We start from the raw sequence: 230,686 nt of genomic DNA, 5'->3' as shown, positions 1-230,686 counted from the left end.
TCAACATAATATTACGATGTGTATTATATTTAGTTGATTGGTAATGCCATGTATGATTTGACATCGAAGTTTGCTTCGTATGTTCTTTCGTAACAGTTTTCGCTGAAGCATCTATTGCTCCGCTGTGCACTCCTGCTGTTAAAAGTAAGCTGAATGGGATTGCCCATTTTGTTAGTTTGTTCATCTTGCATTCCTCCTTGTCGTGTTCCAAGCTTAAACGAAGAATCAAGCAAAAAAATCGCCAAGGATTGCCACTTTCTCCAGCAAGGAGCTGAACCCTCAGTAATATAGGGTTTTATTTGGAAGATAGTTGAAGTCTATCACCTTATTGCTATTCTAAGAGGGTTGACATCTCAATATTTTAGGCTTTAGGCAGTTCTAATTCATTCACATTTTCTCCGATAATCACTAGATTTGGTTCCATTTTTACATACTCAGGAAGCCATTGTGTTAATCCATATGCATACTGAAACAGCATAGGATTTCTAATTCCTTCGATTGGTACAAAGCCCTTCATTCGATAAACAGAATTAGGAAGCGTTTTAATCCATTCTTCAAATTTTTCTTGTGTAAAACTTTCCCCAGACTTGAAAGTAACAAGACGAGAACCTAAATGCAGATGCTCCCCTATGTTTGCTTGTTGAATAGAAGTCGGCCTAGCTGTAGCTTGTAATCTTTGAAGATATTTAATCGGTAGAGAGGCATTCGTTGTTTGAATGATCAGTGCATGTGAATTAATGCTCTGCATCTCAAAAGTAACTTTCGCTCTTTCTGATTCTGTCAGTAAATCCATCTTATTTGCCAAAATCAAATGTGCATGGCGAATCTGTTCTAAAAATAAGGAACGTGTTTGAATTGACATACCTTCTCTTTCTAACCAACGTTTACTATCAGCGACAGTGACAATACCTTTAATGTTTAACTCATTTGCAAATAGCGGTGAATAGACTGCATCTAATGCTTCGACTGGATGAGCTGCTCCAGTGGTTTCTATAATAAGCACATCAAACTCAGAATCCGCTAACAGTGATTGAATTTGTGCCTCCGTTTTTTCGGCACCTGTACAACAAATGCATCCATTTAACATTTCTTTTAAAGGTATATTTTCCTCGATTGCTTGTGAATCAAAATTTAAAGCCCCTAGCTCATTCATGATAATAGCTGGTTTTAAATTCTGTTCTTTCAATTGGCGAATGGTATTCATTAATAAGGTTGTTTTGCCGCTTCCTAAGAAACCGCTGAATAAATATACATCTTTCATTTTAAATCTCCTTCTATTTAACTGCTCTTTCAGCAGAGATTGTATTTCCCTCCAAAAAGGGGCAAACAGTTCGTAAATGTATCTTTACTAAATATAGTGATAGAGTCTTTTCAAAAAAGAGCTGACAAATGAATGCCAGCTCCTTAACTAATCTATTTCATTTCAGCTTTTACAATGCTTGCTGCTTTTTTCAGCTGTGGATCTTCTTTTTTGATTTTCAAGCGAATTTTATTCATTAATGCGTACGTTGTATCGCCTTTCAGAATACCTGTTTCCTTCAACTTGTTGTCTTTCTGGAATTGTTCCACCGCTAACTTCGTTGAGGCATCGTATAAGCCATCAATTTTACCAGGGTTATAACCTGCAGCTTGAAGTAATTTTTCAGCAACTTTAACGCTATCAGATAATGCACCTTCCTTGAAGGTTTTATCAGGGTCCAAATAAGGAAGAGATGCATAGCTTGGATAGTTCACTTTTACATTAGGTTTTATGCCCTTTTCATGAATCCAGTTACCTTTTGGTGTTAACCATTTCGCCATTGTGAATTTAAGATTAGATCCGTCCGGTAGATTCTCAGCGGTTTGCATCGTCCCTTTACCAAATGAAGTTTCACCTACTAATTTGATATGGGAGGACTCATTTAATGCTCCTGCTAAGATTTCAGAAGCTGATGCACTTCCTCCATCGATAAGAACAGTTGTTGGCACTTTTACCTTACGGCCATCTTCTGCTTTATAGACTTGTTTATTGCCTGAACGGTCTTCGAATTGTACGATTGGTTGTCCTTTTGGAACAAATAGATTTGCAATATTCTCTACTGATTCAACCAAGCCACCTGGATTTTGACGAACATCCAGAACCAACCCTTTCATACCTTTTGCTTCCATATCATCTAATGCACTAAGCAACTCTTTATAAGTACCATCTGAGAAGCTTGTGATTTGAATATGAGCAATTTTATTTTTCATCATTTCGGCATATACAGTTTCCACAGGAATGTCTGCACGAGTGATTTTAAAAGTGGTTAGCTTACTAGAACTTCCACGCTGGATTTCAAGTGTAACCTCTGTCCCCTTCTTACCGCGAATTAATAATACGGCTTGTGATGCTGTCATTCCATCAATAGATTTGCCATCTACTTTTTTAATAATATCGTTCGTTTTGATGCCTGATTTCTCTGCAGGCGAGTTTTTAATCGGTGATACGACCACAATATGGCCATCCTTCTCTTGCACCTCAGCACCTATGCCTTGGAAACTAGAAGAAATGCTTTCATTAAACGCTGAAGCTTCCTTTTTATTCATATAGTCAGAATATGGATCTCCTAATGCGCTGATCATTCCGTCTACTGCACCGTTTACTAGCTTGTCTGTATCAATTTTCTTGTAATAACCTTTTGATAGCTCATCGTATGCATTAAACAACTTTTGGAATTCGCCATGTGCTGGTGTGCGAACTTCCACTACTTTATCTTCGCCAACTGTTAACGCAAAAATCGTTATACCTGATGTACCAAGAACCAAAACCATGATCATCATGATGAAAGCAAATGGCTTCATACGTATGTATTTTCCTGTGACTTTCCCATGATTAGCATCTTGTTCTGATTGTGGTTCATTTTGTTCTTGTTCTTGCTTCGTTTTATCATCCATATTCGTTCACCACTTTCAATCTAAGAGTGTATAAAACACACCTTCTATCATAATAGCAGGAATTAAAGCGAACGAAAAGAAAAAGACTGCCAAAAATTCCTTGGCAGTCTTTTCACATCACTTAATCAAAAGATACATTGCAACTCACTGGTTTTGGTTCAAGCACCTTTGTTTCCATATACTTGTGGAATAACCATTCTCCTACCCCAAGTACAATAGAGGATAACAATGATGCGGCAAGAATATCCACAGTCTCTACATATAAAGCTGAACCCATGAAATAAATAATGACGAATGCTAAAACAGCATCCGAAAAGGTGGCAATAGTATTGCCCATTACATAGGCATAGCGCTTACTAAAGACGGTGAAGATAAGAATGTCTCCCAAAACAAAAGCAAAAATGGCAAGGACAAGGCTAATCCAGAGAGTCGTTGAAACATCTCCTCCATAAATGCCTGTATTAATGATTAATAGTATTGCTGCAGTCATAATTAGCTTTAGTATGAATGCACTCACATATTTCATCATTCTATCCCCTTTCGCATGACACAACATATAAATGACTAAATGAGTTGATTGATCAGATCAATCATGGGTTAGTATGAATTTTTTGGGTAATGATATACGTATTAATCCATTTATCCATTTGATTTACTCGTATAGCCTAAAAAATTTCTATCCTCAAACTAAAACGTCACTTCTTATATCTTGATCCAATCTATAGGCACTAAAATGTACCATTGGAACTTGTAAGTATCTATAGCACTTATAAGTACGTACTTTTCTTTATGGTGAATATATTTCATAATAGCTTTTGTACAGCAAGCTTTAACCATTATCAATTCGTTATTGATTATTTTACGTTCAAATCATGTGGGACAATCGAACATTATGAGTAATGGTTAACTTTATTGTTGGTAATACTATTAGTTCGTACAGGTGCTATAAATGCTCCTTTGAAAACATATTTGAAACATGCAATATGTGGAACAATAAGGTGTTTTTTCTAATTTAAAGGGAAGAGATGTAATCCGCACGTTTCTCCTCTTTAACAGGATAAATAAACGTTATTTGACAAGACAGAGTTGGTTCCTGTATGACGAAATATAATTAAGTCCATTTCAGTTTATAACAATCAGGAGGTTTATTTATGGTAGCGAAAAACTTACAAGATACAACAACTTTGTATAACGGCGTAAAAATGCCATGGTTTGGTCTAGGCGTATTTAAAGTAGAGGAAGGCCCAGATTTGGTTAATGCTGTTAAAACAGCCATTAAACATGGTTACCGGAGCATTGATACTGCAGCTATTTATGGTAATGAAGAAGGAGTCGGCCAAGGAATCCGTGAAGGACTTAAAGAAGCCGGCATATCTAGAGATGAATTATTTGTAACATCGAAAGTTTGGAACGACGACTTAGGGTATGAATCTACTTTAGAAGCCTACGAAACAAGCCTTAAGAAACTCGGATTGGATTATCTAGATCTATATTTGATTCATTGGCCTGTAGAAGGTAAATATAAAGATGCATGGAGAGCTTTAGAAACTCTTTACAAAGATGGACGAGTTAAAGCAATTGGGATGAGTAATTTCCAAATTCATCACCTTGAAGATTTAATGAAGGATGCAGAGGTTAAACCGATGATCAACCAAGTGGAATGCCACCCACGATTGACTCAAAAAGATCTTAAGTCATTCTGTCAAGAACATGGTATTCAGTTGGAAGCCTGGTCTCCATTGATGCAAGGTCAATTATTGGATAACCCAGAGCTTAAGGAAATTGCCAATAAATATGATAAGTCTATTGCTCAAATTATCCTACGTTGGGACTTACAAAACGGTATTGTGACAATTCCAAAATCAACAAAAGAACACCGTATTGTAGAAAATGCATCAATATTTGATTTTGAGTTAACATCTGAAGATATGGAACAAATTGATAGCTTGAATCAAGATCATCGCGTTGGTCCAGATCCGGACAACTTTGACTTTTAATAAGAAATAAGGAGATATAGACGTTACTATTCGTCTATATCTTTTTTCTAAGGTATTTAAAGTATGTGGAGTGTTCCATACGAAGAAAAATTTAAACAAAATTTATTCTATAAAAAATAAGTTAATGTCTAAGAAAATAATCTAGGAGGGAACTACATGCAACTAAATTTAAAAGGAAAAACAGCGCTAGTTACTGGATCTACATCAGGCATTGGGAAAGCGATCGCTATGTCGCTAGTAGAAGAAGGTGCTACTGTACTGATTAATGGACGTCGGGAAGAAAAAGTGTATGAAACTATTGAAGAAATTAAATCAAAATATCCAAATGCAATTCTTCATTCAGCAGTAGCTGATCTAGGAACAGAACAAGGCTGCCAAAAAATTATCGAGAACTATGCTGGGATAGACATCCTTATTAATAACCTAGGAATTTTTAAACCTGCCGAATACTTTGATATCTCTGATGAAGAATGGTTTAAATTCTTCGAAACGAATATCATGAGTGGAGTTCGACTTACGCGCTGGTACTTAAATCAAATGATTCAGAAGAAAGAAGGAAGAGTCATCTTTATTGCCAGTGAAGCAGCGATCATGCCATCTCTTGAAATGGCTCATTATAGTGCAACGAAAACAATGCAGCTCTCACTCTCTCGTAGTTTAGCTGAGCTAACGAAAGGAACGAGCGTGACAGTTAATACGGTTATGCCGGGCTCCACTCTAACTGAAGGAGTAGAAACAATGTTAAACACGCTTTATCCTAACGAAAATTTGACAATGGAAGAAGCGGAAACTCGATTCATGAAAGAAAATCGTCCAACCTCTATCATTCAAAGATTAATCCGACCAGAAGAAATTGCCCATTTTGTTACTTTCTTAAGCAGTCCCCTTGCCTCGGCCATTAATGGCTCTGCCTTACGAATAGACGGTGGGTTAGTTCGTAGTGTATTTTAAAAATATGTATCAATAAACCGATTATAGTTTTAAAAAATATACCCTATAGGAGCAATCCTATGGGGTATATAAGTTTCTTGATTTTGTATTGAAAAATAATAATATTAGAGTTATACAAAATAAAATGTACATTAAGAAAATATATATGAAGATTAAGAATACTAGCAATTAGTTCATATTTGTTTGGAGAGGCTCTACACTATTGATAAGCAACTGAAAATAACCAATTTATGTTTTATTCTATTGGTTCATCTGATTTTTCTAATGGCTATATTTTTTTTCACCTTTTCCATCCTACTTTCAAGATATTCGATGAGATAAAGAAGAAATTTTTACTTTCCAATTGCCTTATTAACTGATTCAAAAGCATGAATTACTGTTGTATCAAATATTGGAACTTCGGAATCCTCTTCTTTTATTAATAATCCAATCTCTGTACATCCTAATATAATTCCTTCGGCTCCTCTATCAATTAAATTCTTGATGACTTTTTTAAAATATTCTTTTGACGCATGATTGATTTTCCCTAAACATAATTCTTCATAAATCACTTTATTTATAAGTTCTATATCCTCATGAACTGGAATTAATACCTTTATATCATTGTCTTCAATTCTTGATTTGTAAAAGTCTTGGATCATTGTATATTTGGTTCCAAGTAATCCTACTGAATTCAATTTAATTTTCTTTATTTCATTTGCTATTGCATATTCTTTAAATTCTATATTTTAAGAACCATTTCCTTCTTGTAGTAAAGCACTGTTAGAAATGTCTGTGATAATCTTACTCATAGATCCTTTTTTCATATACGATAGGCATTTAGAAATCATTAAAGTTTTCTTGTATTTCCCGGTCCTAGATCTCTTCCTTAAATTAGAAACTATTTTTATTATAGAAAAATAATTCTTATACATTGTATTGAAATATTTAACGGCAAGTTCATTCACAATAAAAAAAGGTAAGGGCATTAGCCCTCACCTTTTTTATTTCACTTCTTTTAAATAAGGTTTACTTGGAAGAGTGTCAAAATCATAACTTTCAACTTCATTCCAATCTTCAAAATAAGCATGTAAACTATCAGTAATCATCAAATTAATGATTTCTCCTTTTGGATTAAACAGTAAAACAGGTTTACCCATAGCATAAGCATAGCCTAATTCCCAGGCTGTACCGGTATCATCATAGTTTTCTCCAATAATCCCAAATATCATATCTGCCCATTTAATGTGTTCCATATCGTTTTTAAATACGAACGTTCTCCATTCAAAAGAACCAAATTCGAATTCAGGTAATTGACTTTCTCTTGGTGAGAAGACCGTGTGCCCTAATGCTCTTAATACCTGTTCTGCTTTTTCTACATGTACAATTTCCTCTCTACCATCTACATCAAAGAATGGACTTGCAAGATAAATTTTAGCCATTTTGTTCCTCCTATTTCAAACAACGATTAACTTTTTAATAAAGTTTATTCCTAAACATATTATCATTAAATATCAAATAAAATCATTAAATTAAGATTTGGGCCGTATTGAAAACACTCGCCCTTTGCCTTATCTGCATTAATTTATTATCTATATGTATAATATATAAAATCCTTACTCACCTAAGCGAGATTCCAATAATTTTCTCGTTTTTAAATCAAAAATTTTATATTTCATTCCCCACATGTGGTCTTTGGTCACTGTAACCTTACAATAACAAGGTATGGATGTACCATAAGCATCAAGATCAGGAATCCCTTGAAACTCAAATTGTTCATCTGTATCAAGCACATTGATGGTTGTATCATTAGTGTGTCTTCCAAATGTTGATGATGTGATTTCTACAGTACATTTTCCTTTAAGAACTTCAAAATCCCTCGTTAATACAGATTTTAAACTTGGAATAGTAATCCATAAGAGAAAAATACCAATTAGAAAGAGTCCAAAAAATTTTAAAATTGTCCATTCAAATTCTCTAAGGCTATACATAAGGACAAAATAATACAATGAAGCTATTACTAAAAATGCACCTAAACCACATAAAAAATAATAAGATAAAATAATAAGCGCTCCTATCAACAAATAATTACTATATCTACGTAATTTAGACACAATAGTTTCAGAAGTATGTAAAAATCCTTGCCAAAAATATTATCTTTATTCTAAAGCTGAAATTTATGGGGATTTTTTGCGTGATCCAAAAACAAAAACATAGGAAGATTGTAGACTCCTATGTTTTCATTCGCATTATTTTTCAGTTTGTTGTTGCTTCTTTTTCAAATACTCCGCACGTATTTTTTCAAGTTGCTGTTTTTTATCAAATTTGGCGGGCTTATTTTTTTCGTGATACTTTGTCACAGCTGCCTGACCTTTGGTATCCAATTGATATTTCCCCATTATATTCACCTACTTTTCATGTCATTATTGATAATCTATTCAACAAATATAATATGCCTTATTTTGCTGAAGTAAACCTTGATACTTTATTAGCAGTAAAAAAGCGACCAATGTTAACCACTTTTTTAAAATGGTCACTTTTGGTCACTTATTAAAAATGTATGGTTTATAAAACGGTTGCTACAACTAGTCTTGAATAGCTGCTTCAAGAGCAACTACCATCATGTCATTGAAAGTAGTTTGACGTTCCTCAGATGAAGTAGCTTCACCTGTTAGAAGGTGGTCAGATACTGTTAGAACAGATAATGCTTGACGGTTGAATTTAGCTGCTAGTGTGTAAAGTGCAGCTGTTTCCATTTCGACTGCCAATACGCCATAATCTGCTAATTTTTCGTTTTGATTGTCTTCTCCGTAGAAAAGGTCAGCAGTATAAACGTTACCGACACGCAAGTGTAAACCTGCTTCTTCTCCTGCTTTGTAAGCTTTTTTCAATAAATCGAAATCAGCTGTTGGCGCATAATCAATGCCTTTAAAGATAATTTCATTCATTTTAGAGTCTGTAGTAGCAGATTGAGCAAGAATCACATCACGAACCTTTACATCGCGTTTTAGAGCGCCGCAAGTACCAACACGGATCAGTTTTTGGCATCCGTACTCTTGCATTAACTCTGTTGTGTAAATTGCAATGGAAGGTACGCCCATGCCTGTACCTTGTACAGAAACACGTTTGCCTTTATATGTACCTGTATAGCCGAACATATTACGAACTTCGTTGTATTGAGTAACATCTTCTAAGAAAGTTTCTGCAATATATTTTGCACGAAGTGGATCTCCTGGAAGTAATACGATCTCTGCAATATCGCCTTGTTTGGCATTAATATGAATACTCATTTTGTATCCCCTTTTCTTTTGACTATAACACATTTATTATTATAATCAATATTTATAATACATACACCCTTATTGTAGCAAGAACGTCTGACATCTGACAAATATTATTCTGAAAATTTTTCTTCATATAATTGCCATAACTCATCAAAAACTGTGGCTTTTAATTGGTCATTATCGTTTTCCTCTATATATTTCGACAGAGCGGAGAAATCCTCCTCTGCTTTAGGAAAACTATGATCATCAAATGCTGCTTCCGCAAAGTCTGCCTTTGGATCATTTTTTCCGCCTCTAAATGTTAATACATATTGGTAAAATGAAGGTTTCACTTGATTCCCCTCCGTTTCAGTAAGAATATTTAACATAATTGTACCCGTTCGACTCTAATTTACACAGAAAGTTGAATTTTCAAGTGCAAAGTAATACACTTTGCGTTTCTAATTAAGGAAATAAGGGAATCTACTTTCACTAGTCTATCATATCATGCTAGCAATGCCATTTTTACTAATATAGCATGTAAAATATCTTTTTTAGCCTTTAAACCTATTCACTTTTTAGTTCTTTGCACTTATAATTCATAATTATCAACTATTTTATATATTTAATAAAAAATAGAAGGAAGTGATTGAATTGGCAGATAAAAATTTCGAAAATTTAATTCATTTTAATTCACCTTTAATACCTAATAGTAACCCTTTTTCTCAAGAAGAAAGTCCAATCACTTTTGCTCTATTAAATATGCTTTCATCACTAGCAGAAAACCATCCAGATACTTTTCTAATCCTTTCTTCCAGTGGGAAGGTAATTATACAGAATAAAGAAACTTTCCCTATCTTGGGTGAGGAAATAAATGAAATACAAGATTTTGAATCTATTGCAAAGAAATCATACAGAACTATACATACAGCATTTTTACATGCTGTCTCAGGCCATACCCAACGATATGAGATCGAAGTTACTAATGATAACTATGGTACGCTTCATGTCTTATTTACATTTATCCCATTAATTTACGAAGATAAGGTAGAGGCTGTCTATTTAGTGATGAGTGATATGACTGAACAAGTGAAATTAAAAGACACCTTACTTTCCAGCCAAAAGCATTTAAACAACGCTCAGCAAATAGCCGAAATTGGAAGTTTTGAATATTGGATAGCTGAAGACCGTCTTAAATGCTCAAAGCACTTTTTTAAACTCTTTGGATTGCCACAAACACCCAGCATGAAAATGGAAGAACCCTTTAAATTAGTTCATCCAGATGATTATAGATTAATTTATGATCAAGTGCAAAAGGCTATTAGAGGGAAAGATTACACAGCTGAATTTCGTATTTATCATGGCTTAACGGGCAATCTCCGCTACATAAAAGTGAAAGCAGTCGTCCTATGGAAGAATGGAAAGCCTTATAAACTAAATGGGGTCATTAAAGATGAGACAGCAGAGAAACTGCTAGAATCGGAACTGAAGGATACTATAGCACGTTATGCCTTTATTTTTGACAATCTAACAGCTGGCATTTGGATGAGGGATGCAGAAACGGGAATAATGATTTTTGCCTCCAAAGGAATGGAAGATATCCTAAAAATTCCATTAGAAACTTTATATACAGATAAAGATATCTGGAGAAATATGGTCCACCCTTGTCATCACCATGAAATCGGTCCTTACTTAGAGAAAAGCGCGAAAGGAGAAAGTGCAAAGTTTACCTATCGATTAATTGATGGTGCAGGTGATGTTAAATGGCTGTTCGAGCAAACAATCCCCACCACGAATGAAAAGGAAGATGCAACAATTCTTTTTGGATTTGTAACTGATATCACCCATGAAAAGTTTCTAGAAGAGAAAATCAACCATTTGGCACGTTATGATGCTCTTACAAATTTACCAAATCAGCACAGTATCTACGAAGTGATGGAAAGCTTATGTAACAGAAAACACCCATTTGCTTTGCTTTATTTGGATATTGACCGGTTAAATATAATAAATGATTCTTTAGGCTATCATATCGGTGATGAAGCGTTGAAAACTCTTGCAAATCGTTTTAGTAAACTAATGCCTCCAAACAGTTATTTCGGAAGGCTCAATAGCAATGATTTTATCGTATTACTTTGGAAAATCCAAGATAAGGAAGAGGTATACTCATTAGCTGAAATGCTTATTACTGTAAGTAGAAAACCATTAACCATACAGGAATTTGAAATGCATCTATCAACAAGTATTGGCATTAGCTTTTATGGTATAGATGGTACAGATAAGCAAACATTACTGGAAAATGCGCACTCAGCATTGTATCATGCAAAACGGCAAGGTAAAGCAAACTATCAAGTATATTCATATACAGACAGTATCCATTCTTATAAAAAATATAATTTAGATCAAGATATGCGGAAAGCGATTAACAATGAGGAATTTGAAATTTTTTATCAGCCTCAAGTTGAACCGATCAGTGGTGCTATATACGGAGCGGAGGCACTATTACGTTGGAATCATCCTGAATGGGGATATGTTTCGCCCGGTGAGTTTATACCTTTAGCGGAAGAAAACCACCTCATAAATGCTATTACAGATTGGGTGATTGAAAAAGTATGCGCCCAGCTTAAAAACTGGAAAGACGAGGGAATTGATTTAAAACCAATTGCTATTAATATCTCACCAACACGCTTTATGAAAAAAGGGTTAGCCGAATATGTAAAAACTCTACTTTCTCAATATGATATTTCAGCAACATTTATCGAATTAGAAATCACTGAAAGTACTCTTCTGCAGAATGAAAAAAATGTGTTGTCTTCACTTCAACAATTAAGAGATTTAGGGATTAAAATAGCAATAGATGACTTTGGGACAGGTTATTCTTCCCTTATGTCAATCCGGACTTTCAAACCAGATATTATCAAGATTGACCAAATTTTCACACGGCATATAACCAGTGAGGGTAGTGTGGATAAAGGCATCATACTTTCGATTATCCATTTAGCGAAAGAGCTGGGAATGACTGTTGTGGCTGAAGGTGTAGAAGAATATGAACAGTTACAATTCTTACTCCATAATGGCTGCCATTATATACAGGGTTATCTTTTTTCAAAGCCTCTACAAAAAAAAGATTTCTATCAAATTCTAAAAACTGGCTCTCTTTCTCCTAGTAGTGCCTGTAAACTCACTATAATTGACCAGGAACGGCGTGCATTTATACGTTTTCAATTACCTACTTACGTTCAAGCAGATATGACCTTAATAGAAATGCAAAACGAAAAAGTCGAAGTAGGTACAAACAAGATTCTCATCGAAAATATCAGCTTTGGCGGTATGAAAATTATCTCTTCGATGAATTTGGCCATACAACCCCAGATGAAATATCAATTTTGTTTTAGTCTTTTAAACAAAAAGTTCATTTTAAATGGAGTACTCAAATGGCAAAATGAAGTGAAGGGTTCTCTTTTTGCATACGGTGTTGCATTTCTACTAGAGGAAGAGGATGAAACATCTCTTGCTTCTACAATACATCTATTAAACAAATTAAATGAATCCAGTAAACAGATCCCAGACACAGACTTTATCTTCACAAGCCCGGAAGAATTCTTTTCTATTTATAAGTAACACCAAAAAGGCAACAACGCTGTATTGCGCTGTTGCCTTCTTATATCGTTTTTATAAATCAAACAGCTTTTCATATTCGCTATAGCCTTCAGAAGCTAAATCTTCTTTTGGGATGAAACGAAGAGCTGCTGAGTTAATGCAATAACGAAGTCCACCTGTTTCCTGCGGCCCATCTGGGAATACGTGACCAAGATGAGAATCCCCCTCTTTACTACGTACTTCTATACGTTGCATACCAAAGCTTGTATCTTTATGTTCGGAAACTTGTTCCTCTTTGATAGGTTTAGTAAATGCAGGCCAACCACAACCAGAGTTATACTTGTCTTTCGACGTAAAGAGCGGTTCTCCAGAAACAATGTCTACATAAATCCCTTCTTCAAAATGCTCATCATATTCATTTGTGAAAGGAGCTTCTGTCCCTTTTTCTTGAGTAACATGGTATTGCAGCGGTGTTAACTCTTTCAATTTGTCCTCTTTATTCATTATGAGCCCCCCAATTTTGCTGTTGAAATGCTGTTCTTCCTGACCCAATGGAATAAAGCTCGTAATGAGTCGGGTTTTTTTTATAATAATGTTGATGATAATCCTCGGCTGGATAGAACTTTTTAGCTTCTAATATTTTCGTCGCAATGGGTTTATTAAATTTCCCTGATTCCTCTAGTCTCTTTCTAGACTCTTCTGCAATTCTCTTTTGATCTTCATCATGATAAAATATCGCCGTCATATAGGATTTGCCTCGATCATGAAACTGGCCGCCTGCATCGGTTGGATCGATAAGCGTCCAGAATGTTTCAACTAACTTTTCATATGGATAAACTTCTGGATCAAATGTAATTTGTACTGCTTCATAGTGACCAGTTAAATCTGTGCATACCTGCTCATAGCTTGGGTTTTCAACATAACCTCCTGTATAGCCTGATATGACGGATTCAATACCTGACTGTTCATCAAATGGTTTTACCATACACCAAAAACAGCCTCCTGCAAATGTTGCAATAGATGTTGACATATATTACGCCCTCCCTATTTAGTAGGAATGATTACATCAAGTATAATGCGATTCTTATCTAAATTGAATTCTTTTGCTTGTACATGCCCTATTAAGTTTTCACCAAGAGGGATATCAATATCCGTAAGATTAAAATAAATTTGTTCTTCTTTCGGCTGAATCACCATCCAGCTAGGCAAATCAACGGAGTCCTTCAATAGTTTGAGAGCTGTATTTGGCGGTATATCAAGCATGCCGACTTCAACAGTTTTTTGTTTCAAGAGTAAATTACCCTCTTCTAATGAAGGTTCAAACGTCATGGTAATCGGCAATTCCATTTCAAATACGGTCAATGTACTGTTTAACGTGACGTCTTGATCAACTTCCATTGTGACTGGAATTTTAGACGTTTTCATCGAACTTTCAATCAATCGATTTGCCATATTTTCAAAATCTTTTTTGGTCGTTTGTACTTCTAAATGACTGCCATTGGGTAATTGCTTAACAGTTGGATTAGGCGTTGTATCAATCGGTCTTGTAATTAAATAGAAGAATGATACAATAGCTACAATCACAAGTGTAAAGAGCAATAGAAAGGCTATTTTCCATTTATTCATCTATACTATCCTCCTGAAAATCAAATTGTCCTTGTGATAGTTTTTTTAGATTTTCTTCTTCAAGTGTTTCAATAATGCGAGCAGTCATTTGATCATACCCTCTAGCATTGGGATGAAAGAAATCAGTATGATAAACCAAATTCGCGTTTGTATCAAATAAATCCTCTACATTTACAAAAACAGCATATGGATCATCATCCGCAAAGCCTCTAATATCAGAATTCCATTCATCCATGATCGTGTTCATTTCCGACTCTTCTTTGGTAAAGATCGTCAACGGATTATATACACCGATCAAGATGATAGGGGCTATTGGATTACGTTCCCTAATCATTTCCATTATGGTCTCATAACGCTGCTGAAATTTGGGTCTTCCTTTATCAAAGTCTTTCTTTTTTAATTCTGTGATATGTTCACGTACAATCTTCATTAAATCATTGCCGCCAATAGTCAACGTGATTATATTAGCCTTCCTCAGTGTATCGTCAAGCTTCCCAGATTGTAATTGGTCAATGAGTTGATCGCTTCTTCTACCTTTTTTAGCTTCATTATGGATTGTCACAGATCTTACGCCTTGCCATGTTTCCATATCGGTTTTTAAACGACCGACATATCCTTCATTTTCCGCTTCATCGCCTACTCCCTCGGTTAGCGAATCCCCGAGTGCTACGTACTGGACATCCTTGGGTTTAAACATTTGTGTCACCAATATTTTTTTGGTTTCTTCTTTTATATTATGCACGGCGTCCTGTGTTTCACAGCCAGCGAGCATTACAACAGACAGCAAATAAACTATCCACTTTTTCATTATTTTGCCCTCCTTTCACATCGGCTCTGTCGCTCAAAATGAAAGAAGGCAGGGAACTTCCCTGCCGCCTAAATTAATCAGTATAGTAAGAAAAGCCAATTGCACCTGGCCCTGTATGTGTACTAATAATTGGCGACGTATAGCCAAATTTTACATCATGATAGCCTGTCTCTTCAATCCTAGTTTTTAGAGGGTTTGCCATCTCTAAACCATTCGCATGTGCAATGCCAACACCTCGAACAACACGTCCCTCTGTGTCTTGGATGTATTGATTGGTTAGATATTTGACTACTTGTTTATGACTTCGCACTTTCGCAACAGGATTATAGTCGCCTGTCTCTAAGTTGGCAATCGGTTTAATGTTTAATAAAGAACCGATCATGCCCATCCCTTTTCCGATACGTCCGCCTTTAACCAGGTTTTCGAGTGTATCTACTACAACAAAAAGGTGGGTATGCTCTCGCACATAGTCGATTCTTTGTAGAATCTCATCCATGTTTTTGCCTTCTTTAGCCATCTGTGCTGCTTCTAACACCTGAAAGCCAAGCCCAAATGAAGTAAATCGAGAATCAATAACGACTACATTTGTATCAGTCATGGTAGCTGCAGCTTCCGCAGACTTCACGGTGCCGCTCATACTTCCTGTCATAGTAATAACTAATACTTCATCGCCATTCTTTCCAATCTCATCAAATAACTCTTTAAACACCCCTACTGCTGGCTGAGAGCTTTTAGGCAATTCAGTAGACTCTGCCATTTTCTCTAAAAATTCAATCGGATTTAAATTAACACCATCTATATATGTTTCATTATTTATTTGAATTGATAGCGGTACAACATGAATATTGTATAGTTCAATTTCACTTTTAGTTAATTCTCCAGTCGAATCTGTTACAATTTGAATTCGTCCCATAATGACACTTCCTTTTATTCCATCCACTGTTTTAAGTATTTATACTTTATTTTACCCGTCTACAGCTGTTCAAACATGTGACATTTGTCAATTGTTTGGGGGAGAATAAGAACTTTTTGTGAAGTATTTATCTATACAATATGCAGAGATACCTTGAAAGTTTAATAACACCATAATTAAATGATTACCCATATCCACTATAGATATTCTACGTTATTTTAAGTTATGATTTTTTATAGACAATATAAGAATATTTGATATGGTCTTCTGTTTCATTTATCTCTGACTCAGAAGCTTTCTTCCATTCATCACCATAGACCGGGAAGTATGTATCCCCTTTAAAGGCATGTTGTATTTTCGTTATATACAAGATATCTGCAACTGGAAGCGCCATTTTAAATAATTGCTCTCCACCGATTACCATAATTTCTTTGTTTTCTTTTTCTGCTTCTTTCAAAGCTTCTTCAAAAGAATGTACAACCGTTGCACCTTCTACTTGATATAATGGATCTCTTGTCACAACAATGCTTGTTCTTCCAGGCAATGGCTTGCCGATAGATTCGAATGTTTTACGCCCCATAATCATTGGTTTACCCATTGTTGTTTTTTTGAAAAATGCAAGATCCTCTGGTAAATACCAAGGAATTTTATTTTGATAACCAATCACTCGATTTTCATCATGCGCTACAATTAATGAAATCATAAACTCATCTCCTTAGACAGAAATAGGCGCTGCTATGCGCGGGTAAGGGTCATATCCTTCTATAGCCAAATCTTTGGTTTCATAATCAAAAATTGAATTCTTGTCCGTTTTAATAACAAGCTTTGGCAATGTCTTAGGCTTGCGTGAAAGTTGTTCCTTCACTTGATCCAAGTGGTTTTTATATAAATGAGCATCACCCAGCGTATGAACAAAATCCCCAGCTTCTAGACCACATTCTTTAGCGATTAAATGGGTAAGAAGTGCATACGAAGCAATGTTGAAAGGAACACCTAGAAAAACATCTGCACTTCGTTGATATAGCTGGCAAGAGAGTTTACCTTCCGCTACGTAAAATTGAAAGAATGAATGGCATGGAGGCAGCGCCATGTCCTCTACTTCTGCAGGATTCCAAGCTGTTACAATATGCCGTCTGGAATCAGGATTCTTCTTAATAGATTCAATAACATTTTGTATTTGGTCTATCGTACCACCCATACCGTCAGGCCACGAGCGCCACTGTTTGCCATAAACGGGACCAAGATCGCCGAATTCCTTTGCAAATGCTTCATCTTCTAATATTCTCTGTTGAAAAATGGCCATCTGTTCTTCATATTGTTTTTTAAACGTCTCATCTGTTAATACACGATGCCCAAAGTCTGTCATATCAGGCCCCTCATATGCATCACTTTTAATCCATTTTTCAAAAGCCCATTCATCCCAAATATGATTGTTTTCTTCGATTAGTGTACGTACATTCGTATCACCTTTTAAAAACCATAACAACTCGGTTGCAATTAATCGGAAAGAGGTTTTCTTAGTTGTCATTAAGGGGAAACCCTCTTGCAAATCGTATCTCATTTGATAGCCAAACACACTAATTGTGCCAGTCCCCGTACGGTCACCCTTTTCAATTCCATTTTCTAGAATATGGCGGCAAAGGTCTTGGTATTGTTTCATTAAGTATAGCCTCCAATTTATTTATCTATTTCATGATAACATTGACGAGAAATGACGTAAAATAAAACAAAAAGCCAGATGCATTTTTACTTTGCATCTGGCTTTTATTTAACAATTTAGCTTTTTGTTATTTCTATTGACGCCAAATCTTTATAAGCATATCTGTGTTAAAGTACTTGTTTCCTTTTAAAAAAGAAGCCATTCACGAACTTATCTTTACTGACAAACTGTTATTGCAAAAGATAAGATGTTTTAAAGTAATTGGGAGAAATATAGATAACTTATACTTCTATTGAGTACACAAAATATTTTCTTTAATATTCAGAATTTAGCTTAGCCATTTTGGTGGTGTGTCTTTAGACCAATAAATCTCACCTAGATTGTTATGAGAAGCAAATTTGTCTTTATAAGTGTGATAATGAAAATTATAGTAATAGCCATCTACTGGTCTGCGTTCCGTTCGTACATGGAAACGAATCATATCTTGTCCTGATGATGCTTGATAAATATGAAAAATCTTTTCAGAATAGTCACCACTTGGTTTTTCAGTCATCGCCAAGTCACGCATCTCGTTGACATTCAGATGATCCACTGTCATATGAATAGCTTCTTCAATCTTCGGAAATATAATATGATCAAATTCATTGCTTATCTTAGGACCAATACGATTCCCAAATTTTAAATAAGATTGTTCTTTTGCTTGATCTATTAGCTGACCAGACATTGTGAATTGGTCTACTTCTGGCTGAGCATGTTGTATGTATTCTTTTGAAACATCTTTTGTATAAGGCGTTTTATGACCTTCGCCGTGTTCTAATAAGTTTTCCCAAATGGAGTGATTAGATGTGATAACACCTAAAGTCAGAACGGCGACTGTTGATACAAGGAGTTTTTGAAGTTTATTTCTCATACTTTTCACCTGCCGTTGAACAAATATTGTCTTTTCACTTATTAGTATATACGAAAATCAGAAGTAAAGGTTTCATCTTTTTCTAAATCATTGTACAATATAGTAGAAATAAAGTGACACTGCAATCTGGGACAATCAGATTGGTAGTAGAACCATTCGGGCATTTACGGGCTTCATTTTTAATTATTCACTGCCCTTAATGCAAAATAAAGCGTTCGTTTTTGTACAAAAGGAGGGCAAATTTTATGTCAATCGCAATGGGTATCGGATTTTTATTGCTATTATTCTATTTAATGTCTCTTTGTATTACAGACTAATGCGATTATAAAACAAACGCACTCAGTAAGGGATGTAAACCCTTACTGAGTGCTTGTTTTGGTCATTAGTTTAGAGTACCCTAATTTTTAAAACAAACTACAAACCTGAAATTCAAGAGAAAACAGTGGATAGTATCCACTGTTTTTTTGTATAACAAAAGCCTGCGAATAATCGCAGGCCTATAGTTCAATCACACCATAATGAAATTTTGCATTATAGCGAATGTCTCGTTTGAAATGATATTGATCAAACAACGGAGAACGGAAATGAGCTTTTAACAAAACTCGCTTTTTTGCTACCCTTTTTGCCTCTTCCACCCATTCATCTGTTAATGAATTTTGCAGTCCTGCCACACGCAACGGTGAAAAGTTTTTTGACTCCTCTATTGTCTCTTCAAACATAGGGTCCATATAAACGACATCGAATGCATTATCCTGTTGCTGTTTAAGATAGTCAATCGCTAAACTACTAACAACTTGTATGTGATCCATACAAGAAAGTAGCGGCAATTGCGCTCTGTCATACGACCGCAGGCCTTCACGTACAATAAAAGCTACATTCGGGTTGCCTTCACAGCCAATGACTAATCCTATATCACCTACTGCATAAGCGGCCACAATACTATCCGAGCCAAGCCCTAACGTACAATCTAAAAAGGTATCTCCTTTTTGCAGTTTGGCTACATCCAAGAAAGGCTCATGCTCACCCCTCGCTATCCGTTTCAAGCGAAAGGCAGCTGAGCTAGGATGAAAGAAAAAAGGTTCCTCAGATTCAAATGGAAGGTACTCATAAGAGAGTTTACCCGCAACAATTAAATTTGCATGATGTTCTTCCGCTATTTTTTGAAGAGACTTCTTCTTTCTTTCTATGAATGGTAGGTCAAGTACTTTACAGGCTTTTTCCGCTAATTCAAATGAATGCTGGTTGGGCCTTCCCACTGTTGTTACTATAGTTTTTATTCCGCACATATTTGATCAAGCACGCCTACTAAATGATCGCGCACTTGTTCCATTGCATGATCTTCAATTTGTTCACGGGGAATAAAGTAAGCCAACTGTCCATCTTTCCAAATAGCAATAGAAGGAGAGCTTGGTGGCACTTCCTCAAAGAAGCCCCTCATTTGCATTGTCGCTTCAGCATCTTGACCAGCAAACACTGTCGTTAAGTGGTCCGGCTTATACTCAGCTTGCTGTATAGCTTCAATAACTGCTGGACGTGCAAGACCGGCCGCACAGCCGCATACAGAGTTAATAACAATCAATGAGGTACCTTTCGATTCTTGCATATGTTCAGCCACTTCATCCGGCGTTCTTAATTCCGTAAAACCGGCGTTCACTAATTCATCTCGCATTGGTTGTACAATGCCTTGCATATATTCTTCGTATGGGTTCATAATTTCGTCCCCTTTCATATTCCTTCATAATCCCTTGAATTATAAGGTTTGTGCTCTTCTATTTTATCTCGAATTTCATATTTTTTCACGGATTTTCATTTTTTACGTGACTTTTTGGTGATTTTCTCGTGACTTTTTGGTGATTTTCATTTTTGTATTTCTAATGGTATTCAATAATGCTTTTAAAACAAACTTTCTCTTATTATAAAACGCGGCTATTCACATGTTTTAGTTACATGGAAGGCCGCGTTGTTTTATATAGCTCATTAATTTCCTATTGTATAGGAAACATCGGTAATTCTTTTACTATGATTTTTTCGATTTGCTGCACAACAAGCATTAATTCTTCATCAATAATTAGCATTTCACTAAATGTATAAAATATCTTGATATGTAACAAGAGCAAAACCAGGTTTATTGCTTAAGATAGAAAGATTAATATTCTGGAAGGTTTACATCTTCCCAGAAGAATTCACCTGTTTTATCTATAATGTTTTCCACAAAAGATACAAATGACTCGTTTGTTTCTTCTGGCTATATATGATTCACATATATAGCACCCTTTGATGTTTCTTTTGTAGCCTTGTCATTATCAATCATAATATATCCGACATCTGGAAATTCACCTATTGGGTAATTTTTTGTTAGTTCAAGATCAAATTCTTTACAATCTTCTTGAACAGTCAAGAAATTTTCTCGGATTTCATTTAAGCTAAAGAATTTAAATTCAGCAAGATAGCTTTTAAAAAGTGTCATTCCATCATGATATAAAAGGAAATCTTTGTAATCCTGTGGAATAGTTATCCCCAACTCTTTTTCAAGTGAAGAAATTTCTTTTATATTTGAAGGTGGGTTAAAAATGCATTCTTCACGTATTATAGTACCATCACGTCCAACTAAACCTTCTGGGTCTAATCGAGTAAGATTTTCATCTAATTGATTTTTAAGATTCTCTAATACCTTTTTTACTTCTGACATATTTCCCTCCACAATTCGTTTTTAATAATCATTAAACCATGAGGTGATTTTTTTATGTTTTTCTCGAGGAACTGCCATATAATTTGCTAGTTTCGAGCTACCTCCATATGCTACAGGTTTTATTTGAGGTAAGTCAATTTTATCTTCTGACCAATCAGGACCTAATTTATACCTTTTATCTGATGTAACGCTGTGCGGTTCTTTTAGATTCTTGCAAGCAAGTTAACTGCCCATTCTTCCATTGCTAGTCCCCCCCTTATTAAAGCAATAAAAAAGGAACACCAAATAAACGCAGTAAGTGCGTAAATTCGATGCTCCGGGTTGTTCGATAAGCCATTTATTAAACTAAGTATATTTAGCATGTTTGTGTTTTTTTGTATATAACAACCCAATACTTTTTCTTTCTCATTTTTCATTTCTTATATATTTACAATAGCTTTATTTGTTTGAAACAGAATAAGTTATCACATAATGAAAAATAAAATGTGTAAGAGAAAGTAATGGTCTTTTTGTATTCAAAAGCAAAAGACTAAGAGGAGGAAGTTATGCTCCAACTAGAATCGATGATTGAAAAATTAAAAGCCACTTTTTATAATTCAGTTGATTTTGTAGCAAGAGAAATCTCGTTCCCAAAAGATCAATATGCCATTCTTTGCTACTATAGTTCAATGACCAATGTAAAAGATGTACAAGATATAGTGAATACGTTGAAAGTGCAAACAACATTTAATGAAAAAGACTGGGATGCGACAACCGCCACTCAAAAAGAAAGTTATAACCTCGAAAAGTTAGTAGAATATGTCTGTCAAGGATACGCGGTGCTACTTTTATTGAGATCTCAAGAAATGGTATGTTTCACAATGCCAAATTTACCTCATAGATCTCCAGATGAGCCGATAAACGAAGCTATCCTACGAGGTGCTCACGAAGGTTTTGTTGAAGATCAGGACACAAATTTAGCGCTAATTAGAAAAAGAATGCGTGTGCCTGATTTAATCGTAAAAAAAGTGACTGTTGGAATAGATAACAAAGCAGATATTTATTATATGTATTTAGCCCGTTTTGCTAACCAAGACAATCTCTCTGCTTTAGAACGAAAGTTAGAAGGAATAAAAGAACAAGCGGATGGTTTATATACATCTGGCCAGTTGAATGATTTCATTGAGGATTCTCCCTATTCACCTTTCCCTCAAATTATGAATACAGAAAGACCAGACCGAGTATTTGCTAATCTCTCTGAAGGAAAAATTGTTATAATGACCGATTATTCGCCTACTGCTTATATTGCACCTGTCACATTATTTTCATTTTACCAATCGCCTGATGATTTTAATAGCCGTGTTATTGTAGGGTCCTTTTATCGAATGGTTCGAATCGCTAGTTTCCTTACAGCTGTTTATCTACCTGCCTTGTATATTGCTATAGTCAGTTATCATTATGAAATTCTCCCTATCGAATTAAGCAAGAAACTCAAAATAAATATAAGTGAAATTCCTTTTAAGCCAATAGTTGAAGCATTAATTGTTGAAATGATCATTGAGTTAATTCGAGAGGCTAGTATACGGTTACCAAAATCTTTGGTTCAAACCATAGGTATTGTCGGTGGATTAGTGGTTGGAGATGTCATAATCAACGCTGGATTAGTTTCCAACATGGTAGTAATAGTTGTAGCATTGACTGCGATATCTAGCTATGTCGTACCATCGGTAGAGTTAAATACCTCTGTGCGAGTGTTGCGTTTCCCATTTATGTTCGCAGCTGCGCTCTTTGGTTTCTTCGGCATAATGGCTGGCTTCCTAATTCTTACGATACATTTATGTAATTTAAGCTCTTTAAAATCACCATATTTTTCGCCAATTGTGCCTTTTGAGCCTAAGAAAATTCCACAAATTATATACCGCAAAAAGCATTCAAGATCAACTTCACAACCAAGCAGTTTTGATCCGAAAGGAAAGAAAACATGAATTTTACCATTACAAAAGTTCAGCTGTTTCTCATGCTCTTTTTTAGAACAACAGGTATTATATTTATTGCATATCCAGAAATACTTATTAATGCTGGCGGTCGTGATAGTTGGATAATGTTCTTAATCACTGCAGTAATAATTTTTTTTCAGTTATGCCTATATGAAAAATTCTACAAATACTTTGAACCTGGGAAACTAACACGGTGGATTTTTATTTTATTTTGGATATTTTTACTGATCTTCTCTTTCATTTATATGCAATATACCTTGAATATATGGGTAGAACAGAAAACACCTAATTCGATTACATTAGTAATAATGTTGTTTATTTCTTATTACATCAGCGTCAGTAGACCCTCAACTGTTGTAAACATGCCCGTTTTTTTAATACCTTTTGTCTTTATATTTGTATTTTTTTTATCTTATACTTTACCACAATTATCTTTTTCTCAAATATTCCCTATTGGAACAAGTACTGGTCACCAATGGATAAAGGGGACCCTTTTTGGCTTATCTTCATTTACAGGTTTAGAGAGTTATTTAATATTACGAAAATTTGTATTGACCGAAGATAAGGTGCGTTTTAAAGATATCTTAATTTACCAACTTATTATTACACTATTTGTTGCTTTTATAATTCTTATTGTAGAAATGTACTTCGCCAAAGCATCCTTGCCATATATTACTGAGCCAGTATTATACATTTTAAAATCAACTGAAGTTACTTTTGTCAAAAGACTAGATGTTTTCTTTCTATATATGTGGCTCGCCTGGAGCATTATTTCATGCAGCCTAATTATTTTAAGTATTCGAATAACATATTTTCGAAAAGAGCGGAAGCACCCAAAATTGGCGATGGCTTTATTGCATATTATTCTTTTTTTCGGAAGCATAGGCTTTATAAATATCCGTGTTGTAGAATTTCTTAGAGATCATTTCCAGTATTTATATATTCCGGTCACTGTATTATTACCATTATTTATTATCTGGAACAATAAAAGAAGAGATAAATATGTAAAATAATTCTTTTTCCTTGTTAGTTTCTTATTGTTTAGCAGTTGTTGGCTACTTTAAATGTGATAATCGTACGTCGTATAAGTATTAAATAAATATAAAAAGGGAGTTACTGAATATCTGCACATACTTAATTTCCGAATGCCTCGGCTCACCATTATCCAAAACTAAATGCAGATAATCATTAATTTATTATTGAATACCACAGGCTATAATTGAGTAACGATCTTCGAATGTATAATACTTAACTATACAAAAACGCGCGATTCCAATGTCTTTGATATAGAGTAAGGCGTACTTTTATTCATGGTAAACCTTTTATTAACATTTGCTGTTGTCGTTTTATATTCCATATTTAGTAGGCGTTTTATAAGTGCGATATTAGAAATATGAAGAAGCTTCATTGCAGGAAAAAGTACAACTTGGATAACCTCGATCAAAGCTATGGAAAAATGGTATGGACCAGAACCAAAATAAAATAAAATAAAAAAAAGCGGCTATTCTCCTGTTTTTTAGTAACATGAGAGGCCGTCTATTTATTTATGATAATATCTTGATATTTATTTTATTTACTTAAATTAAGGAAAACCTGATGTTTTAAATACTTATACTGTTTTTCATTGGTATCATTATAGGCTTCTTCTCTATTTGAAGGAGTATCCATATACAGGATATCTTCTTTAAATTAAGTATCAGTAAAATCATATCGCTTTCTATTAATAATGTTATAAAAATGCCATCCACCAGGCAATTTAGTTTTATTTATTTCTCCGCCTAATATGTCATTTACTACTAATGCCGTTACGCCGCATTGTCCCATTGCGGCATTTTCTTTACTCCATTTTGAACTGGATTCTAAAGACCAGGATTTAAACAAAACCTCCAATATTTCTTTAGTATTATATGTTTTATTCTTCATATAGAATTCCCACCCTTTTATTCTTTTACTAATTATAATTGCTAGAACTCTAAATTTCTTGGTGATTTTATCAACATACTTGTGTCAATATATGTGAACTATTACAATATAATTGATATTACAAAGAAGGGACTGAACTATGCGCAGATATCAATATCTTTTCCCCATAATAAAATAAAATCGGAGGTAAAAATATTGATTAAAGAACTATACACAGAAAGATTATTTTTAAGGAAAATGACAACTTCAGATTCAGAAAGCTTATTTAAAATTTGGTCAGATCCAGAAGTGACGAAGTTTATGAATATCAATAGTTTCAATAATATAAGCCAAGCGAAAGAAATGATTAATTTACTTGATAAGCTATCTCAAGAAAAGAGAGCCATTCGTTATTCTATAATTGAATTGGAATCAAATCAAATTATCGGATCATGTGGTTATAATTCTATTGATTTTGAAAACGCAAAAGTAGAAATCGGTTATGATATTAGTAAAGTATATTGGGGTAAAGGGTACGCACCTGAAGCCATTTCTTCTTTAATAGAGTACGCATTTAATTCATTAAATATAAACAGGATAGAAGCAAAGGTAGAACCAGAAAATATTAACTCTATAAAAGTCTTACGAAAATTGAACTTTACATTTGAAGGAACAATGAGAAAGTGTGAAAAATCAAATGGGAAATTTATTGATTTAAGCCTATATTCAAAATTAGTTACAGATTAACTTTTCAAGCCTACATAGATTGAACTGTAGGCTTTTAACATGCACTCATAAGGCATTTCGGAATACAAAGAGCCAGGACCTTTGGAAGACGATGATGAATATGAGGATGACGATGAAGACTTCAACCGGGTGGGTTATCACCATCATAATTACGATAATCTAAAGCTACCCAAGAGTGACCATCACCGCCTAATAGAATTAGTCCTTTCGGTAGTTCCCATTCTTCAAGTAAATAATTATTTTCACCAATTCCATATCTATAGCAATTCCATTTAAAATCTGTATTAAAAGCTCTCCTTCAGGTACTTTTCTGGAATGAAGTTCATTAAAAGCTAAAGTTCCACTGTTTTTATTTCTTATTAATTCTACATATGTAGATGGCAGCTTTACACCTAATGTTGATCTATTTCCTTCAAAATAGCATCATTAAATGGTTCTAATTCTTCAATATCGAATGTTTTATACAACATCTATTCGTATTAACCTATACGCATGACTTTTCTTTAATCGAGTCAGCTCGCCCAAAAAACATCCGCTTGCTAAAGGTGAATCTTGCCATAAATGAACAGTAATAATGATGAGATACAAAACTAATACTACCTATAAAAAGGAGACTTAAAATGAATTTTGGGGATATTGGATTCATTTTAGCAATGGCGATGCTTGTTGGGCTTGCCTTGGCACTAATCGGTATAGTTGCTATTATTTATTGGTTATTTGCAAGGACTGAGAAGAAAAAAAAGCATAGTGAAACATCGAAATAATTTCAACCAAAAAGTCCAGCTAACATTTACTGTTCCTGGTCTTTTTCATCCATTTTGTTTACCTTTTACATTTAAAATCTTCCTACTAGTTTTTCATACTAAAATTACACCATTCTTAAAATAACATGTCATTAATCTTGTCTTATTTTTCCCTAGACAGGTTGAAATAAGAATATAAATACGTTAGTATAAACTATTACTTTTCAATGGGAGATCAAGTATGAACGACTTTCTCGGATATTTACTACTAACGATCTTTATTGTTATGTCTCCAGGTGTAGACTTTGCATTAATCACAAAAAGAACAATTAGTACCGGAAAGAATGATGGACTAAAGATGGCTCTTGGTTTAACGAGTGGTTCAATAATCCATACCTTGGCTGCCGCTTTTGGACTTTCTGTTATTTTAATGAAATCAGCAATTACATTCGAGATTATTAAATTTCTAGGGGCTTTTTATTTGATTTACCTAGGTGCTTCATCATTTATTAAAAAGAAAAAAGGAAAAGGTTCCGAAAGTATAACGAATGTGATTCCTCAAAAAAAATCTGCTTTTAAACAAGGTTTAATCTCTAATACATTAAACCCTAAGGTTGCTATTTTCTTTTTAACATTCTTACCTCAATTTGTAACACCAGGTCTCAATACAAGCCTCCAATTTATAATTATGGGCTGTGGTTATGCACTTTTATCAATCCTATGGTTTACTGCAATAGTTTTCTTATTAGGTTATATAAGGCAATGGCTCATGTCTACTAAAGTTCAAAGTACGATTGATAAAATAACAGGTATCGTTTTAATCGGATTCGGTGCAAAGTTGCTATTTTCTCGTCCAAATCATTAGAAGCACTTCAAGTTTTTAATAATTGTTGATTAAGGACAATGATATTTAACGGATGCTACTAAAAATAATAAGCGAAAGAAAAACTTCGCTCCTCCCCAAATATAGGAAGGAGCTTTAATTATGAAATAATACCTTTAAAGGTTATAAACCTATCCTGCTTTTCTTTCCTATCTCAGCTATTTGCTTCATATGATGTTGATCGTGCCAAATAAAATCTTTTAAGTAGTTTTCGATAACGAAATTATTTCCTTGAGCATCTTTATACTGCCTTGTAAACTTTTCTGCTGGTTGCTCCTGAATAGAGTTTATAATACATTTACGATATTCTTTTGCTAGCTTGGCCAACTCATGATTGGTTTTTGTTTTAGCAAACTCACGTGCCTCTTGATTAAAGAGATCGAAATCTAGGTGTTCAACCGTTACTGGCTTTTCTTCAGCAATTGGTTTAATAGCTTCTTCATAAAAGTATTTATCCCAAAGTAAGATATGGCTAACTACATCACAGACTGCCCATTTACCTTCACCCAGGGGTTTATCCCAGATAGATTCATCAATTTGTTCCACAAAATCAAGCCAGCTACCAAACTCTTTCAATAGTATTTCTATTTCACATTTGCTCATAATTTGCCCCTTTTAAAAGTATTTAAAAATCTTAACAATAATGCTTTTGTTTTTTATCCTTTCAAAAAGCAATAAAAAAGTATTATTCCGATATCGTTAATAAAATGGCTGTTGTATTCATTAGCCCATGAATTATCATTCCTGGAATGACAGAACCTGTTTTTTCATACACCCAAGCGAATACAATACCGTTGATAAAGTTGACAGGCATTGCATTTACAGTTGGAAAATGAGCTACTGTAAATATTAGCGAACTGATCAGGATACCCCAATTCATTCCTAGTCTTACTCTTAACCATCTGTAAATAAATCCTCGATAAAATATTTCCTCGTATATTGGAGATATCACGCCAGCAGAAATAATACCAATCAGAACAGTGAGCAAATTAATATTTTGCTGCAAGCTCTCTGTCTTACTATTTTCTACACTATTACCTAGAAAACTCGTCAATATCACTACGATTACGCTTGATACAATTGTAATCAGCAACCATATCAGTATCCTCCACCAATATTTGGCCGAGAATTTGCATATCCCTTCCTCTTTCCATGAAAGTCGTTGTGGGCGTAGAGCAATAACATATAATCCAGTTAAAAGTACAATGGCAATCGTCAAACCTGTCAATGTTCCTGAGTATAATGTATTGCTAAACCAAAATTGATAAAGTGATTGAATTCAATATTTAACAACTACTATTACAAATAAAAATTCGAGCAAAAGCAGTAATGTAAATTCCCTCCATGACCAAGTGTCATACTGTTTCCATGGTGAAAGTTTCAAAGTGTAAATTCTTCTCGATAATTATTTAGTCCATCTACTCTTCAGTTTCATTTATAAAGCTTTGTTATAGATTCGACAGAAAGAAATAATTACCTTTATCATTGTATTTATTTTTTTAAACAGAGAGCTTTTATATAGCAATGGGGTGAATCCTACACTATACATAAATACAAAAAATAAAGAAAAAAGCAAAAAGAAAAAGAGCTAAATAAGCTCCTTTAAAAGATAATATTTTCTACTGAATATACTAAGTATAAAAATAGGTAGAAAACATGGACTGTTATGTATTAAAACTTTCAAGTACCTCATAGATTTCTCGTTTTAAATTATTCAAATCTACACTTAGTGCCTGAAATTCCACTTTTAGTTGTTCAATATGATTTTCCATTCGCCCCTCCTGCATCTATAAAAATTATGATTTAAAAAGTACCTAATGGGTATTTACCCAATCAAACAAAAAATAAACGCCACAATCATCATTTTGGAGAATAATTTTTAATGACAATAGACTATTATTACAATGATATAATTAAACAAAACTAATTTATCTCAAGGAGACTTATAGTATTGGAAGGTAAATGTATTAAATTCTATAATTTCGGTAGTCCTAAAAATGTATTAAAAGTTGAATCTAAAAATATCGAACCACCAAAGGATCATGAAGTCCTTGTTCGAATGTTAGCCCGGCCTATCAATCCTTCTGACTTAATACCAATTAAAGGGTCATATTCTCACCGTATATCTTTACCTAATATTCCAGGGTATGAAGGAGTGGGCATTGTAGAAGAGGTAGGCTCTTTAGTTTCTACCAATCTTATTGGTAAACGTGTGCTACCTTTACGCGGCGAAGGTACATGGCAAGAGTTTGTAAAAACGTCATCGGAATTTGCCGTCCCTATACCTCATTTCATAGATGATTTTACTGCCTCACAAATGTACATTAATCCCATTACTGCATGGTTGGTTTGTACAGAGGCTTTAAAATTAAAACCACATGATGTTTTATTGGTTAATGCTTGTGGTTCAGCAATTGGTCATATTTTTGCTCAATTATCAAAGATTTTAGGTTTTCGGTTGATTGCAGTAACTCGAAACAACAAATATACAGATGAGTTACTTCGTCTCGGTGCCTCTTATGTAATAGATACTTCTAAGGTTCCCCTATATGGAACAGTTATGGAATTAACAAACGGACTGGGGGCTGATGCTGCTATTGATTCCATAGGAGGTTCATCGGGAAACGACCTAGCATTTAGTGTACGTCCTAATGGAGATTTCATTACCATTGGTCTTTTATCAGGTAAACAGGTAAACTGGGCAGATATTGTAAAAAAAGCAAAAGTTAATGCAAATTTATTTCATTTGAGAAATTGGAATAAAGATGTATCAGTAGATAAGTGGCAAGATACTTTTAAACTTTTAATATCATTAATAGCTGAAAATAAATTGTGTTTGATGGAGGTAGATTCTACATTTGACTTATTAGAGGTAAATAAGGCAATTGATATTGTTGAAACTTCTATATCTAGAGGAAAAGTATTCTTAACGAGCTAAGGATATAGTCCATGAAAAAAGGGGGGTTTTTAATGGGGATGGGAACTGGAGTAGCGGTGTTCAACTTATTTATTTTTATCCTACCAATCATTTTTTACTTAATTCCAGTTGCATTTATTATTTGGTTTTTAGTTAAATTACTTAAAGTTCAACAAGAAAAGAATGAATTATTGCGTGTTATTATTAACAAGATTGATAAGAAAAATGATTAGACAGGTAATCCTGTCTTTTTTATTTTGCTCTCAACTTTCTTCCCTGTAGTGACAACTCTCTCAATAACGTGACTAACTATAGTGAAGGTGGAAATATGTTGTCAACAAGGAACAAAGAGAGAGCTTTAGGCTACTCTCTTTTAATAATTCATTTTCTATGCTCTTCTGTTTTTAAAGGCTGATGTTTGATGTTTATTTAGCATCTGCTGAAGAAAATCTTCTGATTTACCTACCGGGATGCTTAGAGTTTTCCAATTTTCACTTTTTATTTGTTTACCACTGTCCCACATGATAAGAATAATGAGCCATTTGCCTCTCAATTGCTTCTAACACAGTGTGTTTTTCTCCGCGAATGGTTATATTTTTTAATAAATCTGGGCTCTCTAATTCTTTTAATGTATTTAGTAGGGTATCCCATCCTTTTTCCCAAATTAAGATAATTTCTTGTTTAGATGGCATATCTTCTTTGAATTCTTGATCGCGATTTCTATAAGATTTTTCTCCATCTGACGTTAAAAAATCGGACCATCTAGATATCATATTTCCACTCACATGTTTTACTATTGTGGCAATGGTATTGGAAGCTTCGTTTACTTTCCAGTGAAGGTCTTCTTCAGATAATTGACTTATCGTTTTATCTGCTAAATCTTTTACTCTTTTAAATCTCTCTTTTATAACTTTCAGATATTCATTTCCAATATCCATTCAATCCCTCCTAGCTTTGACCTCCAATTTGATAAATCGCTAAAAATGAGCCAATCTAAACTTTTCCTTTAAAAAATGAGAACTTAAACAGAAGTAGAGTGATTACCTATTTCCTCTTTTCTTTTAAAATCCTGGTTCAGCAATGAATACATATAAACATCATCGAATTTCCCGCAAGTAAACTCGTAGCCCCTCAGAAGTCCTTCTCTTAGAAACCCCTTTCTTTCCAATACTTTTTGAGAAGGTAAATTAAGTGGTTCAATTAATGCTTCTATTCTATGTAAATTTAACTCTTTAAATCCATAATTAATAACCGCTTCTATAGCCTCACTTGCTATTCCATTTCCCCAGTGTTCTTTACTTAATTCATATCCGATTTCAGCACGGTAATGCTGTGTAGCCCTATTTAGAAAACCGCAACTACCGATTATCTTATCCTGCCCTTTTAACGAAATTCCCCATCTCATTCCTGTTCCCTTTTCAAAAATTGACTTATACCACGCAATTTCATCTAATGCATCCTCAATAGAATTAAATGGCTCTAGCCCCATATACTTCATTACTTCCTTATCCATAAATATACTAGAAGATCATCCGCATCATCCTTGCTAAACTCTCTTAAGATCAATCTATCCGTTTCTATTAATGGAAAATTATTTGTTCTCATCAAATTTGGTCTCCTTTATTATTTTAGTTAAAGAGCCATGTGCAAAAACCATGGCTCTTTGATATTTAGTTATTACAAATCATTAATATATTGCCATCTAAATCGCTAAAGTTAAAATAAGCGAAATCACCAATACGCTCAATTTCTTTTGTAATGGTAATCTGTTTGCCCACAATAAAATCGTACGCTTCATTAATATCCTCTACGAAAAAATTAAATAATACATGATCTGAGGGATTTAATTTAAATCCAGGGTCAAAACTATGATCATCCAGTGTAAGTCCAGTCTCTGAAGGAAGAGGAATATTGAATACAGGTGATTCAATATGATCTTCATTAAATGGAATACCAAGTAAGTTACAGTACCATTCTGAAGATTTTTTCAGGTCACTAACATGAATGAAAACATTGTTTATCTTACAAGAAATTGGAGATGCATTTGTATTTATATTCATAACAAAGACCACCTTTTTTAAAATTACTAATAACTTCTATAGAAAACGTTTAAATTCCTTTTTATTTGGTGTTCCTTTAAATAGTGGAGATAATAAAGGCTTTTATACAAGTTAGCTGTATCAATCATATTATCTCTCTTCTAGTATAGGCTTTAACTTTGGACAAATATTTAATTCAAGTGTGTAAGTAGACTCCGAAAAGCTCCCTTTTAGCTCGCCTAAGTTCGAGGCAGATTAATTTCTCTAGTATAATCCCCTGCCTAGATGGAAATATTATAAACAGATATATTTATACAGTGAGGTGCACAATGGAACATTTTCCAACGATACATACAAACTTTTGGGATGCAGTGATTGCAGTCCCTGTTGTTATAATTATTACACAGATTTTAAAAAGATTTTTTCATATAAAGCCTTTCTGGGTTCCAACTGTTGCTCTCGTGCTAGGATTATTTATTTCAGTATTTATTAGTCATAGAGGCGATTTACTTGCTGGCCTATTTATGGGATGGTTTTATGGTTATTCTGCCATCGGAAGTTACGCATCATTAAGAACTTCTTATATAACTTACAAACAGAAAAAAGCAAAGAAAAAAAAGAAGACGTAAACTCGTCTCAAAAAGCTAACTATGCTTTCGCCTAATTAAGTTTCGTCTCATTACTTTAGAGAGATTTGGTTCTTAGAGTTTTATCCATCCTCTATTTTTATTGTATATAACCTATTATTAGATTATACTGAAATAACTAAATATTAGGAGGTCGACTGGATGCAAACAGAAACCTTAAAAAATTCAATTGAATTGGTTGAATACAAAAATACATATGAGAAGCAGTTATCAGCTTACCATTTATCAAGAGAACAATTGGAATTCACAAGTATGCCATTAGATAAGATTCAAAACCTCAGAGTTTCTAATAGCGTTAAACATATATTAATTATGGAAAACCATTTACCTGTAGGTTATTTTGCTTTAGAAGACGGAGAAAAGCTTTTGAAGTACAGCAACAATTCTAATGCCCGTTTACTCACTGCTTTTTCAATTGATTCGAGAAATCAAGGAAAGGGTTTAGCAAAAATGGGGCTCAAGCTATTGCCTAAATTTGTGAAAGAAAATTTACCAGAAATTAATGAAATAGTGCTTGGTGTTAATAAGAAAAACATTCCTGCTTACAACCTTTACTTGAAGACAGGGTTTGAAGATAAGAATGAATTTTATGAAGGCCCTAAAGGTCCGCAGCATATTTTACATTTAAAAGTTTAGTAGCATCTCTAAGAAAGCCCCTAAGAGATTTTAGATCTCAGTCATAGGGGCTAGTAATTATTTCTTTTTATTAAATTTCTTGAATAATACACTGGACAGCATTTCGCGTGTAACGAACTTTTTAGGGTTTTGCCCATCCATAATGCCTTCTTTTTTTGCCCAAGCCCAACCCTCTTTATGAACCTCGCTCACTTTACTATCTTTTTTGCCTAAAGCCTTTTCTAGTTCTTCAATTCTCTTTTTTAATTCCTCATACTGTGTGATAGTCAACTCTCCTTTCTTAATATTTTCTGTACCTTCTTCCTTAGGATCATCCCCTATATACCAAGCTAACGTTTTTTTGCCAGCTAGTCGATTTAAATCTACTTTTCCACTAATGCCTTCTACAGTACCAGTCTCTGTATATTGCCACATATCATATGGATGACTAGGGGGTGTCACTCCATATCTAGGTATCCAGACAAAATCAAATTTAGTCACATCTAAATGTAGATCGTCGTATAAATGATTTGCGATATATAAGCCAATCTTTTTCTTGGTCAGAGCACGTAATTGCGCAACGTATGCATTAATAACAGAACGCATACTCTCCCCGCTACCACCAATTGATTCTGAACTTGAAAATGTTTCAACATCTATTACATAAAACTTTGTATTTTTATTAGCACGTTGATAGAAATTCTTAGCTTCTATCCTAGCAGCAGCGGTAGATGAAGCACGATTAAATGCATAAACGCCAAATGGCACCTTATACTTTATAGCTTGTTGTTCATTATAAGTGTGCATTGTATCTTCAACGCTAGATCCATCCTGTGTTCGTATAATTACCATATCGACCGCTTTTGAAAATTTCGACCAATTTATAGTACCTTGATGATGAGAAATATCTACGATTGCACCTGCGATTATAACCACCTCCTCTCATTAAGCTTGTGCATGCAACCTCTTACTTTTATTAACAATATATGTTTTTACTTAAACACCATACAGGACAACTGCAATGAATCATGTATATACAATCATTATCTGCCTTGCTCAATTCAAAATAAAAAGGACTGCTCCATGCAATCCTTTGAAAATATTTTTACAATTTTACAGCTTTTAGAATAAGAAATCTGACTTAAAGGATAAGTTCAACAGTTCAATCTAAAGTTGTATGTCGCTTAACTCAAATTTTTTTATATTAAAAATATAATTATATAAATGAAGGCGGTGAAATCTAATGATTAAAGGACTTTATGAAGCACATTTACCAGTAAGTAATCTTAAAAGGTCAGTTGAATTCTATCTAAAATTGGATCTAGAGATTGCCTATCAATCAGAAAAAGTAGTGTTTTTTTGGATTGATAAAGGAAAAAGCTGGTTAGGTTTATGGGAAACAGAAAAAGTGAGAACTCCTTATCATCCATCGCTAAGACATGTTGCATTTCGAATTGACAGACCAAATATGAATGATATTAAAAATTGGTTAGAAGAAAGAGGCATAACTATAAAATCAGCTTTTGGGTTTTCTGATGAGGAGCAACCACTAGTGTTAAATAATAATCCACAAGCTCATGCAGCTATATATTTTGAAGACCCAGATGGAAATAGCCTGGAATGTATATCACCTCTTAGATTAAACTTCGAGGAGGCATTTGAACAAATGTCATTAAAAACGTGGGAACAAATTAAAGAAAAAGGTTTAAATTGATTTGTGAATAATTAAGTGAAAAACGGATTATAATTGAACTAGACGGTCTGCCAACTGCCTAATTACCTCCATTTACTTACACGTTTGAAAACCTTCAAGCGTGTTTTTTTCTTTTTATTTTTTCAACGAGATTTTATATAAATTAACAATTTTCCCATTTACCATTATCTCTTTTTCTTTTTTCATGCCATTTTTAAGGGCTACTTTCTCAGAAGCAGCATTCCCTTTCTGAATGAGAGCAATTAATTCGGGGAGTTTCAAGTTTTGTAAACCATAAGTTATCAAAGTTTGAGCAATTTCCGATGCATATCCCTTCCCCCAATAATTTTCTTCAATCCAATAACCCACCTCTACAAATTCCTTCCCTTCAACAATTTGTGGGACTAGTCCTGCGTGACCTATATTTTTATTAGAAGTTTTATCTTTTATGATTTTAAGGCCGTAATTCTCATTCTCCTTATACTGCTCAATAATCCAATTATAAAAATTTATTGTTTGTTCCCTACTACGTACTTTTCCATTTCCAATATATCTGACCATTTTGGGATTACTAAGTAATTTCTCTAAATATCCTATCTCATCTTCTGTATATTTAACTAGAATTGTCCTTTTGCTTTCTAACATGTAACTAATTCTCCTATCTGTTTATTAATAATTCTTAATAATAAAACTTACCTACCTGATATGTATTTTCTTGTTCTTGTAGAATTTGTACTTTTTCACCATTTTTTAAGCCAAAAGAAGTAATACTAATACAGTTTGACAGTGCATCAGGATCGCAATTTTTTCAAAGTTGTTACCGCTTTCATTAACTTCAAAAGAATTATCAATTTTACTTGTGTCCATAGTTATAATATAAATATTTTCTGCCATATCAACATCTAACTCATATTCAAATCCATTATAAACTCCATATAATCCAAATCATTTTAACCACTACTCACTTAATTATTAACTTAAACAAAATTAGATACTCATCACATTAAATCAATAGGATTAAACGGTTTCCTTTCTTCAATCAATGTTACATTACTTTTAGGAATCCATCCAAGCCATGTATCTCTATCTATTCTAGGCAAATTCAGCTTTATACCGATTAATAAATCACTAGTTTCAATTTGATATTGATATTCTCGTTCTTGGATCAGGTTTACTTTCACATCATCAATTAAGCAATAAGAGAATATAGATTCACATTCTGATAGTTCTTGTGGTTCAACAATTTTCTTAAAAATTCCTCCTCGGTTAGTTTCCTTAAATGTTTGGTCAATTTTAGCTTTATCTTCAGTCATTATTAGAATGTTGTCATTCATATCAGCTATTATTTTATATTCCTTATTATTGTATTTTCCATATATGCCTCTTTTCAATATTCCTTCCCCCAAATCAAATACTTTACTAAATGATACTTACTGCAAATGTTGGCAAATAGTTTATATTCTTTAACTAAGTTTTTGCAGTACCAACCAAACTTCAAATCTTTAATCATAAATCTATTTACCCCTTATATTTAAAGTTTCCCTAATATCCATTAACTTCTCCTTTATGGACTAAAGCTCAGATAATGCGAAAGATTAACTTTAATAACCTTTGAATAATTTTTTTTGGAGTAACCGGTTTAAAGATTCAAGTCTTGAAATAAAATTTTCAAGCGCCTCTTCTTCCAAATTAAAGGTTCTAATACCTGATATAGCACCTCTCTCAGAGGTAGCAAATACTTCATAGATATTATCTTTTTTTAATATTCCTACATGATTTGGTTCATAGTTAGGCTCTTCAAAAAATAAGTAATTTTTTAATTTTTGGTCTTTTATTATATGTGCTACTTCTTCATATATCAAAATAACTCTCCCTACATTTATTATTGGTTTAAATTTCACTCTTATAAACAGATCTCTTGAAAGTAAAAATATTGTGGATTACAAGTAAATTTAGTTATGAGTTTTTAAAACGATTTAATATAAATTCATAAAAATAATCAAATGCTTCATTTTCATCATTAAATTCCTTAATTATATAGTGACCTCCACGTTCAAAGTTTCGAAAATGTTCCATTTGCCATTATCATGTACACATCCTAACACTAAAGGCACATCCGTTATTTTAGTTAACATCATTAGATAATCCCCGGGTCTAATATTTTCCTTATGGATTCGCTCAATAAATTCTTCCTTAGTCAACTTATTCACCTCCCATTCCCTTATCGTCAATTCAATTAGAGGAGTTACAATATGGTCAATAGCATTCGTTTCACTATTACTATCATATTTAATTATTTCTTTTACCTTATGATTTACACACCTTAGGGGGTACTGCGGTATTGCTTTAACATTAATACTAGATTATAGATGAGATAATTACGCTAAATCAAAAGGATTAAACGGTCTCTTTTTTTCAACAAAGGTTACATCAAGCTTTGAAACCCAACCTTTCCATTCTTCTCTATCTACTCTGTAAATTCAATTGTGTACCAATTAGTAAATCGCTTGTCACGATTTGAAATTCATTTTCTCTCTCATTTGACTGTTATAAGTGTCTTTAAACGTACCATCTATTTTAGCTTTATTTTCGATATGATAATTATATCTTTTGTTACATGTCTTCAAAAATCATACTTAGAATATATTCTTCTATCAAAGTAACTTCACACTTTTTGATTACTAAGAAGCGCCAAAGAGCAATGAAGTGCTTTTGGCGCAAGATAGATTATTTACTATTCATTAATCAGTTTTAATTAGCAATGCTTTCAATTTCAAGTTTAAACCAGCGTTTTGTAGAATAAATAACTGTAATTACAATTCCAATCAATCCTATAAAACTTAAAGCAATTAAACTCGTAAAGCCACCTGCAAATACAATAATTAGTGAGATAACATATAGTAATAAAGCTGTATTATTTATTTTAATGTTTACTCTGCTGCCACTCTCTATTTGTTTTTCTTCACTCCCGAAAAACCATTGATTTGCTTTAACCTTTACTTTTCCTGCATCTGAAGATATTGAATACTCTTCATTGTTTTTTAACTTTTTAACCACTTGACTGTTTACTTTTAAAGATACAGGTGTTGCTCCACCCATAATGCCAGTGTTCCTTTTAACTTTAATATTCATTGTTCTCTCCCTCTACTTTACTTTGATTTATTTGTAAAAAATTATTATCTTCTTCGGATTTTTAATCATCTCAAAACGGAAGATGAAAAAAATATCTCTCTTAGCTATAGAATAAAATTGTCTCATAAAAAAAATCAAACGCATCATTTTCACTATTAAATTCTTCAATAATAAAATGCCCGGTACGTTCTTTCGTTTGATAAACTTTCCATTTATTATCCTCTAATACACACCCTAATACTAAAGGAGCGTCTGTTATTTTATCTAACACGATGAGGTATTCACCTGGTCTAATGTTTTCTTTTTTTATGCGTTCAATAAACTCGGCTTTTGTCACTTTTTCTCCTCCTAATATGCAGGTATGATTCCTATTTTCTCTAATATAGTGCCACTTAATGGTGTTACAATTTGGTCAGCACCTCCTTCCATTAATTTCTTACCAGTATTACTATTAATCCATGGTGCTGCGTTACCTTTTAATCCATATGTTACTTCTAAATCTCCGAAAGAGTTTTTTAAATTTTCTATAGAATCTTTATAATAACTACTAATTATTTTAAAATCGGTAATAGTAAGTGGTAGTTTATCATTCATTTTCAAAATTTGATTTAAATCTTCTAAATTCCCATCTTTAATTGCATCTATTGCCTTAAAATATAAATCATTTTTAAATTGTCCTGTATGTCGAGCAGTAGGGTTATCCAAATAAGGTATAGCACGCTGGTCGTATGAATAAGGCACTCCATTTTTTGGTACTATAGTGAAATTTTCACCCCCTTTTCCGCCAATCCTATCCCATTGCTCTGGAAGTGGGTTACTTCTATTTATAGGTTGTATTGAGTCTTCGATAAAGCCCATTTTAGACGGCCAATCAATAAGCATTCTACCTGTATCACTATCAAATGCTTCGTTCATTAAATATTTTGTGTTTGATACTACAGTAATATCACCTTTTGTATCTCCTAAAGCATCATAAGCCTTATGAATTCTCTGAAGCTTTTCCTCTTTAGTTAGATCATTTCTTTTTCCAATTTCATTTATATGATCAAAATATTCTCCAACATGTTCAAATTTAAGATTTTCATTTTTAACTGAGGTTATTTCTTTATCTGCTTTCATCCTAGCAACATAATCATCTGCCTTCTTCGAAACTTCACCTGTATTCTCACCCCGCTGAAGTCCTGCGACTACTTTCTCACCTGTTGTTGTCTGTACTGTCTTGATATGTACTGGCCGCAATGCTTCGTCGATGAATTTAGCTGATTTCTTGATGGTCGTTTCTCCTGCTTTGGATGTTACTGCTGCGTTCACTGGATGCTTCAGCATATATTTTAGCTGGTTGGCATGTTGTCTTCCCAGATGATTCGCATTTCGAATGGCGTTTGCTGCAGTTTGTTTTGTTTTCAATGCGAGATTATCTACAGAATTTTTGATAGGCTTGACAGCTTTATCCAAAGCTTTAGATGTTCTAACCACCACATTAGCAAGTGCGGGAACATTTTTGAGAGTCGTACGTATAGCCAGTCCGCCTGCTGCGGGAGCAATGGCAAAAACGCCTCGCATGATTCGTTCATCGTCCGAGAGCTTTCTTCCCGAAATCAAATCTTCCCCTTTTATGGCTCCTCCCATATCAACAGCAGTGTAAATACCACCGGCTACTAGTCCTGCTGGGGGACAGACAATCGTCAAACCTATAACAAGTCCCGCAGCAATAAGGTTAAACCAAAATTCCTTCTTCTCTTGGCCTGCTCGTAAGCCTTCGTATTCGAAGGCTCCTGTATTAAGCGCCGCAGTACGATAATCTTCTTCTGAAACATCTTCTTGATCTTTATTTTGCAGTTTCCATTGATTGTATTCTTCTTTAAGATTTTCTGAATAAGTGGTGTCTGCTTCATATAAATCATCTATTGTAATGCTTGTTTTATCGGTTTTGAACAACCAGCCTTCTTCAACATGTATGGTGTTGGTTGTATTATAAGAAGAAATATTTAGATCAGCCATTGATTGAATATACCTGTCTATCGATCTATAGAAGGGATCATCTACCTTTTCATCAATTACTTTGCCAATTCCCTTAGCATAATCATATAACTTTTTATAATCTTGGCGAATGGGTTTCGCCTCTGGTTCATAGGTTTTGGGTTTAAAAGATATGGCATGATCTATATCCTTTTCTGATATTTCAGCTTTGGAGTCTTTGAATAGATCATCTGACTTTTCATATTTATTATCGTATTTGTGGGCTTCATTAACCTTTTCTAAAGCACTAGCAACTTTTGACCACTTGTCCGCTTCGTATAATAGCTTCACTCTTCGATCAGCCCCAGTCCTTTCGCTATTTCTGTGGCAAGGGCTTCATCTTCTTCTATCATGCTATTCATAATGCCGTTGACTACAGAGAAAGCACGGCTGTATAAATTGTTTAACTCCAGCATCCGATTATTCGCATCCGTATAGGAACCCATATTCTTTTTTGCCTTGCCATCTAGGTAGAATTGAATATTGTTCAAATTTTCGATAGCAGGTTTCATGTTGACCTCTAATTCTGTAATAATTTTTTCAATATATTTCAGAAAAGACACCATTTCGTCTACACTCATCTTTATTTCTTGACTCATTGAATGTGGGCCTCCTTATAAGGAAAACGATAAAAATCGTAAATTTTCTTCACAAGAAAATATTGGCTCAGCTGATAGACTATATTATTTTCGATATCAATACCTTGCAGCTGCCCATTATTTTCAAAAAACATCCATTGCTCAGCAGTTGCGGATTGTTCTTCATAATTGATAGTAAAGCATTCCAATTGAACAGTCGGGTTCCCTGATTCAAAGTATTCTTCAGTCTCTTCCATTTGAATTTGCCTCTTTAAATAGCTCGTATCCTCCTGTAAGGGCTCGCGATTAAAGAGTGGGTAGCCTTCCATAACTCTCTTTAGAAAAGCAATATCCTGGTGAACAAACAACTGGAGTTTCCCCTCTTCGAGCCATTTGATAGTAATGAGGTGCTCATCCTTGCCAAAGCCTGTCATCAGGTTATCAAGCCTTATATAACGGTCACTTGAAGCATATTGCTCTAACACCTTTACAAGAGTGAAGCCATCCTTCGTTAACTTACCTTCAACATCCATAATATTTTTATCAACAAGGCCTTGTTTTGCCACCTCAAAGCCTTGTTGATTTTTCATTACTAGCAATTGCCTATCCGGCAAGCCAAAAAGCATGCGGCAATCAAATGCAGAGGCAAGGAGTAATAATTCCTCTGAAGTAAATTTTGCTGTCATCCAATCCCCTCCACTTCAACAACAATGTCTTCTTGCATCAACTCATCCATATGTTTTTTTAATTTCTCTAGGGATTCCAGATTTTTTTGAGCTGCTCCACAAATGTCATCGTGATATTGGATGATGATATCCAAAAAAGCTGTGAATTCATCTTTGGCACGACCCGACCATTCTGAACCGCTTAATGTACTGGAAAAACCTTCAGCGCTTGCTTTTGCATCATAAAGTGCTCTTTTGATTACTTTTGCTTGAGCAATAGCTTCGTTTAATTGGCTGCCATTAATTTCAACATCTTGAGACATATTGACCCTCCTATTACTTTTTTTGTTTTTCTAGTTCTCTTTCTTTTTCTCTTCTTTCTCGTTCTCTTTCTCTTTCTCTCTCTTCATCTCCCAGCCTTTGATAATGTCCAGCTCGTTCATTGGCAATATTAATCGCTGAGGTATAGGATTTTTTTTCACCTTTTAACTCTTCCATTAGCTTTAGCATCTTTTGGTCAACGAGTGATTGTTTTGTCTTATATAAATTTGCAGGAAATCCTTCGCTCTTTAAAGATGGATGTTCTTGCTGATAGGCATCTGTAGAACCCTCAATATCATCTATGCGGCTTTCCAACCTTTCCTTATCATTTGTTAGAGCCCGCGATAATTGACGATATTGTTTAGCTTTGATTTCATTTCCATTTAAGAACCAATTAAAGAAATTTAAATCTTCCCACGCCATATCTACACCCCTACTTTCATTGTGGATAATAGTTTCACTTTCTCAACATGATTACCTTTTATCATATAGCCTTCTGAAGCATTCAACTCTTTTTCACGATATGGTCTTTGTACTTCTAAAACGGATTGATCATTTAATCGGACCATTGATAATGCTGTACTTAATTTCTTTAAAGCCGTTGAGGCTTCATCATAGCTTCTTGTCATTTGGCTATTCATACCGAAAATTAGATGCAGGCCGTAAGTAGCCCCTTCTGAGATAACCTTCGCTAATTGAGACTGCGATGTGGATGACAGTTGATTAATAATTGCCTCCATATCGGTAAACAACACAACAATAGGGCTTAGTTGTTGTACAAACGCTCTTAAAGAAGTAATGCCATTTTCTCTTTGTTCGATATAAGATTGTTGTCTCGCCTGCTGTGCTTCAAGTAATTGTTCAATTAATGCAACTACATCATCATTGTTTTGGACATATTGCGATTGGCCACTATGCAAGGAACTATAAGCGGCTGTTACTTGGTCGACTATTAATAGCTGAGGAACAATATTCGATTGATCCATTGCATATAAAATGGTTTCAAATGCTTGCATAAATCTTCTTTCAGTATCGGCAATAACGAGTAAATGCTGATGTGAGTTAAAGTCAATTGACACCGCTTCTACCTTTTCCATATCCACAGCAATTGGCCATTTATTATTTGCTAAAGCATCCTTAACAGACGGCAATGCACAGAAGAAATCTTCTGTTACGATTTCTGGTACCATTGGAATTGGTGCAGGCTTTTTACCATGCCACTGATTTTGAATCTCATCAATTGCCTTACGAAGGTTTTCAGCAATTTGTACATCATCCAAACCTTCTGCAGGTAGTGCTACTTGCATGAGTGTGACCTCATCTAATTTAATCAACGCACGGCCTGGCATCTCTTCAATGGATACATCTGCTTTCCCCATAATTCCTCTGCTTTCAGACTGATCAATCATATACAGTACGATTTGAGTTTTGATATTAATCAAGATTGGTGTACGAATAGCCAGTTGTCTACTTGCAGTTAGAATAAGGAAGATGCCTAGGCCTGCCCCATCTCGTGCAATGATTGTCATCAAACTATCAAAATCATCTTTTAATGGTGATTCATTTGCAGCATCCATTACATCTACGAAAATCAGAATATCAGGTAATTCTTCATGCGTTAATTCCTTATACATCGCAGCGTTTGAGACACCGATTTGACTTAAAAGCTTTTTACGTGCCTTGATAAGCTCTGAGATGCGTTTCATCCATTTTTGCAGCTTTAATTCTTCATCTAAACGAATTATATCTGCTGTATGCGGTAGTTTACGAAGTGGCAGTAATCCATTTGTTCCAAAATCGAGTAAATAAAAATGGGCTTCTTCTGGTGTATAATTCTCCGCTATTTGCATGGCTATTGTTTGAAGCATAGTGCTCTTCCCATAGCCTGGGCTTGCAAAAATAGCGACATGACCATCTCGTGCAAAGTCCAGTGCAAATGGTATTTGCGATTGTTCATGAGGCAAGTCAATCATGCCAATTTTTGCTGTTAAACGTTGCTTTTCTTTCACTACATCGCCTAATTCATGTCGGCTAATTCTACCTTCTAGCGGTGGCAGCCAAGGTCTAGGCAGTGCTTGAATGCTCTGTACTATTGCAGCTTGATGAATTTCTTCAACTACTGCCTCTAATTCTGTGGATTGCCGTTTTGGTACGTCCTGTTGTGATAAGCCACTTAAATCCTCTGTTAACACCTCATACTGACCTAGCTCGTTAATTGTATAGATAGTAAAATCTTCTACATCCTCTGCTGTCTGGTTGCCTTTGTAGGTAGCTCCACTCCATGCACTTTGGAAAAGCTCGTAGATTTCATTGTTCCCTACCTGCAAGTAAGCTCGCCCTGGCTGTGTAATCTCAGCTGCATCTTTCGTTTTGAGGACTTCGTTTGAGTCGCTTTCATTTTGTACTTTAAGAGCGAGTTTAAATTTCGAGTTTGACCAAATTTGATCATCTACAACGCCGCTTGGCTTTTGAGTTGCTAAGATTAAATGAATACCAAGAGACCGTCCAATCCTCGCTGTTGATACTAGTTCTTTCATAAAATCAGGCTGTTCGGCTTTTAATTCTGCAAATTCGTCCGAAATAATGAAGAGTTCAGGCATTGGTTCCTGTACCTTATTTTCTTCATACAATTTTTGATACTGATGAATATGGTTAATCTCATGTTGACCAAAAATATGCTGGCGTTTTCGAAGCTCGGCTTTAATCGATGCTAACGCTCGCATAGATTGAGCACCATCTAGGTTAGTAATCACGCCAAGTAAATGCGGCAAATCTTTGAATAAATTTGCCATCCCCCCTCCTTTATAGTCGATTAATAAGAAACCGATATCATAAGGATGAAAGTTAGTTGCTAAAGATAAAATATATGACTGGATGATTTCCGATTTACCAGAACCTGTAGTACCTGCTACTAAACCATGCGGTCCATGTGCTTTTTCATGAAGGTTAAGATAAACCAAATCATCCTTTCCTCTAAGTCCAAGCGGTACAGCTAGACTTTTATACGGTTTATGTTTTTGCCAGCGTTCTAATACTTGCAAATCTTGAACTGTTTGCACACCGTACATTTCCATGTACGTTACACTCTCAGGAATACGATTTTCTAGACTTTGCAGATGTTCATAGCCTGCTAACCTTCTCGTCAACTCTTCAAGCAGACTATCTGAAACAACAGAATCCAATTCAAATGATTGCTTTTTCAATTCATTATTTTGAATAAATAATTCCCCTGTCGTTGAATCTTTAACTCGTACAATTGTTGATACATGCTCAGGTAGTGATTCTACAACATCTTGCACGTATACAACAGAAACACCCAGCTGACGGCAATCATCTTGAAGAATTTCCATTATGGTATGATCCATAATAATGGTTTCATCTGTAATCACTAAAACGATTTGTGGAATGAAAACTTTTGCTTCTCGGGTATTCTTCTTTTCCGTTTCCAATTTGCGTTCTTTTAACATTTGATAAAGTGAGTTCATTACTTGCTCTCTAGAACGTTCGTGATAAACAAATGTACGGACGTTTATATTTTGTAAGCTCGCATGTGGAAGCCAACGCATCCAATCCCATTCTTTCCTCTCTTGCTCTTTGAAGACCATTACAAACTGCAATTCATGATAGCTATGAAAGAATGCTAGTTGTGCGATCATTTGTTTCAGTTGCTGCAAGACAAGTGGACGTTTTCCGATATAACCTACTGCACCGCTTCTTAAATCAGCTATAACCGGTGCATCGTCAACATGATTATACTGACGTTCTAATTCAATGGCTTTTTCCATCAGCGGATCTTCTTCTAAAGTGAATTCTTCTACATTAATTTTGATGGGAAAGCTACCATCCACTGGTCCCTTACCTAAGCGATAGGATAAGAAATCATTATGAAATGGCGTTTTTTCATACATTCTTGCAGATTGCTCCTGCAACAGCTGTAATAGCTCAGGAATCTGTGGAAAATGATAGGTTAATGCATCCGCCTGCTCTTTTTGTGCAAGATATAATTCCTTCGATTTCTCTCGAAGATATGCATTGAATTTTTCATCTCGTTCTTTCATATCTTTTTTGTATTTTTTCACATTTCGTACATAAGAGGTAACCGAGAAAATGACAGTCACAATGGTCGCTGAAAGCATAACAACAATATAAATACCATAAGGCCTAAAGATGGATACCAAAATCATGGCAGCCAACATCACTAATGGCGGCACAATCAATCTTCCCAGCTGTTCGCTTGGTTTAGATGGCCTTGTTGGCGGATTGGCAATAATTTTTTCCTCATCAGGTTGGTGGTATCGGACACGCGGTGAACGATGATACGTATGTTTTACTACTGGATGTTTAATGGCCAGGCTTGGCAAATGAATCTTACAGCTGTTTTTCGGACTATACACGAATAACTGTGAATCCTGAATAGTGAATAAAATATCGGCAATTGCTAACAGATCACCATCAAAAAATTGTCCTTCTTCTTTAGCGTACATATTGACAATAAGCTTGCTATTAACAGCAAAGAAGGAATATTCCTGTTGCCCTGTTTTTTGGATAAATATTCTTCCTGGATTCTCCTTATGTAAATAAATTGAATCATCTTCCTCATTTCCGATTGTCCACTGTGTTATATCTAGTAAATCAAAACACATTTCTTCCATTTCATAGACAATAAGTGAGAGGGATCCAATCGTTTCGACTTGGTTAAAGTTTAGTAATCTATCATCTGCAGTTAACTCTCGGCCATCCCACTTGCAAATAATCTCGCTCTTTGCAGATGACATCGTAATAGTTGCTTTTGTAATTCCACCAATCGTGATTTCCTCTGGTTGAGATGCGAGGAATTCATATCGATGGAAGGAGTCTCCTTTAGATACCGTCAATATATATTTCATTTCCTTCACCTCCTATTCTTTGTCTGTTTTTTTATCTTGTTTTTCCTTGTTTTGCTTCTTTTGCTTTTCTACTTTCTGTTTTTCTTGTGCCTCTATTTGTTTTTGTTTTTGTTTTTCTTCAGCTGCTTTTTGCGTTTCAGATTCTTGAGCTTCTTGTGCAGCTGCTTCTTCTTCAGTTATTTCATTTAATTGAACTTCAAGATCTTTTAATTTATCCTCTTTTTCTTGTTGATTCATCTTTGTATTTTTTTTCAACTGATTTTCATACAAGATGATGCTGAACTTTTTCAAATCGTTTACATCTAGGCTTTTTGCAATCTTTAAGCTTCCATTAAAATCGTTTCTTGCTATATCAATCCAATAATTTAAAAGACGCTCATCTGAAATAGACGATATAGAATTTATTGCGTTTGTTTGTTTTTCTTTCTCTTGCAAACTAGTTTTAATACTAGAAATCGCATAAATCTTTTTTATACTTTTGGGAATATCCTCTATTTTTTGGTCTTTTAAAGATTCTTTTACATCTATATAATTTTCATTGATAAAGGATGCGTTTGCTTGGTTGTACAGCTCTTCTGTTGGGATTTTAGAGCTAAAAGCATATAAAACAAGAGAAATTAACACAATACTAACAACACCTAAAGCAATCGTTGCAATTTTAAAACCTTTAAATTGAGCTTTTGATATTTTTTCAAACTTTAGAGCTGCTTTCTTATGTTCTTCCTCATAATATTTTTTTAATAATGCTTGCAGCTCTTCTACGTTCTGTGACTGATGGACAGCTTTTTCGAAGGATGTCTGCTTTGCTCGTTCATAAGCACCGTTCATAAGATCATCAAATTTAAATTCCTTAGAAAACGTAGCAATCGCTAGACATTTATAAGCCTTTAAAAACACTCCTTCTTCATGCTGGAATGGCGGAAGAATATTTTTTATGCCACGATAAAGCATATAAGGCATTAAGTTGATATCAAAGACTAGATTATCCGGATGTAAAACGAGAGTTGTACGCCCGTTTAACATAGAGCTGAAACGCCCTATATTAAAGAGCATGCGTAATTTGTGCTCTCGGTCTAATTGTTTTATCTGTTCAAAAAAACGCATATCTGTTAATAAGTAATGAAACTCTAAGTTCTCGTCTTGCACCTGAGCATCAGCTTGTATAAAGTAATTTTTGTCTTGATTTAAAAGCTGTAATTCCTGTGTATTGCGAAGAGAGGTATCAGCTTGTGGCAAAGATAGAATTAGTCGGTCATCTTTCTTTTTTGCAGATAATTCGACCGCTCCTAATATTAATTTGTCTTCCATTATGACTCCCCTTTTTTGTCTTGTTCGCTGTAGACGACCAGTAGTTCTCCATTGGATATTGAATAATCCATGAATCTGTCTTCAGGCATCATTGTTTTTTGTTTTAAAGGTAATTTAATAACGCTATTCAAATCAATTGAAGTATGCAAACTTGCGGCAAGAGACTGCAATAATTGTTTGACAGTCATTTTTTGAGAAATGGCAATATCGTAGCTGCCGCCACCGCTCTGCATAAAGTCAATTGTGACGCGTTTATGATTCATCATGTGTTTCACCTACACTTAGCTTTTTAAGTAAAAGGAACAGTCCTGTACAAAAAAGACTGATAATCAGAGCAATAATAGTGACAAAGAGCCAGCTAATCGCTGGACTCTCTGCAGTTTCTTCTCGTTGTATATTACTCAGACTAATCGGCTGCTTGAATAATTGATCTGTTGAAGGTGTTTGTTGTTCCATAAAGTCATTTCGAAAAAGGGAATGTAACGTCTCTGATTTCTTATCTGTCTCTTTTTGTCTGATCTCTTTATCCAGTTGCAGACTTTCATCAGTAAATAAATCTTCCGTTCCTTCAACAGAATGATCGGTTGTGTCGACTTTTGTTTTGTTTTGATTGATGCGATGGATATCAATGTCTAACTGTCCATTCTTTTCATCAGCTTGGACAGATACTGCTTGCATGACCCAAGCGATCACAATTAACAGTAATATAATCCCCTTACGCTTCATACATCACTTCTTCTTTCGGAATTCTAAATTTAAAAACAAATAGATTTAATACAAAGAAGATCAAACCTAAAATAACGATTATAGAAATGGTTAAAAGACTGGCACTATTTGTATTTAAAATAGTTGAAATTGCTTTTTCTAAATAATGCAATGGTGATAGACGAGAAAATTGTTGAATAATATGGGATCTTTCAAAGTCAAAACCAAGAGCTTCAGTAAAGAATAGGTACATACTAATCACCAATAAGATAATAAACATACCAACCATTTTCCATTGGCGAAGTAAGTATGTTGCTGCAAGTACGAATAAAACCATACATAATGCTGTAAGCGTCATCCATATCGACGGTGAAACAATGGCTGACTTATTAATGCTTAGAGAAATCGCACCAACAATTAACCCTTCAATAGCAGCAATAACTGTTGTAAATAAGGTGATTGGCAAATTGGTTGCCATTATACTTTGATGTGCAGCGTCTTCAAAATCTGATTTCTTAAAGCTGAATCGTTTAAATCCAGCAATTACATATGCTGTAAACAAAGCTAAGAATGAAGAAATTATAAGTAAATAGAATGTAGAACGAGTATCTCGTGCATTTTTTATCGATGATTTTGACATATCAATAGGGCTTGATAAGAATGCATAGAGTGCTTCATTTGATTTATTACCAATTTTGCTATTCGCAAGGACATTGCTAAAGTTTGATGCATAATCATTATCATTTGATACCTTTTGAATAAGATTATCAGCTAACTGATCAGCTTTATGAGCAATGTTTGTTCCGCCTATTTTAATTTGCTCTGCTTTTTGATTTATGCCATCAAATGTATCATAAACAGTGCCAGCTTGAAGAGATGCTGCCTCTGCTCGACTAGCTACCGTGTCGCTTGCGGTTAATAAATCACTAAGACCATCCTCCAATTCTATGCTTATTTTTCCTCCTTTTTCATTTTGCTCAGTCAACTTCGAGCCAGTATCAGCTAGATGACCACTTGCTTCTTTCCATTCTGCAGCAGTTGGTATTAGTGCATCAATATCAGCTACTTGTTGTTCTGCGACTTCTTTCGAATCATTTAGTTGTTGCGATAGGTTAGGTATCTTCTCTGCAATACCATTCAGTGCATCATTATAAGAAATGACTTGTTCATTAAGAGATTCCATATCATTCGTTAGTTTTGCAGTAGTGCTGTCTATTAATGTTTGTTTAAGAGTAGAAATGATGAATTCCTTCATCCCTTTATTCGAAAGAGCATAATAAAGGGAATCAGCATTTGCACTACCAACTTGCTCAAATGAGGAATAGCTTAACTGTGCAAATTGCTCTGGATTCGTTACATCAATACTATAATAAAGGTTCAATAATGCTTGTAAGCGCTGGTAATTCCAAATCGACATGACTAGTTGAGTCGGAATATCCTCCTGCGCTGCAAGTATTGTTGTAACCTCATGGTGTATCGCATTATCGGTAATAGTTTTTGTTTCGGTACTCTTTGGTTTTTCAGGTGACTCTTTTTCGTCTGAATCACCTGCTTTTGTGGATTGTTTCTTCTTTATCGTTGTATTTTTCGAAGAGTTTGATTGTATATTTGGACTCTTTTCCTCTGATTCCTTTGGTACGTTCGTTGACTCTTCATTTTTATCAGTTGTTTGATTAGATTCATTTGTCTTGCCAGTATCTTTATTATCTTCTGGTTTTTCGATAGTTGTCTCTTGGGTATCCTCTTCAATAATTGGTGCATCTTGCGAGGGAACAGGTGCCTCGTTTGTATTTAGTGAATTAGCTGGTAGTGACACACGTGTCACCATATTCTTCATCAATGCTGTATTTGTCTCTTCGCTATGGCTATTAATTGACCAAGACCAATGAACTGGAGCCAGAATATCTGTAGCGTAATCAGCTAAGACAAACGTTGCATATACTTTCATTTTTCCTTGCGATACGGTGGGCAAATCAATTTTTCCTGGTTGAATATTATTTAAAACGACGCCATTTGGCAGCATTAATACAATATTCTTTGTCACAAATCCGTTTGGAGCACTAATAGCGAATGTTCGGCTGCCAGCTTCTTGAGCAGGAATTTTTACTTCGTCAGCGATTACTGCCCCTTCGGTCGCAAGCTTTTGTTTCATTTGTTGCATATAATCATTAATAGATAACTGGCCATTTGAAATAATTGGATGCTTGTTTTCAACAGCATATTGTTTAGCTGCAGCCATGATCTTACGTAATTGATCTTTCGTTGTATCTGATACATCTAAATCTTTTAATTGCTCTTCGTCTAGGGAAGGTAGTTGATCAATGCTGTTTAAAATATTTTTTTCAATCGTGCCCTTGGGAACAGAGAAAAGAGCATTCAATTTTGCTTCATTTTTTGGATCTGATAAAGAATCGTTTAATGATTCATTAATTAAATCTGAAGCTTCTTTCGATAAATCATTATAAATTCGTTCCTTTAAAGTTACAGTTGAGCGAGATATTTCATCTCTTGTAGAATTTAAAGATGTTTGAATCTCTGTTAGTAAACCTGTATCCGCTGCAAATGATTCGTTTAATTGTTTTTGTTGGTCTTTGATATATTCTAATGTTTCCTCAGTATTGCCGGCCATTAAAGAATCATTGTTTTCGGTAATTTTGCTTATAAGCGAATTAAGTCCATCATTTCCATCCGTTATATACTGTTGCATCGTTGTCATCGTATTCGTTAATCCTGAAGTACCATTGACACTTTTTTGAGCTTCTTGTGCAAAGTTGTTTAACCCTTTGTTCAGTTTTACAAATGAGTTTCTTGTTCCATTCGTGCTGTCTTCAATTTGCGTTAAGGTAGAAGAATATTCTCTTAATGGATCATGGATATCTGAGGTGTAAGTTGCTGCTAGTTGGTCTTGCTTTTTCACAATGCCTTTTACATTATTTTGAGCAGATTGCAGGTTCCCTATCACGCTTGCAAAAAAGACATCAATTACTTTTTGATTAAATGAGTTTAATAAGTCACCTGATATTTTTTGAGCCTGTGCTTTTGTAATTTCATTATCAGATTCGTTTAGTTTGTAGGAAAGCTCTATTGGCTCAGGGCTTACCTTGTCGATTGAAAGTGCTCTTTTTGTAAAATCATTTGGAATGGTAATTGCCATATTATAACGTTTATCTGCAATGCCATCCTCTGCTTCTGCTGTATCTACTAAATGGAAACGATGTGAATCGTCATTTTCCAAACTCTTTTTAAATTCTTCTCCAAAGTTATATTTCTTCCCATTATAGTCTACAGGTTCATCCAGATTAACAATTGCGACATCCATTTTAAAATCTGCTTTTTCTGTTCTTTCTTTTGTTGCCGATTGAAATGGTATGTATGCAATGATTGCCGCTAAAAGGAGAGCTAAAACAATAAAAAATGGCAACCGATATTTCTTCATTTCTACACCTCATTATTTTTCATCTAAAGAGCAATAGGACCGTCGAAAGTTTTCAACGGTCCTCAAGCTAGTAGGTTTACTACTAATTTATTTCGTTTACACCAGTGAACCATCGTTGAATAAAATGACACCTCACTCAGCAGTCGTTTCTACACAGCTGAGCATTATTCCGTTCGCAAACATTCCGATCTTGCTAAATATTTGTTCTCCGGGCAGTTAACCCTCACTTTTGTTGTTTCGATAGAGGTGAAAGGTAAGACTGCAAAATGCTGGATAACGAATTTTTATTGTAATCCGAAGTTTTTAGAAAGTTGTACATCATGTTGTTCTACAGCATCTGCTGTTTGGTCAAGTTGATCTTTAATTTGATTAAGTAGTTGTGCAAAGTTCTTAACCTTTGGTTTCAGTTGTTCGAATTGGTCGTCAAATCGTTCAAATGCTTTACCTTCCCATTCAGAACGTAATTGTTCTTGAAGGTTTGATAACTCATCTAATATTGTTCTAATTTGATCACTGCTTGACCCATATTTTGTAGCTTTACTTTTTAGTTCTTGGGGGGTCATACGAATTTGTCCTGACATTCTCAACAGCTCCTTATTTCTTAAAATTTCCTCCATACTTAGCAAATGGAAAATTGATTACTATAAAAATTTTATTTGACAAGGTCAATATGGTCAACATAAATTATATTAATATACTTATAATCTCGAATATGAGATAACATATTCCTTATGTATGAAACCAGCTATATCAAGAGCTTTTTTCCATAATGGTAAATGATACTCACTTTAATCCAAAAGTACCTTTTTTTCTCAACGCCCTCTTTAGAGGGCTAACTATCGGACAATTTTTTAAAATTAAATAGGCAAAAATACTTAAAACTATCTTAAATATTAGAAAATATCTTTTCAAGCTATATAATACTCCAAGTACATTTGCTCTATAAACTAACTGAGCTTCTCTTTCTTTTCTCTTATTTATCCAATTACATATAAATACAGCATAATAATGGATATAAAATTATATTAAAATAATTAAATAGGGTATATTATTTTACAAAAAAACCTCCAAGCAAGTATACTGACGTTTTTGCTTTGAAGGTTATAATCTATATTAAAAATCCTTGAGGAGTTTTCTTTTTTTATATCACTTTTTTCTCTTGACGGACTACTGGAAACATAGCGAGAACATTCTCAATGATAAACGTGCGTATACTACCCTTACTGAAACAATACGCTTGAAACTTGTTGCCTACAATCTTAATTACTCGAACTCGCCTCTTAGTCATTTTACCACCCTTAGCCATATATACCACCTCGATCAATTGGTTATACTGCATGGCTTTTATCAGCTGCTCTTTCATTTCACGCCTCCAAAATAAGAATATATGTTCTTATTAATTATACCGAACAAACGTACTCACTTCAATTAGTAATGTTTGGTATGGCTTTATAATAGTCGTTCTCTTTACTCACCTTTTAATCCGCTCAAAAATCGCGTTAGCGCTTCCTCGTTGTTGTTCACATTCTTCCGAAAATGACGGAATAGATCTCCCTTAGCGCGTACCCTTTCGATCATGTCTGGTATTGTAAATTGGTCCGGTGTTAAGCCTGGTTTCACTTCTTCCCACTCAAGAGGAGTTGCAATAAACCCGCTTTCGTTCCCCCTCGGTGAATAAGGAGCGATAATGGTTTTTCCTTCACGGTGTTGTACATAATCCAAGTAGAGTTTTTTCCTCCTATTTTTCTTGAGCCGCTCAATTGTATAAAGTGATGGAGTTTGTTCGATTAAAAAGTCGCAGATAAACTTTGTAAACAATCCAGTGTCTTCATAGGTAAAAGAATTTGCAGGTAATGGAATATAGATCTGCATTCCTTTACCTCCTGATGTTTTTATAAAAGATAAGAAACCTAGCCCATCAAAAATTACTTTCATTTGATTTGCAGCCTCAAGGGTTAAATGAAATGCTTCAACAGAGGGAGGGTCAAGATCAAAGACAATTTCCGTAGGACCATTTGAATTCACTGGCTGAAAAGGAATATGATATTCAATTGCTAGTTGATTTCCAAGCCAAAGAAGTGTTTCAACATTATTGCAATATAGCTGATTATCTTTTACTGTCACAAATGAAGGTACTTGGGCTGGGGCACTTTTTTGGTAAAAGCTTTCCCCCGGCACACCATGTGGGTAACGAATTAGTGTGAGTGGACGATTGAATAAAAATGGCAATAGATAGGGGGAAATAACTTGCAAATAGTACAAATAATCATCCTTTTCAATCCTTACCAATGGGAAAATTGGTTTGTCAGGATGAGTTATTTCAACAGAGGAAGGTAGCGGATATAGATCTTTTTCCAGTTTATGCCATGTACAATCTTCTGGCTCTATATTGAACTGAAATGCTTCAAATCTAGGCTCTCTCAATTTCCCTCCAACAAAATCGATGCAGGCAATTTTAACACCAATCGATGGAGATAGCCCCCATCGGTTTTGGTTTATTTTGACTCCATTTTGTTTGAATAACTGGGAAAGAATTTTTATCTCCTCTTCTTTCATGCCATGTTTAAATGTTACAACTTCTACAAATTCTTTTTCACTAAGAACACTTCCTATAAAAAAGTTATTTTCCTGTTCATATGCGGTAACCATAACATTTACATATCGCCAGTTTTTTATTTTTAGCCAGCTATTGGTACGAGTATTTTCTATCCACTGGCTTGATATTTCTTTCGCAACCAATCCTTCCCCATTATATATAACTAGTTGTTTCCACAATTGATCGGGATCCTCAAAAGGTTCTACCATTTGCACTGATGCTAAATTATTTTGCATTACAGTAACCGGTAATGATACTTTTTCAAATAGTTCCTTTAGCTTTTCTTTTCGCTTTAAGAAAGAAAGATTCGTGATATCTTTTCCCTTTATTTGTAATATATCGAAAACAACAAATTGACATGGAAAATGATTGCGTTGATCATTAATTTTTTCCTTGCTACGAAGACGCGCTCTGCTTTGTACGATGGAAAATTCACTTTTGTAATCATTGGCTAAATAAACTAGCTCGCCATCCAGAGCTAATGGTAAATAACTTTTCATTTTCTCTTTAATAGTTGCTAAAAAATCTAAAATCTCAGGAAATTGCTTACTTAGATTCCCTTCATTCCTGCTATATAGCTCTATATCCTTATTCCATTCAAGAATGCAGCGAAACCCATCATATTTTGTTTCAAATAGCCAGTCAGCACCAGAAGGAATAGTCTCTGTAGCAGTTAAAAGCATTGGTTTCAAAAGAGTGCACCTTCTTTCTTTTTCCATTTATCCTGAATCAACTAGCATTAATTACGTCCCCATTTTGTTAGATATGAAAAGCTTATACGCTCAGTAGTTTTCACTTAATTTAATTTGACATACATAAAACCTAACATCCATTCAATACTAAAGGAAAAGAGGGTGATGATTATGCATACCGTTTGGAAAGGAAGTATCAGCTTTGGATTGGTAAATATTCCAATCAAATTGCATGCTGCAACAGAAAACAAAGATGTGAAGCTACGCCAGCTTCATAAAAAATGCAATACTCCAATCAGCTATAAAAAGGTGTGTGAGGGGTGTGATCAAGAGGTCACAGAGGATGAAATTGTTAAAGCATATGAGTATGCAAAAAATAAGTTTGTGGTATTAGATCAAGAAGACCTTGAGAATTTACGAAAAGAAAATGAAGACAAGGCAGTTGAAATAATCGATTTTGTAAAACTTCAAGAAATTGATCCAATCTATTTTGAAAGAAGTTACTATATGTCACCAGATGCTAATGGCAATAAAGCATACACTTTATTAAGAAAAACGCTAGAAGAATCAGGTAAAATCGGAGTGGCCAAAATAATTATTCGTTCAAAAGAACAATTAGCCATCGTAAGAGTGTTTAAAGATGCACTTGTAATGGAAACCATTCACTTTCCAGATGAAGTAAGAAGCATCGGTGAAGTACCAAACATTCCAAGTGAACAAGCTGTTGTTCAAAAAGAATTGGACACTGCTTTGCTATTAGTGGATCAACTCACAACAGCATTTGACCCTAATAAATATCAGGATGAATATCGTCTGCGTTTGATGGATTTAATTGAAGAGAAAAAAGCAGACAGTACGGTTACTGCATCTGAAGCTAAGCGGCCTTTGCCTGATAATGTCACGGATTTAATGTCAGCATTACAAGCATCCCTTGATAAAACAAAGCCGAAGAAAACAACACGTAAACGCAAAACTTTGAAAGAAAAAACTTCTTAAGTTAAAGGCCTTCAGAGATAATTCTGAAGGTCTTTTAGCATTTCCTTATTAAGTCGATTTCAAGATGCCTTAAAAGGTTTAATTCTAAAGACATACTTAGAGTACTTTCATTATATATTAAAGAAATCTGTTCTAAGAAAGTGAGGTTTAAAATGGAAAGGCCAGCGGGAGTTACTTATATTAGCTTTTTATTCATCTTAGGAAGCACTTTCTTAATATTCATTACTTTTTTTACCCAGCAGTTGCCTCTTTCAATTGAACACGCACCTATTCTCGGCATTTCTGACTTTCCAGAGGATTTGCTTCGTATATTGCTAGCCAGCATTGTATTGGGTATAGCATACGGCTATATGCAATTAAAGAAGTGGGCATATATTGGAATGATTATTTTTTGTCTATTGAGTTGGTATACATTTTTTCTCGCTTCTCATTCCTTCTTTAATCTTTTCGGCACTCTTTTTGTTGTTTGGACTGTAATAGTGATGATGTATACATTGCTTCAGTATAAATCTTTCTTTAAGCCTGTTAGAAAAGTCGCTCAACAAAAGAAATTTTTATAGTTCGACAGAAAACCTTTTTACTTGCCCTTTTATCTCATTCTGGTGAATCATGTCGAATGAAGTACAGGAATTGTTTACTTTTTAATTAAGTATCACTTTAACTACCAACCAAATTTCGACAACGGTTATTCGACATTGAGTTTCATTCATAATAATTATGTAAACTATTAAATTTCAGCTTGTGAACCACCATTTGTTATCAAAAATAAAAGCTCCAACTTAATGCTTAAAGCATCAAATTGGAGCTTAATAAAGATAACCCAACTAATCGTTATTTAAGCTTCTCAGTAATAAGTTGAATAACCTTTTCCTGTGTTTCTTTAATAGTTAGTATTTCGTTCCCCAATTTTCTAACTCTAATATCAGTTGTTTTAATGTCTCATCAAGTTGGTGTTGTTATTAGGGGCTGAGGGTTTATTACAATCTATTGAACACTTCAGCTTTATTTTGAATAGCTTCCTCTAATTGAGTTGTAATTTGGTCGACAATCTTAAAATCAGTAGCATTTACATAAATGTTTTCTAGTTTTTCATGTGCATTTTTTGCTTTTGCCAAGTAGACTGTCGCTTCATCCATTGAACTTTTATAGGCTTCTTGAATCTCTTGAAGTTCGCTTTCATATTTTTCGTCTGTACCCGAAGTGATGGCTAGGTTATATAAATCAATGATTTCATCACCTTCCCGGGTAGGAAAATATTCATGAGGCGCTGTGCTATCAAAGATTGCTATACCCAATTCTCTAAAAATCAACATATCTAGACTGTTTGGATCAAAACCACAATGGTATATTTCTACGTCAAAGCCCTTAGCTTTCGCCGTTTTAGCTAATCTTTTGAGTAGTGTAGATTTACCAGTACCTGGTCTTCCTTTTAAGAAATAGCGCTTGCGCAGACCTTCTGTAAGGTTTGGTACAAAATCCACTGCTCCGATAGGTGTTGCAGCACCTAAGAATCTATGAAAGATTGCAGAATCTTTATTTAAAGTTAGATCGCCAAAAAATTGTTTTTGAAGATCTTCTGCTAATTCATCTAACTGATCGTAGTCTGTATTGCTGATAAATATAGCTTCCCATTCATCATGGATTGCAAGCGCCTTGTTATAGTTTTCATACGCACTAGTATAAGCTTGTTGTTTTTCAGCAGATAATTGTTGAATGACATCCTTATTTTCTGCAAGCTGTTTGGTATCCCATGCTGCACTTAGATTAACGTATTCCTCAACAGCACCCGGAATCTTTGGCTCAATTACATGGGGTGCTGTTCCATCAACTATTCCAATCTTTAAAGAAGGGATGACTATACCATCCAATGAATCAGCATCTGATGAACAGTGAAGATATTCTGTATCAAAGCCTGCTGCCACCATTGACCCAGCAATCTTCTTCATTAAAGTCGACTTGCCGTTTCCTGGTCCTCCCTTTAAGATGTATAACTTTTCTAACTTGTTAAGTGCAGATTCAAATAAACTATAAAAACCCTTTGAGGTATTGCCTCCTGCAAAATAATGAAATTCATTTCCTTTCAATGATGTATTGCCCCTCTCATAGTAGATGTATTACTTAATTAGCATATGCTAAGGGGTGCCTATAGGTGACTGCCTAGCAAATTTAAAAGCGGGGAAACATTACTTCATCTAAAAATTGCTGATTTCTTGTCCTCAAAAGAAATAAATCATACTCAACTCTAATTTTATTCTACCTATTGTATCTTCTCTAATTTTAATTATTCCTTTTCCCGATCTTCAAAAGCATCATTTAATTCATGTTGAGATGATTTCTTTCTATATAATAGACCGCCTGCTACAAATCCTAAAATGGCGGGAACCAACCAAGCAAATCTATTGTCACTGAGTGGCAAATACTCTAAGCCATTAAATAGCAATGGCACTTTAATACCTATCCCTCCAAATGTCTCAACAAGACTAACAATAAACGTCAAAAGTATCGCTCCTCTTAGGAACCTGAATTAGGTATGAACCGATTGAATGTACCAAGCAAGATTAATACAATGCGACGTCAGACATGCCAAAGCAATGGCGATCGCTAAGAGTACACCTCCAAAGTCCCTCAAGATTGTGTGGACTAGCTCCGAAACAAGCGCTGTATCAGCCAATCTTTTGGAAATACACTGCTCCCTGTAGCCCCAAGGTATACCAAACCTCCATAGACAATGAATAAGCCTGCCCCAGCAATTGCTACTCCTCGCCATGCTATCTTTTTCATAGAAGCACCTTTATAACCATATCCAACTATGGCAGCGATAAAGATGGGTGCACAGAAAATGCCTGTTACGACATCTCCAGTTTGGTATGCATGAATAAAGGCATTCAAAAAGCATCTTTCACTGAAGGAGGAGCCGGCATACCAATTGGACTAAACATACCTTTAAAAACGATGATGACTAAAACAATAAGAATAGGTGTTAGCCATTTCAGGAAGAATATGAAAAACCACTCTGAGCGGTTAATCGCTGGGTTACACCACACAGCGGCTCCCCTGATTGAAGCACGCTTAATATGGTACTTTCTTCGTTAGGTAAATCTTTATATAGATGGGTCACTTTTTCCCCAATGAAGTTCTCAGTTTTAAATCCTAAATGTTGAAGTATAGATAGATCAGCCATATCATAAAAGATTGTTCTTCCTTCTTCATTAACGATCAAAATATTCTCATAATCATGTAGAGGCGTAATTCCTTGTAAGTGCATCCCTCGCACTCCTTTTGGATATTTTTCTATTATAATATAACAATTTTCAAAACTCTGGACGTAACCAAACTTTATAGAACTAGTAAAAAACCTTTCAAACTATAAGCAGTTCGAAAGGTTTGATAAAAGTTAATCTAAATATATACTAGACTTTTTAATACATTTAACCATTTTGCAATTCATTTGCTGGCTGACTCTGTATATTGGTTAATGCTTGCGAAAATCGTTCCGCTATATTGTGTTCCATCTTCTTTCACTTTGGACATATTGCCTGTGTAGTCTTTTAATAGTAACCAGTTGTCCTTTGCCTCTATATTTTGTAGAGGCATCACGTGCTGAAGAAGAACTGATTTTTGACTTGTTGTTGTATTCCACTTATATAGGTTTGATTCATTTGGTAATGTATAAAAAACATTATTGTTGTCTACTGCAAATGCTTGAGCATTCATCAAACCTTCGTATTTTTTGCTTTTCGCTTGAAAAAGCGAGTCATAATTCCACATATGATCTTTTGCAAGTTGATTATCACTAATCAAAAAGTAGTTAAGTCTGTAACGTTCACCTCGGTCAGGCATAGGGTCATTCCAAGTGATATCAAGGTTATACCATTTACCATCCAGCTTTACTTTATTCCAGGCATGGTTTTCACCTTTAACTTTACCTGTAATGTATTTGGTTTGCAGTCCTGATTCTCTTAAAAGCAAATCTGCAGCTAATGCGTACCCTTGGCATACTGCTTTATGGTCAAATAATGCAGCATATGCAGAATGACCACCATGAGTTGCATTTTCGCTATACTCAATATGGGAGGCCAAATAGCCATTGATGAAAAATACCTTTTCAAAATCCGTCATCTTCTGAATATGATTATTTTGAATTATTTTTTTTACTTTGTGGTGTATCTTTTTCTCTTGATCTGCAGTAGTTAAATAGAATGTTTTTATTTCGATTTTAGTAAAGCCCATATTGGAAGATATATAGTAAGAGTAACCATCTAAATTGCCAAAACCATAATTGCCGACAGAACTTATTTCTTTGAAGACGCTTTTCAGCTGTTGTTCTGCTTCTTTAGCCTTATAGATGGGGTATTTTGTTTGAATGGTGAACTCTGGTTTTACTTCATTCAAGTTTTTTAAGATTTCGTGCTTTAATTGCTGCTGTGACTCAACTTTCGGCGTACCACCTGATGCATATACATTTAAATGGATATAATAAATGGCAGCACCTAAAAAAATGAAGATTCCAAGCAATACGGCAAGAAATTTCTTCATATGCTTTCCTTCTTTCAATATTATAATCTATCAAAAACATATCATTTTAAGTGAATCTATATATTAACTATAATACAAAATCACTAAATTGAAAGAAGCATATTTTGCCACTCTATCCAACGTATTGTTTATGTTATGCAGTATCTTGATATTTGCCACAAGAAAAGATACTGAGACAAGAGTATTTTAGGTATTAAAAAAACCGGCAAATGTGAAATCAATTTCACATTTGCCGGTTTTCTTTTAATAATTTTTCTCTTGAATGTAGTCATAATGAAAAACTTACATAAAATTACGATCATCTGTGTTCCGTTCCATTTATAATGATTATATAAAGTTCAATTATTCAACATTGGAAGGAGCTATTTTTTATGTTCCAGCCTTTTGCGCTTTTGAAATTTATAAATAATCAATAATACACCAATACATCGATGCACTACCTGCTAAGACAAACAAATGCCAAATTGCATGGTTGTAGGGAATTTTATTATTTTGGTAAAAATAAGCACCGACTGTATAAAAAATGCCACCTGCTAGCAAAATCAAAAATCCTGTCCATGTAATATGAGCAACTAATGGGTTAATAGCAATAACTACAAGCCATCCCATACTTATATAGAATAATAAGGATAGCTTTTTGTAGCGATAGATGAAGAAACATTTACAGACAATTCCAATACATGTCAGAATCCATTCAATCAAGCAAATGGTTATGCCTAGCTTGCCCCCAACCCCAATTAGTGCGATTGGCGTATATGTACCTGCTATGAAAAGATAAATAGAAAAGTGATCTAATTTTGAAAAAATATGCTTATATTTCTTGAATCCGTGAAATAAAGTGGAAGACAGATAAAGAATCATCATTGTTAATCCAAATACTATAAAGCTTGCCATATATATTGATGATGAAACAAGATTCGCTTTGTGCATTAACAAAAATAAAGCGGGAATGGAAAGCAAAAATCCTACACCATGTGTGATGACATTCCAAAACTCCTCGTTATGATTATCGTGTTCTGCCATATTTATTGATTCGCTCATAACTTTTCCCCCCTTTTGTTGTTGCTTGTATAATTATTATGAGAGTTCTTAGGTATTTTTCCAACTGCCCAATGTCACTCATCGACTATTACAATTATCATATTGGTGGAAAAAAGAAAAGAAAACTTGCCATGACAAACATACCCAAAATAAGATATTTCAAAACATATAAAAATGAAGTGCGTCCTGCTGCTTCCATTATAATTTCCTTCCAAACTACGCTTATAATCATTCCTATAGAGAAACTAAGAAGAATAGCCCAAAAAATTGGATAGGACGCTCCAATGACACTCCCTAGAATTGCTCCAAGTCCTACTGGAAATGATACTGCTAGCAGAATGAATATGTGTCTTTTAAATGATATCTTTGCAAGCGATAAAGGAATAAATATTGCCAGCCCTTCAGGAATATTATGTAAAATTATAGGAAACAGTAATGAACTACTCATTCCAGTTGTTTCGCCGAATCCTAATGACAAACCTAGAGGTAGATTGTGAATTGCTATACTTAAGGCTAAAATAGCTCCTGCCCTACCATGTTGCTCCCTTTGAAAATTCATTGATTCCATCTCACCGTGCATGAATCCATGCAATACGCTAAACGCAATAATTCCCCAAAGTACACCTATGCCAAATATCATCACACCACTTAACTGTAAGCTTTCTGGAATGATTTCGATAATAAGCAGCCCCAGTAGAATACCTGCACAAATGCCATTAATAGCAGCCGCTTTTCGTATTGTTCCTTTAAAAAGAGTTGCAAGTATACCTCCAACACCAAGGCCGCTGGCAGTTGCCAAAAAACCAATAATGCCTATCCCCATCTATCCACCTCCACATTCTGTTAAATATATGGATGTAAACTTCATTTTATTCAAGTTGTTGGAAAGGGATATGTTACAATTGTAGAAAAACTTGAAGGAGATTGTAAATTGCGAGTCTTAGGAAATGTTATTGATCAAGAAACAAGGTGTACTCACTATCATACAGTTCTCGATGTCATTGCTATCAAATTTGCTTGCTGCGGTGAATATTATCCTTGTTATAAATGCCATGATGAAAACGCCAATCATCCAATTCAAAAATGGACCAAAGAAATGTTTGATGTACAAGCCATATTATGTGGGGTTTGTAAAACTGAGCTCACTATTCATCAGTATATGAATTCAAATCACTGCCCCTCTTGCAATGCAAAGTTTAATGACGGCTGTGTAAATCATTACCCGATTTATTTTGATATGGATTGATAATTTTTAAAATTTAATTGACCCGTTTCTACTATAAAAACCGACGTATATGTGACATTAAATATATTTTGGTTTAATTTTTTATTATCATCTTTTCTCCTTTGCATTTGTGTACTTAACGCTGTTTGAACATTGGCTTTTAATTGATTTATCCAAAAACCTAAAAAACACCCCACAATTCAAATTACTGAATTGATGGAGTGTGTTGGTTAAAAAATCGACCTAAAAACAACGTAATTTTAATGGAGATAAGGGGAATCGAACCCCTGATTCCACAATGCCATTGTGGCGTATTCCCGCTATACTATATCCCCGAGAAAATATTTGGAGTTTGCTAATGCCCCGTTTTTATAGATTTATTATATATTATTCTCTGTGTTTCAAACAAGAGAATATTATCTTGTTATTAGTTAGAAATAATCTTAAGTCTATAGACAAAACGCCCAATCATATGATTGAGCGTTTTTTGTATTCTAATTTTCTTGTCTCTTCCCAAATATTCCTTTAAGGAGTGGTGGTGTAGCTAATGTTGTAATAACGACAACAATAATCATTGGCGTATAATACTCTGTTGGCAATAGTTTTGAATCTAGTCCCATTGCTGCAATAATTAATGCTACCTCCCCACGAGATATCATACCTGCTCCGATACCCATTGATGATCGCATAGAAAAGCCTGACATTTTTGCGCCAAGACCCGACCCGATGAATTTCGAAAGAAGCGCAATCAATGAAAATACAACGATAAGCCATATTTGATTTCCGATACCTGCAAAACTAACGGATAAGCCAATGCTTACGAAGAAAAATGGTACAAATAAGCCATTTGCAATCGGCTCAACCTTTTCCTCAATTTCCTCTTTAAATTTGGTCTGAGATATGGCAATCCCCGCGAAAAACGATCCAATAATCGCTGCAATGCCTAGAGAATCTGCGAAATAGGCAAAGCCAAAGCAAATAATTAACGCACCACTAAGCAATGGCACTGTTACTTTTAATTTTGAAAACAGTCTCAAAAACGCAGGTACAACCCAGATTGATACTAAAATAATGATAGCAAAGAAGATGACTTTTTTACCTATCAACCAAGTAATGCTAACATCAGAGTCCCCAAAGAAACTCATTGCTACTGCCAGCATGACGACGACAATAATATCATCTAAAACTGCCGCACCTAGCAAAGTAGAACCTTCTTTACTATTTAACCAACCAAGTTCTTTTAATGTTTGGACCGAAATGCTGACAGAAGTAGCGGATAAAAGCAATCCTATAAATATAGCTTGCGCTGTTGATAAGCCATAATAAATGGATCCTGCATATCCCAATAAAATAGGAACAATGATACCACCTACTGCAACTAGTAACGCCGCCTTTTTATTTCGATTTAAATCTGATAAATTTGTTTCAAGTCCCGCCAAAAACATAAGGAGGATAACACCGATTTCACTGAATTGTTTCACAATATCCGTATCGTCAATCCATCCTAATAAAGCAGGTCCAATAACAATACCAATAATAATCTTCCCTAATACAGATGGCTGCCCTAGCCTAACACTCAAATGGCCGGCCAATTTAGTCGCTAGTAATACAAGCACAATTTGTAAAATAAACATATTTTCCCTCCTTGAAAATAAAAAAACACATGGCGGTGCCAGATTGACTGACTCCACCATGTGTTACATTTAAATATTAATTTATACATCTAGTATACTATACTCCATGCCATCTGTAAAAGAATTAGTCTTATTTTACAAGCTGTATACCTTTGATTGCACTTTCCACTTTTACAGCGTCATGCTGGACGATGAAAACCTTGCTATACTTTTCATAGTACCTGTCATCATGTGCTTTAGGTGACAGGATAATAAGCTTGCGCTCTAGTTCTCTAGCATACAATTCAAAAACTTTTTCTTTTCGGTTTTCATCTAATGCACTATCAAATTCATCTAGTATTATATAACCTGGTGTTGTATCTAAATGTTGCAATAAGGTGAGTGCAAATAGGAGTGAGCTTAATGATTCTTCCCCGCCCGATACACCCTTTCCATATTTTCCATTTCTCGCTTTTACACTCACATCTTCTAACCTTCTGCCATGTCCTGCTTTATGCGCCTTTACATATAATTTAAATATAGCTCGTCCCCGTTTGTCTTCATATCGTTCCCACATGATTTGGCTTTTGAAGTTAAATAGGCTCATATAGGTTTGGAATTTCTTGTTCAAAGCTTCAACAAGTACATGGACCTTTGTATCCAACTTATCTTCTTTATCTACTAACAAAAGCCTTTTTTCTTCTACTAATTCTTCCATCAAAGCGGCATCATATTGTTTTTTCTCGTACTCTTCTTTCCGTTTTTTATAGTTTTCTTCGGCTTGTGGATCAACTTCTCCCTTACGTGCATTTTCAAAGGCAACTCGCGCTTTTTCATTTTCCGAGAGCAGTATTGGCATCGACTGGCTAGTATCAATTTGCTTCTGCATTGCTACTTTGTATAAATCAGGAATTAGGTGTTTTAGCTCCTGCAGAAGAATTTCGTAGCGGGTAATTTCCGCTTGATTAGCTTCTATTTTTTCTTCTAAATGTGTTCTATCCTTCTCCACATTAGTCATTTCCCGTTTATTGTCATCTATATCAAACCCTAAATCTCTTATATTGCGGTTAAAATCTCTTGTAAAGTCATGCAATGATTGCACTTTAACATAATACTCTTCTTTACTTGCTCTAATAAGATGTAATTTGTCTAGTATGTCTCTTTCTTCTTGTTCTAGGTTGGTTAATTGTTGCTGTTCTTCTTTTAATTCACCAATCCGCGAATAAATATCAAGTTGTTGCTCTAGAAATTGCATACGGTGCACTACAAATGCGAACTCTTGCTGTAGCTGTATTATTTTCTCTTGTACATCCTCTGATTGATTTTGCTGTTCTTCCAGCTGCTTGTTTATTTCTGCAATAAGCTTTATCTTATCGTTTCGTTGGTCTAGCTCTAAATTGAATGCTTCTGCTTTTTTTACATCTTTTAATACACTTTGCAAGTCACCAATTTCTTTTTCATATTTGGCTAAATAGACATTGATGTCCAATTTTTTTTGTTGATTTTGTTCGAATTTTTTTTGTAGTAAAATCAATCTTTCTTCTGAGGATCTCGGACTAAGAATGAATGTATCCTTTTCCTGTCTCCCTCTGACGCCTCGTACATCTTCAATGCCATTTATCTTCAAGAGAGGGGTGGTTTGTAAAAATTGATCCACCCAAAAAAGTACTTTTGATGCTAAAATCACTTCTTGCTCTTTGAGTCCCTTTTTTATTTTTAATTTTATTGTCGGCAAACTGTCTATAAACTTAGTTGGTATAATGGATGGCAAAGGCACATGGTATAAATCATTCGCGGGCTCACATGTCCTTGCCATGTAAAATATAGTGTATTTAATAGGGTCAAGCACTATTTCATCTTTCAAAGTTGCACGTTCATCTAACTCTACTAAATCTCTCAATGTATAGGCAGTGATTCCTTGTTTCCTAAGGATCGATATTGCATCTAATTGGCGACGGGATAGCATTTTATCTTGTTTTAGCAACTTAATTTCTTCAGTCAAAATTGTTTCTGCTTCTTCAATTCTTGGCAATTCTTTTGCTAAATCATTATATTCCTTTTTATTCTCCAATAGCTTTACTTCTACTTGATGGCTGCTTATGTAAAGAGATAATATATTTTGATAGTCGTCTTCTCGCTCATCAAGAGACTGTATCGATAATTCTTCTTGTACTTTTCTATACTGTAAGTCGTTGATTGTCCTGGAATGAAGCCTTTTTTCATGTACGAATGAATCGATATCTTTAGTCAGCTGTTTCTCTCGTATTTTACACTTGTCCATTTCTACGACTATTTCTTCTTCGGAATACATCATTTTTTTTCGGAGTTGTTCTGTGTCTTTCAATTTTTCTTGCAATCGTTGAATTTGTTTTTTTATAACTTCATTTTTTTGATTTAGCTTTTTTTCACTGTTCTTCAATTGTTGAATGTATTGCTCCGCTTCGTTCAGTTGCTGTTGTTTTAGTGTCTTTCTATCCTTTAATTCTGCCAACTGCTGTTGCATGATCTCTCGTTTTTCAACTAGCCCATTTATATATCTTTCCTTTATGGCTATATCTTCTTCATGTCTATTTTTTTCAACTCGTAATTTTTCTCGAATACAGTGCATTAACCATACATGTTTCTCACCATTTTTTTTCAGCGTTTTTTTATTATTACTAAAGTGTTTATAGGCATCCTCTGCCATTTTTAATTGGCTTTCGATTAACTTCAGATTGCCAATTGTTAACTTGAAATCTGCTTCGATCTGCTTAAAGCTTTCAACGCTTGCTTCCCATTCCCTTTGCATTTCTTCTATATGGTACATTTCGCTGAACCGCCGAAATCGCTCTTCAGGTGACATAGCCGCAAATTGATTGACTTCGTTTTGATACCATATAAGATAAAATACATCTGGATGTATTTGGTACTTATATTGCAAATCTTCCCTATACTTGGATAGATTACTTTTTTGGATATCGCCTGATCGATATGTCGTTGTCAACTCCATCTCTTCAGGAAATTCCCCTGTATACACAGCGTATTGCCGTTGGATCACATTTCCTGGTTTTTGTTGTATCAAAAGCTGAAAACCCACATATGACGGAGCGTCAATCTGTGAAAGCCCTGTATTATGGAATATTAGAAATACCTCTGCATGCCATGGTTGATCAGGAGGCAAGTTGGCAGAACGGAGACCTTCAATGTCAACTTGAGAAGAGTACAAAGCAGCTCCTATTGCGAATGTAATAGTTGATTTCCCTGCACCATTTGGACCAGCAATCAATACATGTTCACTATCTCTACCAAAAGAGATTTTCGTTGGTCTATAATCTCGTATGCCACTAAATTGCAAACTGTATGGGATCATTGGTTCTCCTCCTGCTCATATAAATTATAGCGTCTAAAGAATTTAACCACTTCTTCCTTGCTTAACTGGGAAGATTGAGCAAACTCTGTAGCTCTTCTTAAGAAAGAATTAGAAAACATATGCACCCCGATCGCCGTTACCTTGTATGCCTGTTCCTGTTGTGTTCGCTGTACTTCTTCTACAGCACCAATCTTTTTTAAAATATCTATATTATTTTGCAGTTTACGGCTTGCATGCTGCATTTCGTGCCCAAAGTCAGTCAGTAATTGCTGGAGTAGCGTAAATTCATGACTTAAGACCTCTTGTTGATAAAACATATAGAGTAATATGGCAAGCGCCTCTTTATTTAAAGTAGTTTTTGCTTGTTTAGCGGGTATACGCATCATGATAATCAACTGGTCTCTTTTTTCATCATAAATCACTTTAAAATATCTAGAGATTGCTTGATTTAAGCGATTGATAAATGAGTAAAATGCTTGATCATCATTTTTAATACCTAGCATTTTTTCAGCTTCTTTTCTCTTCAATCCGTAATTTTGACCTCGAATGGCAGAGGAAGAAGAGAACAATAGCTGCATAAATACAAGCTCCTCTTCTGTTGTTAGAAATGCTCTAAGATTTTGCAACATCGTTAACGGATTTAGATTCTGGGTTGTATTGCTTAATTGTAAATTTTCTATCGTCATCATTAATCCACTCCCATTCCTTGTCGTATGTTTGCACTGCTTTTTTTGATTCCTCTGTTATTTTGTGATTGCCTACTAATGCAGACAGCGCGAGCATTGTCCGAATGCTGTCTCCCCAGCCCGGAGATGCTGATTCTATAATCAGCTGTTCTACTTCAACTTCTTCATTATTTTCTAAATACTGTTCTACATTATCTGTTGAAATCATGGCTTTGGTCATTTGCCATGATGCTTCTTGAAAAGCTTCATCTATTTCATCTTGATTGATTAATAACTCCTCAAATGATATTTCACTTTGCTTTATATCTTCATCTAAGATTTGAGGTTCATAGTTCTCCAAATAGTCGATACTGTCCTCAATATCTAAATGACTGATGGGTGCTGTAAATTTTATGGGCAACCATATACCATCAATTACTTCATCTTCATAAAGCCCCTGCTCCATAAAGCTCAGAATTTCGTGAGCATTCGGAATATTAGATTCGTTAGGAGGCTCGTACATCGCAATGATAAATTGACGTACTTTCTCAAGTGAAATGTTTCCTGTCAAAGGGGTATCTTTCATCAAAGTAAAACGATTATATTTATTTAACAGACTACTACTTAAGGCTGTCCCCTTTTTGATGGAAGATTTCCCTCTGCTAATAAGTGGGCTTTGATTTAATACCTCTTCTTCTAATAAGCGTTCGGATAACTTTTTATCAAGTTCCATCATGAGAAAATGAATTTTTTCTAACTGAGGCAATGCGTTTTTATCTGCCAAGAACTCTAATTGCCTTGATTCGATTTGGTCTGTTGCATCTTCTAAATTTTGAATCATTGAAGCTAACGTATGATCACCAGATACCCCCTGAGAATCGTATGCTTCACTAATCTCTGTGTCTCGCTTAGCTTGATATAGCAAACGTGAGATATCATCTTGCATATGGTAAGCAAGTGAATCATTAGCTAGCCTGATTAATGAGTCGATCATCCTTTTGCCTCGGTCAAGTAATTTGAGCTGCGTTGACTCCTTAGAAATCCAGCTGTGCTTTGAAAGCGTATTGATAATCTGTTTAACTCGCTCATTAGATGGCGCTACGCCCTCCTGATAATACTCGCAGTAGCGAGAGAGTAACATCTCTTCACCATCAATAGCTTCCGCTAAGCCAACTGCTTGTAGTTTTAGCAATTCGAGCACACGCAAAAACTGAATAATTTCCAATGGTGATTGATACATTTGTTTGGCAGATAGTTCATTTAATACACCGGAAAGTGAAGCAATATCCCGCATAGTTTTATGAAATTCCCCACGTTCAATGTTCTCGTTAAAAATTGAAATAGACTTCATATTTTTTAAAGATTCCAACATTTCCACGCATTACACCCCCAGTTATTTTTTATTTTATGAAAATGTCATTAATTAGAGCATACTTCAATCACTGTAGGTGAAAAGTAGCTATATAAATGCGCCTATGTTGTTCAACTCTATACATGCACTTTTTAACAACCTGTTAGCTGTATCTTATTCTATATATAACTATATCATAGCACGTTACACTTTAAGAGAAAGAGGGTAAAAACTCCTATAGAAAGCGAGTGAATAAAATGGAAATACATGACGGAAAACTTTATTGGCCAAATACAGTGCCTTCTTTTGAACCGAAAGAAGTAACACCATCTAAAAGTTATGATGCTATTATAGTAGGCGGAGGCATGTCTGGCTGCTTAACTGCTTATGCGCTTGCAAAAGAAGGTTTACAGGTTGCTATATTAGAGAAAAGAGCATTTGGAGAAGGTAGTTCGAGCGCCAACACAGGATTGCTTCAATATGAAAATGACATTATGCTCTGTGAGTTAATTGATAAAATTGGTGAGAAAGCAGCTATACCTTTTTACAAGGCGTGTGATACAGCCATGAACGATTTAGAGGCTTTGGCTGTCCAATTGCCTGATGAAGCAGATTTTATACGAAGACCTAGCATCTGCTATGCAAGTACGGAAGAGGATATTTCTAAAATACAGCGCGAATATAAAACATTACAAAAGAATGGATTTGATTGTAGCTATTGGAATAAGGATGAAATAGGCAGTAAGATGCCATTTACAAAACCTGCCGCCCTTTTAACATACCATGATGCAGAAGTGAATCCATTAAAACTAATATTTGGTGTATTACGAAAAATTGAAGATCTTGGTGGTCACCTATTACCGTTTACTTCTGTATTAGATGTCGAAGAAAACGGTGAACTTCTATCCGTTAAAACATCAGATGGTGTTTTCAGTACAAAGCATATTGTCTATACAACCGGCTATGAGCCAACACCAGTAGGTAAAAGAAAAGGCGCCATCCTCAACCGTTCGTACGTCATTGTAACAAAACCAATCAAGGACTTAACAAGTTGGTATCAAAGAGCACTCATATGGGAAACAAAACGTCCTTATCTCTATTTGAGAACTACGATAGATGGTTCAATTATTGTCGGCGGTTTAGATGAAGAGAATCCCAATAGTGATATAAGCGATGAACTGCTAAAAAAACAATCTCAAAAGCTGCTTGAGGAAGCACAGAATTTATTTCCAACGTTGCCTCTAGAGATTGCATATTCCTATGTTGCGACATTTGGAGAATCGAAAGATGATTTACCATTTGTTGGAGAACACCCTACGAATAAGCATCAATATTACCTATTAGGATATGGAGGCAATGGAACAGTGTATAGCATGATGGGCTCTAAAATCATTCGTGATTTGATCCTTCATAAGTCCTCTTGGAAAACGAAGACAATCCAAGTGAACCGCAAATACGGCATATCCTAAGATCTTCATAAAAAAACGATTCTCCTTAGAGAATCGTTTTCTAGTTTAATATTTCAATGCTAGTTAAAAAGTAATCTTTATCATTTTGAGGGATTAAACCATTCATTTTGATTTTTTGAAGTTTTTCTCTTTTTGTCGAAGACAAGTTATATGTTTCTATAAAAAAGTTCCCTTCCTCATCTGAATAAAGATGGTGGATTCGGCCATTTTGGAATCTAACTTGCTCAAGCCTGTGATTCGCTGTTGACTCAAATTCTAAGTTCAAATATTTCTGTATTTTTCCATCCCTACAATTATACCGATACACTTCTCCTAAACCATTTACATAATAAAAATGATTTTTGTATAGATAAGAAGAATGGTTAAAGTTATTAGGCAATCCATTATCTACTTGTTCTTCTGAACGATAGCTGATAAATGGCTTAATTTCCGTTTCTTTTGTTTGCCTATTATAAATAATCAACGAAAGGTCTTCTCGTTTTTCTGATTGATAATCCGTCATCACAAAATAGTAGCTGTTTTTATCGGCCATAATCGGACTTATTATATCTAGATTAGATGGATGTTTTAATGGAAGTTCTGTTAGTTTTATAACTTTGGCCTCTTTTTCTCGAAGAAATACCTCTTGCAATGAAAAATGATCATTAATTAAATTTTGGGTGAGTACAACTAAACGATCTGATAATTCCCCTACACCAGAGATAAAGCTAGGGACTTGTGATACGTGGAATCGTTTCTCTTTACTATTGCCAAAACGAATAGATGTTTTGTAATCATATTTCGTGCTGAAACCTGTATTATACAAGCTATAAAACTGATCCGTTGCTGGCAGATAACCCGATTTTATACCTCTCAATTCGCTAGGCATCTTTTGTTTTTTTGTATTCTTTCCGATTAAAAAAATTTGATTAGCGTCTTCTATATAAAGCTTCTTTTTATGATAGTATGTACTTCCGCTTTCCACTCCGTCTAATCGCAAACGTTGTGCATTGCCATCCTCATCTATAAAAATAGCTTGCCCGCTCCCTTTTCCCTCTTGGAGTAGTTCTGTTGTGTGAGAAGCATATAAAACAGCCTGCTGTTTATGTAAAAAATCTTTCTTCCTTATATCCTGAAATGTGAGGTTCGTTTTAGCACTTGTTTTTGTTGTTTTGAAATGACGAAAACCAAATATTCCTCCTAAAAGGACTAACACTATGCCGATAAACACGGTGATTTTCTTGAAGCTCATATATGCCTCCTGATTCATTTTCATTCTCTCTATTAATTTACCATAGATAGTAGAAGAAAAAAGCAAACAATGGAAAAAAGTTATCTAATACCAAAAAAGGTGAATTAGATAACTTTTATATTCTCAGCAAGATTTTAGCTGACAGCCTTATATTGCTCATACCAGTTTAAGAAATCCTCTCTTCGAATCATATTTAAGATACATGGGGTTCGTTCCTGCTGTTCAAGTTTTTTCCATTCATGTTCAAATTGCCGTTCAACATGCAATGTTATATAAGGTAGTTTGGCTTGTGCTTTTTGAGAACGAATATTTCCTAAACGTGCTCCCGCAAATACATATTCCAAATCTAATTGTAAAAAGGCAATTTTTAATATCTCTGCCTTAGCCAATTCATTATATCCTTTACCCCAGTGAGCTTTGCCTATCCACGTACCAATATGGCAGGTTTTTTGTAATTCATCAATCAACTTTAATGAAATAACACCAATTAATTGATTTCTTTCATTAAAAATCATACGTGAAACCTGTTGGCCCATTCTTTCTTCTAGCTGAACAAGGCGTATAAAATCACGTGTCCCTTCCAATGAGCATTGGGCATCTGTCATTCCAAGAGCTTGCCGAATTGCTGGATCGCTTGTCATATTAGACATCTCTTCAGCAAAGCTTATATCATGCGGAACTAATGTAATAGATACCACTTGAATAACCTCCCTGAATTTATTTTACAATAGAATATATACATTATAGACACAAGTTAGACACAATTCAAATAATAATATTCTCCTCTCTTCTATTGCCTAATTTGCTAAATGTAAACGACACCTCTTCTTTTTGATGATAATATTAATTTTCACCTTTATTAATTACTTAAATATCTGTAATTTTGAAAAAATAATTAATGTTAAAAACAATAAATTTGGTTTTGAATTTTTTACATTTACGCCTATTACTTTTTTAGAATAATATTATTAAGTACTTGCAGTTTTATTATAACCCCAAATTTCTATCTATATGAGTGATTCCCAGTATTATAAGAAAAAGAGTGTAAACCGGATTGGTTTACACCCTTTTTTAAATCATTTATTAGTTATTTAATTCCTCAAAAAATTTAATATTAGAATCGAATACCGGCAATTCTTTGGTTTCTTCAGCGTGTTTCACCAAACTAACAACCATATCATTATATGGAGTCGGTATTCCTTTTTCTAGTGCTAAACGAGGAATAACCCCATTTATATAGTCAATTTCAGTTTTTCTTTTCTTTTCCAAATCTTGCAGCATACTTGCCTTTAACAGTCGTGACGATCTCATAATATCACGAAGTGTTTGAATACGTTCAGGAATATCTTTTTCACTTTTCACTTCTAATGAAGCTATATCAAAACCACCCATATCAACAAATTCCACACCATTAGCATGTGCCACTTTAATTGTTTCATCTGCAATATGCACTGCACTTTCTACACTAATCTCATGATCAAGTACCCCACCAAACTCTGTATTAAGAGCCGCAGATAATCCGCTAAAAGCATTGTTAATTAACAATTTGGACCATTTTGTTCCAACTAGGTTAGTAGATATGTGAGTTCCACCTACAAGATCTAAGATTTTTTTGATTTGCTCTATTCTTTCTGTTACTTCGCCAGTTAATTCACCAATCTGAAAGGCATATTCTTTAAAGCGGTTAAACTCCGTTGTTAGCTCTGATACACCTGGTTTAATAAAAGTCGCACCAAATTCTACAGAACCTGCTACTACTCGTTCTCTCCCAACAATAGATGCTACCTGTTCTTCAGGTATACCATTTTGCAATGAAAGTACTGTGCTTTGGTCATTCAAAAATGGCAATAAGTCTTGTAAGATTGAATGGTTATAAAGCTGCTTTGTTAAAAGTAGCACTAAATCATATACCCCTGACATATTCTCTGGTGTAATCGCTTTTACCTCTGCATGAAAATCTATAGTACCTGTTATTTTTGCTCCAGTCTCGTTTAAGGCGTCCACATGTGCTTGATAAACATCAATCAATTCTACATCTTGTCCGCCAGCAGCAATATATGCACCGGCAATAGTTCCTAAAGAACCTGCTCCTAACACTGCAATTCGCATTTTAAATTCCCCTTATCTTTTTCATTTTAGTACATCTATTTTTTTCTGACCAATTATTAATGCCTGCCTATTTATCCGCTAGATAATCGAAAATAACAGTTGGCGACGCTAATGAAAGCTCGGTCAGGATGTGTGAAGCTGACACTACCTCAAGTACAGGCAAATCCGCCATTGGAGCCAATGCATGGGCGAACAGTTCCAACCTCGCAGGTCCTGACCAAGCTCCGAGAATCTTAACATCTGTAATTTGGCTTCGGACCAATTCACAAATTCTTGGATACCCATCATATCCAGGCATCTTTTTAAGCATATAGTTTGGTTTAACAATTTCTTTTAGTGCCTCTGAATGGTCGAGAGGATAATGTTTGTAACCCATAGTAGCTGTTGCTACTCTCAAAGAACCATAATCTAATGTTCCAACCAAGGCGTCTGAATCTATATATAAATTAGGCTTGCCTAGTTTTTTCGGGTATGCCGCTATCTCCCTACCGGATGCAATTGCCGGAAAGCTGTCTACATACATGGCATGTAGATAATCACCCTCTTCTCCTTCAAAGCTTACAGGTATGACCTGCCCGCATTCCGTGTAGGATCCAAGACCAGTTACATCTGGCATTTTCATTATTTCAAATCTCACGAGTGGGTCTTTAATCTCTAAAGGTTCGGGTACGATTTTCTTTAAACTTTCAAGGTCAGTTCTATATAAAATATTTAAATATTCTCGGTTATAAAAATGATATGGTCCAACCGGGAACGCCCCTGCATCTAACGGAGTAGTAAACTGTCTAACTACTTCTTCCTTCCTCATCTAATAAACACTCCCTTTGAAATTAGATATGTTATATTTTCTTCTTTTTGTTCCTTACACATATTATTTTAAATCGCATTTTACATTTAATCTAATACATAATAATATATAAATGTATTTATTATAATAAATAGGTGGTATTTAAAACATGGAGTTACTTCAGTTACACTACTTTCAGACAGTTGCCTACACTGAGCATATTTCTAAGGCTGCCAAACAGCTAAATATTGCTCAGCCTTCGTTAAGCCTTACTATTAAGAGACTCGAGGATGAATTAGGGACGAAGTTATTTGACCGGAAAGGAAGAAATATTCAATTAAGTTCGTCCGGAAAAATTCTTTTGAGACATGTGAATAAAATTTTTACAGAAATTGAAAATGCAAAAATGGAGATTCAGTCAAAGGATCAAGAAAATGCAAGCACAATTAAAATATCTATTTCCAATCCTCGTTTTCTCACAGGTCTAATTAGTGAATATATCACCCTTAATCCTGAAACAAAAATTCAACAGAGTATTGGAGTTAAACGTGGCATAATAACAAGCTTGAAAAAGGGAGACATAGATTTAGGTATTGCAGGCCCGCCTATAGTGGATGAAGAAATAACAAGTTGCGTTTTGGTAGATGAGGATATTGTCCTTGTATTGCCTATTAGTCACAAGCTGGCAGATCATTCGGAGATTTCCTTAAGAGATATTGCAAATGAACCTTTTATATCTCTAGCCGGTAATGAGGAATACAGTAGATTTACAAACGAGCTATGTGAAAAAGAAGGTTTTACACCAATAAATAATTTTGAAGTAGATTCTAGCCTATTGGCAGAAATCATCAAACTTGGACAAGGTGTAGCATTACTTCCCATTTCGGTATGCAGAAAATACCATTTACATTACGTCAAGATAGCTGATATCCGTCCTACCTACACTGTCGGCTTGTCATGGATAAAAGATGGTCTATTACCTCCATCTGCAAAAGAATTTAGAGACTTTATTATTACTTATTTTAAAGAGAACTCTAAAATGTTCAAAATTACTTAAAAATAGATTAAAAGTGTTAACGATGGATATTATAAGGATTTTTTTAAACAAATAATTAATGTGAAAATTTTCAAAAAAAGAGGTTAATCCATCCTTCATAGCGAATTTATAAGCATACAAAAGTAAGGAGTTGTTGTTTACATGAAGGATTTGAATACAGCCATTTTCCTCTGCGTATTAGGACTTTTATTACTAACTGCAAGCATTTTTGCACCCATTTATAGTATAGTCATCCGACTTCTGCTAGCTATGTTTAGTGTTGTATCATTTTATAACAGTTATTCCATGTACTTTTCAAAAGGACGAAGGAGAGAAGATATAATCAGCTCTTAATATAATATAGAAATGCCAGCATATCGAAGTTGATTATGCTGGCATTTTTCTTTTAAAATAGGTTCGATTCAATCCACTTATTTTACATCATTATTTGCTCGAGCTTCAGTCATCTGTTTCCAGACAGATCCCATGGCCTCTTCCCCTTTAGAAATACGGGCAATGGCCATTTCCACTTGCAGTTTCACTTCGAATTCAGGATCGTTGTTCGCTTTTTCTAATGCTTCAAGGCTTGCTGGGGTACCTGTTTCATATAAGAACATGGCAGCCCTCCAGCGAACAAGCTTATTTTTGTCTTGCAGAGCTTCTATTATTGCTGGTTCAAATTCAACAAATCCTAGATCGCTCATGCAATCTCCAGCTGTGCGACGAACAGAAGCACTTTTATCTTTTAATGCTTTACTTAAAAATGGTACGACTGCTTTGTCCTCAATCATTCCTAAATATACCGTTGCCAAGCGGCGTATTGACATTTTTTCGTCATTTAACGCAAGGTCCAATAATGGAAGGTCACTTGTATCTGGGTCAGCCATTTGATCAAGCAATTGGAAACGTGTCTCCCAATCATCTGCTTCAAACTCCTGGATAGTAATTTTTCGTTTTTCTCTTGTTACTATGTTCTTTTCTTCTTTACTTGCTTCGATTATTTCTTGGATACGTTTTTCAGGATATGCGGCCTCCAGTTCATCCACCAAGCTCTGCCCAATTTGATTCTTATCACCGTAACGGACACCATAATCCACCCATTTACGCTCCATAATATAGTTTTCATCTTTTTTCAGCATATCGTTAAATGCATCAACAAATCTTTTTGAAAGACCAAAACGTTGTTCAGATAGACTATCGAACACTTTTACTTGTAATGGCATACCTTTAAACATTTGGACATGTACATATACTTCGCCATAATGTTCGTCCACTTTTTGAGCCTCTGAAAGTTCGTTATTTTCTCCAAAAGCATTGCGCACGGCGGCCAATAGCTGAGCCCAATCATACTTAGCATTTCGTTCGACTGCCAAAAAGTCAGCAACATGATAAACGCCTTTCACACCCTCGATTTTCAATATTTCTTGGATTACTTGTGGTGCGTCTTCTTTATTGTTCTCAGAATAATTATGGGCTGTCCCAAAAGGAAGCTCTTGGTCTAATATGACTTTCATTGTATTTGGGCTTGGTGTAGGTTCTATACTTTTAATATTCATATTTTCTTTCATTCCTTCCTATTCGTTCATAATCCCTTGTAAATACTCCCATCTTTCTATGAGCTCTTCATATTTTGCATTTTGCTGTTCTAAGTCAGAAGTTAAATTTTGAAGCAAAGTAAAATCTGAGCCGGCTTTAGCAATTTCCTCTTCTAATGCCATAATGGCTTCTTCCACTTTTGCAATTTCCCCTTCAATCGATTCCCACTCTAATCTTTCTTTATAAGTTACCTTTTTCTTTTGTGTTTTATCTTTTGGTTTAGCCTTTGGAGTTTGAGCAATTTTTTCTGATTGCTGTTCTTGTATTTGCTCAATTGCTAAGTAATCGCTATATACCTCCAGGCTTTGTTCTACTGTTCCATCTTTTAGAATCCATAACTTCTTCGCAATTCGGTCAAGGAAGAAGCGATCATGTGATATTGTTACAACCACACCTGGAAATTGTTCAATGAAGTCTTCTAATATTGATAGAGTTTCAATATCCAAATCATTTGTCGGTTCATCAAGCAATAAAACGTTCGGTTGTTCCATTAGTAATTTTAACAGGTGCAACCTTTTTCTTTCGCCACCAGATAACTTTTGGATGATCGTACCGTGAGAGTTCATTGGAAATAAAAAGCGCTCTAGCATTGCAGCTGCAGAATGGTGTTCACCTGAAGCATCTTCAATATCATTTGCTGTTTCTCTAATGTATTCAATCATACGCATATTGCCGTCCATTTTAGGAAGCTGCTGTGTAAAATGTGCAATTCGAACAGTCGAGCCAAATTCAATAGTTCCTTCATCCGGCTGAATATTGCCTGCCAGGATATTCAATAATGTACTTTTCCCAGCACCATTTGGCCCTATAATACCAATACGATCACCTTGTTGTAAAAGGAAGGAGAAGCAGCTTATTAATTGTTTTTCGTTATAAGCTTTTGAAACTTCCTTACCTTCGATCACTTTTTTTCCTAATCTTGCTGTTGCAAGACCAATCTCTAATGAGTCATCCTCTTCTACTTTGTCCAGGTTCTTGGATAATTCATCAAAGCGTTGAATGCGAGCCTTCTGTTTTGTAGATCGGGCCTTTGCTCCTCTACGAATCCATTTAAGCTCGGAACGGTAACGATTATGCATCTTCGCATTTGTTGCTTTCTCTATCTCTTCCCGTAGTGCCTTCGCTTCTAAAAAGGCTGCATAATTCCCTGTATGTTTATATAGTGTTTGGTTTGCCAACTCATAAATATGGGTTGACACAGCGTCAAGGAAGTAGCGATCATGTGTAATAAAAATGACTGCCCCCTTTAAACGAGAAACCATATCCTGAAGCCACTCCGTTGACTGTACATCTAAATGGTTCGTTGGTTCATCTAATAAATAGAGATCTGCCGGCTCTATAAGAGTTTTGGCTAATGCTACACGTTTTTGCTGGCCACCAGATAAGTGACTCACTTGTTCTTCAAATTGATCGATGCCCAACCTTGTCAATGATGATTTAGCTAATGCATTAATATCCCAAGCCTGTTGTTGTTCCATTTGCTGTTGAAGCCGAAATAGCTTTTCTTGCAGCGATGTGGAATCGGGCTGGCTGCTTAAAGCAAAAACAATTTCCTCATATTCTCTATTAAGAGCAAGTATTGGGGAATCACCAGAAAAGACCGCCTGTAAAACGGTTTCTCCTTCTTTAAAAGTTGGATTTTGTGGCAAGTATGCAATCCTATATTTATTTGGATGGTCAAGTTCTATCGTATCAGCTTCCAAATCACCTGCTAAAATAGACAGCAATGTTGATTTCCCCGTACCATTAATCCCGATAAGCCCTGCTCTTTCACCTTCTGTTATAGTAAAATCAATATTTCTAAACAGTGTTTTATCTCCTACTGTTTTAGTAAAATTAGATACAATTAAGTGACTCATAATTTTCCTTCTCTTTCTAATGGAGTTGATATATAAAGTCTACCATATTTTAAAGCCTTTCTTCAGCCATTTGAAAGCTTTGATTCCGCTTAATAGACATGATCTATTTAGTATACTTCTCTTAGGCTCAAATCTCGCCTAAAAAGCTCTTAGCTCAACTATTGTGAGAGTTATTTGACAATTTTTATATAATCATGTATAGTTTACCCAACACTGATGAATACTAGAATGAGCCTTAACTTGCTCGTTTGAAGATTTTATTCAGATTTTAATCAGTGTTCAGAAATTCATTTAATTAAATATGGACTGTTGTGAGGAGGATCATGGATGCATCAAGGAAAGGTAAAATGGTTCGATAACGATAAAGGCTATGGTTTTATAGAATATGACGGCGATGACGTTTTTGTCCATTTCACCGGCATTCAACAAGAAGGCTTTCGTACTTTAGATGACGGACAAGAAGTAATGTTTGATATCATTGAAGGAAATCGCGGTCCCCAAGCAGCAAATGTGGTGAAATTATAAATCAACAATGCTATTTGCGAAATTTTTGTAAGTTAAGATAAAGTTTCTATCAGTTTTATAGTTAGCGTTTAATGCCGCTGTATATAAAAATGGAGCTATTAACTATTTACTTATCAAGACTTAATAAATAAGATAAAAAATTAAAGGGTTCTACATATCTGATATGTAGAACCCTTTCTTCTTTTACTAAAGCCTCGTACAATAAGTTCAACAGAAAAGACCATCAAAAGTGATGGTCTTAATTCATAAATTTTCATACATTCGTTAAAAACAAAGGAAGTTTTAGTTAATTTAAAACTTCATCTTTAACTTTATCGTTCCATAACATTTCTAACAAACAATTGCTTATTTTTATGAGCAATTATACTTACAATTGCAAGTAATAGCCCCGATATGACGAATACTATTCTAATTCCTAAAAAATCTGCTAATACTCCCATAACAAGAGAGCCAACACCAAAAATCCCAGTTCCGATAGCCCCTAAGGAGGTATAAACAGTGGACAACTGTTCTTTTGATACACTAGTTTGTATAACCGTTTGTTGAGGAATTTTCTTAATTTGCCCAAAGAGTCCCACACAGAGTGATAAAAGTAAGGAAATTAGAGGAATGCTGTTTAGGCTAAATAATATTGTGAATAAGAAACTTGAGAATGAACCAACAAAAATAAAGGTTCCAATTTTCTTTTCTACAAAAGAAGAAAATTTAATACAATAAGCACTTCCTAAAATCAAACCTATAAAATTAGCTCCATTGATAAATCCCCACCATTTTTCATCAACGTTCAATGCATCGCTGACAAACACATATAAAATAGCAGCTATCCAAACTGTGGCTGCAATTGTTTCCAAAAATTCTATCCAAGCAATCCTTCTTAACACTGGAGTGTTAGATAAAGTTTTCCACCCCTCTTTAATCTTTTCTAATTTACCTTTTATCTCGGTTGTTTCATGATTGCTAACACTTTCTAAAAGGCAAAGTAATATGCTTGCAATTATAAATAAACAACCAACTAACCAAATAAGTTGTTGAGAGCTAACAATAATCAACAATGAACTTCCTACGAACCACATTCCTGCTTGTATTACTTGCGTAATAGTTTCAGAAATTCCATTAGCTTGAATTAGATGCTCAGGTTTAACATAGTAAGGAGTCAATGTCTGTCTTATTGGATTTGCACAACCGTCAAAAAAAGCAATCCATCCTATTATTAAAAAGATAAAATAATAATTAGCTGCTGTTAGACCTATTAACATTAACCCAAGAATAAAGAGTAAAATAGTTTTTGCAATTTGTGACCCAGCAAGTAACCATTTAAGATTTAATTTCTCAACCAAGAGAGGTGTCAACAGACTGGATATAAACATAGAAGAAGCAATTGTAAAAGGCACGAACGATGCTGCAATTGCAGAACCTGTTAATACAAAAATTGTACTTATTACACTGACTATATATAAAACATCGCCTATGTTTGCGAGTGATTGACCCAATAGTAATAAAGAAAAATTTCTATTCATTTTCATTATATATCCCCCGATATTTCATTTTGATTTTGGCTTAATAGGGGAATATTATATTGGACTATTCATTAAAATTTGACTCCTTTCATATATGAGATAAATCTGGGGGATTTAGATTCATCAAAAGTTTTTTATTATCAAAAAATATTTCTTAGAATTATAGCATTGCTTTTCAGTATGTTACACCCTACAGTAATAAGTAATTAACAGCCATATATTTAGGGCTTTTTCCTATCCATCTAAATACTTTATATACTTCACCTTAACTAATCTATTATATAAAAGAATAGAGGATATATGCTCATATATTGAACATAATATCCTCTCTTGGATTAGTCTAAATTAATGGCTAATAACCCTTTTTAAACACTTACTTTTTTTGCTTCGACACGAATGATTTGATGTTTATTCACTTCTTTTACAATAAATTGGAAGCCATTTTTCTCAAAAAATACGCCTTCCTTGATATTATCATGTTGTGACATAAACCATCCGCCAATTGTATCTATATCTTCTTCATCTATTTGAACACCTAACATAGTATTGACTTGTTCTAATAGCACTTTGCCATTAAATTTAAAATGGCCATCAGCTACCTTTTGAATTTCAGGCTCTTCATCCTCATCAAATTCATCTCGAATATCTCCGACAATTTCTTCTATAACATCCTCTATAGTTACGAGGCCTGACGTACCTCCGTATTCATCTAACAAAATGGCCATATGAATGCTTTCCCTTTGAAATTTTAGTAAAAGACTATTGATTGGCACCGTATCAATAATACGGATGACAGGCTGCATATACTCTTCAACTGTTTTTTGACCATTTTTGGCATCCATCACAATAGCTGATAAGAGATGCTTCATATTAACAATGCCGATGACATGGTCTTTATCACCATCCATAACTGGATAACGAGTATATTGTTCTTCATTCATTAATTCAAATACATTATTTAATGTGGTTTCTTTATTAAAGCCAATCATTTCAGTACGAGGAACCATGATTTCTTTCGCAATTCGTTCATCAAATTCAAAAATGCGATTAACCAATTTATATTCAGATGGATTTATTTCTCCACTTTTATAGCTGTCTGATAAAATCATGCGCAATTCTTCCTCGCTATGTGCCTCTTCATGCTCTGTTGACAACTTCAAGCCAAAGAGACTTGTTAGCACCCTTGCTGAACCATTTAATATTTTGATGAGTGGATAAGTTACAATGTGAAAAATAATTAAAGGACCTGCAAACCTTAATGTAATCTTTTCTGCCTGCTCGATTGCAAAAGTTTTTGGCGCCAATTCCCCAATAACTACATGTGCAAACGTGACAACCGCAAAGGCAAAGGCGAAAGAAAGCCATTTAGCTAAGCTTCCATCAATACCAGCCATCTCCATTAGGGGTGTAAAGACTTTATGGGCTGTTGGTTCTCCAATCCAGCCTAAGCCGAGGGCTGTAATCGTAATACCTAATTGACAAGCTGATAAGTATTCGTCCAAATGACTTAATACTTTCTTGGCTTTTATAGCTTTTCTATTACCTTCCGTAATAAGTTGATCGATTCGCGTTTGCCTTACTTTTACAATCGCAAATTCTGTGGCGACAAAAAACCCTGTCATTGCAATTAAAAGCACAAACAGAACTAAATTACTGGCTATCTCACTGTCCAAATATGATTTCTCTGCGTTATTTGTTTTAACGCAGAGAGTTCACCTCCTGTTTTTTCAACTACTTCTTATTAAAAGGTTTAATATTCAAAAATGCAAATGCAAACCATTGTTTAACGAAAAATTTTAATATTTTGTCATTCAATGCTGTTTGTCTATGTTGTGCATCTGAATGTATGTTATTAATAGAAATGATGTATTTTGATTTATCTTTAGGCAACTGCCTTTTAATATAAGTTTATTTTTTAATTGGCATACGCTGCCATAGCGAAAAATTCTTCATATAGTGATCTAAGAATCGTATCTTCGTATTTTTCAAGTATACCAAATGCTAAACTAACCTCAGATGATCCTTGATTGATCATTTCTATATTAGCCCCTGTTCTCGAAATGGCAGTCGCTGCTCTTGCGGCTAGCCCCGTACTGTTATTCATACCTTCTCCTACAAGAACGACCATTGAAAATCCATGTCGGAAATAAACATCATCTGCATGCAATTCATTGTATGCCCTCTTAATAATCCTTTCTTCCTTTTCAGGTGTTAATTGATGGCTCCTTATAATAACAGAAATATCATCAAGACCAGAAGGTGTATGTTCATAAGAGATATATTCCTCTTCAAGAATTTGGAGTAGTTTACGGCCAAAACCAATCTCTCTGTTCATTAAATATTTACTAATATATAAGATTGAAAATCCAGCATCAGCTGAAATGCCTGTAATAGCATGTGGGTTTACGTGCCTTTTTTCAACTATTTTTGTTCCCTTTGCTTCTGGATTATTTGTATTCTTTATATGAACCGGTATACCCAATTTCACAACTGGCATCAGTGCTTCATCATGAAACACCGAGAAGCCTGCGTAAGACAATTCTCGCATTTCTCTATATGTAATCTCCTGAATCTCTGAAGGGTGATTAACAACTTTAGGATTGGCAGTAAATACACAATCTACATCAGTAAAGTTTTCATATACATCTGCCTGAACAGCCGCTGCTAAAATAGAGCCTGTAATATCTGAACCCCCTCGGTCAAATGTCCGCAGCCGACCCGCTTTTGTGAATCCAAAAAAACCTGGAAAAATAACAATATCTTCTGAATCTTTTAAAGCTGCTAAATTCTTATACGCTTCATCTATTGCCATTGTTCTAGAAGGGGCTTCGTTCACAATAAGCCCTGCTTCCTTTGGGCCAATATATCTTGCTTTTACACCTATTTTATTCAAATATGCTGCGATCATTCTGGCGCTATAATCCTCACCGCAAGCTTTTATTGTATCAAACAAATATTGCTCGCTGATCTGTAAATTATGATGAATGCGATTATTCAAATCTCTTCTTAAATCTTCAATAATCGTATCATCTAACCCTAGGTCTACTGCATTCACATGAAAACGAGATACAACTTTTTCAAGTCTCTCTTGATAATCAACACCGGCAATAACGCCATTAACTAAGTCGATAAGCAAGTCTGTTACTTTAATATCTTCCGGAAATCTTTTTCCTGGAGCGGATACAACGACTAAGCGTCTTGATTTGTCCGATTTAACGATTGATGCAACTTTTTTTATTTGTTCCGCATTCGCTACTGAAGTACCACCAAATTTACATACTTTCATCAAATCATCTCCCAATTATGTACAACATTTTGAATAATGTTTTAAAACAGTGTATAAATAATACAATATTTAGTCAATAAATATAAAAATATTTATCTAATTTTTCTTAACATTAACTTAAATTTTATATGTAAGGTGGCCTTTTATACTTATAGATAGGAAGAGTTCAACAATGAAGAAATTTTAAAATTAATTTTGATTATTTACCAACTCTCTTGAGAATTTGATATATATTAGTATTCAGAATCCCTGCTTCTATATAACTTCTTATTAATTTACAATGACTGTAATTATTCATCTAAGCGGCTGGAAAAATAAATTTGCTGTTTCTAATGCTTTACCATTTACAGCCATAGTAGCTGTTACATTGACCATGGTTTCATTATCCTTTAAATTACTTAACTAAAAATGGCCGACAAGTATTTTCTATACATAATCCTCTAAAATAACATCTATCTTTTCATTTTAACCTTTTGTAGGCTTCACCTTTGTTAAAATTAACTATATTCCTTCATTCCATTAAGAATTCCTAGTACAAAAAAAGTATTGAGAAAAATACTCTCAATACTCTAATTTATAGTACAATCTATTTACTGTAGACTTTTAATAATTCTTGTCCTAAGAAGTGCAATTGTTCGCCAACCGTGCAGGATTCAATACAAAATTTATGAGCACCGGCTTTGCCGCGTTCTGTACGCAGTTGTTGTTTGGCGAGGCAGCCATCACAATAATCTTCTATTAATTCATCGATTTCTTTAACGACGGTGACCTGGTTGATCAAAATATATCACCTCTTTTTCGTATACGTTTCATTTTACTAAAAATAAGCGATAATATGCAAGTGAAGGGAGTTTAGACATGCTAGAAGTTTACATTGATGGAGCAAGTGCTGGAAACCCAGGCCCTAGTGCCATAGGGATCTTTATTAAAGGGGAAGACCATTTCATAAAATTGAGCGAACCTATAGGTATGGCCAATAACCATGTAGCTGAATTTATAGCACTTGTACGTGGCTTAGAAGAAGCAAAAAAGTTAACGAATGGGATGGTATCATTTCGATCCGATTCCAAAATTGTCGTGGCTTCTGTAGAAAAAGAATTTGTGAAAAATGCGGAATATCAGCCATACTTGGAAAAAGCACTTGTTTTAATAAAAGAGTTCGACTTTTTCTTTATCAAGTGGGTTCCTGATACGCAAAATAAAGCGGCTGATGCCCTGGCAAGAGAAGGTATACAAAAAAATAATGCATAAGGAATATGCCAGCAGCAACCGCTGTATTGAGCTTGCTACTGGCATTATTTGCATATTCAAAAGTAACTAGTAAAACTATTGTGTAACATTCATTAACGCGCCAATTGCTCCGCTAAAACCATGGTCATCTAAAAATACAGGCGTTTTCTTTTTTAATATCGTATAGTCGGCGATAATATCTCGCAGTTTTTCATTATTATCTAATGTTGTGCCGATATATACAATTTGCTCTACTTCATTTTGCTCTGCAAGTTGAATACTAAGCGTAGTAATTACTTCACCAACCAACCCTTGAATTGTCGCTAAAATATCCTCTGTCCTATATTCTAAAACATCATTAATTCCAACCTTGCCAAAATTGCTGGCCGTCAAGGTAGGAGAGATCGGTGTTTCCATCCCCTGATAAATATCTTGGACTAAAAGATCAATACCCATTCTACTTCCTTTTTTAGCAAGTTGAAGTATCTCTTGGTAATTAATGATACCTGTAGTAAGAGCTGACAAGCCAATTAAGGTGCCTCCTCCAACCCCTGTTCCTCCAACTCTCATATGCTCTATTTGATTCATGTAATGGATAGATGTTCCTGTACCAATATTTGTAATGATACATTTGTCGAAATTGTGGTTTTCTTTTTCCAGCTGATACCGAACACCTTTTAGAGTAGCTTCAAATTCCACTATATAATGTAAGTTTGTATCTTGGTCAAGCATTGTCTTTACTTGTTCGGCACGGCCTCCAGTAATTCCAATTTCCTTTATATTATGCTTCGAATTAATCCAGTTTATAATAGCTGGCATGTTATTAGAAGGAAAGTGCTTTAATTTTAATTGGTTGTTTTCATCTAAATATGCAAGTTTTGTAAGAGTTCCTCCTGCATCTAAACCGATTGCTTGTGACATATATTAATCTCCTTTTTCCGCCCACTCCTACTTTACTCTGTATGAAGAAATTGTGCAAATAGCTTTTTAGCTTCTCCAAAAAGTTCCATTTCAAGTTCATTATTATAAAGAAGCAAAAAAGTAAAGTACCCATAAGAAAGAGTTAAACCTTTCTTACGGGTACTTATGTTAATCCAATTGAATGGATCTTTTTTAGTATTTAGAAGCAAGATAATGGCTGCTCTCAACGATTGCCAATAATCTTAAACCTAATTTTTGTAGGCGAAAAATGGGGGATTTTAGTTATTGATTATTTAATTTTGTATAAATAGCTAATAGATGATTAATGTCTTCATCAGATAAAACTTTAAAATATTCTCGTTTCATATCTTGACCTAGGATTGTTGCCTCTTTGAGTACATTTAATCCCTCATCAGTGATTTCTAAAAATGTAATACGGCGATCCTTAGAACTTGCGTTTCGGACACAGTAGTGATTGGCAATTAACTTGTCCGATAAATGCGTCAAAGATGCAGGAGCAAATTCTAGATATTTTGCAATATCAGAAGGTCTGCTTGGGCCGTGTTCTTTTAGATAACTCAGAACCAAAATATGAGAAATACCGATATTTACTTTAAATAATTTCTTCCAACGGATAATCATTTTCCCATTTACTTTATCCATTTCATGAAGCAATTCAAATAAGGAAGGATTTTCGGTCATATGCATCCCCTTCTTTTCTAAATTTACGAATTTATTATTGTGCTGAATATCCACCGTCAATAACTAATTCTGCACCTGTAATATAAGAAGCTTCATCAGATGCTAAGAATAAAGAAGCATTCGCTACTTCTTCTGGTTTACCTAGACGGCCCATTGGAGTAGCACGGATTAAAGCATCCATTGCCTCTTTAAATTGGCCAATATTTGCAGTCATTGGTGTTTCAATTACACCAGGGAAAACAGTGTTAACACGGATGTTGTGTTTTCCAAGTTCAGCAGCAGCTGCACGTGCAATCGCACGAAGTGAACCTTTAGATGCTGTATATGGGTTCGTACCTGAACCGATTAATGCAGTATATGAGCAAGTATTTACAATTGCACCTTTGCCAGCTTCAATCATATACGGTTTTACATGTTTGATTCCAAGGAATGGTCCAAAAGAGTTGATTTTATGCAATAAAGCCCAGTCATCTGCCGTAACATCATCAGGTGATTTTTGAGATGAAATACCAGCATTATTGATTAGAATATCAATGCGACCATATTTATCTACGATGTTTTTAGTCAATTCAGCCCAATTTTCATCTGAAGTCACATCTAGTTTCATACCTTCAACGCCGTCAATTTCTGAAACATTAGCTAAATTTTTTTCGCTGATATCTGCCGCAATAACAGTTGCGCCTTCTGATGCGAATAATTTTGCCATTTGCGCACCCATACCAGAAGCTCCACCTGTAATGATTGCAATTTTATTCTCTAAACGTCCCATGTAAAAAATCTCCTTTTATTCTCAAGTATTTAAGCATCTAAATAATATCATATTAATTTTGTTTTAGCAAAACTATAGATTATATTTTTCATTTTTCATTAATTGATATAGGATAGTTATAGAACATGTTTGAAAGTGAACGGAGGAAGTTTTAATTGGAAGCACACAAAGATATATATAAAGAAGCAATGACTGTTTTAAAGGAGACAAGCCGTACGTTTTTTATTCCTATTACATTTTTGAAAAAGGACTTAAAAACAACAGTGGCTGCTGCCTATTTGTGCATGCGGGCAATCGATGAAATCGAAGATCATGAAGAATTGCCGACTACTGTAAAAACAGACTTGTTAAATGAAATTAGCCAACTATTAAAATCTTCTGCTAACGAGGACGCCTATCAATCACTGATCGCTCCTTATAAAGACAAATTACCAGAAGTTTCTCTTCGCCTTTTTGATTGGCTATCACTCTGTCCAGAGGGTATCCGCAAGACAGTTGCAGATTCTACTAGTGAAATGGCAGAAGGTATGGCCAAATGGGCTGCAAAAGGATGGATTGTTAAAACGAAAGAAGACCTCGATGAATATACTTATTATGTAGCTGGCTTGGTAGGCACCATGTTATCAGATATATGGCTATGGGGAGCTGGAGTTGAGACTGATCGTGATCTCGCTATTGGTTATGGGCGAGGACTACAAGCTGTTAATATTTTGCGGAACCAGGATGAAGACAGTGAACGTGGCGTAAGCTTCATGCCTGAAGGCTGGACACGCGATGATTTATTTAAATATGCAGAGGAAAACCTGGCAAAAGCTGATGAATATAATAAAAGCATTAAAAAACGCAGTATCTTGATGTTTTGTAAAATTCCTTTAGCATTAGCTCACAAAACACTCGATGCAATGAGAAAAGGCCATGTTAAAATGACGCGGAGCGAAGTAGAACAAACTGTAGAAGAAGTAACTTCAGATATAAATTAAAGTTCTCCGCACCATTTAAATCTCAAGCAAAATTTGTCTAGAAAAAAATAAAGCTGGCGGTTAATAAATGCCGCCAGCTTTATTTTCAAGAATAGATAGACAAAGGCTTCTAAATTTCTCGATAAAGCGCCCATTCATTTCTTTAGTTCTTTTCTTTGGTCCTTTCGCTCTTCCACCTGCTTGACGCACCTTTTGATTAAAATGCCTTGCATAAAGAAGCTGGTCAATATTCTCTGATGTATACTGTAAGCCATTTTGGTTTATAGCATAACCTCCTTTAGCTAACACCATTGCTGCTAGACCATAATCCTGGGTAATGGTTATATCCCCTTTTTGGATTTGATTTACTAAAGCAAAGTCAACCGCATCGGCTCCTTTTGAAACAATAACGGTCTGCACTCCGTCTATCTGTATCAAGTGCGCTGTATCACAGAAAACAATTACTTCAAGTTCAAGCTCTTTTGCAACCTGAATACTTTCAGGTACGACAGGACAGCCATCTGCATCAATACAAATTTTAGGCATTCCATTCACTCCTCAACACTTTCACTTTTCATGCTAACAGTAAAGTACTGATCTGTCACATATGTTAACGCTTTCGTATTTTTATAATAATAATTGATTGAAAATTCACATCATTTTGTATAATATAGAGAGATAAGTCTAATTATATGGGGGTATTAAATGGTTACCAATATGAGAGATTCAAAGCAAATCGCAACTTCCTATATTGATAAAGTATTCAATAACCTGAAAGAACATCACGGTCATGAACCCGAATTTCTTCAAGCAGCGAAAGAAATCCTCTTCTCATTAACACCCGTATTTGAAAAGAAGCCAGAATATATGAAAGCAAGCCTCTTAGAACGGATTGTAGAACCAGAGCGTGTAGTGAAATTCCGTGTTTCGTGGGAAGATGACAGTGGAAAAATCCAAGTAAACCGTGGCTACCGCGTTCAATTCAGCTCCGCAATCGGCCCTTATAAAGGAGGCCTTCGTTTTCATCCTTCTGTCAATGAAAGTATCGTAAAATTTTTAGGCTTTGAGCAAATATTTAAAAACTCTTTGACCGGCCAGCCAATCGGCGGCGCAAAAGGCGGTGCCGATTTTGATCCTAAAGGAAAATCTGATGCAGAAATCATGCGATTTTGCCAAGCATTTATGACGGAATTACATAAATATATTGGACCCGATGTCGATGTGCCTGCTGGCGATATTGGAGTTGGCTCACGTGAGATTGGATTTTTATTTGGCCAATATAATCGAATACGAGGTGCATACGAACCTGGTGTCATTACAGGAAAACTCCCTAGATTTGGTGGATCTTTAGCAAGAAAAGAAGCTACTGGATATGGTACTGTTTACTTTGTGCAAGAAATGCTGAAAGAAAAGGGTCTAACATTCGAAGATGCTACGGTTGTCGTATCCGGAACAGGTAATGTTTCCACGTATGCTATAGAAAAAGCGCAGCAGCTAGGCGCCAAGGTAATTGCATGCTCGGATTCAGATGGATATATCTTTGATCCTGATGGCATAGACTTATCAGTTGTCAAAGACATCAAAGAGATGAGAAGCGGCCGTATTAAAGAATATGTAGACTCCCGTCCGAATGCAACCTATAAAGAAAGCTGCAAAGGCATCTGGAGTATTCCATGTGACATTGCCCTCCCCTGCGCTACTCAAAATGAAATCGACGAAGAATCAGCTAAATTGCTAATTGAAAATGGTCTCAAAGCTGTTGGTGAAGGAGCTAACATGCCCTCAACCTTACAAGCCATTCAAGCATTTTTGGCTAATGATATATTATTTGCTCCAGCTAAAGCCGCTAATGCTGGCGGAGTAGCTGTATCTGCGCTAGAAATGGCTCAAAATAGCATGCGAATTTTTTGGACTTTTGAAGAAGTAGATGAAAAGCTGCATGATATTATGAAATCAATCTACGAAAACAGTAAAAACGCAGCAAAAGAATTCGGACATGACGGAAACCTTTTGATTGGCGCCAATATTGCTGGTTTTCTAAAAGTAGCAGATGCAATGATTGCTCAAGGGATTATATAGTAAGTGATAAATTGAAGTTTTATATTCATAGAGTTTTAATTGTTTTGTTATTATCAAAAGCAATAACTTGACTTCCAATCCAATTTGTCAGAAATGTTTTACTTTATAGAATATAAGATTTATAATAGAGATGATTCGTGTTACGAAATAAAGGAGTGGTAAAGATGGTCGAAAATATACTAAAGCGTAATGAAGTACCTGTAGAAGAAACATGGGATTTGACTCATCTGGTTTCTAATGAGGAAGCTTATGAGGAAGGCGTAAAAAAGCTTATAAAAGACACAAATGAATTTAATGCTAAACATAAGGGAAATATTAACAACGCCCAACAAGTAATAGAAGTCATACGTGACTGCGAGGCACTTGTCACATCACTAATCCCCTATGCAACATATGTCTCTCTCCAGCTTGAAGAAGATCAAACAAATAATGAAGCGCAAATTCGAGCAAGTAAATTTAGCACAGTTTCTTCTCAGTTTGCTAGTCTAGTATCATTTATAGATGGCGAAATATTGGAACTTTCATCAGAAGAATTAGAAAAAGCGATAGAAATAGAGCCGACATATGCACACTATCTTAATCGATTAATTGCCAAAAAAGCTCATCAGCTACACCCAGAAGTAGAAAAAACGCTGGCAGCACTTAGCTCAACATTAGATGCGCCGTACGGATTATACAATACAACCAAACTAGTAGATATGAAGTTTGATCACTTTACAGTCGGCGGTAAAAGCTACCCACTAAGCTATAACCTTTTCGAAGGAGATTGGGAATTGGAATCAGATACAGAAGTTCGTCGCGAAGCATTCAAAGCTTTCTCAACAAAGCTGGCAGATTATCAACATACTACTGCTAAAACATATAATACCCATGTTCAAACAGAAAAAACTCTATCTGATTTGCGTGGATATGATTCAGTAACGGACTATTTATTATTTGACCAAGAAGTTGAGCAAGATTTATATCACCGCCAAATCGATTTGATTATGAAAGAATTGGCGCCTCATATGAGAAGATATGCTAAGCTTCTCCAAAAAGAGCATGGTATCGGCAAGATGACATTTGCCGATTTAAAAATTCCAATGGATCCAAGTTATGAACCTTCAGTGACTATCGAAGAATCTCGTGATTATATGAAGAAAGCGCTGGGCGTCATGGGTGAGGATTATCTTGCGATGATTGATGCTGCTTTTGATGAGCGCTGGATCGATTTCGCCAATAATGAAGGAAAATCAACTGGTGCCTTTTGTTCAAGTCCATATGGATTCCATTCCTATATCTTGATTTCTTGGACTGAACGCATGAATGAAGTATTTGTTTTAGCACACGAACTTGGCCATGCAGGGCATTTTAGAAATGCTCAAAAGCATCAAACTCTATTCAATAGTGATTCTTCTAAATACTTTGTTGAAGCACCGTCTACATTGAATGAAATGCTTATGGCGAATTATCTGTTAAAGAATTCAGAGGACCCCCGCTTTAAACGATGGGTTATCTCAAGCATTATTGCACGCACATACTATCATAATTTTGTGACACACTTATTGGAAGCTGCTTACCAGCGTAAAGTGTATGAATTAATCGATGCAGGAGAAAGTGTAAATGCAGCTATCTTAAGCAACATAACGCGCTCGGTTTTAGAAGAATTCTGGGGTAACGATGTTGAAATTAACGATGGAGCAGAGTTGACATGGATGCGCCAGCCACATTACTATATGGGTCTTTATCCATACACATACAGTGCAGGGCTTACTATTTCTACACAGGTATCAAAACGTATCCTAGAAGAAGGCCAGCCCGCTGTGGAAGATTGGCTAAAAGTATTGCAAGCAGGTGGAACAAAATCGCCTGTTGAACTTGCAAAAATGGCCAATGTAGATATCACTACAGACAAACCATTACAAGAAACCATCGCATTCATTGGTTCTTTAATTGATCAACTAGAAGAATTAACTGCAGAAATTCATCAAACAACAAACTAATATAGAAAAAAACGTAACAATGCTGTTTTTGGCATTGTTACGTTTTTTAGTTCTTCTCATTTATAGTGTAATTAACGAATGAATCATAGCCGATGCATACACTTTATTTTATATTCCTAACTTGTCTTTTTTTTGTCCATAGTCCTACGAGTATAAGTAAGACCATACTTATGATTGGGATAATTATATTCATAAGTGGTGTTGTAGCTTCAACTAGTCGATGTCCATATTTGTCATTGACAATCATGTGCCCTGCCGTATAAGCAATGAGCAAACCGCCAATCCATATTAAAATAGGGAATTTCTCCATTAATTTAATAATGATTTGGCTACCAAAAATAATTAAAGGTATACTAACAAGCAGGCCTAATGCAACAAGGCCATTATGTCCATTGGCAACACCTGCAATAGCCAAAACATTATCAAGGCTCATAACGAAATCCGCAACTATGATGGTACGTACAGCAGCGAATAAGTTATTGCCGCTTTTTATATCCGGATCTTCTTCTTTTGAACGAATTAAATCATACGCGATATAAAATAAGAGCAAGCCGCCTACCACTTTTACGAATGGAATTTGTAGTAGCCAAACAGCAATAAATGTCAAGACGATCCGTAAACCGATTGCACCGCCTGTTCCAATCAATATGGCTTTTTTTCGTTGGTTTTTTGCTAGGTTGCGGCAAGCGAGTGCTATGACTACTGCATTGTCTCCACTTAATACAATATCTAGCAAAATAATTGATACAATCTTTGCAATAAATTCTGCTTCCATTTATTCTCCTACTTTCTAAAAGCTCTCTAGTTTATTGTACATTACTCCCTCAAAATAAAAAGCAAAAAACTTCGATAATTATATTTTTATGTACGAGGTATTCTTTCTATGCATCGTCATCTAGAACCCTCAATAACTCTTAACAAGAAAATTCGGTATAAAGTAATTCCCCATTTCAACCTCTATTACTCATCTAATGAGAGAGTATAATCATACTTCTAACCAAGTTTAAGGAACATTAAAAAGGTATATTTTTAAGTATTAAGGAAAATATAACCTATATGTATAATGGAAGGAATGGTGGCATTGCTTAGTAAAGAAAAAATGGAAATTATTAAATCTACTGCCCCCGCCTTAGAGGCACACGGTAAAGAGATTACAACGGTCTTTTACAAACGGCTTTTCGAAACACACCCAGAACTATTAAATATTTTTAACCAAACAAACCAAAAACAAGGACGTCAGCAATTAGCGTTAGCTAATGCCGTCTATGCTGCAGCTGTTCATATTGAAAACCTTTCGGAAATTATGCCTGTCGTTAGACAAATTTCTGAGAAACATCGAAGTCTTGGCATTAAACCTGAGCAGTATCCAATCGTGGGTGAAAATTTATTAATCGCCATTAAAGAAGTACTTGGCGATGCAGCAACACCAGAAATTATGGATGCGTGGACTGAGGCATACGGGGTGTTAGCGGATGTCTTCATCAATACTGAAGAAGAGATGTACAAGGAAACAGAAAATAAGCCTGGCGGATGGAGATTCTTTAAAGACTTTACCCTAGTTGATAAAATTCCAGAAAATAGATTAGTGACTTCATTCTACTTAAAACCCGCTGATGATGCACCACTGCCTGACTATAAGCCAGGTCAATATATTACAGTACATGTGCCGATATCTGGGCAAAAGTATGCACATAAGAGGCAATATAGTTTGTCTAAAACCTATGATGGAGAATCATATCGAATTTCTGTTAAACGCGAAATCATAACTGACCCAGCAGGCATTGTTTCCAACTATTTGCATGATTCATTAAATGTAGGAGACAAAATACAAATCAGCGCACCAGCAGGCGAATTTTTCTACCACACAAAAGCTGGTACTTCTGTCGCCTTTTTAGCTGGCGGCATTGGAATTACTCCACTTTTTAGTATGGTTCAATCAGCTGTTAAAGAAAATAAGGAAAAAATCCATTTTATCCAAAGTGTTAGCACCCAAGATTTATTAACATTTAGTGATGCCTTGAAGGAATTAGCGCATGATCATTCACAGCTATACTACCATGAGTTAATTACTCAAACTGATGGCTTTGTATCAAAAGAGTTTTTGGAAAAGCATATTGACACTTCTACAGATGTCTATATATGCGGACCCATTCCTTTTATGGTGGCCATGGTTAAGCATTTGCTAGCTATGGGATTGCAGGAAGACCACATCTTCTACGAATTCTTTGGTCCATCCATGACAATTGATACGGAGACACCTGAAATATAAAAAGATTAAGCGATTAAGCTTAATCTTTTTTTATAATGTTTCAGTTGCTATTTAACTTGTTCATTGGTGTATAATTAAATTACAAATTCTATTTTGAAGGTGTTATAACATATGGATTCTAAAGCAAACACATTTCTTTCTAACGAAGAAATGGAAATTTATGAATATGCTCTAAGAGATGAGTTTAAAGGTATGCATATACCAAGCGAAAAGCAAGATGAATATATTGAAAAAATACTAACAGCTGATGAAGAAGCGATCATGCATTTAAGAAAAAAAGGTGCGATTGCAATTTCACGCGAAATTTTACAAGAAGACAATATTTTCAATAAAAAATAAGGATGTGCAATTATGAGCACATCCTTATTTTTTCTTTAAACGCGGATAACCGATTAAAATAGCCCCTACTGCACAAATAGCCATTAAAATAGGATAAAACGAATAAAACATTATGCTTACCGTTGAGATACCTGCAACACTCGCTGCAGCTAATAACTGTGGTGAATAGGGAACAAATCCTTGCCATACACTAGCAAATATATCTAATAAACTTGCAGATTTTCTTGGATCGACTTCATATTGATCCGCTATTTTTTTTGCTAGAGGTCCTGTCATTAAAATCGCAATTGTATTATTAGCAGTCGAGATATCAGTCACACTCACTAAACTTGCAATGCCGAATTCTGCCCCTTTTTTCGAACGAATTTTTTTGGATATAAACGTTAGAAGGAAGTCAATACCTCCAGCATGCTGTATTAATGCTACAAGTCCGCTGATTAATACTGCAATAATAGCAATATCCTCCATACCAACTATTCCTTTACTCGCCGCTTCTACAAACGAGAGAACACTTAATGAGCCATTTATCAAACCAATTGCAAAAGAAACAATAATGCCTCCTAGCAACACTTTTATTACATCCACCCCAATTATGGCTGCAATCAGCACAAAAATGTAAGGAACTATAGAAAGGATTGAATAATCATAGGAGTTTTTGAGTGCATGACTGTTTCCTGCTGTCAAGAACCCTATAATAATTGCTGTTACCACAGCTGCAGGCAACACAATCCAAAAGTTCACCTTGAATTTATCACGCATATCTGTACCTTGTGTTCGAACAGCTGCAATAGTGGTATCTGAAATAACTGATAGATTATCGCCGAACATGGCTCCTCCTACCACTGTTGCCATGGTTAAGGCTACTGAGATTTCAGTAGCCTCTGCTATCCCCACGCCAATAGGAGATAACGCCACTACAGTCCCCATCGAAGTGCCCATTGACAATGAAATCAAACAGCCAATAATAAATAACCCTACTAATAAAAAATTCTGTGGCAGGTATGTTAATCCTAGATTGACGGTTGATTCCACAGCGCCCATCTCTTTAGCCACACTTGAAAATGCGCCTGCTAAAAGAAAAATTAAAACCATTAGCATGACATCTTTGTTTCCCGCACCTTTTAAAAATACTTCTAGCTTTTTCTCTGTTCCATCTCGGCGATTCATTACAAAAGCAGCTATACAGGCAATTCCAACAGCCATATTAAGTGGCATAGCTGTAAAGTCTTTTGTCAAAAGGCCAGAACCAATGAATAAGAGTATAAAAATAAGAAAAGGCAATAAAGCCCACTTGTTGCCATGATTCATTCTAAAAAATCCTCCACTTTTTAAATACACAAAGTTAATCATACCGAAATGGTTTTACAATGTAAATTTTTATTGTTTTCAGTTTTCCCTTCGCGCTCTTTCCAACAAATATTTACTTCCCTAATACTCATAAAAGCATGCAAAAAAGCCGAAATTTCCTTACTTGAGGAAATCCGGCTTAAGATTAGTTCACAATAAAACCAAATGTAATGACAAGCAGTAAAACAATTCCTATAAGGATTAATCCAATTACGATACCTGGCAATACGAGCGTAAAAAATGATCGCCAGTTCGAAAAGCGATGTGCAGTTGCGACACTTCCCACTTGGATGACAAACGTCCAAATAGTAACTATAAAGACCGCTAATGTCAGCACAATACTAATAATCGCAGCACCATTTGTTAATGCTTCATCGTTCATATTAAAAAAACTTTGAGGGGCATTGGCCATCCATACAAGCATAAATGGAGCAAGAGTAATATTAGGAATAGATGATAAACTAATTACTTTAAATATATCTTCAAAGCTTCCTTTTCCTTTAAATAATTTCCCTACAAGCCAAATGACACCTGAAGAAATAATGACGCTGACTGCCCCTATGAATGGTCCCGCTAAAATACAGCCAAGCAACAGTAGCCAAATGGAAAAAGAAGGATATAACTCTTGTCCAGACAAGCCTATCATTGTGCTTGCCATTCCGCCAAGTATGACGTAGAGAATAACATATGTCCAATTCTTATGTTCGATCACATAGCTGGCAGTTTTCTTTGGGTGGAGCCATATTGAAAAGAATGGCTGAATTTTATAGTCGTCAGGTTGATTCATAGAAAATAATACTCTCCTTTTTCTTTTTAGAAACTCTTTATAGTACATATACTCTTTTATATTAGGCTAAACTATCGCGCATAACTTTCACATATCTAAGCGTTTAATCTCGCAAAAATGCCGCCTTTTTCCATCAATTCAGTGAACGTTCCATCTTCTGCTATACCATCTTTTGTTACTACCATTATACGATTAGCATTCCGAATTGTTGCAAGTCTGTGAGCAATAACGATAGTAGTACGGTTTTTCGCCAATTCCATTAGTGAATCTTGAATAATTTTTTCGGTCTGTGTGTCAAGTGCAGAAGTCGCTTCGTCTAGGATTAATATAGGAGGATTTTTAAGGAACATTCTAGCGATCGCTAAACGTTGCTTTTGCCCACCAGATAATTTTAATCCCCTCTCACCAATTTCTGTTTGATAGCCATCTGGCAAACTTTCTATTAGTTCGGAAAGATTTGCTTTTTCTGCAGCATATTGAATTTCTTCAAATGAGGCTCCTAGTTTGCCATATTCAATATTCTCCTGAATGGTACCAGTAAACAAAAATACATCCTGCTGAACTATACCAATTTGTTTGCGCAATGAATGCTTCGTCATATCACGAATATCTATTCCATCAATGGTAATTGAACCACTATTAACATCATAAAAACGTGGAATAAGCGAGCTAATTGTTGTCTTCCCCGCTCCTGAAGGTCCTACAAAAGCCGTCATTTCGCCTGCTTTTAAATCGAAAGATAAATTCTGCAGAATTTCATTTGAATGATCATAACTAAAATCTACATTATTGAAGGAAATAGCACCCTTTAAATGTGGAGCAATTAAAGCATTCGGCTTATCTTGAACTTCGGGATCACGAGCGAGTAAATCTTGAAAGCGTTTAAAGCCCGCCATGCCTTTCGGATACAACTCCAGTAATGCTGTGATTTTATCAATCGGCTTAATTAACACATTTGTATACAAGATAAAGCTAACCAGCTCGCCATATGACAATTTATCATGAAAACTTAGCCATGCTCCCACTACAAGGACTAGTAAAGTCAAGAGCCTCGTCATAAAATAGATACTAGCGTTTGTCGCTCCCATGACTTTATAAGCACTTAATTTAACGAGGCGAAATAATCCATTCTGTTTTTTAAAACGATTTTTTTCATAGGTTTCGTTTGTAAATGATTGCACTACGCGAACACCTGAAACACTATCCTCTACTCGTCCGTTAATCTCTGCAATTTCTCCGTACATCCCCGTCCAGGCTCTATTCATTTTTACATTGGATATATAAACAAGAACCATTAAAATCGGAACCATCACAAGTACAATCCAGGAGAGCGTTGGATTCACAGTAAACATGATCCAAAAAGCGCCAATAAAAGTCATGATAGCGATAAAGAAATCCTCTGGCCCATGATGGGCAAATTCACCAATATCAAATAAATCGTTCGTTATTCGGCTCATGATATGGCCGGTTTTAGTATTATCAAAAAACCGGAAAGACTGCTTTTGAACATGTGTAAACAATTCTTCTCTCATATCAGTTTCAATATTTATGCCAAGTTTATGACCAAGATAATTAACAATAAAGTTTAAGATGGTACTCAATAGATACACGAGGAGCAAAAGGCCTCCTACCTTCGTAATCATTCCCCAGTTGTTTGTAGGAAGCAGCGTATCAATAAACTTTTGAACAGCTACAGGAAACGCTAGCTCTAAAATAGCCACTATAATGGCTGAACAAAAATCAATTATAAACAATTTCCTATGTGGTTTGTAGTAACTAAAAAACTGTTTTAGCATATGTATGAAGTCCTTTCTGAAAATTTCGTTATCCTAAATATCATACAGAACTTTTAAATAGAAAGCGACCCATTTTACCTATTTTAATTGTAAAGATAGGTTAAACCTCATATTGGCAGCCAGTCTATGGAAAGCTATTATATTTTTTAATGAATAAAGGCTGGCACACTTCAAAATTTGTGGTAAACATCTTTTTTGCATACAAAAAACCTTCAGAACAATACAAAATGCTCTAAAGGTTAGATTATGTAATGACCCCTACGGGATTCGAACCCGTGTTACCGCCGTGAAAGGGCGGTGTCTTAACCGCTTGACCAAGGGGCCATTATTGTATGGCGGAGAAGGAGGGATTTGAACCCTCGCGCCGGTTGCCCGACCTACACCCTTAGCAGGGGCGCCTCTTCAGCCACTTGAGTACTTCCCCATATGGCTCCGAAGGCAGGACTCGAACCTGCGACCCTCTGATTAACAGTCAGATGCTACTACCAACTGAGCTACTTCGGAATAGTAAATATGGTGCCGGCGAAAGGAGTCGAACCCTCGACCTACTGATTACAAGTCAGTTGCTCTACCAACTGAGCTACACCGGCATTTGATGGTGGGTCGGGACAGAATCGAACTGCCGACACTTAGAGCTTCAATCTAATGCTCTACCAACTGAGCTACCGACCCATCAAAATAAGAATCTATTAAACTAAAAAATGGCGGTCCGGACGGGACTCGAACCCGCGACCTCCTGCGTGACAGGCAGGCATTCTAACCAGCTGAACTACCGGACCATTTGGTTGCGGGGGCAGGATTTGAACCTGCGACCTTCGGGTTATGAGCCCGACGAGCTACCGAACTGCTCCACCCCGCGATAATAATATAGAATATAATTTTTTCAATCAACAAAGCATAATGACATCATACAAGGTTCGCCTGCTTCGATGTTACTCGCAATCATCATATTGCGATATGCTTCACCCCAGGATAATAATACGAATATGCTTTCGTAAACTACCGGATCATTTGGTTGCGGGGGCAGGATTTGAACCTGCGACCTTCGGGTTATGAGCCCGACGAGCTACCGAACTGCTCCACCCCGCGATAATAGTATAGGATATAATTTTTCTAATCAACAAAGCATAATGACATCTTCCACGCTTCGCTTGCGTCGATGTTAATCGCAAACTTCGTTTTGCGATTTGCTCCACCCCGCGATAATTATATATAATTTTTTTATGATAATGGAGGAGGAAGAGGGATTCGAACCCCCGCGCGGTTTGACCCGCCTGTCGGTTTTCAAGACCGATCCCTTCAGCCAGACTTGGGTATTCCTCCAGGAAATATGGCGGCCGAGGGGATCGAACCCCCGACCTTACGGGTATGAACCGTACGCTCTAGCCAGCTGAGCTAGGCCGCCATAGTATTAAATATTAAAATTGGTGGAGCCTAGCGGGATCGAACCGCTGACCTCCTGCGTGCAAGGCAGGCGCTCTCCCAGCTGAGCTAAGGCCCCAATGTATATATAGTATAAATGGTCGGGAAGACAGGATTCGAACCTGCGACCCCTTGGTCCCAAACCAAGTGCTCTACCAAGCTGAGCTACTTCCCGGAAATGGTGCGCCCAGCAGAAGTCGAATCCACAACCTTCTGATCCGTAGTCAGACGCTCTATCCAATTGAGCTATGGGCGCATGTTTGAAATAGAATTTCGAGCTAAAAGCCAAAAATTATGTATGTCCTACTAGTAATCCAGACCATTCTATTATTAAGCGGAAGACGGGGTTCGAACCCGCGACCCCCACCTTGGCAAGGTGATGTTCTACCACTGAACTACTTCCGCGTTAAAGACAAGATTAATTATATACCGACATTTTTATAAATGCAATACTTTTCTTGAAAAAATTATAAACAATATTGTTTATACTATTTCTTTCAGAAGCACTACCTTAATAAGTCTACAAGCTAAGCTTCAAAAAATCAATATAAATATAAATGTGTTGAATAGCGTAAGACAGTCTATTTTCACATCTATAACATTAATTTTTATTCAAAATTCGGCCAAGGAAAATCTCCACGATAATATTGTATTTTTAACTTTTCCAAATCGCTGTTCCATTTACAAAGTGCATTGGAATACTTTTTTTGGTCTTCTTCTCTGGATTTGAGTTTTATTCTCTTTGATAACTCTGCTACAGTCACCTCTAAACCATATTCCTCTACAAAATCATTTAAAGCTTGCCAACGTTGTTCATCTGTCCGACCAGATATTTGATAACCAAATTTTCTTAATTCACTAAAGTTTAATCCGAATTGTTTAGTTTTCTTCTCCACATTTTGAATATTGTACTTTTTAAACATTCTATAATTTTCTACTTCCTTTGCAGTAAAAACTTTCTCAAGGAAATATTGCATAATATCTCCTTTTAACAAGTCTATATTTTTTTGTTCTTCATTGATGATAGAAATAAATTTGTTTAGCTCTCGTAAAGTTTTGCTTAACGAATAGTCATGATAACTTTTATATAGCTTCGCAGAAAGTGGTTTATTCTGATCATGATAAAAAAGTTTAAACATTTTATTTTGTTCAAGTTGGCTTAATTTCTTATAATAAATTATGTATAAAAGTATATTTAGACCTTCTATATCAGAAAAGCACTTTAAGCTATTAGATTGCACAGTTCTTTCTAAGAAATGTTCTAGAAGCACACTCCAATTTTTCACTTTATACATGTGTAAGATTTTTAATTGAGTTTGAGGAGTTGTATTTGAAAAAAGCTCATGATAAAAATCCATATTTTTCTTTAATAGACTTTTTATTCTTTTGCTTTGATTCACATCTAATAAACTTAAACAATTGGAAAGAACGTAAATAAATTCTTCTATATATATCTTTGAATTTTCATCGTCAATGCCTATTCTAAATAGATGTTCAATTACTCTTTGCTTTTCCTCTAGGATACATTCTTTATTAAGTAGAACGGTAATGCCATCCGTGAAGTCCATAATTTTATTTTTGGCATCTATTTCCTTTCGTAATTTCTTCCTTTCTTCTAAAAGATTGTTATTTACCTTCTTGATGATGCCTATTTCTTTTAACAACAGTTCTTTTTCACTTTTCAGCTTCTGAATATACATATTTCGTCCCTGAATTTCATTTTTTAAAGCTTCTGTTTCTAATTGGGTGATATTTTCTAACTCATCAAAGAACTCATTAAAATTTTCAGTAATCATCTCTAATACATGATCTCTAGTAATTATACTAATCCCCCGCTTCCAACACTCATTAACGAGAACATTCGACATAAAAAAAGAAATTCCTTGTAATTTGAAATAAAAAACATCCGCATTCCTAAAATGCGGATGTTTTTATTAAGCTTTCTCTATCTCAAAGTGTTGAATCCAGTCGCTGTAGCTTCCAGTATATAATTGTATATCTTCATATGCCATTTCCTTTAGCATTGCGAATAACGGGGCAGCAGTGACACCACTTCCACAATAAACGGTAATTGGTTCTTTCTTAGATACTAGTTCCAACAATGTTTCATTAGGACAAAGTTTACCATCTTGTAATAATTGCTCCCAATCATAATTTATTGCTCCAGGAATATGGCCAGCAACTTGATCTATCGGCTCTATCTCTCCTTTATAGCGAGCATTCGATCGGGCATCAAGCAATGTTCTATCCACATGACCATCTACGATTTCCTTTACTGCTGTGCGGTCTGCATATAGGTGTTCCTGCCATTTTAAGTTTAAGTTTGATCGTTGGACAACCGTTAATTCATTCGACGTTTTGAAGCCTGCATTAACTAAAGCAGGATACCCTTCTTGTACAATCTGTACTTTCTGAAACCCGCCATACTTTAGTAACCACCACGCTCTTGCTGCAAATGGTGTTCCGCCTTGATCGTAGACTAGTATAGTATCGTCCATTTGCAGTCCACTTCTTTCAAATAGAGACTGTAGTTTATCTTTCGTGGGCATTGGGTGGCGTCCCGCATGCTGCTCCATGTCTGATAAGTCCTTCTCCAAATCCCAGTAAACAGCTTCTGCAATGTGCTGTTTTTGATAAGCAGTCGAACCTTCGGCAGAATTCTGGAGATTAAAACGAGCATCAATCCATTTATAATTTTCTTGAGAGTCAAGAGAGATATCCTTTACTGAAAGAAAAACTTCACCCATCACTTCTCCACCCCATTCATTAGTGTGTTGTAAATGTGTTTCCATTCTTCAAGCTTCGTACCTTCATGAAGCAACGTTTTTTCAATATCAATTTGGTTAATAGCTTGTCTTGAGATGTGTAGACGCAATTCTTCAGCAAGTTTTCCAATAATGTCTTCAAGCCATTTTTTCATGCGTGCTGATTGTTCATCTAGATACTTTTTGGCATCTGGCTTAGTTAGCTCTTCAAGTGCTTCACGCAACTTCAGATTATCGCCTTTTTCAAAAAAGGACTTATTATTTTTAAAATATTTATTAACGGATTCATATGGTTTGCTATCAGAAAAAGGACCCACGAATTCTAAAATATTAGGTTCTTCAGCCTCAAATGGCATAAATGAAAAACTAGCATTGATGTCTTTAAGCTGTTTCATATCATCTAGGTCTCGTTCGTGAATTTTTTTCATAATAAATTTCGCAATTCTAAAGTTAGTAACACGCATTTCTTGTTCAAAATCAAACCCTAAACTTGCTAGGACTTCTTTCAAAGCAATGGCTAATGCAACTGAAGATGATTTTGATGCGAAGGTTGTAGGGTTATAGCCTTCTTTAAAGAAATCCGGGTATCGATAATAAACTCGCTGTAATACAAAGTAGAGCAGTTCATCCAGTTCCTGTTTTGTATCTTTTGTAATCGTTTGAGCTGCAGAGTGCATATATCTTGTGTGGATATACTGTTCTAACTTAGCTAGCTCAGCAAGACGTTCATCTTTTCGCTTCATATTGTCTTCGGTTTGCTGGATCAGTATTCGAAGTCTTTCTTGGGCTTTTTCCGTTTCTTCAGCTAGTGCTTGAACTGCTAGTGCTGTTAATTCTTCTGATAAGAAGTGATGGAAATTCTCTTCAAACAATGGCAAACCAGAATGTAAATCTTGACTTTCTAATTTCTCTTGCAATGCTAATAAACTCGAAACACCAAATAGTCTTGGATGGCGAATGCCGAAACGTTGGAGTTCTTGTTTCACATAATCTTTTACGTCTTCTGCTTCCTCTGCATCCTTTGCAAGATCAATTGCATTAACGATAAAGAACATCTTATCTAGTTCAAATGCATCCTTCACGCGCCCAAGTTGGATTAAGAATTCTCGATCGGCTTTTGCAAATGCGTGATTGTAATACGTGATAAATAATATAGCATCCGCATTACGAATATACTCAAACGCAACCCCCGTATGCCGTGCATTTATAGAGTCTGCTCCCGGTGTATCTACTAATGTCACACCTAAACGGGTTAATTCACAATCGTAATAAAAATCAATACTATCGACAAAGCAGCTTCTGCTTTCTTGAGCTACGAATTTTTCAAATTCTTCGCGATTTGTCCTGATAGTCTCGCCCAATTTTTCTTTAAAAGTAGGGTATCCTTCTTTGAAGGCACGCACAAAGGATTTATGAACATGCAGTCTTTCATCGTCGAGTGGTTTAGCTAAAGCCTCTTCTGCTCGATCATATGCTTCATTTAGTGAATGAATCATAATACCAATTGCTTCATAACTAGCAATAATGTCATTTTCTAATTGTCCAATAGTTTTTAAGTGGACATCAGCCGTTTCATGCGGATGGCCTTCTGAAATAGGACGAATTTTATTGATAGCAGCTGTTGTAGGATTAGGAGACACTGGCAGTACTTTTTGCCCCATCAATGCATTTGAAAAAGAAGATTTCCCTGCACTAAATGCTCCAAAAAGTGCAATTGTAAAATCTTTTTGCTTTAAGCGATTCACTTTATTTTTTAAATAATTTGCAACCTCTGAAAATCCTTGAATTGGTTCAATAGCGCTTGCTGTCCTTACAGCGTTTTGAAGAGCAGTTGTTGAGTGTATAGATGGAGATGAGATTTTATCCTCCAATTCTTCTTCCTGATTCTGCTCCTCTTTTTTTTCGAGCATAGATGGATCAAATGGCCTGATATTGCCCATTGCCTTTTCATGTTCTTGCTCCCACTCAGATACACATTGATCTGCTTCAGGATTCATTGTCTGAATCGAGACCGTTTTTTGGATAGCAAAATATTTTTCCTGTTCTTCAATTGCTTTTGCGCCATCAATTACTTCTACTTTGTTTTTCAATACTGCACATTTTTTCTTTAAGGGCTCTACTGTCGTAAAGGACAACTCTTCTATATAAGCGCTTTTTTCAAACTTCCATTGATCCGTGTCTTGCTTATACCACCTCTTTGTGGCACTTGCTACACGATTGGCGAAGTTTAAAAGCGCATCCCCAGTAATACCAGAATCAAGTTTCACTTGTTCTTCAATTACGGAAAATGGTGGCTGCATATCAAAATCGTCGATTTCATGAGAAAAATCATCGGTTAAAGCATTAACTAATTTCAATGAGCTCTTCATTAAAGAGCGCATATGACCAGAAATTTGAGAGAACGCTATTTCTTTATAAAGTGAATACAGAGATTCCTTACGCTGATCCTTTTCTGCTTGTGTTTTTTTACCAGAAAAAAGCATTCCAACTTTGAAATCTGGCTGTACACTTTCCAAATAATATTTCAGCTTTTCTCGTAATTCGAAAGGCATTATAGCAGCATTTTCTAATAATTCATCACGGCTGTGATCAAAATTCTTTTGCCAATTTGATGCTGAATACAACTTCAACTGTTGAAGTACTACTTCAAAGTCTGCTGTAATCTCTTCGTTATTTTCCCACTCTTCTTGCGATAAAATGGTTTCATTATTTTCTAATAGCTGCTTTTTATTAGTTTCTAAATATTGTGCATGTTCGATTTGAAGCTGCTCAAGAGCTGCTTTACCTCCAGCAATTAAATGATCTTGCCATCCTTCCATACTATTCATGACTATTTCTTTTACTTTATTATAATCATTGTAAGGAAGATTAAAGTCTCTTAATGAGGTAAAGTAAATCCCTTTTGGTTCTACCACCCAATTTGAGAATGATTGATACACCGAATCGGAAAATTCCTGAAAGGTTAGTTCACTCTCTTTATGTTTATCAATTTGGTTCACAATTAGATAAACATTAGGATTATGCTTCATTAAATTCTTTGTAAATTGGAAGTTTAATTCTGATTGGACATGGTTATAGTCCATTACATAAAAAACAATATCAGCCAAATGCAGTGTCGTTTCCGTAGATAAACGATGCGCATCATCTGTCGAATCAACACCTGGTGTATCCATTACTGTTATGCCTTTTGGCAAAACAGAATCTTTATGGCCAATTTCAATTTGAGAAACCAAGGCACCGTTCTTAGCGAATTCTTTTACTGTTTTAATATCATACCCGTCATCAAATTTGATAGGATTTTGATCTACTAGGTATGCAATGGCATAATTCTCATCCGATTTATGTACTTTTACAACGTTTGCGCTTGTTGGTATAGGAGAAGAAGGAAGGAGATCATCCCCTGTCAGCGCATTAATCATAGTAGATTTACCTGCAGAGAAATGACCTGCAAAGGCAATCATATATTCTTTATTAATAAGCTTTTCAGCAAATAATTTCGTTTTTTGAAGCCTTTCCTGGTCTTCGTTATGTTGATAGATTAAATATTGCATTGCAGTCTGTTTTAGCAGCAGATGTAGTTGTTCTTCAAAATGACTCATGAAAATCATTTCCTCCTTTTTTGCCTTAACGCTATTTTACCATGCCTATAATAAAAAAATCCTTCTATTATTAGAAGGATTAAAAAAATTATTTTAAATGCGTGGAGGTTTGATTAAAAATGTATTTGCCTATTGCCCCGTAAATAATAAGTGTCGCACCAATGAATGCATAAACCATCTGAAACGCTCCTTTTAAAGAAATTAATCAGTGAATATGAAAATCATTCTCATTTGTTAATTTCATCATAATAAAAAAACTATGTGACGTCAACAACTATTCAATTCTTTTGCTGCGTGATACTATATTAAAAAGGTCATAACATAAGGAGTTCTCAATGAGCACATCGATACAAGTACAAACTATACTCAATAGCATGATTCAATCACTCAAAACTGTATTACCTAACGACGTCCATGTCTCAGCTCCATCCATTTCTAAAGAACCTTACGAACAATCCGAAATCGGAGTTTTAATCGGCATGGTGGGAGATTTAAAGGGTAGAATTATTATAGATTCCTCTCCAGAAACTTTCAGTACTATTAGTGAAGCCATGTTCGGAATGAAGCTTGAAGGTGAAATGCTGGAATCTTTTACAGGAGAGTTTGGCAATATGATTGCTGGCAATCTTTGTACATATGTTGCTGCACAACAATTAGTATTAGATATTACACCACCAACTGTTATGGTGGGCCATACAAAACTGCTTGGCTATAATCAAGCAATTATACTTCCTGTTGATATAGATGCTATCGGAAAGTTAACCATATTGCTAGCGATGGATCCGAGTTAGAAAAAAGAAGCTTTTTCAAAGCTTCTTTTTTTATATTCAAATTACTTATAGTTTGTTAAAGACATATCTAGGAGTTTTTAATCACCCTCTAAAGGTACCCTCACTTAAAAACCTCTTTATATCATTATTTTTCATAGATTTTTATCACTTAATTCGTTAACCTTCTTAAACACACATTCCTTTTCACACTTCTTTCACACTTTTTGTCAAAAGGTGTGATTTTTATCACATCTAAACCTATATTTTTTTTATATCATTTACTCAAACAATAAAACAAAACTTCATTCAGAGAAGTCTTCTTTCTTCGGTTAGTTACAGCCCAATAATCGAACGAAATAAAACTTAATTCATCTCGTTCTAGATTATTTATTGAAGAAGCTTCCCTCTTGCAAACTATTGCAGAATAAATGTTTTGATTTAATTGAAAGGAGCGATTTCGATGGCACCCAAGAAACATGAAGAAGAAGAAAACTTAAAAGGAACACTCTATTTAGTATTTGCGTTAGGCGCTTTTATAGTAATTACGTGGGCTGCATGCTTTGGCCTATTTTTAGAACGTTTTTAAATAAAGGAAAGAAGGGAAAAAAATGCATCTGCATAAATATGAAAAGTATTGGCTTTTATTTGGTGGCGGATCTTTAATCGTATTTTTATTAATTACAGGAATCATGGCATTTCATAACGGCAGTCATCCACCAAGTGCCAAAAACACAATAAATCATGAAAAGGTAGACCAAATTGCACCATTTAACAAACCTGGTGTTCACAAAGTTTCAGGTAAAAATTGGGATTATGAAATAGTAGTACTCGCTTCTGCCTTTTACTATAACCCACCAGAACTAGAAGTACCTGTAGGGTCTAAGGTTAAGTTTATAGCTACTTCTAAAGATGTTGTACATGGCTTTGAAATATCAGGTACGAATGTCAACATGATGCTAGAACCAGGCTATGTTTCTGAATATGTGACAACAGTTGATAAAGCTGGTGAGTATTTAATTGTATGTAACGAATATTGCGGAGTTGGCCATGCGCAAATGCATTCTATGCTTAAGGTGGTGGATAAAAAATGAGTCAAACAGTCATCGATCAATCAAAAGTCAAAAATGATAGTCTAACCGTTGCAAGTAAGGTTAATAGAAAAACAGCTGAGCTTCTTAAAGTAAATCCTAAAGATGCTAAACTTTCTATGGCTCATATTTATGTTGCATTCATAGCTCTATTCTTGGGTGGAACTGCAGGTCTATTGCAAGTTTTAGTACGTTCGGGGCATTTTGATTTACCTTTTGGCATTGGCTATTATCAAGTTTTAACTGTACATGGTGTTTTGCTAGGTTTAATACTTACTACATTCTTTATCTATGGGTTTCAAATTGCAGCGGTTAGCCGTACATCTGGTACCCTATCAAATAAACAAAGATTACTAGGCTGGATCGGATTTTGGATCATGACAGCTGGTACTGCAATGGCAGCTGCGATGGTTCTTTTAAATGAAGCGTCTGTTCTCTATACTTTCTATGCCCCATTACAAGCACACTGGATTTACTATTTAGGCCTAACACTTGTTATTGTTGGTTCTTGGATCGGAGGACTTGCACAAGCAATGCGTTGGATACAATGGCGCAAAGAAAATCCAAAACAAACTTCACCTTTACTTTCATTCATGGTCGTTTGCAATAACTTAATGTGGTTTGTTGCAACTCTCGGCGTAGCTGCTGAAGTATTATTCCAATTGTTACCTTGGTCACTTGGCCTAGTAGAACGAGTTGATATTCTTTTATCACGTACTTTATTCTGGTATTTCGGGCATGCACTTGTGTATTTCTGGTTATTACCAGCTTACATGGTATGGTATACCATCATTCCCAAAATTATTGGCGGTAAAATTTTCTCAGATTCCCTTGCTCGCCTTGCATTTATCTTATTCGTATTATTCTCAATCCCAGTCGGAGTTCATCACCAATTGACTGAACCTGGTATTGACCCATCATGGAAATATGTTCAAGTAGTTCTAACTATGATGGTATCTATTCCTTCTTTATTGACAGCATTTTCAATGTTTGCAACGTTTGAATTAGCCGGACGTTCAAAAGGTGCTAAAGGACTGTTTGGTTGGCTAAAAAAATTACCTTGGGGAGATGCAAGATTCTTCGCTCCGTTCATGGGTATGTTAATCTTTATCCCAGCAGGCGCTGGTGGTATTGTCAATGCATCTAACCAAATGAACCAACTTATCCATAATACCATTTGGGTAACAGGACATTTCCACTTAACAGTGGCAACTACCGTTATTCTAACATTTTTCGGTGCTGCTTATTGGTTAGTTCCTCACTTAAGAGGCAGAGTGTTTACAAAAGAGTTAAATCGCCTTGGCATTATCCAAACAATCGTTTGGGTTGTTGGTATGGCCATTATGTCTAGCTCCATGCATATTGAAGGTTTACTGGGTGCACCTCGCCGTTCAGCTTTCTCTGATTATGGCGGTGCTGAAATTGCTAAGACATGGGCATCTTACCAAGTTGCACAAGCTGTTGGTGGCACATTATTGTTCATCGGCATTATCATCTTCTTGTATATCTTTGTAAAACTTTGCTGGTTTGCACCTAAAGGTGAAGAAGAATTCCCAATCGCTGAAATTTCTCCACAAGCGGAGAAAACACCTGCTATTTTGGAAAATTTCAAAGTATGGCTTGTAATTCTAGCAGCATTAATATTGATTGCTTATACATTCCCTATCTATGATATTATACAAAATGCTCCACTAGGTTCTAAAGGCTATAAGCTTTGGTAATCTAGCAAATAAAAAACGTTCTATTTCATAATTGAAATAGAACGTTTTTTGCCTGTATATGTATCTACGATATATTTCCCGCTTGAATCATAATTACACACATATCATCAGGTTGATCAATTTGCAGTTCTTTAGGTAATACATACTCAATAGGTTCCTGCATTTGAATATCAAACTTCTGGTTAATCACTAATTTCTTCAGTTCTTCTAGCCCATCATGATTGAAATCATCTAATGCCTCCATGACCCCATCCGTATAAATAAGAACTTGAATTTTTTCTTTAAATTCAATTGTTGTTTTTTTCACTTTCATTTCTCTAAACAATCCTACAGGGCAGCAATTGGTCGATAAGGTAATAATTCTTTGATCTTCGACTAATAAAAACCCTGGTGGATGGCCAGCATTCACATATTCAATAGTATTATTCTTCGTATCAATAACTAAATATATGGCAGTAAAATAATAGTGAAATGTATTTTTTTCTTGATTGAGTATATTCATCCATCTATTTAGTTCTTCAATTAGTGCCACAGGGTCTGGATTTTTGCGAATAGCATCGCGTAATGCAGAAGATATATACATACACACTAAAGATGATGTAATGCCGTGGCCCATTACATCAAGTAAGATTACACCATATCGATCTTCATCAATCTTTTGCCAATAGTACATATCTCCGGCTAATTGATTTGCAGGCAAATAGGAAGCATTGACATTAAATCTTTCTTCTAATAAAGGTTTACTAAGCAGCCCTCTTTGAACTTGCATAGATAATTCTAGTTCATCTTGTATTTTCTTTTCATGTTTTTTATGCCAATCTTTTTCGTATTTTAATCGAAGGCCTACACGAATTCTGGCTAGCAAATCTGTTTTGTTAATTGGTTTTGTAATATAGTCAATGCCGCCGACATCTAACGCTTCAGCAACTTTTTTTGAATCTTCAATAGCTGTTACAAAAATAATTGGTATATCTTTAAACTTAGGGTTATCTTGTAGTATCTTACATGCTTCAATTCCGTCCATTTCAGGCATCATAATATCCAGAAGAATCAAATCAACAGATGTGTTTGTTGATTCTTTTACTTCTGTTTCTAAATAATCGAACATGGCTTTGGCAGATGTAAGAGAAGAATAGTCTGTATAACCTGCACGTTTAAGTATATTCTCTATTAAAAAGAGATTGATTTGATTATCATCTACTATTAATATTGTCATTCTTCTCCCCCTTACTGATAATGTAATTCCCTAATAGTAAAAAATTAAACATTATTAAATAAAAAAGTGTAAAGTATCACGCTACATAAAACAAGGAAAGGAAATGCATAAGCATCTCCTTCTGTTAGATCTTTCTGTATATATTCTCTTTGGCTGAAATAACAGCATATTTATCTGAAAACTGAGTTGACCGCAGAGACTCCTTACTGCCAATTCCCATAAAGCCCCCTTTACAGAGGCTTTCATAGAATAATTGGTTAACGTTTAGTTGAAGATCACTTGTAAAATAAATCATTACATTTCTGCAAATTATGATATGAAATTCGTTAAATGACCCATCTGTTACTAAATTATGTTGAAAGAAAACAATGTTTTTTCTTATGCTTTCGTCTAAATAAGCATAATCATAATCTGTAGTATAGTATTTAGAAAACTCATGTTTACCACCAGCATTTAAATAATTCCGAGTATAGGTTTGCATGCGATTCAACGGAAGAATGCCTTTTTTTGCAGTAGATAAGACTTTCTCACTTATATCCGTTGCATAGATCTTTGCTCGATCGTATAGGCCTTCTTCTTCTAATAAGATAGCCATGGAAAAGGCTTCTTCGCCTGTTGAACAACCTGCATGCCAAATCCTAATTTCAGGAAGATTTCTCAAATGCGGAACTACCTGTAAACGAAACGCTTCAAAAAACTCAGGATCTCGAAACATCTCTGTTACATTGATGGAGAAATCATCAATTAATTTTTCTACAAATCCTTTTTCATATAAAACCTTTTCAATTAAATAGCTAATTGTCCTAACATTTTCTATGCGAGCTCGATTCTCTATTCTTCGCTTAATAGATGAGCGCATATAATCACGGTAATCAAAACCCGAAACATCAAAAATCGCCTGCAACAATAACTTTATTTCAATTTCTTCTCTTTCTTCTTGTGTAATAGAATCTTTCATAGTTTTCACCGCTATCTGGTTACCACCGTTGATGTGAGCCATACACGAAGCACAGACAATAATTGATCTACTTTTAATGGTTTGCTTACATAGTCAGATGCACCGGCTTTTAGACATTTAGCTCGGTCACCCTTCATTGCTTTTGCTGTCAGGGCAATGATTGGCAATTCTTGATACTGTTCTTGCTGGCGAATCAGCTGCATTGTTTCATAACCATCCATGCCTGGCATCATGATATCCATTAGGACGGCGTCAATTGTATTTTCTTCATGAAGAATGTCTAAGCATTCATAGCCATTTTGCGCAGTGATTATATTCATTCCTTCTGCTTCTAATACTTTACGCAAAGCAAAGATGTTTCGGTTATCATCATCAACGATTAGTATCTTTTTCCCTGTTAATTTATTTGAGTTTGCTTGTTCTTTCTGCTGTTCTTCGCTGAAGCTTACTAAAGTGTCAAATGTTATATCTTGATCTTGGCATCGTTCTGCTTCTACTGTAGCTGCAATAAGATCTGTAACGTCGCTTTCTTCCATTACATTTACGCCTTCTGGCAAGTTTGGAAGGAATAATGTAAAGGTACTTCCTTGCCCTTCAACGCTTTCACAAATTATATTCCCGCCAAGCAATTTTGCAAACTCTCTACTAATAGATAAACCTAATCCAGTGCCCCCATACCTGCGAATAGTTGCGCCATCCGCTTGTTGGAATGCCTCAAAAATTAATTCTTGTTTATCTTTCGGAATACCAATACCTGTATCTGATATATTGATTTCAATCCAATCAATAGTTGGATTTGCACCTTGAACATGTTTGTAAACTCGTTCCATATCTGCTTTTTTGAAATGAACATCTACAGAACCATCATCCGTAAATTTAAAGGCATTTGAAAGTAAATTCTTCATAATTTGTTGGAATCGTTGATGGTCAGTATAGAATAACGCTGGAATATTGTCCTCCATTTTCACTTCAAAGGATAATCCTTTGTTTTTCGCAATATGCTTAAAGTTTTGGTAAAGAAGATCAGGTATCTCGCTAACATTCATTTCTTCAAATTCAACCACTAATTTTCCGACTTCAACTTTTGACAAGTCTAATATATCGTTGATCAAGGTTAATAAATCTTGACCTGATGAACCAATAATTTGGGCGAATTCACGTTTTTCTTCGGCTGTACTGCTATCTTTAGGATCTTGAAGCATCTCAGACAAAATAATAATGCTGTTAAGAGGCGTTCTAAGCTCATGAGACATATTCGCCATAAATTCGGATTTATATTGCGAACTGCGCTGCAACTCTAAAGCTTGCTCTTCTAACTCTTTTTTCGTCTCTTCTAGCTGATGTGATTTTTCTTCAGCTTCATATGTTCTTTCTGATAGCTGTTCATTAATCATTCGCAATTCTTCAGCTTGTGTTTGTAATTCTTCTGATTGAGCTTGCAACTCTTCTGATTGTGCCTGAAGCTCTTCCGTTTGTGCTTGTGACTCTTTTAAGAGACGTTCAATTTCCATACGTCCTTCAACGCTATTAATCGTAATGCCTAATGTTTCAAGCACTTTTTGGATGAATTTTTCTTGAACTGGTGTAAATGTTTCTAAGCTTGCCATTTCAATGACTGCTACTACTTGGTCTTCAAAGATAACTGGTGCAATTAAAATACTTTTTGGGCTAACTTGACCAAGCCCTGTGGTTACCAATTGATAGTTATCGGGTATATGTGTGATAACTTGTGATTTTTGTTCAGACACACATTGACCAATAATACCTTCGCCGACCCGGAAAGCTTCCCGGCCAATATTTTCTCCATCGCCCGCAATATCAGCAAGCTTGATAAAGCGAGTATCTTTTCCATCACCTTTTCGAAGGTAAAAGACTCCGAATGAAGCATTAATCATTGGTGCCAATTTAGTTAAAAGACGATTTGCTAAAACTTGAATATCTTCAATTCGTTGATACATTGTACCGATTTCTGCTAAACCGGTTTGAATCCAGTTTTGATCATTCATTTCTTGTGTATATTTTTTCTCATTTAAATTATATTGCTCTAATGATTCTGCCATTGCATTGAATGAATGAGCAATATCACCAATCTCATCTTTAGTATTGATATGGATCCGTGGGATACTAGATAAATTATGGTAATCAATATCTTTAATTACACCAGCAATAGATGACAAATCTTGGGAAAGTTTGCGTAGCATCCACAAAAGAATTGCTGAAACGAATATAATTCCAATCACTGACCCAATAATACTTAAGAATAAAGTACTCTCATAATTTTTTTGAGATTCATCTACTTTTGAATCCATTAACTTTTCTTGATACGTTTTAAAATCATTGAGTGTCTTCGTTACTTCACTACGTTTAGCCATTTGGTCATTCATCAGAGACTCGAGATTTGCATTGTTGTCTTTATTAGTCACCGCTTGAATAATCTTAGTTTCAGTTGCAGTATAAGATTGATACTGATCATTTAGTTGCTGTGACAAACTTTTTCCATCTGTAGTATTAACTAACGAGCTTAACTGAGAAATATCCTTCATAATAGCTGTTTGGTTTTTTTCTAATATTTCTACGCTCTTTTCAGCTTTGCCTTTCCCTTCATTAAGCGCAGCAAACAAGATTTCTCGGTCTGACTGGGAAAAGAGCTGTCTCATATCTAAGACTATTTTTACCTTTTCATAACGGTCGTCGACAATCTCGCTCATATTTTTTCTCAACGAATTTAAGTTGGATATCATCGTTGATAACAGAATTAATAGAAAAACAATAATTAATCCAAAGCCTATCCATTGCCTTTTCTTATAATCCATATAATCCCGCCTTTCTTTTTAATGTTATATAGAAATTTGTAAATAATCCTAGTAGTAAAGAATAGTATACATACTTTATTCTATCACTATTCGATAGATTATGCTAAAAAATGTTCCGGATTGCGAAAAAAATGAAAAAAGCCCCAAAAGTATGCTAAGAGCATACTTTAAGGGTCATGGTTATTTGTATTCTACTGGTTTAGTCGGCAAGATTGGAATCAATTCATCTTGATATTTTACTTCTTCTTCATTAAATAACAGATGGATTTCACCGTAATCTTCTGATGTTCTAATCAAGCGTCCCATCCCCTGCTGTAATCGAAGTAGCATAAAAGGTAAATCTACTTCTTGGAAAGGATCTTTTGCAAAAGCCCGTTTAGCGTCAAATAATGGATCGTGTGGAGGGAATGGCAAATCAAAAATAATTACTCGCGTTAATGCTTGTTTCGGCAAGTCTAACCCTTCCCAAAGATGATAAGAACATAAAACATTGAGCTTGCCTTCTTGGAATTCTCGAACAATGGAGGACAATTCACGATCTCCTTCAAAGCCAATTGTTGATTTGAACTCATCCGGCAGTTTTTCTTTGAATTCGAGCATAGCTTTTTGAGATTTAAATAGTATAAGCGTTTGCTGTTTGTCCTTTAATAGTTCTTCTACTTTTTGAGCTTTTTCCTGCTGTGAGCTCTGGTGCAAGAAAATTTTCATCACTTCTTCATAATCAAATGGAGAAGGTACAGAGAAAGAGTGATAATTCTTAATGCCTAAGCTTCCTGCTATATAACTAAAATCCTTGTTAACTGACAGAGTGGCAGAAGAGAAGACGTAAGGAATTTTTTTGGTGAATAATTTCTCTTCTAATACTTCAGTAATCAATCTCGGCATAATGACTAGTGTTTCTTTGCCATCCGTTTCTTCTAGCCAATTGACCGCATCATTGCTAGTTGCAAAAATCTTCATTGCTGATTGATATTGTTCTAAAAATTCTTCAGCCATTCTTAATTCATATTCCGGAATAACATATAGTTCTGATTCAAACACAAATTCCTCTAAAAGCACCTCAATAATATTGATTACTTTTTTTCCTAACGCTAATAATTGAGGAGATTTATTAATTCTTTTACGTTCATCGGCTGATTCAATAACATCATCTCGCAATTGGTCAAAAAACAATTCATGCCCCTCTTGCAATTGTTCCATTGTGTATAACGTTTTTTCGCGTAGACCGTCAACCATTAGTCGGTCGATTAATTGAACAATGGTATAATCTTGCACTTTATATGTCAGTGCTTTTTGTGCAGCATACTCAAGCAAATGCCCTTCATCAAGCACAATCATCGATACTTCAGGTAACAGCGACAATTGCCCTTCTCGTTCACGGGATTCTTTTGTAGCGATATGCTCCATTAAAAAGTCTTGCGAACAAATGATTAGATCTGTAGATTCTCGGTAATGTGCCCGATGCAGTGTCTGACCACATCTATTGCGCAATTCGCAAACAGAACATTGTTGAATAGAATTGTAATTCACAAGATTCCATTCTTCATCACTTATATTTGGGTAATCACTGTGTTGGCCATAGAGATTTAATGTTCCTTGGCCGAAAACGCCTTCAGGCATTGTTTCTGCAATGTCGTCCAGATAAGGGCCATCAGCATACTTTTCAGCTTCTTCAAAGCGTTTAATGCATAGATATTGATCTCTTGACTTTGCCAGGCGAACATCTATCTTCATATCAAGCGTATCCTGTAATTTATATAAATCGCCACCAGCTTTAACCAGTTGATCGATTAACGTTTCATCTGCACATGCAATTAAAGCAGGCTTTCCCGTATAGCGTGCATAGGCAATCGCAGGCAATAAATAAGCGATTGTTTTACCAGTACCCACTCCTGCTTCAGCAAAGAGCACCGCTTTCTCACGAAGCACTTTTTCAATTTGGTAAGCCATAAAAATTTGTTCATCACGACATTCGAATCCTTTTTCAGGAAGCTCGTCATACAAAATATCGCCTATCCAGTCTCCTAATGAATCAAAGAAAGACTTATCTTTGGATAAGGCAAATGGTATTGACTGTCTCATTCTTATTCCCCTCTCGACTAGACAACGAAACGGATAGGTTTCCCCATCCGCTACATACGCACTTAAATCTTTAATAATCCTATTATAGACAACTTTATCTAAATTTAAAATATGTTATAGCTCTACTATTTAGTCACTGTTTTCAAGATTTTTTACCCCAAAACTGGTAGTAATCCGTCTTAATGAAACCATTGAAGAGCTTACGTTTCTTTGTAGCTCTCTTACCGTATAATTCTTCAAAATTCTCCATGGAAGAGAGCATATAAACAGACCAAGTTGGATATTTATTCATCATCTTACCCATATCCTGAACCATTTTTTCAATAGTCTCTTTTTCACCGATACGTTCACCATATGGCGGGTTACCAATCATTACACCATCCGATAAGGTTGTGGTAAAATCCGTTACTTGCATTTGCTTAAATGATACCAAGTCAGCAAAGCCAGCTTCTCGTGCATTTGATTGTGCAATCTCAACCATTCTATGATCAATATCAGAACCAAAGATTTGAAGTGGTTGATCGTAGTTAGCTACATCCTCAACTTCCATACGCACATCGTTCCATATACTAGATTTTATCCACGGCCATTCTTCACTAATAAAGTCACGGTTGTAACCAGGAGCCATGTTTTGTCCAATCATAGCAGCCTCAAGAGCAATCGTTCCTGAACCGCAAAACGGGTCTGCAAATGGTCGATTCGGATTCCATTTTGATATATATACTAAGGCAGCAGCAAGCGTTTCTTTTAAAGGAGCTTCACCTTGATCAAGACGATAACCTCTTTTATGTAACCCTGCTCCGCTAGTATCTATTGTCAATGTTGCAATGTCTTTTAGTATAGAAATCTCAATTTTAAACTTAGCGCCGGTTTCTTCCAAAAAGCCTAAACGCATGTAGTGGCCCTTCAACCGTTCCACAATGGCTTTTTTTGTAATCGCTTGGCAGTCAGGAACGCTGAATAATTTAGACTTTACAGATTTCCCTGTAACCGGAAATTCGGCATCGACAGGCAAATACTTTTCCCATTCAATCGCTTTTACTCCCTCAAACAATTGCTCAAAAGTCTTAGCTGGGAAGCTTCCAGCTACAATTTTTACGCGGTCCGCTACGCGCAACCATAAATTGGTTTTAGCGATATCTCTCTCATCGCCTTCGAAATAAACTTTCCCGTTATCTGTTCTTGTATGATAGCCCAAGGCTTTTAGTTCATCGGCCACAATCGACTCAAGCCCCATGGCTGCTGTCGCTACTAGTTGATATTTAGTCATACTTACTTCCCTTCTATTTCTAGTTCCCAAAATTCAAGGAACTCCATTATCTCATCTAATGGAACCGGTTTTGAATAATAATATCCTTGAATCATATCACAATCCATTTCACCGAGCAATTTAACTTGATCACGCTGCTCAACACCTTCTGCAATGACGCTCATTTGTAATCTGTGCGCCATCTGGATTATCGCATGCACAATCGCTTGCTTATCACTGACACTGCAAATTTGTTTGATAAAGCTTTGGTCAATCTTTAAGCAATCAAGCGGAAATTCGACTAGATAGCTAAGAGAAGAATAACCTGTACCAAAATCATCAAGAGATAATTTAAAACCCATATGTTTTAGCAGAATTAATTTACGCGTTGTTTCTTTTTCATTATTCATGATTGTTCTTTCAGTCAATTCTAATTCAAAATGGTTTGCTGGCAAATTATTTCTTTCTAATATTTGCTGTATCGAAGTAATAAAATTCGGTTGATGAAAATGGATACTCGATATATTAATGGCAATTGGCATTTTGTAGCCATACCCTATTAGCTCATGAGCATCCAGGCATACTTTTTCTAAAATAATTTCGCTAAGAGGAATAATCAGCCCTGTCTCCTCTGCGTAAGGGATAAATTCACCTGGAGACACATTTCCTAATATCTCATTATGCCAACGGACCAATGCTTCCATTCCAATAATCTGCTGTTTTTGATAATTGACTTTAGGCTGGTAATATATCTCAAACTCATTTTTATTGCTAATCGCTTTTCTCAGTTCACTATCCAGCGTAAACGTTCTCTTTGCGTCTGTTTTCAAATCATCAAAGTAAAAAGAAAATTGATTTTTCCCATGATCTTTTGCATAGTACATGGCAATGTCTGCTTTGTTAAGCAATGTTTCTGTATCATCTCCATCATGCGGATAAACACTTATACCGATGCTAGCTGTGATAAATAATTCGTGGGTATGAATATAAAATGGACTTTCGAGCAATTGAATGATCTTCTCGCCCAAATGTAACGCTTCTCTTGGATGGTGAATGTCTGTAAATGTTAGAACAAACTCATCACCGCCATATCGTGCAAAAATATCTTTGTTTTTAAGTAATGTCTTTATACGTCTTGTAACCTCAACCAGTAATTGGTCTCCAATTGCATGGCCTAGTGTATCATTAACTTGTTTAAAACGGTCTAAATCTAAAAATAATACAGCGTGCTGATAATTATGCGTTTTAGATGTACTTAGCAATACATTCATACGTTCAGTAAAAGCGAAGCGGTTTGAGACGCCTGTCAGCATATCAGTTGTTGCACGTTTTTTTAGCTCGCTCTCCACATTTTTCTCATCTGATAAATCTGAGAAAATGCCGCAATAACCAATGATAGTATCTTCATCATTGGTTATTTTAGTAATTTTCAACCATTCTGGATATACGTCGCCTGTTTTGCGACGATTCCATATTTCCCCCTGCCATTCGCCTTCACTGGCGATACTAGCCCACATCTTTTGATAGAAGTCTTTTTTATGGTTTCCTGATTGAAGTACATCAGGTTTTTTACCGATAACTTCTTCTTTTTTATAACCCGTTACAAACTCAAAAGCAGGGTTTACATCAATTATTTGAGAGTTTAAATTTGTAATCATTATTCCTTCTGATATAGAATCCAGAATTTTAGGTGTTATGTATTGACAAAGTTTGGCGAGATGTTCTGTATGAATAGTATTTCTTGCAATATGCTGATCCATTTTATACACCATCTCCTAAAAGAAAGGCTCTCCAATAACTGGAGAGCCAAATATTCATATAAAATATAAAGCATCATTAAAAGAACGTAAGCCATGTTTTGTGCCCGAGTACTATAACGGCGCTATGCCTCGTACTAATGGGTAGTAATCATCTATCTACGGAAATAAATTTCCGTCTCTCCATCCATTCATTTCTTTTTGGAGAATGCCCCTACCATAATTTGGGTTGCTCGCTCGCGGGGTTTACCTCGTTCCACCTGCAACGTTTCCGATGCAGCTTCGTCACTGTGGCACTTTCAAGGAGTTTCAACCATATCCATAACGGACTTAGGTTTTCCTCCTGCCGTCAGCCTATAGACTGCCTTAGCTTATTGATTCGCTAAGCGCGAACACTACGTTCATCTCAGAGCCGTGCGAGCATGGACTTTCCTCAACAATGTTTTACATTGCAGCGATTACTTGTTCTTTTATGATGACGTCAACTATTATACAGGTATTATTATAATTTTTCAAGACCTATTTAATTGAATAAGATTAATCGTATAATTTATCGCCAAAGACGTGTTTTTCTAAATTGGCAATTCTTTTTAAAATATCAAAATTAGTGTTTGTTGCATACGAAGATGAAGAAGTTTGTCTTCTTCCATCAGTAGAAGCCTGTGACTGCGCGTTTTTCAACTCATCCTTTAACGCATCCACCTCTTCTTGTTTTTTTGCCAAAGCTTTTTCAAATTTTTCATAATCTTGAATGATAATATCTAAGAATTGATCTACTTCGTCTTGGCTATATCCTCTGATTCCCGTTTTAAAGTCTTTATCTAAAATAGCTTTCGCAGATAGTTTCATATCCATATTCATCTTCCTTCCATATAAACGTCTGTCTCAACATTATAGCATAATTCATTCGACGTTCCTTTTATTTCCCGTGCAATGATTGCTTCTTTTTTAGCCGCAGTTGCCTATGGCTAATTTCATTAAACTTTTTCAATTTTTTATCTCTATCTAGACTTTGCATATTATTTAGGGACTGCTCTGCTTTATACGCATAATAGAGAGCTGATTGGTAATCTTTACGCCTATGCTCATCTATTTTTGAGAGCTCTATATATGCAATAAGCTGTTCACTTTCTTTGAGAAAAGGAACTGCATTCACAAAAGATTGGTACGCCTCTTCATAGAGATGTTGTTTTTTTCTCTGAAACGCCAAATGATAATGAGCATAGCCTGCTTCATTACTATTAAATTGGTTTGTTACCTTTTCTAATACTCTGCTTCCTTTTTCATAGTCAGAAAGATCACCATACCACTTTCCGATATTTGTAATAGTAGTAGATGATTCATTCTCTTCACTTTCACACAATAAATTTGTAGCATGGATGTATAGGGTAACCAATGATAATAAATCATATTTATTATGATCTAACACCTTCAGCAAGGCATCAGGATTACCGCTTTTAATTGCATCTAAATAAATGATTGGTGCCAGATACCCAGGGATATCCCCAACCCGTTTGAAGCCTAATTTTTCCTCTTCTATTTGCGTTAATTTCATACGTGAAAGATCATTTTTCCAAATTCTTTTGGAACCATGTAAAAGATCAATATGCCTTTGTTCAGGCAAGCTCGGCAAATCTTTTTTATGCAACGTAAAACGCGTTTGGAGTTGAGGCCAATCAAAGCTCTTTCCATTGTATGTGACAAGCGTTTTATTGGGTTCCCAAAGCTTAGATTCATATAAAAATGCTGTTTCATGGCTTGGTTCAGCTAAAACATATTGCTTTAGTATAAATCCAGCTTGTGTTACTTCTAATATTCCATTAAGGAAGATCTGAGTTCCAACGCCACGCAATCCTGTTGTTTCAGTATCATAAAAAATAAGTTGATCGTCTTTTATAAGCTCTATTGGATGTGAATTATCAGGCATGCTCCATAATCGGAATGCATTATATAGATCTCCTAGGAGGAAATCTCCATGTTTCGTCTCAAGTGGATAATGGGTTTCAAGTAAGAAAACCATTCCAAATTGATTCTCTATTCTTTTCAATCCTGCCATTTCCCAGTCTTTTGTGTAGGCAGGGTCACTTGGTTTTGCGAATGGCGTTTTTTTCTCTTCCGCTTTTGAAGAGGATTTTTTAATCATTTTTTTCATCTGGAGTATTTTATTTTCGTATGACAAGATTAATCATCCATTTCTGCATGTGAGATCATTTGTAAAAATGAGAGTACTTGTTTCTTGCCTTCGCCTTCTAAGTCTTGGGCTCCGATACACGAAGGACAACCATTTGTGCAAGGACAGCTTGCGACATGACTGTAAACATGTTCAATCAACTCTTCCCATAAATCAAAAACTCGTTCACTAAGACCTATTCCACCTGGATACCTATCATAGACGAAGAATGCTGGTTTGCCAATATGCGTCGCTTTTACTTGCGGAATAACATGTACATCGCTAATATCGCTTTGCAAAAATAAAGGAATAAAACTATTCATTGCGTAGGCAACACCCGTCATAGCATTTGTTAAGTCATCTTCCTTCCAGCTTTCTGGTTGGTCAAACGACAGCCATGTACTGCTTGTATGCAATTCTTCAGGCGGCAAATGAATGGGACCGCTACCGATATTATCATGTGTACCAAAACGAATTTTTTTAAAGATGGTTGCAGTGGCAAGCGTCATTATATCACCGAAACCGACTTGAAGATGACCTATTGTTCGTTCTTTATCCTCACTTATTACCTTTAATTCTACCGCTAAATTTGCATCTGTAAAATAATCTACATCCACTTCTGTAACGTAAGCCTTCTTTTCTTCCCAATCCAATTTTTCAACTTGATATTGGATGCCTTGGTGGAGGTATATCGCCTCTTCATGCAGTAATGTCATTGCACTGTATCTATCCATCTCCCCAATCACTTTTGTATGGGCAGGAATAGTTTGGTCAATAATGACTACATTCTCCTGAGAGGCAGAGCGCAAACTAATATCATGTGCGGGAAAACTGTCGCTCATCCAATGCCATTTATCCGAAGATTTCACTAGAATGCCTTCTTCGCAAAGGTAGTCTAGAAAATCATCTATTTCGAACTCAGCGTATTTTTCACCTTCCTGAAAAGGTAACTCGAATGCTGCACATTTTAGATGGTCCATTAATATAAGTATATTCTCTGGATAGATGCGCGCTTCCTCTGGAGAGCTTTCAAATAAATAAGATGGATTTTTGATAATGTATTGGTCTAAGGCAGTTGATTGCGCTACATAAATGATTAACGCATCATCCTGTCGTCTGCCAGCACGGCCTGCTTGTTGCCAAGCACTGGCGATATTGCCTGGATACCCAGTCATGATACATGCCTGCAACTGACCAATATCTACACCAAGCTCTAAAGCATTCGTCGATACAACACATTGGATGGTACCATCTCTAAGCCCTTTCTCTATCGCCCTACGTTCAGATGGCAAATAGCCTCCTCTATATCCCCTAATACTTTCATCGTGAATTTTTTTTACGGTTAAGGATTTCATATAGGTGACTAGCATCTCAACACGCACTCTGCTCTTAGCAAAGATGATTGTTTGTATTCTTGCATTATATAATTCCCTTGCCAAGTCTCGCACTTCAAGTATTGCGCTTCTTCTTACACCAAATGTCGGATGGATAATGGGCGGGTTATAAAACAAAAATGTTTTTTTGCCTGCAGGCGCACCATTTTTTGCAATCAGTTTATGGTCTGTATTGGTTAGGTTTTCAGCAAGTTTTCGCGGATTTTTGATAGTAGCCGAAGTGCAAATAAAAGTCGGATGGCTACCATAGAAATGGCAAATACGTAAAAGGCGCCTTAGCACATGAGCGACATGTGAACCAAAGACCCCTTTATACGTATGCAATTCGTCTACAACGATATACTGCAAATTCTCAAATAATGAAACCCATTTTGTGTGATGCGGTAGTATCCCTGAATGCAGCATATCCGGATTCGTCATCACAATATGGCCTGCTTTCCGTACTTTTTGCCTGATACCAGGCGCTGTATCTCCATCGTATGTATAACTTAATATTTCTTCTTCACTGTCTTCTATTAACTTGTTTAAATCGCTTTTTTGATCTTGTGCCAAAGCTTTGGTAGGGAATAAATAGAGGGCTCTTGCTGTTCGATCTTCCATGATTGATTGCAGCACGGGTAAATGGTAGCATAATGATTTTCCAGAAGCTGTAGGCGTTACGGCAGTAAAGGATTCGTTCTTCATTGCATAGTCAAATGCTTGCCGTTGATGAGCATACAGTTGGTCTATTCCTCTTTTTTCTAACGCTTTTTTCAATGATCGATGCAAATTGCTTGGCAGTTTGACTAAATCTGCTTGCTTTGCTGGAATTGTGTGTACATATTCAACTCGGTCTTGCATTTCTTTACTTCGTTGCCATTCTTCAAGCAATTCCTGAATGTTTTTTTTCTTATTAAGCATCTGTATCATCCTTTTTTAACGTTCGCTGCAATGTTTCCAATGTATAGGTAACAGATTGAATAGATTGATAGAGCCTTTTCCTGCTGGTTTGCTGAAAAAAAGATTGGACAATAAATTGATCCATCGCATCGACTGCATTTTTTATTTGAATTTTATGGACATGTTTTGGTTTATGGAGATCAATCCATTTCTCTACTTCCGCTTGCCAAATGGCTAATTTTGCATGGTATGCGTCAGCATATGGCTTAACTTCCTTAAAAAAGTCCGGAGATGTGTTTGTTTCTCGCATATTTAAAAACCGTTGCCAGCTTTCTTTACATTCATTTAGTAATTCTTCTGTCATCTTTTCAATCATCATTCACATCTCCGTTTAATTTATATGAACTAATTAATTTATTATATTTCATCAACCTGTTTAACAAGGTTTTCATTTCATTTAGAGTTTAATTTCTTTATTACGCGCAGTGTTTATTGAACTGCATGTTTCTAGCTGTTTTTATTTTAACAAATATATTTGTCTTTTACTACTTAACAGCGAACAAATATTCTTTCTGTTCTTCTATCATATCAAGGCGGTTTGCTACAAGTGCTATATTTTTTTCATGCGTTTTGGTATACATCTCTTCTTCGTGGTTCACCCTATTCCGTAAAAGTTCATCTACCATTTCAATTAGATTCAATAAGTGATCAATTTTCCGCATATTATCGCCCCCTTGCTATTACATTACCATGTTGATTACTAAATTCGGGGAAGTGGACAAAACAAGTGTTCATTCGACGATTAAAGTTTAATTTTTTAAATTCCGACAATGTATTTGTCAAATGTTTATGTTCGTGTTTGTGGTATGATAGATGGCAGACGAGGTGGTATTATGGCAATTCGATATCCGAATGGAAAAAAATACACGGCTCCTACGCCAGACGAAAATAAAAAAACGATGAAAGAGAAAAACATCTCTTATAGTAATCGGGGTAAGTCATTGGAAGATTATATTGATGAAACCAACGTTTATTATCTGCACAGAAACATTGCGGTAATTCATAAGAAACCTGTTCCTGTTCAAATCGTCAAAGTAGAGTATCCATCCAGAAGCGCTGCTGTTATACGCGAAGCCTATTTTCGCACACCATCTACAACGGATTACAACGGTGTTTTTAATGGGGCCTATATTGACTTTGATGCAAAAGAGACAGAAAATAAGACTTCTTTCCCTTTAAAAAACGTCCATGCTCATCAGGTCAAACATATGGAGGGCATAGCGAATCAACAAGGAATCAGTTTCTTAATTGTACGCTTTACTTCCTTAGATCGTTATTTTATAGTACCATGTGACATGCTGTTAGCAGCATGGAAACGCATGTTGGATGGCGGAAGAAAATCTATTCCGTTATCTGATTTTGAGGAGCAAGCTATCGAAATACACCTTGGGCTTACCCCTCGATTAGATTATTTAAAGGCAATCACAACATTGCTACCATAGCTTGAATTTAAGTTATGAGAAAGTGAGGAAATACTGTGGATCAACAAGTTAATTCACGGAAACAGCGAAAGCAACTAGAAGAACAAAAAAGAAGGGGCAACAAACAAAAAAGCAACGGTAAAAAACCAAATCGTTCTTTGTTCAAAAAGATTATAATCGCTGTTTTAGCGTTAGGTATAGCATTATTTGTAATTGGCGCATCTATTTTTGCCATTTATGCGGCGCAAGCGCCTAAATTAGATGAAGAGTTGCTAAAAGACCCTGTTTCAACTAAATTCTTTGATTCAAATGGTAAGGTCTTCTATACAATGGGGAATCAAGAACGCGAACATGTCGATTATGACAATATTCCAAAAGATATGCGCGATGCCATTTTAGCAACAGAGGATTCTCGATTCTTCAAGCACCACGGAATCGACTTTGTTCGTCTTGGAGGGGCCGTGCTTGCCAACTTTAGGTTTGGTTTTGGCGCACAAGGCGGCAGTACTTTAACTCAGCAAGTGATCAAAAACTCTTTCTTAAATAACGGTAAAACACTTAAACGTAAAGCCCAAGAAGCTTACCTTGCAATCCAATTGGAACGCGAGTATTCAAAAGAAGAGATTTTTGAAATGTACTTCAATAAGGTATTGATGTCCGGGCAAACATTTGGCTTTGGGACAGCAGCCAAGAAATTTTATGGGAAAAATTTAAAAGATCTAACATTAGACGAGAAGGCCTTGCTTGCCGGCATGCCACAAGCGCCAAACGCCTACAATCCGTTTAAAAATCCGGATCGAGCAGAAAAACGTCGTAATATTGTTTTAGGCTTAATGTATCAGCATAAAGTCATTACTAAAGAACAGATGGAAAAAGCACGAAAAGTAGACATCAAAAAAGGTCTTCTCCCTGAAAGCAAGAGACAGACTACTGCATCTAAATACGATGCCTTCATTGATGTTGTACTAAAAGAACTAAGTGAAAATAAAGATGAAAAAGCGTTAGAGGAAGGTGTAAGCGTCTATACGACACTTGATACAAACGCACAAAAAGTAGTTGAAAGCACAATGAATAATAGCGCTAACTTCCCTACTAAAGATATTCAAGCTGGCCTATCTGTTATTGATACTAAAACAGGTGCAATTGTCGCTGTTGGTGGCGGTCGCAACTACGGTCCTGAACGTGGCTTCAACTATGCAGAGGCATTGAACAAACGTCAACCAGGTTCTACGATGAAACCGTTAGTAGATTATGGTCCTGCTATTGAGAATTTAAAATGGTCAACTGGCAAAACAATTGTGGATGAACCAATGAATTATACGGGCTCAAGCCAACCAATTAACAACTTTGACCATCAATATAAAGGTTCTGTTACGATTCGCCAAGCATTATATAACTCTCGAAATATACCAGCTGTCAAAACATTTAAAGAAGTTGGTGCAGACAAAGCTAAAGCTTTTGTTAAAAATCTTGGCATTAACACAAATGAATTATATGAAGCCGATGCAATTGGTGGCGGGAACATTAGCTTGACTCCTATCGAAATGGCTAGCGCCTACGCTGCATTTGGTAATAATGGTATTTACACAGCACCGCATGCAATTAAGAAAATTGTATACAGAGACGGCAAAACATCCAAGTCGTATACGCCTGATCCTGTACCTGCCATGAGCGACTATACAGCATTCATGGTAACTGACATGCTCCGTGATGTGGTAAGTTCTAAATACGGTGCGAGTGGTTCAGCAGCTGGAATTCCAGGCCTTGATGTAGCAGGGAAAACGGGTACAACCAACTATAGTACTGCTCAATTCAGTGAATATGGACTTCCTGCTTCTGCCGTGCCAGATTCATGGTTTGCAGGTTATACAACCAATTATTCAATCGCTGTTTGGGGCGGTTATACTGACTATAAATCACCAATTACGACAAACGAGGAGAAATTGCTTCCTCAAAAACTATTTAAAACGATTATGTCTCAGATATCAGCCAATAAAGAAACTCCTAATTTCAAGCAGCCTAATTCTGTCGTAAGAGTAGGCAATGAGCTTTATGTAAAAGGTCAACAACCAGTTGCTGAGAATAAAGACACAGAAGAAGAGAAAAAAGAAGACCAAGAGCTTCATGCACCTTCTGGTTTAAAAGCAACTTATGATGAAAATGCAAAGGCAGTTAATTTATCTTGGTCACATGATCATCCAGAAGATCAATCAGTAAGGTATAAGGTATCTGTTTCGGTAGATGGCGGAGGTAGCCAGTCCTTAACAGAAACATCGAATACATCTTACACATATGGTGGTCCAGAAGATGGCAAAACTTATGTATTTTCTGTAGTCGCAGTAATGGATGGCAAAACAAGTGAGGCTGCTACAACATCGATTCAAATAAAAGCACCTGAAAAAGAACCGGAAGAACCTAAGACTGATGAAAATGAGTCACCAGAGCAACCAGGTGAGGTTGAACAGCCTACTCCACCAACTGAAGAAGAACAGCCAGGAGATGAGAATGAAAACGAGCCTCCAGCTCAGGAACAGGAACCCGGTGACAACAATGGTCAAGATGATGGTAACGCAAATGACGAACAGGTAAATGCTCATACAAATAGTGTGGGAAATGGTCAGGGTAACGGTAATAGGAATGAAAATAGCAACAATGGTCAGGAGAATAATTCAAACAATAACAGAGGGAACAGAGGGAACTCTCAAAATGATCAAGATCATTAAATGAATAAAAAAAGCGTGAGAGATCAAATCTCTCACGCTTTTTTAGTTGTTCATAAATACAAAATAGTGGATTATAATACAATTTTCACTTAGCATATTTAAGCCTTAACCTAGCACACCTTTTCTTCGTTTCACCAAACAATTCAGCCAGTTGGCGATAGCAAGCATATTGACCTGGCCTATTTTTAATAAAGGCCAATCTTTCTAACCCATTAATCGGCAATACTTCATATGTTTCATTGATCAGTTGTTGCTCTGATGTTTTAGAAGCTTGAATGATGAATCCTTCATATAAAAGAATTGCTTCTAACATATAAGCTTTTGCGTTTTCACGTTTTGAATGCGTTGCATGGATTTTTTTTTCTAATGTCAGCCATTGCTGAAACCATTCGTCTACACGATCTTTCTCTATTGCTTCTTTCTTACATTCAATCATTCTTGACAAGACCTTTCTTTAATCGCTTTTGTCCTTCGCGGCAAAGCTCAAGTAATGGGCAAATGTGGCATTGTGGTCTTTGCGCTTTACAATGATAACGACCAAAGAATATAAGTTGATGATGTGCTTTAGACCACCTTTCCGGTGGGGTCTTCTTCATGACCGTCTCTTCCACTTGTAGCACACTATCTTTCCATTTGCACAATCCTAGACGTTTCGTCACTCTTTCTACATGTGTATCAACTGCAAATGCCGGTTGCATAAAAGCAACTGACAATACAACATTTGCTGTCTTTCTCCCCACCCCAGGCAACGTCACTAATTCCTCGCGTGTATCTGGAATCTCTCCCTGATAGACCTCTAAAAGTCTTTGACATAGCTTTTGGATATTTTTAGCTTTACTGCGAAATAAACCTATAGAACGGATATCCTGTTCAAGCTCTTCTACTGGGACCGCTAAATAATCCTCTGGTCTTTTATACTTTTGAAATAGAGATGGTGTGACTTTATTGACAAGAGCATCTGTACATTGAGCAGAAAGCAACGTAGCGATAGTAAGCTCGAAAGGATTACTATGAATTAGTTCGCAATGTGCTTCTGGGAACATCTTATCCATTTCTTCTAAACAGTATGTCCATTGTTTTTTTGATAACATTCTAACCCTCCCCTTTTACTTTTGTTGATCAAGCCAATTGTAAAAAGGTATATTATTATTTGGTTTCTTTATTTCTGATTCTTTAGGGGCTTGATAATCCTTGGTTGTTTTTACAGTATTTTTACGAAAGTTCTTCGAATGTTTCTCTGCATCTTCAATCGTTTTAACATGATTTTTCTTCCATTCAAATAAAATACGATCGATATAGCGCAGACTTAACTTTTGTGAAAGTACTGCTTCCATTAAAGCTTTTCGGATAACCTCTGGTGTATGGCGATCTTGATCTAACCACATAGAAATCATTTCTGTTTCCATAGGCGATAAAAAACGTCCAAACTCCTGCTCAAAAAGTTGAAATAATTGTCCCTCTTTTAACTTTTCATTTGTAATTTCATCCTTTTGATTTTGAGTGGTCATATAATCAAGTATTCTCTTCCAGAGTGGCATCAGACTTATTACTTCATATAAAACACCTTGCTCGTCCAACTTTTGATGTATTTCCATATACCCTTTTTGCATAAGCCGTTGCATATTTGTAGCGATCATATCTTCACTCATCGTCATACGTTCCGCAATATTAGCTGGTGTCGGAAATGAATTGCCGCTTTCTTGAAATGCATTTAAATGCATGATTAGCATGGCTTCTTCATCCGAAATCTGAAGCAATTTGTAGAATTGAAAAAAAAGCTGAGAAATGGTTACATTTCCCTGCTCAATCCATACTTGGAGCCGTTCTGTTTCATTCATTTCAAGAACTCCTCCCTTTTAGTCTCTAAATGGAACAAGAAGAAGCGCAAATGCGATTCTTCTTGCCATGCCTTGAAAATTTAAATTCATTAAGGATAAATACGGTTAAGTAGACGTGGGAACGGGATTGTCTCACGAACATGCTCAACGCCAGTAATCCAAGCAACTGTGCGCTCTAATCCTAATCCAAAGCCCGAGTGAGGGACAGCACCGTACTTACTTAAATCTAAATACCATGCATAAGCTTCTTCATCCAAACCATGTTCCGCTATACGTTGTTTCATTAGTTCATAATCATAAATACGTTCTGAACCGCCAATGATCTCTCCATAACCCTCTGGGGCAATTAAGTCAGCACATAATACAACATCATTGCGTTCTGGGTGAGGTTGCATATAGAACGGCTTAATGCCTACTGGGTAACATGTGATAAATACAGGTTTATCATAGTGTTCAGCAATTGCTGTTTCATGCGGAGCACCAAAATCTTCACCCCATTGAATATCGTCAAATCCTTTTTCATGCAATAATTCAATTGCTTCATCGTATGAGATACGTGGGAATGGAGCTTGTATATTCTCTAACTTGGTTGTATCGCGTCCAAGTAATTCTAATTCTAGTTTGCAATTTTTAAGAACAGATTGCACGATATATGCAACATATTGTTCCTGTACTTCTAACGATTCATCATGCTCATAGAATGCCATTTCGCCTTCAATCATCCAAAACTCAATTAAATGACGACGTGTTTTTGACTTTTCAGCTCGGAAAGTTGGGCCGAATGAGAATACTTTTCCTAACGCCATAGCTGCAGCTTCTAAGTATAGTTGCCCAGATTGTGAAAGGAATGCATCTTGATCAAAATATTTTGTATGGAATAATTCTGAAGTTCCTTCAGGAGCAGAACCTGTTAGGATAGGCGGATCCACTTTTTTAAATCCTTCTCCATTAAAGAACTCGTACGTTGCACGAATGATTTCATTTCGCACTACCATAATGGCATGTTGTTTTTTTGAACGCAACCAAATATGACGGTGGTCCATTAAAAATTCAACACCATGTTCTTTAGGTGTAATAGGATAATCATGTGCTTCTGAAACTACTTGAATTTCTTGTATTTGTAGCTCATAACCAAAAGAAGAACGAGTATCTTCAGTTACTTCACCAATCACATATAAAGAGCTTTCTTGTGAAATAGATTTTGCCGCAGCAAAAGTTTCTTCACTCACATTCGCTTTTACAACAACTCCTTGCACAAAGCCAGAGCCATCACGTAATTGCAAGAAAGCGATTTTTCCGCTTGATCTTTTATTTGCTAGCCAAGCGCCGATTTTTACTGTTTCGCCGACATGTTTTGGCATGTCTTGAATAGAAATTTTTTTCATATTGTCCTCCAGCATGCTAAATATCTATTATGATAATTTTAAAAATCATAATAAGCAACTTCATTGAACTTCTCATCACATAAGCGACGAAATTCTAACACTCACAATTCTAATTGAAGTAAAGGCTAAGCCGCAATTCATTAAGCCGAAACAATTTATAAGAAAAACTTTTTTAATCGTTTCTACGCACATCAAAACTATGAATATTGGTAATAAGAATCAGCCAGCCGTTACCTAAGTTAGTAATCACAATGGACTAATTCAATACCTACGGTTTCTGTCACCTTGAATCCTCACAGGAAACGTGAAGTGTCGAATACTATAACACCATTATATACAAATTCTCAGCAAATTTCGTGTAAAAAGGATAAATTCTTTAAGAACTCCTGTTTTTTACCCAATCAAAGGTCCAATTATATTAAACATCTATATTTTTTCTATAGATTCGTTAAACGTTTCCACCAACGACCATCTTCAAAGAGGATATATACATAATTCAATTGACCCTTTTTATTTTTGTAAGTAATTTCCCAAACAACTCCAGGCTTTTCGATACCTAGTTTGGCGTGAAGAATTTCTTTCACATCTCCTTTTTTAGATGCTTCAGCTATTGCGTCTTTTTTGGAAATCCCATCTTTCAAATAAATTCCTGTTGGTTTTTCCTTCTTATTCTCTTGTGACACAATCAGTGCTTTTCTTTTTCCTGAGCTATCTTTACCAATTACCGTCACATAAGATTCTTTTCCATGGTATACATACGACTCCGTGACGGATGACAGTTCTTGTTTATGCAAAACTGCCGCTTTCGCAGTTTTCTCTGTTTGATAAAAAGGCGAAAATGCTTTCCATCCAACAATCACCAGAATTGTGAGAGCTAATAGCGGTAAAAATATAGCGAAGAATTTTATCCAATTTTTCATACAATCACCTTATATTTCTTTGTTTATTTTATTTTGGATATCGAGCTTGCTTCTTGGAGATGAATCATAGCCTTCAGCTCCAAGAAACCCACTTCAAACTAGCTATTATACCAATTTTCCAACTCTAAAACCATAGCATCGAGCGTTACTTTTTTCACAGGCACATTTGGCAATGCATTTGTAAATTCTTTACCGTAGGATTTGGTTTCTATACGCCTGTCGAGCACTATTAAAACACCTTTATCCTCAGATGATCGGATTAATCTTCCAAAGCCCTGTTTGAAGCGTAATATTGCTTCTGGGAGTGATAATTTATAGAACGAATTATCACCTTTTTGGGTAATTCTTGCGGCACGTGCTTTAAAGTATGGATCTTCAGGTGAAGAAAAAGGTAACCGCACAACGATGACAGCAGATAGTGCGTCACCAGGAACATCTACACCTTCCCAGAAGCTATTAGTTCCAAACAGCACTGAACGCTCGAAACGCTGGAACATCTTTAGAAGTCGCATCCTGCTCCCCGAAGACATACCTTGTGCAAACAACATATAATCATCCAGAGTACCAGTTTCTTGTATAAGATCAACTGTTTTTCGAAGCATGTCTTGTGATGTAAATAATACAAAACATCTGCCATTTGTTGCTAGCACCGTCTGGACTATCGCTTCTGCAACAGATTCAATATAAACAGTTTGAGATACATTCTGTATGTCCGGCATATCCTCTACAACATAGACGCTTGCACCGCTATAATAAGACGATGGAGCTTGGAATTGGTGTAGCGGCACTGTCTTTTCTAGACCCAATTGATCTGCAATAAATCGTGGATTTTTAGGTACCGTTAACGTCCCTGATGCCCAAATGATACCAGCAGTCTGACGGAAGGATTGGAAAATTCCAGCTACTGAATCTTCCACTTCTGCTGGTCTTTTATAGACATGTACACTGCCTGGAAGGTTTCTTAGGTCTAGCTCCATCCAAGCAGCATCATTTTCAATCTGCTGCAAGAAAATTGAGTCCCATTCAGCTAGATAGACCTGCAGCTCATTCATTTGGTATTGCCAATCAGCAAGATGTACCTTTTGCTTTGTCGATAATTCATCAGGATAACGCAAATAAGCATTGGTCATATAGTTGGCAAGTGAAAGCCATTGATTCAACCGATAGCTATACTCTTTAAATATAGTCGCCTGTAAATTAAGCTTTGATAGTAAGTAGCTTTGTTTATGATGGCTTTTTTTTGTTTTTTCAGAAGGCAGTCCTCTTAACAAGGCCAAAATCGACTTATCAAACAACGAAGTTAAGTCTTTAAATTGCTCATCCAATGCTGTTAGCTGTCTTGTTGACATTGTATGGCTGCTCACTAAATTAAGATAGAATGGATGTTCAATTCCGCTTGATTCGGATGAACCTAACTGGCCAAACAAATGCTTCCATTTAGAGTATGAAAAGACTTTTTCCGCTCGATTTGTCGCCGCTTGGATAAATTGATGGCCTTCATCCAAAATCCATCCATTCACATTTTTAAAAACTGGGTCAGGCCGATTTAAATCAGCAAGCACCATAGCATGATTTGTAATGATTAAATCTGCTTTTTTGCACGCATGGAGTGTTTGCAAATAAAAATCAAAAGTCGGTTTTCTTCTCCTGTTTTCCGCAGTTGTTTCCATCCGCCTTATTTTGTCGACGAAATACTTTCCGCCACCTGTTAGTGTTACTTCACTTAAATCTCCTGTTTCTGTGTCTTGGAGCCAGACAATCAATTGTAATTTGGTGAAATTCTCATCGTAAGAAACATCCTTTACCTCAAGCAAATCGCAAAAACGATCTAAATCAATATAATTATCCATCCCTTTTACGATAACAGCTGACACCTTATTCTGTAATATTGACTCGGCCTTCGGCAATTCTTCTTGCAATAATTGATCAAGTAAATGAGATGTGTATGTACTAATTGCCATCGTACAATGATATTTTTTTGCATAAATAATGGAAGGGATTAAATATGCGAGTGTTTTGCCAATTCCTGTAGAGGCCTCTGTCATAATTTCCTCTTTATTAAGGAGGGCTTCCCACACCTTATCCATCATTTTGAATTGATCTTCTCTCACTTCAAAGTGTTGAAAAGCTTTTTCAAAAAGTTGCTTCTTTTCTTGAAAGGTTACGGGATAATCAATGACTTCCTGTATATCTTCTCCATCATTAGGCGGCTGCTTCAACGCTAAACGTCGATAATAAAAATGATGATCCGTAGTGGTACTCTGTTGAGTTCTTTTTATATGAATAGCATCTAACAACAATCTTGAAATATTAGATTTAAGTTGAAAAGAACGCTCATGAAGCTGTTCAAGAGTCAATAAAGGCAGTGCTAAAAGCCTTTGCCAACATGCCTTTAATAAATATGCTGTCGCGGTTGCATCATCATCTGCTCTATGTGCATTAGCTAATCTTATCCCAAGCTCTAGTGCTAAATCTTGAAGTTTAAAGCTATAGGCTGTTGGGAATAAAATTTTAGCCAGCTCTACTGTATCTAAATGCTTTCCAACCCAATTAGGCAATCCTGCTCTTTTAAACTCAGCTTGTAAAAATGGCAAATCAAAGTCGGTGTTATGAGCCACAAATACTGTATCCTGTAGTATTTCATATATTTCTTCTGCTTTTTCTTCGAAGGTAGGGGCATTTTTTACTTCTTTTTCAGAAATATGTGTCAAATCCTGAATAAAATAAGGAATTCTTTGCTCAGGATTAATGAAGGTCGTATAGGTTGATAGTATTTCCCAGTCTTTCATCAAGACTATGGCAATTTGAATGATCCGGTCCCCTTGTTGTGAGGAATGACCTGTTGTTTCTAAATCTACAATTGCATACGTTTGGCTTTCCAATCTTCTTCACAACTTTCCGTAATGGTATATACAAGATTTTATCATATTTAAGCCAGTTTAGCTGACTCTGGTGTTAGGTTTTATTCGTTGATTTTTAGCAAAAAAATAGTTGCTAGGATTGTAGAATTTTAGTAAATGAAAAAGGATCGAAGAATTTGCTTACAACATTTAGTTTTTTATGTTTCAGACGATGTTTTTCGTGGGAATCGTTGTCCAGGAAGAAACAACATCTTATGTAACAATTAGGAGCTAATATTGTTCTATCTCAACTTCATTTCACTTTAAATAAGTTATTTTACACTTCCTCTACCTACCATTATCCGAAGAGAGAAAAAAACCCGAGGATTTTAAATCATCGGGTTTTTGAATCAATAATTATAGTTGTTGGTCCACTGTTGGTCAGCTTCACATCCATCATAGCACCGAAGATGCCAGTTTCGACATGTAAGCCGAGCGCAAATAGAGTGCTGTTGAAATACTCCCATAAAAGATGAGCTTCTTCAGGCCGGGCAGCGTCTGTAAAGCTTGGACGATTTCCTTTCTTGGTATCCGCATATAAAGTAAATTGCGAAATGGAAAGAATTGCTCCACCATACTCTTTTATCGAAAGATTCATTTTGCCGTTTTCATCTTCAAAAATGCGCATTTTAGCGATTTTTTTAGCAATAAAGTCTGCATCCTCTTTCGTATCTCCATGTGTAATGCCGACTAACAAAACAAAGCCCTGTTCAATGCTTCCTGTTACTTTTCCGTCCACTGTAACGGAGGCTTCTTTGCTTCGTTGTACTACTACTCTCATGTAATCGTCACTCCAATTTTAATGTATGACACGTTGCACTAGATAAATATCTGGAATTTGTTTAATGCGTTCTACCACTTTATACAGGTTATGGATATGGCGAATTTTCAACGTCATATTGATTGTTGCAATCTTATTCCGATCAGTACGTGCGCTAATTGCAATAATTGGCGTTTTGGTTTCAGTGACTACTTGAATCACTGTGTTCAGCAAACCTTCACGATCAAAACCTGATATTTCAATATCTACATCAAATAGTTTTTGTTCTGATTCTAGGTTTTTGCTCCATTCAACATCAATCAACCGTTCTTGATCCTCAGCTTTAATATTAGGACAATCTGCACGATGCACAGAAACACCTCGTCCTTTAGTAATAAAACCGACAATATCATCACCCGGCACCGGATTGCAGCATCGAGACAAACGAATCAATAAATTTTCCAAACCTTTTACTACAACGCCTGTTTCGGTTACTTTTTCTTTTTGAGGCACTTTCATTTCTTTTGTGATTTTTTCCAGCGTTTCTTCTTGACTACGTTGCTTTCTCAAAGGTTCAGATAAGCGGTTGACTACTTGTACAGCCGTCATTCCATTGAATCCAACTGCCGCAAATATCTCTTCTGCACTGGCATAATTTAATCTTTCACATACACGTTTAAAGTTTTCAGGTGTTAATATTTCTTTTGGATCATAGTCTTGCTCAGCAATCTCTTTTTCAATCATTTCGCGCCCTTTAGTCACATTGTCTTCGCGCAATTGCTTTTTGAAGAACTGCTTAATTTTATGTTTCGCTTGAGATGATTGGGCTATGTTCAACCAGTCACGGCTTGGACCAAACGATTGTTTTGAAGTCATAATCTCAACAATATCGCCTGTATTCAACTTCGTATCTAGGGGCACCATCTTACCATTCACTTTTGAACCAATGGTTTTATTACCGATCTCTGAATGGACACGGTAAGCAAAGTCGATAGGAACAGAACCTGCAGGCAATTCGATTACATCACCCTTAGGCGAGAATACATAAACCATGTCAGAAAACAAATCAAATTTTAGCGATTCCATAAATTCTTCAGCGTTCGATGATTCATTTTGGAATTCAAGAATTTCTCTGAACCATGTTAATTTATTGTCAATATTCGATTTGCTTTGATCAACATTTTTACCTTCTTTGTAAGCCCAGTGTGCAGCTACCCCAAATTCCGCTATCTTATGCATTTCTTTCGTGCGAATTTGGACTTCAAGCGGATCGCCATATGGACCAATCACAGTTGTATGCAACGACTGATAAAGATTTTGTTTTGGCATAGCGATATAATCTTTAAATCGTCCTGGCATAGGTTTCCAAAGAGTATGCACTGTACCTAGAACTGCGTAACAATCTTTAATACTATCTACAATTACCCTCACGGCTAAAAGATCGTATATTTCATTGAATTGTTTATTTTGCATAGACATTTTCCGGTAAATACTGTAAATATGCTTTGGTCTGCCTGAAAGTTCTGCATGGATATGGATTTCACCTAACTGATCGTTGATTTCATCCATGACTGATTGTAAATAATTCTCACGTTCTACGCGTTTTCTTTTCATCAAGTTGACAATTCGATAATATTGCTGAGGATTCAAGTAGCGTAAAGCTGTATCCTCTAACTCCCATTTAATCGCACTAATTCCTAAGCGATGTGCTAGTGGAGCGAATATTTCGAGTGTTTCTTTTGAAATACGGCGCTGTTTCTCTACAGGTAAGTGTTTTAACGTTCTCATATTATGTAGTCTGTCCGCTAATTTAATCAAAATTACTCGGATATCTTGGGCCATAGCGACAAACATTTTGCGATGGTTTTCAGCTTGCTGTTCTGCTTTAGATTTATATTTGATTTTCCCTAATTTCGTCACGCCATCTACAAGCATGGCGACTTCTTCATTGAATTCTTCCACAAGGTTTTCGCGCGTAACAGATGTATCTTCTACGACATCGTGTAAAAAGCCCGCTGCAACTGTCTCTGGATCCATTTGGAGATCAGCTAAAATGCCCGCAACTTGCACAGGGTGCAGGATATATGGCTCACCAGAGCTTCTAAATTGCTCTTTATGCGCTTCTTTTGCCACTTCGTATGCTTTTTTTACAAATGCTACATGTTCATCATTCATATATGATGAGAGTATTGCGAAAACTTCTTCGACTGTCATCACTTGATCTTTCGCCATGATTGCCCACCTTATTTCATAAATTTGCCGATTGAGTATAAAGTTAATTGTATAAAAAAAATAGCCTGTTTGTAAAGGCTATTACTCCCGAAATATTGATATTTCGACAAATTTCGCGAGTCTATAATCTACTTGACCACAGACTCGCTATTATAAAAAATTAATATTGCATTAAAGTGAAGACGTCATACCCTTCAATTTTATCGCGACCATGAAGTTCTTCTAGTTCAATAAGGAACGCGCAGCCTACCACAACGCCGCCTAATTCTTCTACTAAGCGAATTGCAGCTTCCACTGTTCCGCCAGTCGCTAATAAATCATCGACAATCAGCACTTTTTGGCCTGGTTTTACAGCATCGCTATGCATAGTTAAAGTATCCTTGCCATACTCTAAGCCATAATCAGCTGAAATGACTTCACGTGGCAATTTGCCCGGTTTACGAACTGGAGCAAAACCAATCTCAAGTGCATAAGCAACAGGGCATCCTGTAATAAAGCCACGAGCTTCTGGACCTACGATTAATTCAGCGCCCACTTTTTTAGCATAGTCGACAATTTGGTCAGTTGCATATTTATATGCTTTACCATTATCCATAATTGTAGTGATATCTTTAAAAGAGATGCCTTCTTTTGGCCAATTCTCTACGATTGTCACATATTGTTTTAAATCCATTTGCTATGTTCCTCCTCAGAAACTGTTTGACTCTTCATCCGCGAGTCAAACCACTCTCTTAAATCCTTATAAGGCGCATACAATAAAGTTTGTTCCAATTCCATTTGCTGCTGCCGTTCTTGATAAATGTTCGCGCTTGTTAAATCCTTTTTCGGTGGATTGTCCACAATTTGAGCGAGACCATTTTCTATTGTAACAAATCCTAGTTCAAAAAACACCTGTGTCATAAAAATTAACGAATCACGGCTCCAGCCTTTATGTTTTGCCAATTCCATTAAGTGTTCTCTCAGATGGAATGTACGCCTTTTCTTTAGGAAGGAATAGTACCAAACAAATTGCTCTCTAGTCGGCATAGCATCAAAGTAATGTGACTCTGGAATATAAAAATGGGCATATACACGTCTTGGATTTGCTTCTTCTAATAATTTTTCGAGCAGTGAAGCGTTTGTTGGTAAATCGAGCAGCACAACATAATTTTCTATATGTTGCGGAGTCATTTTATCTTCATAAATCATTATTTCAGCAGGTATGAGGGAATCAAAATACTGCTGGGTTCTGTTTTGAAAAGCGATAAATGTTACTTTTTCTAAAGGAATACTCTGAAGCCATCTCGAAACTTGGCGGATGCCCCGTAGATCAAATAATTGCCATTCATCTGTTTGGACATCTGCAAGCATAAGCTGGGGTTTTTTCCGGCCATTCCACTCGTTGATCTGCAAATCGCCTGCAAAATTTATTTTAATGCCATACGTCAATTCATCGGCCAAATATCCTTTATGAAAACCAACTGCATCTAAATCGCCATTTCTGGATGCGATTTGGAGTTTGATATGATTCTCGTCTGCTCCAATTTTGCGCATTGACTGGATTGTCGCATTTTCAATCGCATAGACAGGCTTTGCAAAACTAGTACCAAATGGAGACAAACGACGTACATCTTCAATAGAAGTAACGTCAATTTCCTCTACAGCAAGTGGAATGTCAATATTTAGGACTGGAGTAAAGTCTTCATCTGTTAAACCTGCCCTCGCTTGTTCATCAAGGCGGATGCGGAGCTCATCAATTTCTTCTACAGCAAGCGTCATTCCTGCTGCCATGGGATGACCGCCAAATGCTAGCAATATTTCGCTATTTTTCGCAAGCTCCTTATACATATGGAAGCCTTCAATACTGCGGGCAGAACCTTTAGCAGTCCCTTTTTCGAGATCTATTGAAAGTATAATTGCCGGTTTATAGTATTTTTCTACAAGCCTTGATGCGACTATACCAACAACACCTGGGTTCCAACCTTCATCAGCTATGACCAGTACTTTTGCATTGCCTATCTCAGGATCATTCTCCACCATTTCAATTGCCTGCTCGGTAATATTTGCCACGATTGCTTGGCGTTCTTTATTTTGTTCATTTAAATAGTTCGCCATAGACTGTGCTTCTTCTTTATCCTGCGTCATTAAGAAGTCGACCCCCGGTGCAGCATCTCCGAGTCTTCCTAATGCATTTAGCCGTGGAGCAAAACCAAAACCTATTGTCTCTTCATCAATATCTTGTGCTTTAACACCAGCAATTTGGCAAAGTGCTTGAATAGCAGGGTGTTTAGATTGTTGAAGCCCTTCTATCCCCGCTTTCACTAAATAACGATTTTCATCCAATAAGGGCACCAAATCGGCAACTGTACCAATCGCGACAAAGGGAAGGAGATGGTGCGGCAACTTACCGTAGAGCGCATGTGCTACTTTAAATGCTACCCCTACACCAGCAAGCTCTCCAAAAGGATAATGGCCATTCGGATGTCTCGGGTGGATAATCACATCTGCATTAGGCAACTCCTCACCAGGCTCATGGTGATCTGTCACTATGATATCCATCCCCAACTCTTTAGCAACTTGCACTTCATGGTTGCCGGCGATTCCATTATCGACAGTAATAATCAGTTGAAACCCATCTTCATATGCTTGTCGAAACAATCGCTCACTTGGTCCATATCCATCAATAAAACGATTAGGAATAATGTGATGGACATCAGCTCCCAAATCTACTAATGCTGTTTTTAGGACAGTAGTGCTTGTAATGCCATCGGCGTCATAGTCCCCATATATTAAAACTTTTTCTTTATTTTGTATTGCTTGTTTTATACGTTCTACTGCATCGTGCATACCAAACAGATCGTAAGGATCGTGCACTGAATGTTCATTGACCATTAAAAAAGCACGCGCAGATTCAACAGTGTCAAAACCGCGTGCGACTAATATTTTAGCTGAGATAGGTGATAAGCGAAGCTCTTTTTCTAGCATTTCCACAAGTCGATCATCAGGGCGATTGATACGCCATCTCTTCTCTGTTGCTGTCATTTCGTCACTCCCTATCATTCTATTATACAGAAGAAAGCATATAGATTGAAAGCATATAGATTGAAAGCAGAATGGCCAAAATAAGACCTCTATATGATATAGTTACCGCTCTTATACATATACTAAAATTACTTGTTAGGATTGCGTACGGAATGTCTTTTCAACTCCAGGCGATAGCCTTCCATCTTTCCCTCTTGTCTTGATTTCCACTTTATACTTCGTTTTTTTCTTCAAATTAGTGATTTTATAGCGATCTGTATTGATAGTTTTTACATAGCTTCCGTTTAAGTAAATACGGTAGTTTCCACTTTGGTTATTCAGACTTTTAGGTGCTTTGATTACAGCTACTGCAGAAGAGCTGGTAATATTGCTTATCTGTATATCCTGTACGTCATTCGGCAGAGGATGACTGAAATCAATCAATCCGTAGCCATAGAAAGGATCCTTCCCCTTTACACCCAAATCAATTGTATAGTCCCGTAGAGCTTTCCTTAATTGACTACTGGTCGCGCGGGGATATTGTTGCTTCAGTAATGCGAGAAAACCAGTCACATGTGGCGTGGCAAATGATGTGCCTGAACCTAATCTTCTATTTCCTTGCAGATCAGTAGAATAAACACTGTTACCAGGTGCTGCAAACTCTATCTGTGTACCCGTATTCGAAAAAGGTGAAATAAGGCTTTGCTTGTCTATGGATGAGACGGCAATGACTTGGCTATAACGTGCTGGATATTCAACATTTTTTCCATTGCCATCATTCCCCGCTGCTGCCACTAAGATGATACCTGCTTTTGATGTTTTTGCAATAGCATTCCGTAAAATAGCATCATCCATTTTCATACCAAGTGATAGATTTACAATATCTATTTTATGTGCAATTGACCAATCAAGCGCTTTTAATATTGCCTGAATGGGGGCTCCATCAGGTTTAAAAACTTTTAAACTGTATAGTGACATATCCGGTGCAACACCTAATAAGTTATTACTAGCATTACCCAATAGAATGCCTGCGATGAAGGTACCATGGCCATCATTATCATAAGGAGAACTTTCGTCTATTAAAGTTGAACGTACATCCTGAACGAATGAATAGCGATAAACATTTGGCCAATTGACTTTGGAGGTCACCCCTGTATCTATGAGTGCAACTTTTACACTTTTACCACTAAGTCCATTCGTCCATGCATTGCTTGCATGGATTAAAGACATATTCCAATTAATTGCTGATGGTACCTCACTGCCTTGTTTTTTCTCCGGCATTGAAAAAAGATGTGTATCCTTTTTCAATGTTTCCACTTTTACGATTGAGGAGCTCTTTTTGAGTTTTTTTATATCTGCTTTATTAAAAGTGCCAGCAATTGTCTGTAAGTGATGATAATTTTGGTCTACATGCTTTGCTGCAGTTAAAACCTGTTTTTCTCCAACAGAGTTGCGATAAATAATCATAGCTTGTTGAGTTGTAGGATTGCTTGCCTTTGCTAAATGAGGAAAGCATAGAATTAAAAGAGCTATTGTAGTCAATAAACTGATGAGCAATCTATTATTCTTCATTGTGTAGTCTCCTATTTTTAGGTATAGCGTCAAGCTCGATTATAAATCAACTCCAGTAAAAACGTTATAAAAATTTATAGAAATATAAAAAAATCCATCCACCTGATCATCATCAAGTGGATGGATTAAAATTTTACACAACAGGCTCGTCTGTGCCCCATTGTTTTTTCTTTTTGCCTACATCTACATTACCTTTTTTCTTCATCTCACGCACCTTCAATACATACCAAACTTGTGCAGCGATATAGATGGAAGAGTAGATACCTGTAATTAAACCGATCAATAAAGCGATCGAGAACGTAGTGATAGAGCTTGCGCCGAAAATCATTAACGCAACTACAACGATAATTACGGTTAATACTGTATTTACAGAACGTCCTAATGTTTGACGAAGTGATTTGTTCACAATATGCGCCAACTCATCTGGACTCTTAATTTTATTCACACGGTGCAAGTTTTCACGAATCCGGTCAAATGTAACGATGGTGTCATTAATCGAATAACCGACAATAGTCAGTACTGCTGCGATAAATGTAATATCTACTTCTATACGGAATAAACTAAAGATCGCCACCATAAAGAATACATCATGCAATAGCGAGACAATCGCACCAACACCCATTCGCCATTCAAATCGGAATGCAACGTAGATTATTATGCCAATCGCTGCATAGATTAATGCTTTGATCGCATTTTTCATCAGTTCTTGTCCGATTGTAGGGGACACGGTACTGATTGCTGGCTCATGGCCAAATTCTTTCTTGAAGTCCGCTTTCATCTGTTTCACTTCATCTTTTGTGAAGTCATCTTTATAACGGATAACAGCTCGGTCATTCTTACCAGAAATTACGATATCATCCGACTTGAAACCTTCCTTATCAAGATACGACTTCACAGCATCTTTTGTGAGAGAATGCTCTGATTGGACCTCTACACGAGAACCGTGAGAGAAGTCAATACCTAGATTCAAACGGAAAATGCCTAACACAATCATCCCTGCGATGATTAAAACTGCTGACAAAGCAAAGAATTTATTGCGGTTGTGCACAAAATCGAAACGGTCAAAACGTGTTGTTAAATCAAGTGTATCCACGCCTTCTTCTATTTTATGGACACGTTTTGGATTAACGCCGAACCATCGAACTTTTCCATCTAAGTAGCCGCTGTTCACCAGTAATCCTAATAAGATACGTGTACCCCATACTGCAGTCAAGAAGCTGACTAGAATAGAAATGATTAATGTTGTCGCGAAGCCTTTTACAGAGCTTACACCTAAGGCAAATAACACGCCAGCTGCAAGCAATGTCGTAATATTGGCATCAAAAATAGCTGTGAACGAAGATTTAGAACCTGATTTAAATGCGGCTTTGACTGTTTTGCCGACACGAAGTTCTTCTTTAATCCGCTCATACATAAGGATATTAGCATCGACAGCCATACCTATCCCAAGCACTAACGCTGCGATACCCGGCAATGTCAATACAGCATTGATCCAATCAAAAATAACTAATGTGATAAATGTAAAGATCAGTAGCGTGATGTCTGCTACTAAACCTGGTAAACGGTAGACTAATAGCATAAAGATAAAGATAACTGCTACACCAATGACACTAGCCAAGACCGTACTTTTTAGCGCTTCATCACCGAACTGTGCTCCCACAGAAGTGGAGTACATTTCTTTCAGCTTCGCTGGTAGAGCACCGGCATTCAAAATACCTGCTAAGTCTTTCGTTTCTTGTACAGTAAAGCTCCCTGTAATTTGGACATCTTTAGAGTTGATTTCCTTTGTTACTTGTGGAGCAGAAACGAATTGCGGATCTGCTTTAACAGCTTCTTTCTTATAAGAAGACTTGCCTTCTTCAAAGTCTAGCCAAATGACTAATAAGTTATTTGGTGTACCCATTGCTGCAATTTTGCTCGTAACTTGTCCGAATTTATCCGGATCTTTCAGTTTCAGGGTAACCATTGGACGGCCCTGTTCATCAAAAGATGGCTTAGCACCGCCTTGTTGAAGGTCATTCCCGTCAAGCAATACTTTGTCATTCACATCGCGGAAAGTAAGATTTGCCTGATTAGATAATACATCACGCGCTGACTCTTGGTCCTTGACGCCCGCTAATTGAACGCGGATTCGGTCGCCGCTTTCTATTTGGATGCTCGGTTCACTTACGCCGAGAACATTGACACGCCTGCTGATCGCATCAGCAGTAGCTTTGACATCACTTTCAGTGATTTTTTGTCCCTTTTTCAGCGGCTCAACTTGATAAAGCACCTCGAATCCACCTTGCAAGTCTAGGCCTAAGTTAATGTTACTTAGTACGCCTTTTACGGTCGTTCCCATAAGAGAGCCAATTACAACGACAATCAGTAGAAACGCGACGATTCGGCTTTTCAATTTCATTAAAACTTCCTCCTAATAAAGTGAAACTTTAATCAGCAAAGGTTTAATCTCTACTGATTGATTAGTTGAACCAATCGGGCATGAGTGGGCCACTTTCTTTGACAAAACTCTTATATTTACTGTTTTGAGAAAGCACAAAGTACCCAGTCATGCGGAAACACTTGCAGTAAAATTACTGACCGAAGCAAACGAATCATAAGTTATGTATGGTTGTGCATATGTCCATTACTACTTTGTATAAAAGTTTGTCCTAGTTCAAAACAAATGCACAATTACGCGATTGATCCACCACTTAAGCAGCATTCTCTGTAATTTTCCTTCTATTGTTTCGTTTTCTCAATTTGAATGTATAACACGTTTATTATGAAACACGATTGCCTACCTGTCAAATCAATCTTCGATACTTTCTGTCATTTTAGAAGGAGTTTTAGCAATATCCATGTTATTTTGACATACAGATAAAGGAAAAATATCGTCAATGAAATTTTTCATTTCAACACTATAAATGGAGCATAAAACCTCATTCAAAGGTATAAACCCCCATTTATCTATCTTCCAATTAATAGTTTTAATTCATCCTCATTAATTGGGGCAAACCAATTTGAGGTTTTTAGTTCTTCCACTTGGCTAAAGGTCATATACTGAGCAGCAGTTAAAGAAAAAATATCTGCAATTACCTTATGCAAAGCTAAATCTGCTTCGCTATATTTTTTCCACTTTTTCAATACTAAATAACGCCAAATATCTTGCTCTGTAATACTTTTTAAACCTTCCATACGAAAATCAGCTTTCCTCATAGCTAACACAGGCATTACTTTATTAAATAGTTTTTCATATTGAACTACCAAACTACTCACGCCCTTTCAAGTTTTGAACGTACAAGTTTAAATTTACTATTTTGCAGAATGTATTGATAGAAAGAAGGGAACTTATGACATCATTTTTTCATGGCACCTTTTTATTGATGGGCGCCGTACTACTATCTAAACTATTAGGTTTTTTGTATCGTATGCAATTTATGCGCGTTGCAGGCGAAGAAGCTGTCGGCGTTTATATGACCGCCTATCCCGCATTTATCTTTTTCTTATCCCTAGTACAGCTCGGCATCCCGATTGCCATCGCTAAAATTGTCGCTGAATTAGAAGCAAAGGGAAAGCGTTTGGAAATCAGCAAGTTGATGCGTACTTCTAGGCTGTTAAGTTATTTATCTATTTTGCTTTTCTTCCCCATCATCATGTTTGCAGTACCTTATATCGCAAAAGATTTATTGCATGATCCAAAAGTGGCCATGCTATTATATGTCTCTTTATTTACCGTGCCGCTCTCTATGGCGTCTGCACTTTTAAAAGGTTTATTCCAAGGACTTGCTCGCATAGGTGAAACTGCATGGAGCCAAACACTTGAGCAAATTATCCGCATCGCCATGATCACATGGCTTTTGCCTTACGGGGTAAACCAAGAATCTCCTGCGCTCACAGCTACTTACGCAATGGTCATTACTGGACTTGCTGAGGCGGTAGCATTACTTTACTTATACTGGAAATACCTCCATGCGAAGAGAAAAGGAATTATTGTTGGATCGAAAGGCTACTCTTCTCCAAAACCAATACTTGGCATTGCATTGCCTTCTACAGGCAGTCGCCTTTTTGGTTCATTTACTTGGTTTTTAGAACCAATTGTCTTTTTAAAGGCCCTTACAATAGCTGGTTTAACAGCTGCTGCTGCCACGAAGCAATATGGCATTATTTCAGGTGTTCATATACCATTACTATTATTCCCTGCCTTTATTCCTGCAGCCTTAGCTGTTGTGCTGATTCCAGCTGTCAGCGATGCTGTAGCCAGAGGAATGAATTCTCTATTAAGAGAACGAGTCCATATCGCGCTTAGGTTGTCGACTATCGTCGGTTGTTTTAGCGCTGTTTTCTTTTATCTTTATGGGGATGCTTTAGCCGTGAAACTTTTTAATTTATCTGAAGACAGAGGCTATATGAAAATTTTAGCACCTATTTTTTTCTTTTACTATATACAAAGCCCACTGAATTCTATCTTGCAGGCTTTAGATGAAGCTAAAGCAGCGATGATGAACTCTGTGTATGGCGGCATCGGAAAGCTGGTTGTCATGCTCGCGCTTGCTTCCCAGCCGCAAATAGCTGAAACCGGCGCCATTATTGCCATTGGATTTGGTGTACTCATTACTTCATTTTTGCATATTGCAACAATTCGAAAAAAGAAATTTGTGGATACAGGTTTTAAGCTAGTCATTATCCCTTATTGGGCATCTGTGTTGATAGTTATTTTCCGAGAATACATCCTGCCGACAGACCAATTGAATCTTTGGATGAATTGTTCTATTACGCTTGGCTTAGTTTTTGTTGTCCTAATGCTCGCTGACCAAATCCGCGTCAACGATTTCCGCTACTTAACAAAAACAATACGCAGAAGACTATGATTTTAATTGAACATGAAGGGAATCATCTTCAAAACAGCAATAGAATATATCCTTTGGATTTTTGTATCCAGCTTCCTCTAATTTTTTTATAAGCCAAGATTTATCTTTCTGTATAAGGATGAGATGCTTTGTCTGTATTTCGCCATCAACGATGAGCGGCAATATAGGATGCATCTCACCTTTTTTAAATACAGCTAAATTTCCCGATGATTCTAAAAAGGCATAGGCCACACTCTGGATCGATCCTATTTGCTGTTCTCGCAATTGCTGAAATAAATCATCTAAATTATACCGCTGCTTTTTCATTTCCTTTTCCTGAAGCACCCCATCTCGAATAATGAGAGTGGGATCTCCATCAATGATATCTCGAACATTTTTAAACTTCAGAGAGATAAAGGAAATGACCACCTGCAGCACAAGCAAAACGATCATAGGCAGCAACGACTCGAAAAAGTTTCTCTTCTTATCCTCCACTGCAAATGCAGCTACTTCTGTTAATAATATAAATACGACTAAATCAATCATACTTAATTCGCCAACTTCACGTTTTCCCATTAGCTTAATTATAATGATAAGAATAAAGTAAAGAAGGAACATACGAAAAGAAACAACCATTAAATCGTTCAATCTTATGACCCCTTTTATTCTTTATACTTTGCATTTCCCGTAAAATTATTCATTCAAAAATATATAGAAGGCTGTCACTACGAGAGCGGCAATCAAGATAATAAAAATAATATATCCTAAAGAGCGAACCCACTTTGGCTTAGTTGGCATTTTCGGCTTTCTATTGCCAAATCTATTTTGGGCCATCCGTTGCTTAGCTGCTAATCTTTCGTGAATTGTATCATCATAGCCCATTTGCTGTGCTTTCTTTTTAGTATTCCATTGTTTTTTAGGCAAATAATCGCTTCCTTTAAAAAAGATGAATATGTTTATTATTCGACGTATAAAATAAAAAAGCCTTTATTTCTAAAGAAATAAAGGCTTTTTTTTTCATTATAAGCATTCCAAAAGCTACGCGTTTTATACACAAGACTACTTTACAGCAGCTGCATCATCTAAAACTTTGCCGATGGCTGCACGTTCAAAACGCATTTTTGTACCATCTTCTACTTTTAGAACGACTGAAGCATCATCGATGGCTTCAACGATACCATGAAGCCCACCAATTGTTACAACTTTGTTTCCTTTTGCCAAGTTGCTTTGCATGTTTTGAGTGTTTTTACGCTGCTTTTGAGCAGGACGAATCAACATTAAATACATAAGCACGAAGATAATAATCATTGGTAGAAAAGCTTGTAATTGCATGTCCAAAAATCCCCCTTTTGTCTCTCTGTTTCATTATACTAGGTTTAGAAGTTTTTCGCATTTGGTTTATTAAAACCATATTGTTCAAAGAATTCTTCACGGAAATCGCCTAAGCGATCTTCGCGGATTGCTTGGCGCACTTGGCACATTAAATCTTGCAAGAAATACAGATTGTGGTAACTTGTCAAACGAATGCCGAATGTCTCATCCGCTTTAATTAGATGCCGTATATATGCACGTGAGTAGTTTTTGCAAGTATAGCAATCACAGTTAGGATCAAGCGGTCCAAAATCGCGAGCAAATTTAGCATTTTTTATGACCAGTCTTCCTTGGCTTGTCATGCATGTACCATTACGGGCAATACGTGTTGGCAGTACACAGTCAAACATATCAATCCCAAGAATAGCTCCATCTATCAATGAGTCAGGAGAACCCACGCCCATTAGGTAACGCGGCTTGTTTGTTGGTAAGAGCGGAGTTGTATATTCCAACATGCGATTCATAATATCCTTTGGCTCCCCAACGGATAATCCACCAATTGCATAGCCTGGGAAATCAAGCGAAACAAGATCCTTTGCAGACTGCTTACGAAGTTCTTCAAATTCCCCACCTTGAACAATACCGAATAAACCTTGATCCTGTGGTCTTGAATGCGCTTCTAAACATCTTTCAGCCCAACGTGATGTACGCTCAACAGATTTCTTCATATACTCAAAAGTTGCAGGATACGGAGGACATTCATCAAATGCCATCATAATATCAGAACCTAGAGCATTTTGGATTTCCATTGCTTTTTCTGGACTTAGGAATAGCTTATCACCATTTAAGTGATTACGGAAATGAACGCCTTCTTCTTCAATGCGGCGGATATCGCTTAAGCTAAATACTTGGAAGCCGCCAGAATCTGTTAATATAGCGCGATCCCAATTCATAAATTTGTGCAAGCCACCAGCCTCACGAATGATTTCATGGCCAGGACGCAGCCATAAATGATACGTGTTGCTTAAAATAATACCTGCACCCATTTCTTTTACTTCTTCTGGCGCCATCGTTTTGACAGACGCTTGTGTACCTACTGGCATAAATGCTGGTGTTTCAAAAGAACCATGCGGTGTATGCACGATGCCAAGACGTGCACCAGTTTGCTTATCTGTTTTAATAAGCTCATATCGAATTGCTTGAGACATAATTTAATTTCCTTTCTTTCTTTTAGGTCGGATGAACATGGCATCGCCAAAGCTGAAGAAACGATATTTGTTTTCTACAGCAATTTTATAAGCGTTCAGAACATTTTCTCTCCCTGCAAGGGCACTAATCATCATAACCAATGTAGACTTTGGCAAATGAAAATTCGTCACCATTCCGTCGACAGCAAGATATTCAAACCCTGGGTAAATGAATATGGTAGTCCAGCCAGACTCAGCGACTATATTTCCATTATTGCGATGTGCGATTGTTTCAAGTGTTCTAGTAGAAGTAGTACCCACAGCGATTACACGTCCGCCATTAGCCTGTGTTTCCTTAATAATGCTGGCTGTTTCTTCAGTTAAGTGATAGAATTCGGCGTGCATATCGTGTTCCTCAATATTCTCGACGCTTACTGGACGGAATGTTCCTATGCCAACGTGCAATGTCAAAAATGCAACTTTTACGCCTTTTTGTCGGATTTCCTCCAATAGTTCCTCTGTAAAGTGAAGTCCTGCTGTTGGTGCTGCTGCTGATCCAAGCTCTTTTGAATAAACTGTTTGGTAGCGCTCTTGGTCTTCTAATTTTTCATGTATATACGGCGGCAGTGGCATTGTTCCTAGTTTTTCTAAGATTTCAATAAAAATGCCTTCATATTCAAATTTAAACATTCGACCACCATGCGCCAACTCACCAGTACAAGTAGCTTTTAACAGACCCTCGCCAAAAGTAAGAACAGTTCCTACTTTTACGCGTTTTGCAGGTTTGACTAATGTTTCCCACTCATCATCGCTCGTTTGTTTTAACAATAATACCTCAATGTGGGCACCTGTTTCTTCTTTCACACCAATCAAACGGGCAGGAAGCACGCGTGTGTCATTTAAGATTAAACAGTCTCCTTCTTGAAGTTCATTGACAATATCTCTGAAATGATGATGTGATACCTCGCCTGTTTCACGATCTAATACCATCAACCGGCTAGAAGTACGGTCTTCAAGTGGTACTTGGGCAATTAATTCTTCTGGTAATTCATAATCAAAGTCTTCTAATTTCATTTGTCTTTCCTTCTTTATATTAAGATTCTTGTGTTTTTTCGTAACCGAAATGACTATAGGCTAGAGCTGTAACGATTCGTCCTCTTGGTGTACGCTGAATAAAACCAATCTGCATTAAATAAGGTTCATAAACGTCTTCAATGGTCGTTGATTCCTCACCTATGCTTGCCGCAATCGTATCTAATCCGACCGGCCCGCCTCGGAATCGTTCGATCATAGTTACTATCAATTTATGGTCTATATGGTCTAGTCCCAGTGGATCAACTTGCAGACGTTCTAATGCATCTTGTGATAGGAAGTGAGAGATTACCCCGTCTCCGATCACTTGGGCATAATCGCGTACCCTTTTTAACAAGCGATTGGCAATTCTCGGGGTCCCCCTTGATCGCCTTGCTAATTCGCCTGCAGCATTTTGGTCAATCACAACATCGAAGAGCTCTGCACTTCTGCACACTATTTCAGCTAAAGAATACTCATCATAGTAGTCTAATCGTAATAATACACCAAAACGGTCTCTAAGTGGAGCAGATAGCGCTCCTGCCCTAGTGGTAGCGCCAACTAATGTAAAAGGAGGCAAATCCAACCTAATAGATCTTGCTTCTGGCCCTTTACCGACCACAATATCCAAACAAAAGTCTTCCATTGCTGGATATAGGACCTCTTCTATTGCTCGAGGCAAACGATGAATCTCATCAATAAATAGCACATCGCCAGGCTCTAAGGAGCTCACAATCGCCGCTAAGTCGCCAGGACGTTCAATAGCTGGACCGCTCGTCATTTTGATATTTGTACCCATTTCATTCGCAATGACAGCGGCTAAGGTTGTTTTCCCAAGCCCCGGAGGTCCATAAAGCAAGACATGGTCTAAGCTTTCTTCTCGCATTTTTGCCGCTTCGATAAAGATTTTTAGGTTGTCTTTGACCTTTTGCTGCCCAATATATTGTGCAAGATTTTGTGGGCGCAATGACAACTCCAAACCTTCATCAAACGCAGTAGCTTCGCTTGATACGACTCGTTCTTCCATTTTATTTACCTCCTATCCGTTATTGTTGTTTTAACAGTAACTTCAAAGCTTGTTTCATATAATCTTCTGTTGTATTTAAGCCATCATTATTTTCAAGCGGTATGCGAATTTTGGCTAATTCTTTTTCAGAATAACCTAATGCTGTAAGTGCTAGCAAAGCATCCTCTAACTCATCTTTATTATGGTGAACACCAAATAGCGGCAGTTCATCTTGAGCACTTGCTAATTCTATATTATCAAGCAGACTGCCAAGCTTTCCTTTTAGATCAAGTATCATCTGGCGAGCAGTTTTCTTCCCAACGCCAGGGAATTTAACAAGGAACTTCTCATCCTCTTGTTCTATCGCCTGGATAACTTGTTGTGGATTGCCACTAGCTAATATGGCAAGCGCTCCTTTTGGTCCAATACCGGACACTTGGATCAGCTTTCGAAATAACTCTCGCTCTTCTAATGATTGAAAGGCAAATAATAGCTGTGCATCTTCCCGTACATGCATATGTGTATAGAACTTCACATTAGCTTTGTCCATTTGAAAAGCAAACGGATTTGGCGTGAATAACTGCCAGCCAATCCCTTGCTGTTCAACGACAATATATTCGGGGGTAATGCGTGTAGCCGTGCCAATTATGTAGTCGTACATAACATTCTCCTTTTTGCGTAACGATATTCATTATAGCACTTTTAAACGGCGGATGCATGTTCGCCTTCGCCTTAAAAAAGATAGGCCATGAAAGACCTATCTTAAAATATAATAATATCATTATTTTACCTACCACAATCATACCATAATTTTGGCCAAGAAGAGAGCGCCACTTCCGTAAAGCGTAATAAATCCTCCACAAACGTTTGTTGCTTTTCATTTTCGACTGTTTTTACATACAACCATTCACGCAACAACTCATTCGGATAACGCAATGCTTGCAAATAGCTGTTAGGAAAGTCTGATAATAACGGCTGCTCTTTTAGGAGCAATTTTAAATTGTATTGGACATGCGGCAAAACGCGATGCATCCACATGATGAGCTCTTCTTCTGGGTGGCCGTACGCACAAAGGTCAAAATCGATCATGTAGTCTTTCCCTTTGGCATCTTTTAAAAAGTTATGGTGAACGACGTCCCCATGCAAAATTGTTTTTTTGCTTGTCAAAGGCTCTACATTTTGCAGTTCTTTGAGCGCTTTTCTTGCATAAAGAACAAGCTGGTCACATTTTTCGTTGCCTAAGTATATTGAGATTTTTGGAATATGCATAATGAATTTCTGAAGGCGTTCTTGCCACTTCAATTGCAAATCATAAGCGGGCAAATAATAATCAGCCTTAGACCAATTATTATTCTTCCCCGTTTTGTGCAATTGTTGAATGAGCTCAAGAGATTTTTTGCGATCTATTTTTGATTTATAGTTAAATCGCCGTGCGTTTTTCACCCATGGTTGGGTCAGAATATTATTTTCTAACTTTGTATTAGGTAACGTATGTGGAAATTCCATGTCAGCAAGCGTATCATGAACCGCTTTCACTTTTTTCGCAACCAGTATATGCTCATATTTTTTGACCATTACTTCTTTATTGCCCGCTTGACATTGCCAAACATTTTTTTTGATTCTTTTTTTTATTTGAAAATTGTTCAACTAATAGGTCTCATAACCCGCTTGCGGGAATTGTGGCGCATAGTATGGATGGTAGGAGTATCCTTGAGCCGATAAGCAAGCTGGACAGTTGCAAGCTCCATGCCATTGGTGAGGTGGCATTGGATAATACGGCATGGCTTGAGGCATAGCATAAGGATCGAACTGCCACTGCTGGTCATATTGAGGAGCCATATTTGGCGGCATGCCACTTTGCTCCATTTGCTGCGGGAATTGACCATAATGATCATGCCCATGGAAGTCATGGTGTTTTGGTGTATCTAGTGAAGATGATTCACATTCTTGAGTTTTTTCAGGCATTTGCCACTGTGGCATTGGTTGTGCCATTGGCGGTCCCCACTGCGGTGTAGGCATTGGCCACGGCATCACTTGTTGTCCTCCGCCACAGCTGCTACAGCCACTTATGTTCTGTGGTGGCATTGGCACTGCATGCTGATCAAACGTTGATGATTCACACTCCCTTGTAGATTCCGGCATTTGCCACTGTGGCTGCATTGATCCCATCCAATGAGGTGCAGGTGCATGCCAAATCGGCTGTATCGGCATTGGCATCATTGGATGGCTACCTCCGCAACCACAACTGCTGCAGAAATGTGGGAACGGTTTTGGCATTGGCATTGGCATTATAGGGTGGCAAGGTTGATATACCTCTTCCTTACATCCTTCATATTTTGGAGGCAGTGGGGGTTGAGGTAAGTATGGCATTACAGGCGGTACTGGAGGTAAGCTTGGTTTGTACTCCACTACCTCTCTTTTCGGTTGAATGATGAATTGTTCTTCATGTTGCTCAATGATCTCTACTCTAGCTCTTACAGGTCGACTTTCTTCAAACGGGTGTGGATGAGGCATTGGCACTGGCTCCGGTGGAGGTACTGGTACCGGAACTGGAATAGGAACCGGAACTTCTTTTTCTTTAACAGGCATCGGCGGCTTTGGCGGCATTACTTTCGGTTGTTCTTTTGGCTTTGGAACATGATGCTCTTTTGGTTGTTCCTTTGGTCTTGGTACATGGTGCTCTTTTGGCGGCAACACCGTTTGTTCCTTCGGGGGGACAACCGGCAGCTCTTTTGGCTGGTGTGGCACCTCTTTTACTCTCGGCATTTCTTTCACCGGCGGTGTGTGGTGCTCTTTTGGCACCTCTTTTTTTGGTTCAGGCAGGAATAGCTCCATACCAGGAACAATATAGTCAGGATTCGCTAGATGGGCGTTTAATCGTTTTAATTCTTCAAAGGAAATGCCGTATTGCCTCGCAATTTTCCACAATGTATCGCCCTTTTTGACAGTATGAACGCGCACGTTTTTCCTCCTTCCGTCTCCTTACCATATGAAAAGCATCGGGAATTGGACACTTAATTCGTCATTTGATTGGCCTTTCATGTTACACTATGCAACAAATCGACAAACTAGAAGAAATTTCTTAAAAAAGGGAGTTTAGTTATTTAGCTGACCAACAAAAAAACCTGTTCCCACATTCAGGAACAGGTTTATAATCTTTTCATAGCTGAAGATTATTTTATTTTTTTTGTGCTTCCAGAAAAACCTTTTGTGCTGCAGATATACCTGCAGCCGGTTCGAAAGAATAATTAAAATCTTGCAAACCTGCTTCTATTAAAGAAATAGCTTGCAAAATATCACTTGGGAAGCAGTATCCCATATGACCAAAACGGAAGATTTTCCCTTGTAGTTCGCCTAGTCCCCCAGCAAAATCAAGATGATATTGTTTCTTTAAATGCCCAAGGAATTGAGAAAGATTTATTCCTTCAGGTGCCATAATAGCTGTGATTGTAGGTGAAGCATATTCATCAGAAGTTAACACCCCAATAGATAGTGCTTTCATTGCTGCACGTACCATATCCTTCATAAGTTCGTGGCGAGCAACTGTTTGATCAAAGCTTTCTGCTTCAATCAAATCGCATGCTGCAGAAAGACCATAAATCAATGTAATTGCTGGTGTATTCGGCGTCATACCTTTTTGTGCCCATTCCCGGTAGCTTAATAAATTCAAATAATAAGCAGAGGTTTTATTCTCTTCAATTACTTTCCATGCTCTGTCGCTGACACTAACAAAGGCAAGACCTGGCGGCAGCATCATTGCTTTTTGTGATCCTGTTACTAAAATATCAATGCCCCATTGATCCATTTTCACAGGAACCCCGCCAATACAGCTTACTCCGTCTACGATAAACAATGCATCTGATTTCTCACGTACAACTTTCGCCAGTTCTTTAACCGGATTTAAGATACCTGTCGAAGTTTCATTATAAGTGACAAATACAGCTTTAATATTTGATAAAGGTTCTAAAAATGTAGCAAGATCTTCAGCGGTACATGCTTCGCCCCAAGGTTTTCTTAATACATGCGCATGGAACCCATGTTTTTCGCAAATAGAAACGAAATAATCACCAAAGGCACCGATACTAACTACGACAACTTCCTCACCAGGGGAAACAGTGTTAACAACAGCTGCTTCTAATGCGGCAGTACCACCAGATGGGAGCAGTAAGATTTCTTGTTTTGTTCCAAAGATAGGTTTTACGCGATTAGTAGTCTCACGAAATAGCTTAACGAATTCCTCGCTTCGGTGGCTAATAATATCTTGGCTCATTGCAAGCTGCACTTTCTTCGGTATAGGTGTAGGACCTGGATGTCTTAGAATATTTGAATACATACATTTTTCTCCTTTAACAGTTTAATAAAGGTATTTTCTTTTCCTAAATTTATTATACCAAAGATTATGATAGTAGGTGTCTAGGAGGGCTTAGCACAGCAAGACGACATAAGTTTTGCTACATACAAGTGCCAATTAAACAGATACGACAATTGATTTCATGGTACACTAAAGACACTTAAGCTATTTTGAGGTGTTATGTATGAAAAAATTATTAGGAGAAGAACGCAGGGCTTATTTATTAGATTTACTGAAAACAACCGGACAAGCCATTACTGGAACAGAATTTGCCAAGAAAACAAATGTATCTCGGCAAGTAATAGTAAATGACATTGCTTTATTAAAAGCCCGCAATGAGCCTATTATCGCTACGAGCCAAGGCTATCTTTATATGAGCATAGAGTCTAAGCAGCAAGTATTTGAACGCCAAATCGCAGTTCACCATACAGCTGACCAAACAGAAGATGAGTTGAACATGCTAGTGGATGCAGGCATTACTGTGAAAGATGTGACAGTAGAACATCCATTATATGGTGAAATCACCGCGGCTATAATGGTTAAAAATCGTTTTGAGGTGCAACAATTCCTTCAAAAATCACGTGAGACCAATGCTACACCATTATCAGCATTAACAGGCGGTTCACATCTGCATACAATATCTGCTCCTACAGAAGAGCAATTAGACCTGGCCGAAAGCCTTTTACAACAAAAAAATTATCTTCTAAGTAATAATTAGAGATACAAAAAAGTGTCCATCATGTCTGGACACTTTTTTTGTTACTTTTTATATGTAAAGTAGCTGCCTAAAGTTTTCACAGTGCAATCTAGCGCAGCCAGTTCCTCCATTGCACCTCTCATCATTGGCGCATTTTCGTCTTCCAATACATCTAAAGTAAAGAAGTAATCACCTAAGCCTGTTTTTAATGGACGTGATTCGATTTTGCTCAAATTAATTTGGCGCCACGCGAAGACAGATAATATTTGATGTAAAGCTCCTGAACGGTCGCTAGGCAGTTCAATCATTAACGTGGTCTTTATCTGTTCCTCATGGCCCTGTTGCAACAAGCGTTGATTTTCATTCGCTAATATGAAAAATCGTGTATGATTAAAGTGAAAATCATGAATATAACGTTCTACAATTTTCAACTTATACGTTTCAGCAGCCGCTTTGTTGCCAATCGCTCCGATGCACTCATTCGGATGCTCAGCAATATACTTGGCTGCAGCAGCAGTAGAAGCAGTCTCATGCAAAGGAACTCCATGAAAATGGTTGTACAAATATTTATGGCACTGAGCTAGTGCATGCGGGTGCGAATAAATATCCGTTAATGTTTCCCAATTCTTAGCTTGCTGCGGATGCACTAAAAGATGCTGTTCGATCGGCGTCAAGACTTCCCCTACGACATATAATTCTGCTTCATGAAACAAGTAATCTATTGTTAGAGGTACAGTACCCTCTAACGCATTTTCAAGCGGCACGATTGCATAACTCACGCGCTTACTCGCAACTGCTTCAATACAAGCAGGAATACTTTGATATGAAGAAAGCTGATCATCTAAAAAGAGTTGCTGTGCTGCTAAATGTGTAAAAGTTCCTTCTGGTCCTAAATAAGCTACACGTTGATCCTGTGACAATAAACTCCCTCCTATAAAGCACCTGAGCTAATTACCTCCGCCGATTCGACAAAGTCTAATTTTTTGAGACGTTGGATTAACTCATCTAATTCCCCTTCCATTACCGTTACATCAAGTGAAAGTGTCACATTTGCACGGCCTTGGATAGGGATTGTTTGATGGATTGTTAAGATATTACAATGTGCGTCGGTTACAGTGTTTAAAAGCCTTGCTAACGTTCCTTTACGGTCTTCAAGCTGCAAAAAAACAGTTAAAATGCGTTCTTGTACAATGGAGTGAAAAGGGAAAACAGCATCTCGATACTTATAAAACGCACTTCTTGATAAATCGACTTGCTTCACAGCATCCCATATGGAAGAAACAGCACCTGTTTGCAATAAATGCTTGGCTTCCAATGTTTTTTGCATGGCATCTGTTAACACATCTTCGCGTACTAAATAATAGCGTTGATCTGCTATATTTTTCATCCTTTTCCCCCCTGAATCCTACTCAACAAAATCAAATTCAAATTTCAACAAACGAACCGTATCACCATTTTGCGCGCCACGTTCACGTAGAGCATCATCCACACCCATACCTCGCATTTGGCGTGAGAAGCGGCGAACAGATTCTTCGCGGCTAAAGTCTGTCATCTTGAATAGGCGTTCAATTGAATCCCCAGATAACACAAATGCTCCGTCATCATCACGTGTAATAACAAAGTCCTTGCCTTTTGCCTCATGTTTGTAAAGAACCGTTGCTTCTGTTTCTTCCTCTTCGATTTCATTCAATGAGAATTCCGGCGTTTCATCCAATAGATCTGCTACAGCAAATAGCATTTCTTTCAAGCCTTGGCGTGAAACAGCAGAAATCGGGAATATTCTAGCATCGCTTCCTACTTTAGTACGGAATTCTTCTAGGTTTTCATCCGCTTCCGGCATGTCCATTTTATTGGCAACAATAATTTGCGGTCGTTCAGTCAATCGCATATTGTATTGTTCTAACTCTTTGTTGATTGTCAAATAATCTTCATATGGATCGCGACCTTCCATACCAGACATATCAATTACATGGACGATTACACGAGTACGCTCAATATGACGTAAAAATTGGTGTCCAAGTCCAACTCCTTCTGATGCGCCTTCGATTAAACCTGGCAAATCTGCCATAGCGAAGCTTCGTCCATCCTCTACACGTACCATTCCTAAGTTAGGCACTATTGTAGTAAAATGATAAGCACCGATTTTAGGCTTAGCAGAGGTCACAACAGATAATAAGGTTGACTTGCCCACACTTGGGAATCCAACTAATCCAACATCAGCTAATACTTTTAGTTCTAGAACTACATTTAGCTCTTGTCCAGGCTCACCTTTTTCTGAAAGTTCCGGAGCCGGGTTTGCAGGTGTGGCAAAACGAGAGTTTCCGCGACCACCGCGGCCACCTTTAGCAATGACTGCTTTTTGTCCATGTTCTACTAAATCTGCAATAACGCGACCTGTCTCTTCTTCCGTCACAACAGTACCTGGAGGAACAGATACATACATAGCTCCAGCCCTTTTGCCATGCATATTTTTGCTCATACCATGTTCGCCGCGGTCTGCTTTAAAATGACGCTTGAAACGGAAATCCATCAATGTACGTAGACCTTCATCTACGATAAATACAACATCTCCGCCATTCCCTCCGTCACCGCCTGCCGGGCCGCCGTTTGGAATAAATTTTTCACGGCGGAAGGCTACCATTCCATCGCCGCCATCTCCACCTTTAACATAAACTTTTACGTGATCGACAAACATTAAATTCCCTCCTTTTTCGTAATAATCATATGCCATTCATTTTGTGTAAAAGAAATTTCTTCATTCATGATGAATGGGTGTTTTAGAATATGATAATGCTCTTTTTGGCTCCAATGGCCAATTAAATGAAATTCTATTTCAAATTGTTGGTTACTAGCATATATTTGCAACGATAGCTGTTGGTCTACGAATGGATCAAGCGCTTCATAGATATGTAAAATAGCGCCTTCTAAATAATCGCATACCACATTGTCTGCTTCTTGGTTAATCTTTTCATCAATGTTAGTTTCTACTTTCACATGAATACTTGGATAGCGCCATTCTAGTGTATGAATCCAGTCGATTGTCTTTGGCAAACCCATTTTGTTGATGGAAAAGAAGGTTTTGCATTGCTCTGCTGTTTGTTCAACTGCATTTTTCGCTTCTTCTAGGCGACCTAAATCAAGGTTCATTTTGATTAATTGAAGTTGATTCATAAAATCATGGTTCGCAAAGCGCAGCACTTCATTTACGTTGAGTGATTGATGCTTCGACAAGACTACACGCTCCTTTGCTTGAACAATTGCAATATTAGTATACCAATTTCAGAAATATTTTTCTTCTATTTGAAAAAACGACTTTCGCAAAAAGAGCGAAAGCCGATTTTGATAAGGTATGATTATTATAAAGAAAGAGGCTGTCTCAAGGTGCAGATACACTCTTGAGACAGCCGTCTAGTCTTCATACCCTGCTATTAAGCTTCTTGAGCAACTGGGTATACGCTGACTTTACGTTTATCGCGACCTAGGCGTTCGAATTTTACAACACCATCGATTTTAGCGAATAAAGTATCGTCACCACCGCGACCTACGTTTTCACCTGGGTAAATTTTAGTACCGCGTTGACGGTATAAAATAGAACCAGCAGTAGCAAATTGACCATCAGCACGTTTAGCGCCTAAACGTTTAGACTCAGAGTCACGACCGTTCTTAGTAGAACCTACACCTTTTTTAGAAGCGAAGAATTGCAAATCTAAAGATACTAGTAACATATGTTCCACCTCCTAGATCATCTTATATTTTAATTCGATAAAATCTCCGTAACTGGCAACCATCGTATAGAATTGCGTTACCATTGTTTGGAGAATAATTTGCAGTTTTGCATCAAGCTCAGCATCAAGAGTTGTTTGGTCGATAACACAGGATAAATATCCCCCGTTTTCGCCTTGCTCAATCCCCGGTTGTAATTGAAGTATTTGTCCAATCGCATTGACACTGCCAAAAGCAATGGCAGATACGCCGGCGCATACTAAATCATGACCAGGATCGCCTGAATAGGCATGACCTGAGACTTCAAAGCCATATGACTTTCGATTTTCATCGCTATGAACTGTAATAGTGATCACAATATCACCTCATCATTAAGCGTTGATTGTTTCAACAACTAATTTTGTGTATGGTTGACGGTGACCTTGTTTACGACGGTAGTTCTTTTTAGCTTTCAATTTGAAAACAACGATTTTTTTCGCACGGCCTTGTTTTTCAACTTTAGCTGTAACTGTTGCTCCTTCAACGAATGGAGCACCAACTTTAACGTCATCGCCACCAACAAAAAGAACTTTGTCAAAAGTAACTGTTTCACCAGCTTGTGCGTTGATTTTTTCAACGTAGATTGCTTGGCCAGCTTCTACTTTAACTTGTTTACCACCAGTTTCAATAATTGCGTACATAACTGCACCTCCTTAGATAACTCAGACTCGCCTTCAATAGGTGATCATAATCGATGCTTAAACCTTTTCAGCGCGGTTGTAGCACGGGTGCTACATAACATTAGAAATTTTATCATACCAAAACTATGGCGTCAACCTATTTAATACGATGTTTTCGAAAGCTTGTTCATATCGACGGTATCGAAATGCTTGTATATTTTGAATGAATAAAAGAATAAGTATCAAAATAAAAAAGAAAGATTCCGGTATATATAATAATGCCATTAGCAGGCACAGGAAACAACAGGACATAGAAAATGCTAAAAAAGACGTTTTTGTTTGGATAATTGATTTTTTTTCACTCCACAGTATTTCAACGATCCGTCCACCATCTAACGGCCAAATCGGCAATAAATTCAGTAAGAGTAATAAAAGCTGAATTGTTTGCAAGGGCACGCTCAAATTTTGTGGCAAAAAAAAGAGTGCTAGGAGGAATAAGAGAAGAGTGGCAAACGGACCTGCCATGGTAATGAGCAACTGTTGCTGTTTGGTCATTTGCCAGCTCTTGCTGAATTGTATTTCGCCTCCATAAGGCATAATCACACAGGATTTTATATTGGCCCCCACAAGATATGCAACTATCAGGTGCCCTAACTCATGAATGCACAATGACAAAAATAACAGTGCATAGTTTGCAAACTGTCCTGTCAGAACTAGCCAAACGATGATAGGCAAAAGTGTTGGATGAAGCTTCACTTTCAGCATTATTGTAGCCATTCTTTTAATGAACCAGGATCTAAAACGGCACCCTTGCGTTCCACCTGCAAGTAAAACGTGCCTGGCTCCATTGATGATAGGGCTTCGCCTTCTCTAAGCGAGGTATACGGCAAATAATCTAATGTCTTCAATAAGCCATACGTGACCCTCTCTCCCGTATCATATGTAACAGTCATCGTTTTGCCTAGAGACTTTGTGTTGCCTGTAAATGTGACAAAGCCGTCATGCTTCGCGTAAATAGTCATTGGTTTATCATAAGAGAGCAAAACGCCCTTTGAAAAAGTTTGCATTGTATCATAGTTACTGATATACGCATCTGTCACCGGAGCCATAACAGGCACCTTTTCCTCCTCATGGAATACGCTCTTTGTCCACTTTGTTAATATAAATAGGTCATCATTTGAAAGAACGTAATCTGTTACATCGCTCTTTATTATTTGCTTTTTCTCTAAAAAAAGAACGGTAAATAAAATAATCGCAATCCATACAGCAATCTTCCATTTCTTCAAAACTCCACACCCCCAAAAGACTTTTTCTATTAGTTTATGAGGCAGTATGGATAAACAGTACAGAATTATAATCAATCAAACCTATTACTGATTTTCTTGTACTAGGCTAGGACATACGACTATAAAATAAAAAGCCTTTCGGAAATTCTTTTCCAAAAGACTTTTACATTATGTAGCTATAGACAATTATCTTGAGAACAAGGCTTTGATTTTGGCAAAGACACCTTTATGTTCATTTTCTAATGTCATAAGCGGCACAGATTCACCTAAAATACGGCGAACAATATTTCGGTAAGCAATAGCTGCTTGTGTAGATGGTTCCATAACGATTGGTTCACCTTTGTTAGAAGAACGAATAACATGTTCATCATCTGGGATGATACCGAGTAAATCAATGGAAAGATGTGTAGTGATTTCATTTACATCTAGCGCATCTCCACTTTTCATCAGTTGCGGCCGAATTCGGTTGATAATCAATTTCGGCGGTTCAATCTCTTCTTTTTCAAGCAATCCAATAATGCGGTCAGCATCACGAACAGCAGAAATTTCAGGAGTTGTCACAACAATTGCACGATCAGCTCCTGCTATTGCGTTTTTATAGCCTTGCTCAATCCCTGCTGGACAGTCTATTAAAACATAGTCGAACTCAAGCTTTAATTCGTCTATCAGCGTTTTCATCTGTTGTGGTGTCACAGCATTTTTATCAGACGTTTGAGCAGCAGGCAAAAGATAAAGCAATTCATCAAAGCGCTTATCTTTCACTAATGCTTGATGGACCTTACAACGTCCTTCAATCGTATCTACTAAGTCGTAAATAATCCGATTTTCTAACCCTAGAATAACATCTAGATTTCGTAAACCGATGTCCGTATCGACCAAGCAAACTTTTTTATTTTGAAGTGCCAATGCAGTACCTAAATTAGCTGTAGTAGTTGTTTTACCTACTCCACCTTTACCCGAAGTAATTACAATAGCTTCACCCACATTAGCTTCCTCCCTTAAATGTCGATAAATTTGGTCTCAGATTTCGTAAATCCTGCAACCGATCAATCGCAATGCGGCCGTTTGTATGAATATACGCACATTCCATTTCAGGTTTGTTTGCGAGAATGGTAATTTCATTGGTCATTAATTCCATTAAATCGGCAATCATTAGGTGTGTCGCTTCAAGCCATGAGGCTGCGATTACACTATCGCGATTGCCGTTAAACCCCGCATGCGCCATTCCCTTCAATCGACCCATTACATAAATACTGCCGCCAGCAACCACTTTGCCATTCGGGTTTACATCCCCAATGACAACAAGGTCACCGTCAGCCTTTATTTCTTGTCCAGAACGTACAATACCTATGTAAGTAGATGATTGGTTTCTCAAAAGCTTTTCATTGCATTCTTCCATCGTAATTACGTCGCTCTTAATCTTTGTCACTTTTAATGACTTTGATTCTTGAACAATATGGAGAATTTCTTTCAGCTGCTCTTGGTTGCAATATCGATTTCCTACATGGATAGTAACTTCGGCTTGTCCTTCGAGCCCTTCTTCTGTGACTTTGCGCTTTAATTCATCTAATAAATCAGAGTAAGCGCACTGATCATCTAGCTGAAGCACGAGCCCTTCTTTCGTTCCTTTAATTAAGACTAGCTGCTTAGTTGTCAAATGCTTCACCTCACGCTTCTCTGCTATAACGTTGATTGATTTGCCTTTAATAACACACGAGCTTCGATTAAATACTTAAACGTCCATCCGAGCATGATGAGATAAATAGAATTGGCAATCATGGTTGGAATCAACCGTTGATTTAAAAATTCTGTAAAGGGTACAGACGTAAAAGAAATGAGTAAGAAAAATTGGTTCAAGACAATTTCCAAAAGCGCTACAAGCACTAATGAAAGGATGGTAGTAATAGCAAGATGTTGATGTATATATTTCACTGTAGAACCCGCCACAAAACAAATGAACGGATACAGGAATGTATATAATCCAATAATATCAATATAGAAAATATCATACAATACCCCAAATATTAATCCATACATCATTGCCCGCTTACGATCATAATAAATTGACAAAAAGATTAAATACAGAATTAAAAACCGCGGCACTAAATAATAGAGATGGCCATGCCATTCGATGGGTGAATACAATGAAAAACCAGGTTCCAAAAAGAAGAGCACAACAGCAACAAACGGAATTAGAAATCGCGCCATTACTTTTGATCTCCTCCGTCTGTTTTAGTTGATTTGTCTGTATTAGCCCCATCTGAACCGTCAATAGCAATTGACTGGCGTTTGGCAATTACCACATGATCGAGCATAGAAAAATCAGCTGCCGGTTTAACATAAGCAAGTTTTGTCAACCCATAGTCATCTGTAGAAACCTTTGTAACCTCTCCAATTAAGATACCTTTAGGGAATATACCACCAAGGCCGGATGTCGTTACTTTATCACCTTTTTTAACAGCAAGGCTTGAATCAATCCGTTTTAAGACTAATTCGCTGCGCTTTGGATCAAACCCTTCTATTAAACCAAATGCCTCTGTTTTTTTATTCGCTATCACAGCAGATACACGATAATTTGTATTATTTGTCGATAGAAGTTCTACTTGGGATGTATAAGGTGTAGTTTGTACTATCTTACCAATCAATCCCTTAGATGTAAGCACTGCCATATTTACTTTTACGCCATTCATTGAACCTTCATTTAAAATCAGCTTTTCTTCCCATTGGTCAGGGTTTCGCGCAATTACATTAGCCTGAATCGGATTGAAGTTGCGCAAATCATCTTTTTTATCAACTAAATCTTTTAACTTGTCATTTTCTACTTTTAATTCATTGACTTTAGCTTGTAATGTGCCGAATTCCTCCAAGCGCGATTTTAAACGTTTATTCTCTTCATACGTATTCATTAAATCGTCTACATTATTGACTAATCCTGTAATATAGCTTGCAGGCTTAGCAACAATCGATTGTCCAAAACCAACCGTATCTTTAATAATCTGCTCGGGAAGCGAGGCTTGTCGATCACGTAAGGTAAAGCTAATCAATGCCACTAAGAGGATTACGCCGACAAGCAGCAATATTAATCGCTTATTCGAAAAAAACTGTGGCATTGCCTATTTCCCCCTTATTTTGATTGGTGGCGACGCATTAAATCGATATTGTCAAGTGCCATACCAGTTCCGATCGCTACACAGTCTAATGGGTTTTCTGCAATAAATACAGGCATATTTGTTTCGTCGCTGATCACTTTGTCCAAGTTTTTAAGCAGCGCGCCACCGCCAGTAAGTACAATTCCTCGTTCCATTACATCAGCAGATAATTCTGGTGGCGTTTGTTCTAGTGTTTTCTTTACGCCGTCAATAATAGCCGCAATCGACTCTTTTAAAGCATCTACAATTTCAATAGATGTGATTTCAATAGTTTTAGGAAGGCCTGTCACAAGATCGCGACCGCGAATTTCCATTGTCTCTACTTCACCTTCTGGGCTAGCAGAACCGATTTCCATCTTGATAGTTTCAGCTGTACGTTCACCGATTGTCAGGTTGTATGTTTTACGGATATAAGCTGTTATAGCAGCATCCATCGCATCCCCGCCAACACGGACAGATTCACTTGTTACAATACCACCTAATGAAATTACTGCTACTTCAGATGTACCGCCACCGATATCAACTACCATACTACCTGTAGGTTCCCAGACTGGTAGATTTGCGCCAATTGCAGCTGCAAACGGTTCTTCAATTGTGTATGCTTCCTTTGCGCCAGCTTGGCGAGAGGCATCAATAACGGCACGCTGTTCTACTGAAGTAATACCATATGGTACACAAATCATCACATTTGGTTTTTTCCAGTTGCCGCCTGAAGCTTTCATTGCTTCTTTCATATAATACTCAATCATTGTTGTAGTAATGTCGAAATCTGCAATAACTCCGTCTTTCATCGGACGAATAGCTACAATAGACCCTGGTGTACGACCAATCATATTTTTCGCATCATTACCAACTGCTACAATTTCTCCTGTTTTTGTATTCTTCGCTACTACTGAGGGTTCACGAAGCACAATGCCTTTTCCTTTTAAAAATACCAATGTATTTGCTGTGCCGAGGTCAATCCCGACATCTTTTCCACCTAATCCAAACACGTTTTGTTCTTCCTTTCTATTTTTAGCCATAAACTTTAAGAAGTCTTGAAAATCATACGTTTCATTATAACGGATAAGTAGGAAAAATTACAGTACTACATATAACCTTTCTCTTTTAAACTTATAAATTGATGATCTCCTATAATTACGTGGTCAAGAAGCTCAATCCCCATAATTAAACCAGCTTCTTGCAAACGCTTCGTCACGTCTATATCTTCCGGACTTGGAGCAGGGTTACCACTTGGGTGGTTGTGTGCGCAAATGATAGAAGCAGCCGAACGTTTTACCGCTTCACGAAATACTTCCCGTGGGTGCACAATACTTGCATTTAAACTACCGATAAAAATCGTTTGCTGATGAATAATTTGATTTTTGACGTTTAAAAAGAGCGTCACAAAGTTTTCTTGCAAAAGCGATGTCATATCCGGCATTAAATAATTCGCTGCGTCCTTTGGAGAACGAATCGTATAGCGTTCGTCTGTCCTCTGCTTATGTAGTCTTTTGCCAAGTTCTATGGAAGCTAAAAGTTGAATCGCCTTTGCCTCACCAATCCCCTTAATTGCTGTGATTTCTTCAATTGTTGCATTTTTCAGCTCATGCAGCTGTTCAAAGTGCATCAATATACGATTAGAAAGATGAAGCACCGATTCTTTTTTTGTGCCTGTCCGAAGCAATATAGCGATGAGTTCTTGATTCGATAAACTTTCGGCTCCTTGCCTTTTAAGACGCTCTCTTGGTCTATCATCAACATGCACATCGCGGATCATCAGGGGAAGGTCCATATTAGTGGCCATGCACTTCCGCCTCCTCTGATGCCGACATAATCCCTTTTTCGCTCAAAAAGTCTTTTAATATTTTGGTAGGAAGGCCTGCAACATTATATTTGCAGCCATCTATCCTACTGACTAAGTTCTGTCCGACTCCCATAATATTATAACCAATATCTTGTCCGAAAGGTTCCCCTGTTTCAATGTATTGTTGGATTATTTTCTCTGACAAGCATTTCATCGTCACATCTGATGCAACAACAAAAGACGAGAGCTGTTGATCATATCGGATCCCTACAGCTGTCGTCACGCGGTGTTGCCTATTAGATAAACGTTTTAGAAAGTTTCTTGCTTCATTTTTGGATTGGGGCAATGGCAAAAGAGTGCCCTCTATGCTAATAACGCGCTTCACATGCAAATAACAAAGCGACTCATGAGGTGCTTTCATACGAAGCAATTTGATGACAACGGTTGTATTAGCATATTCGAAAGGATTTTCCGGCAAATGATCACCCACCGGGATGTGTTGATGTGTGGTTGAAAAAGGCAGTTGAAGCTCTTCAAAAAGTTCTTCACAATTTCCCTCAGGATTCAATAGAATGATATTTTTCTTTAAAACGATAGACATGCGCTCTCCCCCTTTTTGCTATCATAATCGACCAGTACAAATAAGGGAAATTACGGAAAATAGGTGAAATTTATTTTTTGTATGCTTTAACAGTTTAAAATTTAATATTAAGGCAGTCGTTTTGGGCTGCATAATGAGCCAATAACTGCAATTTTACACTTTCTAATTCTTTGGATCCTTTAGTAACGGCCTTCACATTCGTATTCCAATTCATTGGCAATACTGTTGCTTTTTTAGAATTATTAAAATTTAATTTCGACAAGTTGTCGGCTCTAAGCATCTGTGGTAACATTTTTAATCCTTGTTCATCACAACTAGCTCCTGACAATGCGAAAGGTTTGATGAAGGAATCTTTATTGACAATTTTTTTGATATTCTTTTCTCTATGGTCAATCCCGCCCCATAAGTAATATTGTTTTCCTGCCGGCACAATTGCGACGTTCACTAATTCAGGATGACCTGCTAGAAAATCATTTGCAGCTTGTTCAGATGAATACACGCCGTATTGCATGGCATAGAACTTTGATTCGCTACTCGTATTTTTTACTTTTTGTAATGCGCTGCTTTTCGGTAATTCCTTTTCCTCAGCGATTGTCCGTTTTTCAGCAGCATTTAGGATGAAAAAGAAGAGCAATACCCCTGCTACTCCAATCAAAATGCCATGTACTACTGCAGCCATCATAAAATGTGTCTTTTCTCGTTTCTTGCCACGATTAAATTTCATGTCATCACTCCTCCCTATTACCCTATCAGAAATGGCATAAAAAAAGACAAGACTGCTGTCGCCTTGTCCTAAAAACTTTTCTCTTTAAAAAAACAAATTACTGTACCATTCGAGTAAGTTCTCGCCGTAAAAATAGACGATTAAACTTGCTAACGCAATCCAAGGACCAAAAGGGATTGGCTGTTTGCGTCCTTTTTTCTGCCATAGTATACCGATAAGGCCTGCTACAAGCCCAATGAGTGCTGATAGAAAGAGTGCTAGCATTGTGTGCTGAATACCCAGTACAAGGCCAATGACAAAGAATAACTTAATATCTCCGCCACCCATTCCTCCTTTTGAAACAAGTGCAATCAAAAATAAAATACTAAAGCCGATCACCGCTCCCGCAAATGCGTCCCACCAGGGTTCAAGCGGCGATACCACTCGTAAAATGATCAATATAAGCCCAAAAGGCAATAAAACTTTATCAGGGATTAACATATAGACGATATCAGAAACGGTGATAATCACCAATAATGATATAAAGAGAAGAGCGACAATTAGCTCTCGAGAAGGCCCGAAATGCAAATAAGCAAGCCCGAAAAAAAGGCCTGTTAACAATTCCATAAAAGGATGGAAAAAACCAATTTTCGCATCACAAGTTCGGCATTTCCCTCTTAGGAATAGAAAGGACAAGACAGGCACTAAGTCTAAAGCTGACAAACGCCGGCCACACCTTTCACAATGAGAAGGTGGCGAAACAATAGACTCATGCCGTGGCACCCTTAGTCCTACGACATTAAAAAAAGAACCAAAAACAAAGCCAAAAATCATACATACCATCGCATACACAATATCCAAATTAGTCACTTCCTATTTCACGTTTTGATCATCCACTTGACCGACATAATAGAAAGTTGTAAGTTGAATGGTCGCTTGCAATAACTCGTCCTTTGTATTTTCTTCTGAATCTGTTGATGCTTCAACGTCTTTATTCGGGGATTCATACGTCACTGCATCTATACGCATAATTCGCGGCAGTATCTCAATTTCCTTTAAAAACTCTTTAATTTCTTTTTCATCTTTCGCTGCGACCGTCACATTCATCGTAACCAACTTTAATGAATCTGGTAGACTATCAAGCGCAATCGGAGAAACAGGCAATGTCTCATCATTATTTTGTTCGTTTGTTACCACTTCGTTTGCATTTTCAGTATTTGTATTATTACTCGTTTTAGCATCAGTTGTCGTCTGAGCATTTGTATTTTCATCTTTATTTATATCGCCTGTTGCTTGGGCTTGGCCATTTGATGCATTGTTAGCATTAGTTGATTGGCCGTTATCCAAATTATTATCTTCAATAGTAGTTTGTAGAGTTTCCTTTACTGACGCATCATAGTTGTTAAACGCCATATCCACTATCTGCGTATCACTGGCCAATTCGACTTGTTCTATCGATTTAATTAAATCACTCAATTCAATTGATGTCGGTACCTTAGCCATCAACTCTGTCGGACTTTTTTTCGTTGCTTGCTGATTTTCTTTCATTGTTTTAATTTGATTATTTAGAGTAACTGCTTCTACTCGTGCATCTTTTATCTGCGCATTCAGTGCATCTCTCTCTTCCATTTTCGGCATAAGAAGATAGTAGTATATCGCAAATGCTATTAAGAAGACGAGCGCAATAACTAGAATAACTGTCACTTTTTTGTTTTGTCCGAGTGAGTTCATTGAGTATCACCTTCTGCCAGTAATTTTGCTCTGTTAATAGAAAGCACCATCGTCGCCTTGTAACGTGGGATTAAATGATCGCTTTCTATAGCTTCATCATACTCTTTTTTCGCTGGGTCGAAGGATTCGACACTAGTTACTTGTACACCGCTAAATAATGGATCTGTCAAAACATTTTGGACATATGTAGAAATGCCATGAAGCGTTTCAAAATCAATAATGACCGTAACACCAGTTTCACCATATGTAAGAGAAGTCAGCTTCTCGTAAGAGGCCAAATAGCCTTTCACACTGTCAATAATAGGCGTAACCGGATAGGATACCGATTCGACATACTGAACAGATTGGTCAAATGAGCCTTGTCCCGCTGTCTGCAGGGTGGCCAATTCTTTTTGCGAAGCTTCTATCTGGCTTGCTAGGTTTTGATGCTGCTGAGTGATTGAATTAACATCACTTTGCAATGAATAGCAATAAGATCCTACGCCAATGAAAATTAAAAGCAAAATCGTGCCAGAGAGCCATAACAACGATTTATCGGGCGTCCTACGCTCAACTTTTGGAAGGAGGTTAATATTTGGAATCATGCTGTGGGAGCCTCCTTCAATGCAAGGCTCACCAAACCTGCTTGCTGTGCATGGAAACCAGGCGTGACCTTTGCCATTAGCTGATCATCGAACACATCAACAGGTAAATTCAATTGACTTTCAAGCATGTCGGCAATATATGCTATTTCAGGGTTATCTCCTGTCAATAACAGCCGATCTACACCCTTTTCCCCTTTATTTAAAGAGTATCGATAAAAATTAATAATCCGTTCGATTTCAGCTAAAGGCTCCATAAGCGCACCATGGTAGTTCATGACATCATCTTCATAAACATAATCAAAGCCTTCTTCCGTCATGCGTGTTCTCCATTTCGCACGCTCTGTCTCGACTGTTTGGAAACGCAAAAATTCCACTTCTCCTCCAGAATAAATGGCGAGTGAAAGTTCATTGATGCTCCAATCAATAAGAAGTGTCGTCGATTCACTCAAACCATCAATCGCTTCGTTTACCAGGCGAAGCAGTGAGATCACCTTAATATCAGCAACTGACGGATGAAGGCCTGCATCATCCAAGAGACCTGTAATCTTCCTTACTTCTTCCGCATTCGTGGCGAAAATAGTCGCCTTACCATCATTTTCATCTGCATCATATAAATCAATCAATGGGTTTTCAAAGGGCAAATGGATGGAGCGCCCTATTTCCATTTCTACAAATGCTCTAATTTCACTTTTGTCCTTCAGGTCAGAAGGATGATCAATACTCTTCATCATGACCGTACTCTCAGGTACATAAAAACGGGCATCATACCCCTTAATGCCCCAACTCTTCACCTGTACTTTTAACAACTCAAAAAAGGCAAATTCATCCTCAATGATGCCTTCCACGACCATTCCTTCATCAAGCGCTACGGAAAAGTATCTAGCTTGTGACAAATCATCACTGTTTGATGCCAGTGCCTTTAACATAAAATCATTATATACGAGCGCCACATGGCGTCTTTTCTTTTTAAACAACATGTCAGTACCCCCTAGGAGAAAAGAAAAGCTTTATAGCTTTAATGCTTCGATGGAGAAAGCAATGGTCGGCTGTTTGCTTGGATTGCTTTCTTCAGCGAAAGATTAAAGAGATGGAGAACAGCAGCCTACGCTGCTGCTAAAATGTATCTCAAGTTATTTATTTCCCATATTTTGAGCTAGTACTGTATCAGTAATAATGTTTTTAGGAGTACCTGTAATTCCATTGCTAAATTTTGAACTTTTTATATTTTTTAATGCATCATATTGTATAGAGTAAGACGAACTACTAACTGTTTTTACGACTTTATCATCTGTTGCCAATGTTACACCTTCCACATAAGGTTGTAAGGTTGCTTTATCGCAAGTAATACTTGCTTTATCCTCAGAAGTTGTACAAACTCCTTCAGCTATGGCGATCTTTGCACCAGCCAAGACAGTTTGTGTATCAGCTAAAATAGATTTATCTTTAGAATTTTGGATAATATTACCTATAGCAGGAACTGCAATCAAAGCAATAATTGCTATAATAACAATAACTGCTAATAATTCAATTAATGTTACACCCTTTTCATTCTTTATCGCTTTTTTCATTTTCAATTTCATTTTATCAAACATAATAATTCCTCCTTTTTTGTATGTAGGTTCTTCACCTAGGAAATCTACTTTCTTTTCGTTCATCAATTTCCTTTCACCTCCTCTCAATATAGAATATTTAACCGACTTGTTCGTACAAGCTATACATCGGCAACAGTACGGCTGCCATGATAAAACCAACGATACCTGCTAAGAGGATAATCATAATTGGTTCGATTAACGCTTTTAATGAATCTACAGTACGATCCACATCGTCTTCATAAAACTCAGCTATTTTCTCAAGCATGTAGTCGAGGGAGCCAGTCTGTTCACCGATAGAGACCATCTGCGTAACGAGGGGTGGGAAGACCCAGCTTTCCTTTAATGGTTCTGCTAACGAGCTTCCTTTTTCAAGTGAGGTACGTGATTTATGAACAACCTCTTCAATCACTGGATCGCCGATAATTTTCTCGACAATACTTAATGCATTTAGAATTGGCACTGAGCTGCTAAAAAGTGAAGCGAGCGTCCGCGTCATCCGAGCTATGGCTGACTTTTGCAGCACTTTCCCGAAAATCGGCATTTTCAACAAAATATAATGAACATAAAAGTTAAACTTTGGATTCTTTTGAAAGAGGTATAGAAAGGCTCCAATAATAGCGCTCCCTACGAGAAAGAAAATCCACCAATAGGCCTTTAACGCATTACTAAACCCTAGAACCATTAATGTAATAGCGGGTAATTCTGCTCCAAAGCTCGCGAAATTTGCTGTAAATTGTGGCACAAGCCACAAAAGCATAAACGCAGATACCAGAATAATCAAAATAACAAGTACAATCGGATAACTCATTGCTGATTGGATTTTCTTCTTCAATTTAAATGACTTCTCATAACTAAACGCCATACGGTCCAGCGTTTCATCAAGATTACCCGTTGCTTCCCCTGCTTTCATCATATTTACGAAAAGAACCGGGAAGATTTTTGGATACTTGGCAGCAGCGGCTGAGAAGGCAATCCCTGAACGTATGTCTTCTTCAACACCCTTCAACGCTTTCTTCAAGCCCTTACTTGACGTTTGGTCCGCTAGTATATGGGTTGCCTCTACAATGGAAATTCCGGCACGAATTAATGTTGCGAATTGGCGGCAATAAATTACGAAATCTTCATTTTTCATCGCTTTACCAAGTGATAAATCCCTATGCAGAATACTTTTCGATTCATCTATTTGCCGAGGGTTAACGCCACGGTCACGTAATTTTTTTATCGCTATCTGCTTTGAATCAGCTTCTATAGTGCCTTTTTCCATGACACCTTGTATATTCCGTCCTGTAAAGCGGTAGACCGTCATGCAAAATCACCCGCATTCATGTAAACCTTAGCTGTTTCAAAGTCAATAATTTTTCTTGACAGCAATTGTTGGATCGAACTATCAATTGTATGCATACCTAGCGCTCGGTTTGTCTGCATAATGTTAGTCAGCTGATGAACTTTGTCATTACGAATTAAATTTGCGACAGAAGGTGTTTGAATTAATATCTCAGTCGCAGCTACACGCCCTGGTTTATCGATTCTTTTAAATAGGCGTTGAGAAATAATTCCTTGCAAAACGTTGGCAAGTTGTATACGGATTTGTCCTTGCTGATGAGGTGGAAACACATCAATAATACGATCAATCGTCGTTGGCGCACTGCTTGTATGCAATGTCGCCATGACTAGATGCCCTGTCTCAGCAGCCGTGATGGCTGTTGAAATCGTCTCCAAGTCTCGCATTTCCCCTACTAGAATAATATCGGGATCTTGACGGAGAGCGGCTCGCAATCCATTGGCGAAGCTCTTAGTGTCAGACCCTACTTCTCGCTGATTAACAATCGATTGACCATGCTTATGCAAATACTCAATGGGGTCCTCTAATGTAATGATGTGTTTCGCTTGATACTTGTTAATATAATCAATCATTGCTGCTAGTGTCGTTGATTTACCTGATCCTGTTGGGCCTGTCACAAGAATGAGCCCTTGGGGTTTTTGACACAATTCTTTTAGTACAGCAGGCATGCCCAAATCATCAATTGTAGGAATTTCCGCTGTGATTTTCCTTGCTGCCAATGTGGAGCTATTTCGCTGATGATAGGCATTCATTCGAAAACGGCATCGCCCTGGAAGTGAATAGTTAAAGTCTACTTCACCTTTTGTCTCGAATTCTTCCATTCGGTGAGGTGGCAAAACTTCTAAAATCATCTTATTTAAATCATCCGGCGTTAGTATTTCTTCGCCATATGGCTGTAATGCTCCATTAATTCTGTAATATGGTGGCACACCGACCGTAGCATGCAGGTCGGATGCATTGGCTTCATCTGCATATGTTAGTAATTCAACGATTGATTTTGTCATTTCATCACACCTTATTCATCAGTTGCTACTCGAAGAATCTCTTCGGTTGTTGTTAGGCCATCCGCCACTTTTAAAAGCCCGTCTTCAAGCAATGTACGATAACCATGTGTTGCCATATGTTTTTTGATTTCCGTAAGACTGGCTCTGTTCAAAATTAATTCTTTCACTTTTTCGTCTACGATTAATAATTCATGGATTGCAAAACGCCCTCTATATCCTGTGTTATTGCAAGATGGACAGCCACTTCCACGCTTAACATGTGAAATAGTTATGTCATGATTTAAAAAAATATCTTTTTCTTCAGGTGAAACATTTTCGTACTTTCCGCAATCTCTGCATACTCGGCGTACGAGGCGCTGCGCCACGACGCCAACTACTGAAGATGATAGCAAGAATGGTTCAATACCCATGTCGAATAGGCGTGAAATAGATTCTGCTGCGCTATTTGTATGTAATGTGCTCAGTACTAGATGACCTGTCAAAGACGCACGTGTAGCAATTTGGGCCGTTTCAGTATCTCGAATTTCACCTATCATGATGATGTCAGGGTCTTGTCTCAGAATGGAACGTAAACCAGTAGCAAAGGTCAAGCCGATTTCTTCGCGTACTTGTATTTGATTCACACCTTCAATCTGATATTCCACTGGGTCTTCAACGGTAATAATGTTCACTTCTTCACTATTTAAATAGTTAAGTGTAGTAGATAGTGTAGAAGACTTCCCTGATCCAGTCGGACCTGTGATTAAGACAATACCATTTGGCTTGCTAATTACTTCTTTAAAATGCATCAAGTTCATTGATGAAAAACCAAGCTTTTGCAAATCTCCATGCGAGTTGGTCAAGTCTAACACCCGCATAACTACTTTTTCGCCATATACTGTTGGCAAAGTAGAAAGCCGAATATCAACAGGATGAAGATTAATATTCGCTTTAATCCGTCCATCTTGGGGCAATCGGTTTTCTGTTATATTCAAATTACCCATAATCTTAATTCGCGCAATGATCATATTTTGCATATTGCGTGGCAATGAACGCTCTGTTCTTAAAACTCCATCAATTCGGTACCTGATACGTAACTCAGTTTCCTGCGGATCAAAATGAATATCACTTGCTCTTTGTACTACTGCATTAGAGATGATTTGATTGACTAATTTGACTATCGGTGAATCATCGTCGAACATTTCTGGCTCTTCAAATGTTTCAGATGGAACTAAGTTATTAAGAGCTGCATCCATAGTTTCCTGCAAATCATAGTACTTGCTAATAGCTTTATTTAACTCATCTTTTGATGCGATTGCTGTCTCAATTTGGCAGCCAGTTGCCATGCGAACTTCTTCAATCGAGAAATAATCCATTGGATCAGCCATTGCAATTAACAACTTATTTTTTTCCCGAGTTAAAGGCATAATGAGCGAACGTTTTGCGATTTCTTTAGGCAATAGGTGCACAAGCTCTGGATCAATTACAAATTGGCTAATACTAATCTGAGGTATTCCTAACTGGATTTCCAAAACTTCAATCAATTGCTGCTCGGTAAGTAAATTTTCCCTAATTAAATAGTCGCCGAGTTTCTCATCTTTTGATTTATTTTGAAGTGCATAGTCAAGCTGCTGCGACGTAATGGCACCTGCTTCAACTAATAAATCACCAAGCCTTTTTCTTTTTGAAAGTACCATGAGAATCCCCCTTATTTCGAATCATTCGGAGTAACAATATCACCTGTTTTATTGTAATGGCTTCCTTTTGGAACACTGCCTCCATTTTTACTTGTGGTTGCTTGAGGCTCTTTTGAAGAATTCAACTCTGAATCATCTTTTGAATTCTTGTCCTTACTAGGCATAGGTTGTTGGCTTGTTGACTCCTCTTGCTGTGGTTCACCTAATCCCTGATCCGTCCCCTGCTGATTCTCCACATATTCATCTGTAGTAGGCTCAGAACTATTATCTATTGGTGCTGTTTGTTTTGCCGATGTTTCAATGACTTGATTTATTGGATGATAATAATTTTGACTCATTAATTGATTTTCTGTTTTACCATTCTCGTCTGTTATCGTTCGATAAATGTAAACTTGTAAACCTGGTTTCGCTTTCTCTACAGTCTTACTATCCCCTTCCGCTAAATTGGACATATAGCGGTATATGGTACGTGGTTCAATGGCTCTTCTATCTTTCTCGTAAACTAAGACTTCAGGGCTTCCAGACAGTGAATAAAGCGATACCTTTAATTCATTGCCACTGACCGTTGCAACTATCTTGGCAGGAACTGTTCCTTTAGAAATAAATTTCAAATCCTTATCTAAAAATGGGCTAACTATCGCTTCATAACCTGGCTTGACGTATGTCGGTATTTCTTCAGCTTGATGGCGCTCTGTAATTTCGAATGAACTTTGTAAAACATTACTATATAAAGCAGATGCCATGAGGCTTAATGAGCGATCATTGTTAATTTCTTCTTGCTCTATGAATGAATTGAAAGAGAAAGGTTTGTTAGGTTCAAAAATATAACCATCTAATTGCTTCGCTAATGCAACGATGTTACTTAAATCAGCATCCTTGACTGAAACAGCTTGGAAAGAAATCCGTTCACCATCTTCGATTGAAAAATCAGCATCCTTTATCTTAAGTGGGAATTTCCTTAAATAAGAAGCTGCTTTGAGTACTTGTGATGCAATCTCATCGCTATTTTGTTTTGTATGTTCACTTATTTTTTCCACTAAGGAATCAGTAGCACTAACCTGTAATGGTTCATGTACAATTGGGGTCTTTCTCCAAAACGCATACCAAGGTTTTGCAGTGCGATTTTTATATGTACTGATGGATTCATCACTATTAAATTGGAAATCCTCTGCTTCCAAAAGGACTTTTTTCCCACCCGCTAGGACTGAAAGTTCTGAATTCTTCCATTTATTTATCGCACGGTTTAATTGCTTTTTAACTTCGCCATCTGATAAGTCCTCTACAGCGACAGATCCGATTGTCGAACCACTATAAGCAGCAAAAACATGCAAATTCACATAACTCGCGGATGCTAGTATTATAAAAAGTAAGAATAAACCTGTAATAATTTTATATATTGGAGTGACTTTCATCTCATCACCTATCTCGTTGCTTAATTTATATTTCTAGGATATTGTTAGGATACTGTTATTATAAATGGTAATCCGAATAAAAGATATGACTTTTTTCACTCAATTATTATTTTTAAATGAAATTTAAACTATATAATGTGATAAAACTCATAGCAACCCTATAATATTAAATGTAATATATATTAAAAGGTTAGAATTTATTATAATATAATGTAAAATATTTAAAAATTAAAGAAAATAAGTTAAAATATCCTCCATCCAAAATTTATAAAATATAAAATAAATAATTTTACATCCATACCTTAAAATTAGCAAAAATAAACAATTTGGTTATGCCCTTAAGCTGAAGTAATATGAGATTTCCACTCCAGTATAGTTCAGTGGATAGCAGAAAGGACGTCATACATGGTAAGTCAACTTAAAAAAATTATTCAAAATGAGAAAGGACTCACCCTTGTCGAAGTTATCGCTTCCTTTGTGCTTTTGATTATTATCCTCTTTTCATTCTTTACACTGTTTGTACAAGGTTCAAAGACGACCAAAAGTTCAAAGAGTATTGTAGATGCGACTTATATTGCGCAGACGGAGATGGAGAATGCGTACGAAACAATAACTAATAGTGATTCTCTTGCTACTGCCGAAAAAACGTGGATAACTAATAACTCAGAGATGGGGTATTCCGAAGAATGTTCAGGGATTGTTCCTTCTACAAGTTTAAAATATTCAATATATAAAAAAGAAAAAAAGCCTAACCCCAATACCACTATTACTACCGTGATGAGGATCACACAAAATCAGGACTTTCCCACAAATCTTTCTAATGTAATTATTAATGTCTATGAGACAGAAGGAAATCACAAAATCCTTAACGTTTGTATTAATGAAGATTTGATTAAAAAAGCAAAAAAAGCTCAGATGGAAAATGTAGTTGAATGGGGCGTTTCAAAGTGAGAAATATTATTAGAAAACAAAATGGAATAACATTAATAGAAGTTTTGGCAGCCTTTGTCCTAATATCCATTTTGACTATCATACTTATTAATGTACAAATAGGAAGCCAAAAACAATATAATCAGCAATTCGAGACTAATAGTGAAATTAACGAAGTTTCTTATGCACTAAAAGTAATTACAAAAGAAATAAGAATGACATCAAACCCTTCCTATATAATTGAAAAAGCAAATGGAGTACAAATCAATTCGAATTTATATGAAATTGACAAACAAAAGAATCAAATTAATAAAAATCGCGAACCTTTTATAGAGAATATTAAAAACTTTAAGGTTACGAAGTCAGGGAATAATTGCAGCATTATTATTGAGGGCACGAATGGATATAAACAGCAAACAGTTATTAATTTGCGAGGTGATAACAATGAGGGGTAAAATGATAAAAATCTTTAAAAACGAACAAGGTTACACTCTTATAATTGCGGTTTCTATTATATTAATAATTTCAATTCTTGGTGTCTCATTAATGAAGGTAACTTCCACAACTTTAAAACAATCGGATAACGAAAGAAATTATCAATCCGTATACTATATTGCTGAGTCAGGCGTATCTCAAGTAAGAGCGAAAATTAATGAAATCGCAAATAATGCATTTAATAAGACTAAAATAGATTACGATAGTTTGAAAGTTGAAGAAAAAGCTACATACCCCTTTGAAGAAAAATTTTTACAAAGTACAATGAAAGCAGTAAATAGTTACATTGAAGCAAATAAAAATACTAATAACTATCCTATCAAAAAAATATATTCAACCCAAATACAAAATAATTTAACACCATTTTCTCTTACAGAAATTGAACCTCTTAATAATGTCGTAACAAGCAATAGTAAGTTGAACTCTTTACAGTACTCTATTAATTCAACAGGTAAGATTGGTGATAAAACAACACGCAAAGTTTCCCAAACAATTAAGATAACATTAAATGCTAATACAGAGGGTAAAGAAGAAACTTCAAATGACGAACAGCCAAGCACGTTTAAGGCATGTTCAAATGGAGATTTCAACTCCATAAACTCTACTGGATCCTTAGATATAGAAGGTGATGTGATATTAAAAGAAGGAGGGAAACTCTCCGCCAACGGTAATATCAAAGGGAATTTCTACTCATTTGGAAGTTTAGAAATCAATAATTCGATAAATTTCGGAGGAAATATTTACGCTAGCCAAAGTATAAAAATCCCTAATAGACCAACTATCTCAGGACAACTATATAGTAAAGGTGATATAACTATTAATAACAACCCTCCTATTAATGGAGATATTGTATCTGAAAATAATGTTTACATTACTAATGGCGGAATGAGTGGAACAGTTTATGCGGCCCAAAAAATCGTTTCATCTAGCACTTCAATTAAAAAGTTTGAAAATGTAACAATAAACAATTTACCTAAACCTAAAAATCTTTTGAGTTTAATGAATGACCCTACAAAAATATACGAAGGCCAAACTTGCACAAATATGGATAGTGATCAGTTTAAACCTAAAATCCCGTCTGTGGATTTCCAAATAACTACAAGTGATTTCCCTTCATCTAACGGAGGAAGTACTCTTACCTTTTCAGATTCTCAAAAAAATTTATATTTCAACAAATTTGGAGTTCAAAAACCCATTGAAATAAAACTCCCAAACCGGAGCAAAAATGAAGTCTATTCAATTTATGTTGACACTTTAAATATGGATAACCAAGACATCAGCATTTCTGGAAATGGCATTCTAAAAATCTATGTTAAGAGCTCACTAGGATTAGGAAGTATAAATCAATTAAATTCGTCAGATGGAAAGCCAAGAAGTAATTTTGATACTACAATCTATTATTTAAGCGATAAACCAGAAACTCCTTACTTTTCAAATTGGGGTGGAAAAAAAATAAACGCTAACATTTTTATTAAGAATTCAGATCTAAACACTAACCAATGCAAAATAAACGGAAACATTATTGTCTTAGGTAAACATTCAGTTACTATTTCAGGAGATAACGAAACAAATGGACAAATTTTTTATCTACCTGAAAGTAATCTTTCAGCTTCTGGTTCAGCAACAATAACTGGATATGTTAAGGCAAAAAATGTAACCGGTTCAGGGAATATAAAGATATTTAATCCAACGAGTGATATAAATACTGATATTTTTGATACCCCCAACTCATCTAAAAATTATACTTACATTGATTATAAAAGTGCCAATAATCTAGTCACCGAGGTTGACCAGAAAGAAGTTGAATTAAAGAAATAAAAAAAGCTGCCAAACAGGCAGCTTTTTTTATGCAAATCCACTAAAACCCCGCCACCTTATTCCTCCCCTGCTCCTTCGCTCCCTTATACATCGCATGATCAGCGTTGCGGAGAAGGTTTGTAGCATTGTCGGTATCTTCATAAGCTGAAGATACTCCGATGCTTGCGGTGATGTGGACAATAAGGTGCTTGACGTTTTCAAGTAGATCCGGCACAATTTCAAACGGTTGCATTTCAATTCGCTCGCGTAGCTTTTCAGCTAGTAGCAATGCTTGTTGTTTTGTATAGTTTGGTAAGAGGATGACGAATTCCTCGCCGCCATAGCGTGCAAGTGTACCCTTTTCCCCGACTTCTCGTTTCAAGACTGCGGCTAAACCACGAAGTATTTCGTTACCGCTCTCATGACCATATCGATCGTTTATACCTTTGAAATAGTCGATATCGAGCATAATAAGAGACAGGTTTGAAATGGTGTGTTCCTTTAATTCATTCATCTTGGAATTTAGATAATCTTCAAAATAACGATAATTATATAACCCTGTCAAACCACATCGTTCACTACTATGTTTTGCTTTTTCTACATACCGAGCCTTTTCTAATGAAACAATAAAGTAGGAGCTAATTAATTCAAGCATTTTCACCTGATAGTCTTGGAAATTATTCTTCTTACGTGATGTTAGCAGTAGTACACCTTCCAATTGATGATTTCGACAAAACGGCAAAACAAGAGCACTTTGCGTATTCGGAAGTAAAAAGGAACCACTATATGGCAACCATTCTTCACGTTTACAAAATACAGTTTTATCTGCACTTTCTATCGTTTCAGATAACAAACTATGGCTTAATTCTTTATGCGTTGCATTCTTTAAGATTTGTTTTCCATTTTCATAAGCTCGTAGTACAGATAATGTACCCGTCTGCTGTCGGCGATCAATCAAATAAAGTCCATCTATAGAAACCATTTTCGGTACGCGTTCAATAAATAAGTCTAACGTTTCCTCCGAATCCAGTTGATCTGCTAATTGGTGACCAAAATGGGCTGCTTCTGAAAGTTCTTTATTAACTTTACTCGTTGTGGTATAAAGCTGCAATAGTCGCGTAGCCATATAAAATGGAATACCAAGAAGAATTATTGAAAGTACACCTACATACTGACCAAGCAGATAAAGACTAAGACCCATTGGAAGTGCAAACGCACAAATAAGATAATCCCAAGTATCATCAATCGTAAAGAATCTTATCCGTTGTCCTAATAGTATCCCACTGATTTTGATAAGAGCATGATTTGCTGTAATGTTTACAATAATATAAAGCAAACCATATCCTACAATGTCCACTGTGTTCATGGAATGTATATCTCCACCAAGCCATAAAAAAGCTAATCCGCTGAGAAGTGATACAAGGAAAAACATAATAGAATTCCATGGAATCCGATATAACATATTGCGATTTAATTTCAAATTATATAGTAAAGGAACTAATGAAATCTGAAAAACTACTATTTCAATAAATAATCCAAAACGCAAAAACAAAGCGAGACTTACCCATTGTGTTAAGAAAAAGGGAGTTCCATTAATGAATGCTGGAAACGCCGAGGTTAAAAGGCTTAATGCCGTAAAACCTGCTAACAATGGCCAATTAGTAGCTTCATTCGGCGGATAATATTGATATACCGTATAGATGCTGAGAGGTATGCAAACGATCCATATCATGAAGACCACAAGTTGAAATGCAAACGACTTTTTCACTCCTGCTTTCCTCCCATTCAGCAAATAGATAATGTAAATTATACCACAAGTTAAAATAGTTTCAATTATCAAAAATAGACATTTTTACCCATTTAATAACTCATCCCGCCAACTTGCAAGCAAATATAAAGAGCCGGTTATAATGACTATTTCATCATTTTTTTCCTCTATTATATGACGAATATTTTTCTTTGAGACCTCTTTAACATGACTGTTAGATAAGTTATATAAGTTTTCAGCAGGCATCGCACGCTCATTATCTACATCAACAAATGTAAAACCAGTCCCTACTTCTTCTAATATACGCAAAACACCTTTTACATCCTTGTCTCTCAACATACCTACAATAAAGTGTATCTTTTGACCTCTGAACTGTTCTTTAACGGTATCTACTAGTGTTCTTGCACTTGCGGGATTATGAGCTCCATCAATGTATAATTTGCTGGAAATTTTCTCAAAGCGGCCTGCAAGTTCCGCATGGCTAATCCCATTTTGAATAGCCTCTGGGTGAACTTGTATATGTAGATGCTGTGCAAATTGGAGGAATGCTGTGATTGCTAGCGCCATATTGCTACGCTGGTGCATTCCCGGCATGCTACGGTCTAGATTATTAATTCGAAAATTTGGTGCGATATAGGTTTCTGATTTCTCTTCTCCCTCAACAGAGAAATCTTTTCCATATACAAAAAGCGGAGCTTCGCAATGCTTGGCTTCTTCTATAAAAACTGCCATTGCATCTTCTGGCAGATCACCTGTAATTATTGGTCTACCTTGTTTTATAATGCCTGCCTTATGGCCCGCGATACTAGCTAATGTATCACCTAAAAAATTTGTATGCTCTAACGCAATGCTAGGTACAACTGAAACGGTGGGTATCACAACATTTGTGCTGTCATAACGTCCACCCATTCCGCATTCAATTAACACAATATCAGCTTGAAAACGCTGGAATGCTAGAAAGGCTGCTACTGTTAGTAATTCAAAATCAGTACATTTTCCGTCTAAATCTGAATCTCTCATAATACTAAAGATGGCAGCTAATTCATCAGGCGTAATTGGCTCCCCGTTTAATTTGATTTGGTCATGTACGTCCTTCATGCATGGTGACATGAAAGAGGCTGTTTTTAAGTCATGGCATTGAGCTATTCGCTCAATCATTGTAAGCGTAGACCCCTTACCGTTAGTGCCTGCTAAATGAATAACCGGCAAGTTTTTTTCCGGGTGCCCTACTAACTCTAGCGCTTCTTGAATTGCAGTTAATCCCGGTTTAATTGCTGAATCGCTCGATATATGGAAACGTTCCTTATAATAGTCTAATTTAGGTATCAAGGTAAAAACTCCATTCTATGTATTCTACATTTTTCATGCTACACTTTAAAATATATTATAGCACTTGTGTGAGAGGGTTTTGATGATGAAAACATGTTGGATTATATATAATGGTAGCTTAATAAATGATAAGTTTTTAGATCAAGCAAGGTTGATGGCGGAAGCGGCGGAAGCTCTTGATGTGAGACCAGTGATATATAAAAACTATGAGATTATGATGAAGCTTGACGAGGAACTAGAGAAAAAGCCTGACTTTGTGATTTTCTTAGATAAAGATATTTTATTAGCCACTTACCTAAAAAATAAAGGAATCCCTATATTCAATGACCCAGAAGTAATTGAAACATGCGATAACAAAGCAAAACAATACATACAGCTTGCTAGTAAAGGAATACCAATGCCAACAACTATCATTGCACCAAAGGTATATCCTAAATTCACCATAAGAGATAGCGGTTATTTTGAAAATGTACTTAAAACGTTGGGCTTACCTATGATTATAAAAGAAGGCCACGGCTCATTCGGCATGAAAGTTTATCTTATTTCAACCGAAAAGGACTTCTATGAAAAAGTAGATGAATTGAGAGGCGTTGATTTTGTCTTTCAAGAGTTTATTTCCTCTAGCCGTGGCAGAGATATTCGCGTCAATATAATCGGCGATGAGGTAGCAGCTGCTATGTATCGCCATTCGGAAACAGATTTCAGGGCGAATATCACAAACGGTGGCGTTGCAGAAAAAATTGCATTAACAAAGGAGCAAAAAGATATTGCGCTCCGTGCGGCAAAAGCAGTTGGCGCCGAATTTGCAGGTGTTGACCTTCTATTTGGACCTAACGAAGTGCCACTCGTATGTGAAGTGAACGCAGCAGCGCATATTCGCAACTTATATGAAGTGACTGGCATCAATGTCGGTGTGCCATTTATTCAATATATTTTGAAGAAAATTGGGTGATCATATGAAAGCATATATCTTATATGAGGAGCAGGATGCCTTCAATAATAGATTTTTTATTAAAGATATAGTTGAAGCTGCTAAGAGAAAAGATGTGGATTTGAAGTTAGTCTTTGTGGATGATTTAGATATCGACAGTTTTCTAGCTCGCTTGGATAATCCTCTATTTGTATGGAACCGCACACGCTCAGCCTCTATTGCATCAAAAATACAATCAACAGGAATTAGAATAGTAAATAAACCATTTGTGAATGACCTGGCAAATAATAAAAGAAAAACAATAGAGTTTGCTAATTCCCTCGGTATTCCGGCTGTTCCAATATTGGACGAAGTGCGGGACTTCCCTGTTGTCATCAAAACAGTAGATGGGCATGGCGGCGATGAAGTTGCACTATGCCAGAACGCTGAACAACTTTCGCATTATGAAAAGAATTGGCATGATAGAGCAACACTATTACAACCCTATATCGAAACATGTGCCACAGACCTTCGAGCATGGGTTGTTGGTGATCAAATCATTGGCTGCGTCAAACGCGTTGGCAATGATGATTTCCGTTCGAATTACACACGTGGCGGATCAATTGAAAAATATTCTTTATCAGAGACTCAAACGCAACAAATTTTGCTTCTGCAAAAAGCTCTGCAAAGTGACTATATCGGCATCGACTTCTTACTTCTTCCGAACGGTGATTGGATGTTAAATGAAATCGAGGATCCTGTCGGCGCAAGATCTTTTTATGAATTGTTTAACGATGATTTGGCAGAGATTTTGATGAATTATTTGGTTGACAGTATATAAAAATCTTTGTGGCTACTATACTTTCTCTTCAAACAAAAAACCGCCCCTATCCAAAAGGGCGGCTTTTTCTTTACATATTCTTTAATTCAGCAATACGTTTTTCTACTGTATTAAATTTCTCTAGGTAGTCTGCTTCTTTTTCACGCTCTGCAGCAACTACATCTTCAGGGGCTTTGGATACAAAGCGTTCATTGTTTAATTTACCTTGAACACGTTTGACTTCTTGTTCCCATTTTTTCAATTCGTTTGTAAGTCGTTCGATTTCTGCTTTCACATCGATTAGACCTTCAAGCGGTAAGAAAATTTCAGCGCCTGACACGACAGCTGACATGGTTTTCATGTCGACTTGTAGATTTTCACCTAGTGAAAGTGTTTCTGGATTACAGAACTTTTCAATATATGCTTTATTTTCTTCTAGGACAGCCAGTGTTTGGGCATCTTTTGCAGAAATATACATCGGTACTTTTTTGCTCATTGGTGTATTCACTTCTGCTCTGATGTTACGAACAGCACGAATAATGTCCATCAACAATTTCATATCCTGAGATTGTTTAGCAAAGTGAAGATCATCCTTTACTGCAGGCCAAGAAGCAACAGTAATAGACTCGCCTTCATGCGGTAGGTTTTGCCAAATTTCTTCAGTGATGAAAGGCATGAAAGGATGAAGCAAACGCATTGTATTGTCGAGAACATAAGCTAGAACTGAACGTGTCATTTTCTTCGCAGCTTCATCTTCACCATAAAGAGGTAATTTAGCCATTTCAATATACCAGTCACAGAAATCATCCCAGATAAAGCTGTGTAAATGGCGGCCAACTTCACCAAATTCGTATTTATCAGCAAGTCTTGTTACTTCTTCGATGGTTTCATTTAATCGTGTCAAAATCCATTTATCCGCAACTGATTTTTCACCAGTCAGGTCGATCTCTTCATATGTCATGCCATCCATGTTCATCAAAGCAAAACGTGAGGCATTCCAAATTTTATTGGAGAAGTTCCAAACAGCTTCAACTTTTTCAGTTGTATAACGAAGATCTTGGCCAGGTGATGATCCTGTTGCTAGGAAATAACGAAGTGAGTCAGCACCATATTGACTGATTACATCCATTGGATCAACCCCGTTACCTAGTGATTTGGACATTTTACGTCCTTCCCCATCGCGTACTAAACCATGGATTAAAACGTCTTTGAATGGACGCTCACCAGTAAACTCAAGCCCTTGGAAAATCATGCGTGATACCCAGAAGAAGATGATGTCATAGCCTGTAACTAATGCGCTTGTTGGATAATAGCGTTTAAAATCTTCACTATTTACATCTGGCCAGCCCATTGTGGAGAAAGGCCATAAAGCAGATGAGAACCATGTATCAAGGACATCCTCATCACGCGTCCAATTTTCTTCATCCGCAGGAGCAGTTTTACCTACGTACACTTCGCCTGTTTCTTTGTGGTACCAAGCCGGAATTTGATGGCCCCACCATAGTTGGCGTGAAATACACCAATCGTGGACATTTTCCATCCAGCGTGTGTAGGTGTTTTCAAAACGATTTGGTACAAAGTTTACTTTTTCGTTTTCTTTTTCTTGTAATTCTAGCGCTTCTTTTGCAAGAGGTGCCATTTTTACAAACCATTGTTTTGAAAGATAAGGCTCTACTACTACTCCTGTACGTTCAGAATGGCCAACAGAATGCATATGGTCAACAATCTTGATAAGGACGCCTTGCTCTTGTAAGTCTTTCACGAGCTGCTTGCGGCATTGGAAGCGGTCCATACCTTGGTATTTGCCAGCCAATTCATTCATCGTACCATCTTCATTCATTACTTTAATGCGTTCTAAATTGTGACGGTTGCCGACTTCGAAATCATTCGGATCATGTGCTGGCGTCATTTTAACAACGCCTGTACCGAATTCCATATCAACATAATCATCTGCTACAATCGGAAGTTCACGGCCGACAATCGGAAGAATAGCTGTTTTGCCAACTAAGTGTGCATAACGTTCATCGTTCGGGTTAACAGCAATACCAGAGTCACCTAACATAGTTTCAGGACGTGTTGTCGCAATCTCAAGTTTACCTGAGCCATCTGCTAGTGGGTATTCCATATGATAGAAAGCACCTTGAACATCCTTGTAAATTACTTCGATATCTGACAATGCTGTTTTTGCTTGTGGATCCCAGTTTATGATTCGTTCACCACGGTAGATTAAATCTTTTTCATATAATTTAACAAATACTTCTTTTACTGCATCTGAAAGACCTTCATCCAATGTAAAACGTTCGCGTGAATAGTCTAGAGATAAACCTAGTTTTGACCATTGTTCACGAATGGTGCCAGCATATTCTTCTTTCCATTCCCATGTTTTTTCAAGGAATTTTTCACGTCCTAAATCATAGCGAGTGATATTTTGTTCTCGTAGCTTCGCTTCCACCTTTGCTTGTGTAGCGATACCTGCATGGTCCATTCCAGGTAGCCAAAGCGCATCATACCCTTGCATACGTTTCATACGAATTAAAATATCTTGCAATGTTGTATCCCATGCATGGCCTAGATGCAATTTCCCTGTTACGTTTGGGGGCGGAATAACAATTGAGTAAGGTTTTTTCTCGCTGTCAGGCTGCGCTTTAAAATAATCGCCCTTCAACCACCATTCATAGCGGCCTTTTTCAATCGTCTGTGGTTCATATTTAGTCGACATGGATGTGTTTTGTTCTTCCATTAGATCTCCTCCTTAAATGCTCGTTATACAAAAAAATCCCTCACCCTATAAAAGGGCGAAGGAATATTCGCGGTACCACCTTAATTTCAGCATAAAAAAACTGACTCTTCATTGTATAACGGCTTTTCACCGGTTTTTGCTACTTCAATGTTCACAAAAACTGCTCCAGGGCTACATTCAAACGTCTACTTGAGGAACTTTCACCAACCGTTCCCTCTCTAACAAGTAGGAGCGTTCTACTCCTCCCCTTCAATGCATATATATATAGCTGTATACATTGTAGCGAATAGTCCCTAATTTTTCAAGTTTTTTCGCAAAGCTACTTTTCTCTAAATGACCTACAAAAACCCATCCCTAGCTACATAAAATACTAGGAATGGGTTTTTCATTAAAATAGAAAGGAGCTTCTTCATGAGAAGACGATATAATCCATACTTGCTGCCGCCTTGGTTGCGGAAAACACGTTTCTACTGTAAAGGGATTATTATCCCATTCACATGCTTCCAATTCGTGCGAATCATTATTTTTCCGACAACCTGGGATATTATCATCCTACTGCTCTTTATAGGTCTTTGGTACTTACTACATTCTGACATTATTTAATGGTATTTCCTCAACCGAATAATGTTCCTCTAAATCCCACAGTATTTGACTTAAGATAGATTCATCTTGATCAACTACGATTGGCTTTTCTAGAAGGTCCATTGGCGATTCATTCGTTGTAAGTTGTACAACTTTTTCCGTCTCCGCCACTTGGACCTCTTCATTTTGAACTACTTCTGACTGGGCTTCCACTCTTGGCGTTTCAACCACTTCTTTTTCTTCAACATTTTTATATTCGCAATCTACCTGGCAACTAATCACGCAAATCCCATTATCGGACACTTTGGTTTGAAGATTTTTTGTGTTTAGGACAACGGTTGATTGGTCAATCTTATCATTTGGCAAGCTTACATTTAGAGGAATAGCATACTCAAAATAGCCTTCATTACCTTCAACATCCACTTCATCTACAAGCGTACTCTCGTTTTCTAACTGCTGCAGCACCTCTTGAGTGTCATCGAATTCCACATTAGCAGCAATGTGGTAAATACCAGTAAGTGATACGGATAATTCGTCCTCTTGCTGTTCCCATCGAGGTGTAATTTTCACTTTGTTTAAGCTTGTTGGTTTACCATATATTTCAGGAAAAACGAATGATTCATTTATTTCCCAGGTAATCTTTTTCATATTTACATTCCCTCCTCTATCTTTATCTATATGTACACTTTTGAGTTTATAGAACCAGCTAGTTATCTAATTAATATATTAAAATAGAATTAAGAAATAAAAAAACAGCAGAGCATATGCGCTCTGCTGTATGTCTTAACGTGCTAATTGTTTAAATACTTTTTGGAAGGCTTTCACTGTTTGTGCAATATGTTCTTCCGTATGCGCCGTTGAAAGGAAAACACCCTCAAATTGAGATGGCGGTAAGAAAATCCCTTCTTCTGTCATTAGTGTATAGTACTCTGCAAATAATTGCAGATCAGATGTTTTAGCAGTTTCAAAATCAATAACATTTTCATTTGTTAGGAAGTAACCAATCATAGATCCTGCACGATTTACTGTGTGTGGAATATTGTATGTTTCAGCTGCCTCACGGAACCCTGCTTCTAATTGGTCACCTAACTTTTTGAAGTAGTTATACGACTCTGGCGTTAAATGATTCAACGTTTCAAGGCCAGCTGTCATAGCAAGCGGATTGCCTGATAATGTTCCTGCTTGATAAATTGGTCCTGCTGGTGCAATGTGTTCCATGATTTCACGAGAACCACCGAAAGCTCCAACTGGTAGACCACCACCAATTACTTTCCCAAGACAAGTCAAATCTGGTGTAACCCCAAGATATCCTTGAGCACTGTTGAACCCAACACGGAAACCTGTCATAACTTCATCAAAAATTAATAATGAACCTGCTTTTGTAGAGATATCTCGCAATCCTTCTAAAAAGCCTGGAAGCGGTGGCACGCAACCCATATTTCCCGCTACAGGTTCAACAATAATCGCTGCGATATCTTCTCCATGCATCTCAAAGACCTGTTTTACAGACTCTAAATCATTGTAAGGAACAGTTATCGTATTTTGAGCAATACTTAACGGCACCCCAGGGCTATCCGGTAAACCAAGTGTTGCCACACCTGAGCCTGCCTTAATAAGTAAAGAGTCACCATGACCATGATAAGAGCCTTCAAATTTCAAGATCTTGTCGCGACCTGTATAACCGCGCGCTACACGTATAGCACTCATTGTCGCCTCTGTACCAGAAGAAACCATACGAATCATTTCAATAGATGGTACACGTTTGATTACTTCTTTAGCCAAATCATTTTCAATCACAGTAGAAGCGCCAAAGCTTGTACCTGATTCAGCCACACGTTGAATCGCAGCTACCACATCAGGATGTGTATGACCTAAGATAAGAGGACCCCATGATAATACGTAGTCGATATAATCATTGCCATCTACGTCTGTAATGATTGCACCTTTCCCTTTTTCCATTACGATCGGATCCATATTTACCGCATTAAATGCACGAACAGGGCTATTGACGCCACCCGGCATTAAGTGAATTGCTTCCTGAAAAGCTGCTTTTGATTTTTCATGTGAACGTGTCATTATTTCTCCTCCATCCAACGAACTGCATCTTTTGCATGATAAGTAATGATTAAATCAGCGCCTGCACGTTTCATGCCAAGTAATGTTTCTAATACGACTTGTTTTTCATCGATCCAGCCATTAATTGCAGCTGCTTTGACCATCGCATATTCACCACTTACATTGTAGGCAACAACAGGTAAATCAAAGTTATTGCGAACATCTCGCATAATATCCAAATAAGACAACGCTGGTTTTACAATTAAGAAGTCCGCTCCCTCTTCTACGTCAGATTCAGCTTCACGCATTGCTTCCATACGGTTTGATGGATCCATTTGATACGTTTTGCGGTCGCCGAATTGTGGTGCACCATCTGCTGCGTCACGGAATGGACCGTAATAAGCAGATGCATATTTTACTGCGTAAGACATAATCGGAACATCTTCATAACCCGCTTCATCTAATCCTTTACGAATAGCAGCTACAAACCCGTCCATCATATTAGAAGGTGCGATAATATCTGCTCCCGCTTCTGCTTGTGAAACCGCTGTTTTAGCCAATAAATCTAATGATGGATCATTTAAGATTTTTTCATCTTCTGATACAACGCCACAATGGCCGTGAGAAGTAAATTCACATAGACAAGTATCAGCAACTACCACAATTTCAGGATAATTTTTCTTAATAAAACGAGTAGCTTCTTGGACGATGCCATGATCATGATATGCTTGTGACCCTACTTCATCTTTTTCTGCTGGAAGTCCAAAAAGAATAACAGATGGAATACCAAGAGAAACAACTTCATCCATTTCTTCTCCTAAACGATCAAGTGAGAATTGAAATACACCTGGCATTGATGACACTTCATTTTTAATATTTTCGCCATCGATAACAAAGATTGGATAAATAAAGTCTTCTTTGTGTAAGTAAGTTTCTTTTACCATCGCACGCATCGCACTAGATTGGCGTAAACGTCTATGTCTTTTGAAATGTAAATCTGTCATGATGATCGTCCTTTCTTTTTAGCCAATTCTTCTATAATGGCCAACATCGTATATTTTTCTGGTTTAACATCTACCATTGCTCCGGCATTTAAAAGAGCTTGCTCAGTAACATGTCCAATGGCTGCGATTTGATAACCTCTCCAGCCTGTTTGCGGTGCGACATATTTATTAAATACATTCACAGCAGAAGGACTCGCAAAAATAATTGTTGCGTCCTTTGATTTTTGGATTAATGTCGTTAATTCACTGATATGCTCTGTACTTTGAATGGTTTCATAGACCGTCCATTCATCGACTGGAAACGGCAGCCCTTCCTTTATAGTAGCCTTTGCTAAACTACCTTTCAAGAATAGACAACTTTCAACCTTCCCAGCCACTTTAGGAAATTCGACAACAAATTTATCCGCACTGTATGTAGACGGCATAAAATCAATCTGACAACCTATTTTTTCTAATGCACTTGCAGTTTTCTCACCCACTGCAGCAATCTTGGCTCTGCTTTTTTCTATGCTTAATGAAGCGCGGGCAAGCTTTTGTGAAAATGCTTCTACAGCATTTTGACTAGTAAAGATTAGCCATTCGCTGTTTAAGGCTTTTGCTAGCTTTTCACCATCATTCGAAGAAGTGGCTTCTTGTACAGCAATGAGCGGCAAATGATATACATTGCCGCCCCTTTCTAAAATATGTGAAGATACTGAATGCGTCATCTTCGTGCCAGTCAGGACAATATTTTGTCCACTCAATGGCAGATTAGTTGGCATTTTGCTCAGCCTTTACTTTTTGAATTAACTCATATGCACCTTGGCTTGTTAGTTTTTCTGCCACTTCTTCTCCTGCAGCTTTTGCATCTTTTGAAGCAACTGATTCTTTATAAAAAACAGAGGCATCAGGAGCAGCTACTAGGCCTTTGAAATTCACGCCATCATTTTCAAAACGTGCAAAGCCAGCAATTGGCACTTGGCAACCGCCATCCATTGCAGCAAGGAACGCGCGCTCTGCATGAGCTTCTTCCCACGTTGCTTTGTCTGTTAATTTCGCCAGCTCAGATAGTAGCTCTTCGTCATCAGCACGACACTCAATTCCAAGCGAACCTTGCCCTACTGCTGGCAGACATACTTCAGTTGATAGGTATTCTGTAACAACCTCATCACTCCAACCTAAACGTTTCAACCCTGCAGCTGCTAGGATAATCGCATCGTACTCATCATTTTCTAGTTTTGCTAAACGGGTATCAACATTACCGCGAATCCATTTGATCTCCAAGTCTGGACGAGCAAGCAACAATTGTGCGCTTCTGCGCAAACTACTCGTACCTACAACTGCTCCTTTTGGTAAATCTGCAAATTTCACGTGATTTTTGCTAATAAAGGCATCGCGTGGATCTTCACGTTTCGGAATACAGCCAATAACTAGCCCTTCTGGAAGTACTGCAGGCATATCTTTCATGCTGTGTACAGCAAAGTCGATTTCTTTGTCAAATAAAGCTTGCTCAATTTCTTTTACAAATAAGCCTTTGCCGCCTACTTTAGACAATTGAACATCCACAATTTTATCGCCTTTTGTCACAATTTCTTTCACTTCAAATTCAAACGGCGCCCCAGCTTTCTTCAATTGGTCAATAAACCAATTTGTTTGAGTTAATGCAAGTTTGCTTCGTCTTGATCCAACAGTAATTTTACGCACGTACATCCAACCTTTCTATTAATACCAAAAATGAAAACTTGACAAACGGCTTCCTAAAAAGAAATTTACAATGATAACAAGGAAGGCATACACATTTGTCCAAGCATACATCGTCGTATGAAGCTTTCCTTTTCGATAGCCATATAATATAAAACAATAGATTAATAGAGAAAGAAAAGACCCTATAATCTTTGTATCTAAAACAGTGAAATGCTCTAACGATGAATAACCCCATTGAAGTCCAAGTATTAAACTAATTAGCAAAATAGGAATACCCACCAATATAGCCCACGTCATGCCTTTTTGTGCTTGATCTAATGATGGTAAACGCGTCCATTGTTTTGTCCACTTTTTCTTCTTCAATACATTGTAAAGAATGAGATACAATGTTGAAAAAACAAAGGACAGCGAAAAGGCTACATAGGACAAGATGGCAAATGTGACATGGAAAAAGAGCAATTCAGAAATAAGTGACTTGCCGACTGGCGAAAGTGCCAACTGATTTGGTGCAAATGTGTGGATAGTCATAAATATAAAACCAATCACATTTAAAAAGAAGACAGGCAAATCTACTCGGTATAAACAATGTAAAAAAATCGAAATAGTAATTAAAAGCCACGCGTAAAAGTAAATTCCTTCAAATAGCGAAAGTATTGGGAATCTATGTGTCTGTATAATATAAAGTCCTAAAAATGCTGATTGAAGTACCCATACTACAGAAATTAACCAAAACGCAATGCGATGGGCTTTCGGGTCTTTATTTAAATAATCGATAAAATAAAAGACAAGACTGATCGCATATAAGACGACCATTGCTTCATGCAGCCTTGTCATCGTCAAATCAGCCATAATATGCTCCTTTGCGACATAAATCTTAAAAAAAGCGTTTCCGCACCTATAGTTTACCACATAGACACGAAAACGCTCTTCTTAAAGTTTCTTAATATGACCATTTTGCATCAGATGCTTGTGCTTCTAATACTGTTTTATCCATTCGCTCTTTTTGTTGAAGCTGTTGTTTATTCACTTCATCTTGTACATCCTCTTCAATACCAAAAATACGTTGGAACAGCGCTAACTGTTCTTTTGATTTTTGTGAACCGGCCATTTCTTTCGCTTGTAGAATCGGATCTTTGAGCAATTGATTAATAATAGATTTTGTATGTTTATTTAATACTTTTTTCTCACGGTCTGTTAAATCTGGCATTTTATTTTCGATGCTTTGCATTGTTTCAGATTGAATGCGAGCAGCTTTTTGACGAAGGGCTGCAATAACAGGCACAACGCCTAGAGTTGTCATCCAATCTTTAAAATCATTCACTTCTGTATCAATCATGGAAACAATTTGGCTTGCTGCGCGTTCTCTTTCTGCGAGGTTTGCCTCAACAATGCCATGCAAATCATCAATATCATACAAGAATACATTTGGAATATCACCAATGCGTGGATCTAAATCACGAGGCACAGCAATATCTACCATGAATAAAGGTTTTCCTTTGCGAAGTTTCTCAACAAATTGCATTAATTCATGGTCAATAACATATTCTGTTGCACCTGTCGAGCTAATTAGAATATCTGCCTCTAGCAATACACATTGTAGTTCTTGCATGGATTTAGCTGTACCATGGAATTTTTCTGCAAGGGTTTCTGCTTTAGAGAACGTACGATTTATAACAGTTACTTTCCCTACGCCGCTACCATAAAGGTTTTCGACTGCAAGCTCACCCATTTTGCCGGCACCAAGTATAGCTACATGTTTATTTTCAAGAGAACCAAATATTTTTTTCGCCAGTTCTACTGCAGCATACGATACAGACACAGCATTTTCACCGATGGCTGTTTCGCCATGCGCACGTTTCGCAAATGTAACCGCTTGTTTAAATAATTTATTATAAACAGTGCCTGTTACGCCAAGTTCTTGCGCTTGTAAAAAACTTGTCTTTACCTGTCCAAGTATTTGTGTCTCACCTAAAACCATTGAGTCTATACCTGAAGTAACTTTGAATAAGTGCATCATTGCTTCATCTTCTTCACGTATATATAAATGACTTTCGAACGACTCAACAGGAACTTTAAACCATGTTGAAAGAAATTGTTTGACGTAATAACGGCCAGTATGCAGCTGGTCTACTACTGCATAAATCTCTGTACGGTTACATGTAGAAACAATCACGTTCTCTAATATGCTTTTTTGGCTTTGTAATGCTCTCATCGCTTCTGGTATTTCATTTTCAGTAAAAGAAAATTTTTCCCGAATTTCGACGGGCGCTGTTTTATAATTCAAGCCTACTACGATGGTATGCATGAATCTCTACACCTCACACGTTCATTTTCACGATGTCTATTATATCATAAATCGTCATCATTCTTGTTTATAAATTGTGAACACCCTATGACGTATTGACATCTTGTTGTTTAGAATTATTATAATTTATATTTTAGCAAATTATACTTCGAAGTACAATTAACCTGTTTTATAACGTAATTTTCAGTTTTTTAATACCTTTGCACTGTGTAAAACCTGCTATTACTTATAATCCCCATAATTCATTAATTCAAACAAACAGAGCTAAACAAAAAAATTTGCTCCTATATATCCTACAAGAGCAAATTTCGATTACATAGACAACACTGTATATTGCAGCGTATTATGTATCATTACATTCTTTTTTCAATTTCAGCCCAGGCTTGTTCCATACCCATTCCTTTTTCTGATGAGAATAAAATAAGCGGGTCGTTTGGATCCATGTCTAGGACTTCTTTTATAATTTTTTTATGTTTTTCATAGTTTCCCTTTTTAATCTTATCTGCTTTCGTAGCAATAACAATGGTTGGAATGTTATAGTGTTTTAAAAAGTCGTACATCATACAATCATCGTCAGTTGGTTCATGGCGGATATCGATAATTTGGACAACTGCTTTCAGAATGCTTCGTCCAGTTAAATATTGCTCGATCATTTTGCCCCATGCTTCGCGTTCTGTTTTAGAAACTTTGGCATAGCCATAGCCAGGAACATCGACAAAGAATAATTGTTCTTCAATTTTATAAAAGTTGAGTGTTTGTGTTTTACCTGGTTTAGATGATATGCGCGCCATACTTTTGCGCCCAATCATTCTGTTGATAAATGAAGATTTACCAACATTTGAACGACCTGCCAGAGCAAACTCTGGCAGACCATCCTCTGGATATTGTTTTGGTCCTACAGCACTAATGACCATTTCTACATTATTGACTTTCATGAAATCCCTCCGTCGAGCGCGATGTTTAATACTTCATCCGCGTTTGACACGAGCTTAAACGTAAGCCCTTTTCGCACACTTTCTGGTATATCATCTATATCACGTTCATTATCTTTCGGTAAAATGATGGTTGTTAAACCTGCTCTGTGGGCGCCAAGAGATTTTTCTTTTAAGCCCCCAATTGGCAATACTCTTCCTCGTAGAGTGACTTCCCCAGTCATTCCTACTTCTTTTCGAATCGGCTTTTTGGTGATAGCAGATGTAATTGCAGTCACCATTGTTACTCCAGCTGAAGGACCATCCTTAGGAACAGCTCCTTCTGGCACATGAATATGAAGGTCATGCGTATCGAAGAAATCTTGGTCTATGCCGAGTTGATCAGCTTTTGATCGCACGTAAGACAATGCAGTCTGTGCTGATTCCTTCATTACATCACCAAGTTTACCAGTAAGCTGAATTTTGCCTTTACCTGGAGTAAGCGAAACCTCAATTTGAAGCGTATCGCCGCCTACTACTGTATATGCTAACCCAGTTGCAACGCCGACTTGGTTCTCTTGTTCCGCTTGACCATGATGGAAGCGGTGTTTGCCAAGCATATCCTCTAAATTTTTTGCCGTAATCACAACTCGTTTCTTTTCCGTTGAAACGATTTGTTTCGCAGCTTTCCTACATAAAGAAGCAATTTCACGTTCAAGACTTCGAACACCTGCTTCTCGAGTATAATACCGTATCAGGTCAAGAATGGCATCATCACGGATTTGTAGCTGTGATTTAGATAGGCCATTTTCTTTCATTTGCTTTGGTATTAAGTGGTTAATAGCAATTTGCTCTTTCTCAAACTCTGTATACCCTGCAATTGAGATTATTTCCATACGATCCCGAAGCGGGCCAGGAATTGTACTTAAGTCATTAGCTGTTGCAATGAACATGACATTCGATAAATCGTACGGTTCTTCTAAATAGTGGTCACTAAATGTGTTGTTTTGATTTGGGTCAAGTACTTCTAACAATGCAGCTGATGGATCCCCACGGAAATCATTAGACATTTTATCGATCTCATCTAATAAAAATACGGGATTGATTGTTTCTGCTTTTTTCATACCTTGAATTATACGTCCAGGCATAGCACCGACATAGGTTCTTCTATGACCGCGGATTTCTGATTCATCCCTTACTCCACCAAGCGATATTCGTACAAATTTTCGATTTAACGACTCTGCAATTGATTTTGCCAAGGACGTTTTACCGACTCCCGGAGGACCTGCTAAACATAAGATCGGTCCGCGCAATGAATTTGTAAGCTGTTGAACTGAAAGATACTCAAGTATTCTTTCCTTAACATCTTCTAGACCTTCATGGTCACGATTAAGGATTTTTTCAGCGACATGAATATCCCTTCTATCTTTTGTAGCCTTACTCCAAGGAAGGGCCACAAGCCAATCTAAATAGTTGCGAATTACACCACTCTCAGCAGATGCTACAGGGATCTTATCGTAACGGCTTAATTCTTTAAGAGCTACCAATTTTATTTCTTCAGGCATTTTCGCTGCATCAATTTTTGTACGCAACTCCGCTACCTCTGCTTGTTTCCCTTCACGGTCGCCAAGTTCCTCTTGAATTGCTTTCATTTGCTCACGCAAGTAGAATTCTTTTTGAGTTTTTTCCATGGCACGCTTAACTTTTGAGTTAATCTTATGCTCTAAATTTAATACTTCTTGCTCATCATGCAAACGATTAATCAAAATACTTAAACGTTCCTTGACATCAATTGTATCGAGGATTTCTTGTTTGCCGTGCATTTTGAGCGGCAAATAAGATGCCACAGTATCAGCAAATCGACCTGGTTCTTCAATATCTGCAACTGTAGCAAACGATTCATGGGAAATCTTGCTTGATGCTTTCGTATACTTTTCAAAATAAGAAAGCAGCGTACGCATTAGTGCTTGAGTTTCCAAATCTGCTTCCTTAGAATCAAGAAAGTTTTCAATATTCGCTGTCATAAATTTTTTATGGTCAGTTATTGTTTCTATCTTTGCTCGATGAAGACCTTCAACCAACACACGTAAAGTTCCATTCGGAAGTTTAAGCATTTGCTTTACATATGCTACAGTACCTGTTTTATATAAATCTTCTTCTTCTGGTGTTTCGATATCCATTGCTTTTTGGGTAGCAAGGAAGATTAAATGATCATCCGCCATTGCTTTTTCCAATGCTTCAATTGAGCGTACGCGACCTACGTCAATATGTAACAATATTGTTGGATACACGAGCAACCCTCTAAGCGGTAAAAGTGGTAAGTCTTTTGTTCTAGTTACTTCTGCCATACGAGCGATCACCTCCGACTTTAAGTTCTAACTATAAAAGCACGTTATAAGTATGGTTCATTCAAAGTATTTCATTCATATTGTTACAAGTTAGCCAATTCGCCTAAAACTCAAAAAACTGGCCGGTCAAGTGCTGATTGGCACTTGATCGAACCAGCTATTGGATCAGTTCTTACGCAGACGTTTTTTTGTTATTTGGATCTAACTCTGTACCGTCTTTTAATACAAGTCTTGGTCTTGCTTTTTCTGTAATTGTTTCTTTGGTAACGATACATTTCGCTATATCATCACGCGATGGCAGTTCAAACATAACATCTAGCATGATGTTTTCGATAATGGAACGCAAACCACGTGCACCTGTTTTACGTTCGATTGCTTCTTTAGCGATTTCGTACAATGCATCTTTTTCAAACTCAAGTTCTACGTCATCTAACTCCATCATTTTTTGATATTGTTTTGTTAACGCGTTCTTTGGCTCAGTTAAAATTTGAACAAGTGCATCTTCATCTAAAAGTTCTAGGCTCGCAAGTACAGGCAAACGGCCAATAAATTCTGGGATCAAGCCAAATTTTAATAAATCCTCTGGAATTAAATGTTTCATTAGATTTTTGTCGTCTGCATCTTTTTTAAGGTTAGAGCCAAAACCGATTACCTTTTCACCCATACGGCGTTTAATAATGGATTCAATTCCATCAAATGCTCCGCCTACGATGAATAAGATATTAGTTGTATCGATTTGGATAAACTCTTGGTGCGGATGTTTACGGCCGCCTTGTGGTGGTACGCTAGCTGTAGTTCCTTCTAAGATTTTCAACAATGCTTGTTGAACACCTTCACCAGATACGTCTCGAGTGATTGATGGGTTTTCCGACTTGCGGGCTACCTTATCAATCTCATCTATATAAATTATTCCTTTTTCAGCGCGTTCTACATCATAGTCTGCAGCTTGGATTAATTTAAGAAGAATATTCTCTACATCTTCCCCAACATATCCTGCTTCAGTTAATGAAGTCGCATCAGCAATAGCGAAAGGTACATTAATAATACGTGCTAACGTTTGAGCAAGCAATGTTTTACCGCTACCAGTTGGTCCGATTAAAACGATATTTGATTTAGATAATTCAACATCGTCTACTTTGCTTTGAGTATTTATACGTTTGTAATGATTATATACAGCTACGGATAATGCTTTTTTCGCACGTTCTTGTCCGATGACATAATCATCCAATGTTTCAAGAATTTCTTTTGGTTTTGGTATATCTTTAAGCTCTACTTCTTCTTCAGTGCCTAGTTCCTCTACAACGATTTCAGAACATAAGTCGATACATTCATCACAAATATAGACGCCTGGCCCTGCCACAAGTTTACGAACTTGTTCTTGCGGTTTACCACAGAATGAGCATTTTAAATTGCCTTTTTCATCATTAAATTTGAACAATTATTTCACCCCTATTCAAGCAACAATGTTACAAGATTCCATTTATATTATCAAATATAATGAATTCTTGCTACAAAAATTACTTATAGTATGTATCGTTATGATTTATAAAATTTATTCCGCTTTGATGGGTTGTAAAAACCCTACTTTTGAAATGAAAAAGCGAGAAGTTTATGTGGGGGTATTTACCCCTAAAAGCCCAGTTGGAACATGACCAATCAGTGTGGGGTACCGTTCTGGTTGAAGTTACATTTCATATATGTGAAGAAACAAGGTACGGATACAGAACCCGTACCTTGTTCAAGTTTACTTAGAAACTGTATTATTCAGTTACTTTTGCATTATCAACTAAGAATTCTACAGTTTTGCGGATTTTCACATCATGTTCTAGTACGGAAGTGCCGCCTAGGATTGATTTGATTTGATCTGCATCCATTTTGAATTGCTCAGTCATTTTTTCTAATTCTGCATTGATGTCTTCTTCTGTTGCTTCGATTTTTTCTGCTTCGCCAATCGCTTCAAGAACTAATGCTACGCGTACGCGAGATTCTGCATCTTCTTTCATTTGAGCGCGCAATGCAGCTTCATCTTGACCAGAGAATTGGTAGAATAGATCAAGGTTTAAACCTTGCATTTGCAAGTTTTGATCATATTCTTGCATCATACGATCGATTTCAGTTTCGATCATTGCATTTGGAATATCGATTTTTGCGTTATTAGCAGCTTTTTCTACTAGTTCATCACGTAGTGCTGTATCAGCTGCTGCAGCTTTTTCAGTAGCTGTTTTTTCTTTTAATTTTGTGCGTAGTTCATCTAGTGTTTTCACTTCTGAATCTACTTCTTGTGCAAAGTCATCATCCAATTCAGGAAGTTCTTTACCTTTTACTTCTTTAACATTTACTTTGAAAGTAGCTTCTTTACCAGCTAATTCTGCTGCGTGGTACTCTTCTGGGAAAGTTACAACTACTTCTTTTTCTTCGCCAGCTTTTGCGCCAATTAATTGTTCTTCGAATCCTGGAATGAATGATCCTGAACCGATTTCAAGTGAGTAGTTGTCGCCTTTGCCGCCTTCGAAAGCTTCGCCATCTTGGAAACCTTCAAAGTCGATTACAGCTGTATCGCCATTTTCGATTGCGCTATCTTCTTTAACAACAAGTTCTGCAAGACGAGTTTGTTGATCTTTCAATTGTTGTTCAATTTCTTCGTCTGTAACAGTTGTTTCTTGTTTTTTCACTTCTAAACCTTTGTAATCACCTAGTTCAACTTCTGGTTTTACAATAACTGTTGCAGTAAATTTGAAGTCTTTATTTTTGCCTAGGTCTTCCATTTCAAAATCGATTTCTGGTTGATCCACTGGAGAAATACCAGTTTCATCGATTGCTAATGGATAGTTTTCGTTCACTAAAAGTTCTAGTGCGTCTTGGTATAATGATTCTACACCGAATCTTTTTTCGAACATTTGACGAGGCATTTTACCTTTACGGAAGCCTGGTACGTTAATTTGTTTCACAACTTTTTTGAATGCTTTATCTAAAGCTGCGTTTACTTTTTCAGCAGGCAATTCTACTGTTAATACTCCAGTGTTGCCTTCTTGTTTTTCCCATTTTGCTGACATGTATAATACCTCCAAAATTAAATTCACATGTTGGACAATTTATTCGTTAATACGACTTTCTCAACTTTTTTAGTATATCATAGATAGCTATACTTTCAACTGATTTCATGTATCGAACAATTCGGATTGCTCTTCAAGGGTATTTAATAACTCCATCAAGTCATAATCTGTCTCTTTGACAACGCCGAACATTCCATGTACGAAGTCAATATAGCCTTCTGCAACCTCTTCTGCTCCATAATTAAACCATTCATAAGGATAGGCTGCAAAGATATGCCTGGCCAATAGATATTGGACCATCTGTAAAGTAGAAGGTTCTTGGTCGAGCGCATCGCTTACCAATTCAAACACTTTCTTTGCTACTGGTAATTCATCCGGTAACAGCAATTCCTCTGTGTTCACTACTTTTGAATGCCCCAATTTTTTCACCTCTACTATCGCAGGGATTTCTTGTGCGACAAGAAGGTAGAGAATAAAGCTTTGGATCAAAGGATGAGATCTTTCATCCTCAATAATCGCCACCAATAAATCTTTAATTGGGCGTATATTCATTTCTTTAGCTGCTTGCAGCTTTTGCATCTGCTCAATTGTTGTTTTAGAAAAGAATGTATCTACTTCAAATTCATCACTGGCGTGCTCTATCTCTACATCATCTAGACTGTCTTCTATTTTTGCTTTTGCAATAGCAGCATTGAGGTTTTTAATACGGATAAATTGGTCTTGCGATTCGGGCGGAATGACATCTTCTTCAAGTAAAGACTCAATAAGGGTTTCTACTTGTTTATATTCTTTCAACTCCATTAGCACAGTTAAATAAAGTTCCATCGTTTCTATGTATAATTGCGGCCCAATCGCGAGGAGTTTTTCACAAACGGCTTTCGCTTCTTTAAAGTTCCTTATTTCATACAAAGAGAATGCATAAACACTGAGTAATGCCTCATCTCCCTCGGTGTATTGCAAAGCTTCTTTTAAGCATTCAACAGCCTGGTCATATTGGTACTTTTCAGCGAACTGCTGGCCCTCAGCTACGAGTCTCTCCACCGTTCCTGGGAACACAATAACATTTTCATGCCTCTGAAGTTTTCCTTTTTTTCTGCGCAATTGTGTTCACTCCCCTTAAAATTCATCATAGCATAAAAACATTTTGACCCAAAATAATTTCCTTCGACAATTTGGTCTATATTTCGCTCATGTAGATTTCTATAGCTATATGTTATTTTAATATAAAATAAACAAATTTGAGTTATAAAAGATAAATCCCACTCTAAATAGTAGAGAGGAAGATTTAAAAAATAAAAAACTGTAGACCCCCATTCATATGAGTTAGTCTACAGTCTAATTTGTTTAGAAAATTACTCTTTAACACGCTTTTTATTCATTCCTAATAAGAAGAATAATGCTGTCATTATACATAAGAAGATAATGCCGACAATGAGGGAGATTTGTGTATCCTTATTGAACCACATACCCACCAATACAGTAAGTAAGAATAAAATCGTTACGTAGTTAGAAACTGGCGCAAACGGCATTTTGAATGGGTGCGATGGCATTTGATCGCTATGCACTTTTCTAAATCTAATTTGAGCAATCAATAAGGCAAACCAAGGCATCATCCCAGGTAGAACACTAGCACTGTATACATAAACGAATATTTTTGATTGTGATACAAAGTTGAGCACAACCCCTACTGTTAAGCCGATTAATACTGCGATTGTACTCCAGTATGGCACACCATTTTTAGAAACCTTCGCAAATACTTTTGGTGCTTGACCATTTTCTGCAAGTGTATAGATCATTCGGCCAGAACTGAAAATCCCGCTATTACAGCCTGACATAGCTGCTGTAATCACCACAAAGTTAATGAAACCAGCCGCCATTGTAATACCAACTTTTGCAAAAGTAACAACGAATGGACTACCCACTTCTTTTAATTGATCCCATGGATAAACTGTTACAATCACAAAGATAGCACCAATATAGAAAATTAGAATTCGCCATATAATAGAGTTGATCGCTTTAGTAAGTGATTTCTTTGGATTTTCAGCTTCCCCAGCTGTAATTCCGATTAATTCCACACCTTGGTATGAACCAACCACAAGTGATAAGGCAAAGAAGAAACCTTTCCATCCACCTGTAAAGAACCCACCATTTGACCATAGATTTGAGAACCCAACTGCATGTCCACTATTGCCAAGACCGAAGAAGATTAATCCAAATCCAGCTATTATCATTAATATAATCGTTACTATTTTAATTAGAGCAAACCAAAATTCAAATTCGCCAAATGACTTTACTGAAACTAAATTTGCCAAACCTAAAATAACAATGACAATCAAGCCAGGTATCCACGGCGGCAAGTTAGGAAACCAATACTGCATATATGAGCCGACCGCAATTACTTCTGACATCCCTACAATCACCCATTGAAACCAGTTGCTCCATGCAGTCAGATAGCCTGCAAGCGGATGTATGTATTGGTGAGCGAAAGTCGCAAAGGAACCTGTAATTGGCTCTAGATATAGCATCTCACCCATAGCTCTCATAATAAAAAATACGAATATACCAGCAATCGCATAGGCAAGCATAACAGAAGGACCTGTCCAACCGATGGTGCTTGATGAACCCATAAACAGCCCCACACCAATAGTTCCACCAAGTGCAATCATTTGTATGTGCCGAGATTTAAGTCCCCTTTTCAATTCTTCATTCGCCATAATTTTACCCCCTCTGTTCATCTAGATGTCTAGTTATCTCTGCATTTCAGCATAGAAAACAAACTTTCTTAAAATAATTTTCACCCTCTAAGTGTACTCAATTTCACTTATAAATACAATTGTATTTCCCAAAAAAACAAGGACGGTCATCAAGTAACTTTGCGGAAAAGAGAATTTTTCCGTAAAACTCTTTTGTTTTTTATCTTTTCCGTTATGATCTCTTTTGAGTTTAAATTTCAAGAGATAATTTGCGAAATGATTCAGTGTACATTGAGCCTTTATTGCTTTAAGCTAAAAGTATAACGTGCAGATGAGCCCTGTTGCTCATTTGAAGGAGGACTATATAATGCATCAATTAGACGCAATTAATGAAGCTAGAGACTATATTTTAAATAAAATTAACAGCACACCAACAATCGGCTTGATTTTAGGTTCAGGCTTAGGAAATCTTGCTGATGAAATAGAAAATCCAGTTCATATCCCATACAGTGAAATTCCGCATTTTGCGAAGTCAGAAGCCATTGGCCATGCTAATGAGCTAGTTGTCGGAGAGCTAAGCGGCAAAATAGTAGCAGCTATGAAAGGGCGATTCCATTATTATGAAGGTTTTACCTTAGATGAAGTCACTTTCCCTGTACGCGTAATGAAGTCGCTTGGAATTGAAAGCATCATTGTGACAAATGCTTGTGGCGCTGTTAATACGGGCTTCACACCTGGTGATTTGATGCTAATAACAGATCATATTAATTTGACAGGTACTAACCCGTTAATCGGTCCAAACAATGATACGCTAGGCACGCGCTTCCCCGATCTATCCGAGGCGTATGATAAAGATTTACGTAAACTTGCAATCATCGTGTCTAAGAAACAAGATGTTAAAATTAAACAAGGTGTCTATGCTTGGTGGAGCGGTCCAACTTATGAAACACCTGCTGAAATCCGCATGATTCGAACTCTTGGCGCTGATGCAGTCGGCATGTCTACTGTTCCAGAAGCGATTGTTGCAAAACATGCTGGTATGAAAGTACTTGGGATCTCTTGTCTAACAAATATGGCATGTGGCATTCTTGACCAACCATTAAACCACGAGGAAGTAATTGAAGTAGCTAGCCAAGTCAACACAAAATTCGTTGGCTTGATTAAAGGTTTACTTGAAGAAATTAAATAATCACTCGCGTTAACGTGGGAATAAAAAACACACGCCAACTTCTCTAAAGAAGGCGTGTGTTTTGTGTTACTGAGAATTCTCTTTATTTTGGAGTATCATACCCAATTTCAAAAACCTCTATTTTTCCCCAGATGGATTTCCAGTCTTTCTTGGTAACCCTGTTTTCATAAATGCTAATTCTCGCATCTGTCTCTAAATAATAAGGAGTAGGTTTTACCTTCAAATTGATTACATCCTTAACTCCCCATGGAGCCGCTAAAAGTACATTATCTTTTTCATCTAATTTAACCCCTAATGCAGTTGCCGTTTCAGGGAATTTGGATATACCATCAATAGATGATGTATAAGGAGCCAAATTATTTAAAAGATGCATTCGTGCCTGATTTTTTACTGACCAAGGGATTTTGGGCATAAGGGATTTAAGTTTTCTTTCCAGATTCTTTTCTTCTAATTCTTTTATATTTGATGAATCAAAGTAAATAACATCTATATCAGGTAAAGGGGTTCTTGCATTAAAATTATGTAAGACATCCCATACTTTTGATCTCACAAAACCTGCACATATCCACCAATCAGGCAAATCTAATATTTTTGCAGTCTTTAATACATCCATCATCCAGCTATCCTTTTTAATAACTTCAACGATATCTTTTTCGTCTTCTAATATCATTACTTATCACCTGACTGTAAAATTTTTTAATTATTAAGTGGTAAATAGAGTTCCTTCCAGTGCTGCAATATATCTATTTGCTGATAGTTGAACTCGATTTTGTGCATCATCCGAAATAACACGATGGAATGCATCATACAACTTATTAAATTGAATAGAATTCAAACGGTTTGCCATACGGGCTACAGTGTTTGCTGGTAACGGAATAAAATTTGGATAGCTATACATGAAAGTAACCCATTGACGATCTGCCACTACACGGACAATATCTCCAACAAATAAAACGCCTTCTTTTTTATTTTGCCATTCAAGAATGGTAGCTCCTTTAAAATGTCCACCTAAACGATGTAACACAACGCCTTCATGCAGTTTTAATTGATCACCTGTCCAATAGACTATTTGTTTACTTGGTCTCGTTACCCATTCTTTATCATCTTCATGAATATAAATGGGCGCATTAAAAGCTTCTGCCCATTCTGCTTGACTAGAATAATAATGGGGATGTGATAAGGCTATTGCTTGGATTCCACCTAGTTCATTAATTTTCGTAATTGTTTCCTTATCAATATAAGTAATGCAATCCCAAAGTACATTAAATTTCCCATGTTGAATCAGGTATGTATTTTGGCCAATTCCAAAAGAAGGTGTTGTCTTAATGCTATGTAATCTTTCTTCTTCAGGAGTAAATTCATTTATATATCGCTTAGATTGGACAAGTTGTTCTAAAGTAGTCCAAGATTGTCCATTCACACTTACATATTGTCTAGCTTCAGTACAAATCTTGCATTCGTTCGGTTCCTGTGTTGATTGATCATACTGAACGCCACATGTATTACAAATATAATAACTCATAATTCACCTTCCACTTTCATTTTTTTAGATAAAAATGGTAATTATTAATTTTATTGTATGATTCAGTACTTCTACTGACTATCATTCTTTTGACTGAATGATGATTGTCGTTTATACCTATTTCTTTCGTTTACCCCTTAACCAAAATCTAAAATAATTAGTACATTTGACCAAGCACAATTTTTCTTCTTGTATATATTGAAATGAACAAAAAATTCTATGCCTAGTTTTGCTACGGTACCGACTTTTGCTTTCACTGTAGCGTTTTCAAGTGTTTTATGTCACTAAAGTCATTTGAGAAATTCTAAACAAGGAGGTAAATGACTATGGGATGCGGCTGTGGCGGCGGAAAACGAAATATTACTCCAATAAACAAATCACAGGTAACTAAAAAACATCAACTAAAGGTTCAACAGCATGATAATCAGGTGAAAATCAAGGCTGGCAATAGACAGAATAATAATTAGATATTATTAAAGAAACGTATTATTTAAAAAGTAATACGTTTCTTTGTTTACTAGCTTCTCATTAAATTATAGATATTTAAAAACGTTTATATCTACTAAGTCTATAAAATCTATTTCTTCTTTTAAGTCCCACAGCTTTATTTTGGTAGTCTCATTATTTTCGATAAAGGGTTGTAACTCCTTCACCTCTGTATAAAATATTGGATTAAATTTTATGTTTCCTGTATTTATATCTTTCACTTTTAATAATTTTTCAGTATAGGGTCTAATAAGTTCTTGGTGAAATCTGTTGCTTTCATTTCCCATGTACTCATCCCAGTTTTTTGCGTTCTGTTCCCATATGGTCTTTGAGTCCTCATTAAGCTCTCTCCATTCTCACAATATGCATTCTCCTCTCAAAACAATAGTTCCCTATATTACATAAATTCTCGTTTTATATAAAGTAGTCCTCTATTTGGGGCAAGAAAAAAAGATACCCAACAAACAATTTTCCAATCATTTGTTGGGTATCTATTCTAATATATTTCTAAATGCCAATACCGAAAGAGAATAAGATTACGGCTAATATAACCCCTAATATTGGTAATATAACAGTTAATGCTCCAAATGCCGGATAAGCATCTTTATGAGTTTCTCCACAGATTGAACGAATGGTTGTTACAACATAACCACCTTGTGGAAGCGAATCAAGTGAACCTGAAGAAATAGCTACTGTTCGATGTAACGCCTCTGGATTGACTCCTAAATCTAAATAATGTGGTGCTAATAACGGTAGTGCAATAGCTTGTCCACCCGATGAAGAACCCGTTAAACCTGCAATAACAGCTACTGCTAGAGCACCACCTACTAGTGGGCTTCCAGGTATATCTGTCATAATCTTCACGGCTGATTCAAAAGCAGGTGTTGCTTTGACGACACCACCAAAACCGACAACTGCAGCTGTATTTGCAATAGCAATAATAGCTCCCATTGCCCCTTCTCCTACTGCCCCACCAAAATTCCGAAAAAACTTTCTATTGATAAGATAACTTGCTAATATACCGCCAGTTAATGCGATAATCAAAGCTGACGTTCCTAATGATTTATGGAAAGCAAAAGAAATAATCAATACAACAAGTAGTGGAACAATACTTAAAATAGGATTTGGTAAATCTGTCCGGGTTTCTGTAAGTATATCTGTCTCTCTACTAACGAACCGTTCTCCATTCGCCAAAGCCTTGTTGATCATCTTTTTAAGCCACCAATAACCGAATACCATCATAAACACAGCCACGATAAAACTGACTTCCCACCCTGCGTATGGGGTCGTCCCTAAAAATTGAATTGGAATCCAGTTTTGAATTTCAGGTGAACCTGCAGATGTCATAGTAAATGTTGTTGAACCAAAACCAAGAGCCGCTGGAATAAAACGCCTTGGCAAATCTGCCTGTTTAAATAGGCTAAGTGCCATAGGGTAAACGGAAAAGGCTACAACAAACAAGCTCACGCCACCGTAGGTTAAAACCGCACAGGCAACGACAATGGCCAATGCTGCTTGTTTCATACCTATTTTATTGACAATCCACTGCGAAACACTATCCGCTGCACCACTATCTTCCATGACTTTACCAAATATAGCACCGGTTAAGAACATTAAATACCATGATGCAATAAAGCCTGTGAAACCTGACATATAATTTGTTAAAAAGTTCGCCCCCTCATTCTCTGTAAGCTGTGGGAATAGCGGAAGCCCATTTAATAGTCCTACAATCAATGCAGTTATAGGTGCAACAATGAGTAAATTCATACCCTTCATTGTTAAAAATATTAATAGTGCCAATCCGCCAAATAATCCAATCATCCCTAACATATTTTCCCCTCAATTCCCCTTTGTGCTTTTTTGTTTTCACTCACTTTCCGTTAGGCTTAGTGTTAATCATTCTTTTTTCCGTATCTTCTCACACGTAGAAGAGCTTGCTCTGCATGTCCTGCAAAGTTCTCTAACTGACAAAGACGCGCTGCATATTCTCCAATATAAGCACTTGCCTCTTGTGTTACTTTTTGATACGTAACAGTCTTAATGAATTTCCCTACCCATAAACCACCTGTATAACGAGCAGCACCCTTAGTCGGTAAAGTATGATTTGTTCCGATTACTTTGTCACCATAAGCAACGTTCGTCTCTGGCCCTAAGAACAAGCAACCATAGTTCGTCATATTTTCAAGGAAGTAATTTGGATCTTCTGTTAATATTTCTACATGCTCAAAAGCAAGACGATCTGCTTCAATTCTAGCTTCCTCAATAGAATCTACTAAAAGAATTTGACCATAATCTTCCCAAGATACACGCGCAACATCAGCAGTAGGCAATGTTTTCAATTGACGTTCAATTTCTTTAACAGTTTCTTTAGCTAATACTTCAGAAGTTGTAATAAGTGCTCCAGGTGAAGTAGGCCCATGCTCACCTTGTCCTAGAAGGTCCGTTGCAATCATCTCCGCATCAGCAGTATGGTCAGCAACCACTAATGTTTCTGTTGGACCTGCAAATAAGTCAATCCCTACACGACCATACAACTGTCTTTTTGCTTCAGCAACGAAAGCATTCCCAGGTCCAACAATCATGTCTACCGATTGGATCGTTTCTGTACCAATTGCCATTGCTGCCATTGCTTGAATACCTCCTAGAAGGTAGATCTCATCAGCACCTGCTAAAGACATCGCTGCAATGGTAGCATGCGGGATTTCCCCGTTAATAGGTGGCGTACATGCAATTACACGTTTTACACCTGCTACTTTAGCTGTTAAAACACTCATATGTGCTGATGCAACCATTGGGTAGCGACCACCAGGTATGTAACATCCAACGCTGTTAACTGGAATATTTTTGTGACCCAAAATTACACCCGGGATATTTTCTACTTCCACATCATGTAAAGAAGCTAATTGTGCTTCTGCAAATTCACGGATATTTTTTTGAGCAAATTTAATATCCTCAATTACATCACTAGGAACTTTGGAAACGATTTCATTTATTTGTTCATCAGTTAAACGAAACGATTCAGGAGTCCACTTATCGAATTTTTCCGATAGTTCAAAAACTGCTTGATCTCCTCGATTTTCTATATCTTGAATGGCTTCCGATACAATTTGAGATACCTTTGAGTCATTTATGATTACTTCTTCTTTTGATTTTCCTTCTTTCAGTACTTTAACCATTTTTATATCCCCTTTTGTTTAAAATTCATTTTTGCATACGTATGCAGAAAATATATAAGTAAGATTATTCTAAAAACAAATGGTTGTCAACAAGTATTTATTTTTACTAGTTTACCTTCACGCTTTAAGCCATAATAAAAGCATCCTTCTATTCTCATAAGACCCTCACACAAAACGTTGTATGAAGCCTTTCAAATAGCAAGATGCTTAAGTAAAAAATACTTTTTACAATCTTCTAGTATTAAGTTGTTTTTCGTAAAATAAGAGATCCATCAATTTCGAGATTTTTAGCTTCACCTGAATATTCTTCTAGTTCATTAAGCAAGTATTTTACAGTCTCTTCTACCATTTCTGTAATTGGTTGCTCCCATGTCGTTAGATTGTATGTAGGCCAAGCTGCCATCTCAATATTATCAAAACCGATCACTTTCGTTTCATTTGGAATAGCAATTTGATGATCCTTTAATGCATCTACTACCCCTAATGCCATAATGTCATTGGCTACAAAAAACGCATCTGGCAATTGCTTTTCTTCAATAATTTCACAGGCTATGTTATACCCGCCTTCATACGTATAATCAGAACTGTACTTCTGATAGTGTACTTTACTTCCCTGTAACATAGCACTAAATCCTTTTTCACGTTCTCTACTTGTAGATGTATTTTCATTCCCTGAAATATAAATCATTTTTGTACAACCTATACTTAAAAGATATTCAGCAATCCTTTTACTTGCCTCATAGTTGTTGCAGCATACTGAATAAAATTTATTATTATCTATTTTTCGATTAAATAGTACTAAAGGTATTTGATACTTGATGAAATCTTCTGTAACCGACAAAGAAAGAGAGGCATCGGTAATAACTACACCCGCCACGTTATAATTAAATAATATTTCAATATCTTCTTTTTGAATTTCATCATTATTGGTATAAACAAATAGTACACTGTAGCCATGTTTTTTTAGGGAAGTTGTAAATAATTTCAACACTTGCGGGTAGAAAGGATTTTGAACGCCTTTCATCACTAATCCAATTATTTTGGATTGGTTTGTAATCAAACTTCGTGCAAATTCATTTGGTCTATAGCCAAGCTCTTCTGCTGCTGCTAAAACCTTTTCTTTAGTTTTTGCAGATACTGACGCACCTTCAAAATAAACTCTTGATACTGAAGATTGTGAAACACCAGCCAATTTTGCTACATCCTTGGCAGTAACTCCTTGTTTCATGATGAACATAACCTCTTTCAATCCAAATTTCATCTCACCAAATTAGCGTAAGCTGAATATCTCTCTTGCACTGACCCATCGAAAAACTATTCTCATAAACAAACTACCTTAGAAGTTGGATGGAAAGCAAGACCTAAATAATCTATTTACATACAGTTTTTAGGGAAGTGGTAATTTCCCTCATATGCTGAAGATATTTAATCAGTGTTGGGTGGCTCGCACTATCATACCTTACTAGCTATCCATGAAAAAATATGTACTTTCAGAAGCAGGATGATTCTATTTTATTAAATAAGTAATATTCCTCCCTCTTATCTCCTTTTAACTTAACAATATACTTCTAAAAAACGTACATATCAAATTCAATTTCACAGTCAACATCGGATAAAAATTTTAGAATCTTTTTATTTAAACAAATTCCTGGTGCTTCTTCATTTGTAATATTGATAACTACTGAAATTTTAATATCCGCATTATTTTCTTCTTTAATTTTAATTATTCATTTTCTTTCCCTCTAAAAATAGCCATGACTTTCTCTATTTCTTCCACAACATAAAAAGTTTCCTTGTATCCAGTATCTATTTCCCAATAATCCTCTTTGTAAAATACTTTTGGATTACTTGTAGGCTCTCCTTTATGATAACAAAGTGTTGGAGTTGTATTTAAATCCTTAGATTTTTTCTATATTAATTGATTTTGAATATAGCAAACTCTACCGAATCATGTGTCTTTTCCAATCTAATTTCCCCTTGAGTTTTCTAATTTAATTTTCATAAGTATCTATAGGCGTACATTTCCATTCCTCTGCTTGGGGTTCAATTCAATATCATCACTTCGACTTGAAAGAACTTCATAAGCGTGATTCTTCAAAATTTATCTCAATCTTTGAGGAACTTCTCGATGAATGAATCAGTGTAAAAGTATTTATAAAAGCTCCTTTCCCTTTCGAATTCTGTCTTATTTTTTAAAAACAAAAATACTTCAAACCGATTTATATCAAGGTTTGAAGCATCTTCTTATTGGTTCAAACTTTTGCTATCTAACCCTTCGACGTCCCTCTATATTACATTAAAGCTGCAGTTCTTCAAACTTTCTTTCAAGGTAATAAAAACTACCCTAATTATTTTAAAAATGTATCACACATCCATTTATAAAATTTTTCCTTCTCTTCATACTGTGGATAATGCGCTGATTGCTCAAAAGTAATAAATTCTTTCTTGTTGGCTTCAATCATATTAAAATATTTTTTCGCCTCATTTGTTGTAGTCATATAATCATATTTGCCCATAATAAAATAAACCGGTATTTCAAGTTTCGTTACGTTAGTAGGTAATGAATTTTTTAATATGTCCTCTAACAAAGACTTCTGAGAATAGGCCAACCCCCGATTATAACGGATTAGGTCTAATAAGTTATACTCACTACTGAGTAATATACCTAAGTTATCTCCATCGGGGTTATCAATGACTCTTACACTCCCGCCATATTTAATAACATAATTCCGTGGGGTAAACATCTCGCCATTTTTAATTTTTTCAGTTAACCCTCGTAAATATAAAACATCATCCTTATTACCAGCTTTTTGAGCCTGCTTAATAATGTAGTTTAAACTTTCAATCTCGCTTTCTGCTTGATTACTCATTTGTCCAACTCCAATATATGCTTCATACTTCTCAGGAGACTTATGAGCAGCCTGCATGCCAATATATGTACCATAAGAATGACCAATTAGTATTACTTTTTCTTTGCCTAACCGTTCTGATATATAATCCGTCAAAGCCATTAAGTCCTCCACCAGTAAGTCTGACGAAAGATTAGAATAGTCCTCAAAAAAATGATAAGATTTCCCGCTTGCTCGCTGATCATAATTAACAACCGTAAATTTAGTTTCCAGTAAGTCTTGGTATTTTTTTGCATATGGTATTTCCGGGCATCCAGGTCCTCCATGTACAAGAACAATAACAGGATTATCCTTATCAGTGCCTCGAATCATTATTTCATGATTACTTCCGTTTATCTCTACTTGTTCTAATACACTTATACTCTTATCACCTTTTATATGCGAAGTCCAAGTAGGGAAAAAAAGTGCTATAATTAGCCCCATTAAAATTAAGGCTCCAATATATTTTATTAGTTTCTTCACGATTTTCATCTGTTATACCCTTTCTTCACATTTTTTTGTAAGTTGAATTGTCGAATCTTTATTTTCTTTATTTACGTCTTCTCTAACTTCATCCAGAATGCATACCGTATTGATATGAGCATACCTTTGATCTCTATTATTAATTTCATTTCCAGACGTGTTGATTAACTTATTTTTACCATTAATATAAAAGTAGGAATATGATTTCCCTAATAGACATGCTTGTTTCATTTCATATTTCTACTCTAACAGATAAAAGGTCATATACTGTAGTGTCAATAAGTCATTAATAAGTCATAACTACTTTGAGAAAATGACTAATTATGACTTAAGATTTTTTGAATGGTCGACTTCCTTATGAATTGCCAATGAAATTACAGTTAGTTGCAATAAAAAAAGAGTGAAGACAAAGTTAATTTCACTTTGTCCACACTCTCTTACTTCAATGTTTATAATCTTCTATAAGACTCTCTTCCATTGCTTTCATAATAGCTGAAGATCTGTTTTTAACATTTAATTTCGAATAAATGTTAGAGACATAATTTTTCACAGTTCCTACTGAAAGAAACATCTTTTCTGAAATGTCTTTATTGGATAATCTCTGAGTTAAACATTTTAATACTTTTAATTCTTGATTATTTAATTCATATGGGTTTTTCATAGAATTATGGTCAAGTTGTTTCGATTGTTCGTTTTTAGTTAATTGGATCTGACTAAACACTTCTTTTGCTAATTGTTGAGGAATGAGAGAACCTCCGTGATACACCATCTTAATTCCCTGAACCAAAAATTCAGGATCAACAGCCTTTAATATGTAACCCTCTGCACCAGCATTTAAGGCATTTAAAACGTGTGTAACATCTTGAAAAGTAGTAAGTATAATAATTTTTATATTGGGCCATCGTTTTTTAATTTCTTCTGTCGCTTTTACACCATCCATCACCGGCATTTGTATATCCATTAGAAGAATATCAATATTCTCCATTTCACATAAAGCAATGGCCTTCTCTCCATTTTCCGCAGTTCCAATAATCTTAATGTCAGAAATGCTTTCTATCACAATTTTTAAGCTCTTTCTTAAAATCTCTTGATCTTCGACGATTGCCGCTTTTATCATGATAATGCCACTTCCTTTGCCGTAGGTATATGACACGTTATCCTCATACCAGCATTCAATTTCGAATAAAATTCCACTGTACCTGCCAATGCCGATATTCGATCTTTCATTGAACGTAAGCCAAACCCTAAATGTAATTCACTAAAACCTATTCCATTATCTTCAATGAGAACAATCAATTCATCTTGATTAAAAGAAATAGTTACATTAATAATGGTAGCCTGCCCATGTTTTTTTGCATTTGTAAGACCTTCTTGTATACAACGAATAATGGCAAACTTTACCCTTTCGCCGACTTTGGTCTCTTCTCCTTCTACTATCAGTTTTATATCCGTTGATGTATGTTTCATAAAATCAACAATCAATTCTTGCACAGATTCAATAAGTGTTTGATGAGACACGGGGGACATCTGGTGAATTGTCTTTCTCACATCTTGCAATCCTTCTCGTGCTAAATCCGAAATCTCTTTTATACTTTTTTCTGCTTCTAATTTATCTGCCCGATATAGAAAAGGAAGAGCATCTAAACTCGTTATGACTGAGGTGAAAATATGGCCTACTGTATCATGCAAATCTTGTGAAACTCGATTTCGTTCTTCCTTAATCGTCAGTTCCTCAATCTTTTTTGAGTAATATTCCAACTCCTCGTTTTTTTCCTCAATGGAAGCAATTAACGTTTTATTTGCGTTATTGACAAGTGTCATCCTTCCTAAACATAACCCGATACCATAAAAAATAGTTGTATCAATGACGCGAGCAAAGAAACCCTCATCAGCGAAGAGATCACCAGCCAATGTACCAGCAAAAAAAATAGAAGTATATAAGAAAGGTCCTAACCAAATTAACGGCTTCACTTGACAAGCATAAGCTACAGTAAGCATAGGCCAGAATAGAAAACTGTAAGTCTCTGATATTTCATATTGGATCGATAGGTAAATAAAAGCTGAACCTGTTAGCAATACCTCAGCAAATACATACTTAGGAAATTTTATAAACCCAGGCCTATAAAAGAGGTGGGGTATTATGTATAAACTAATAGCCCAAAAAAGTAAAATCCACTTGTTCAAGCCTGTCGTACCTATGACTATCAAGTAGCCAATATTCGTTATCCATATGGTACGTATAAGAAATAGAACATAGTCCAACCAACACCATTTTCTCTGCTCCTTAATTGCATTCATACTTTTATATCCCCCAACCTCTGCGTCTATACCATTATTCCTAAAATCCCTTGCCATTCTCATTCATATATTTGTATGTTATGTTACCTCCAAGAGAGAAGCCTGTATAGCTTTTCTTTAAAATCCCAGACATGATTGCATCTTTTAGTATGTACTTCAATTTAAAATTTTACCTAAATTTTAACACAAATTCATTAATTTATTCTAAGGCGTTATTCAATTAAATGGCCCGATTGTTAAACAAAAGTTAAACCAGCAATAAAAATATTAAAGCAGCAAATTCTGAAAGTGAAAAAACATCCAAAACGTAAATCAGTTAGTTTTCCATTCAGAAAACTCTCTACCGTACTTAAAAGTTGGGAAATCTTTTTCATTTTATTGCTATTCTTCCTTAGCATTCTACTTACTTCTTCACAATTTCTTAGTATTCTTTTTATTATTTCGGGCTTTTCTCTGACATTTGTAAAATTCATATGGGTTACCTTACTATCTAATCGTGTTTAGTTTGTAATATCTTTCGAATTAGGAGGAAGTAAATTATTGCTGCACATCCTATACACAAAAAACCACTCACTAATAAAACAAACAAATGAATTTTTCCACCTATGGTTGGAGAATTATAAATTAAATAACTAAGGAAAAATAATCCTCCACTTAAAATGAATAAATAAGATGAAAACCATTTATGCCTTTCTCTTAAGAAATAATATCCAATTAGAATAAGCAAATATAAACTGCTTATTGTCATAATAACTGGATAAGTGGGTTGGTATTTTATAGCATAAATAAAATAGTCTAATTGTGATATATCGCTACCTCTATGTACTTCTCCATTTAATAATTGAGAGAATGGGGTTGAATACTTCCATTCCCAGGGATTTTCAATAATTGCGCTACCCTCATACCATGCAACAATAGTAGACAAAAATAATAAGATAATGGTCATACCAAACTGAATGAAAAATCTTAGCAAATAAAATCACCCTTCAATATCCTTTTTATATAGTTTTCGTCACATTTGATTTTCTTTACTTCTTCCTCTAACTATTTCGTTAGAGAAAAAAAGAATTGAACTTAAGTTATATTGACTTTTAATCTAGCACTTACTATTAATAAGGTATGATGACACCTACACTCACATGATTTACCGAATCTTTTTTAATTAACGGCAACAAATCTTGGACCTTTCCTGTTACAATGACACCACTAACCAAAACAGCGCCTTTTTGTCGGATTGATTTTAAAACTGGTTTTACATGAGTATCTTTTTCATCTTCTTTAGACAAATTTGATAATCTCACCCTGAAGTTTTCTACGTCTTTTTCTAACCCTTCGATCCCTTTTTTAGGAGCTGTAATTGTAAAACCATATGCGTAGTCACCTATTACATACCTAGGCATTATTGATATATCTGCATCCGGGTTTTGAACCCACGCCCATTGTGCAGTTGGAAATTGATTTATCATTTGATGGGTACTCATTTCTTCCTTAAATGAAATAGCTAATTCCACAATGTTTGATAATGGTAAAGACTTTAGAAATCCCCTGTCATCCTCTGTCTTTTTCCCGCCGGGTAGATAAAAATTAACCACTCTTTGTCCATTTCGATAATATTGTTGCTCATTATTTGAAGATGCTGTTATTTCATTATTATAAATAGTTGTTGGAGAATCGTAGATTTTAAACCAAGTTTGTTCGTTATACCATGTGTACGGAATTCCAGCAACATCTTTTACATATTGGTCTTGATTAATAGAAGAATCTAAATTATAACTAGTTGTAGATTTATCATAACCTATATTCGCACCATAAACTTCGCTTTGGTCCCTTTTCACTGAAAGATATTCCGACATTGAACGCTGCATTTGATAATGCGCAATAATAAAAATAAACCCTATAACTAATAAGACACCTATCGTAACTATTGTGGATATAATAATTGTCTTCTTTAATGATTTCCTTTTAGCTTTTTTTATAAGTGGTTGGAACCCATCATTCTTATTAAAAATAGAATCTTTATCCAAAACGTTGAACCTCCTCCATCACTTTTCTAACTTTCTTTTTTGCTCTGACTAACATTGTTTTAATTGATTTATCTGTAGTACCATAAATAATAGCTATATCCTTTAAGGTCAATTCTCCACAATATTTGAGGAGCAAAAGTTCCGCATCTTTTTGTGGTATTTTACCTAGACACTCTGACAGCATTGTATGTAATTCATTTTTTATCATTATATCCTCTGGTGTTGTCCAATCTAATAAATCTTCTATCTTAACGGAATTCACATATTTATCTTTATACTTACGCTTCCTTAAGCTATCGTAATATTTATTGATTGCAACTCTGAAAAGCCACGCATCAATATAATCTCCCTGGATTGTATCCAAATATTGGACAAACTGAATAGCAGTTTCCTGAATAATATCTTCCGCATCCTCTTTGATAGCCCCCATTTTAATTAAAAGAAAATATACAGCTTTCAATTTTTTATTTATGTACATTCCTAATTGTTCATCCATAACCACCCTCCTAAATAATTAACGAATGAGTTTCTAAAAAGTAAACAATACATAAAACAATTCATAAAAAAGATAGCCTTCTTTTAAGACTATCCGATAACTTGCCATATTTTTTTATCGGAGCATCCGCCTGATTATAGAGATTTCTCTTTCCTGACTGAATCCATCCATGACCAAAACTCTAAAAACAAAAAAACCCTTGCAGCGCAAGGGTTCTAAAGAATACAATATTACGTCCCAGGAGAGATTCGAACTCCCGACCGTACGCTTAGAAGGCGTATGCTCTATCCGGCTGAGCTACTGGGACAAGTTGTCTTCATGAAGTATTATCATGAGGACAATATTTATTATAGCAGGATTAGAGAATAAGTCAACGCTAAATTACTAAATTTTTTTCTACAATAATTTGTTTCTCTTCTGTATAAAAGGAAACAGACCAACTATTGCCAGTCTTTTCGATTATCGCATAGCTTTTTTCTTTACGGCCTCTTGGCAGCAAAAGGCTTCCTGGATTGACATAAAGGATTTCATCAACCAGTTCTACACCTAGGATATGGGAATGACCGAACAGCACTACATCTGCTCCAACTTCTCTCGCTCGGAATGACAAGGCGTTTAAACCTGATTTGACGCCAAACAAATGGCCATGTGTCATAAAAATAGTCTCACCGTTTATTTCTTTGATGACTTCAGTCGGAAAATTCACATCATAATCACAGTTGCCTCTGACTTTATACACATCTTTCAGCTCTGGCGCATCAAACGGAAGCTCACTGTCACCGCAATGAAAGATGGCATCAACATCTAAGTTTTGTTTCTTCACTTCTTGTATTATAGCTGCATCGCCATGTGTATCGCTCATAACCAATATTTTCATAGGTGCTTCACTCCCCTATTGGAGCCAAGTAGGCAAATCACTTGCAAGCTTGCGGATTGCATTGCCGCGATGTGATAAACTACCTTTTTCTGCCGGCGTCATTTCTGCCATCGTTTTTTCTTTTTCTGGCACATAAAAAATAGGGTCATATCCAAAGCCTTGATTGCCTCGTCTTTCAGTCAAAATCACACCTTCACACGTACCTTTCACTGTTTCTGTCGGCACATCTGGACCTGCGATAGCTAGGCAGCATGTAAAACGGGCTGTGCGATCTTCTGTAGGAACGCCTTCTAAATTCCGAAGGGCCTTATCCATATTTGCTTCGTCATCATGGTCTCCTGCATAACGTGCTGAATAAACGCCTGGTTCGCCGTGTAGAGCATCTATTTCAAGGCCGCTATCATCTGCTATAACATAGGTATGTAATCGATTAGCGACTGTCTCAGCTTTTAATACGGCGTTTTCCTCGAATGTACTCCCTGTTTCTTCGATTTCCATGTCAGGTGCCACATCGAATAATGTTAGTACTTCAAACCCTAATGGCTCAAAAATGGCTTCAAAGTCTTTTGCTTTTCCTTTGTTTTTTGTTGCAATAATAATTTGTTTCATTATGTACGCCCCTTTCTTCTCTAGGTTATTTTAGCATGTTTCCAATTGAAAAGCCCGAAACATGATGTCTCGGGCTTAGCACTATAGTTGTATTCGTTTGACTTGCAAATCTTTTAAGGGTAACCAACTACTTGCGATGGACTGAAAAATAGGTACCGAACCTGTTGTATAGAAAAGATGCTTAGGTGGGTGTTCATCCATTCTTTCAATATGCAGAAACTCAAGTGTTTCTTTCACATGCTTTGCAGTTTCTTCTGCAGAAGATACCACATGCACTTCTTCTCCAACTACTTTTTCAATCAATTCTTGAATAATTGGATAATGTGTACAACCTAAAATCATTGTATCAAACCGACTATTTTTCAATGGAGCTAGTGTTTCTTCTACTAGATTCCGTGCAAACTCACCCTGATATTGGCCGCTTTCCACAAGCGGCACAAGCCTTGGACAAGCAAGCGCTGTGATAGAGCTAGAAGAATTCAACGAATATATTGCATTTTCGTATGCTCCACTTTTTACTGTGCCAGGTGTAGCAATAACCGCGATACTGCGTGTCTTTGTCGCTTTAATCGCCGCCTTAGCTCCTGCATTGATTACACCAATGACAGGGAAGGGACAACGTTTTTGTAAGCCTTCTAAAGCAACAGCTGTAATCGTATTACAAGCAATGACAAGCATTTTGATATCCATTTTCGAAAGCTTCTCGACAATTTGGTTTGTAAATTCGATGACTTGCTCTTTAGATCTTGTTCCATAAGGACAGCGCGCAGTGTCGCCTAAATAAATAATCGACTCATTTGGCAAATAGCGCAGCATTTCTTTGACAACGGTTAGCCCACCTACTCCTGAATCAATAACTCCGATGGGAGCATTCACTTTAACCGCCTCTATCCTGGTTCATTTCTTCGTATAATTTACTTAACAATATTGATAGAGATTGAACCTGGTCACTAGAAAAGTCTTTTACTAGGTCTGCCAAATAATTTTGGCGTTGTTCAATTACTTCTTCAATAATGCGCTCTCCTTCTTCAAGCAAATGGATACAAACGACACGACGATCTTGAGTATCTCGAATACGCTGCACAAGCGCATTTTTTTCCATACGATCTACTAAATCGGTCGTTGTACTGAACGCTAAATACATTTTATTCGAAAGATCTCCGATTGTCATGTCACCTAACTCATGAAGCCATTGTAGAGCGATAAACTGTGGTGGGGTAATTGTATAATTACTTAATATTTCTCTGCCTCTTTGCTTAATTAGAGCAGCAATGTGGCGCAGATTCTTTTCTAATAATGCAATCTGTTCATTTGTTTGAAATTGTTGTGGCTCTTGGTTCGACATGTAGTTTATCCACTCCTCAAAAGGATTACTTATTCCTATTGTGAAGTTTTTTTAGGAAAATGGCAAGTATCCTTTTTAGTCTAGCGAAAACTCTCCTAATCTTATGAGTTCAAGCATTGCTTGAGCACGACTAGATACACCCAATTTTTGGATGGTGTTGGAAATATGGTTTCGTACTGTTTTCTCGCTGATGCCCAGCTCTTTGGCAATTTCCTTTGTAGCATAGTCCTTCATTAATAGAAGAAAAATTTCGTGTTCTCTTTTCGTTAATATTGAATGATGAAAACGACTCATTCCGGGCGCCCCTCCAATCCCCTCACATTGTAACTTATGTAGGGACATGGTTAGCTGTGACGGCATTTCAAGGGCTATTTGACTTTATCGTGTTAGCTTTGTCAATTGTTCTTCTTGCCAACGGACAGATTTACCTGTTTTAGCACTTATTTGTACCATTGCGCCGCGGCCGCCAAAGCAAATCTCGTCTTTTTCATTTACCGCTAAATAGTGTATATCCATGGAAGACGCGCCCATGTCTGCAATCTTGGCATAGACTTTCAACTGTTCTCCGAAATAAACTTGCTTTACAAAATCGCATTGCAAATCTGCTACTACAGGTATCGTTTCACCATTATTTAACCATTCTTGCATTAATCCTAACGATTTTAGGTAATCAATCCTCGCTTGCTCGAAATAAACGAACGGGACAGTGTTATTCATATGGCCATATAAATCTGTCTCTGAAAAGCGTACCTCAATCGGTACATAAAAAGTAAAATCTTCTTTCCAATTTTCGATATTGTTTATGTAGCTTTTTAACATTGGCAATTCCCCCTCTGTAAAGAAAAAATGAATAGCTATTCATTAATTATACAGAACATGTAACTCAAAATCTATTACTATCCATAGTTGTAAACTTTTTAGTAAATATCGTAGCATTATGAATCTCAAAATAAAGATAAAAAACTCCGCACAATGAATATTGTACGGAGCTTCTATCATTCTTAAAAACTAGTCCACCATGTGGTCAGAACCAAAGAAGTTTCTGAACATTTGAACTGTAGTGTCACGGTTAAGTGCTGCAATTGATGTAGTCAAAGGAATACCTTTTGGACATGCAACTACACAGTTTTGAGCATTACCACAGCTAGCAAGTCCACCATCGCCCATGATTGCGTTTAGGCGTTCGTCTTTGTTCATCGCACCAGTTGGGTGTGAGTTGAATAAACGAACTTGAGATAGTGGTGCAGGGCCGATAAAGTCTGAATGGCTGTTTACATTCGGACAAGACTCTAAGCAGACACCGCAAGTCATACATTTAGATAATTCATATGCCCATTCACGTTTACGTTCTGGCATACGAGGACCTTCGCCTAGGTCATAAGAACCATCAATTGGAACCCATGCTTTGACTTTTTTCAATGAATCAAACATGCGGCTACGGTCAATTTGCAAGTCGCGGATGATAGGGAAAGTACTCATTGGTTGTAATTTAATTGGTTGTGTCAATTGATCAACCAATGATGAACATGATTGGCGTGGACGTCCATTAATTACCATTGAACAAGCGCCACATACTTCTTCAAGACAGTTCATGTCCCAAGAAACAGGTGTTGTTTGTTTGCCGTCAGTCGTTACAGGATTTTCCCGAATTGCCATCAATACAGAGATTACATTCATGTTTGGACGATAAGGAACACGGAATTTTTCCCAGTAAGGGTTAGAGTCCGCATTGTCTTGTCGTTGAACTTCAACTTCAACAAATTTTTGCGCTTCGTTACCCATTATTAGTGACTTCCTTTCGCATAGTTACGTTCGCGAGGTTTGATTAGTGAAACATCAACTTCTTCGTAGCTAATTTTTGGATCAAATGAAGGCGTGAATTCAGCAATTGTTGTTTTAAGGAAGTTTGCATCATCACGAGTAGGGAAATCAGGTTTATAGTGAGCCCCACGTGATTCGTCACGAAGCAAAGCACCTTTTGTAATAACATTTGCAAGTGCAAGCATGTTTTTCAATTGGCGAGTGAATTGAACACCTTGGTTTGACCATTTTGATGTATCGTTAATATTAATGTTGTTATAACGTTCTTTTAGTTCTTGTAATTTTACAAGAGTTTTTTCAAGCTTGTCGTTGTAACGAACAACTGTTACGTTTTCTGTCATTACTTCTCCAAGTTCTTTGTGAAGTAAGTAAGCATTTTCAGTACCATCTAGACGAAGTACTTCATCCCATTTCTCTTGTTCTTCTTTTACTGCGCTATCAAATAGAGAAGATGGTAGGTCTTCAACATGTTTGTCAAGTCCACGGATGTACTCAACTGCATTTGGACCAGCTACGCTACCGCCATAAATAGCAGATAATAGTGAGTTTGCGCCAAGACGGTTTGCACCGTGTTGAGAGTAATCACATTCTCCAGCTGCAAATACGCCAGGAATAGTTGTATGTTGATCGTAATCTACCCATAATCCGCCCATTGAATAGTGAACAGCAGGGAAAATTTTCATCGGTACTTTATGTGGGTCATCACCAACGAATTTTTGATAAATTTCGATGATGCCACCAAGTTTAACATCTAATTCATGAGGGTCTTTGTGAGAAAGGTCAAGGTATACAACATTTTCTCCGTTAACACCTAATTTTTGATTAATACATACGTCAAAGATTTCACGTGTTGCAATATCACGTGGTACTAAGTTTCCGTATGCAGGATATTTTTCTTCTAAGAAGTACCAAGGTTTACCGTCTTTATAAGTCCAGATACGACCGCCTTCACCACGAGCAGATTCAGACATTAGACGTAATTTGTCATCGCCTGGGATTGCTGTTGGGTGAATTTGAATCATTTCACCGTTAGCGTATTTTGCGCCTTGTTGGTAAACGATAGATGCAGCAGAACCTGTGTTAATCATTGAGTTTGTTGATTTACCGAAGATGATACCAGGACCACCACTAGCCATGATTACAGCGTCAGAACGGAATGCTCTGATTTCATGTGTAGTAAGGTCTTGTGCTTTAATACCTTTACAAACGCCTTCATCGTCAAGAACTAAGCCAAGGAATTCCCAGCCTTCATACTTAGTCACTAGTCCTTCTACTTCCCAACGACGAACTTGTTCATCAAGTGCGTAAAGAAGTTGTTGACCAGTAGTCGCACCAGCAAATGCTGTTCGGTGATGTTGTGTACCGCCGAAACGTCGGAAATCTAGTAAACCTTCTGGGGTACGGTTAAACATAACGCCCATACGGTCAAATAAGTGGATAATGCCAGGTGCAGCGTCACACATTGCTTTTACAGGTGGTTGGTTTGCTAAGAAGTCCCCACCATACACTGTATCATCAAAGTGAATCCAAGGTGAGTCACCTTCACCTTTTGTATTAACGGCACCATTAATTCCGCCTTGCGCACAAACAGAGTGTGAGCGTTTTACCGGAACTAACGAGAATAATTCAACTTCAGTGCCCATTTCGGCAGCTTTCATAGTAGCCATTAAGCCGGCCAAACCGCCACCAACGACGATCAATTTGCTTTTAGCCATGTTTTTCTCACTCCTCGTTCAAATAGTAATCAAGCGCTTTCACGTCTATCAGTCTATCACCTTATGCAAATGCAAATAGAGCTGAAATGCCGATTACAGATAACACTACAAAGAAAATCATTGTGATATAAGTTGCAATTCGTTGAGATCTTGGAGATTGTGTAATTCCCCAGCTTACTAAGAATGACCAAATACCATTCGCTAAGTGGAATGTAGCTGAAATAATACCTAATGCATAGAATGCTACCATGAATGGGTTAGATAGTACTTTAACCATCATATCATAGTCTACTTCAGTGCCAAGCGCCTTTTGAATACGTGTTTGGAAGATATGCCATGCAATAAAGATTACTAGGATAACCCCTGTAATACGTTGTAACATGAACATCCAGTTACGGAATGTGCCAAAACGTTGGTTATTTGGTTTAGCAGTGAACGCAATGTACACACCATAGAATGCATGGAACATTAATGGAATGTAAATTATGAACCACTCTAGGAACCATAAGAATGGAAGATTCCCCATGAAATCACTAGCTTTGTTGAATGATTCTTCACCGTTTGTAGCTTGGAAGTTTACTAACAAGTGTTGCGTCACAAAAATCCCTACTGGAATGATTCCAAGAAGAGAATGCAGACGACGCCAATAAAACTCTCGATCTTTCGACAAGACTGTTACCCCCCTCAGTACTGGAAACGAAGACTGTCAATTTTTCGCCACTAGATTGTAACGGACATTCTATTGACTGCTTGTTTCATAATG

The 230,686-nt window shown here is 36.5% G+C and carries 212 protein-coding genes, 16 tRNA genes, 1 other RNA gene, 6 pseudogenes and 2 other annotated features (1 of these 237 only partly in view); of the genes and pseudogenes, 42 read left to right on the top strand and 193 right to left on the bottom strand.

Going from position 1 to position 230,686, the window contains the following annotated elements; genetic code table 11:
- The 4 genes from RCJ93_RS02050 to RCJ93_RS02035 all read right to left on the bottom strand — a co-directional run.
- On the bottom strand, nucleotides 1–184 hold the 5' end (the start) of the coding sequence (locus RCJ93_RS02050; protein ID WP_150284596.1) for a CAP domain-containing protein. 623 nt of this gene lie to the left of the window's left edge; 184 of the gene's 807 nt are visible here — the first part of the coding sequence; the start codon lies at nucleotides 182–184; the stop codon falls past the left edge of the window.
- Nucleotides 185–361: 177 nt separating this feature from the next.
- Complete coding sequence (locus RCJ93_RS02045; RefSeq protein WP_150284597.1) at nucleotides 362–1,261, bottom strand: CobW family GTP-binding protein; 900 nt, start codon at nucleotides 1,259–1,261, stop codon at nucleotides 362–364.
- Nucleotides 1,262–1,413: 152 nt separating this feature from the next.
- Entirely contained in the window at nucleotides 1,414–2,913 is a 1,500-nt protein-coding gene (locus RCJ93_RS02040) for a lmo1851 family serine protease (RefSeq protein WP_150284598.1), read from the bottom strand.
- A 121-nt stretch (nucleotides 2,914–3,034) separates the two neighbouring features.
- Nucleotides 3,035–3,439: a DUF2512 family protein gene (locus RCJ93_RS02035; protein WP_190323429.1), complete on the bottom strand. Its 405-nt coding sequence runs from the start codon at nucleotides 3,437–3,439 to the stop codon at nucleotides 3,035–3,037.
- Nucleotides 3,440–4,064: 625 nt separating this feature from the next.
- Here RCJ93_RS02035 and RCJ93_RS02030 point away from each other — a divergent pair.
- A complete protein-coding gene (locus RCJ93_RS02030) occupies nucleotides 4,065–4,910 on the top strand; it encodes an aldo/keto reductase (RefSeq protein WP_446738241.1) in 846 nt (281 codons plus the stop codon).
- 156 nt (nucleotides 4,911–5,066) lie between these two features.
- Nucleotides 5,067–5,861, top strand: a complete 795-nt coding sequence (locus RCJ93_RS02025) for an SDR family NAD(P)-dependent oxidoreductase (protein WP_150284601.1) — start codon at nucleotides 5,067–5,069, stop codon at nucleotides 5,859–5,861.
- A 332-nt stretch (nucleotides 5,862–6,193) separates the two neighbouring features.
- Here the strand turns inward: RCJ93_RS02025 and RCJ93_RS02020 are convergent.
- The 3 genes and pseudogenes from RCJ93_RS02020 to RCJ93_RS02010 form a co-directional block, all read right to left on the bottom strand.
- Nucleotides 6,194–6,568 (bottom strand): annotated as a pseudogene (locus RCJ93_RS02020) (aspartate/glutamate racemase family protein); the annotation flags it as partial.
- Between the two features lie 276 nt (nucleotides 6,569–6,844).
- Nucleotides 6,845–7,282 carry a nucleoside 2-deoxyribosyltransferase gene (locus RCJ93_RS02015; protein ID WP_147196864.1) on the bottom strand — a complete coding sequence of 146 codons (438 nt, stop codon included), beginning with the start codon at nucleotides 7,280–7,282 and terminating at the stop codon, nucleotides 6,845–6,847.
- Nucleotides 7,283–7,456: 174 nt separating this feature from the next.
- Nucleotides 7,457–7,954: a hypothetical protein gene (locus RCJ93_RS02010; protein ID WP_150284603.1), complete on the bottom strand. Its 498-nt coding sequence runs from the start codon at nucleotides 7,952–7,954 to the stop codon at nucleotides 7,457–7,459.
- 80 nt (nucleotides 7,955–8,034) lie between these two features.
- On the opposite strand from RCJ93_RS02010, the gene RCJ93_RS02005 reads away from it, so the two are divergent.
- Nucleotides 8,035–8,394 (top strand): hypothetical protein, encoded by a 360-nt coding sequence (locus RCJ93_RS02005; RefSeq protein WP_446738976.1) that lies wholly within the window; start codon nucleotides 8,035–8,037, stop codon nucleotides 8,392–8,394.
- Nucleotides 8,395–8,425: 31 nt separating this feature from the next.
- Here the strand turns inward: RCJ93_RS02005 and deoD are convergent, their stop codons facing one another.
- Together deoD and RCJ93_RS01995 are read right to left on the bottom strand one after the other, a co-directional pair.
- Entirely contained in the window at nucleotides 8,426–9,130 is a 705-nt protein-coding gene (deoD, locus tag RCJ93_RS02000; RefSeq protein ID WP_150284604.1) for a purine-nucleoside phosphorylase, read from the bottom strand.
- A gap of 104 nt (nucleotides 9,131–9,234) precedes the next feature.
- A complete protein-coding gene (locus tag RCJ93_RS01995) occupies nucleotides 9,235–9,456 on the bottom strand; it encodes a YozE family protein (RefSeq protein WP_066791881.1) in 222 nt (73 codons plus the stop codon).
- A 301-nt stretch (nucleotides 9,457–9,757) separates the two neighbouring features.
- On the opposite strand from RCJ93_RS01995, the gene RCJ93_RS01990 reads away from it, so the two are divergent.
- Entirely contained in the window at nucleotides 9,758–12,721 is a 2,964-nt protein-coding gene (locus tag RCJ93_RS01990; RefSeq protein ID WP_446738240.1) for an EAL domain-containing protein, read from the top strand.
- Nucleotides 12,722–12,772: 51 nt separating this feature from the next.
- Here the strand turns inward: RCJ93_RS01990 and msrB are convergent, their stop codons facing one another.
- From msrB to RCJ93_RS01935, 11 genes are all read right to left on the bottom strand, one after another.
- Nucleotides 12,773–13,204: a peptide-methionine (R)-S-oxide reductase MsrB gene (gene msrB / locus RCJ93_RS01985; protein WP_446738239.1), complete on the bottom strand. Its 432-nt coding sequence runs from the start codon at nucleotides 13,202–13,204 to the stop codon at nucleotides 12,773–12,775.
- Nucleotides 13,197–13,730: a peptide-methionine (S)-S-oxide reductase MsrA gene (gene msrA / locus RCJ93_RS01980; protein ID WP_446738238.1), complete on the bottom strand. Its 534-nt coding sequence runs from the start codon at nucleotides 13,728–13,730 to the stop codon at nucleotides 13,197–13,199. Before msrA ends, msrB begins: the two co-directional genes overlap by 8 nt.
- A 14-nt stretch (nucleotides 13,731–13,744) precedes the next feature.
- Nucleotides 13,745–14,326 (bottom strand): YpmS family protein, encoded by a 582-nt coding sequence (locus RCJ93_RS01975; protein WP_066788105.1) that lies wholly within the window; start codon nucleotides 14,324–14,326, stop codon nucleotides 13,745–13,747.
- Nucleotides 14,319–15,134 (bottom strand): GDSL-type esterase/lipase family protein, encoded by an 816-nt coding sequence (locus RCJ93_RS01970; RefSeq protein WP_446738237.1) that lies wholly within the window; start codon nucleotides 15,132–15,134, stop codon nucleotides 14,319–14,321. Before RCJ93_RS01970 ends, RCJ93_RS01975 begins: the two co-directional genes overlap by 8 nt.
- A 73-nt stretch (nucleotides 15,135–15,207) precedes the next feature.
- Nucleotides 15,208–16,047, bottom strand: coding sequence for a DegV family protein (locus RCJ93_RS01965; protein WP_446738236.1), 840 nt, complete (start codon nucleotides 16,045–16,047; stop codon nucleotides 15,208–15,210).
- Between the two features lie 223 nt (nucleotides 16,048–16,270).
- On the bottom strand, nucleotides 16,271–16,750 hold the full coding sequence (locus RCJ93_RS01960) for a dihydrofolate reductase (RefSeq protein ID WP_446738235.1): 480 nt from the start codon (nucleotides 16,748–16,750) through the stop codon (nucleotides 16,271–16,273).
- A gap of 12 nt (nucleotides 16,751–16,762) precedes the next feature.
- Nucleotides 16,763–17,707, bottom strand: a complete 945-nt coding sequence (locus RCJ93_RS01955; RefSeq protein ID WP_150284611.1) for a thymidylate synthase — start codon at nucleotides 17,705–17,707, stop codon at nucleotides 16,763–16,765.
- 328 nt (nucleotides 17,708–18,035) lie between these two features.
- A complete protein-coding gene (locus RCJ93_RS01950) occupies nucleotides 18,036–18,617 on the bottom strand; it encodes a YpjP family protein (protein ID WP_446738234.1) in 582 nt (193 codons plus the stop codon).
- Between the two features lie 497 nt (nucleotides 18,618–19,114).
- Entirely contained in the window at nucleotides 19,115–19,903 is a 789-nt protein-coding gene (locus tag RCJ93_RS01945; RefSeq protein ID WP_446738233.1) for a class I SAM-dependent methyltransferase, read from the bottom strand.
- Nucleotides 19,891–20,328, bottom strand: coding sequence for a BrxA/BrxB family bacilliredoxin (locus RCJ93_RS01940; protein ID WP_147196843.1), 438 nt, complete (start codon nucleotides 20,326–20,328; stop codon nucleotides 19,891–19,893). Before RCJ93_RS01940 ends, RCJ93_RS01945 begins: the two co-directional genes overlap by 13 nt.
- A 534-nt stretch (nucleotides 20,329–20,862) precedes the next feature.
- Nucleotides 20,863–21,306: an SMI1/KNR4 family protein gene (locus RCJ93_RS01935; RefSeq protein WP_446738232.1), complete on the bottom strand. Its 444-nt coding sequence runs from the start codon at nucleotides 21,304–21,306 to the stop codon at nucleotides 20,863–20,865.
- A 545-nt stretch (nucleotides 21,307–21,851) separates the two neighbouring features.
- Between RCJ93_RS01935 and RCJ93_RS01930 the strand changes: the two genes are divergently transcribed.
- Nucleotides 21,852–23,270, top strand: coding sequence for a spore germination protein (locus RCJ93_RS01930; protein ID WP_446738231.1), 1,419 nt, complete (start codon nucleotides 21,852–21,854; stop codon nucleotides 23,268–23,270).
- Nucleotides 23,267–24,295: a GerAB/ArcD/ProY family transporter gene (locus RCJ93_RS01925; RefSeq protein WP_446738230.1), complete on the top strand. Its 1,029-nt coding sequence runs from the start codon at nucleotides 23,267–23,269 to the stop codon at nucleotides 24,293–24,295. The genes RCJ93_RS01930 and RCJ93_RS01925 overlap by 4 nt, the downstream gene beginning before the upstream one ends.
- Before the next feature lie 556 nt (nucleotides 24,296–24,851).
- Here RCJ93_RS01925 and RCJ93_RS01920 read toward each other — a convergent pair.
- Nucleotides 24,852–25,205: pseudogene (locus RCJ93_RS01920) on the bottom strand (YunG family protein).
- 195 nt (nucleotides 25,206–25,400) lie between these two features.
- Here RCJ93_RS01920 and RCJ93_RS01915 point away from each other — a divergent pair.
- The 3 genes from RCJ93_RS01915 (at nucleotide 25,401) to RCJ93_RS01905 (ending at nucleotide 27,539) form a co-directional block, all read left to right on the top strand.
- Entirely contained in the window at nucleotides 25,401–25,931 is a 531-nt protein-coding gene (locus tag RCJ93_RS01915) for a GNAT family N-acetyltransferase (protein ID WP_251646773.1), read from the top strand.
- Nucleotides 25,932–26,551: 620 nt separating this feature from the next.
- Complete coding sequence (locus RCJ93_RS01910) at nucleotides 26,552–26,695, top strand: hypothetical protein (protein WP_446738229.1); 144 nt, start codon at nucleotides 26,552–26,554, stop codon at nucleotides 26,693–26,695.
- Between the two features lie 220 nt (nucleotides 26,696–26,915).
- The gene (locus RCJ93_RS01905) at nucleotides 26,916–27,539 is read left to right on the top strand and encodes a LysE family translocator (protein WP_446738228.1); all 624 of its coding nucleotides are present in this window, start codon (nucleotides 26,916–26,918) and stop codon (nucleotides 27,537–27,539) included.
- Between the two features lie 141 nt (nucleotides 27,540–27,680).
- Here the strand turns inward: RCJ93_RS01905 and RCJ93_RS01900 are convergent, their stop codons facing one another.
- Together RCJ93_RS01900 and RCJ93_RS01895 are read right to left on the bottom strand one after the other, a co-directional pair.
- A complete protein-coding gene (locus tag RCJ93_RS01900) occupies nucleotides 27,681–28,160 on the bottom strand; it encodes a DinB family protein (protein WP_446738227.1) in 480 nt (159 codons plus the stop codon).
- Between the two features lie 82 nt (nucleotides 28,161–28,242).
- On the bottom strand, nucleotides 28,243–28,776 hold the full coding sequence (locus RCJ93_RS01895; protein ID WP_446738226.1) for a CPBP family intramembrane glutamic endopeptidase: 534 nt from the start codon (nucleotides 28,774–28,776) through the stop codon (nucleotides 28,243–28,245).
- A 732-nt stretch (nucleotides 28,777–29,508) separates the two neighbouring features.
- Here RCJ93_RS01895 and RCJ93_RS01890 point away from each other — a divergent pair.
- Together RCJ93_RS01890 and RCJ93_RS01885 are read left to right on the top strand one after the other, a co-directional pair.
- Nucleotides 29,509–30,495 carry a zinc-dependent alcohol dehydrogenase family protein gene (locus tag RCJ93_RS01890; RefSeq protein WP_446738225.1) on the top strand — a complete coding sequence of 329 codons (987 nt, stop codon included), beginning with the start codon at nucleotides 29,509–29,511 and terminating at the stop codon, nucleotides 30,493–30,495.
- A gap of 32 nt (nucleotides 30,496–30,527) precedes the next feature.
- Complete coding sequence (locus RCJ93_RS01885) at nucleotides 30,528–30,707, top strand: hypothetical protein (protein ID WP_150284623.1); 180 nt, start codon at nucleotides 30,528–30,530, stop codon at nucleotides 30,705–30,707.
- Nucleotides 30,708–30,862: 155 nt separating this feature from the next.
- On the opposite strand, the pseudogene RCJ93_RS01880 reads toward RCJ93_RS01885, so the two are convergent.
- The 3 genes and pseudogenes from RCJ93_RS01880 to RCJ93_RS01870 all read right to left on the bottom strand — a co-directional run bounded on the left by RCJ93_RS01880 (nucleotide 30,863) and on the right by RCJ93_RS01870 (nucleotide 32,534).
- Nucleotides 30,863–31,412 (bottom strand): annotated as a pseudogene (locus RCJ93_RS01880) (DinB family protein).
- 83 nt (nucleotides 31,413–31,495) lie between these two features.
- Nucleotides 31,496–32,079: pseudogene (locus tag RCJ93_RS01875) on the bottom strand (GNAT family N-acetyltransferase).
- Between the two features lie 65 nt (nucleotides 32,080–32,144).
- A complete protein-coding gene (locus tag RCJ93_RS01870; RefSeq protein WP_446738224.1) occupies nucleotides 32,145–32,534 on the bottom strand; it encodes a VOC family protein in 390 nt (129 codons plus the stop codon).
- 308 nt (nucleotides 32,535–32,842) lie between these two features.
- On the opposite strand from RCJ93_RS01870, the gene RCJ93_RS01865 reads away from it, so the two are divergent.
- Together RCJ93_RS01865 and RCJ93_RS01860 are read left to right on the top strand one after the other, a co-directional pair.
- Entirely contained in the window at nucleotides 32,843–33,142 is a 300-nt protein-coding gene (locus RCJ93_RS01865) for a hypothetical protein (protein WP_446738223.1), read from the top strand.
- A 159-nt stretch (nucleotides 33,143–33,301) separates the two neighbouring features.
- Nucleotides 33,302–33,796, top strand: a complete 495-nt coding sequence (locus tag RCJ93_RS01860) for a GNAT family N-acetyltransferase (protein WP_446738222.1) — start codon at nucleotides 33,302–33,304, stop codon at nucleotides 33,794–33,796.
- Between the two features lie 57 nt (nucleotides 33,797–33,853).
- Here the strand turns inward: RCJ93_RS01860 and RCJ93_RS01855 are convergent, their stop codons facing one another.
- The gene (locus RCJ93_RS01855; RefSeq protein ID WP_446738221.1) at nucleotides 33,854–34,711 is read right to left on the bottom strand and encodes a glycoside hydrolase family 25 protein; all 858 of its coding nucleotides are present in this window, start codon (nucleotides 34,709–34,711) and stop codon (nucleotides 33,854–33,856) included.
- A 307-nt stretch (nucleotides 34,712–35,018) separates the two neighbouring features.
- Here RCJ93_RS01855 and RCJ93_RS01850 point away from each other — a divergent pair, with 307 nt between their 5' ends.
- Entirely contained in the window at nucleotides 35,019–35,489 is a 471-nt protein-coding gene (locus RCJ93_RS01850) for a VOC family protein (protein ID WP_446738220.1), read from the top strand.
- Between the two features lie 114 nt (nucleotides 35,490–35,603).
- On the opposite strand, the gene RCJ93_RS01845 is transcribed toward RCJ93_RS01850, so the two are convergent.
- The 18 genes from RCJ93_RS01845 to RCJ93_RS01760 form a co-directional block, all read right to left on the bottom strand.
- Complete coding sequence (locus RCJ93_RS01845) at nucleotides 35,604–36,113, bottom strand: GNAT family N-acetyltransferase (RefSeq protein ID WP_392993272.1); 510 nt, start codon at nucleotides 36,111–36,113, stop codon at nucleotides 35,604–35,606.
- A 353-nt stretch (nucleotides 36,114–36,466) separates the two neighbouring features.
- Entirely contained in the window at nucleotides 36,467–36,859 is a 393-nt protein-coding gene (locus RCJ93_RS01840) for a hypothetical protein (RefSeq protein WP_446738219.1), read from the bottom strand.
- Between the two features lie 210 nt (nucleotides 36,860–37,069).
- The gene (locus RCJ93_RS01835; RefSeq protein WP_446738218.1) at nucleotides 37,070–37,330 is read right to left on the bottom strand and encodes an Imm59 family immunity protein; all 261 of its coding nucleotides are present in this window, start codon (nucleotides 37,328–37,330) and stop codon (nucleotides 37,070–37,072) included.
- 889 nt (nucleotides 37,331–38,219) lie between these two features.
- A complete protein-coding gene (locus tag RCJ93_RS01830; RefSeq protein WP_150284630.1) occupies nucleotides 38,220–38,600 on the bottom strand; it encodes a hypothetical protein in 381 nt (126 codons plus the stop codon).
- A 100-nt stretch (nucleotides 38,601–38,700) separates the two neighbouring features.
- Nucleotides 38,701–38,937 carry a hypothetical protein gene (locus RCJ93_RS01825; RefSeq protein ID WP_150284631.1) on the bottom strand — a complete coding sequence of 79 codons (237 nt, stop codon included), beginning with the start codon at nucleotides 38,935–38,937 and terminating at the stop codon, nucleotides 38,701–38,703.
- A gap of 11 nt (nucleotides 38,938–38,948) precedes the next feature.
- On the bottom strand, nucleotides 38,949–40,910 hold the full coding sequence (locus tag RCJ93_RS01820; protein ID WP_446738217.1) for a hypothetical protein: 1,962 nt from the start codon (nucleotides 40,908–40,910) through the stop codon (nucleotides 38,949–38,951).
- A complete protein-coding gene (locus RCJ93_RS01815; protein WP_150284633.1) occupies nucleotides 40,907–41,218 on the bottom strand; it encodes a hypothetical protein in 312 nt (103 codons plus the stop codon). The genes RCJ93_RS01820 and RCJ93_RS01815 overlap by 4 nt, the downstream gene beginning before the upstream one ends.
- Nucleotides 41,215–41,883, bottom strand: a complete 669-nt coding sequence (locus RCJ93_RS01810) for a DUF5081 family protein (protein ID WP_446738216.1) — start codon at nucleotides 41,881–41,883, stop codon at nucleotides 41,215–41,217. The genes RCJ93_RS01815 and RCJ93_RS01810 overlap by 4 nt, the downstream gene beginning before the upstream one ends.
- The gene (locus RCJ93_RS01805; RefSeq protein ID WP_066788226.1) at nucleotides 41,880–42,185 is read right to left on the bottom strand and encodes a WXG100 family type VII secretion target; all 306 of its coding nucleotides are present in this window, start codon (nucleotides 42,183–42,185) and stop codon (nucleotides 41,880–41,882) included. The genes RCJ93_RS01810 and RCJ93_RS01805 overlap by 4 nt, the downstream gene beginning before the upstream one ends.
- A gap of 13 nt (nucleotides 42,186–42,198) precedes the next feature.
- Entirely contained in the window at nucleotides 42,199–42,606 is a 408-nt protein-coding gene (locus RCJ93_RS01800) for a hypothetical protein (protein WP_251646813.1), read from the bottom strand.
- A 2-nt stretch (nucleotides 42,607–42,608) separates the two neighbouring features.
- Nucleotides 42,609–47,069: a type VII secretion protein EssC gene (gene essC, locus RCJ93_RS01795; protein WP_446738215.1), complete on the bottom strand. Its 4,461-nt coding sequence runs from the start codon at nucleotides 47,067–47,069 to the stop codon at nucleotides 42,609–42,611.
- Nucleotides 47,070–47,081: 12 nt separating this feature from the next.
- Nucleotides 47,082–48,377 carry a type VII secretion protein EssB gene (essB, locus tag RCJ93_RS01790; protein WP_446738214.1) on the bottom strand — a complete coding sequence of 432 codons (1,296 nt, stop codon included), beginning with the start codon at nucleotides 48,375–48,377 and terminating at the stop codon, nucleotides 47,082–47,084.
- On the bottom strand, nucleotides 48,377–48,640 hold the full coding sequence (locus tag RCJ93_RS01785) for an EsaB/YukD family protein (protein ID WP_446738213.1): 264 nt from the start codon (nucleotides 48,638–48,640) through the stop codon (nucleotides 48,377–48,379). The genes essB and RCJ93_RS01785 overlap by 1 nt, the downstream gene beginning before the upstream one ends.
- Nucleotides 48,630–49,103, bottom strand: coding sequence for a type VII secretion protein EssA (gene essA / locus RCJ93_RS01780; protein WP_251646837.1), 474 nt, complete (start codon nucleotides 49,101–49,103; stop codon nucleotides 48,630–48,632). The genes RCJ93_RS01785 and essA overlap by 11 nt, the downstream gene beginning before the upstream one ends.
- Nucleotides 49,093–52,518, bottom strand: coding sequence for a type VII secretion protein EsaA (gene esaA / locus RCJ93_RS01775; RefSeq protein WP_446738212.1), 3,426 nt, complete (start codon nucleotides 52,516–52,518; stop codon nucleotides 49,093–49,095). Before esaA ends, essA begins: the two co-directional genes overlap by 11 nt.
- A gap of 284 nt (nucleotides 52,519–52,802) precedes the next feature.
- A complete protein-coding gene (locus RCJ93_RS01770; protein WP_147196775.1) occupies nucleotides 52,803–53,099 on the bottom strand; it encodes a WXG100 family type VII secretion target in 297 nt (98 codons plus the stop codon).
- Nucleotides 53,100–53,659: 560 nt separating this feature from the next.
- Entirely contained in the window at nucleotides 53,660–53,881 is a 222-nt protein-coding gene (locus RCJ93_RS01765) for a transcriptional regulator (RefSeq protein ID WP_446738211.1), read from the bottom strand.
- A gap of 104 nt (nucleotides 53,882–53,985) precedes the next feature.
- Entirely contained in the window at nucleotides 53,986–55,797 is a 1,812-nt protein-coding gene (locus RCJ93_RS01760) for a DNA ligase D (protein ID WP_446738941.1), read from the bottom strand.
- 180 nt (nucleotides 55,798–55,977) lie between these two features.
- Here RCJ93_RS01760 and ku point away from each other — a divergent pair, with 180 nt between their 5' ends.
- Both ku and RCJ93_RS01750 read left to right on the top strand, forming a co-directional pair.
- Nucleotides 55,978–56,802, top strand: a complete 825-nt coding sequence (gene ku / locus RCJ93_RS01755; protein ID WP_446738210.1) for a non-homologous end joining protein Ku — start codon at nucleotides 55,978–55,980, stop codon at nucleotides 56,800–56,802.
- Between the two features lie 152 nt (nucleotides 56,803–56,954).
- The gene (locus tag RCJ93_RS01750) at nucleotides 56,955–57,362 is read left to right on the top strand and encodes a hypothetical protein (protein ID WP_147196767.1); all 408 of its coding nucleotides are present in this window, start codon (nucleotides 56,955–56,957) and stop codon (nucleotides 57,360–57,362) included.
- A 417-nt stretch (nucleotides 57,363–57,779) separates the two neighbouring features.
- On the opposite strand, the gene RCJ93_RS01745 is transcribed toward RCJ93_RS01750, so the two are convergent.
- From RCJ93_RS01745 to RCJ93_RS01715, 7 genes and pseudogenes are all read right to left on the bottom strand, one after another.
- Nucleotides 57,780–58,886 (bottom strand): PRK06851 family protein, encoded by a 1,107-nt coding sequence (locus tag RCJ93_RS01745; RefSeq protein ID WP_446738209.1) that lies wholly within the window; start codon nucleotides 58,884–58,886, stop codon nucleotides 57,780–57,782.
- Nucleotides 58,887–59,083: 197 nt separating this feature from the next.
- Entirely contained in the window at nucleotides 59,084–59,305 is a 222-nt protein-coding gene (locus tag RCJ93_RS01740) for a branched-chain amino acid transport system II carrier protein (RefSeq protein ID WP_446738940.1), read from the bottom strand.
- A 137-nt stretch (nucleotides 59,306–59,442) separates the two neighbouring features.
- Nucleotides 59,443–59,700 (bottom strand): annotated as a pseudogene (locus RCJ93_RS01735) (branched-chain amino acid transport system II carrier protein); the annotation flags it as partial.
- Between the two features lie 91 nt (nucleotides 59,701–59,791).
- Complete coding sequence (locus RCJ93_RS01730) at nucleotides 59,792–60,067, bottom strand: hypothetical protein (RefSeq protein ID WP_150284648.1); 276 nt, start codon at nucleotides 60,065–60,067, stop codon at nucleotides 59,792–59,794.
- Nucleotides 60,068–60,246: 179 nt separating this feature from the next.
- Nucleotides 60,247–61,338 carry a transglutaminase domain-containing protein gene (locus tag RCJ93_RS01725; RefSeq protein ID WP_150284649.1) on the bottom strand — a complete coding sequence of 364 codons (1,092 nt, stop codon included), beginning with the start codon at nucleotides 61,336–61,338 and terminating at the stop codon, nucleotides 60,247–60,249.
- A gap of 399 nt (nucleotides 61,339–61,737) precedes the next feature.
- On the bottom strand, nucleotides 61,738–62,379 hold the full coding sequence (gene trhA / locus RCJ93_RS01720; RefSeq protein WP_251646854.1) for a PAQR family membrane homeostasis protein TrhA: 642 nt from the start codon (nucleotides 62,377–62,379) through the stop codon (nucleotides 61,738–61,740).
- Between the two features lie 97 nt (nucleotides 62,380–62,476).
- Nucleotides 62,477–63,202: a ZIP family metal transporter gene (locus RCJ93_RS01715; RefSeq protein ID WP_446738208.1), complete on the bottom strand. Its 726-nt coding sequence runs from the start codon at nucleotides 63,200–63,202 to the stop codon at nucleotides 62,477–62,479.
- A 108-nt stretch (nucleotides 63,203–63,310) separates the two neighbouring features.
- On the opposite strand from RCJ93_RS01715, the gene RCJ93_RS01710 reads away from it, so the two are divergent.
- A complete protein-coding gene (locus RCJ93_RS01710) occupies nucleotides 63,311–63,625 on the top strand; it encodes a CHY zinc finger protein (protein WP_446738207.1) in 315 nt (104 codons plus the stop codon).
- A gap of 243 nt (nucleotides 63,626–63,868) precedes the next feature.
- On the opposite strand, the gene RCJ93_RS01705 is transcribed toward RCJ93_RS01710, so the two are convergent.
- The 5 genes from RCJ93_RS01705 to RCJ93_RS01685 all read right to left on the bottom strand — a co-directional run bounded on the left by RCJ93_RS01705 (nucleotide 63,869) and on the right by RCJ93_RS01685 (nucleotide 70,603).
- A tRNA-Ala gene (locus RCJ93_RS01705) sits at nucleotides 63,869–63,939 on the bottom strand.
- A gap of 159 nt (nucleotides 63,940–64,098) precedes the next feature.
- Complete coding sequence (locus RCJ93_RS01700; protein WP_066788285.1) at nucleotides 64,099–65,238, bottom strand: cation:proton antiporter; 1,140 nt, start codon at nucleotides 65,236–65,238, stop codon at nucleotides 64,099–64,101.
- A 130-nt stretch (nucleotides 65,239–65,368) separates the two neighbouring features.
- Nucleotides 65,369–68,566: a hypothetical protein gene (locus RCJ93_RS01695; RefSeq protein WP_446738206.1), complete on the bottom strand. Its 3,198-nt coding sequence runs from the start codon at nucleotides 68,564–68,566 to the stop codon at nucleotides 65,369–65,371.
- Nucleotides 68,563–69,252 carry a hypothetical protein gene (locus RCJ93_RS01690; RefSeq protein ID WP_150284951.1) on the bottom strand — a complete coding sequence of 230 codons (690 nt, stop codon included), beginning with the start codon at nucleotides 69,250–69,252 and terminating at the stop codon, nucleotides 68,563–68,565. Before RCJ93_RS01690 ends, RCJ93_RS01695 begins: the two co-directional genes overlap by 4 nt.
- Nucleotides 69,179–70,603 carry a hypothetical protein gene (locus RCJ93_RS01685; RefSeq protein WP_446738939.1) on the bottom strand — a complete coding sequence of 475 codons (1,425 nt, stop codon included), beginning with the start codon at nucleotides 70,601–70,603 and terminating at the stop codon, nucleotides 69,179–69,181. Before RCJ93_RS01685 ends, RCJ93_RS01690 begins: the two co-directional genes overlap by 74 nt.
- 236 nt (nucleotides 70,604–70,839) lie before the next feature.
- Between RCJ93_RS01685 and RCJ93_RS01680 the strand changes: the two genes are divergently transcribed.
- On the top strand, nucleotides 70,840–72,051 hold the full coding sequence (locus tag RCJ93_RS01680; protein ID WP_446738205.1) for an NAD(P)/FAD-dependent oxidoreductase: 1,212 nt from the start codon (nucleotides 70,840–70,842) through the stop codon (nucleotides 72,049–72,051).
- Nucleotides 72,052–72,091: 40 nt separating this feature from the next.
- On the opposite strand, the gene RCJ93_RS01675 is transcribed toward RCJ93_RS01680, so the two are convergent.
- The 4 genes from RCJ93_RS01675 to RCJ93_RS01660 form a co-directional block, all read right to left on the bottom strand.
- Complete coding sequence (locus RCJ93_RS01675) at nucleotides 72,092–73,282, bottom strand: hypothetical protein (RefSeq protein ID WP_446738204.1); 1,191 nt, start codon at nucleotides 73,280–73,282, stop codon at nucleotides 72,092–72,094.
- Between the two features lie 134 nt (nucleotides 73,283–73,416).
- Nucleotides 73,417–73,980 (bottom strand): GNAT family N-acetyltransferase, encoded by a 564-nt coding sequence (locus tag RCJ93_RS01670; RefSeq protein WP_147196744.1) that lies wholly within the window; start codon nucleotides 73,978–73,980, stop codon nucleotides 73,417–73,419.
- Nucleotides 73,981–74,365: 385 nt separating this feature from the next.
- Nucleotides 74,366–75,391 (bottom strand): ketopantoate reductase family protein, encoded by a 1,026-nt coding sequence (locus RCJ93_RS01665; protein WP_446738203.1) that lies wholly within the window; start codon nucleotides 75,389–75,391, stop codon nucleotides 74,366–74,368.
- A gap of 67 nt (nucleotides 75,392–75,458) precedes the next feature.
- A complete protein-coding gene (locus RCJ93_RS01660) occupies nucleotides 75,459–76,199 on the bottom strand; it encodes an acetoacetate decarboxylase (RefSeq protein ID WP_066788311.1) in 741 nt (246 codons plus the stop codon).
- Nucleotides 76,200–76,347: 148 nt separating this feature from the next.
- On the opposite strand from RCJ93_RS01660, the gene RCJ93_RS01655 reads away from it, so the two are divergent.
- Nucleotides 76,348–77,235: a LysR family transcriptional regulator gene (locus RCJ93_RS01655; RefSeq protein WP_446738202.1), complete on the top strand. Its 888-nt coding sequence runs from the start codon at nucleotides 76,348–76,350 to the stop codon at nucleotides 77,233–77,235.
- 410 nt (nucleotides 77,236–77,645) lie between these two features.
- Here RCJ93_RS01655 and RCJ93_RS01650 read toward each other — a convergent pair whose 3' ends face one another.
- Nucleotides 77,646–78,770 carry a conserved virulence factor C family protein gene (locus RCJ93_RS01650; RefSeq protein WP_150284658.1) on the bottom strand — a complete coding sequence of 375 codons (1,125 nt, stop codon included), beginning with the start codon at nucleotides 78,768–78,770 and terminating at the stop codon, nucleotides 77,646–77,648.
- Nucleotides 78,771–78,788: 18 nt separating this feature from the next.
- Entirely contained in the window at nucleotides 78,789–80,669 is a 1,881-nt protein-coding gene (locus tag RCJ93_RS01645; RefSeq protein ID WP_150284659.1) for an ABC-F family ATP-binding cassette domain-containing protein, read from the bottom strand.
- A gap of 327 nt (nucleotides 80,670–80,996) precedes the next feature.
- On the opposite strand from RCJ93_RS01645, the gene RCJ93_RS01640 reads away from it, so the two are divergent.
- Nucleotides 80,997–81,194, top strand: a complete 198-nt coding sequence (locus RCJ93_RS01640) for a cold shock domain-containing protein (RefSeq protein WP_066788321.1) — start codon at nucleotides 80,997–80,999, stop codon at nucleotides 81,192–81,194.
- A gap of 311 nt (nucleotides 81,195–81,505) precedes the next feature.
- Here RCJ93_RS01640 and RCJ93_RS01635 read toward each other — a convergent pair whose 3' ends face one another.
- The 4 genes from RCJ93_RS01635 to RCJ93_RS01620 form a co-directional block, all read right to left on the bottom strand.
- Nucleotides 81,506–82,717, bottom strand: coding sequence for an MFS transporter (locus tag RCJ93_RS01635; RefSeq protein WP_150284660.1), 1,212 nt, complete (start codon nucleotides 82,715–82,717; stop codon nucleotides 81,506–81,508).
- A 359-nt stretch (nucleotides 82,718–83,076) separates the two neighbouring features.
- Entirely contained in the window at nucleotides 83,077–84,384 is a 1,308-nt protein-coding gene (locus RCJ93_RS01630; protein WP_150284661.1) for a hemolysin family protein, read from the bottom strand.
- 242 nt (nucleotides 84,385–84,626) lie between these two features.
- Nucleotides 84,627–85,997, bottom strand: coding sequence for an aspartate kinase (locus tag RCJ93_RS01625; protein ID WP_150284662.1), 1,371 nt, complete (start codon nucleotides 85,995–85,997; stop codon nucleotides 84,627–84,629).
- A gap of 586 nt (nucleotides 85,998–86,583) precedes the next feature.
- A complete protein-coding gene (locus RCJ93_RS01620; RefSeq protein WP_446738938.1) occupies nucleotides 86,584–86,775 on the bottom strand; it encodes a zinc-finger domain-containing protein in 192 nt (63 codons plus the stop codon).
- An 80-nt stretch (nucleotides 86,776–86,855) separates the two neighbouring features.
- Here RCJ93_RS01620 and RCJ93_RS01615 point away from each other — a divergent pair, with 80 nt between their 5' ends.
- Complete coding sequence (locus RCJ93_RS01615) at nucleotides 86,856–87,248, top strand: reverse transcriptase-like protein (protein ID WP_150284663.1); 393 nt, start codon at nucleotides 86,856–86,858, stop codon at nucleotides 87,246–87,248.
- 75 nt (nucleotides 87,249–87,323) lie between these two features.
- On the opposite strand, the gene coaW is transcribed toward RCJ93_RS01615, so the two are convergent.
- The 3 genes from coaW to RCJ93_RS01600 all read right to left on the bottom strand — a co-directional run bounded on the left by coaW (nucleotide 87,324) and on the right by RCJ93_RS01600 (nucleotide 89,619).
- Nucleotides 87,324–88,148 (bottom strand): type II pantothenate kinase, encoded by an 825-nt coding sequence (coaW, locus tag RCJ93_RS01610; protein ID WP_066788333.1) that lies wholly within the window; start codon nucleotides 88,146–88,148, stop codon nucleotides 87,324–87,326.
- 282 nt (nucleotides 88,149–88,430) lie between these two features.
- Nucleotides 88,431–88,850 (bottom strand): MarR family winged helix-turn-helix transcriptional regulator, encoded by a 420-nt coding sequence (locus tag RCJ93_RS01605; RefSeq protein ID WP_150284664.1) that lies wholly within the window; start codon nucleotides 88,848–88,850, stop codon nucleotides 88,431–88,433.
- A 34-nt stretch (nucleotides 88,851–88,884) separates the two neighbouring features.
- Nucleotides 88,885–89,619, bottom strand: coding sequence for an SDR family NAD(P)-dependent oxidoreductase (locus RCJ93_RS01600; RefSeq protein ID WP_150284665.1), 735 nt, complete (start codon nucleotides 89,617–89,619; stop codon nucleotides 88,885–88,887).
- 188 nt (nucleotides 89,620–89,807) lie between these two features.
- On the opposite strand from RCJ93_RS01600, the gene RCJ93_RS01595 reads away from it, so the two are divergent.
- Nucleotides 89,808–90,599, top strand: a complete 792-nt coding sequence (locus RCJ93_RS01595; protein WP_150284953.1) for a squalene/phytoene synthase family protein — start codon at nucleotides 89,808–89,810, stop codon at nucleotides 90,597–90,599.
- Between the two features lie 60 nt (nucleotides 90,600–90,659).
- On the opposite strand, the gene RCJ93_RS01590 is transcribed toward RCJ93_RS01595, so the two are convergent.
- The gene (locus RCJ93_RS01590) at nucleotides 90,660–91,124 is read right to left on the bottom strand and encodes a YaiI/YqxD family protein (RefSeq protein WP_446738201.1); all 465 of its coding nucleotides are present in this window, start codon (nucleotides 91,122–91,124) and stop codon (nucleotides 90,660–90,662) included.
- Between the two features lie 159 nt (nucleotides 91,125–91,283).
- Here RCJ93_RS01590 and gdhA point away from each other — a divergent pair, with 159 nt between their 5' ends.
- Both gdhA and pepF read left to right on the top strand, forming a co-directional pair.
- Nucleotides 91,284–92,657, top strand: a complete 1,374-nt coding sequence (gene gdhA, locus RCJ93_RS01585) for an NADP-specific glutamate dehydrogenase (RefSeq protein ID WP_223823551.1) — start codon at nucleotides 91,284–91,286, stop codon at nucleotides 92,655–92,657.
- Nucleotides 92,658–92,821: 164 nt separating this feature from the next.
- Nucleotides 92,822–94,639 carry an oligoendopeptidase F gene (gene pepF, locus RCJ93_RS01580; RefSeq protein ID WP_446738200.1) on the top strand — a complete coding sequence of 606 codons (1,818 nt, stop codon included), beginning with the start codon at nucleotides 92,822–92,824 and terminating at the stop codon, nucleotides 94,637–94,639.
- Nucleotides 94,640–94,742: 103 nt separating this feature from the next.
- Here the strand turns inward: pepF and RCJ93_RS01575 are convergent, their stop codons facing one another.
- Nucleotides 94,743–95,414, bottom strand: coding sequence for a TerC family protein (locus tag RCJ93_RS01575; protein WP_066788352.1), 672 nt, complete (start codon nucleotides 95,412–95,414; stop codon nucleotides 94,743–94,745).
- Between the two features lie 306 nt (nucleotides 95,415–95,720).
- Between RCJ93_RS01575 and hmpA the strand changes: the two genes are divergently transcribed.
- Nucleotides 95,721–96,908, top strand: a complete 1,188-nt coding sequence (gene hmpA / locus RCJ93_RS01570) for an NO-inducible flavohemoprotein (RefSeq protein WP_446738199.1) — start codon at nucleotides 95,721–95,723, stop codon at nucleotides 96,906–96,908.
- A gap of 111 nt (nucleotides 96,909–97,019) precedes the next feature.
- Nucleotides 97,020–97,247 carry a hypothetical protein gene (locus RCJ93_RS01565; RefSeq protein ID WP_147196719.1) on the top strand — a complete coding sequence of 76 codons (228 nt, stop codon included), beginning with the start codon at nucleotides 97,020–97,022 and terminating at the stop codon, nucleotides 97,245–97,247.
- 24 nt (nucleotides 97,248–97,271) lie between these two features.
- On the opposite strand, the gene RCJ93_RS01560 is transcribed toward RCJ93_RS01565, so the two are convergent.
- The 20 genes from RCJ93_RS01560 to RCJ93_RS01465 form a co-directional block, all read right to left on the bottom strand.
- A complete protein-coding gene (locus RCJ93_RS01560; RefSeq protein ID WP_446738198.1) occupies nucleotides 97,272–98,555 on the bottom strand; it encodes a Na+/H+ antiporter NhaC family protein in 1,284 nt (427 codons plus the stop codon).
- Nucleotides 98,556–98,739: 184 nt separating this feature from the next.
- Entirely contained in the window at nucleotides 98,740–99,381 is a 642-nt protein-coding gene (locus RCJ93_RS01555; protein ID WP_446738197.1) for a Yip1 family protein, read from the bottom strand.
- A gap of 95 nt (nucleotides 99,382–99,476) precedes the next feature.
- Nucleotides 99,477–101,177 carry an ABC transporter ATP-binding protein gene (locus tag RCJ93_RS01550; RefSeq protein WP_251646922.1) on the bottom strand — a complete coding sequence of 567 codons (1,701 nt, stop codon included), beginning with the start codon at nucleotides 101,175–101,177 and terminating at the stop codon, nucleotides 99,477–99,479.
- A 252-nt stretch (nucleotides 101,178–101,429) separates the two neighbouring features.
- A tRNA-Glu gene (locus RCJ93_RS01545) sits at nucleotides 101,430–101,501 on the bottom strand.
- 9 nt (nucleotides 101,502–101,510) lie between these two features.
- Nucleotides 101,511–101,601 (bottom strand) — tRNA-Ser (locus RCJ93_RS01540).
- Nucleotides 101,602–101,604: 3 nt separating this feature from the next.
- Nucleotides 101,605–101,681 (bottom strand) — tRNA-Asn (locus RCJ93_RS01535).
- A 10-nt stretch (nucleotides 101,682–101,691) separates the two neighbouring features.
- A tRNA-Thr gene (locus RCJ93_RS01530) sits at nucleotides 101,692–101,767 on the bottom strand.
- 6 nt (nucleotides 101,768–101,773) lie between these two features.
- Nucleotides 101,774–101,849, bottom strand: a tRNA-Phe gene (locus RCJ93_RS01525).
- Nucleotides 101,850–101,879: 30 nt separating this feature from the next.
- Nucleotides 101,880–101,956 (bottom strand) — tRNA-Asp (locus tag RCJ93_RS01520).
- Nucleotides 101,957–101,959: 3 nt separating this feature from the next.
- Nucleotides 101,960–102,036: transfer RNA gene (locus tag RCJ93_RS01515), tRNA-Met, on the bottom strand.
- 153 nt (nucleotides 102,037–102,189) lie between these two features.
- Nucleotides 102,190–102,266: transfer RNA gene (locus tag RCJ93_RS01510), tRNA-Met, on the bottom strand.
- A 141-nt stretch (nucleotides 102,267–102,407) separates the two neighbouring features.
- A tRNA-Ser gene (locus RCJ93_RS01505) sits at nucleotides 102,408–102,500 on the bottom strand.
- An 8-nt stretch (nucleotides 102,501–102,508) separates the two neighbouring features.
- Nucleotides 102,509–102,582: transfer RNA gene (locus tag RCJ93_RS01500), tRNA-Met, on the bottom strand.
- 20 nt (nucleotides 102,583–102,602) lie between these two features.
- Nucleotides 102,603–102,678: transfer RNA gene (locus RCJ93_RS01495), tRNA-Ala, on the bottom strand.
- Nucleotides 102,679–102,697: 19 nt separating this feature from the next.
- Nucleotides 102,698–102,774: transfer RNA gene (locus RCJ93_RS01490), tRNA-Pro, on the bottom strand.
- 4 nt (nucleotides 102,775–102,778) lie between these two features.
- A tRNA-Arg gene (locus RCJ93_RS01485) sits at nucleotides 102,779–102,855 on the bottom strand.
- Between the two features lie 77 nt (nucleotides 102,856–102,932).
- A tRNA-Gly gene (locus RCJ93_RS01480) sits at nucleotides 102,933–103,004 on the bottom strand.
- A 203-nt stretch (nucleotides 103,005–103,207) separates the two neighbouring features.
- Nucleotides 103,208–104,467 carry a hypothetical protein gene (locus RCJ93_RS01475; protein WP_446738196.1) on the bottom strand — a complete coding sequence of 420 codons (1,260 nt, stop codon included), beginning with the start codon at nucleotides 104,465–104,467 and terminating at the stop codon, nucleotides 103,208–103,210.
- A 66-nt stretch (nucleotides 104,468–104,533) separates the two neighbouring features.
- Nucleotides 104,534–105,391 (bottom strand): sulfurtransferase, encoded by an 858-nt coding sequence (locus RCJ93_RS01470; protein WP_446738195.1) that lies wholly within the window; start codon nucleotides 105,389–105,391, stop codon nucleotides 104,534–104,536.
- Entirely contained in the window at nucleotides 105,346–108,963 is a 3,618-nt protein-coding gene (locus RCJ93_RS01465; RefSeq protein WP_446738194.1) for a dynamin family protein, read from the bottom strand. The genes RCJ93_RS01470 and RCJ93_RS01465 overlap by 46 nt, the downstream gene beginning before the upstream one ends.
- Nucleotides 108,964–109,298: 335 nt before the next feature.
- Between RCJ93_RS01465 and RCJ93_RS01460 the strand changes: the two genes are divergently transcribed.
- From RCJ93_RS01460 to RCJ93_RS01445, 4 genes are all read left to right on the top strand, one after another.
- Nucleotides 109,299–109,754, top strand: coding sequence for a chemotaxis protein CheX (locus tag RCJ93_RS01460; protein WP_066788386.1), 456 nt, complete (start codon nucleotides 109,299–109,301; stop codon nucleotides 109,752–109,754).
- A 439-nt stretch (nucleotides 109,755–110,193) separates the two neighbouring features.
- Nucleotides 110,194–110,319: a cytochrome c oxidase subunit 2A gene (locus tag RCJ93_RS01455; protein WP_147195739.1), complete on the top strand. Its 126-nt coding sequence runs from the start codon at nucleotides 110,194–110,196 to the stop codon at nucleotides 110,317–110,319.
- Nucleotides 110,320–110,341: 22 nt separating this feature from the next.
- Complete coding sequence (locus RCJ93_RS01450; protein WP_446738193.1) at nucleotides 110,342–110,824, top strand: cytochrome c oxidase subunit II; 483 nt, start codon at nucleotides 110,342–110,344, stop codon at nucleotides 110,822–110,824.
- A 116-nt stretch (nucleotides 110,825–110,940) separates the two neighbouring features.
- Entirely contained in the window at nucleotides 110,941–112,542 is a 1,602-nt protein-coding gene (locus RCJ93_RS01445) for a b(o/a)3-type cytochrome-c oxidase subunit 1 (RefSeq protein ID WP_446738937.1), read from the top strand.
- 64 nt (nucleotides 112,543–112,606) lie between these two features.
- On the opposite strand, the gene RCJ93_RS01440 is transcribed toward RCJ93_RS01445, so the two are convergent.
- From RCJ93_RS01440 to RCJ93_RS01385, 12 genes are all read right to left on the bottom strand, one after another.
- Complete coding sequence (locus tag RCJ93_RS01440) at nucleotides 112,607–113,758, bottom strand: SpoIIE family protein phosphatase (RefSeq protein ID WP_446738192.1); 1,152 nt, start codon at nucleotides 113,756–113,758, stop codon at nucleotides 112,607–112,609.
- A gap of 124 nt (nucleotides 113,759–113,882) precedes the next feature.
- Nucleotides 113,883–114,716, bottom strand: a complete 834-nt coding sequence (locus RCJ93_RS01435) for a CheR family methyltransferase (protein ID WP_446738191.1) — start codon at nucleotides 114,714–114,716, stop codon at nucleotides 113,883–113,885.
- 11 nt (nucleotides 114,717–114,727) lie between these two features.
- On the bottom strand, nucleotides 114,728–117,529 hold the full coding sequence (locus RCJ93_RS01430; protein WP_446738190.1) for a response regulator: 2,802 nt from the start codon (nucleotides 117,527–117,529) through the stop codon (nucleotides 114,728–114,730).
- A 180-nt stretch (nucleotides 117,530–117,709) separates the two neighbouring features.
- Nucleotides 117,710–119,611, bottom strand: coding sequence for an ATP-dependent DNA helicase (locus RCJ93_RS01425; protein ID WP_446738189.1), 1,902 nt, complete (start codon nucleotides 119,609–119,611; stop codon nucleotides 117,710–117,712).
- Between the two features lie 142 nt (nucleotides 119,612–119,753).
- A complete protein-coding gene (locus tag RCJ93_RS01420; RefSeq protein WP_066788404.1) occupies nucleotides 119,754–120,881 on the bottom strand; it encodes a THUMP domain-containing class I SAM-dependent RNA methyltransferase in 1,128 nt (375 codons plus the stop codon).
- A 2-nt stretch (nucleotides 120,882–120,883) separates the two neighbouring features.
- Nucleotides 120,884–122,620: an EAL domain-containing protein gene (locus RCJ93_RS01415; RefSeq protein ID WP_446738188.1), complete on the bottom strand. Its 1,737-nt coding sequence runs from the start codon at nucleotides 122,618–122,620 to the stop codon at nucleotides 120,884–120,886.
- An 83-nt stretch (nucleotides 122,621–122,703) separates the two neighbouring features.
- Nucleotides 122,704–123,087: RNase P RNA component class B (gene rnpB, locus RCJ93_RS01410), an RNA gene on the bottom strand.
- 67 nt (nucleotides 123,088–123,154) lie between these two features.
- Nucleotides 123,155–123,478 carry a cell division regulator GpsB gene (gene gpsB / locus RCJ93_RS01405; protein ID WP_066788409.1) on the bottom strand — a complete coding sequence of 108 codons (324 nt, stop codon included), beginning with the start codon at nucleotides 123,476–123,478 and terminating at the stop codon, nucleotides 123,155–123,157.
- A 58-nt stretch (nucleotides 123,479–123,536) separates the two neighbouring features.
- Complete coding sequence (locus RCJ93_RS01400; RefSeq protein WP_446738187.1) at nucleotides 123,537–124,796, bottom strand: ribonuclease H-like domain-containing protein; 1,260 nt, start codon at nucleotides 124,794–124,796, stop codon at nucleotides 123,537–123,539.
- 2 nt (nucleotides 124,797–124,798) lie between these two features.
- Nucleotides 124,799–127,081 carry a DEAD/DEAH box helicase gene (locus RCJ93_RS01395; RefSeq protein WP_446738186.1) on the bottom strand — a complete coding sequence of 761 codons (2,283 nt, stop codon included), beginning with the start codon at nucleotides 127,079–127,081 and terminating at the stop codon, nucleotides 124,799–124,801.
- Nucleotides 127,074–127,436 carry a YppE family protein gene (locus tag RCJ93_RS01390; protein ID WP_066788420.1) on the bottom strand — a complete coding sequence of 121 codons (363 nt, stop codon included), beginning with the start codon at nucleotides 127,434–127,436 and terminating at the stop codon, nucleotides 127,074–127,076. Before RCJ93_RS01390 ends, RCJ93_RS01395 begins: the two co-directional genes overlap by 8 nt.
- A 169-nt stretch (nucleotides 127,437–127,605) precedes the next feature.
- A complete protein-coding gene (locus RCJ93_RS01385) occupies nucleotides 127,606–127,782 on the bottom strand; it encodes a hypothetical protein (RefSeq protein WP_184117458.1) in 177 nt (58 codons plus the stop codon).
- Nucleotides 127,783–127,953: 171 nt separating this feature from the next.
- Here RCJ93_RS01385 and recU point away from each other — a divergent pair, with 171 nt between their 5' ends.
- Together recU and RCJ93_RS01375 are read left to right on the top strand one after the other, a co-directional pair.
- Complete coding sequence (gene recU / locus RCJ93_RS01380; protein WP_446738185.1) at nucleotides 127,954–128,562, top strand: Holliday junction resolvase RecU; 609 nt, start codon at nucleotides 127,954–127,956, stop codon at nucleotides 128,560–128,562.
- A 35-nt stretch (nucleotides 128,563–128,597) separates the two neighbouring features.
- Nucleotides 128,598–131,264 carry a PBP1A family penicillin-binding protein gene (locus RCJ93_RS01375; protein WP_251646942.1) on the top strand — a complete coding sequence of 889 codons (2,667 nt, stop codon included), beginning with the start codon at nucleotides 128,598–128,600 and terminating at the stop codon, nucleotides 131,262–131,264.
- An 85-nt stretch (nucleotides 131,265–131,349) separates the two neighbouring features.
- Here the strand turns inward: RCJ93_RS01375 and RCJ93_RS01370 are convergent, their stop codons facing one another.
- The 13 genes from RCJ93_RS01370 to RCJ93_RS01310 all read right to left on the bottom strand — a co-directional run bounded on the left by RCJ93_RS01370 (nucleotide 131,350) and on the right by RCJ93_RS01310 (nucleotide 149,120).
- A complete protein-coding gene (locus RCJ93_RS01370; protein WP_150284685.1) occupies nucleotides 131,350–131,700 on the bottom strand; it encodes a YpoC family protein in 351 nt (116 codons plus the stop codon).
- Nucleotides 131,693–132,355, bottom strand: coding sequence for an endonuclease III (gene nth / locus RCJ93_RS01365; RefSeq protein ID WP_147195764.1), 663 nt, complete (start codon nucleotides 132,353–132,355; stop codon nucleotides 131,693–131,695). The genes RCJ93_RS01370 and nth overlap by 8 nt, the downstream gene beginning before the upstream one ends.
- Before the next feature lie 15 nt (nucleotides 132,356–132,370).
- Nucleotides 132,371–133,102 carry a DnaD domain protein gene (locus tag RCJ93_RS01360; protein WP_446738184.1) on the bottom strand — a complete coding sequence of 244 codons (732 nt, stop codon included), beginning with the start codon at nucleotides 133,100–133,102 and terminating at the stop codon, nucleotides 132,371–132,373.
- 89 nt (nucleotides 133,103–133,191) lie between these two features.
- On the bottom strand, nucleotides 133,192–134,487 hold the full coding sequence (gene asnS / locus RCJ93_RS01355) for an asparagine--tRNA ligase (protein ID WP_066788436.1): 1,296 nt from the start codon (nucleotides 134,485–134,487) through the stop codon (nucleotides 133,192–133,194).
- A 437-nt stretch (nucleotides 134,488–134,924) separates the two neighbouring features.
- Nucleotides 134,925–135,407, bottom strand: a complete 483-nt coding sequence (locus tag RCJ93_RS01350) for a cell wall elongation regulator TseB-like domain-containing protein (RefSeq protein WP_147195768.1) — start codon at nucleotides 135,405–135,407, stop codon at nucleotides 134,925–134,927.
- Nucleotides 135,408–135,505: 98 nt separating this feature from the next.
- On the bottom strand, nucleotides 135,506–138,289 hold the full coding sequence (dinG, locus tag RCJ93_RS01345) for an ATP-dependent DNA helicase DinG (protein ID WP_150284687.1): 2,784 nt from the start codon (nucleotides 138,287–138,289) through the stop codon (nucleotides 135,506–135,508).
- A 352-nt stretch (nucleotides 138,290–138,641) separates the two neighbouring features.
- Nucleotides 138,642–139,088 carry a D-aminoacyl-tRNA deacylase gene (gene dtd / locus RCJ93_RS01340; RefSeq protein WP_066788445.1) on the bottom strand — a complete coding sequence of 149 codons (447 nt, stop codon included), beginning with the start codon at nucleotides 139,086–139,088 and terminating at the stop codon, nucleotides 138,642–138,644.
- Between the two features lie 18 nt (nucleotides 139,089–139,106).
- Complete coding sequence (locus RCJ93_RS01335; RefSeq protein ID WP_150284688.1) at nucleotides 139,107–141,299, bottom strand: RelA/SpoT family protein; 2,193 nt, start codon at nucleotides 141,297–141,299, stop codon at nucleotides 139,107–139,109.
- A gap of 160 nt (nucleotides 141,300–141,459) precedes the next feature.
- On the bottom strand, nucleotides 141,460–141,972 hold the full coding sequence (locus RCJ93_RS01330; protein WP_066788449.1) for an adenine phosphoribosyltransferase: 513 nt from the start codon (nucleotides 141,970–141,972) through the stop codon (nucleotides 141,460–141,462).
- Nucleotides 141,963–144,320 carry a single-stranded-DNA-specific exonuclease RecJ gene (gene recJ, locus RCJ93_RS01325; RefSeq protein WP_446738183.1) on the bottom strand — a complete coding sequence of 786 codons (2,358 nt, stop codon included), beginning with the start codon at nucleotides 144,318–144,320 and terminating at the stop codon, nucleotides 141,963–141,965. Before recJ ends, RCJ93_RS01330 begins: the two co-directional genes overlap by 10 nt.
- 135 nt (nucleotides 144,321–144,455) lie before the next feature.
- Complete coding sequence (locus RCJ93_RS01320) at nucleotides 144,456–145,871, bottom strand: S8 family serine peptidase (RefSeq protein ID WP_446738182.1); 1,416 nt, start codon at nucleotides 145,869–145,871, stop codon at nucleotides 144,456–144,458.
- Between the two features lie 133 nt (nucleotides 145,872–146,004).
- Nucleotides 146,005–148,272: a protein translocase subunit SecDF gene (gene secDF, locus RCJ93_RS01315; protein ID WP_446738181.1), complete on the bottom strand. Its 2,268-nt coding sequence runs from the start codon at nucleotides 148,270–148,272 to the stop codon at nucleotides 146,005–146,007.
- A 548-nt stretch (nucleotides 148,273–148,820) separates the two neighbouring features.
- Nucleotides 148,821–149,120 carry a post-transcriptional regulator gene (locus RCJ93_RS01310; protein WP_066788457.1) on the bottom strand — a complete coding sequence of 100 codons (300 nt, stop codon included), beginning with the start codon at nucleotides 149,118–149,120 and terminating at the stop codon, nucleotides 148,821–148,823.
- An 83-nt stretch (nucleotides 149,121–149,203) separates the two neighbouring features.
- On the opposite strand from RCJ93_RS01310, the gene RCJ93_RS01305 reads away from it, so the two are divergent.
- Nucleotides 149,204–150,721 carry a putative polysaccharide biosynthesis protein gene (locus RCJ93_RS01305; RefSeq protein WP_150284692.1) on the top strand — a complete coding sequence of 506 codons (1,518 nt, stop codon included), beginning with the start codon at nucleotides 149,204–149,206 and terminating at the stop codon, nucleotides 150,719–150,721.
- On the opposite strand, the gene RCJ93_RS01300 is transcribed toward RCJ93_RS01305, so the two are convergent.
- The 10 genes from RCJ93_RS01300 to RCJ93_RS01255 all read right to left on the bottom strand — a co-directional run bounded on the left by RCJ93_RS01300 (nucleotide 150,716) and on the right by RCJ93_RS01255 (nucleotide 159,608).
- The gene (locus RCJ93_RS01300) at nucleotides 150,716–151,348 is read right to left on the bottom strand and encodes a DUF421 domain-containing protein (protein ID WP_150284693.1); all 633 of its coding nucleotides are present in this window, start codon (nucleotides 151,346–151,348) and stop codon (nucleotides 150,716–150,718) included. The two genes, RCJ93_RS01305 and RCJ93_RS01300, sit on opposite strands and share 6 nt — an antisense overlap.
- Before the next feature lie 45 nt (nucleotides 151,349–151,393).
- Nucleotides 151,394–151,624, bottom strand: coding sequence for a hypothetical protein (locus tag RCJ93_RS01295; protein WP_150284694.1), 231 nt, complete (start codon nucleotides 151,622–151,624; stop codon nucleotides 151,394–151,396).
- A 135-nt stretch (nucleotides 151,625–151,759) separates the two neighbouring features.
- Nucleotides 151,760–152,032 carry a preprotein translocase subunit YajC gene (gene yajC / locus RCJ93_RS01290; protein WP_066788467.1) on the bottom strand — a complete coding sequence of 91 codons (273 nt, stop codon included), beginning with the start codon at nucleotides 152,030–152,032 and terminating at the stop codon, nucleotides 151,760–151,762.
- Nucleotides 152,033–152,076: 44 nt separating this feature from the next.
- The gene (tgt, locus tag RCJ93_RS01285; protein ID WP_446738180.1) at nucleotides 152,077–153,219 is read right to left on the bottom strand and encodes a tRNA guanosine(34) transglycosylase Tgt; all 1,143 of its coding nucleotides are present in this window, start codon (nucleotides 153,217–153,219) and stop codon (nucleotides 152,077–152,079) included.
- 3 nt (nucleotides 153,220–153,222) lie between these two features.
- Complete coding sequence (queA, locus tag RCJ93_RS01280) at nucleotides 153,223–154,272, bottom strand: tRNA preQ1(34) S-adenosylmethionine ribosyltransferase-isomerase QueA (RefSeq protein ID WP_150284695.1); 1,050 nt, start codon at nucleotides 154,270–154,272, stop codon at nucleotides 153,223–153,225.
- A gap of 19 nt (nucleotides 154,273–154,291) precedes the next feature.
- Nucleotides 154,292–155,296, bottom strand: a complete 1,005-nt coding sequence (gene ruvB / locus RCJ93_RS01275; RefSeq protein ID WP_446738179.1) for a Holliday junction branch migration DNA helicase RuvB — start codon at nucleotides 155,294–155,296, stop codon at nucleotides 154,292–154,294.
- 19 nt (nucleotides 155,297–155,315) lie between these two features.
- Entirely contained in the window at nucleotides 155,316–155,936 is a 621-nt protein-coding gene (gene ruvA / locus RCJ93_RS01270) for a Holliday junction branch migration protein RuvA (protein ID WP_150284696.1), read from the bottom strand.
- 125 nt (nucleotides 155,937–156,061) lie between these two features.
- Nucleotides 156,062–156,922: a phosphotransferase gene (locus tag RCJ93_RS01265; RefSeq protein ID WP_446738178.1), complete on the bottom strand. Its 861-nt coding sequence runs from the start codon at nucleotides 156,920–156,922 to the stop codon at nucleotides 156,062–156,064.
- Nucleotides 156,923–158,236, bottom strand: a complete 1,314-nt coding sequence (locus RCJ93_RS01260; RefSeq protein ID WP_446738177.1) for a LysM peptidoglycan-binding domain-containing protein — start codon at nucleotides 158,234–158,236, stop codon at nucleotides 156,923–156,925.
- A gap of 217 nt (nucleotides 158,237–158,453) precedes the next feature.
- The gene (locus tag RCJ93_RS01255; protein ID WP_150284699.1) at nucleotides 158,454–159,608 is read right to left on the bottom strand and encodes a pyridoxal-phosphate-dependent aminotransferase family protein; all 1,155 of its coding nucleotides are present in this window, start codon (nucleotides 159,606–159,608) and stop codon (nucleotides 158,454–158,456) included.
- A 202-nt stretch (nucleotides 159,609–159,810) separates the two neighbouring features.
- On the opposite strand from RCJ93_RS01255, the gene RCJ93_RS01250 reads away from it, so the two are divergent.
- Nucleotides 159,811–160,344 carry a transcription repressor NadR gene (locus RCJ93_RS01250; protein WP_190323433.1) on the top strand — a complete coding sequence of 178 codons (534 nt, stop codon included), beginning with the start codon at nucleotides 159,811–159,813 and terminating at the stop codon, nucleotides 160,342–160,344.
- 41 nt (nucleotides 160,345–160,385) lie between these two features.
- On the opposite strand, the gene pheA is transcribed toward RCJ93_RS01250, so the two are convergent.
- From pheA to RCJ93_RS01120, 26 genes are all read right to left on the bottom strand, one after another.
- Entirely contained in the window at nucleotides 160,386–161,243 is an 858-nt protein-coding gene (pheA, locus tag RCJ93_RS01245; RefSeq protein ID WP_446738176.1) for a prephenate dehydratase, read from the bottom strand.
- 11 nt (nucleotides 161,244–161,254) lie between these two features.
- Nucleotides 161,255–161,710: an ACT domain-containing protein gene (locus RCJ93_RS01240; RefSeq protein WP_066788500.1), complete on the bottom strand. Its 456-nt coding sequence runs from the start codon at nucleotides 161,708–161,710 to the stop codon at nucleotides 161,255–161,257.
- 18 nt (nucleotides 161,711–161,728) lie between these two features.
- A complete protein-coding gene (obgE, locus tag RCJ93_RS01235) occupies nucleotides 161,729–163,018 on the bottom strand; it encodes a GTPase ObgE (protein ID WP_446738175.1) in 1,290 nt (429 codons plus the stop codon).
- Nucleotides 163,018–163,554, bottom strand: coding sequence for a Spo0B domain-containing protein (locus RCJ93_RS01230; protein WP_446738174.1), 537 nt, complete (start codon nucleotides 163,552–163,554; stop codon nucleotides 163,018–163,020). The genes obgE and RCJ93_RS01230 overlap by 1 nt, the downstream gene beginning before the upstream one ends.
- 197 nt (nucleotides 163,555–163,751) lie before the next feature.
- The gene (rpmA, locus tag RCJ93_RS01225; protein WP_066788509.1) at nucleotides 163,752–164,048 is read right to left on the bottom strand and encodes a 50S ribosomal protein L27; all 297 of its coding nucleotides are present in this window, start codon (nucleotides 164,046–164,048) and stop codon (nucleotides 163,752–163,754) included.
- A gap of 12 nt (nucleotides 164,049–164,060) precedes the next feature.
- Nucleotides 164,061–164,402, bottom strand: coding sequence for a ribosomal-processing cysteine protease Prp (locus RCJ93_RS01220; protein ID WP_066788512.1), 342 nt, complete (start codon nucleotides 164,400–164,402; stop codon nucleotides 164,061–164,063).
- Nucleotides 164,403–164,417: 15 nt separating this feature from the next.
- Complete coding sequence (gene rplU, locus RCJ93_RS01215; protein WP_066788515.1) at nucleotides 164,418–164,726, bottom strand: 50S ribosomal protein L21; 309 nt, start codon at nucleotides 164,724–164,726, stop codon at nucleotides 164,418–164,420.
- 13 nt (nucleotides 164,727–164,739) lie between these two features.
- Nucleotides 164,740–164,814: a sequence feature (ribosomal protein L21 leader region), on the bottom strand.
- 35 nt (nucleotides 164,815–164,849) lie between these two features.
- Nucleotides 164,850–165,482, bottom strand: a complete 633-nt coding sequence (locus tag RCJ93_RS01210; protein ID WP_446738173.1) for a M50 family metallopeptidase — start codon at nucleotides 165,480–165,482, stop codon at nucleotides 164,850–164,852.
- The gene (locus RCJ93_RS01205; RefSeq protein ID WP_150284703.1) at nucleotides 165,470–165,991 is read right to left on the bottom strand and encodes a peptidoglycan DD-metalloendopeptidase family protein; all 522 of its coding nucleotides are present in this window, start codon (nucleotides 165,989–165,991) and stop codon (nucleotides 165,470–165,472) included. The genes RCJ93_RS01210 and RCJ93_RS01205 overlap by 13 nt, the downstream gene beginning before the upstream one ends.
- A gap of 186 nt (nucleotides 165,992–166,177) precedes the next feature.
- Complete coding sequence (gene minD, locus RCJ93_RS01200) at nucleotides 166,178–166,975, bottom strand: septum site-determining protein MinD (RefSeq protein WP_066788525.1); 798 nt, start codon at nucleotides 166,973–166,975, stop codon at nucleotides 166,178–166,180.
- A gap of 1 nt (nucleotide 166,976) precedes the next feature.
- Entirely contained in the window at nucleotides 166,977–167,648 is a 672-nt protein-coding gene (minC, locus tag RCJ93_RS01195; protein ID WP_066788527.1) for a septum site-determining protein MinC, read from the bottom strand.
- Nucleotides 167,649–167,671: 23 nt separating this feature from the next.
- Entirely contained in the window at nucleotides 167,672–168,199 is a 528-nt protein-coding gene (gene mreD, locus RCJ93_RS01190) for a rod shape-determining protein MreD (RefSeq protein WP_066788529.1), read from the bottom strand.
- Complete coding sequence (gene mreC, locus RCJ93_RS01185; RefSeq protein ID WP_147195807.1) at nucleotides 168,199–169,101, bottom strand: rod shape-determining protein MreC; 903 nt, start codon at nucleotides 169,099–169,101, stop codon at nucleotides 168,199–168,201. Before mreC ends, mreD begins: the two co-directional genes overlap by 1 nt.
- A gap of 14 nt (nucleotides 169,102–169,115) precedes the next feature.
- Nucleotides 169,116–170,132, bottom strand: a complete 1,017-nt coding sequence (locus RCJ93_RS01180; protein WP_147195809.1) for a rod shape-determining protein — start codon at nucleotides 170,130–170,132, stop codon at nucleotides 169,116–169,118.
- A gap of 95 nt (nucleotides 170,133–170,227) precedes the next feature.
- A complete protein-coding gene (gene radC / locus RCJ93_RS01175) occupies nucleotides 170,228–170,926 on the bottom strand; it encodes a RadC family protein (protein ID WP_446738172.1) in 699 nt (232 codons plus the stop codon).
- Entirely contained in the window at nucleotides 170,916–171,527 is a 612-nt protein-coding gene (locus RCJ93_RS01170) for a Maf family protein (RefSeq protein ID WP_446738171.1), read from the bottom strand. The genes radC and RCJ93_RS01170 overlap by 11 nt, the downstream gene beginning before the upstream one ends.
- A 94-nt stretch (nucleotides 171,528–171,621) precedes the next feature.
- Nucleotides 171,622–172,251 carry a hypothetical protein gene (locus tag RCJ93_RS01165; protein ID WP_249774511.1) on the bottom strand — a complete coding sequence of 210 codons (630 nt, stop codon included), beginning with the start codon at nucleotides 172,249–172,251 and terminating at the stop codon, nucleotides 171,622–171,624.
- An 84-nt stretch (nucleotides 172,252–172,335) separates the two neighbouring features.
- Nucleotides 172,336–173,091: a prepilin peptidase gene (locus RCJ93_RS01160; protein WP_446738170.1), complete on the bottom strand. Its 756-nt coding sequence runs from the start codon at nucleotides 173,089–173,091 to the stop codon at nucleotides 172,336–172,338.
- Between the two features lie 12 nt (nucleotides 173,092–173,103).
- Nucleotides 173,104–173,961 (bottom strand): hypothetical protein, encoded by an 858-nt coding sequence (locus tag RCJ93_RS01155; protein WP_446738169.1) that lies wholly within the window; start codon nucleotides 173,959–173,961, stop codon nucleotides 173,104–173,106.
- Nucleotides 173,958–174,545: a hypothetical protein gene (locus RCJ93_RS01150; protein ID WP_446738168.1), complete on the bottom strand. Its 588-nt coding sequence runs from the start codon at nucleotides 174,543–174,545 to the stop codon at nucleotides 173,958–173,960. Before RCJ93_RS01150 ends, RCJ93_RS01155 begins: the two co-directional genes overlap by 4 nt.
- Nucleotides 174,542–175,522: a type IV pilus biogenesis protein PilM gene (gene pilM / locus RCJ93_RS01145; RefSeq protein WP_446738167.1), complete on the bottom strand. Its 981-nt coding sequence runs from the start codon at nucleotides 175,520–175,522 to the stop codon at nucleotides 174,542–174,544. Before pilM ends, RCJ93_RS01150 begins: the two co-directional genes overlap by 4 nt.
- A 153-nt stretch (nucleotides 175,523–175,675) precedes the next feature.
- Nucleotides 175,676–176,125 (bottom strand): prepilin-type N-terminal cleavage/methylation domain-containing protein, encoded by a 450-nt coding sequence (locus tag RCJ93_RS01140; protein WP_150284957.1) that lies wholly within the window; start codon nucleotides 176,123–176,125, stop codon nucleotides 175,676–175,678.
- 109 nt (nucleotides 176,126–176,234) lie between these two features.
- Entirely contained in the window at nucleotides 176,235–177,443 is a 1,209-nt protein-coding gene (locus RCJ93_RS01135) for a type II secretion system F family protein (RefSeq protein ID WP_446738166.1), read from the bottom strand.
- Entirely contained in the window at nucleotides 177,440–178,483 is a 1,044-nt protein-coding gene (locus RCJ93_RS01130) for a type IV pilus twitching motility protein PilT (RefSeq protein WP_446738165.1), read from the bottom strand. The genes RCJ93_RS01135 and RCJ93_RS01130 overlap by 4 nt, the downstream gene beginning before the upstream one ends.
- An 11-nt stretch (nucleotides 178,484–178,494) precedes the next feature.
- Nucleotides 178,495–180,159, bottom strand: a complete 1,665-nt coding sequence (locus tag RCJ93_RS01125; RefSeq protein ID WP_150284712.1) for a GspE/PulE family protein — start codon at nucleotides 180,157–180,159, stop codon at nucleotides 178,495–178,497.
- An 11-nt stretch (nucleotides 180,160–180,170) separates the two neighbouring features.
- A complete protein-coding gene (locus RCJ93_RS01120; RefSeq protein ID WP_446738164.1) occupies nucleotides 180,171–181,571 on the bottom strand; it encodes a VanW family protein in 1,401 nt (466 codons plus the stop codon).
- A 405-nt stretch (nucleotides 181,572–181,976) separates the two neighbouring features.
- Here RCJ93_RS01120 and RCJ93_RS01115 point away from each other — a divergent pair, with 405 nt between their 5' ends.
- Genes RCJ93_RS01115 through RCJ93_RS01105 form a run of 3 tightly spaced genes read left to right on the top strand, consistent with a single transcriptional unit; the run spans nucleotide 181,977 to nucleotide 184,814 of the window.
- Nucleotides 181,977–182,522: a type IV pilus modification PilV family protein gene (locus RCJ93_RS01115; RefSeq protein ID WP_446738163.1), complete on the top strand. Its 546-nt coding sequence runs from the start codon at nucleotides 181,977–181,979 to the stop codon at nucleotides 182,520–182,522.
- Entirely contained in the window at nucleotides 182,519–182,956 is a 438-nt protein-coding gene (locus RCJ93_RS01110; protein ID WP_190323434.1) for a prepilin-type N-terminal cleavage/methylation domain-containing protein, read from the top strand. The genes RCJ93_RS01115 and RCJ93_RS01110 overlap by 4 nt, the downstream gene beginning before the upstream one ends.
- 1 nt (nucleotide 182,957) lies before the next feature.
- Nucleotides 182,958–184,814 carry a PilX N-terminal domain-containing pilus assembly protein gene (locus tag RCJ93_RS01105; protein ID WP_150284716.1) on the top strand — a complete coding sequence of 619 codons (1,857 nt, stop codon included), beginning with the start codon at nucleotides 182,958–182,960 and terminating at the stop codon, nucleotides 184,812–184,814.
- Between the two features lie 40 nt (nucleotides 184,815–184,854).
- Here the strand turns inward: RCJ93_RS01105 and RCJ93_RS01100 are convergent, their stop codons facing one another.
- Both RCJ93_RS01100 and RCJ93_RS01095 read right to left on the bottom strand, forming a co-directional pair.
- On the bottom strand, nucleotides 184,855–186,561 hold the full coding sequence (locus RCJ93_RS01100) for a sensor domain-containing diguanylate cyclase (RefSeq protein ID WP_150284717.1): 1,707 nt from the start codon (nucleotides 186,559–186,561) through the stop codon (nucleotides 184,855–184,857).
- A gap of 84 nt (nucleotides 186,562–186,645) precedes the next feature.
- Entirely contained in the window at nucleotides 186,646–187,890 is a 1,245-nt protein-coding gene (locus tag RCJ93_RS01095) for a bifunctional folylpolyglutamate synthase/dihydrofolate synthase (protein WP_150284718.1), read from the bottom strand.
- An 85-nt stretch (nucleotides 187,891–187,975) separates the two neighbouring features.
- Here RCJ93_RS01095 and RCJ93_RS01090 point away from each other — a divergent pair, with 85 nt between their 5' ends.
- Nucleotides 187,976–188,842 carry an ATP-grasp domain-containing protein gene (locus tag RCJ93_RS01090; RefSeq protein ID WP_150284958.1) on the top strand — a complete coding sequence of 289 codons (867 nt, stop codon included), beginning with the start codon at nucleotides 187,976–187,978 and terminating at the stop codon, nucleotides 188,840–188,842.
- Nucleotides 188,843–188,846: 4 nt separating this feature from the next.
- On the top strand, nucleotides 188,847–189,641 hold the full coding sequence (locus RCJ93_RS01085; RefSeq protein WP_446738162.1) for an ATP-grasp domain-containing protein: 795 nt from the start codon (nucleotides 188,847–188,849) through the stop codon (nucleotides 189,639–189,641).
- 70 nt (nucleotides 189,642–189,711) lie between these two features.
- On the opposite strand, the gene RCJ93_RS01080 is transcribed toward RCJ93_RS01085, so the two are convergent.
- Entirely contained in the window at nucleotides 189,712–192,360 is a 2,649-nt protein-coding gene (locus RCJ93_RS01080; RefSeq protein WP_446738161.1) for a valine--tRNA ligase, read from the bottom strand.
- A gap of 48 nt (nucleotides 192,361–192,408) precedes the next feature.
- Nucleotides 192,409–192,622 (bottom strand) — a binding site (T-box leader).
- A 149-nt stretch (nucleotides 192,623–192,771) separates the two neighbouring features.
- Here RCJ93_RS01080 and RCJ93_RS01075 point away from each other — a divergent pair.
- Complete coding sequence (locus RCJ93_RS01075; RefSeq protein WP_147195848.1) at nucleotides 192,772–192,963, top strand: hypothetical protein; 192 nt, start codon at nucleotides 192,772–192,774, stop codon at nucleotides 192,961–192,963.
- Here RCJ93_RS01075 and RCJ93_RS01070 read toward each other — a convergent pair.
- The 13 genes from RCJ93_RS01070 to RCJ93_RS01010 form a co-directional block, all read right to left on the bottom strand.
- On the bottom strand, nucleotides 192,943–193,590 hold the full coding sequence (locus RCJ93_RS01070) for a hypothetical protein (protein ID WP_066788589.1): 648 nt from the start codon (nucleotides 193,588–193,590) through the stop codon (nucleotides 192,943–192,945). The genes RCJ93_RS01075 and RCJ93_RS01070 overlap by 21 nt on opposite strands.
- A gap of 135 nt (nucleotides 193,591–193,725) precedes the next feature.
- On the bottom strand, nucleotides 193,726–195,018 hold the full coding sequence (gene hemL / locus RCJ93_RS01065) for a glutamate-1-semialdehyde 2,1-aminomutase (protein ID WP_446738160.1): 1,293 nt from the start codon (nucleotides 195,016–195,018) through the stop codon (nucleotides 193,726–193,728).
- On the bottom strand, nucleotides 195,018–196,001 hold the full coding sequence (gene hemB, locus RCJ93_RS01060) for a porphobilinogen synthase (RefSeq protein WP_066788596.1): 984 nt from the start codon (nucleotides 195,999–196,001) through the stop codon (nucleotides 195,018–195,020). Before hemB ends, hemL begins: the two co-directional genes overlap by 1 nt.
- Nucleotides 195,998–196,762 (bottom strand): uroporphyrinogen-III synthase, encoded by a 765-nt coding sequence (locus RCJ93_RS01055; RefSeq protein WP_446738159.1) that lies wholly within the window; start codon nucleotides 196,760–196,762, stop codon nucleotides 195,998–196,000. The genes hemB and RCJ93_RS01055 overlap by 4 nt, the downstream gene beginning before the upstream one ends.
- Nucleotides 196,752–197,684, bottom strand: a complete 933-nt coding sequence (gene hemC, locus RCJ93_RS01050; protein ID WP_147195858.1) for a hydroxymethylbilane synthase — start codon at nucleotides 197,682–197,684, stop codon at nucleotides 196,752–196,754. Before hemC ends, RCJ93_RS01055 begins: the two co-directional genes overlap by 11 nt.
- A gap of 18 nt (nucleotides 197,685–197,702) precedes the next feature.
- Nucleotides 197,703–198,533, bottom strand: a complete 831-nt coding sequence (gene ccsA, locus RCJ93_RS01045; RefSeq protein WP_066788609.1) for a cytochrome c biogenesis protein CcsA — start codon at nucleotides 198,531–198,533, stop codon at nucleotides 197,703–197,705.
- 91 nt (nucleotides 198,534–198,624) lie between these two features.
- Nucleotides 198,625–199,989 carry a glutamyl-tRNA reductase gene (hemA, locus tag RCJ93_RS01040; RefSeq protein WP_446738158.1) on the bottom strand — a complete coding sequence of 455 codons (1,365 nt, stop codon included), beginning with the start codon at nucleotides 199,987–199,989 and terminating at the stop codon, nucleotides 198,625–198,627.
- A gap of 353 nt (nucleotides 199,990–200,342) precedes the next feature.
- Nucleotides 200,343–200,924 carry a ribosome biogenesis GTP-binding protein YihA/YsxC gene (gene yihA / locus RCJ93_RS01035; RefSeq protein WP_066788617.1) on the bottom strand — a complete coding sequence of 194 codons (582 nt, stop codon included), beginning with the start codon at nucleotides 200,922–200,924 and terminating at the stop codon, nucleotides 200,343–200,345.
- Complete coding sequence (gene lon / locus RCJ93_RS01030) at nucleotides 200,921–203,248, bottom strand: endopeptidase La (RefSeq protein ID WP_066788619.1); 2,328 nt, start codon at nucleotides 203,246–203,248, stop codon at nucleotides 200,921–200,923. Before lon ends, yihA begins: the two co-directional genes overlap by 4 nt.
- A gap of 172 nt (nucleotides 203,249–203,420) precedes the next feature.
- Entirely contained in the window at nucleotides 203,421–204,686 is a 1,266-nt protein-coding gene (gene clpX / locus RCJ93_RS01025; protein ID WP_066788621.1) for an ATP-dependent protease ATP-binding subunit ClpX, read from the bottom strand.
- 322 nt (nucleotides 204,687–205,008) lie between these two features.
- Nucleotides 205,009–206,301, bottom strand: a complete 1,293-nt coding sequence (gene tig, locus RCJ93_RS01020; RefSeq protein ID WP_066788625.1) for a trigger factor — start codon at nucleotides 206,299–206,301, stop codon at nucleotides 205,009–205,011.
- 105 nt (nucleotides 206,302–206,406) lie between these two features.
- Nucleotides 206,407–207,402, bottom strand: a complete 996-nt coding sequence (locus RCJ93_RS01015) for a tetratricopeptide repeat protein (protein WP_446738157.1) — start codon at nucleotides 207,400–207,402, stop codon at nucleotides 206,407–206,409.
- A gap of 251 nt (nucleotides 207,403–207,653) precedes the next feature.
- Nucleotides 207,654–209,015 (bottom strand): amino acid permease, encoded by a 1,362-nt coding sequence (locus RCJ93_RS01010; protein ID WP_446738156.1) that lies wholly within the window; start codon nucleotides 209,013–209,015, stop codon nucleotides 207,654–207,656.
- A 346-nt stretch (nucleotides 209,016–209,361) separates the two neighbouring features.
- Here RCJ93_RS01010 and RCJ93_RS01005 point away from each other — a divergent pair, with 346 nt between their 5' ends.
- Nucleotides 209,362–210,183, top strand: a complete 822-nt coding sequence (locus RCJ93_RS01005; protein WP_446738155.1) for a purine-nucleoside phosphorylase — start codon at nucleotides 209,362–209,364, stop codon at nucleotides 210,181–210,183.
- A gap of 82 nt (nucleotides 210,184–210,265) precedes the next feature.
- On the opposite strand, the gene RCJ93_RS01000 is transcribed toward RCJ93_RS01005, so the two are convergent.
- A complete protein-coding gene (locus tag RCJ93_RS01000; RefSeq protein ID WP_446738154.1) occupies nucleotides 210,266–210,853 on the bottom strand; it encodes a nucleotidyltransferase family protein in 588 nt (195 codons plus the stop codon).
- A gap of 33 nt (nucleotides 210,854–210,886) precedes the next feature.
- On the bottom strand, nucleotides 210,887–211,705 hold the full coding sequence (locus RCJ93_RS00995) for an MBL fold metallo-hydrolase (protein ID WP_150284728.1): 819 nt from the start codon (nucleotides 211,703–211,705) through the stop codon (nucleotides 210,887–210,889).
- A 326-nt stretch (nucleotides 211,706–212,031) separates the two neighbouring features.
- Here RCJ93_RS00995 and RCJ93_RS00990 point away from each other — a divergent pair, with 326 nt between their 5' ends.
- Nucleotides 212,032–212,172: a hypothetical protein gene (locus RCJ93_RS00990; RefSeq protein ID WP_190323435.1), complete on the top strand. Its 141-nt coding sequence runs from the start codon at nucleotides 212,032–212,034 to the stop codon at nucleotides 212,170–212,172.
- Between the two features lie 66 nt (nucleotides 212,173–212,238).
- On the opposite strand, the gene RCJ93_RS00985 is transcribed toward RCJ93_RS00990, so the two are convergent.
- From RCJ93_RS00985 to RCJ93_RS00880, 22 genes and pseudogenes are all read right to left on the bottom strand, one after another.
- Nucleotides 212,239–212,478 (bottom strand): hypothetical protein, encoded by a 240-nt coding sequence (locus RCJ93_RS00985; RefSeq protein WP_150284729.1) that lies wholly within the window; start codon nucleotides 212,476–212,478, stop codon nucleotides 212,239–212,241.
- Nucleotides 212,479–212,698: 220 nt separating this feature from the next.
- Nucleotides 212,699–214,021 (bottom strand): GntP family permease, encoded by a 1,323-nt coding sequence (locus RCJ93_RS00980; protein ID WP_150284730.1) that lies wholly within the window; start codon nucleotides 214,019–214,021, stop codon nucleotides 212,699–212,701.
- A 62-nt stretch (nucleotides 214,022–214,083) separates the two neighbouring features.
- On the bottom strand, nucleotides 214,084–215,367 hold the full coding sequence (hisD, locus tag RCJ93_RS00975) for a histidinol dehydrogenase (protein ID WP_446738153.1): 1,284 nt from the start codon (nucleotides 215,365–215,367) through the stop codon (nucleotides 214,084–214,086).
- A gap of 241 nt (nucleotides 215,368–215,608) precedes the next feature.
- On the bottom strand, nucleotides 215,609–216,595 hold the full coding sequence (locus tag RCJ93_RS00970; protein WP_223823553.1) for a LacI family DNA-binding transcriptional regulator: 987 nt from the start codon (nucleotides 216,593–216,595) through the stop codon (nucleotides 215,609–215,611).
- A 340-nt stretch (nucleotides 216,596–216,935) separates the two neighbouring features.
- Nucleotides 216,936–217,085: a DUF4279 domain-containing protein gene (locus RCJ93_RS00965; protein ID WP_446738936.1), complete on the bottom strand. Its 150-nt coding sequence runs from the start codon at nucleotides 217,083–217,085 to the stop codon at nucleotides 216,936–216,938.
- Nucleotides 217,086–217,090: 5 nt separating this feature from the next.
- Nucleotides 217,091–217,255: pseudogene (locus RCJ93_RS00960) on the bottom strand (DUF4279 domain-containing protein); the annotation flags it as partial.
- A 460-nt stretch (nucleotides 217,256–217,715) separates the two neighbouring features.
- Nucleotides 217,716–218,747, bottom strand: a complete 1,032-nt coding sequence (locus RCJ93_RS00955; protein ID WP_446738152.1) for an alpha/beta fold hydrolase — start codon at nucleotides 218,745–218,747, stop codon at nucleotides 217,716–217,718.
- A 433-nt stretch (nucleotides 218,748–219,180) separates the two neighbouring features.
- Nucleotides 219,181–219,855, bottom strand: a complete 675-nt coding sequence (locus RCJ93_RS00950) for a response regulator transcription factor (protein WP_446738151.1) — start codon at nucleotides 219,853–219,855, stop codon at nucleotides 219,181–219,183.
- Entirely contained in the window at nucleotides 219,852–221,036 is a 1,185-nt protein-coding gene (locus tag RCJ93_RS00945; RefSeq protein ID WP_446738150.1) for a sensor histidine kinase, read from the bottom strand. Before RCJ93_RS00945 ends, RCJ93_RS00950 begins: the two co-directional genes overlap by 4 nt.
- Before the next feature lie 490 nt (nucleotides 221,037–221,526).
- Complete coding sequence (locus RCJ93_RS00940) at nucleotides 221,527–222,009, bottom strand: YjdJ family protein (RefSeq protein WP_446738149.1); 483 nt, start codon at nucleotides 222,007–222,009, stop codon at nucleotides 221,527–221,529.
- A gap of 136 nt (nucleotides 222,010–222,145) precedes the next feature.
- Complete coding sequence (locus RCJ93_RS00935) at nucleotides 222,146–223,060, bottom strand: anti sigma factor C-terminal domain-containing protein (protein ID WP_446738148.1); 915 nt, start codon at nucleotides 223,058–223,060, stop codon at nucleotides 222,146–222,148.
- Nucleotides 223,053–223,556, bottom strand: coding sequence for an RNA polymerase sigma factor (locus RCJ93_RS00930; protein ID WP_446738147.1), 504 nt, complete (start codon nucleotides 223,554–223,556; stop codon nucleotides 223,053–223,055). The genes RCJ93_RS00935 and RCJ93_RS00930 overlap by 8 nt, the downstream gene beginning before the upstream one ends.
- Before the next feature lie 233 nt (nucleotides 223,557–223,789).
- Nucleotides 223,790–223,863: transfer RNA gene (locus tag RCJ93_RS00925), tRNA-Arg, on the bottom strand.
- A gap of 69 nt (nucleotides 223,864–223,932) precedes the next feature.
- Entirely contained in the window at nucleotides 223,933–224,433 is a 501-nt protein-coding gene (locus RCJ93_RS00920; protein WP_446738146.1) for a metallophosphoesterase, read from the bottom strand.
- A 15-nt stretch (nucleotides 224,434–224,448) separates the two neighbouring features.
- Nucleotides 224,449–225,042, bottom strand: coding sequence for an XTP/dITP diphosphatase (locus tag RCJ93_RS00915; protein ID WP_446738145.1), 594 nt, complete (start codon nucleotides 225,040–225,042; stop codon nucleotides 224,449–224,451).
- Nucleotides 225,043–225,123: 81 nt separating this feature from the next.
- Nucleotides 225,124–225,918 (bottom strand): glutamate racemase, encoded by a 795-nt coding sequence (gene racE / locus RCJ93_RS00910; protein WP_251647088.1) that lies wholly within the window; start codon nucleotides 225,916–225,918, stop codon nucleotides 225,124–225,126.
- A gap of 1 nt (nucleotide 225,919) precedes the next feature.
- On the bottom strand, nucleotides 225,920–226,387 hold the full coding sequence (locus RCJ93_RS00905; protein WP_066788665.1) for a MarR family winged helix-turn-helix transcriptional regulator: 468 nt from the start codon (nucleotides 226,385–226,387) through the stop codon (nucleotides 225,920–225,922).
- A gap of 75 nt (nucleotides 226,388–226,462) precedes the next feature.
- Nucleotides 226,463–226,681 carry a helix-turn-helix domain-containing protein gene (locus RCJ93_RS00900; RefSeq protein ID WP_066788667.1) on the bottom strand — a complete coding sequence of 73 codons (219 nt, stop codon included), beginning with the start codon at nucleotides 226,679–226,681 and terminating at the stop codon, nucleotides 226,463–226,465.
- Nucleotides 226,682–226,765: 84 nt separating this feature from the next.
- Complete coding sequence (locus RCJ93_RS00895; protein WP_150284759.1) at nucleotides 226,766–227,206, bottom strand: acyl-CoA thioesterase; 441 nt, start codon at nucleotides 227,204–227,206, stop codon at nucleotides 226,766–226,768.
- 189 nt (nucleotides 227,207–227,395) lie between these two features.
- Nucleotides 227,396–228,169 carry a succinate dehydrogenase iron-sulfur subunit gene (gene sdhB, locus RCJ93_RS00890; protein ID WP_066788675.1) on the bottom strand — a complete coding sequence of 258 codons (774 nt, stop codon included), beginning with the start codon at nucleotides 228,167–228,169 and terminating at the stop codon, nucleotides 227,396–227,398.
- 2 nt (nucleotides 228,170–228,171) lie between these two features.
- Nucleotides 228,172–229,923, bottom strand: a complete 1,752-nt coding sequence (gene sdhA / locus RCJ93_RS00885; protein WP_066788678.1) for a succinate dehydrogenase flavoprotein subunit — start codon at nucleotides 229,921–229,923, stop codon at nucleotides 228,172–228,174.
- Between the two features lie 61 nt (nucleotides 229,924–229,984).
- A complete protein-coding gene (locus RCJ93_RS00880; protein ID WP_066788680.1) occupies nucleotides 229,985–230,593 on the bottom strand; it encodes a succinate dehydrogenase cytochrome b558 subunit in 609 nt (202 codons plus the stop codon).
- Nucleotides 230,594–230,686: the final 93 nt, after the last annotated feature.

It is taken from the genome of Rummeliibacillus sp. BSL5 (assembly GCF_052928305.1).
This window is presented reverse-complemented; position numbering and strand designations above follow the sequence as displayed.

Bases quoted from the DNA above. Each gene is read 5' to 3' on its own strand.
- RCJ93_RS01170 (WP_446738171.1), bottom strand. From the start codon at position 171,527: ATGTCTATCGTTTTAAAGAAAAATATCATTCTATTGAATCCTGAGGGA.
- RCJ93_RS01305 (WP_150284692.1), top strand. From the start codon at position 149,204: ATGACATCATTTTTTCATGGCACCTTTTTATTGATGGGCGCCGTACTA.
- RCJ93_RS01090 (WP_150284958.1), top strand. From the start codon at position 187,976: ATGAAAACATGTTGGATTATATATAATGGTAGCTTAATAAATGATAAG.
- RCJ93_RS01465 (WP_446738194.1), bottom strand. From the start codon at position 108,963: ATGAGTCATTTTGAAGAACAACTACATCTGCTGCTAAAACAGACTGCA.
- RCJ93_RS00905 (WP_066788665.1), bottom strand. From the start codon at position 226,387: ATGTCGAACCAAGAGCCACAACAATTTCAAACAAATGAACAGATTGCA.
- RCJ93_RS01120 (WP_446738164.1), bottom strand. From the start codon at position 181,571: ATGAAAGTCACTCCAATATATAAAATTATTACAGGTTTATTCTTACTT.
- RCJ93_RS02015 (WP_147196864.1), bottom strand. From the start codon at position 7,282: ATGGCTAAAATTTATCTTGCAAGTCCATTCTTTGATGTAGATGGTAGA.
- RCJ93_RS01860 (WP_446738222.1), top strand. From the start codon at position 33,302: ATGCAAACAGAAACCTTAAAAAATTCAATTGAATTGGTTGAATACAAA.
- tgt (WP_446738180.1), bottom strand. From the start codon at position 153,219: ATGTCTCAAGCAATTCGATATGAGCTTATTAAAACAGATAAGCAAACT.
- RCJ93_RS01640 (WP_066788321.1), top strand. From the start codon at position 80,997: ATGCATCAAGGAAAGGTAAAATGGTTCGATAACGATAAAGGCTATGGT.
- RCJ93_RS01590 (WP_446738201.1), bottom strand. From the start codon at position 91,124: ATGCCTAAAATTTGTATTGATGCAGATGGCTGTCCTGTCGTACCTGAA.
- mreC (WP_147195807.1), bottom strand. From the start codon at position 169,101: ATGCCACAGTTTTTTTCGAATAAGCGATTAATATTGCTGCTTGTCGGC.
- hemA (WP_446738158.1), bottom strand. From the start codon at position 199,989: ATGCATACCATCGTAGTAGGCTTGAATTATAAAACAGCGCCCGTCGAA.
- hemB (WP_066788596.1), bottom strand. From the start codon at position 196,001: ATGACAGATTTACATTTCAAAAGACATAGACGTTTACGCCAATCTAGT.
- RCJ93_RS01905 (WP_446738228.1), top strand. From the start codon at position 26,916: ATGAACGACTTTCTCGGATATTTACTACTAACGATCTTTATTGTTATG.
- RCJ93_RS01655 (WP_446738202.1), top strand. From the start codon at position 76,348: ATGGAGTTACTTCAGTTACACTACTTTCAGACAGTTGCCTACACTGAG.
- RCJ93_RS01130 (WP_446738165.1), bottom strand. From the start codon at position 178,483: ATGACAAAATCAATCGTTGAATTACTAACATATGCAGATGAAGCCAAT.
- nth (WP_147195764.1), bottom strand. From the start codon at position 132,355: ATGTTATCAAAAAAACAATGGACATACTGTTTAGAAGAAATGGATAAG.
- RCJ93_RS01930 (WP_446738231.1), top strand. From the start codon at position 21,852: ATGCTCCAACTAGAATCGATGATTGAAAAATTAAAAGCCACTTTTTAT.
- RCJ93_RS01595 (WP_150284953.1), top strand. From the start codon at position 89,808: ATGACTGTTTTAAAGGAGACAAGCCGTACGTTTTTTATTCCTATTACA.
- RCJ93_RS01085 (WP_446738162.1), top strand. From the start codon at position 188,847: ATGAAAGCATATATCTTATATGAGGAGCAGGATGCCTTCAATAATAGA.
- RCJ93_RS01000 (WP_446738154.1), bottom strand. From the start codon at position 210,853: ATGATATTAGAAGACGAAAAAGATATCGTTGAAGTTATTAAAAAGGAT.
- rplU (WP_066788515.1), bottom strand. From the start codon at position 164,726: ATGTACGCAATTATTGAAACTGGTGGTAAACAAGTTAAAGTAGAAGCT.
- RCJ93_RS01155 (WP_446738169.1), bottom strand. From the start codon at position 173,961: ATGAACTCACTCGGACAAAACAAAAAAGTGACAGTTATTCTAGTTATT.
- recU (WP_446738185.1), top strand. From the start codon at position 127,954: ATGGCAATTCGATATCCGAATGGAAAAAAATACACGGCTCCTACGCCA.
- obgE (WP_446738175.1), bottom strand. From the start codon at position 163,018: ATGTTTGTCGATCACGTAAAAGTTTATGTTAAAGGTGGAGATGGCGGC.
- yajC (WP_066788467.1), bottom strand. From the start codon at position 152,032: ATGCAATTACAAGCTTTTCTACCAATGATTATTATCTTCGTGCTTATG.
- ruvA (WP_150284696.1), bottom strand. From the start codon at position 155,936: ATGTACGACTACATAATTGGCACGGCTACACGCATTACCCCCGAATAT.
- RCJ93_RS01115 (WP_446738163.1), top strand. From the start codon at position 181,977: ATGGTAAGTCAACTTAAAAAAATTATTCAAAATGAGAAAGGACTCACC.
- RCJ93_RS01725 (WP_150284649.1), bottom strand. From the start codon at position 61,338: ATGAAGAAATTTCTTGCCGTATTGCTTGGAATCTTCATTTTTTTAGGT.
- esaA (WP_446738212.1), bottom strand. From the start codon at position 52,518: ATGAAGAAATATCGGTTGCCATTTTTTATTGTTTTAGCTCTCCTTTTA.
- essB (WP_446738214.1), bottom strand. From the start codon at position 48,377: ATGGAAGACAAATTAATATTAGGAGCGGTCGAATTATCTGCAAAAAAG.
- hisD (WP_446738153.1), bottom strand. From the start codon at position 215,367: ATGGTTAAAGTACTGAAAGAAGGAAAATCAAAAGAAGAAGTAATCATA.
- RCJ93_RS01700 (WP_066788285.1), bottom strand. From the start codon at position 65,238: ATGTTTATTTTACAAATTGTGCTTGTATTACTAGCGACTAAATTGGCC.
- RCJ93_RS01475 (WP_446738196.1), bottom strand. From the start codon at position 104,467: ATGTCGAATGTTCTCGTTAATGAGTGTTGGAAGCGGGGGATTAGTATA.
- RCJ93_RS01975 (WP_066788105.1), bottom strand. From the start codon at position 14,326: ATGAATAAATGGAAAATAGCCTTTCTATTGCTCTTTACACTTGTGATT.
- RCJ93_RS01555 (WP_446738197.1), bottom strand. From the start codon at position 99,381: ATGAATCAACCTGACGACTATAAAATTCAGCCATTCTTTTCAATATGG.
- RCJ93_RS00920 (WP_446738146.1), bottom strand. From the start codon at position 224,433: ATGAAAATATTGGTTATGAGCGATACACATGGCGATGCAGCTATAATA.
- RCJ93_RS01210 (WP_446738173.1), bottom strand. From the start codon at position 165,482: ATGGCTACAATAATGCTGAAAGTGAAGCTTCATCCAACACTTTTGCCT.
- RCJ93_RS01955 (WP_150284611.1), bottom strand. From the start codon at position 17,707: ATGAAACAATACCAAGACCTTTGCCGCCATATTCTAGAAAATGGAATT.
- RCJ93_RS01425 (WP_446738189.1), bottom strand. From the start codon at position 119,611: ATGAGACAGTCAATACCATTTGCCTTATCCAAAGATAAGTCTTTCTTT.
- RCJ93_RS00895 (WP_150284759.1), bottom strand. From the start codon at position 227,206: ATGTTAAAAAGCTACATAAACAATATCGAAAATTGGAAAGAAGATTTT.
- RCJ93_RS01165 (WP_249774511.1), bottom strand. From the start codon at position 172,251: ATGAAATTTAATCGTGGCAAGAAACGAGAAAAGACACATTTTATGATG.
- RCJ93_RS00930 (WP_446738147.1), bottom strand. From the start codon at position 223,556: ATGGATGAACAATTAGGAATGTACATAAATAAAAAATTGAAAGCTGTA.
- RCJ93_RS01695 (WP_446738206.1), bottom strand. From the start codon at position 68,566: ATGATCCCATACAGTTTGCAATTTAGTGGCATACGAGATTATAGACCA.
- RCJ93_RS00915 (WP_446738145.1), bottom strand. From the start codon at position 225,042: ATGAAACAAATTATTATTGCAACAAAAAACAAAGGAAAAGCAAAAGAC.
- RCJ93_RS01815 (WP_150284633.1), bottom strand. From the start codon at position 41,218: ATGAGTCAAGAAATAAAGATGAGTGTAGACGAAATGGTGTCTTTTCTG.
- RCJ93_RS01395 (WP_446738186.1), bottom strand. From the start codon at position 127,081: ATGCTTAATAAGAAAAAAAACATTCAGGAATTGCTTGAAGAATGGCAA.
- RCJ93_RS01360 (WP_446738184.1), bottom strand. From the start codon at position 133,102: ATGAATGAAACAGAACGGCTCCAAGTATGGATTGAGCAGGGAAATGTA.
- RCJ93_RS01970 (WP_446738237.1), bottom strand. From the start codon at position 15,134: ATGAAAAAGTGGATAGTTTATTTGCTGTCTGTTGTAATGCTCGCTGGC.
- RCJ93_RS01390 (WP_066788420.1), bottom strand. From the start codon at position 127,436: ATGATTGAAAAGATGACAGAAGAATTACTAAATGAATGTAAAGAAAGC.
- sdhA (WP_066788678.1), bottom strand. From the start codon at position 229,923: ATGGCTAAAAGCAAATTGATCGTCGTTGGTGGCGGTTTGGCCGGCTTA.
- RCJ93_RS01770 (WP_147196775.1), bottom strand. From the start codon at position 53,099: ATGTCAGGACAAATTCGTATGACCCCCCAAGAACTAAAAAGTAAAGCT.
- radC (WP_446738172.1), bottom strand. From the start codon at position 170,926: ATGGCCACTAATATGGACCTTCCCCTGATGATCCGCGATGTGCATGTT.
- RCJ93_RS01385 (WP_184117458.1), bottom strand. From the start codon at position 127,782: ATGCGGAAAATTGATCACTTATTGAATCTAATTGAAATGGTAGATGAA.
- RCJ93_RS00955 (WP_446738152.1), bottom strand. From the start codon at position 218,747: ATGAAAATCGTGAAGAAACTAATAAAATATATTGGAGCCTTAATTTTA.
- pepF (WP_446738200.1), top strand. From the start codon at position 92,822: ATGGTCGAAAATATACTAAAGCGTAATGAAGTACCTGTAGAAGAAACA.
- RCJ93_RS01830 (WP_150284630.1), bottom strand. From the start codon at position 38,600: ATGAATATTAAAGTTAAAAGGAACACTGGCATTATGGGTGGAGCAACA.
- gdhA (WP_223823551.1), top strand. From the start codon at position 91,284: ATGGTTACCAATATGAGAGATTCAAAGCAAATCGCAACTTCCTATATT.
- RCJ93_RS01870 (WP_446738224.1), bottom strand. From the start codon at position 32,534: ATGAATATAAATACAAATGCATCTCCAATTTCTTGTAAGATAAACAAT.
- RCJ93_RS01420 (WP_066788404.1), bottom strand. From the start codon at position 120,881: ATGACTAAATATCAACTAGTAGCGACAGCAGCCATGGGGCTTGAGTCG.
- RCJ93_RS01635 (WP_150284660.1), bottom strand. From the start codon at position 82,717: ATGAAAATGAATAGAAATTTTTCTTTATTACTATTGGGTCAATCACTC.
- RCJ93_RS01730 (WP_150284648.1), bottom strand. From the start codon at position 60,067: ATGCACTTACAAGGAATTACGCCTCTACATGATTATGAGAATATTTTG.
- dtd (WP_066788445.1), bottom strand. From the start codon at position 139,088: ATGAGAGTAGTAGTACAACGAAGCAAAGAAGCCTCCGTTACAGTGGAC.
- RCJ93_RS01010 (WP_446738156.1), bottom strand. From the start codon at position 209,015: ATGGCGAATGAAGAATTGAAAAGGGGACTTAAATCTCGGCACATACAA.
- secDF (WP_446738181.1), bottom strand. From the start codon at position 148,272: ATGAAATTGAAAAGCCGAATCGTCGCGTTTCTACTGATTGTCGTTGTA.
- RCJ93_RS01910 (WP_446738229.1), top strand. From the start codon at position 26,552: ATGAATTTTGGGGATATTGGATTCATTTTAGCAATGGCGATGCTTGTT.
- RCJ93_RS01135 (WP_446738166.1), bottom strand. From the start codon at position 177,443: ATGACGGTCTACCGCTTTACAGGACGGAATATACAAGGTGTCATGGAA.
- RCJ93_RS01150 (WP_446738168.1), bottom strand. From the start codon at position 174,545: ATGATTCCAAATATTAACCTCCTTCCAAAAGTTGAGCGTAGGACGCCC.
- RCJ93_RS01055 (WP_446738159.1), bottom strand. From the start codon at position 196,762: ATGCCAACTAATCTGCCATTGAGTGGACAAAATATTGTCCTGACTGGC.
- RCJ93_RS01625 (WP_150284662.1), bottom strand. From the start codon at position 85,997: ATGAAAGTATGTAAATTTGGTGGTACTTCAGTAGCGAATGCGGAACAA.
- RCJ93_RS02040 (WP_150284598.1), bottom strand. From the start codon at position 2,913: ATGGATGATAAAACGAAGCAAGAACAAGAACAAAATGAACCACAATCA.
- RCJ93_RS01250 (WP_190323433.1), top strand. From the start codon at position 159,811: ATGAAAAAATTATTAGGAGAAGAACGCAGGGCTTATTTATTAGATTTA.
- RCJ93_RS02035 (WP_190323429.1), bottom strand. From the start codon at position 3,439: ATGAAATATGTGAGTGCATTCATACTAAAGCTAATTATGACTGCAGCA.
- RCJ93_RS01335 (WP_150284688.1), bottom strand. From the start codon at position 141,299: ATGGCGAAAGATCAAGTGATGACAGTCGAAGAAGTTTTCGCAATACTC.
- RCJ93_RS01075 (WP_147195848.1), top strand. From the start codon at position 192,772: ATGAGAAGACGATATAATCCATACTTGCTGCCGCCTTGGTTGCGGAAA.
- RCJ93_RS00950 (WP_446738151.1), bottom strand. From the start codon at position 219,855: ATGATAAAAGCGGCAATCGTCGAAGATCAAGAGATTTTAAGAAAGAGC.
- RCJ93_RS01950 (WP_446738234.1), bottom strand. From the start codon at position 18,617: ATGAGAAATAAACTTCAAAAACTCCTTGTATCAACAGTCGCCGTTCTG.
- RCJ93_RS01470 (WP_446738195.1), bottom strand. From the start codon at position 105,391: ATGGAAACACATTTACAACACACTAATGAATGGGGTGGAGAAGTGATG.
- RCJ93_RS02045 (WP_150284597.1), bottom strand. From the start codon at position 1,261: ATGAAAGATGTATATTTATTCAGCGGTTTCTTAGGAAGCGGCAAAACA.
- RCJ93_RS01350 (WP_147195768.1), bottom strand. From the start codon at position 135,407: ATGAAAAATTGGATAAAATTCTTCGCTATATTTTTACCGCTATTAGCT.
- RCJ93_RS01650 (WP_150284658.1), bottom strand. From the start codon at position 78,770: ATGAATATTAAAAGTATAGAACCTACACCAAGCCCAAATACAATGAAA.
- RCJ93_RS00980 (WP_150284730.1), bottom strand. From the start codon at position 214,021: ATGTTAGGGATGATTGGATTATTTGGCGGATTGGCACTATTAATATTT.
- RCJ93_RS00900 (WP_066788667.1), bottom strand. From the start codon at position 226,681: ATGAGTCGTTTTCATCATTCAATATTAACGAAAAGAGAACACGAAATT.
- RCJ93_RS01240 (WP_066788500.1), bottom strand. From the start codon at position 161,710: ATGAAAAATATAGCAGATCAACGCTATTATTTAGTACGCGAAGATGTG.
- hemL (WP_446738160.1), bottom strand. From the start codon at position 195,018: ATGACACGTTCACATGAAAAATCAAAAGCAGCTTTTCAGGAAGCAATT.
- RCJ93_RS01885 (WP_150284623.1), top strand. From the start codon at position 30,528: ATGGGGATGGGAACTGGAGTAGCGGTGTTCAACTTATTTATTTTTATC.
- RCJ93_RS01140 (WP_150284957.1), bottom strand. From the start codon at position 176,125: ATGAAATTGAAAATGAAAAAAGCGATAAAGAATGAAAAGGGTGTAACA.
- RCJ93_RS01805 (WP_066788226.1), bottom strand. From the start codon at position 42,185: ATGTCTCAAGATGTTGAAATTAATGGCAGCCAATTAAACGAAGCTATT.
- tig (WP_066788625.1), bottom strand. From the start codon at position 206,301: ATGTCAGCAAAATGGGAAAAACAAGAAGGCAACACTGGAGTATTAACA.
- essC (WP_446738215.1), bottom strand. From the start codon at position 47,069: ATGAAATATATATTGACGGTATCTAAAGGAGACTCCTTCCATCGATAT.
- pilM (WP_446738167.1), bottom strand. From the start codon at position 175,522: ATGTTGTTTAAAAAGAAAAGACGCCATGTGGCGCTCGTATATAATGAT.
- gpsB (WP_066788409.1), bottom strand. From the start codon at position 123,478: ATGAATATGGATATGAAACTATCTGCGAAAGCTATTTTAGATAAAGAC.
- RCJ93_RS01455 (WP_147195739.1), top strand. From the start codon at position 110,194: ATGGCACCCAAGAAACATGAAGAAGAAGAAAACTTAAAAGGAACACTC.
- rpmA (WP_066788509.1), bottom strand. From the start codon at position 164,048: ATGTTACTAGTATCTTTAGATTTGCAATTCTTCGCTTCTAAAAAAGGT.
- RCJ93_RS01940 (WP_147196843.1), bottom strand. From the start codon at position 20,328: ATGAACCCATACGAAGAATATATGCAAGGCATTGTACAACCAATGCGA.
- RCJ93_RS01255 (WP_150284699.1), bottom strand. From the start codon at position 159,608: ATGTATTCAAATATTCTAAGACATCCAGGTCCTACACCTATACCGAAG.
- RCJ93_RS01680 (WP_446738205.1), top strand. From the start codon at position 70,840: ATGGAAATACATGACGGAAAACTTTATTGGCCAAATACAGTGCCTTCT.
- RCJ93_RS01460 (WP_066788386.1), top strand. From the start codon at position 109,299: ATGAGCACATCGATACAAGTACAAACTATACTCAATAGCATGATTCAA.
- RCJ93_RS01675 (WP_446738204.1), bottom strand. From the start codon at position 73,282: ATGAGCTTCAAGAAAATCACCGTGTTTATCGGCATAGTGTTAGTCCTT.
- RCJ93_RS01565 (WP_147196719.1), top strand. From the start codon at position 97,020: ATGGATTCTAAAGCAAACACATTTCTTTCTAACGAAGAAATGGAAATT.
- asnS (WP_066788436.1), bottom strand. From the start codon at position 134,487: ATGAAAAAAATTTCTATTCAAGACATGCCAAAACATGTCGGCGAAACA.
- RCJ93_RS01765 (WP_446738211.1), bottom strand. From the start codon at position 53,881: ATGAAAGAGCAGCTGATAAAAGCCATGCAGTATAACCAATTGATCGAG.
- RCJ93_RS01005 (WP_446738155.1), top strand. From the start codon at position 209,362: ATGCATCAATTAGACGCAATTAATGAAGCTAGAGACTATATTTTAAAT.
- RCJ93_RS01945 (WP_446738233.1), bottom strand. From the start codon at position 19,903: ATGTGCGGAATAAAAACTATAGTAACAACAGTGGGAAGGCCCAACCAG.
- RCJ93_RS01415 (WP_446738188.1), bottom strand. From the start codon at position 122,620: ATGGATCAGCATATTGCAAGAAATACTATTCATACAGAACATCTCGCC.
- yihA (WP_066788617.1), bottom strand. From the start codon at position 200,924: ATGAAAGTCAATAATGTAGAAATGGTCATTAGTGCTGTAGGACCAAAA.
- ruvB (WP_446738179.1), bottom strand. From the start codon at position 155,296: ATGGAAGAACGAGTCGTATCAAGCGAAGCTACTGCGTTTGATGAAGGT.
- RCJ93_RS00990 (WP_190323435.1), top strand. From the start codon at position 212,032: ATGGGATGCGGCTGTGGCGGCGGAAAACGAAATATTACTCCAATAAAC.
- RCJ93_RS01320 (WP_446738182.1), bottom strand. From the start codon at position 145,871: ATGAAGAATAATAGATTGCTCATCAGTTTATTGACTACAATAGCTCTT.
- RCJ93_RS01125 (WP_150284712.1), bottom strand. From the start codon at position 180,159: ATGGTACTTTCAAAAAGAAAAAGGCTTGGTGATTTATTAGTTGAAGCA.
- RCJ93_RS01850 (WP_446738220.1), top strand. From the start codon at position 35,019: ATGATTAAAGGACTTTATGAAGCACATTTACCAGTAAGTAATCTTAAA.
- RCJ93_RS01550 (WP_251646922.1), bottom strand. From the start codon at position 101,177: ATGCTAAAACAGTTTTTTAGTTACTACAAACCACATAGGAAATTGTTT.
- RCJ93_RS01070 (WP_066788589.1), bottom strand. From the start codon at position 193,590: ATGAAAAAGATTACCTGGGAAATAAATGAATCATTCGTTTTTCCTGAA.
- RCJ93_RS01330 (WP_066788449.1), bottom strand. From the start codon at position 141,972: ATGGATTTAAAACAATATGTGACAATCGTAGAGAATTGGCCAAAAGAA.
- RCJ93_RS01750 (WP_147196767.1), top strand. From the start codon at position 56,955: ATGGAAAGGCCAGCGGGAGTTACTTATATTAGCTTTTTATTCATCTTA.
- deoD (WP_150284604.1), bottom strand. From the start codon at position 9,130: ATGAGTATTCATATTAATGCCAAACAAGGCGATATTGCAGAGATCGTA.
- RCJ93_RS00970 (WP_223823553.1), bottom strand. From the start codon at position 216,595: ATGAAACAAGGAGTTACTGCCAAGGATGTAGCAAAATTGGCTGGTGTT.
- RCJ93_RS02030 (WP_446738241.1), top strand. From the start codon at position 4,065: ATGGTAGCGAAAAACTTACAAGATACAACAACTTTGTATAACGGCGTA.
- RCJ93_RS01615 (WP_150284663.1), top strand. From the start codon at position 86,856: ATGCTAGAAGTTTACATTGATGGAGCAAGTGCTGGAAACCCAGGCCCT.
- RCJ93_RS01440 (WP_446738192.1), bottom strand. From the start codon at position 113,758: ATGACAATATTAATAGTAGATGATAATCAAATCAATCTCTTTTTAATA.
- queA (WP_150284695.1), bottom strand. From the start codon at position 154,272: ATGAAATTAGAAGACTTTGATTATGAATTACCAGAAGAATTAATTGCC.
- RCJ93_RS01560 (WP_446738198.1), bottom strand. From the start codon at position 98,555: ATGAATCATGGCAACAAGTGGGCTTTATTGCCTTTTCTTATTTTTATA.
- RCJ93_RS01900 (WP_446738227.1), bottom strand. From the start codon at position 28,160: ATGAGCAAATGTGAAATAGAAATACTATTGAAAGAGTTTGGTAGCTGG.
- RCJ93_RS01575 (WP_066788352.1), bottom strand. From the start codon at position 95,414: ATGGAAGCAGAATTTATTGCAAAGATTGTATCAATTATTTTGCTAGAT.
- RCJ93_RS01935 (WP_446738232.1), bottom strand. From the start codon at position 21,306: ATGTCAGAAGTAAAAAAGGTATTAGAGAATCTTAAAAATCAATTAGAT.
- RCJ93_RS01600 (WP_150284665.1), bottom strand. From the start codon at position 89,619: ATGGGACGTTTAGAGAATAAAATTGCAATCATTACAGGTGGAGCTTCT.
- RCJ93_RS01845 (WP_392993272.1), bottom strand. From the start codon at position 36,113: ATGTTAGAAAGCAAAAGGACAATTCTAGTTAAATATACAGAAGATGAG.
- RCJ93_RS01080 (WP_446738161.1), bottom strand. From the start codon at position 192,360: ATGGAAGAACAAAACACATCCATGTCGACTAAATATGAACCACAGACG.
- msrA (WP_446738238.1), bottom strand. From the start codon at position 13,730: ATGTCAACATCTATTGCAACATTTGCAGGAGGCTGTTTTTGGTGTATG.
- RCJ93_RS01105 (WP_150284716.1), top strand. From the start codon at position 182,958: ATGATAAAAATCTTTAAAAACGAACAAGGTTACACTCTTATAATTGCG.
- RCJ93_RS01370 (WP_150284685.1), bottom strand. From the start codon at position 131,700: ATGATTGAATGTAAGAAAGAAGCAATAGAGAAAGATCGTGTAGACGAA.
- RCJ93_RS02025 (WP_150284601.1), top strand. From the start codon at position 5,067: ATGCAACTAAATTTAAAAGGAAAAACAGCGCTAGTTACTGGATCTACA.
- RCJ93_RS01810 (WP_446738216.1), bottom strand. From the start codon at position 41,883: ATGACAGCAAAATTTACTTCAGAGGAATTATTACTCCTTGCCTCTGCA.
- RCJ93_RS00985 (WP_150284729.1), bottom strand. From the start codon at position 212,478: ATGGGAAATGAAAGCAACAGATTTCACCAAGAACTTATTAGACCCTAT.
- RCJ93_RS01645 (WP_150284659.1), bottom strand. From the start codon at position 80,669: ATGAGTCACTTAATTGTATCTAATTTTACTAAAACAGTAGGAGATAAA.
- RCJ93_RS01865 (WP_446738223.1), top strand. From the start codon at position 32,843: ATGGAACATTTTCCAACGATACATACAAACTTTTGGGATGCAGTGATT.
- RCJ93_RS01605 (WP_150284664.1), bottom strand. From the start codon at position 88,850: ATGACCGAAAATCCTTCCTTATTTGAATTGCTTCATGAAATGGATAAA.
- RCJ93_RS01665 (WP_446738203.1), bottom strand. From the start codon at position 75,391: ATGCGAATTGCAGTGTTAGGAGCAGGTTCTTTAGGAACTATTGCCGGT.
- mreD (WP_066788529.1), bottom strand. From the start codon at position 168,199: ATGGCGCGATTTCTAATTCCGTTTGTTGCTGTTGTGCTCTTCTTTTTG.
- RCJ93_RS00945 (WP_446738150.1), bottom strand. From the start codon at position 221,036: ATGAATGCAATTAAGGAGCAGAGAAAATGGTGTTGGTTGGACTATGTT.
- RCJ93_RS01925 (WP_446738230.1), top strand. From the start codon at position 23,267: ATGAATTTTACCATTACAAAAGTTCAGCTGTTTCTCATGCTCTTTTTT.
- RCJ93_RS01785 (WP_446738213.1), bottom strand. From the start codon at position 48,640: ATGAATCATAAACGCGTCACAATTGACTTTATGCAGAGCGGTGGCGGC.
- RCJ93_RS01690 (WP_150284951.1), bottom strand. From the start codon at position 69,252: ATGACGATAGAAAATTTACAATTAAGCAATACAACCCAGAATCTAAAT.
- trhA (WP_251646854.1), bottom strand. From the start codon at position 62,379: ATGAGCGAATCAATAAATATGGCAGAACACGATAATCATAACGAGGAG.
- essA (WP_251646837.1), bottom strand. From the start codon at position 49,103: ATGAAGCGTAAGGGGATTATATTACTGTTAATTGTGATCGCTTGGGTC.
- coaW (WP_066788333.1), bottom strand. From the start codon at position 88,148: ATGTCACAAGCAATCGGTTTAGATGCAGGAGGAACTCTTACAAAACTT.
- RCJ93_RS01960 (WP_446738235.1), bottom strand. From the start codon at position 16,750: ATGATTTCATTAATTGTAGCGCATGATGAAAATCGAGTGATTGGTTAT.
- RCJ93_RS01445 (WP_446738937.1), top strand. From the start codon at position 110,941: ATGGCTCATATTTATGTTGCATTCATAGCTCTATTCTTGGGTGGAACT.
- RCJ93_RS01450 (WP_446738193.1), top strand. From the start codon at position 110,342: ATGCATCTGCATAAATATGAAAAGTATTGGCTTTTATTTGGTGGCGGA.
- RCJ93_RS01800 (WP_251646813.1), bottom strand. From the start codon at position 42,606: ATGGCGTGGGAAGATTTAAATTTCTTTAATTGGTTCTTAAATGGAAAT.
- RCJ93_RS01965 (WP_446738236.1), bottom strand. From the start codon at position 16,047: ATGGGACGAATTCAAATTGTAACAGATTCGACTGGAGAATTAACTAAA.
- recJ (WP_446738183.1), bottom strand. From the start codon at position 144,320: ATGACAGCAACAGAGAAGAGATGGCGTATCAATCGCCCTGATGATCGA.
- RCJ93_RS01685 (WP_446738939.1), bottom strand. From the start codon at position 70,603: ATGTTGGAATCTTTAAAAAATATGAAGTCTATTTCAATTTTTAACGAG.
- ku (WP_446738210.1), top strand. From the start codon at position 55,978: ATGCATACCGTTTGGAAAGGAAGTATCAGCTTTGGATTGGTAAATATT.
- msrB (WP_446738239.1), bottom strand. From the start codon at position 13,204: ATGAATAAAGAGGACAAATTGAAAGAGTTAACACCGCTGCAATACCAT.
- RCJ93_RS01715 (WP_446738208.1), bottom strand. From the start codon at position 63,202: ATGGGGATAGGCATTATTGGTTTTTTGGCAACTGCCAGCGGCCTTGGT.
- RCJ93_RS01660 (WP_066788311.1), bottom strand. From the start codon at position 76,199: ATGAGGAAGGAAGAAGTAGTTAGACAGTTTACTACTCCGTTAGATGCA.
- RCJ93_RS01435 (WP_446738191.1), bottom strand. From the start codon at position 114,716: ATGAAAGATTCTATTACACAAGAAGAAAGAGAAGAAATTGAAATAAAG.
- sdhB (WP_066788675.1), bottom strand. From the start codon at position 228,169: ATGGGTAACGAAGCGCAAAAATTTGTTGAAGTTGAAGTTCAACGACAA.
- lon (WP_066788619.1), bottom strand. From the start codon at position 203,248: ATGGCAGAAGTAACTAGAACAAAAGACTTACCACTTTTACCGCTTAGA.
- RCJ93_RS01430 (WP_446738190.1), bottom strand. From the start codon at position 117,529: ATGGATTATAAGAAAAGGCAATGGATAGGCTTTGGATTAATTATTGTT.
- RCJ93_RS00995 (WP_150284728.1), bottom strand. From the start codon at position 211,705: ATGAGTTATTATATTTGTAATACATGTGGCGTTCAGTATGATCAATCA.
- RCJ93_RS01760 (WP_446738941.1), bottom strand. From the start codon at position 55,797: ATGCTTTTAACTGCTACAGAGACTATTCCTTCTGGTGCTGACTGGCTA.
- ccsA (WP_066788609.1), bottom strand. From the start codon at position 198,533: ATGGCTGATTTGACGATGACAAGGCTGCATGAAGCAATGGTCGTCTTA.